This is a genomic window from Campylobacter sp. JMF_06 NA1 (assembly GCF_027737785.1).
Classification (GTDB): domain Bacteria; phylum Campylobacterota; class Campylobacteria; order Campylobacterales; family Campylobacteraceae; genus Campylobacter_B.
In genome coordinates this window covers 1-230,686 of the sequence record NZ_JAOVUA010000001.1, presented here as the reverse complement: position 1 = coordinate 230,686, position 230,686 = coordinate 1, and the positions used below count along the sequence as shown (strand labels likewise).

General features: G+C 40.4%; 241 protein-coding genes, 7 tRNA genes and 1 other RNA gene (1 of these 249 cut by a window edge). 90 read left to right on the top strand and 159 right to left on the bottom strand.

The annotated features are described in order from the left end of the window. The 7 genes from OFO07_RS01240 to OFO07_RS01210 all read right to left on the bottom strand — a co-directional run. A protein-coding gene (locus tag OFO07_RS01240) for an ABC transporter substrate-binding protein (RefSeq protein ID WP_270870647.1) crosses the window boundary here: on the bottom strand, window positions 1-202 show its 5' end (the start). It extends 746 nt beyond the left edge of the window; the window shows 202 of its 948 coding nt (coding positions 1-202); it begins with the start codon at window positions 200-202; the stop codon falls past the left edge of the window. After that, window positions 202-981, bottom strand: a complete 780-nt coding sequence (locus tag OFO07_RS01235) for an ABC transporter ATP-binding protein (RefSeq protein ID WP_270870646.1) — start codon at window positions 979-981, stop codon at window positions 202-204. The genes OFO07_RS01240 and OFO07_RS01235 overlap by 1 nt, the downstream gene beginning before the upstream one ends. A gap of 129 nt (window positions 982-1,110) precedes the next feature. Beyond that, complete coding sequence (locus tag OFO07_RS01230; RefSeq protein WP_270870645.1) at window positions 1,111-1,827, bottom strand: arginyltransferase; 717 nt, start codon at window positions 1,825-1,827, stop codon at window positions 1,111-1,113. Next, window positions 1,827-2,051 (bottom strand): hypothetical protein, encoded by a 225-nt coding sequence (locus tag OFO07_RS01225; RefSeq protein ID WP_270859463.1) that lies wholly within the window; start codon window positions 2,049-2,051, stop codon window positions 1,827-1,829. The genes OFO07_RS01230 and OFO07_RS01225 overlap by 1 nt, the downstream gene beginning before the upstream one ends. Window positions 2,052-2,060: 9 nt before the next feature. Then, window positions 2,061-3,491 carry an acetyl-CoA carboxylase subunit A gene (locus OFO07_RS01220; protein ID WP_270862426.1) on the bottom strand — a complete coding sequence of 477 codons (1,431 nt, stop codon included), beginning with the start codon at window positions 3,489-3,491 and terminating at the stop codon, window positions 2,061-2,063. A 104-nt stretch (window positions 3,492-3,595) separates the two neighbouring features. After that, window positions 3,596-3,682: transfer RNA gene (locus OFO07_RS01215), tRNA-Leu, on the bottom strand. Window positions 3,683-3,766: 84 nt separating this feature from the next. Then, the gene (locus tag OFO07_RS01210) at window positions 3,767-4,063 is read right to left on the bottom strand and encodes an HU family DNA-binding protein (RefSeq protein ID WP_270859461.1); all 297 of its coding nucleotides are present in this window, start codon (window positions 4,061-4,063) and stop codon (window positions 3,767-3,769) included. A 254-nt stretch (window positions 4,064-4,317) separates the two neighbouring features. Between OFO07_RS01210 and OFO07_RS01205 the strand changes: the two genes are divergently transcribed. The 6 genes from OFO07_RS01205 to OFO07_RS01180 are packed head-to-tail and all read left to right on the top strand — an operon-like array spanning window position 4,318 to window position 8,700. Then, window positions 4,318-4,998 carry a response regulator transcription factor gene (locus OFO07_RS01205; protein WP_270859460.1) on the top strand — a complete coding sequence of 227 codons (681 nt, stop codon included), beginning with the start codon at window positions 4,318-4,320 and terminating at the stop codon, window positions 4,996-4,998. A 16-nt stretch (window positions 4,999-5,014) separates the two neighbouring features. Beyond that, entirely contained in the window at window positions 5,015-6,250 is a 1,236-nt protein-coding gene (locus OFO07_RS01200) for an ArsS family sensor histidine kinase (RefSeq protein WP_270864474.1), read from the top strand. A 51-nt stretch (window positions 6,251-6,301) separates the two neighbouring features. Continuing rightward, a complete protein-coding gene (locus tag OFO07_RS01195) occupies window positions 6,302-6,685 on the top strand; it encodes a c-type cytochrome (protein ID WP_270864475.1) in 384 nt (127 codons plus the stop codon). Continuing rightward, a complete protein-coding gene (gene hemL / locus OFO07_RS01190; protein WP_270870644.1) occupies window positions 6,669-7,940 on the top strand; it encodes a glutamate-1-semialdehyde 2,1-aminomutase in 1,272 nt (423 codons plus the stop codon). The genes OFO07_RS01195 and hemL overlap by 17 nt, the downstream gene beginning before the upstream one ends. Window positions 7,941-7,963: 23 nt before the next feature. Beyond that, entirely contained in the window at window positions 7,964-8,260 is a 297-nt protein-coding gene (locus OFO07_RS01185; RefSeq protein WP_270859456.1) for an AtpZ/AtpI family protein, read from the top strand. Further along, the gene (locus OFO07_RS01180; protein ID WP_270870643.1) at window positions 8,257-8,700 is read left to right on the top strand and encodes a hypothetical protein; all 444 of its coding nucleotides are present in this window, start codon (window positions 8,257-8,259) and stop codon (window positions 8,698-8,700) included. Before OFO07_RS01185 ends, OFO07_RS01180 begins: the two co-directional genes overlap by 4 nt. Here OFO07_RS01180 and OFO07_RS01175 read toward each other — a convergent pair. Then, window positions 8,662-8,868 carry a hypothetical protein gene (locus tag OFO07_RS01175; RefSeq protein ID WP_270870642.1) on the bottom strand — a complete coding sequence of 69 codons (207 nt, stop codon included), beginning with the start codon at window positions 8,866-8,868 and terminating at the stop codon, window positions 8,662-8,664. The genes OFO07_RS01180 and OFO07_RS01175 overlap by 39 nt on opposite strands. Window positions 8,869-9,232: 364 nt before the next feature. On the opposite strand from OFO07_RS01175, the gene OFO07_RS01170 reads away from it, so the two are divergent. Genes OFO07_RS01170 through OFO07_RS01135 form a run of 8 tightly spaced genes read left to right on the top strand, consistent with a single transcriptional unit; the run spans window position 9,233 to window position 16,007 of the window. Continuing rightward, complete coding sequence (locus OFO07_RS01170; RefSeq protein ID WP_270870641.1) at window positions 9,233-10,291, top strand: quinone-dependent dihydroorotate dehydrogenase; 1,059 nt, start codon at window positions 9,233-9,235, stop codon at window positions 10,289-10,291. A 7-nt stretch (window positions 10,292-10,298) separates the two neighbouring features. Beyond that, window positions 10,299-11,552 carry a M16 family metallopeptidase gene (locus OFO07_RS01165; RefSeq protein WP_270870640.1) on the top strand — a complete coding sequence of 418 codons (1,254 nt, stop codon included), beginning with the start codon at window positions 10,299-10,301 and terminating at the stop codon, window positions 11,550-11,552. Continuing rightward, window positions 11,545-12,441 carry a 4-hydroxy-tetrahydrodipicolinate synthase gene (gene dapA / locus OFO07_RS01160; protein WP_270870639.1) on the top strand — a complete coding sequence of 299 codons (897 nt, stop codon included), beginning with the start codon at window positions 11,545-11,547 and terminating at the stop codon, window positions 12,439-12,441. The genes OFO07_RS01165 and dapA overlap by 8 nt, the downstream gene beginning before the upstream one ends. Further along, window positions 12,441-13,229 (top strand): enoyl-ACP reductase, encoded by a 789-nt coding sequence (locus tag OFO07_RS01155; protein WP_270868015.1) that lies wholly within the window; start codon window positions 12,441-12,443, stop codon window positions 13,227-13,229. The genes dapA and OFO07_RS01155 overlap by 1 nt, the downstream gene beginning before the upstream one ends. 14 nt (window positions 13,230-13,243) lie before the next feature. Beyond that, window positions 13,244-13,816 (top strand): CDP-diacylglycerol--glycerol-3-phosphate 3-phosphatidyltransferase, encoded by a 573-nt coding sequence (gene pgsA / locus OFO07_RS01150; RefSeq protein ID WP_270862416.1) that lies wholly within the window; start codon window positions 13,244-13,246, stop codon window positions 13,814-13,816. Between the two features lie 3 nt (window positions 13,817-13,819). Next, the gene (gene rseP, locus OFO07_RS01145; protein ID WP_270870638.1) at window positions 13,820-14,938 is read left to right on the top strand and encodes an RIP metalloprotease RseP; all 1,119 of its coding nucleotides are present in this window, start codon (window positions 13,820-13,822) and stop codon (window positions 14,936-14,938) included. After that, window positions 14,935-15,582 carry a YggS family pyridoxal phosphate-dependent enzyme gene (locus OFO07_RS01140; RefSeq protein WP_270870637.1) on the top strand — a complete coding sequence of 216 codons (648 nt, stop codon included), beginning with the start codon at window positions 14,935-14,937 and terminating at the stop codon, window positions 15,580-15,582. The genes rseP and OFO07_RS01140 overlap by 4 nt, the downstream gene beginning before the upstream one ends. Continuing rightward, the gene (locus tag OFO07_RS01135) at window positions 15,579-16,007 is read left to right on the top strand and encodes a hypothetical protein (protein WP_270862413.1); all 429 of its coding nucleotides are present in this window, start codon (window positions 15,579-15,581) and stop codon (window positions 16,005-16,007) included. The genes OFO07_RS01140 and OFO07_RS01135 overlap by 4 nt, the downstream gene beginning before the upstream one ends. Window positions 16,008-16,099: 92 nt before the next feature. Here OFO07_RS01135 and OFO07_RS01130 read toward each other — a convergent pair whose 3' ends face one another. The 3 genes from OFO07_RS01130 to OFO07_RS01120 form a co-directional block, all read right to left on the bottom strand. Further along, complete coding sequence (locus tag OFO07_RS01130; RefSeq protein ID WP_270870636.1) at window positions 16,100-17,083, bottom strand: diaminopimelate dehydrogenase; 984 nt, start codon at window positions 17,081-17,083, stop codon at window positions 16,100-16,102. A gap of 115 nt (window positions 17,084-17,198) precedes the next feature. Continuing rightward, complete coding sequence (locus OFO07_RS01125; protein WP_270870635.1) at window positions 17,199-17,567, bottom strand: DMT family protein; 369 nt, start codon at window positions 17,565-17,567, stop codon at window positions 17,199-17,201. 42 nt (window positions 17,568-17,609) lie between these two features. Continuing rightward, window positions 17,610-20,228, bottom strand: a complete 2,619-nt coding sequence (locus tag OFO07_RS01120) for a valine--tRNA ligase (RefSeq protein WP_270870634.1) — start codon at window positions 20,226-20,228, stop codon at window positions 17,610-17,612. Between the two features lie 167 nt (window positions 20,229-20,395). Here OFO07_RS01120 and OFO07_RS01115 point away from each other — a divergent pair, with 167 nt between their 5' ends. Both OFO07_RS01115 and OFO07_RS01110 read left to right on the top strand, forming a co-directional pair. After that, window positions 20,396-22,027 (top strand): cation:proton antiporter domain-containing protein, encoded by a 1,632-nt coding sequence (locus tag OFO07_RS01115; RefSeq protein WP_270870633.1) that lies wholly within the window; start codon window positions 20,396-20,398, stop codon window positions 22,025-22,027. Between the two features lie 46 nt (window positions 22,028-22,073). After that, window positions 22,074-23,039, top strand: coding sequence for a methionine ABC transporter ATP-binding protein (locus OFO07_RS01110; RefSeq protein WP_270870632.1), 966 nt, complete (start codon window positions 22,074-22,076; stop codon window positions 23,037-23,039). Window positions 23,040-23,174: 135 nt separating this feature from the next. Here the strand turns inward: OFO07_RS01110 and OFO07_RS01105 are convergent, their stop codons facing one another. Beyond that, window positions 23,175-24,587 (bottom strand): DegQ family serine endoprotease, encoded by a 1,413-nt coding sequence (locus tag OFO07_RS01105; RefSeq protein ID WP_270870631.1) that lies wholly within the window; start codon window positions 24,585-24,587, stop codon window positions 23,175-23,177. Between the two features lie 167 nt (window positions 24,588-24,754). On the opposite strand from OFO07_RS01105, the gene OFO07_RS01100 reads away from it, so the two are divergent. The 8 genes from OFO07_RS01100 to OFO07_RS01065 all read left to right on the top strand — a co-directional run bounded on the left by OFO07_RS01100 (window position 24,755) and on the right by OFO07_RS01065 (window position 30,328). Then, entirely contained in the window at window positions 24,755-25,642 is an 888-nt protein-coding gene (locus tag OFO07_RS01100; RefSeq protein ID WP_270870630.1) for a DnaJ C-terminal domain-containing protein, read from the top strand. A 9-nt stretch (window positions 25,643-25,651) separates the two neighbouring features. Continuing rightward, entirely contained in the window at window positions 25,652-25,960 is a 309-nt protein-coding gene (locus OFO07_RS01095; protein ID WP_270866408.1) for a heat shock protein transcriptional repressor HspR, read from the top strand. Window positions 25,961-26,223: 263 nt separating this feature from the next. Then, window positions 26,224-26,883 carry a hypothetical protein gene (locus OFO07_RS01090; protein WP_270870629.1) on the top strand — a complete coding sequence of 220 codons (660 nt, stop codon included), beginning with the start codon at window positions 26,224-26,226 and terminating at the stop codon, window positions 26,881-26,883. Further along, on the top strand, window positions 26,880-27,377 hold the full coding sequence (locus tag OFO07_RS01085) for a glycine zipper family protein (protein ID WP_270870628.1): 498 nt from the start codon (window positions 26,880-26,882) through the stop codon (window positions 27,375-27,377). Before OFO07_RS01090 ends, OFO07_RS01085 begins: the two co-directional genes overlap by 4 nt. A 3-nt stretch (window positions 27,378-27,380) precedes the next feature. Continuing rightward, window positions 27,381-28,205 carry a hypothetical protein gene (locus OFO07_RS01080; RefSeq protein WP_270870627.1) on the top strand — a complete coding sequence of 275 codons (825 nt, stop codon included), beginning with the start codon at window positions 27,381-27,383 and terminating at the stop codon, window positions 28,203-28,205. Between the two features lie 33 nt (window positions 28,206-28,238). Then, window positions 28,239-28,427, top strand: a complete 189-nt coding sequence (locus tag OFO07_RS01075; protein WP_270866413.1) for a hypothetical protein — start codon at window positions 28,239-28,241, stop codon at window positions 28,425-28,427. Window positions 28,428-28,667: 240 nt separating this feature from the next. After that, window positions 28,668-29,942, top strand: coding sequence for a PDDEXK-like family protein (locus OFO07_RS01070; RefSeq protein WP_270870626.1), 1,275 nt, complete (start codon window positions 28,668-28,670; stop codon window positions 29,940-29,942). A gap of 191 nt (window positions 29,943-30,133) precedes the next feature. Next, entirely contained in the window at window positions 30,134-30,328 is a 195-nt protein-coding gene (locus tag OFO07_RS01065) for a hypothetical protein (RefSeq protein WP_270870625.1), read from the top strand. Between the two features lie 314 nt (window positions 30,329-30,642). Here OFO07_RS01065 and ftsZ read toward each other — a convergent pair whose 3' ends face one another. The 4 genes from ftsZ to OFO07_RS01045 all read right to left on the bottom strand — a co-directional run bounded on the left by ftsZ (window position 30,643) and on the right by OFO07_RS01045 (window position 35,347). Next, window positions 30,643-31,803 carry a cell division protein FtsZ gene (ftsZ, locus tag OFO07_RS01060; protein WP_270870624.1) on the bottom strand — a complete coding sequence of 387 codons (1,161 nt, stop codon included), beginning with the start codon at window positions 31,801-31,803 and terminating at the stop codon, window positions 30,643-30,645. Window positions 31,804-31,823: 20 nt separating this feature from the next. After that, window positions 31,824-33,203: a cell division protein FtsA gene (ftsA, locus tag OFO07_RS01055; RefSeq protein WP_270862402.1), complete on the bottom strand. Its 1,380-nt coding sequence runs from the start codon at window positions 33,201-33,203 to the stop codon at window positions 31,824-31,826. Continuing rightward, complete coding sequence (locus tag OFO07_RS01050) at window positions 33,196-34,653, bottom strand: peptidylprolyl isomerase (RefSeq protein WP_270870623.1); 1,458 nt, start codon at window positions 34,651-34,653, stop codon at window positions 33,196-33,198. The genes ftsA and OFO07_RS01050 overlap by 8 nt, the downstream gene beginning before the upstream one ends. 127 nt (window positions 34,654-34,780) lie before the next feature. Next, window positions 34,781-35,347 (bottom strand): class II aldolase and adducin N-terminal domain-containing protein, encoded by a 567-nt coding sequence (locus tag OFO07_RS01045; protein ID WP_270859434.1) that lies wholly within the window; start codon window positions 35,345-35,347, stop codon window positions 34,781-34,783. 63 nt (window positions 35,348-35,410) lie between these two features. Here OFO07_RS01045 and rsmH point away from each other — a divergent pair, with 63 nt between their 5' ends. After that, window positions 35,411-36,346: a 16S rRNA (cytosine(1402)-N(4))-methyltransferase RsmH gene (rsmH, locus tag OFO07_RS01040; RefSeq protein ID WP_270870622.1), complete on the top strand. Its 936-nt coding sequence runs from the start codon at window positions 35,411-35,413 to the stop codon at window positions 36,344-36,346. Between the two features lie 116 nt (window positions 36,347-36,462). Next, window positions 36,463-36,852, top strand: coding sequence for a hypothetical protein (locus OFO07_RS01035; protein ID WP_270870621.1), 390 nt, complete (start codon window positions 36,463-36,465; stop codon window positions 36,850-36,852). 222 nt (window positions 36,853-37,074) lie between these two features. On the opposite strand, the gene OFO07_RS01030 is transcribed toward OFO07_RS01035, so the two are convergent. The 15 genes from OFO07_RS01030 to dsbD form a co-directional block, all read right to left on the bottom strand. Then, window positions 37,075-37,197, bottom strand: coding sequence for a hypothetical protein (locus tag OFO07_RS01030; protein WP_270870620.1), 123 nt, complete (start codon window positions 37,195-37,197; stop codon window positions 37,075-37,077). Between the two features lie 47 nt (window positions 37,198-37,244). Further along, window positions 37,245-37,571, bottom strand: an RNA gene (gene rnpB, locus OFO07_RS01025) — RNase P RNA component class A. A 448-nt stretch (window positions 37,572-38,019) separates the two neighbouring features. Continuing rightward, complete coding sequence (mrdA, locus tag OFO07_RS01020) at window positions 38,020-39,840, bottom strand: penicillin-binding protein 2 (protein ID WP_270870619.1); 1,821 nt, start codon at window positions 39,838-39,840, stop codon at window positions 38,020-38,022. Next, window positions 39,837-40,325, bottom strand: coding sequence for a hypothetical protein (locus tag OFO07_RS01015; protein WP_270859430.1), 489 nt, complete (start codon window positions 40,323-40,325; stop codon window positions 39,837-39,839). The genes mrdA and OFO07_RS01015 overlap by 4 nt, the downstream gene beginning before the upstream one ends. Continuing rightward, on the bottom strand, window positions 40,292-40,891 hold the full coding sequence (locus tag OFO07_RS01010; protein ID WP_270870618.1) for a GNAT family N-acetyltransferase: 600 nt from the start codon (window positions 40,889-40,891) through the stop codon (window positions 40,292-40,294). The genes OFO07_RS01015 and OFO07_RS01010 overlap by 34 nt, the downstream gene beginning before the upstream one ends. Then, a complete protein-coding gene (locus tag OFO07_RS01005; protein ID WP_270864898.1) occupies window positions 40,888-41,526 on the bottom strand; it encodes a GTP-binding protein in 639 nt (212 codons plus the stop codon). Before OFO07_RS01005 ends, OFO07_RS01010 begins: the two co-directional genes overlap by 4 nt. Continuing rightward, on the bottom strand, window positions 41,523-42,038 hold the full coding sequence (lptA, locus tag OFO07_RS01000; RefSeq protein WP_442868059.1) for a lipopolysaccharide transport periplasmic protein LptA: 516 nt from the start codon (window positions 42,036-42,038) through the stop codon (window positions 41,523-41,525). The genes OFO07_RS01005 and lptA overlap by 4 nt, the downstream gene beginning before the upstream one ends. After that, a complete protein-coding gene (lptC, locus tag OFO07_RS00995) occupies window positions 42,002-42,532 on the bottom strand; it encodes an LPS export ABC transporter periplasmic protein LptC (protein WP_270870617.1) in 531 nt (176 codons plus the stop codon). The genes lptA and lptC overlap by 37 nt, the downstream gene beginning before the upstream one ends. Continuing rightward, on the bottom strand, window positions 42,523-43,011 hold the full coding sequence (locus OFO07_RS00990; protein WP_270859426.1) for a KdsC family phosphatase: 489 nt from the start codon (window positions 43,009-43,011) through the stop codon (window positions 42,523-42,525). Before OFO07_RS00990 ends, lptC begins: the two co-directional genes overlap by 10 nt. A gap of 105 nt (window positions 43,012-43,116) precedes the next feature. After that, window positions 43,117-43,341 (bottom strand): hypothetical protein, encoded by a 225-nt coding sequence (locus OFO07_RS00985; protein WP_270862393.1) that lies wholly within the window; start codon window positions 43,339-43,341, stop codon window positions 43,117-43,119. 19 nt (window positions 43,342-43,360) lie between these two features. Beyond that, window positions 43,361-43,486, bottom strand: a complete 126-nt coding sequence (locus OFO07_RS00980; protein ID WP_270862392.1) for a hypothetical protein — start codon at window positions 43,484-43,486, stop codon at window positions 43,361-43,363. A gap of 1 nt (window position 43,487) precedes the next feature. After that, complete coding sequence (locus OFO07_RS00975; RefSeq protein WP_270862391.1) at window positions 43,488-44,405, bottom strand: hypothetical protein; 918 nt, start codon at window positions 44,403-44,405, stop codon at window positions 43,488-43,490. Beyond that, window positions 44,402-44,524 carry a hypothetical protein gene (locus tag OFO07_RS00970; RefSeq protein ID WP_270862390.1) on the bottom strand — a complete coding sequence of 41 codons (123 nt, stop codon included), beginning with the start codon at window positions 44,522-44,524 and terminating at the stop codon, window positions 44,402-44,404. The genes OFO07_RS00975 and OFO07_RS00970 overlap by 4 nt, the downstream gene beginning before the upstream one ends. A 13-nt stretch (window positions 44,525-44,537) precedes the next feature. After that, the gene (locus tag OFO07_RS00965) at window positions 44,538-45,338 is read right to left on the bottom strand and encodes a hypothetical protein (protein WP_270862389.1); all 801 of its coding nucleotides are present in this window, start codon (window positions 45,336-45,338) and stop codon (window positions 44,538-44,540) included. A 206-nt stretch (window positions 45,339-45,544) separates the two neighbouring features. Continuing rightward, window positions 45,545-47,323 (bottom strand): protein-disulfide reductase DsbD, encoded by a 1,779-nt coding sequence (gene dsbD / locus OFO07_RS00960; protein ID WP_270870616.1) that lies wholly within the window; start codon window positions 47,321-47,323, stop codon window positions 45,545-45,547. A gap of 101 nt (window positions 47,324-47,424) precedes the next feature. On the opposite strand from dsbD, the gene ppk2 reads away from it, so the two are divergent. The 3 genes from ppk2 (at window position 47,425) to OFO07_RS00945 (ending at window position 50,819) form a co-directional block, all read left to right on the top strand. Further along, the gene (gene ppk2 / locus OFO07_RS00955; RefSeq protein ID WP_442868058.1) at window positions 47,425-48,345 is read left to right on the top strand and encodes a polyphosphate kinase 2; all 921 of its coding nucleotides are present in this window, start codon (window positions 47,425-47,427) and stop codon (window positions 48,343-48,345) included. A gap of 122 nt (window positions 48,346-48,467) precedes the next feature. Next, window positions 48,468-50,060, top strand: a complete 1,593-nt coding sequence (locus tag OFO07_RS00950) for a long-chain-fatty-acid--CoA ligase (RefSeq protein ID WP_270868043.1) — start codon at window positions 48,468-48,470, stop codon at window positions 50,058-50,060. A 207-nt stretch (window positions 50,061-50,267) separates the two neighbouring features. Continuing rightward, on the top strand, window positions 50,268-50,819 hold the full coding sequence (locus OFO07_RS00945; RefSeq protein ID WP_270870615.1) for a hypothetical protein: 552 nt from the start codon (window positions 50,268-50,270) through the stop codon (window positions 50,817-50,819). Window positions 50,820-50,912: 93 nt separating this feature from the next. Here the strand turns inward: OFO07_RS00945 and OFO07_RS00940 are convergent, their stop codons facing one another. Then, window positions 50,913-51,038: a hypothetical protein gene (locus OFO07_RS00940; RefSeq protein ID WP_270859421.1), complete on the bottom strand. Its 126-nt coding sequence runs from the start codon at window positions 51,036-51,038 to the stop codon at window positions 50,913-50,915. Between the two features lies 1 nt (window position 51,039). Beyond that, the gene (locus tag OFO07_RS00935) at window positions 51,040-51,285 is read right to left on the bottom strand and encodes an XRE family transcriptional regulator (protein WP_270859471.1); all 246 of its coding nucleotides are present in this window, start codon (window positions 51,283-51,285) and stop codon (window positions 51,040-51,042) included. 338 nt (window positions 51,286-51,623) lie between these two features. Here OFO07_RS00935 and OFO07_RS00930 point away from each other — a divergent pair, with 338 nt between their 5' ends. The 9 genes from OFO07_RS00930 (at window position 51,624) to OFO07_RS00890 (ending at window position 61,554) form a co-directional block, all read left to right on the top strand. Then, complete coding sequence (locus OFO07_RS00930) at window positions 51,624-52,412, top strand: HrcA family transcriptional regulator (RefSeq protein ID WP_270859420.1); 789 nt, start codon at window positions 51,624-51,626, stop codon at window positions 52,410-52,412. After that, window positions 52,409-53,029, top strand: a complete 621-nt coding sequence (locus OFO07_RS00925; protein WP_270870614.1) for a nucleotide exchange factor GrpE — start codon at window positions 52,409-52,411, stop codon at window positions 53,027-53,029. The genes OFO07_RS00930 and OFO07_RS00925 overlap by 4 nt, the downstream gene beginning before the upstream one ends. Before the next feature lie 54 nt (window positions 53,030-53,083). Next, complete coding sequence (gene dnaK / locus OFO07_RS00920) at window positions 53,084-54,955, top strand: molecular chaperone DnaK (protein WP_270870613.1); 1,872 nt, start codon at window positions 53,084-53,086, stop codon at window positions 54,953-54,955. A 293-nt stretch (window positions 54,956-55,248) separates the two neighbouring features. Next, window positions 55,249-58,026, top strand: coding sequence for a nitrate reductase catalytic subunit NapA (gene napA, locus OFO07_RS00915; protein WP_270870612.1), 2,778 nt, complete (start codon window positions 55,249-55,251; stop codon window positions 58,024-58,026). 2 nt (window positions 58,027-58,028) lie between these two features. Continuing rightward, complete coding sequence (napG, locus tag OFO07_RS00910) at window positions 58,029-58,769, top strand: ferredoxin-type protein NapG (protein ID WP_270866451.1); 741 nt, start codon at window positions 58,029-58,031, stop codon at window positions 58,767-58,769. Continuing rightward, window positions 58,766-59,545, top strand: coding sequence for a quinol dehydrogenase ferredoxin subunit NapH (gene napH / locus OFO07_RS00905; protein ID WP_270859415.1), 780 nt, complete (start codon window positions 58,766-58,768; stop codon window positions 59,543-59,545). Before napG ends, napH begins: the two co-directional genes overlap by 4 nt. Continuing rightward, window positions 59,542-60,261 (top strand): nitrate reductase cytochrome c-type subunit, encoded by a 720-nt coding sequence (locus OFO07_RS00900; RefSeq protein WP_270870611.1) that lies wholly within the window; start codon window positions 59,542-59,544, stop codon window positions 60,259-60,261. Before napH ends, OFO07_RS00900 begins: the two co-directional genes overlap by 4 nt. A 55-nt stretch (window positions 60,262-60,316) precedes the next feature. Further along, window positions 60,317-61,219, top strand: coding sequence for a WD40 repeat domain-containing protein (locus OFO07_RS00895; protein ID WP_270870610.1), 903 nt, complete (start codon window positions 60,317-60,319; stop codon window positions 61,217-61,219). After that, window positions 61,216-61,554, top strand: a complete 339-nt coding sequence (locus OFO07_RS00890; RefSeq protein ID WP_270870609.1) for a chaperone NapD — start codon at window positions 61,216-61,218, stop codon at window positions 61,552-61,554. The genes OFO07_RS00895 and OFO07_RS00890 overlap by 4 nt, the downstream gene beginning before the upstream one ends. A gap of 50 nt (window positions 61,555-61,604) precedes the next feature. Here OFO07_RS00890 and OFO07_RS00885 read toward each other — a convergent pair whose 3' ends face one another. The 38 genes from OFO07_RS00885 to OFO07_RS00700 all read right to left on the bottom strand — a co-directional run bounded on the left by OFO07_RS00885 (window position 61,605) and on the right by OFO07_RS00700 (window position 98,211). Beyond that, on the bottom strand, window positions 61,605-61,946 hold the full coding sequence (locus OFO07_RS00885) for a hypothetical protein (protein WP_270870608.1): 342 nt from the start codon (window positions 61,944-61,946) through the stop codon (window positions 61,605-61,607). Window positions 61,947-62,044: 98 nt separating this feature from the next. Continuing rightward, complete coding sequence (locus tag OFO07_RS00880) at window positions 62,045-62,992, bottom strand: hypothetical protein (RefSeq protein WP_270870607.1); 948 nt, start codon at window positions 62,990-62,992, stop codon at window positions 62,045-62,047. Between the two features lie 144 nt (window positions 62,993-63,136). Beyond that, window positions 63,137-63,222, bottom strand: a tRNA-Leu gene (locus OFO07_RS00875). A 32-nt stretch (window positions 63,223-63,254) separates the two neighbouring features. Beyond that, on the bottom strand, window positions 63,255-63,593 hold the full coding sequence (atpE, locus tag OFO07_RS00870; protein WP_270859398.1) for an ATP synthase F0 subunit C: 339 nt from the start codon (window positions 63,591-63,593) through the stop codon (window positions 63,255-63,257). Window positions 63,594-63,739: 146 nt separating this feature from the next. Then, window positions 63,740-65,257 (bottom strand): 2-isopropylmalate synthase, encoded by a 1,518-nt coding sequence (locus OFO07_RS00865; protein ID WP_270868052.1) that lies wholly within the window; start codon window positions 65,255-65,257, stop codon window positions 63,740-63,742. A gap of 82 nt (window positions 65,258-65,339) precedes the next feature. Beyond that, a complete protein-coding gene (gene pssA, locus OFO07_RS00860; protein WP_270859396.1) occupies window positions 65,340-66,077 on the bottom strand; it encodes a CDP-diacylglycerol--serine O-phosphatidyltransferase in 738 nt (245 codons plus the stop codon). A gap of 1 nt (window position 66,078) precedes the next feature. Then, entirely contained in the window at window positions 66,079-68,016 is a 1,938-nt protein-coding gene (gene ftsH / locus OFO07_RS00855) for an ATP-dependent zinc metalloprotease FtsH (protein ID WP_270859395.1), read from the bottom strand. Continuing rightward, the gene (locus OFO07_RS00850) at window positions 68,009-68,845 is read right to left on the bottom strand and encodes a 50S ribosomal protein L11 methyltransferase (RefSeq protein ID WP_270859394.1); all 837 of its coding nucleotides are present in this window, start codon (window positions 68,843-68,845) and stop codon (window positions 68,009-68,011) included. Before OFO07_RS00850 ends, ftsH begins: the two co-directional genes overlap by 8 nt. Window positions 68,846-68,872: 27 nt before the next feature. Then, window positions 68,873-69,580, bottom strand: coding sequence for a 1-(5-phosphoribosyl)-5-[(5-phosphoribosylamino)methylideneamino]imidazole-4-carboxamide isomerase (hisA, locus tag OFO07_RS00845; protein WP_270870606.1), 708 nt, complete (start codon window positions 69,578-69,580; stop codon window positions 68,873-68,875). Further along, window positions 69,580-70,191, bottom strand: a complete 612-nt coding sequence (hisH, locus tag OFO07_RS00840; RefSeq protein WP_270870605.1) for an imidazole glycerol phosphate synthase subunit HisH — start codon at window positions 70,189-70,191, stop codon at window positions 69,580-69,582. The genes hisA and hisH overlap by 1 nt, the downstream gene beginning before the upstream one ends. A 2-nt stretch (window positions 70,192-70,193) precedes the next feature. Then, entirely contained in the window at window positions 70,194-71,984 is a 1,791-nt protein-coding gene (locus OFO07_RS00835) for a polysaccharide biosynthesis protein (RefSeq protein ID WP_270870604.1), read from the bottom strand. Further along, window positions 71,981-73,075, bottom strand: coding sequence for a UDP-N-acetylbacillosamine transaminase (gene pglE / locus OFO07_RS00830; RefSeq protein ID WP_270870603.1), 1,095 nt, complete (start codon window positions 73,073-73,075; stop codon window positions 71,981-71,983). The genes OFO07_RS00835 and pglE overlap by 4 nt, the downstream gene beginning before the upstream one ends. 343 nt (window positions 73,076-73,418) lie before the next feature. Then, a complete protein-coding gene (locus OFO07_RS00825; protein WP_270870602.1) occupies window positions 73,419-74,102 on the bottom strand; it encodes a tetratricopeptide repeat protein in 684 nt (227 codons plus the stop codon). A 197-nt stretch (window positions 74,103-74,299) separates the two neighbouring features. Further along, on the bottom strand, window positions 74,300-75,472 hold the full coding sequence (locus OFO07_RS00820) for an HNH endonuclease (protein ID WP_270870601.1): 1,173 nt from the start codon (window positions 75,470-75,472) through the stop codon (window positions 74,300-74,302). Between the two features lie 128 nt (window positions 75,473-75,600). After that, window positions 75,601-76,128 (bottom strand): hypothetical protein, encoded by a 528-nt coding sequence (locus OFO07_RS00815; protein ID WP_270870600.1) that lies wholly within the window; start codon window positions 76,126-76,128, stop codon window positions 75,601-75,603. A 21-nt stretch (window positions 76,129-76,149) separates the two neighbouring features. Beyond that, window positions 76,150-76,743 carry an acetyltransferase gene (locus OFO07_RS00810; protein WP_270870599.1) on the bottom strand — a complete coding sequence of 198 codons (594 nt, stop codon included), beginning with the start codon at window positions 76,741-76,743 and terminating at the stop codon, window positions 76,150-76,152. Then, window positions 76,730-77,335, bottom strand: coding sequence for an undecaprenyl phosphate N,N'-diacetylbacillosamine 1-phosphate transferase (gene pglC / locus OFO07_RS00805; protein ID WP_270870598.1), 606 nt, complete (start codon window positions 77,333-77,335; stop codon window positions 76,730-76,732). Before pglC ends, OFO07_RS00810 begins: the two co-directional genes overlap by 14 nt. Next, the gene (locus OFO07_RS00800) at window positions 77,328-78,455 is read right to left on the bottom strand and encodes a glycosyltransferase family 4 protein (RefSeq protein WP_270870597.1); all 1,128 of its coding nucleotides are present in this window, start codon (window positions 78,453-78,455) and stop codon (window positions 77,328-77,330) included. Before OFO07_RS00800 ends, pglC begins: the two co-directional genes overlap by 8 nt. Window position 78,456: 1 nt before the next feature. After that, window positions 78,457-80,628 (bottom strand): STT3 domain-containing protein, encoded by a 2,172-nt coding sequence (locus OFO07_RS00795; protein ID WP_270870596.1) that lies wholly within the window; start codon window positions 80,626-80,628, stop codon window positions 78,457-78,459. Beyond that, window positions 80,621-81,748 (bottom strand): N-acetylgalactosamine-N,N'-diacetylbacillosaminyl-diphospho-undecaprenol 4-alpha-N-acetylgalactosaminyltransferase, encoded by a 1,128-nt coding sequence (pglJ, locus tag OFO07_RS00790; RefSeq protein WP_270870595.1) that lies wholly within the window; start codon window positions 81,746-81,748, stop codon window positions 80,621-80,623. The genes OFO07_RS00795 and pglJ overlap by 8 nt, the downstream gene beginning before the upstream one ends. 9 nt (window positions 81,749-81,757) lie before the next feature. Further along, window positions 81,758-82,729 carry a glycosyltransferase family 2 protein gene (locus OFO07_RS00785; protein ID WP_270870594.1) on the bottom strand — a complete coding sequence of 324 codons (972 nt, stop codon included), beginning with the start codon at window positions 82,727-82,729 and terminating at the stop codon, window positions 81,758-81,760. Further along, window positions 82,726-83,712, bottom strand: coding sequence for a glycosyltransferase family 2 protein (locus OFO07_RS00780; protein ID WP_270870593.1), 987 nt, complete (start codon window positions 83,710-83,712; stop codon window positions 82,726-82,728). The genes OFO07_RS00785 and OFO07_RS00780 overlap by 4 nt, the downstream gene beginning before the upstream one ends. Continuing rightward, on the bottom strand, window positions 83,709-84,776 hold the full coding sequence (locus tag OFO07_RS00775; protein WP_270870592.1) for a glycosyltransferase family 4 protein: 1,068 nt from the start codon (window positions 84,774-84,776) through the stop codon (window positions 83,709-83,711). Before OFO07_RS00775 ends, OFO07_RS00780 begins: the two co-directional genes overlap by 4 nt. Continuing rightward, on the bottom strand, window positions 84,773-86,221 hold the full coding sequence (locus tag OFO07_RS00770; protein ID WP_270870591.1) for a lipopolysaccharide biosynthesis protein: 1,449 nt from the start codon (window positions 86,219-86,221) through the stop codon (window positions 84,773-84,775). The genes OFO07_RS00775 and OFO07_RS00770 overlap by 4 nt, the downstream gene beginning before the upstream one ends. Before the next feature lie 4 nt (window positions 86,222-86,225). Continuing rightward, window positions 86,226-87,521 carry a hypothetical protein gene (locus OFO07_RS00765; protein WP_270870590.1) on the bottom strand — a complete coding sequence of 432 codons (1,296 nt, stop codon included), beginning with the start codon at window positions 87,519-87,521 and terminating at the stop codon, window positions 86,226-86,228. After that, the gene (galE, locus tag OFO07_RS00760) at window positions 87,521-88,510 is read right to left on the bottom strand and encodes a UDP-glucose 4-epimerase GalE (protein ID WP_270870589.1); all 990 of its coding nucleotides are present in this window, start codon (window positions 88,508-88,510) and stop codon (window positions 87,521-87,523) included. Before galE ends, OFO07_RS00765 begins: the two co-directional genes overlap by 1 nt. Window positions 88,511-88,554: 44 nt before the next feature. Further along, window positions 88,555-89,391, bottom strand: coding sequence for a DNA ligase (locus OFO07_RS00755; RefSeq protein WP_270870588.1), 837 nt, complete (start codon window positions 89,389-89,391; stop codon window positions 88,555-88,557). Then, window positions 89,384-90,364 (bottom strand): 3'-5' exonuclease, encoded by a 981-nt coding sequence (locus OFO07_RS00750; RefSeq protein WP_270870587.1) that lies wholly within the window; start codon window positions 90,362-90,364, stop codon window positions 89,384-89,386. Before OFO07_RS00750 ends, OFO07_RS00755 begins: the two co-directional genes overlap by 8 nt. Before the next feature lie 53 nt (window positions 90,365-90,417). Then, window positions 90,418-91,236 carry an enoyl-ACP reductase FabI gene (fabI, locus tag OFO07_RS00745; RefSeq protein ID WP_270870586.1) on the bottom strand — a complete coding sequence of 273 codons (819 nt, stop codon included), beginning with the start codon at window positions 91,234-91,236 and terminating at the stop codon, window positions 90,418-90,420. Then, the gene (locus tag OFO07_RS00740; RefSeq protein ID WP_270870585.1) at window positions 91,233-91,925 is read right to left on the bottom strand and encodes a triose-phosphate isomerase; all 693 of its coding nucleotides are present in this window, start codon (window positions 91,923-91,925) and stop codon (window positions 91,233-91,235) included. Before OFO07_RS00740 ends, fabI begins: the two co-directional genes overlap by 4 nt. Then, a complete protein-coding gene (locus OFO07_RS00735) occupies window positions 91,922-93,133 on the bottom strand; it encodes a phosphoglycerate kinase (protein WP_270869036.1) in 1,212 nt (403 codons plus the stop codon). The genes OFO07_RS00740 and OFO07_RS00735 overlap by 4 nt, the downstream gene beginning before the upstream one ends. Window position 93,134: 1 nt before the next feature. After that, entirely contained in the window at window positions 93,135-94,139 is a 1,005-nt protein-coding gene (gap, locus tag OFO07_RS00730; protein ID WP_270861938.1) for a type I glyceraldehyde-3-phosphate dehydrogenase, read from the bottom strand. Window positions 94,140-94,220: 81 nt separating this feature from the next. Further along, a complete protein-coding gene (locus tag OFO07_RS00725) occupies window positions 94,221-94,478 on the bottom strand; it encodes a barstar family protein (RefSeq protein WP_270870584.1) in 258 nt (85 codons plus the stop codon). Beyond that, window positions 94,478-94,927 (bottom strand): ribonuclease domain-containing protein, encoded by a 450-nt coding sequence (locus OFO07_RS00720; protein WP_270870583.1) that lies wholly within the window; start codon window positions 94,925-94,927, stop codon window positions 94,478-94,480. The genes OFO07_RS00725 and OFO07_RS00720 overlap by 1 nt, the downstream gene beginning before the upstream one ends. Then, the gene (locus OFO07_RS00715) at window positions 94,920-95,483 is read right to left on the bottom strand and encodes a DedA family protein (RefSeq protein WP_333720325.1); all 564 of its coding nucleotides are present in this window, start codon (window positions 95,481-95,483) and stop codon (window positions 94,920-94,922) included. Before OFO07_RS00715 ends, OFO07_RS00720 begins: the two co-directional genes overlap by 8 nt. Window positions 95,484-95,515: 32 nt before the next feature. After that, window positions 95,516-96,088, bottom strand: a complete 573-nt coding sequence (locus OFO07_RS00710) for a lipid-binding SYLF domain-containing protein (RefSeq protein WP_270861941.1) — start codon at window positions 96,086-96,088, stop codon at window positions 95,516-95,518. A gap of 19 nt (window positions 96,089-96,107) precedes the next feature. Beyond that, a complete protein-coding gene (gene rny / locus OFO07_RS00705; RefSeq protein WP_270870582.1) occupies window positions 96,108-97,661 on the bottom strand; it encodes a ribonuclease Y in 1,554 nt (517 codons plus the stop codon). Next, entirely contained in the window at window positions 97,594-98,211 is a 618-nt protein-coding gene (locus tag OFO07_RS00700; RefSeq protein ID WP_270870581.1) for a 5-formyltetrahydrofolate cyclo-ligase, read from the bottom strand. The genes rny and OFO07_RS00700 overlap by 68 nt, the downstream gene beginning before the upstream one ends. Before the next feature lie 81 nt (window positions 98,212-98,292). Between OFO07_RS00700 and OFO07_RS00695 the strand changes: the two genes are divergently transcribed. The 3 genes from OFO07_RS00695 to OFO07_RS00685 all read left to right on the top strand — a co-directional run bounded on the left by OFO07_RS00695 (window position 98,293) and on the right by OFO07_RS00685 (window position 100,377). Beyond that, window positions 98,293-98,880 carry a TlpA family protein disulfide reductase gene (locus OFO07_RS00695; RefSeq protein ID WP_270870580.1) on the top strand — a complete coding sequence of 196 codons (588 nt, stop codon included), beginning with the start codon at window positions 98,293-98,295 and terminating at the stop codon, window positions 98,878-98,880. Beyond that, the gene (gene ftsY, locus OFO07_RS00690) at window positions 98,880-99,743 is read left to right on the top strand and encodes a signal recognition particle-docking protein FtsY (protein ID WP_270870579.1); all 864 of its coding nucleotides are present in this window, start codon (window positions 98,880-98,882) and stop codon (window positions 99,741-99,743) included. Before OFO07_RS00695 ends, ftsY begins: the two co-directional genes overlap by 1 nt. Window positions 99,744-99,954: 211 nt before the next feature. Continuing rightward, window positions 99,955-100,377, top strand: coding sequence for a hypothetical protein (locus OFO07_RS00685; RefSeq protein ID WP_270870578.1), 423 nt, complete (start codon window positions 99,955-99,957; stop codon window positions 100,375-100,377). 238 nt (window positions 100,378-100,615) lie between these two features. Here OFO07_RS00685 and rho read toward each other — a convergent pair whose 3' ends face one another. From rho to acpP, 4 genes are all read right to left on the bottom strand, one after another. After that, entirely contained in the window at window positions 100,616-101,971 is a 1,356-nt protein-coding gene (gene rho / locus OFO07_RS00680) for a transcription termination factor Rho (protein WP_270859359.1), read from the bottom strand. Window positions 101,972-102,035: 64 nt separating this feature from the next. Then, entirely contained in the window at window positions 102,036-102,971 is a 936-nt protein-coding gene (gene accA, locus OFO07_RS00675) for an acetyl-CoA carboxylase carboxyl transferase subunit alpha (protein ID WP_270870577.1), read from the bottom strand. Beyond that, entirely contained in the window at window positions 102,971-104,185 is a 1,215-nt protein-coding gene (locus OFO07_RS00670; protein WP_270870576.1) for a beta-ketoacyl-ACP synthase II, read from the bottom strand. The genes accA and OFO07_RS00670 overlap by 1 nt, the downstream gene beginning before the upstream one ends. Before the next feature lie 29 nt (window positions 104,186-104,214). Continuing rightward, entirely contained in the window at window positions 104,215-104,448 is a 234-nt protein-coding gene (gene acpP / locus OFO07_RS00665; RefSeq protein ID WP_270859356.1) for an acyl carrier protein, read from the bottom strand. A gap of 117 nt (window positions 104,449-104,565) precedes the next feature. On the opposite strand from acpP, the gene OFO07_RS00660 reads away from it, so the two are divergent. Continuing rightward, window positions 104,566-105,558: a helix-turn-helix transcriptional regulator gene (locus OFO07_RS00660; protein ID WP_270870575.1), complete on the top strand. Its 993-nt coding sequence runs from the start codon at window positions 104,566-104,568 to the stop codon at window positions 105,556-105,558. Window positions 105,559-106,028: 470 nt separating this feature from the next. On the opposite strand, the gene OFO07_RS00655 is transcribed toward OFO07_RS00660, so the two are convergent. The 4 genes from OFO07_RS00655 to gpmI form a co-directional block, all read right to left on the bottom strand. After that, entirely contained in the window at window positions 106,029-106,643 is a 615-nt protein-coding gene (locus tag OFO07_RS00655) for a hypothetical protein (RefSeq protein ID WP_270870574.1), read from the bottom strand. A gap of 127 nt (window positions 106,644-106,770) precedes the next feature. Beyond that, window positions 106,771-107,514, bottom strand: coding sequence for a 3-oxoacyl-ACP reductase FabG (gene fabG / locus OFO07_RS00650; RefSeq protein WP_270870573.1), 744 nt, complete (start codon window positions 107,512-107,514; stop codon window positions 106,771-106,773). Between the two features lie 80 nt (window positions 107,515-107,594). Beyond that, on the bottom strand, window positions 107,595-107,753 hold the full coding sequence (locus OFO07_RS00645) for a hypothetical protein (protein WP_270870572.1): 159 nt from the start codon (window positions 107,751-107,753) through the stop codon (window positions 107,595-107,597). Window positions 107,754-107,771: 18 nt separating this feature from the next. After that, the gene (gpmI, locus tag OFO07_RS00640; protein WP_270870571.1) at window positions 107,772-109,238 is read right to left on the bottom strand and encodes a 2,3-bisphosphoglycerate-independent phosphoglycerate mutase; all 1,467 of its coding nucleotides are present in this window, start codon (window positions 109,236-109,238) and stop codon (window positions 107,772-107,774) included. A 149-nt stretch (window positions 109,239-109,387) separates the two neighbouring features. Here gpmI and mraY point away from each other — a divergent pair, with 149 nt between their 5' ends. The 3 genes from mraY to OFO07_RS00625 all read left to right on the top strand — a co-directional run bounded on the left by mraY (window position 109,388) and on the right by OFO07_RS00625 (window position 112,946). After that, window positions 109,388-110,449 (top strand): phospho-N-acetylmuramoyl-pentapeptide-transferase, encoded by a 1,062-nt coding sequence (gene mraY, locus OFO07_RS00635; protein ID WP_270868090.1) that lies wholly within the window; start codon window positions 109,388-109,390, stop codon window positions 110,447-110,449. Between the two features lie 9 nt (window positions 110,450-110,458). Then, complete coding sequence (gene murD, locus OFO07_RS00630) at window positions 110,459-111,679, top strand: UDP-N-acetylmuramoyl-L-alanine--D-glutamate ligase (protein ID WP_270870570.1); 1,221 nt, start codon at window positions 110,459-110,461, stop codon at window positions 111,677-111,679. A gap of 436 nt (window positions 111,680-112,115) precedes the next feature. Next, window positions 112,116-112,946 (top strand): hypothetical protein, encoded by an 831-nt coding sequence (locus tag OFO07_RS00625; protein WP_270870569.1) that lies wholly within the window; start codon window positions 112,116-112,118, stop codon window positions 112,944-112,946. An 84-nt stretch (window positions 112,947-113,030) separates the two neighbouring features. Here OFO07_RS00625 and OFO07_RS00620 read toward each other — a convergent pair whose 3' ends face one another. From OFO07_RS00620 to OFO07_RS00595, 6 genes are read right to left on the bottom strand one after another with little or no spacing between them, the layout of a single operon-like run. Next, entirely contained in the window at window positions 113,031-114,416 is a 1,386-nt protein-coding gene (locus OFO07_RS00620; RefSeq protein WP_270870568.1) for a murein hydrolase activator EnvC family protein, read from the bottom strand. Then, window positions 114,413-115,237 carry a cell division protein FtsX gene (locus OFO07_RS00615; RefSeq protein ID WP_270864616.1) on the bottom strand — a complete coding sequence of 275 codons (825 nt, stop codon included), beginning with the start codon at window positions 115,235-115,237 and terminating at the stop codon, window positions 114,413-114,415. Before OFO07_RS00615 ends, OFO07_RS00620 begins: the two co-directional genes overlap by 4 nt. Continuing rightward, a complete protein-coding gene (locus tag OFO07_RS00610; protein WP_270859346.1) occupies window positions 115,218-115,904 on the bottom strand; it encodes a cell division ATP-binding protein FtsE in 687 nt (228 codons plus the stop codon). The genes OFO07_RS00615 and OFO07_RS00610 overlap by 20 nt, the downstream gene beginning before the upstream one ends. After that, the gene (gene trmB / locus OFO07_RS00605; RefSeq protein WP_270870567.1) at window positions 115,892-117,076 is read right to left on the bottom strand and encodes a tRNA (guanosine(46)-N7)-methyltransferase TrmB; all 1,185 of its coding nucleotides are present in this window, start codon (window positions 117,074-117,076) and stop codon (window positions 115,892-115,894) included. Before trmB ends, OFO07_RS00610 begins: the two co-directional genes overlap by 13 nt. A 1-nt stretch (window position 117,077) precedes the next feature. Next, window positions 117,078-117,743, bottom strand: a complete 666-nt coding sequence (locus tag OFO07_RS00600; protein WP_270859344.1) for a hypothetical protein — start codon at window positions 117,741-117,743, stop codon at window positions 117,078-117,080. Continuing rightward, a complete protein-coding gene (locus OFO07_RS00595) occupies window positions 117,673-118,695 on the bottom strand; it encodes an RluA family pseudouridine synthase (RefSeq protein ID WP_270870566.1) in 1,023 nt (340 codons plus the stop codon). The genes OFO07_RS00600 and OFO07_RS00595 overlap by 71 nt, the downstream gene beginning before the upstream one ends. Window positions 118,696-118,744: 49 nt before the next feature. Here OFO07_RS00595 and OFO07_RS00590 point away from each other — a divergent pair, with 49 nt between their 5' ends. Continuing rightward, window positions 118,745-119,848: an FtsW/RodA/SpoVE family cell cycle protein gene (locus tag OFO07_RS00590; protein ID WP_270870565.1), complete on the top strand. Its 1,104-nt coding sequence runs from the start codon at window positions 118,745-118,747 to the stop codon at window positions 119,846-119,848. 59 nt (window positions 119,849-119,907) lie between these two features. Here the strand turns inward: OFO07_RS00590 and OFO07_RS00585 are convergent, their stop codons facing one another. The 6 genes from OFO07_RS00585 to OFO07_RS00560 form a co-directional block, all read right to left on the bottom strand. Then, a complete protein-coding gene (locus OFO07_RS00585; RefSeq protein ID WP_270868097.1) occupies window positions 119,908-121,989 on the bottom strand; it encodes an RNA degradosome polyphosphate kinase in 2,082 nt (693 codons plus the stop codon). Between the two features lie 75 nt (window positions 121,990-122,064). Beyond that, window positions 122,065-122,889, bottom strand: a complete 825-nt coding sequence (locus tag OFO07_RS00580; RefSeq protein WP_270861963.1) for a YihY family inner membrane protein — start codon at window positions 122,887-122,889, stop codon at window positions 122,065-122,067. 236 nt (window positions 122,890-123,125) lie between these two features. Next, the gene (gene hpf / locus OFO07_RS00575; protein WP_270870564.1) at window positions 123,126-123,668 is read right to left on the bottom strand and encodes a ribosome hibernation-promoting factor, HPF/YfiA family; all 543 of its coding nucleotides are present in this window, start codon (window positions 123,666-123,668) and stop codon (window positions 123,126-123,128) included. Between the two features lie 17 nt (window positions 123,669-123,685). Beyond that, a complete protein-coding gene (locus tag OFO07_RS00570; protein ID WP_270870563.1) occupies window positions 123,686-124,162 on the bottom strand; it encodes a type II secretion system protein in 477 nt (158 codons plus the stop codon). Then, window positions 124,162-125,169 (bottom strand): prepilin-type N-terminal cleavage/methylation domain-containing protein, encoded by a 1,008-nt coding sequence (locus OFO07_RS00565; protein WP_270870562.1) that lies wholly within the window; start codon window positions 125,167-125,169, stop codon window positions 124,162-124,164. The genes OFO07_RS00570 and OFO07_RS00565 overlap by 1 nt, the downstream gene beginning before the upstream one ends. A gap of 79 nt (window positions 125,170-125,248) precedes the next feature. Next, a complete protein-coding gene (locus OFO07_RS00560) occupies window positions 125,249-125,920 on the bottom strand; it encodes a type II secretion system protein (RefSeq protein WP_270870561.1) in 672 nt (223 codons plus the stop codon). A gap of 189 nt (window positions 125,921-126,109) precedes the next feature. Here OFO07_RS00560 and OFO07_RS00555 point away from each other — a divergent pair, with 189 nt between their 5' ends. From OFO07_RS00555 to OFO07_RS00530, 6 genes are all read left to right on the top strand, one after another. Continuing rightward, complete coding sequence (locus OFO07_RS00555; protein WP_270870560.1) at window positions 126,110-126,757, top strand: outer membrane protein assembly factor BamD; 648 nt, start codon at window positions 126,110-126,112, stop codon at window positions 126,755-126,757. A gap of 10 nt (window positions 126,758-126,767) precedes the next feature. Next, a complete protein-coding gene (gene lon, locus OFO07_RS00550) occupies window positions 126,768-129,164 on the top strand; it encodes an endopeptidase La (RefSeq protein WP_270866068.1) in 2,397 nt (798 codons plus the stop codon). 24 nt (window positions 129,165-129,188) lie between these two features. Beyond that, the gene (gene hisB / locus OFO07_RS00545) at window positions 129,189-129,761 is read left to right on the top strand and encodes an imidazoleglycerol-phosphate dehydratase HisB (RefSeq protein WP_270870559.1); all 573 of its coding nucleotides are present in this window, start codon (window positions 129,189-129,191) and stop codon (window positions 129,759-129,761) included. Window positions 129,762-130,045: 284 nt separating this feature from the next. Further along, on the top strand, window positions 130,046-130,276 hold the full coding sequence (locus tag OFO07_RS00540) for a hypothetical protein (RefSeq protein ID WP_270870558.1): 231 nt from the start codon (window positions 130,046-130,048) through the stop codon (window positions 130,274-130,276). A 9-nt stretch (window positions 130,277-130,285) separates the two neighbouring features. Beyond that, window positions 130,286-130,423, top strand: a complete 138-nt coding sequence (locus tag OFO07_RS00535) for a hypothetical protein (protein WP_270870557.1) — start codon at window positions 130,286-130,288, stop codon at window positions 130,421-130,423. 3 nt (window positions 130,424-130,426) lie between these two features. Next, window positions 130,427-131,380 (top strand): PstS family phosphate ABC transporter substrate-binding protein, encoded by a 954-nt coding sequence (locus OFO07_RS00530; protein WP_270870556.1) that lies wholly within the window; start codon window positions 130,427-130,429, stop codon window positions 131,378-131,380. Window positions 131,381-131,384: 4 nt separating this feature from the next. Here OFO07_RS00530 and OFO07_RS00525 read toward each other — a convergent pair whose 3' ends face one another. The 16 genes from OFO07_RS00525 to OFO07_RS00450 form a co-directional block, all read right to left on the bottom strand. After that, window positions 131,385-131,774, bottom strand: a complete 390-nt coding sequence (locus OFO07_RS00525) for a DoxX family protein (RefSeq protein WP_270870555.1) — start codon at window positions 131,772-131,774, stop codon at window positions 131,385-131,387. Between the two features lie 105 nt (window positions 131,775-131,879). Beyond that, the gene (gene rpoC / locus OFO07_RS00520; RefSeq protein WP_270870554.1) at window positions 131,880-136,394 is read right to left on the bottom strand and encodes a DNA-directed RNA polymerase subunit beta'; all 4,515 of its coding nucleotides are present in this window, start codon (window positions 136,392-136,394) and stop codon (window positions 131,880-131,882) included. Then, window positions 136,391-140,527: a DNA-directed RNA polymerase subunit beta gene (rpoB, locus tag OFO07_RS00515; protein WP_270870553.1), complete on the bottom strand. Its 4,137-nt coding sequence runs from the start codon at window positions 140,525-140,527 to the stop codon at window positions 136,391-136,393. Before rpoB ends, rpoC begins: the two co-directional genes overlap by 4 nt. A gap of 93 nt (window positions 140,528-140,620) precedes the next feature. Continuing rightward, window positions 140,621-140,998 (bottom strand): 50S ribosomal protein L7/L12, encoded by a 378-nt coding sequence (gene rplL, locus OFO07_RS00510; protein ID WP_270862320.1) that lies wholly within the window; start codon window positions 140,996-140,998, stop codon window positions 140,621-140,623. 23 nt (window positions 140,999-141,021) lie between these two features. Continuing rightward, window positions 141,022-141,501, bottom strand: a complete 480-nt coding sequence (gene rplJ / locus OFO07_RS00505) for a 50S ribosomal protein L10 (RefSeq protein WP_270859325.1) — start codon at window positions 141,499-141,501, stop codon at window positions 141,022-141,024. A 125-nt stretch (window positions 141,502-141,626) separates the two neighbouring features. Then, window positions 141,627-142,328 (bottom strand): 50S ribosomal protein L1, encoded by a 702-nt coding sequence (gene rplA, locus OFO07_RS00500; RefSeq protein WP_270862319.1) that lies wholly within the window; start codon window positions 142,326-142,328, stop codon window positions 141,627-141,629. A gap of 59 nt (window positions 142,329-142,387) precedes the next feature. Continuing rightward, the gene (gene rplK, locus OFO07_RS00495; protein ID WP_270859323.1) at window positions 142,388-142,813 is read right to left on the bottom strand and encodes a 50S ribosomal protein L11; all 426 of its coding nucleotides are present in this window, start codon (window positions 142,811-142,813) and stop codon (window positions 142,388-142,390) included. Between the two features lie 23 nt (window positions 142,814-142,836). Then, the gene (gene nusG, locus OFO07_RS00490) at window positions 142,837-143,367 is read right to left on the bottom strand and encodes a transcription termination/antitermination protein NusG (protein ID WP_270859322.1); all 531 of its coding nucleotides are present in this window, start codon (window positions 143,365-143,367) and stop codon (window positions 142,837-142,839) included. Window positions 143,368-143,379: 12 nt separating this feature from the next. Continuing rightward, the gene (secE, locus tag OFO07_RS00485) at window positions 143,380-143,553 is read right to left on the bottom strand and encodes a preprotein translocase subunit SecE (protein ID WP_270859321.1); all 174 of its coding nucleotides are present in this window, start codon (window positions 143,551-143,553) and stop codon (window positions 143,380-143,382) included. 14 nt (window positions 143,554-143,567) lie between these two features. Then, window positions 143,568-143,643 (bottom strand) — tRNA-Trp (locus tag OFO07_RS00480). Window positions 143,644-143,649: 6 nt separating this feature from the next. Further along, window positions 143,650-143,820, bottom strand: a complete 171-nt coding sequence (rpmG, locus tag OFO07_RS00475) for a 50S ribosomal protein L33 (protein ID WP_270870552.1) — start codon at window positions 143,818-143,820, stop codon at window positions 143,650-143,652. Between the two features lie 56 nt (window positions 143,821-143,876). Next, window positions 143,877-145,076 (bottom strand): elongation factor Tu, encoded by a 1,200-nt coding sequence (tuf, locus tag OFO07_RS00470; protein ID WP_270859319.1) that lies wholly within the window; start codon window positions 145,074-145,076, stop codon window positions 143,877-143,879. 57 nt (window positions 145,077-145,133) lie between these two features. After that, window positions 145,134-145,208, bottom strand: a tRNA-Thr gene (locus tag OFO07_RS00465). Between the two features lie 112 nt (window positions 145,209-145,320). Further along, window positions 145,321-145,397 (bottom strand) — tRNA-Gly (locus OFO07_RS00460). A 9-nt stretch (window positions 145,398-145,406) separates the two neighbouring features. Further along, a tRNA-Tyr gene (locus tag OFO07_RS00455) sits at window positions 145,407-145,491 on the bottom strand. Window positions 145,492-145,526: 35 nt separating this feature from the next. After that, window positions 145,527-145,602: transfer RNA gene (locus tag OFO07_RS00450), tRNA-Thr, on the bottom strand. 121 nt (window positions 145,603-145,723) lie between these two features. Here OFO07_RS00450 and OFO07_RS00445 point away from each other — a divergent pair. The 4 genes from OFO07_RS00445 to OFO07_RS00435 all read left to right on the top strand — a co-directional run bounded on the left by OFO07_RS00445 (window position 145,724) and on the right by OFO07_RS00435 (window position 147,190). Then, window positions 145,724-145,942: a hypothetical protein gene (locus tag OFO07_RS00445; protein WP_270870551.1), complete on the top strand. Its 219-nt coding sequence runs from the start codon at window positions 145,724-145,726 to the stop codon at window positions 145,940-145,942. Window positions 145,943-146,197: 255 nt separating this feature from the next. Then, window positions 146,198-146,377 (top strand): type II toxin-antitoxin system RelE/ParE family toxin, encoded by a 180-nt coding sequence (locus tag OFO07_RS07850; protein WP_442868060.1) that lies wholly within the window; start codon window positions 146,198-146,200, stop codon window positions 146,375-146,377. Next, window positions 146,361-146,675, top strand: a complete 315-nt coding sequence (locus OFO07_RS00440) for a helix-turn-helix domain-containing protein (RefSeq protein ID WP_270870550.1) — start codon at window positions 146,361-146,363, stop codon at window positions 146,673-146,675. The genes OFO07_RS07850 and OFO07_RS00440 overlap by 17 nt, the downstream gene beginning before the upstream one ends. A 293-nt stretch (window positions 146,676-146,968) precedes the next feature. Continuing rightward, on the top strand, window positions 146,969-147,190 hold the full coding sequence (locus tag OFO07_RS00435) for a hypothetical protein (RefSeq protein ID WP_270870549.1): 222 nt from the start codon (window positions 146,969-146,971) through the stop codon (window positions 147,188-147,190). A gap of 119 nt (window positions 147,191-147,309) precedes the next feature. Here OFO07_RS00435 and OFO07_RS00430 read toward each other — a convergent pair whose 3' ends face one another. Genes OFO07_RS00430 through hemB form a run of 6 tightly spaced genes read right to left on the bottom strand, consistent with a single transcriptional unit; the run spans window position 147,310 to window position 152,659 of the window. Then, on the bottom strand, window positions 147,310-147,663 hold the full coding sequence (locus OFO07_RS00430) for a hypothetical protein (protein ID WP_270870548.1): 354 nt from the start codon (window positions 147,661-147,663) through the stop codon (window positions 147,310-147,312). Further along, complete coding sequence (locus OFO07_RS00425; protein WP_270870547.1) at window positions 147,647-148,909, bottom strand: (Fe-S)-binding protein; 1,263 nt, start codon at window positions 148,907-148,909, stop codon at window positions 147,647-147,649. The genes OFO07_RS00430 and OFO07_RS00425 overlap by 17 nt, the downstream gene beginning before the upstream one ends. A 3-nt stretch (window positions 148,910-148,912) precedes the next feature. Further along, window positions 148,913-150,277, bottom strand: coding sequence for an oxygen-independent coproporphyrinogen III oxidase (hemN, locus tag OFO07_RS00420; protein ID WP_270870546.1), 1,365 nt, complete (start codon window positions 150,275-150,277; stop codon window positions 148,913-148,915). Beyond that, window positions 150,264-150,746, bottom strand: coding sequence for a DUF2603 domain-containing protein (locus tag OFO07_RS00415; protein WP_270870545.1), 483 nt, complete (start codon window positions 150,744-150,746; stop codon window positions 150,264-150,266). Before OFO07_RS00415 ends, hemN begins: the two co-directional genes overlap by 14 nt. After that, window positions 150,747-151,667, bottom strand: a complete 921-nt coding sequence (gene argF / locus OFO07_RS00410; protein ID WP_270870544.1) for an ornithine carbamoyltransferase — start codon at window positions 151,665-151,667, stop codon at window positions 150,747-150,749. 14 nt (window positions 151,668-151,681) lie between these two features. Continuing rightward, complete coding sequence (hemB, locus tag OFO07_RS00405) at window positions 151,682-152,659, bottom strand: porphobilinogen synthase (protein WP_270870543.1); 978 nt, start codon at window positions 152,657-152,659, stop codon at window positions 151,682-151,684. Window positions 152,660-152,720: 61 nt separating this feature from the next. On the opposite strand from hemB, the gene ribA reads away from it, so the two are divergent. The 10 genes from ribA (at window position 152,721) to OFO07_RS00355 (ending at window position 158,055) form a co-directional block, all read left to right on the top strand. After that, window positions 152,721-153,284, top strand: coding sequence for a GTP cyclohydrolase II (ribA, locus tag OFO07_RS00400; RefSeq protein ID WP_270859302.1), 564 nt, complete (start codon window positions 152,721-152,723; stop codon window positions 153,282-153,284). Then, a complete protein-coding gene (rsmG, locus tag OFO07_RS00395; protein ID WP_442868056.1) occupies window positions 153,281-153,847 on the top strand; it encodes a 16S rRNA (guanine(527)-N(7))-methyltransferase RsmG in 567 nt (188 codons plus the stop codon). Before ribA ends, rsmG begins: the two co-directional genes overlap by 4 nt. A 47-nt stretch (window positions 153,848-153,894) precedes the next feature. Continuing rightward, a complete protein-coding gene (locus OFO07_RS00390) occupies window positions 153,895-154,095 on the top strand; it encodes a hypothetical protein (RefSeq protein ID WP_270862309.1) in 201 nt (66 codons plus the stop codon). After that, the gene (locus OFO07_RS00385) at window positions 154,092-154,472 is read left to right on the top strand and encodes a type II toxin-antitoxin system death-on-curing family toxin (protein WP_270865584.1); all 381 of its coding nucleotides are present in this window, start codon (window positions 154,092-154,094) and stop codon (window positions 154,470-154,472) included. The genes OFO07_RS00390 and OFO07_RS00385 overlap by 4 nt, the downstream gene beginning before the upstream one ends. A 9-nt stretch (window positions 154,473-154,481) precedes the next feature. Beyond that, on the top strand, window positions 154,482-154,712 hold the full coding sequence (locus tag OFO07_RS00380) for a hypothetical protein (protein WP_270870542.1): 231 nt from the start codon (window positions 154,482-154,484) through the stop codon (window positions 154,710-154,712). Continuing rightward, the gene (locus tag OFO07_RS00375) at window positions 154,709-155,245 is read left to right on the top strand and encodes a hypothetical protein (protein WP_270865582.1); all 537 of its coding nucleotides are present in this window, start codon (window positions 154,709-154,711) and stop codon (window positions 155,243-155,245) included. The genes OFO07_RS00380 and OFO07_RS00375 overlap by 4 nt, the downstream gene beginning before the upstream one ends. Beyond that, window positions 155,233-156,099 (top strand): zinc metalloprotease HtpX, encoded by an 867-nt coding sequence (gene htpX, locus OFO07_RS00370; RefSeq protein ID WP_270870541.1) that lies wholly within the window; start codon window positions 155,233-155,235, stop codon window positions 156,097-156,099. The genes OFO07_RS00375 and htpX overlap by 13 nt, the downstream gene beginning before the upstream one ends. A gap of 513 nt (window positions 156,100-156,612) precedes the next feature. After that, a complete protein-coding gene (gene lysM / locus OFO07_RS00365) occupies window positions 156,613-157,035 on the top strand; it encodes a peptidoglycan-binding protein LysM (RefSeq protein WP_270859298.1) in 423 nt (140 codons plus the stop codon). A gap of 83 nt (window positions 157,036-157,118) precedes the next feature. Beyond that, window positions 157,119-157,652 carry a type II secretion system protein gene (locus tag OFO07_RS00360; RefSeq protein WP_270870540.1) on the top strand — a complete coding sequence of 178 codons (534 nt, stop codon included), beginning with the start codon at window positions 157,119-157,121 and terminating at the stop codon, window positions 157,650-157,652. 100 nt (window positions 157,653-157,752) lie between these two features. After that, a complete protein-coding gene (locus OFO07_RS00355) occupies window positions 157,753-158,055 on the top strand; it encodes a hypothetical protein (protein WP_270870539.1) in 303 nt (100 codons plus the stop codon). A 78-nt stretch (window positions 158,056-158,133) separates the two neighbouring features. On the opposite strand, the gene OFO07_RS00350 is transcribed toward OFO07_RS00355, so the two are convergent. Genes OFO07_RS00350 through rpmB form a run of 4 tightly spaced genes read right to left on the bottom strand, consistent with a single transcriptional unit; the run spans window position 158,134 to window position 161,246 of the window. Continuing rightward, window positions 158,134-158,697, bottom strand: coding sequence for a hypothetical protein (locus tag OFO07_RS00350; protein ID WP_270870538.1), 564 nt, complete (start codon window positions 158,695-158,697; stop codon window positions 158,134-158,136). 22 nt (window positions 158,698-158,719) lie between these two features. Beyond that, window positions 158,720-159,913, bottom strand: a complete 1,194-nt coding sequence (argJ, locus tag OFO07_RS00345) for a bifunctional glutamate N-acetyltransferase/amino-acid acetyltransferase ArgJ (RefSeq protein WP_270870537.1) — start codon at window positions 159,911-159,913, stop codon at window positions 158,720-158,722. Continuing rightward, window positions 159,906-161,036: a potassium channel family protein gene (locus OFO07_RS00340; RefSeq protein ID WP_270859293.1), complete on the bottom strand. Its 1,131-nt coding sequence runs from the start codon at window positions 161,034-161,036 to the stop codon at window positions 159,906-159,908. Before OFO07_RS00340 ends, argJ begins: the two co-directional genes overlap by 8 nt. Before the next feature lie 18 nt (window positions 161,037-161,054). Continuing rightward, window positions 161,055-161,246, bottom strand: a complete 192-nt coding sequence (gene rpmB, locus OFO07_RS00335; protein ID WP_270859292.1) for a 50S ribosomal protein L28 — start codon at window positions 161,244-161,246, stop codon at window positions 161,055-161,057. 150 nt (window positions 161,247-161,396) lie between these two features. Between rpmB and rpe the strand changes: the two genes are divergently transcribed. Beyond that, window positions 161,397-162,038: a ribulose-phosphate 3-epimerase gene (gene rpe / locus OFO07_RS00330; RefSeq protein ID WP_270870843.1), complete on the top strand. Its 642-nt coding sequence runs from the start codon at window positions 161,397-161,399 to the stop codon at window positions 162,036-162,038. Then, window positions 162,035-162,832, top strand: coding sequence for a 3'-5' exonuclease (locus OFO07_RS00325; RefSeq protein ID WP_270870536.1), 798 nt, complete (start codon window positions 162,035-162,037; stop codon window positions 162,830-162,832). The genes rpe and OFO07_RS00325 overlap by 4 nt, the downstream gene beginning before the upstream one ends. 320 nt (window positions 162,833-163,152) lie before the next feature. Here OFO07_RS00325 and OFO07_RS00320 read toward each other — a convergent pair whose 3' ends face one another. Next, window positions 163,153-163,404 carry a hypothetical protein gene (locus OFO07_RS00320; RefSeq protein ID WP_270870535.1) on the bottom strand — a complete coding sequence of 84 codons (252 nt, stop codon included), beginning with the start codon at window positions 163,402-163,404 and terminating at the stop codon, window positions 163,153-163,155. Between the two features lie 25 nt (window positions 163,405-163,429). On the opposite strand from OFO07_RS00320, the gene OFO07_RS00315 reads away from it, so the two are divergent. After that, window positions 163,430-163,555, top strand: coding sequence for a hypothetical protein (locus tag OFO07_RS00315; protein ID WP_270870534.1), 126 nt, complete (start codon window positions 163,430-163,432; stop codon window positions 163,553-163,555). A 220-nt stretch (window positions 163,556-163,775) separates the two neighbouring features. Here the strand turns inward: OFO07_RS00315 and OFO07_RS00310 are convergent, their stop codons facing one another. Genes OFO07_RS00310 through yajC form a run of 11 tightly spaced genes read right to left on the bottom strand, consistent with a single transcriptional unit; the run spans window position 163,776 to window position 176,508 of the window. Continuing rightward, window positions 163,776-164,456 (bottom strand): 3-methyladenine DNA glycosylase, encoded by a 681-nt coding sequence (locus OFO07_RS00310; protein ID WP_270870533.1) that lies wholly within the window; start codon window positions 164,454-164,456, stop codon window positions 163,776-163,778. Then, window positions 164,443-165,291, bottom strand: a complete 849-nt coding sequence (locus OFO07_RS00305; RefSeq protein WP_270862579.1) for an ATP-binding protein — start codon at window positions 165,289-165,291, stop codon at window positions 164,443-164,445. The genes OFO07_RS00310 and OFO07_RS00305 overlap by 14 nt, the downstream gene beginning before the upstream one ends. After that, complete coding sequence (locus tag OFO07_RS00300; protein WP_270870532.1) at window positions 165,284-168,259, bottom strand: DEAD/DEAH box helicase; 2,976 nt, start codon at window positions 168,257-168,259, stop codon at window positions 165,284-165,286. Before OFO07_RS00300 ends, OFO07_RS00305 begins: the two co-directional genes overlap by 8 nt. Beyond that, on the bottom strand, window positions 168,259-169,149 hold the full coding sequence (locus OFO07_RS00295; RefSeq protein WP_270870531.1) for a M23 family metallopeptidase: 891 nt from the start codon (window positions 169,147-169,149) through the stop codon (window positions 168,259-168,261). Before OFO07_RS00295 ends, OFO07_RS00300 begins: the two co-directional genes overlap by 1 nt. Next, entirely contained in the window at window positions 169,136-170,359 is a 1,224-nt protein-coding gene (locus OFO07_RS00290) for a Mur ligase family protein (RefSeq protein WP_270870530.1), read from the bottom strand. Before OFO07_RS00290 ends, OFO07_RS00295 begins: the two co-directional genes overlap by 14 nt. Beyond that, window positions 170,340-170,891 (bottom strand): LPS assembly lipoprotein LptE, encoded by a 552-nt coding sequence (gene lptE / locus OFO07_RS00285; protein WP_270859283.1) that lies wholly within the window; start codon window positions 170,889-170,891, stop codon window positions 170,340-170,342. The genes OFO07_RS00290 and lptE overlap by 20 nt, the downstream gene beginning before the upstream one ends. 6 nt (window positions 170,892-170,897) lie before the next feature. Then, the gene (gene leuS, locus OFO07_RS00280) at window positions 170,898-173,330 is read right to left on the bottom strand and encodes a leucine--tRNA ligase (RefSeq protein ID WP_270870529.1); all 2,433 of its coding nucleotides are present in this window, start codon (window positions 173,328-173,330) and stop codon (window positions 170,898-170,900) included. An 8-nt stretch (window positions 173,331-173,338) separates the two neighbouring features. Continuing rightward, the gene (locus OFO07_RS00275; RefSeq protein WP_270859281.1) at window positions 173,339-173,680 is read right to left on the bottom strand and encodes a DUF6394 family protein; all 342 of its coding nucleotides are present in this window, start codon (window positions 173,678-173,680) and stop codon (window positions 173,339-173,341) included. Between the two features lie 9 nt (window positions 173,681-173,689). Then, the gene (gene secF, locus OFO07_RS00270; protein ID WP_270870528.1) at window positions 173,690-174,658 is read right to left on the bottom strand and encodes a protein translocase subunit SecF; all 969 of its coding nucleotides are present in this window, start codon (window positions 174,656-174,658) and stop codon (window positions 173,690-173,692) included. After that, a complete protein-coding gene (gene secD / locus OFO07_RS00265; protein WP_270870527.1) occupies window positions 174,645-176,246 on the bottom strand; it encodes a protein translocase subunit SecD in 1,602 nt (533 codons plus the stop codon). The genes secF and secD overlap by 14 nt, the downstream gene beginning before the upstream one ends. Then, window positions 176,239-176,508 carry a preprotein translocase subunit YajC gene (yajC, locus tag OFO07_RS00260; protein ID WP_270862572.1) on the bottom strand — a complete coding sequence of 90 codons (270 nt, stop codon included), beginning with the start codon at window positions 176,506-176,508 and terminating at the stop codon, window positions 176,239-176,241. Before yajC ends, secD begins: the two co-directional genes overlap by 8 nt. Between yajC and OFO07_RS00255 the strand changes: the two genes are divergently transcribed. The 9 genes from OFO07_RS00255 to OFO07_RS00215 are packed head-to-tail and all read left to right on the top strand — an operon-like array spanning window position 176,481 to window position 187,087. After that, window positions 176,481-177,818, top strand: a complete 1,338-nt coding sequence (locus OFO07_RS00255) for an apolipoprotein N-acyltransferase (protein ID WP_270870526.1) — start codon at window positions 176,481-176,483, stop codon at window positions 177,816-177,818. The two genes, yajC and OFO07_RS00255, sit on opposite strands and share 28 nt — an antisense overlap. 59 nt (window positions 177,819-177,877) lie before the next feature. After that, complete coding sequence (gene pyrH, locus OFO07_RS00250) at window positions 177,878-178,597, top strand: UMP kinase (RefSeq protein ID WP_270870525.1); 720 nt, start codon at window positions 177,878-177,880, stop codon at window positions 178,595-178,597. Between the two features lie 13 nt (window positions 178,598-178,610). Further along, the gene (locus OFO07_RS00245) at window positions 178,611-178,829 is read left to right on the top strand and encodes a DNA-directed RNA polymerase subunit omega (RefSeq protein WP_270859275.1); all 219 of its coding nucleotides are present in this window, start codon (window positions 178,611-178,613) and stop codon (window positions 178,827-178,829) included. Next, complete coding sequence (locus tag OFO07_RS00240; RefSeq protein ID WP_270868138.1) at window positions 178,807-180,999, top strand: RelA/SpoT family protein; 2,193 nt, start codon at window positions 178,807-178,809, stop codon at window positions 180,997-180,999. Before OFO07_RS00245 ends, OFO07_RS00240 begins: the two co-directional genes overlap by 23 nt. A gap of 15 nt (window positions 181,000-181,014) precedes the next feature. Then, window positions 181,015-182,220, top strand: a complete 1,206-nt coding sequence (gene tyrS, locus OFO07_RS00235) for a tyrosine--tRNA ligase (RefSeq protein ID WP_270859273.1) — start codon at window positions 181,015-181,017, stop codon at window positions 182,218-182,220. Next, the gene (locus OFO07_RS00230) at window positions 182,220-183,308 is read left to right on the top strand and encodes a nitronate monooxygenase (RefSeq protein WP_270870524.1); all 1,089 of its coding nucleotides are present in this window, start codon (window positions 182,220-182,222) and stop codon (window positions 183,306-183,308) included. The genes tyrS and OFO07_RS00230 overlap by 1 nt, the downstream gene beginning before the upstream one ends. Then, the gene (locus tag OFO07_RS00225) at window positions 183,292-184,770 is read left to right on the top strand and encodes an N-acetylmuramoyl-L-alanine amidase (protein WP_270870523.1); all 1,479 of its coding nucleotides are present in this window, start codon (window positions 183,292-183,294) and stop codon (window positions 184,768-184,770) included. Before OFO07_RS00230 ends, OFO07_RS00225 begins: the two co-directional genes overlap by 17 nt. Beyond that, a complete protein-coding gene (mnmC, locus tag OFO07_RS00220) occupies window positions 184,770-186,731 on the top strand; it encodes an FAD-dependent 5-carboxymethylaminomethyl-2-thiouridine(34) oxidoreductase MnmC (RefSeq protein ID WP_270870522.1) in 1,962 nt (653 codons plus the stop codon). The genes OFO07_RS00225 and mnmC overlap by 1 nt, the downstream gene beginning before the upstream one ends. Continuing rightward, a complete protein-coding gene (locus OFO07_RS00215; protein ID WP_270870521.1) occupies window positions 186,728-187,087 on the top strand; it encodes a hypothetical protein in 360 nt (119 codons plus the stop codon). The genes mnmC and OFO07_RS00215 overlap by 4 nt, the downstream gene beginning before the upstream one ends. 167 nt (window positions 187,088-187,254) lie before the next feature. Here the strand turns inward: OFO07_RS00215 and OFO07_RS00210 are convergent, their stop codons facing one another. The 4 genes from OFO07_RS00210 to OFO07_RS00195 form a co-directional block, all read right to left on the bottom strand. Beyond that, entirely contained in the window at window positions 187,255-187,881 is a 627-nt protein-coding gene (locus OFO07_RS00210) for a hypothetical protein (protein ID WP_270870520.1), read from the bottom strand. Further along, window positions 187,869-188,375, bottom strand: a complete 507-nt coding sequence (locus OFO07_RS00205) for a hypothetical protein (protein WP_270870519.1) — start codon at window positions 188,373-188,375, stop codon at window positions 187,869-187,871. Before OFO07_RS00205 ends, OFO07_RS00210 begins: the two co-directional genes overlap by 13 nt. Window positions 188,376-188,655: 280 nt before the next feature. Beyond that, entirely contained in the window at window positions 188,656-190,326 is a 1,671-nt protein-coding gene (locus OFO07_RS00200) for a formate--tetrahydrofolate ligase (RefSeq protein WP_270870518.1), read from the bottom strand. Window positions 190,327-190,349: 23 nt separating this feature from the next. Then, window positions 190,350-191,108 (bottom strand): exodeoxyribonuclease III, encoded by a 759-nt coding sequence (locus OFO07_RS00195; RefSeq protein ID WP_270870517.1) that lies wholly within the window; start codon window positions 191,106-191,108, stop codon window positions 190,350-190,352. 70 nt (window positions 191,109-191,178) lie between these two features. On the opposite strand from OFO07_RS00195, the gene OFO07_RS00190 reads away from it, so the two are divergent. Next, window positions 191,179-191,544 carry a diacylglycerol kinase gene (locus OFO07_RS00190; protein WP_270870516.1) on the top strand — a complete coding sequence of 122 codons (366 nt, stop codon included), beginning with the start codon at window positions 191,179-191,181 and terminating at the stop codon, window positions 191,542-191,544. A gap of 408 nt (window positions 191,545-191,952) precedes the next feature. Here OFO07_RS00190 and OFO07_RS00185 read toward each other — a convergent pair whose 3' ends face one another. Further along, entirely contained in the window at window positions 191,953-192,570 is a 618-nt protein-coding gene (locus OFO07_RS00185) for an MBL fold metallo-hydrolase (RefSeq protein ID WP_270870515.1), read from the bottom strand. Between the two features lie 133 nt (window positions 192,571-192,703). Here OFO07_RS00185 and aqpZ point away from each other — a divergent pair, with 133 nt between their 5' ends. Next, the gene (gene aqpZ / locus OFO07_RS00180) at window positions 192,704-193,378 is read left to right on the top strand and encodes an aquaporin Z (RefSeq protein ID WP_270870514.1); all 675 of its coding nucleotides are present in this window, start codon (window positions 192,704-192,706) and stop codon (window positions 193,376-193,378) included. Between the two features lie 592 nt (window positions 193,379-193,970). Here aqpZ and OFO07_RS00175 read toward each other — a convergent pair. The 5 genes from OFO07_RS00175 to OFO07_RS00155 form a co-directional block, all read right to left on the bottom strand. Continuing rightward, complete coding sequence (locus OFO07_RS00175; RefSeq protein ID WP_270870513.1) at window positions 193,971-194,684, bottom strand: metallophosphoesterase; 714 nt, start codon at window positions 194,682-194,684, stop codon at window positions 193,971-193,973. 100 nt (window positions 194,685-194,784) lie between these two features. Further along, complete coding sequence (locus OFO07_RS00170; RefSeq protein WP_270870512.1) at window positions 194,785-196,065, bottom strand: dihydroorotase; 1,281 nt, start codon at window positions 196,063-196,065, stop codon at window positions 194,785-194,787. After that, window positions 196,065-196,991, bottom strand: a complete 927-nt coding sequence (locus OFO07_RS00165; protein WP_270862557.1) for an aspartate carbamoyltransferase catalytic subunit — start codon at window positions 196,989-196,991, stop codon at window positions 196,065-196,067. The genes OFO07_RS00170 and OFO07_RS00165 overlap by 1 nt, the downstream gene beginning before the upstream one ends. A 51-nt stretch (window positions 196,992-197,042) precedes the next feature. Next, the gene (locus OFO07_RS00160) at window positions 197,043-197,690 is read right to left on the bottom strand and encodes a hypothetical protein (protein WP_270870511.1); all 648 of its coding nucleotides are present in this window, start codon (window positions 197,688-197,690) and stop codon (window positions 197,043-197,045) included. A 9-nt stretch (window positions 197,691-197,699) separates the two neighbouring features. Beyond that, a complete protein-coding gene (locus tag OFO07_RS00155) occupies window positions 197,700-198,797 on the bottom strand; it encodes a CinA family protein (protein ID WP_270865321.1) in 1,098 nt (365 codons plus the stop codon). A gap of 119 nt (window positions 198,798-198,916) precedes the next feature. Here OFO07_RS00155 and ileS point away from each other — a divergent pair, with 119 nt between their 5' ends. The 8 genes from ileS to OFO07_RS00115 all read left to right on the top strand — a co-directional run bounded on the left by ileS (window position 198,917) and on the right by OFO07_RS00115 (window position 207,874). Then, on the top strand, window positions 198,917-201,679 hold the full coding sequence (gene ileS, locus OFO07_RS00150; RefSeq protein ID WP_270870510.1) for an isoleucine--tRNA ligase: 2,763 nt from the start codon (window positions 198,917-198,919) through the stop codon (window positions 201,677-201,679). Window positions 201,680-201,778: 99 nt separating this feature from the next. Further along, a complete protein-coding gene (gene gatA / locus OFO07_RS00145) occupies window positions 201,779-203,137 on the top strand; it encodes an Asp-tRNA(Asn)/Glu-tRNA(Gln) amidotransferase subunit GatA (protein ID WP_270859255.1) in 1,359 nt (452 codons plus the stop codon). A 1-nt stretch (window position 203,138) separates the two neighbouring features. Beyond that, a complete protein-coding gene (gene guaB, locus OFO07_RS00140) occupies window positions 203,139-204,590 on the top strand; it encodes an IMP dehydrogenase (protein ID WP_270870509.1) in 1,452 nt (483 codons plus the stop codon). After that, on the top strand, window positions 204,587-205,693 hold the full coding sequence (gene metX / locus OFO07_RS00135; protein WP_270870508.1) for a homoserine O-acetyltransferase MetX: 1,107 nt from the start codon (window positions 204,587-204,589) through the stop codon (window positions 205,691-205,693). Before guaB ends, metX begins: the two co-directional genes overlap by 4 nt. Continuing rightward, on the top strand, window positions 205,683-205,877 hold the full coding sequence (gene xseB, locus OFO07_RS00130) for an exodeoxyribonuclease VII small subunit (protein ID WP_270859252.1): 195 nt from the start codon (window positions 205,683-205,685) through the stop codon (window positions 205,875-205,877). The genes metX and xseB overlap by 11 nt, the downstream gene beginning before the upstream one ends. Further along, window positions 205,870-206,694 (top strand): carbon-nitrogen hydrolase family protein, encoded by an 825-nt coding sequence (locus tag OFO07_RS00125; RefSeq protein ID WP_270870507.1) that lies wholly within the window; start codon window positions 205,870-205,872, stop codon window positions 206,692-206,694. Before xseB ends, OFO07_RS00125 begins: the two co-directional genes overlap by 8 nt. Continuing rightward, window positions 206,691-207,350 carry a HesA/MoeB/ThiF family protein gene (locus tag OFO07_RS00120; RefSeq protein ID WP_270870506.1) on the top strand — a complete coding sequence of 220 codons (660 nt, stop codon included), beginning with the start codon at window positions 206,691-206,693 and terminating at the stop codon, window positions 207,348-207,350. The genes OFO07_RS00125 and OFO07_RS00120 overlap by 4 nt, the downstream gene beginning before the upstream one ends. An 8-nt stretch (window positions 207,351-207,358) precedes the next feature. Next, a complete protein-coding gene (locus OFO07_RS00115; protein WP_270870505.1) occupies window positions 207,359-207,874 on the top strand; it encodes an AAA family ATPase in 516 nt (171 codons plus the stop codon). A gap of 50 nt (window positions 207,875-207,924) precedes the next feature. Here OFO07_RS00115 and ribD read toward each other — a convergent pair whose 3' ends face one another. From ribD to bamA, 11 genes are all read right to left on the bottom strand, one after another. After that, window positions 207,925-209,106, bottom strand: coding sequence for a bifunctional diaminohydroxyphosphoribosylaminopyrimidine deaminase/5-amino-6-(5-phosphoribosylamino)uracil reductase RibD (gene ribD, locus OFO07_RS00110; RefSeq protein WP_270870504.1), 1,182 nt, complete (start codon window positions 209,104-209,106; stop codon window positions 207,925-207,927). After that, window positions 209,099-210,508: a tetratricopeptide repeat protein gene (locus OFO07_RS00105; RefSeq protein WP_270870503.1), complete on the bottom strand. Its 1,410-nt coding sequence runs from the start codon at window positions 210,506-210,508 to the stop codon at window positions 209,099-209,101. Before OFO07_RS00105 ends, ribD begins: the two co-directional genes overlap by 8 nt. A 37-nt stretch (window positions 210,509-210,545) precedes the next feature. Further along, on the bottom strand, window positions 210,546-210,965 hold the full coding sequence (rimP, locus tag OFO07_RS00100; RefSeq protein WP_270870502.1) for a ribosome maturation factor RimP: 420 nt from the start codon (window positions 210,963-210,965) through the stop codon (window positions 210,546-210,548). Then, on the bottom strand, window positions 210,958-211,323 hold the full coding sequence (gene rbfA, locus OFO07_RS00095) for a 30S ribosome-binding factor RbfA (RefSeq protein WP_270859239.1): 366 nt from the start codon (window positions 211,321-211,323) through the stop codon (window positions 210,958-210,960). The genes rimP and rbfA overlap by 8 nt, the downstream gene beginning before the upstream one ends. A gap of 9 nt (window positions 211,324-211,332) precedes the next feature. Continuing rightward, window positions 211,333-214,014, bottom strand: coding sequence for a translation initiation factor IF-2 (gene infB / locus OFO07_RS00090; protein WP_270870501.1), 2,682 nt, complete (start codon window positions 214,012-214,014; stop codon window positions 211,333-211,335). Beyond that, window positions 214,007-214,225: a hypothetical protein gene (locus tag OFO07_RS00085; RefSeq protein ID WP_270868165.1), complete on the bottom strand. Its 219-nt coding sequence runs from the start codon at window positions 214,223-214,225 to the stop codon at window positions 214,007-214,009. The genes infB and OFO07_RS00085 overlap by 8 nt, the downstream gene beginning before the upstream one ends. A gap of 21 nt (window positions 214,226-214,246) precedes the next feature. Continuing rightward, on the bottom strand, window positions 214,247-215,128 hold the full coding sequence (gene thrB / locus OFO07_RS00080) for a homoserine kinase (protein WP_270859237.1): 882 nt from the start codon (window positions 215,126-215,128) through the stop codon (window positions 214,247-214,249). An 8-nt stretch (window positions 215,129-215,136) separates the two neighbouring features. Then, entirely contained in the window at window positions 215,137-215,547 is a 411-nt protein-coding gene (locus OFO07_RS00075) for a glycoprotease (protein WP_270866613.1), read from the bottom strand. 51 nt (window positions 215,548-215,598) lie between these two features. Beyond that, a complete protein-coding gene (gene lpxC, locus OFO07_RS00070; protein ID WP_270859235.1) occupies window positions 215,599-216,483 on the bottom strand; it encodes a UDP-3-O-acyl-N-acetylglucosamine deacetylase in 885 nt (294 codons plus the stop codon). A gap of 48 nt (window positions 216,484-216,531) precedes the next feature. Further along, window positions 216,532-217,911: a M23 family metallopeptidase gene (locus OFO07_RS00065; protein WP_270870500.1), complete on the bottom strand. Its 1,380-nt coding sequence runs from the start codon at window positions 217,909-217,911 to the stop codon at window positions 216,532-216,534. A 131-nt stretch (window positions 217,912-218,042) separates the two neighbouring features. Continuing rightward, window positions 218,043-220,292 (bottom strand): outer membrane protein assembly factor BamA, encoded by a 2,250-nt coding sequence (bamA, locus tag OFO07_RS00060; RefSeq protein WP_270870499.1) that lies wholly within the window; start codon window positions 220,290-220,292, stop codon window positions 218,043-218,045. A gap of 79 nt (window positions 220,293-220,371) precedes the next feature. On the opposite strand from bamA, the gene OFO07_RS00055 reads away from it, so the two are divergent. Next, window positions 220,372-221,202 carry a prephenate dehydrogenase gene (locus OFO07_RS00055; protein ID WP_270865337.1) on the top strand — a complete coding sequence of 277 codons (831 nt, stop codon included), beginning with the start codon at window positions 220,372-220,374 and terminating at the stop codon, window positions 221,200-221,202. A 193-nt stretch (window positions 221,203-221,395) separates the two neighbouring features. Here the strand turns inward: OFO07_RS00055 and OFO07_RS00050 are convergent, their stop codons facing one another. The 6 genes from OFO07_RS00050 to accD form a co-directional block, all read right to left on the bottom strand. Then, window positions 221,396-222,217 carry a hypothetical protein gene (locus OFO07_RS00050; protein ID WP_270870498.1) on the bottom strand — a complete coding sequence of 274 codons (822 nt, stop codon included), beginning with the start codon at window positions 222,215-222,217 and terminating at the stop codon, window positions 221,396-221,398. A gap of 273 nt (window positions 222,218-222,490) precedes the next feature. Continuing rightward, the gene (locus OFO07_RS00045; RefSeq protein ID WP_270870497.1) at window positions 222,491-223,417 is read right to left on the bottom strand and encodes a tRNA dihydrouridine synthase; all 927 of its coding nucleotides are present in this window, start codon (window positions 223,415-223,417) and stop codon (window positions 222,491-222,493) included. A gap of 63 nt (window positions 223,418-223,480) precedes the next feature. Beyond that, complete coding sequence (locus tag OFO07_RS00040) at window positions 223,481-224,482, bottom strand: LapA family protein (protein WP_270866610.1); 1,002 nt, start codon at window positions 224,480-224,482, stop codon at window positions 223,481-223,483. 2 nt (window positions 224,483-224,484) lie between these two features. Further along, the gene (gene dksA, locus OFO07_RS00035) at window positions 224,485-224,874 is read right to left on the bottom strand and encodes an RNA polymerase-binding protein DksA (protein WP_270870029.1); all 390 of its coding nucleotides are present in this window, start codon (window positions 224,872-224,874) and stop codon (window positions 224,485-224,487) included. Beyond that, a complete protein-coding gene (locus tag OFO07_RS00030) occupies window positions 224,849-225,301 on the bottom strand; it encodes a 23S rRNA (pseudouridine(1915)-N(3))-methyltransferase RlmH (protein ID WP_270862535.1) in 453 nt (150 codons plus the stop codon). The genes dksA and OFO07_RS00030 overlap by 26 nt, the downstream gene beginning before the upstream one ends. Then, complete coding sequence (gene accD / locus OFO07_RS00025) at window positions 225,301-226,206, bottom strand: acetyl-CoA carboxylase, carboxyltransferase subunit beta (RefSeq protein ID WP_270866609.1); 906 nt, start codon at window positions 226,204-226,206, stop codon at window positions 225,301-225,303. Before accD ends, OFO07_RS00030 begins: the two co-directional genes overlap by 1 nt. An 86-nt stretch (window positions 226,207-226,292) precedes the next feature. On the opposite strand from accD, the gene recO reads away from it, so the two are divergent. Beyond that, complete coding sequence (gene recO / locus OFO07_RS00020) at window positions 226,293-226,907, top strand: recombination protein RecO (RefSeq protein WP_270870496.1); 615 nt, start codon at window positions 226,293-226,295, stop codon at window positions 226,905-226,907. Window positions 226,908-226,914: 7 nt separating this feature from the next. On the opposite strand, the gene OFO07_RS00015 is transcribed toward recO, so the two are convergent. From OFO07_RS00015 to OFO07_RS00005, 3 genes are all read right to left on the bottom strand, one after another. Next, window positions 226,915-227,643: a tetratricopeptide repeat protein gene (locus OFO07_RS00015; RefSeq protein WP_270866607.1), complete on the bottom strand. Its 729-nt coding sequence runs from the start codon at window positions 227,641-227,643 to the stop codon at window positions 226,915-226,917. 47 nt (window positions 227,644-227,690) lie between these two features. After that, window positions 227,691-228,470 (bottom strand): OmpA family protein, encoded by a 780-nt coding sequence (locus tag OFO07_RS00010; protein ID WP_270859222.1) that lies wholly within the window; start codon window positions 228,468-228,470, stop codon window positions 227,691-227,693. Window positions 228,471-228,532: 62 nt separating this feature from the next. Beyond that, the coding region (locus OFO07_RS00005) for a YadA-like family protein (RefSeq protein WP_270870495.1) at window positions 228,533-230,686 on the bottom strand (2,154 nt) is incomplete at its 5' end.

The window sequence follows — 230,686 nt, the reverse complement described above, 5'->3', positions numbered from 1 at the left end:
TAAGCCCCAAATCTAGGGTATTTGCACCACTACCTAGCCCACCACCCCAGAGCATAAAACTCTGCTTTTCTGCCATCGCGATTGGATCAACTTCTAAAAACTCCAAAATCTCCGCCACACCCCAATCTAGCGTGATTATACGCGGTTTTTCGCCCCCAAATACTGCGCCGCAAAAAATCAGCAAAAATATAACCACTCTCATCAAAACATCGCCGTTAATAAATTTGTCTTTGGGTGCGCGATTATATGGGCATTTACGCCATAAATTTCTTTGATTTTTTCTGCGCTCATAGCCTCGCTAGATGGGCAGTTTAGTATCAGCTCGCCGCCTTTTAGTGCGATGATTTTATCGCAGTGCGAACAGGCTAAATTTATGTCGTGAATCACGATGATGACGCATTTGCCAAGCTCTTTTGCCATTTTTTTGATTAGCGCCATGACGCTTAGCTGGTGGGCAATATCTAGGGGCGCTAATGGCTCGTCAAGTAGCAAAAAATCGCTTTCTTGCGCAAGTAACATAGCTAGGAAAATACGCGATTTCTCGCCACCACTTAGTGTGGAGACGATTTGGTCTTTGAATTTGAGCGTATCTGTGATTTCTAGGCACTCGGTAGCGATTTTGGCGTCGTTTTCTTTGTCTGTAAAATACCTGCCCCCGTGCGCATATCTGCCCGCCATAACTAGCTCCAAGCCCGTCAAATTAGAAGCGTCTGGTAAAATTTGGGGCAAATAAGCAACACTTTTGGCAAATTCTTTTTTTGCGTAATCTTCGATTTTTTTGCCATTTAGCGAAATTTCGCCACTTTGATTTTTGATTTGTGCGGCTAAAAGCTTGATAAGCGTGGATTTGCCAGAGCCATTGTGCCCTATGAGAGCGTAAAATTCGCCCTTTGCAAACTCTAAATTTATATTATTTAAAATTTTTTTATTTTGTATTTGGTAATTCAAATTACTAGTTTTTAACACGATGATAATATCCATTATTAAAATAAAAGATAGATATTATCAAAAATTTAATAAATTTAAACTAAATATTTAACAATTATTATCAAAAGCCATATCAATTTAAAAATTTTAAAAATGATAAAGTATAGCAAAACCTGCCCTACTCTACTCCCATAGACTAGGCTCCTGCGGGTCTGTATAGCTAAATAAAATTTGATATGGCTGGTAGTCGAATTTGTATTTTAGGCTCGGACACTCACGCACTGCATACCCCAAATATATCCAGCGCAGATTAAATTTTTTCGCAATCTCAATCTGCTTTAAAAGCGAAAATTTCCCAAGGCTAAGATCGCTTCTGTATGGGTCGTAATAGCAATAAATCGAGCTTATCCCATCTTCGACAATGTCGATCAAATCGACGCAAATCAGCCTGTCAAACTCATCGTAATACGAAATTTCCTTGCCGAAATTTCCATATCCCTCCACATAAATTTCATAGTATTTCTCAGGCGTGATATTTTGGCGTGGCCAGCCCTTTTTTTCGCTCATATAGTTATGATAAATTTCGAAAAGCTCCAAATGCTCGCCGTCTAAAATCGGCGCTGAAAAGCCAAGCGTGGTTTTTTCGTTTTTTTTATAAACTCTGCGGTGCGATTTGGAAAATTTGAAATTTCTCGCATCTACTCTCAGGCTTTTACACTCATCGCAACCCGCACAAATGGGCTTTTGGAAGTAATTCCCAAAGCGTCTGTATCCGTGAGTGACTAAATTTGAATTATAAGAATACGAGGCGTTTTTGACAAAAATGTATTCATTTCTAGCTGATTTTCCCTGCAAATACGGGCAGGGAAAATCGAGCGTGCAAAATGGAATTTCAAGCATTAAATTTTTCTAATATTTGCGTTTTCGATATATTTCAAAAACTCGTCTTTTAGCCGATTTTCGCGCGCACTCACGCTCTCATCGCCTAAATCCTCATCTTTGAAAATATCTTTAAATTCATCGCGATTTGGGTTTGGTTTTGGCTTAGGTTTGGGTGGATTTTTCGCCTTTTCCTCTTTAATCATATCTTTTTTTATGCTATTTAGCGATTCTAAAAAATCCATTTGCGCTCCCTAAATTTCGGCTTCTCGCATAGCAGAAGCGATTGCAGCGACGACTTCGGTTTTTTTCGTATCGAAATCATCCTTGGTGTTTGCCAAAATTTTGTCCAAATTTTTCTCGACATAGCTCGTATCGAAAAATCCCAGTCTAAACTCACGCGATTTGCTGATCGAGAGCAAAAATGGAATTATCGTGCGCACGCCCTCTATGCGAAACTCCTTCAATGCCCTTTCTAGCTTATTTACCGCCAAGTCATAATCTGTCGTTTTGATAATGAGTTTAGCTAAAAGCGAGTCGTAAAATGGCGGAATTTTATAGCCTTTGTAAATATGACTATCCACGCGCACGCTAGGTCCCAAAGCTGGGTAATAATCCTCGACTTTGCCAGGTGCTGGGGTGAAATTTTTCCATACATTTTCGGCTGTAATTCTCGCCTCAATCGCGTAACCGCGCGGTTTGATATCGCTTTGTTCGAGCTCTAAAATTTCGCCATTTGCGATACGGATCTGGCGCACGACGATATCCACACCGGTGATTTCCTCGGTGATTCCGTGCTCGACTTGGATTCTGGTATTCATCTCCATAAAATAGAAGTTATTGTAATCATCGAGCAAAAACTCCACAGTGCCGACATTTGAGTAATTCACAGCCTTAGCCGCGGCTACTGCGGTGATACCCATGGTTTTGCGCAAATGCTCGCTAATCGACGGGCATGGGGCGATTTCGATGATTTTTTGGTGACGGCGTTGGATTGAGCAATCGCGCTCGCAAAGGTGGATAATGTTGCCGTAATTATCGCCGATGATTTGAAACTCGATATGGCGCGGATTGACGACGAGTTTTTCCATAAAAACTTCATCGTTGTTAAAATACGCCTTCGCCTCTCTGGTGCAAGATTCAAACGCCGCTTCCATATCCTCTTCGCTCCAAACTTCGCGGATTCCACGCCCTCCACCGCCGCCGCTTGATTTCAAAATCACCGGATAGCCGATTTTGCGGGCGTATTCTTTGATAGTCTCCATTGATTCGTTATTTAATTTTTCGGTGCCCGGCACGATAGGAATACCATTTTTGCGCATTAAATAGCGAGCGATGTTTTTATTACCCATTTTGCGGATAACTTCTGGTTTTGGACCGATAAAGATAATCCCAGCGTCCTCGACCTCTTTTGCGAAATCATAATTCTCACTCAAAAATCCATATCCAGGGTGGATAGCGTCCGCACCGCTTGCTTTGGCTATTTCTACGATTTTTTTGGCGTCCAAATACCCAGTAAGTGGCTCTGTGCCGACCTCATAGGCCTCATCAGCAATTTTAACATGCAAGCAGTCTTTGTCAGGCTCGGTGTAAATCGCTATACTTTTTATGTGCAAATCTCTACATGCTCTAATAACCCTAACCGCGATTTCACCGCGATTTGCTATGAGAATTTTGTGTATCATACTAAAACACCTTTTTGTAAAAATAATATTGCGTATGATAGTATAAAAAATGTTATATCAAGTTGAAATTTAGGGGAAAAAGTCAAAATTTTAAAGGATTTTAGTGGTGCCCAGAGCCGGAATCGAACCGGCACGGAGTTGCCTCCGCCAGATTTTGAGTCTGGTGCGTCTACCAATTTCACCACCTGGGCTTGAATTAAAAATCGAGATTATACAAAAATTTGATTAAAATAAAATTAAGCCCCAAAATTTTGGGGCTTAAAGAGTAAGAAAAATTATTTTTTCTTTTTAGCTTTTGAAGCAGCAACAGCCTCTTTAAGTTGTTTGCCAACTTTAAATTTAACTACTTTTGTAGCAGGTGATTTGTAAGTTTTGTTTGTGCCAGGAACTTTGCCTTCGCGAGCAGCACGCTCAGCAATGCTAAAAGAACCAAAGCCAATGAAACTAATCTCATCGCCTTTAACTAATAGCTCTTTAATTGTTTCAAGAGCTTTATCTACTACTGCTGTAGTATCTTTTTTGCTTTGTCCTGCTTTTTCAGCAACAATACTGATAAAATCAGCTTTTTTCATAGAGTATCCTTTGTGATAAAGTGTAACGGCGTCCATTTTACAACACTTTGATAAAAATTTCAATAGAATTTTGCGAATTTTTCGCTAAATTTGGCAAAATTTCACGAAATTTGCCAAAATTTTGCCCATTTTCACACTATTTGAAAAATAAATTTTTCATTTTTTCCCAAATTTACACAAATTCAGGCGCTAAAATTTTTTATAATCTTAAATTTGATATAATGCACCCAAAATTTTAAATTTAAGGTAAAAAGATGACAAAAATTTTGATGATAGAAGATGATTTGGAGTTAGCTGAAATTTTAAGCGAATACTTAGAACAATACGAAATCGACATTACCGTCGCAGATGACCCATTTATCGGACTTTCGAAGCTTAAATTAGAAAATTTCAACCTTGTGATTTTAGACCTAACGCTTCCTGGTATGGACGGACTTGAAGTCTGCAAAGAAATCCGCAAAACCTCGAATTTACCGATTATCATTTCTAGTGCGCGCCACGATTTGACCGATAAAATCAACGCCTTTGATTTCGGCGCAGATGATTATCTACCAAAACCATACAATCCCCAAGAGCTTCTAGCCCGCATTAAACGCCATGTCGAGCGCTACAACACAGGCTCGATCAAACAAAGTGGCGAAAAAACCAACAAAGACATCGTGGTTGATGATTTTTCGCACATTATCACCTTTAAAGGTCAGCCTCTATCGCTGACAGTCGCTGAATACGATGTCCTCTCATATCTAGTCAAAAAAGAAGGCGGAGCAATCACGCGCGAAGAGCTCATTTACAACAGCTCCTCAATCAGCGAAGAATCCTCGCCAAAAAGCATAGATGTCATCGTCGGTCGTATCAGGGTCAAGCTTGGCGAAACCTCCAAGACACCGCAATATATCCACGCAATCAGGGGCGTGGGATACAAGCTCGTGCAATAAAATTTGAAATTTAAATATGAAATTTAGATCTTCGATTTTTTATACCATTACATTTATTTTCGCGCTTGCGACGATTGGCGTATCGCTCGCACTCATTTGGCTTATAGGATATGATAAACAAAACTACACCAGAGAGCTAAACACAAAATACTCCATTGTAGCGCGCTCGCACCTATACCAGATGAGCAGGCTCATCTCGCAAAACGAATTCCAAAGACAAATCGCAAATTTCGAATTTGCTAGCATTAATGACGAAAATTTTATAAAGCAATTAACCGAAAATGGCGAAATTTTAGACAGCATTTCGGCTGATATCGGCTCGGCTGATATTATAATGTATAACCGCAAACACTACCTCAAAATCACCCACGCCAACGAGGTTAGAATTTTAAACGACAAAGAATACCAACCATATCGCTACGATATTTTTAGAGCGATTTATGGCGGAATTTTGGCGATTATTTTGCTCGCATACATTTTTATTATACGCAAAATCAAACCACTTCGCAAGCTAAAACGCCAAATCGATAAATTTGCCACAGGCGATTTAAATATCGCAAATGTCGCCACAGGCACAGACGAGATTTCCGAGGTTTCGCGTGCGTTTTACGGCGCAGTTACGCAGATCAACAAACTAAACGAATCGCGCCATCTGTTTTTGCGAAACATCATGCACGAGCTAAAAACGCCCATTACCAAAGGCCGCATAACCGTCGAAATGATCGAAAAAAACAAATACCAAGAGCGCTTGTTATCGGTGTTTGAAAGGCTAGAAGATTTGATTAACGAATTTGCCGCAGTCGAGAGAGCGACTTCTGGGATTCCGCTTGGAGAGCGTGGAATTTACTCAGCCAAAGAAATCATAAACGAAGCCCTAAAAATCGCAATGATAGGCGAAAATTTAGTAACCATAAACGCGCCAGAGGATTTGAAATTTAATGTAGATTTGAAGCTGTTTTCAATCGCTGTGAAAAATCTAATCGACAACGCAATCAAATACTCCACCGACCGCCATGTCATCATAAATGTCGGAGCGACCTTCGATTTCATCAGCAATTCGCCAGAGTTAGAGCAGGATTTCGAGCATTACAAAGAGGCATTTTCCAAGGGCTCAAACGCCAAACAAAGCTTCGGTCTTGGGCTATACATCGTCGATAATATCGCCAAATCACATGGTTTAGCCTTTAAATACCGCAGAGAAAATGAGACAAATATCTTTTATTTTGATAATATGAGTGAAATTTTACTCTAAATTTTAAGGCGATTTGATATATGATTGCAAAATTTTTTAAAAAGTGAGTTTATGCGAAATTTAATATTTTTACTAGCATTTTTCGGTGTTTGTTTGTGTGCAGAGAGCTTCATCACAGATGAAGAATACGGAGCTATGCTCTACCAAAACCCCCGTGGAATCGGCTGTGATAAATGCCACGGCGAGCGTGGCGAGGGACAGCTCATCGCAAAATATGAGGAATTTAACCGCTCAAACGAAACTTACTACGAAAAATCCCTTTTCGCGCCCAAAATCAACACCCTTTCACTGCAAGAATTAGCCGACGGAATCGGCGCTAGCAAGGACATTATGCCAAGCTATTTTCTTACAAAAGACGAAATTATCATTATTTACAAATATTTAAAAGCCAAAAATCAAACCCAAAAAAAGGACGAAAATGACAAACAAAACTGAATTTGCAAAGGCTATGAAATTTATCCCAGGTGGCGTTGATTCGCCTGTTCGCGCATTTGGAAGCGTAGGTGGCGAGCCATTTATGGTAAAAAAAGGCAAAGGCGCATATATCTACGATGTCGAGGGCAGAAAATACCTTGATTTCGTGCAAAGTTGGGGTCCGCTGATTTTCGGACATGCCGATAAAGATATCCAAAAAGCGGTTTGCGATGCGGCGAAATTTGGACTAAGTTTTGGCGCACCAAGCCCGCTAGAAACGAAACTTGCTAAGCTTGTTTTAGATAAATTTCCATTTTTGGATAAAATTCGCTTCACTAGCAGTGGCACAGAGGCCACAATGAGCGCAATCCGTCTAGCGCGCGCTTACAGCGGAAAAGACGGCATAATAAAATTTGCCGGTTGCTACCACGGACACAGCGACTCGCTTTTGGTCAAGGCGGGTTCAGGGGCAACTACATTTGGGTATTCAAGCAGTGCTGGCGTGCCAGAAGATATCGCCAAAAACACATTTGTCGCTGTTTATAACGATATCCAAAGCGTCAAAGCGATTGTCAAAGCCAATGATATCGGCACCATAATCATCGAACCAATCGCTGGAAATATGGGCTTGGTGCCTGCAAAAGCCGAATTTTTAAGCGAACTTCGCAAAATTTGCGACGAGAAAAAAATCGTGCTAATCATGGACGAGGTAATGAGCGGATTTCGCGCTAGTGCGCGCGGAAGCTACGATGTGTATGGCATAGAGGGCGATATCGTAACCTTTGGCAAGGTAATCGGTGGCGGTATGAGCGTGGCAGCCTTTGCAGGAAAGTCTGAAATCATGGATCTAATCAGCCCTCTTGGCGGTGTTTATCAAGCAGGCACGCTAAGTGGAAACCCAGTGGCAATGGCGGCTGGAATTGCGAGTTTGAGTAAAATTTATGCTAAGAAAAATTTATACAAAGATTTAAATTCACTCGCCAAACGCTTCATAAACGGCCTTAGCAAAGCCGCCAAAAAGCACGGTATCGCGCTTCAAACAGCCTGCGTGGGAAGTATGTTTGGGTATTTTTTCGCCGAAGACGAGGTGAATAACTACGATGACGCGCTCAAATCCGACACTAAGCGTTTTGCGAAATTTCACCGCGAAATGATAAAACGGGGCGTATTTTTGGCGCCAAGTCAGTTCGAAACTGGCTTTATTTGCGAGGCAATGAGCAAAAAAGATATAGATTTTGCCATAAAAATGGCAGATGAAGCGATGGCAAATTTGTAAATTTTGAAATTTAAGGCGAGGTTATGAAATACACAAAAAACCTGCACAAGGTCGTCCCGGTCGCATACGATGTGAGCCTTGGGATTTCGATAGTCGTCGCAATCGCCATTGGCGTGGGGCTTGGGCTGTGGCTCAAATCCCTAACCGGCTCGTTAATCGTATTTTGGGTTTGCGTGTGCTTTGGTATAGCTGCGGCGTTTTTAAATGTCTATAAGGCGTTTAAGGGGCTAAACGAAAGCCTCAAAGAGCTCGAAGATGATCCCAAATACAAGGCTGCAAAAGAGAATTTCGACGATGATGATTGGGACGAAAAAGAGTGAAAAAAGAAATTTTAAAAATCTACTTGATTTTTGATTTTCTAGTCCTTGCGCTTGGGGGCTTATTTTGCGCTTTTGGGGCGAAATTTGCCCCATTTTTCGCTAGTTCGCAACTCGGATTTTTCTGCTCGCTTGCGGTTGTGTTTTTTTCGCACAGAGCCTACGCACTGCGCCTCGAAGATGAAATTCGCTCTGGCAAATACGACAAAATCGCTAATGATGAATTTGATGATGAAAATTTAGCCGAGCCCAAAAAAAGCGCGGTCAAATCAAATTTTGCCACAGCATTTTTTTCGCCATTTAAAATTTTATCTTACGCTGCGCTAATTTTTGGAATTTGGCTTTTGGCTAAATTTGGACTTTTAAACCCGCTTGCACTAATGATTGGCGTAAGCGTAATCCCGCTAGGCACGCTCGTTTTTGCGTTTTGTAATAAAGAGTGATTTTAGGCTTTTACCGCTCTTGGCGTATCGTTTGATTTGCCATTGTGAAATACTGCCCCACAATATACTCGCCATTGTCATTGCGAGGCGATTTATCGCCGAAGCAAAATGAGCGTAGCGACCCAAGCGAAGCGAAGGGACATTTGGACGAGCCGTAGGCGAAGTCAATCCAGCAAAATTTAAAGTAAAATTCAACCTAAATTTAGCATTGAACGATTTTGAGAATTTAACCTGCGCCGTGAAATTCTCTGTAAGGGGGAGGGCGCGCTTTTTAGGAGACGCTACCCTCCCCCTTGCATTTAATTCGCACGCAAAAGCGCTGTTCGCGCCTTTTGCTCCGTGCGAATTTCCCCTGTAAAACCTTAGAAGTGGCTAAATTTAGAAAAACTTCGTTTTTCTAAATTTAGCTGGTTTGATTTTTACGGAAATGCTTCGCATTTCAAAACAATCAAAACTACACAAATTTGGCTAAAAATATAAAGAATTATTAATTCAAATTTCGCTAAAATGATGAGTTTTGAAAAGGAATTTTATGGATTACAACACGCTAAAAAAAATATTTTTTAAATTTCAGCCAGAAACTGCACATCATATCGCAGAATTGGGGCTTCGCACACTAAGTGCAGTTCCGTTTGGACTGGAAATTTTAGCCAAAAATACAACCTACAAAGATGAAATTCTAAATCAAAAAATCTGGGGGTTAAATTTCGAAAATCCGCTTGGAATCGCCGGCGGATTTGACAAAAACGCAACCATGCTAGCCCCACTTTACGCCCTTGGATTCGGGCATGCTGAGTTTGGGACATTTACGCCAAAACCCCAACCCGGCAACGCCAAACCACGCCTTTTTCGCCTAGTCGAAGAAGAAAGTATCCAAAACGCAATGGGCTTTAACAACGAGGGCGCCGAGGCTATCGCGGAGCGCGTGCGCAAAATTTACCCAGCCAAATTTCCGCTTGTCGCAAACATTGGCAAAAACAAAATCACGCCAAACGAAAACGCTCTAAGCGATTATGAAATTTTAACTCGCAAATTTGAAGGTCTTTGCGATATTTTTGAAATCAACATTAGCTCGCCAAATACGCCAAATTTGCGCGCTTTGCAAGATGAAAATTTCATAAAAGAAATTTTATCTATGATGAGAGGCATTACCAAAAAACCAATAATTTTAAAAATCGCCCCCGATATGAGTGCGCAAAAGGCCGTGTCGCTATGCTCGTGCGCCGTGGAAGCTGGGGCAGATGCCTTGCTAGTAAATAACACTAGCATTGATTACTCGCTAACGCCCAAAGCAAGGGATTTTGGCGGAATTAGCGGCAGGTTAATCACGCAAAAATCGCGCGAGCTTTTCCGCGCAATATCTAGCGAGCTATTTGGCAAAGCAGTGCTGATTAGCTGCGGTGGTATCAGCGACGGCAAAGAGGCTTACACCCGCATAAAAGACGGCGCAAGCCTAGTGCAAATTTTCACAAGTTTTATTTTCAAAGGCCCTAAAATAGCCTATAATATCAACTCCGAGTTAGCTTCACTCTTGCGCCAAGACGGCCTTTCAAATATCACAGAAGCAATCGGTTTAAATTTAAAAAAATGAGGTTTTTATGTTTGCAAAATTCAATAAAATCACGCTAGAAAACGGCTTAGCCGTCTATCACATACCGGTAAATTTAGGTAGCGATGTCATCAGCGTCGATCTATTTTACGATGTGGGCTCAAAGGACGAAGTCATGGGCAAAAGTGGCATAGCCCACATGCTCGAACACCTAAATTTCAAATCCACAAAAAACCGCAAAGCTGGCGAATTTGACGCCATTGTAAAAGGTTTTGGTGGCGTGAATAACGCAAGCACAGGCTTTGATTTCACGCACTATTTCATCAAATGCGAGCGCTCGAATCTAGCCACCTGCCTCGATTTATACGCAGATATTATGGAAAATTTAAAGCTCGAAGAGAGCGAGTTTTTGCCAGAGCGAAATGTGGTTTTAGAAGAGAGGCTTTGGCGCACAGATAACGATCCGTTTGGGTATCTGTTTTTTAGGCTATATAACAGCGCCTTTGTTTATCACCCATATCACTGGACGCCGATTGGATTTAGAAGCGATATAGAGGGCTGGAAAATCGAGGATATTAGGGAATTTCACGCTAAATTTTATAATCCAAACAACGCGGCACTGCTAATCAGTGGCGATATCGATGAAAAAAGTGCGTTTGAGCTAGCCAAAAAGAGCTTTTCGCATATCAAAAATCGCTGCGAAAAATCGCATGTTTGCGCGCCAGAACCAGAGCAAGACGGCGCTAGATTTAATCTCATACACAAAGACTCTCATGTCCAAATCGTGGCAACCGCCTTTAAAATCCCGCCATTTAACCACGCTGACGCAGCCAGCATAAACGCTCTTTGCGACTATCTTGGCGGTATGAAAAGCTCGCTTTTGCAACGAATTTTAGTCGATGAGAAAAAGCTAGCCAATCAAATCGATGTCTATAATCTAGCCAGCAAATATGAAAATTTAATGATAATTTTCGGCGTTTGCAACGCTGGGGTCGCTGGCGAGAGACTAAGAGATGAAATTTTTGCTATCCTAGAAAATGCCAAAAATTCTCAAATCAGCGATGATGAAATCACAAAACTCAAAAATTCAGCCAAATCAAGCCTAATTTACTCCATGGATAGCGCTAGCAAGGTGGCTAGCATTTATGGCTCATATATCATCAGAGGCGATTTGGACGCGCTGTTTAGACTCCAAAGCGATATCGAAAACATCTCAGCGCAAAATTTAAACGAAACTATGAAAAAATATCTCAAATTTAAAAATTCAACCACATTGATTTTACGAAAGGAAAACGATGAATAAAAATGTAATTATCGGTTCAATGACCGCATTAATCACGCCGTTTAAAGATGGCAAACTTGACGAGCAAACCTACGCCAAACTCATAAAACGCCAAATCGATAACGGCATAAATGTCCTAGTCCCTGTCGGTACCACAGGCGAGAGCGCCACATTGACCCACGATGAGCACAAAGTCTGCATAGAAATCGCAGTCGATACCTGCAAAAACACAGGCGTCAAAGTCCTAGCAGGTGCCGGCTCAAACGCCACGCACGAGGCTGTGGATTTAGCCAAATTCGCACAAGCGCATGGGGCTGATGGAATACTCTCTGTCGCGCCATACTACAACAAACCGACCCAAAAAGGCTTGTATCTGCACTACAAAGAGATTGCAAACTCTATCGAAATTCCAGTGCTTTTATACAATGTCCCAGGCAGAACAGGGTGTAATATCGACACAGAAACCATAATCAAGCTTTTTAACGATTGCGACAATATTTACGGTGTAAAAGAGGCAAGTGGCAGTATCGATAAATGCGTGGATTTGCTAGCGCACGAGCCGAAATTAAGCGTGATTAGTGGCGAGGACGCGATAAACTACCCTATCCTATCAAACGGCGGAAAGGGCGTCATCTCAGTAACTGCAAATTTATTGCCTGATTATATTTCAAAGCTCGTAAATTTCGGACTAAACAGCGATTATATCAAGGCAAAAGAGATTAATGATGATTTGTATGCTATAAACAAAATTCTCTTTTGCGAAAGCAATCCAATCCCGATAAAAGCGGCAATGTATATCGCTGGGCTAATGCCAGTTTTGGAGTATCGTTTGCCACTTTGCGAGCCTAGCAAGGAAAATTTAGCTAAAATTGAAGCTGTTATGAAACAATACAATATCAAAGGATTTTAATGATAGAAACTATCAACGAATTTAAAGGAAAAACCCTAGTAATCAGCGGTGGAACGCGCGGAATCGGTCGCGCGATTGTTTTGGAATTCGCCAAAGTTGGCGCAAATGTCGCTTTTACCTACAACTCAAACGAAGAGTTAGCCAAAACCCAAGCAGCCGAGTTAGAGAAGGAATTTGGCATTAAAGCAAGGGCGTACGGCTTAAATATCTTAGAGCCAGAAACCTATAAAGAGCTGTTTGAAAAGATTGACGCAGATTTTGATAGAGTGGATTTTTTCATCTCAAATGCGATTATTTCGGGTCGCGCGGTGGCTGGTGGATACACTAAATTTATGAAGCTAAAACCACGCGGGATTAACAATATCTTTACCGCGACCGTAAATGCCTTTGTCGTTGGCTCGCAAGAAGCAGCCAAACGCATGGAAAAGGTAGGCGGCGGCAGTATAATCAGCCTAAGTTCGACTGGAAATTTAGTCTATATTGAGCATTACTCAGGACACGGCACTGCAAAAGCGGCAGTTGAGGCTATGGCAAGATACGCTGCAACCGAGCTTGGCGAGAAAAATATCCGCGTAAATGTCGTAAGTGGCGGACCAATCGAAACAGACGCGCTAAGAGCTTTTACTAATTATGAAGAAGTGCGCGACAAAACAGCCGAACTAAGCCCGCTTAATCGCATGGGACAGCCGACAGATTTAGCAGGTGCGTGCCTATTTTTGTGTTCGAGCAAGGCAAGTTGGGTTACAGGTCATACATTTATCGTCGATGGCGGAACGACATTTAAATAAAATTTGGAAAAAATATGTGGAATTTACCAAATATATTAGCAATTTTTAGGGTTTTACTAGCACCTTTGTTTTTTTATCTCATTTTGCTTGCTGGCAATGCCGATAGTAGCGGTATGGTTGGCGCGGTGCATGTCAGCTGGATAAACTACTTCGCCGCCCTAACCTTCGTAATCGCCTCCGTGACGGACTTTTTCGACGGATTTATCGCTAGAAGCTGGAATCAAATCACCAAATTTGGCGGTATTATCGATCCTCTGGCTGATAAAATGCTAACCTTGGCTGGATTTTTAGGGCTTATGTATATTGATAGAGCGAGTCCATGGGCTGTGTATCTAATCCTAATCCGCGAGTTTTTTATCACAGGTTTTCGCACGGTTATGGTGAGCGAAAATATCAGCGTCTCAGCCTCAATGGCAGGCAAGGTAAAAACGGTGTCGCAAATGTTTGCCATAGGATTTTTGACAATGCAGTGGAGTGGCGGAAATTTCTTGCTATGGGTCGCAGTCGCACTCACGCTGTATTCGGGACTAGAATACATTTTAGCTTATGCTAAAAATCACAAAAAAAATGCAAAAGCAACGGAGTGATTTTTGAAAAGCATACTTTTAACCATAGGAATTTTGCTTTGTGGATTGTATTTTTACGGGTTGCATTTTTTTGTAACGATTTTAGCCATTAGCTTTTTGATATTTTTCCACGAGCTTGGCCATTTTAGCGTTGCACGCCTGCTTGGCGTGGGCGTAAATGTATTTAGCGTGGGCTTTGGCGAGAAAATTTACACCAAACAAATCGGCGCGACACAGTATTGCATAAGCGCAATCCCGCTTGGCGGATATGTCAGCCTAAAAGGCCAAGAGGATTTAGACCCAAGTGCGAAAAATTTCGACCCCGATAGCTACAACACCAAAGGCCCGCTAGCGCGCATTGCCATACTTGTGGCTGGGCCTGCGTTTAATATAATTTTGGCGTTTTTAATCTACATTAGCCTAGGCTATATCGGCGTAGAGCGTATCGCGCCAATCGTAGGTGCAGTGAGCGAAAACTCAGCCGCACAAAACGCTGGAATCATGGTCGGCGATGAAATTTTATCAATAAATGGCGCACAAATCAGAGAGTGGGACGATATCTCCAAAAATGTCGTGGCCGGGGATTTAAACCTGCAAATCAAGCGCGCAGGTGAAATCAAAAACCTAAATTTAACCCCAAAAATGGGCGAGAAACTAAACATTTGGCGAGAGCGTATCCAAACCCCGCTAATAGGAATTTCTCCTGGAAAAGAACCAAAATATATCACACTATATCACAAAGGTGCTAATTCGCTTAGTTTCGCACTCGATGAAACAATCCAATCTAGCAAAATCATCTTGGTGGGGCTTGAAAAACTCGTCTCAGGCGTCGTATCTCCTAAGGAAATGGGCGGAATCGTCGCTATCACAGATATCACGACTAAGGCCGTAAGCTACGGAGCATCGGTAGTTTTGCTCCTTGTCGCGCTGATTTCTGTGAATTTGGGCATAATAAATCTCTTCCCAATCCCAGCTCTTGATGGCGGACATATTTTGTTTAACCTAATCGAGCTTGTGTTTCGCCGCCCAGTGCCAGAGAAGGTTTTCATCGGTGCTAGCTACGCTGGAATCGCGATTTTGGCAATGCTGATGATTTTTACGATAGTAAATGACTTCGCGCGTATGCTAGGATTTTATCAATGAATTTAGCGCAAATTTTAGAGCGTATCCAAAACGCTAGAATTTCGGCCGGAATTTGGGACAGCGTCCGTCTAATCGCTGTGAGCAAAAATGTAGATACTGACGCGGTGGAAAATCTCTACTCTGGGGGGCAAATCGAATTTGGCGAAAACCGCGTCCAAGAAATGAAGCGAAAATGCGAAATTTTAAGAGACCTGCCCCTAAAATGGCACTTCATCGGCTCGCTTCAAAGCAACAAAATAAATCATCTACTTTCCTTACGCCCATGCTTGTGGCAAAGTTGCAACTCTTATGAGCTTGCTACTGCCGTGAATAAACGGCTAAATTTCACGCTAGATACGCTTTTGGAGATAAATTCCGCTGGCGAAAGTAGCAAAAGCGGGCTTGAAATTTCGCGCGCGATTGATGAGTTTTTGCAGATAAAAGAGAGTTGCAAAAACCTAAATTTATGCGGTGTTATGAGTATCGGCGCACACTCAGAAGACGAGCGCGAAATACAAAAAAGCTTTGAAATCACTTACAAAATTTTTGAAAATTTGCGACCGCACGGCGCAAAAATCTGCTCAATGGGTATGAGCGATGACTTCGAACTAGCCATAAAATGCGGGTCAAATATGGTGCGTTTAGGGCGAATTTTGTATCGATGAAAAACGATATCGTAATATTTTTGCTAGGCATTTGCTGTATAGCGTTTCCAGCCCATGATAATTTGTTCATCTGCTTTGAAATTTTGCTTTTTAATATTCTAGCTTGCGCCCTATTTATAGCGATTGCGTATAAATTTCAAATCTTGCAAAAACGCTACTTCGCGTTATTTTTTTTGATTTTGGCAAATCTTGCAACATTGGCGAATATCTGGGGGATGCCGTGGCCTTCTAACGGATACGAAGGCACTATCGTTCGAATCGAGATTTTCAAGGCAATTTCGGTTTTTAACTTTTGGCTAGTTTATGCTGGATTTTGGCTCTTAGCGGTGCCGATTGTCATCTATATATTCTTTTTGGATCTGCTTGGCAGAATTAGCCTAAAAATACTTTCTAGCAAAAAATCTATCCAAAATTCGAATATTTAAAACAAAATTCTGCAAATTTGGCTAGTGTTTGTGGAAAAACGAATTTCGCCGTGCGAATTCGCCAAATTTGGCATTTCGCACGGCAAGTAAATTTACAAAATCTCTTTTCTGAGCTCGCTAGGGGTTTTTGGCGAGATTAGAGCCGGTGCGATGTCAAAAATGCTAAACGCACCGCTTTTGCCGTCCTTATGAAGTCTATATGCCGCTCTTGCGTAAGCCACCAGCACGCTAGCTGTGAATTCAGGGTTTGAATCAAGTTTTAGGCTAAATTCGATTAAATGCTTTGTCTCGCCGTGCTCTCCTGTGCTGCCGCTTCTTAGCACGAAGCCACCATGTGGGATTCCGCCGTGTTCGCGTTTTAGCGTTTCAAGGTCGATAAAATGCACGGTCGTATCATAATCAGCGAAATAATTTGGCATTGTTTTGATTTCGTTTTCGATTTTTGCCTTATCGGCGCCGTCTTCTACGACTACGAAGCACTCACGCAAATGCTTTTCTCTCGTGCTTAAATTTGGATTTTCTCCGGCTCTGACACTCGCCAACGCGCTTTCTATCGGCACTGTGTATTGTCTAGCATCGACTACGCCTTTGATTCGGCGGATAGCGTCAGAATGCCCTTGGCTCACGCCTTTGCCCCAAAATGTGTAGGTGTTGCCACTTTCTAGCACACTTTCGCCCACAAGGCGATTTAGCGAAAACAGACCCGGATCCCAGCCAATAGCGATAATACCGACATTTCCGCCACTTTTGGCTGCGTTATCGACATTTGCGAAGTGTTCTGTGATTTTTGCGTGAGTATCGAAACTATCGACGACGCAGAAGTTTTTGGCAAACTCTGGCGTTTGTGTCGGCAAATCAGTCGCCGAGCCACCGCAAAGCACCAAAACATCGAATTTGCCCTTGAAATTTAAGATTTCATCTATGCTAAATACACTCGCGCCGCAGGTTTTCACGCTAGCTGGATCGCGGCGAGAAAAAACGCCAAAAACTTCCATATCGCTTGTGTTTCGCACGGCTAGTTCGACGCCACGACCTAAATTTCCATAACCTAAAATTCCTACTTTGATTTTACTCATTTTTTATCCTTTTTATTAAATTTTATTTCTGAATTTTCCCTATTTTTGGGCTTTCACGGCACCATCTCAAATCGCCAAAATCGTTTTGAAAAACCAAAAAATATCATAAAATTTCCTATTTTTTAAACATAAAATACACAGCCAAAACTAGGAAAACAAAGCTTATAATGTGGTTTATGCGAAAGGCTTCGCTTTTGAAAATCAGCAGTGCAAACACGCTAAAAACGCTAAGCGTGATGACTTCTTGGAGAACTTTTAGCTGCCAAATGTCAAACGAACCGCCGTTGCCGATGTAACCGTATTTGTTCGCAGGGATTAGCAGACAATACTCGAAAAACGCCACGCACCAGCCAAAGAGAATAATCCCAAAAAGCCCAAGAGAGCTAAAAAACGGGATTTTGGTAAATTTCAAGTGCGCATACCACGCAATCGTCATCAAAACATTTGAAAAAATCAGTAAAATTATGGTGTAGTATGGTTTCATTTTATCTGCCTAAATTTTTAATTTTATACTCTTTCGCATTTTTCACTTCACTCCCAAATTTGCGAGTTCCCCGCAAACTTTGTTAAATTGCTCTTTTGCGTTTGCTAGGCCGTTGCGATTGGTTTCGATGACACTAGCTGGGGCTGAGGCCATAAATTTCTCATTTCCTAGCATATTTTCTAGTTTGCTAATCTCTTTTTCAAGCTTTGTTTTTTGCGAATTCAAGCGATTTATGATAGGGTTTAAATCCACCCCTTCAAGCGCGACAAAGCTTTCTAAATTCGCGCTCACATCACGCACAGCATTTGCCACAGGAGCACTTACAAACTCGATTTCATCGCATTTGGCAAGTGTTTTGATATAATCTTTCGCCCCGCTTAAATCAAATGAGCTCAGCACAAAAGCCTTTGCGATTTTGGCATTTCCTAAATCAATCGTCGCTTTTGCCCTGCGAATGCTTACAATCGCTTCGATAACTCGCTCAAATAGAGTTTCAATCTCAGCGTTTTGCTCGGCAATTTTTGGATATTTCATCATGGTAACCGAACCAGCCGTTTCTAAGCTAGTCCCGCTAAGCTCATGGTAGAGATACTCGCTGATAAACGGCATAAATGGACTTAAAAGCTTCAAAGCTTCTTTAAAAATCATACCAAGCTCAGGGACTGCGGCTTTGTTTGCTTTGCTAAGCTCAATTCCCCAGTCGCAAAATTCGTCCCAGAAAAATTTATACAAATCAGTCGCAGCGTCGTTGAAGCGGTATGCGTCGAGATTTGCCCTGACCGAATTTACACACGCCTTAAAACGGCTTAGCATATACTCTCCAAGCTTCGTTTTAACCAAATTTTCGTCCAAATCACCGAATTTAGCCGAATTTAAAAGCAAAAATTTACTTGCATTGTAAAGTTTATTTACGAAATTTCTATAAATCAAAAGCTTATCATCGCTTAGGCGTAGGTCGCGACCCTGCACACATAGCACCGTCAGTGTAAAACGCAAAATGTCGGCTGAGTATTCATCGATTTTATCGAGCGGATCGACGATATTTTTGCTTGATTTACTCATTTTTTTGCCGTCTTTGTCCTTAACTAGGGCGTGAAGATAGACATCTTTAAACGGCAATTTAGAAGTAGCATTTTCGCATTGGAAAAACATTCTTGCAACCCAAAAGAAAAGTATGTCAAAGCCCGTAATAAGCATAGTATTTGGGTAAAATTCGCTCAAATCACTTTCAAACCATTTTTCGTTTTTCAAAGCGTCGCCGTTGCCCCAGCCAAGTGTGGAAATCGGCCACAAGCCGCTTGAAAACCAAGTATCAAGGACATCTGGATCTTGCGTGAATTTCGCACTTCCGCATTTTGGGCATTTGCTAGGGTTTTCGCACTCGTCCGCCCACTCATGTCCGCACTCGCAGTAAAACACAGGAATTCGGTGTCCCCACCAAAGCTGACGGCTAATGCACCAGTCTTTTAACTCTCTCATCCACGCATTGAAGCTATTTATCCAGTGCGACGGGAAAAACTCAGCCCCGCCGTCATTTACCATTTTTATGGCGTTTTTAGCGATGTCGGATTTGACAAACCACTGCTTTGAAATATAGGGCTCGACGACATTTTTACAGCGATAGCAATACCCGACTTGATTTTCGTAATCTTCGATTTTTTCGATAAAGCCTAGCTCATCAAGCTTTGCGACGATTTTATCTCTGGCTTCAAGGCGTTCAAGTCCTTTAAATTCGCCACAATATTCGTTTAAAATACCCTTTTCATCGAAGATTGTGATAAATTCCAAATCGTGGCGATTGCCGACTTCGTAGTCGTTTTGATCGTGAGCTGGTGTTACTTTTACGCAACCTGTTCCAAACGCCATATCGACATGCTCGTCAGCGATGATTTTGATTTTTCGCCCTATAATAGGGAGTTCTACAAATTTTCCGATTAAATTTTTATAGCGTTCGTCATTTGGATTTACCATTACAGCAGTGTCACCAAAATATGTCTCAGGGCGAGTAGTCGCTACAACTATAAATTTATCTTTTTCGCCGTCTAAATAGTATCGCACATAATAAAGTTTGCCTTTATTTGCCTTGTGTTCGACTTCGACATCGCTAAGTGCGCCGTCGTGAGTGCACCAATTCACCATATAATTGCCTCGCACGATTAAGCCCTTTTCGTATAAATTTACAAAGGCTTTTCGCACGGCGTTTTTAAGCCCGTCGTCCATAGTAAATCTCTCTCTACTCCACGCTGGACCCACACCAAGACGGCGGATTTGGCGAACTATCGTGCCACCGCTTTGCTCTTTCCATTTCCAAACATGTTTTAAAAACTCTTCTCTGCCGATTTCTTCTTTTTTTATGCCTTTGGCAAGGAGCTCTCGTTCTACGACATTTTGAGTGGCGATTCCTGCGTGATCGAGTCCTGGTTGATACAGTGCTTTGTATCCGTCCATGCGTTTATAACGCGTCATAATGTCTTGGAGTGTGCAAGTAAGAGAGTGTCCTATGTGTAAAACGCCCGTTACATTTGGCGGTGGCATCATAATGCAAAATGTTTTGCCTTTTTCTTGGATATTTTTGTTGCCGTCGATTTCGAAATAACCGCGCTCTTCCCAAATTTTATAAAATTTTTCTTCAACTTCTTTTGGATTGTAAAAATCTGCCATTTTAACTGCCTTTTTATTTGATTTTAAAAACTGATGATTATAGTTAAATTTCACTAAAAACCAGTTAAAATTCGAAATTTTATCGCCAAATTTGCCCTAAATTTGCGATATTTTAAGCAAAATTTTAGTAAAATCAAAGATTTAAAATTTTCACAGAAAGGTTGCAAATGGATTTTGCTATCGAGCTATTTTTGACGATTACTGCACTTGCAATCGTTCTAAACATAGTTTTCAAAGTCTTTGAAATCCCTAGCATTATCGGATATATCGTGGCTGGTGTGTGTTTTACGCAGATTTATAGTCTCACACGCGACGAGAGTATGTATATGTCGCAAATCGCCGAATTTGGCGTGGTTTTTCTGATGTTTAGCATAGGATTGGAGTTTAGCTTCAAGTACCTAATGAGTATGAAAAAAGATGTCTTTTTCAACGGATTTTTGCAGGTTGCAGGCACTGGGCTGATACTCACTCTCATAATAGATCAAGTTTTGAGCGAAAATATCAAAACAGCCATTATTATCGGTCTTGCGCTATCTTTAAGTTCTACTGCAATAGTGCTAAAAAGTCTAAATGACTCTGGCGAAATAAATCGCAATCACGGCAGAAAAGTGCTTGGAATTTTGCTTTTCCAAGATTTGGCTGTAATTCCGATTTTGCTGATGATTGATATTTTTGCCTCCACAGATAGCACGCCTGTAAATGAGCTGATTTTGCACACCGCCATAAGTGCTGCGATTGTGATAGTCTCGCTCATAATCCTTGGCAAATTTGTCATAAATAGCCTTTTTACCTATGTCATCAAGGCAAATTCGAGGGAAATTTTTATCGCTACGGTTTTATTTGTGGTAATTGGTGCTAGTTTTTTAGCACATATTTTTGGGTTTAGTTATACTCTTGGCGCATTTATCGCTGGTATGATTATCGCCGAGACCGAATACAAGCGCGAAATCGCCGCAGGTATGAGCTCACTACGCGACATTTTGCTAGGACTTTTTTTTATCACAATCGGAATTCAGATTAAATTTGACATTATCGCCAACCACTACGGCGTAATTTTACTAGGAATCATCATCATAATGGCGCTAAAAGCAGGCATTGTCTATGCGATACTCATCTTATCAACTCACAAAAGAATTGCGCTCAAATCAGCCCTATCTCTGGCACAAATCGGCGAATTTGCCCTAGCGATTTTCGCACTTTTAATCTCCAAAAATTTAATAAACAAAGAAAATGCGCAAATTCTAATTGCAATCGTTGTGGCGACGATGATTTTGACACCATTTATCCTAAAAAACCTAAACCGTATCGCAAACCGCTTCGAATCAAATGTCGAAAAACTCGAAGACGAGGTGCATAAGGTCAAAATTTCGCCTATGAAAAACCACTTCGTCATCGTTGGATACGGCAGAGTCGGTCAAGAAATACTGCTTAGACTACGCGATAATGGCCTGCCATATATCGTGGCTGAAAGCGATTTGGAGCTTGTAGATCTTGGCAAATCTCGTGGCGAAAATGTGCATTTTGCAAATATGATGCAAAAAAGCGTCATCGACGAATTTAGCCTGCGTCAGGCATCTGTGATAATCCTAACGCTCACAAACCAAGAAAAACTCGATATCGTTACAAATATGCTAAATAAGGAAAATTTAAGCGCAAAAATCATTGTGATGTATTCAGGGCCGTATCGCAAGGTCGAATTAGAGGGCGAATTCGGCGAGAATTTTATATTTATGAAGGAAGAGCGCATGCTAGCTGGCTCGCTTTTGCAAGAGGCGTTAAGACAAAAATTACAAAGCTAAAATTTTAAAAATTTAAGTAGAATATAGAAAAAATAAAGGAAATTTAGTGATAAAAATCGAAAATTTGCATAAAAGTTTCGGAAAATCCGAAATCATAAAAGGTGTCAGCGCCGAGATCAAAAAAGGCGAAATTTTCGCTATCGTAGGACAAAGTGGCGCAGGCAAAAGCACCCTACTTCGCTGTATAAACGGACTAGAAAATTACCAAAGCGGCAGTCTAAAAGTCGCTGGCAAAGAGGTGGCGGATTTAAAAGGCGATGAAGTGCGCGAATTTCGCAAAAATATCGGTATGATTTTTCAACATTTCGCGCTGATGAGCCGAAAAACGGTCGCCGAAAATGTCGCCACACCGCTTAGGTTTTGGAAATTTGAGGAAGGATATATCAAAGAGCGCGTGGGCGAACTACTCGAACTAGTCGGCCTCAAAGACAAAGCAAACGCCTATCCTAGCGAGCTTAGCGGCGGTCAAAAGCAAAGAGTAGCCATTGCTAGGGCATTGGCGCTAAAACCGCAAATTTTACTTAGCGACGAGGCGACTTCTGCTCTTGATCCAAACACAACGACGCAAATTTTAAATTTACTTAAAGAAATCAACCGCTCGCTTGGCATTACGATAGTTTTGGTAACGCACGAAATGGAGGTCGTCAAAAGCATAGCCAACCGCGCAATGCTCCTAAAACACGGCGTTGTCGTGGGCTCTGGCGATATCGTGGAGCTGTTTTTGCACCCTGATGAGCATATGAAGGAATTCCTAGGCGAAGAGGAAATGCTACCGCCAAATAATATAAATGTAAGGCTATTTTTCCCGCCAGATGTCGCGTTTGATAGCATTATCACGCACATGGCGCACGAGCTTGGCATAAATTTCAATATCGTCTGGGGTAAGTTAGAGCGCCTGGATAAAAGCGTCGTGGGCTCGCTCGTGATAAATGTCCTACCGACCCAGCTCGAAGCCGTGGAGAAATATATCAGCGAAAAGGGCGTGATTTACGAAGTCGTGGAGAAGAAATAATTTTTCCCAAAAAAATATAATTAAAATTAAAAAATAAAATCGGCGAAGTCATTTGAAATTTGACTTCGCCAAGTGAAAATTTGTAAATAAAATTTGAAATTTGGCAAAGCCTAAGCCCTGCCAAATTTGCCAATTTTAGCGGATTACTAGCCCTTGTGGGATACCGTTTCTAATAACCCAAACTAGGACTTTTTTGCCTTTATAGGCTTTTATATATTTATTGAAATCATCGATATTTTCGACATCGTTTTGACCGATTTGGATAATTATATCGCCCTTTCTAAACCCATACTCGCTCGCTTTTGAATCCGCTTTTACATTTGTTACGATTGCGCCTTTTAAATCTTTATTTAGCGCGTATTTTGAGCGAATTTCATCATCTAGATTTTTAAGGCTTAGCCCCTCTAATGCGCCCTCATCGACATTTGAGCTACCAGCATTAGATGATTTATCCATGCTATCTAGTTTGAGTGTTACTTTTTGGTTTTTGCCGTCGCGCTCGAACTCGATTTCGACCTTGCTACCCGGATTCATCGAGCCGACCAAATTTTTAAGCTCGTTTGCGTTTTTGACAGGTTTGTCATCGACTTTTATAATCAAATCGCCTCTTTTAATGCCCGCTTTATCCGCTGGCAAGCCCTCTTCCACGCTCGAAATCAGCGCGCCTTCTTTGCTATTGTAAATCTCTTTTTGCTCTTTTGACATATCGCTAATCGTTACGCCGATATATCCGCGCTCGATTTTGCCGTCGCTAATGAGCTTTTTGGCGATATCTTTGACCATATTTGATGGGATTGCAAATCCTATGCCGTTGTTTCCGCCACTTCTGCTTAAAATCGCCGAATTTATACCAATGAGCGCACCACGGCTATCGACTAACGCACCGCCTGAGTTGCCCGGATTTATCGAAGCGTCTGTTTGGATAAAATTTTCGTATTGATTAAGCCCGATATTGTTTTTATTTAGCGCAGAGACGATTCCTTGTGTAATCGTGCCACCCACGCCAAATGGATTTCCGATAGCAAACACTATATCGCCCTCCACAGCCTTTGACGAATCAGCAAATTTAATCGCAGATAGCCTTTTTTCCTCGATTTTGATAATCGCCAAATCTGTCTTCGAATCCGTTCCTACGACCTTGGCTTTATACTCTTTGTCATTATCGAGCAGTGTAACTACGATTTCATCGGCATTTTCGACGACATGGTTATTTGTAACGATATATCCGTCATCTGAGATAATCACGCCAGATCCCAAAGAGCTGACCTCGCGCTCTTGTCTAGGCAGGTTAAAATCGAAAAATTGCTTAAAAAACGGATCGTTAAACATCTCCGCCATTGGGTTGTTTGCGACTTTGTGTTTTGATTTGGTCGAGATATTTACGACAGATTTTTTCGCCTCGGCAATCGAGCTGTGGTATGAGAGAACGACATCCTTGCTAAACTCAGGATTTACACGATCAAATTTCGCGCCAGCCTCGCTGATATCGATATTCGCACCAAAAAGCGAAGCGCTAAGTGCCAAAGATAGCAAAACGGTTTTTTTCATTATAAATTCCTTTTGAATAAAATTTTCGTGCAATTATAAATTTCTAGGGCTAATATTTGTTTAATACATTTACAAGATTTATAAACAAAATATATTAAACTTGATTGACATAGACTAAACTTTTATGATATAATCCGTATAAAATTTAAGAAAAAAAGGGAGGAAAAATGGCAAATTCTAGCCTTTATGAAACTCTTGGCATTAGCAAATCTGCCAGTGCTGACGAGATTAAAAAAGCCTATCGCAGGCTCGCTAGAAAGTATCACCCAGATATCAACAAAGACCCCGGCGCAGAGGAAAAATTCAAAGAAATCAACGCAGCGTATGAAATTTTAAGCGATGAGAAAAAACGCGCTCAGTATGACCAATACGGCGACTCAATGTTTGGCGGTCAAAATTTCCACGATTTCGCCAAGGGTTCGGCTGGCATGGGCGATTTAAACGACATTTTAAACAGCATTTTTGGCGGATTTTCTGGCGCGAAGGGCTCACGCGGGGGCTTTGATTTTGGCGGCGGGTTTAATCCGTTTGGATTCGGTGCTGGGTTTAGCGGCGGATTTGGCGCAGATTTAGACAAACACAGCGCGATCGAAATCCCCTTTGACACCGCGATAAATGGCGGAGAAATGAGTATAAATTTAGGTGGCGAAAATGTGAAATTCAAGATCCCAGCGGGGATTAATACAGGCGAGAAACTGCGCATTAGGGGCAAAGGCAACTCAAACGGCGAGCAAAGCGGAGATTTGATTTTGGAGATTAAAATTTCGCCAAGCGCTGAGTATGAGCGTAACGGCGATGATTTAAGCAAAAAAATCGATGTCCCGCTAAAAACTGCGCTTTTTGGTGGCAAAATCGAGGTCGCCACACCCAAAAAAACAGCCACGATTAAAATCAGCAAAAACACCAAAAACGGCCAAAAATACCGCCTCAAAGGCTATGGCGTGCAAAACCGCAAAACCAAAATTTTAGGCGATCTCTACGCCGTAGTAAATATCGTCTTGCCAGACGCCGATAGCCTAAGCGATGAAGCGCGCGAAGTGCTAGAAAAATTATAAGGAGAAAATATGCACGATTATGACGAGCCGGTTTATCTAATCTCAATCGTAGCCAAGGTGCTAGATATCCACCCCCAAACTCTGCGCCAATACGAGCGCGAGGGCCTAGTCAAGCCGGGCAGGACGGACGGCAAAATGAGGCTGTATTCGGCGCGCGATATGGATAAAATCCGTATGATAGTAAATCTCACAAAGGAGCTCGGCGTGAATTTAGCGGGCGTGGATGTGATTTTTAGACTGCAAGATCAAATCAGCGAATACGAAAAAGAGATCGAAATTTTGCGTGGGAAGATTTTAGAACTCGGCGGAGAGATTTGAAAATTTAGCGAAATTTGAAATTTTGGGCTATGAGCCAAATTTGCTAAATTTCGATAAATTTCGCCAAATTTCCCCCTGTAATTCGATAAATTCCCCAAATTTCCCAGCGATAAATTTGATAAATTTTAAATTCAGCCCAAAACTACGAAACCTTATCTACTAATTTGCAAAAATCTTTTTCATCGAAACGATTAAAATTTTAAGTTTTTTTTATGGGGGGGGGGGGGGTAAAATAAACGAATTTTTTTAAAAAAGGAGTTTAAATGGGATTTTGGGATAAAGTAGGAGAAATAGCAACGATAGTTGTTTTTGTAATTTTTTCTCCGATATTAGTTCCTATTGCTTTAATTGCAGTGTGGCTAGAAGGCAAAGAAAATATTATTGCCCTAGATGGTAAAAGTATGAGTGGCAAAGATACCTTGATAAATATTTTATCAGGTAAAGGTTTTACAAAAAAGCATAAAGCTACACCAGATAATCAAATGCTTAAAATGGAGATAAAATACGGCAATACTGAATTTGCTGTAACAGAATTTCATAATGTCAGTGGTGCAGATAAAGCAAATAATCAAAAAGCAGAATTGCGAAAAAAGATTTTTAGCGATGAATATTCTAATAAAAATATTTATTTCATTTACCTTTTTGACGCCAAGCTTTATAGAGATAATCCAAAAGAGAAAAAAGATATACAAGCTGATATTAAGGCGTTTTTAAAACAAATAAATTCTATAAATTCAAAGCCAGCAAGAGAAAAAAAGATAAATTTTAAGGTTTTAGGCACTAGGGGCGATGAATTTACAAAAAAAGATAAAGAAAATATCGAAAACCAGATAAGAGAACTTGGCGTAGAGTGTGAAATTTTTGATATGACAAAGACCAAAACCGAACACTTAATGCCATTTATCATAGGAGAACAAAAATGATAAAAATAACAATTCAAGGTAAAAACCACGACCAAGACCAACTAGCGTGGGAAAATGGAAAAGAGTTAAAAAACAAAGATGAAATTCAAAGAATTTACAATGAAATTTCATTTCCTATGAACAAAAATGGTTTTTTATGGGACGATAGAGAAAAAGCAAAGTTGCTAAGAAATATAAATTTTATGTTTATTTATCACCCAGAAAAAGACGATATTGGTAGAACAAGGGTGGCAAAAATACTTTGGGATTATAAATCAGACCAAAGTGAAATTCAAAAAACTATTAAGTTGGCAGGGCTTGATTATGAACGATTTTTGCGAATTTGTGATGAAGCAAAAGCCAAAAAATCAAAACAAAATAAGAAAAATACTATTATAGGCGGTGTTGTGGGACTATTAGTGGGAGCTATTGCTACGGATACTGCCATTAAAGCTATTGCACTTGGTGTGGCAGGTGCAATCATCGGCAATATCGCAACAAAGATAAAAGGATAAAAAATGGCAATCTCAATACCAAATAAACAAGAAATTTTAGTTTTGGATTATGATACTAAAAAATTATTTGAAAAAAATCCAGAAGATACAGAACCACTAACGCAGAAAAAGAAATATGAAATAATTTTAAAAGATGATTTGGAATTTGGAGATTATTTTGTAAAACGAAACTCTAATTTAATCCCTATAAAAAATTTACCAGAAGATGAAAATTTATATTTAGTCTATTCTGAACTTAGAAATAATCTATTTTTCCCGCTGAAAGATTTTCAAATTTTATATAGAGATGAAATTAAAGCGGTTCTTTTTGCTTTGGCGATGAAAATGGGCGCAAAAAGCTATGAATTCGAATTTTACGAAGAAGAGATAAATTTAGAAGAGCGCAAAAAAACACTCGAAACAGGCGTCGGTGGTAGCTTCAAAAAAATCAGTGCAGAAGCAAAAGCTTCGATTGAAAAAAAAGAAAATTCGGATGAAAAAAGATTTGCAGAAAAATTAGTCAAAGGAAATTTCCCAAATAACAAAGCCGTATCAAAAGAAAAGTTGCAACAATTCATAGACGAAGAAAATATAAATTTAAATGCCCTGCCGCCCGAATTTGCAGGATTAATAAGGTGCTATGACGGCACTTCACAAATCGGCGGAAATTTGGAGCAAACAGAAAAATTAACTACTTCTTTACAAAAAAGTGCAAAATTTTTGGTAGATATGTCGCTAAATGGCGGCGTGGCTGATTTTTTAAGAGCAGGTGTTGAAGCGAATTTTATAAGCGAAAGCGAAACTTCTTATTCATTTTATAGCAAAATTCGCTGGAAATTGGAGTTTTAATTAAACAAAATTTTTAAATAAAAAGGGGCAAAAATGATAACCCTAGCGATAATAAAAGGCTCGACACTTTTTGTGTATAACGGCTCGAAGTTGCTTTTCAGTAGAAGTGCGGTTGGCGTTACGCTTCTTGGCTTTACAGCCAGTAGCGTAACACTAGCTAGCAAAACCAGCATTTACACTTACGATGAAAAAGGCAGACAGATAAGCATGCGACCAAGATAATCGCATAATTTTTTTGAAAATCAAAGAGCGGAATTTATCTTTAATAGATAGCAATGAGTTTATAAAAAAGTTTTTCGTCTTATGACGAGTTACGACAAAGAGCATTAGAAATCAAAAAACAGGCAAAAAACTTAGAAAAATATAAAAACGATTTTTATGCTTGGCTAAGACAAATAGATAATTTTAGTAATGAAACGATAGATGTAGAATTCGAAGTTTTATAAAATTTTGGTGTAAGCAATGAAGGGAAAATTTGAAAAAATAAAAAATCAGCTGAAAACTAATTTCGCAAATAGTGTAAAAATGGGGAAAAATGATTATAATCTTTTCTCTATTTTACGCAAAGACAACGAAGAAGCGGGTTTGCACTCGGCTTTTATATTTTCGTTGCTAGATACAGACGGCGAACACTATCAAAGCGATTTGTTTTTAAAACTATTTTTATGCGCTATCGGATATGATAATTTTTTTGATGATACAAAAAATGTAATCGTTAAAAAAGAATATGTTGCTAGCGACGACGCAAGATATGATATTTTTATAGAAGAAAATAAAAAATGTATAGTTTTAGAAAACAAAATAGATACAAGCGACAACAAAGGCGATGATGAAAAAAGCGGGCAAATAGATAAATATATAGACAATTTGAGTAAAGATAAGAAAGAATTTTTACTTTTGTATCTCACGCCAAATGCAAACAAGCCGAAAAATACAACAAAATATGATTTTTCTAACGATAATAAAATTTTAGATAAAAATAAAAATGAAATCGGAAAATATGGGCTTATTTCATACGACAAAGAAATCAAAAATTGGATAGAACTTTGTTTAGCAAAAGTAAATAATCCTGAAAATTTGGCTATTTATTTAAAGGCTTACTTGGAAGTCATAGATAAAATTTTAGGACGATATAGGAGTGTTATGGCTATGAAAATAGATAATTTATTGGTTAATTATGAAAATTATAAATTTCTTAGTGAAATGGAAAAATACTTCAAAAACGGGTATTTTGAAAAGCGTAAAAAAGAAATTTTAAATAAATTTTTAGAAAAAATAAAAGAAAAATTTGAAATATATAATCCAAATTTGAAATTTAAAATCTTAAATGAAAAAGAAAGAAAGGAAGAAGAATATTTGTTTAAAATAACAAATGATAATATCGAAAATTTTTTCTTACAACTAGATTATCAGGCACAAAGAAACAGTGTCAGTTTTGGTATTGCAACCAAAGAAAAATTTGAAAAACAAAATATAAACAAAGATTTTAAAGATTTAAACTCATTTAAATTTTACAAAGATGAAACTTACATATATAAAGAAATTTGCAATAAAAATTTGATTGAATATATATTAGAATTTGACAAAAATAATTTAGAAAATTCTATAAATTTAGCTTCTGAAAAATTTTATAACGAAATAGATAATAACTTTGAAATTTTAGAACCTATACTAGAAGAATTCAATAATAACCCAAATAGATATTTGATAGAAACCACCCAAAAGGATCACAAATGAAACTAGCTAAATTTTACGGATTAAGAGATGAAAAAGGAGCAAAAAATGAATTCATTAAATTTGCCTTACAAATATGCGGCGATTTATCTTTTGGTAGATGAGATAGAAAAAGGCAAAATTTAAGCCTGTATCTACAAAGTGGTAGGAACGATGATGATGAGATTAAACAAATTGCCTTTTGTGGATTTGAAATGCCTGAATTCAAAGAAAAATCAGACATTGGATCTATATTGTATGGGGGCTATATTAGTTATTATAGCCATAATTCGTTTGAACTAAATGAAATCATCAAAATGTGCAGAAAATTAAGACCAAAGGGTATTGAGATTTTACGCGATTTTATAAACAAAATCGAAAAATTTGAAGTCGAGCAGATGATAATTTAAAAACCAAAAACAGCTATGCCACTATGGCAAAGATAAAACTAGCAAAAACTCTTATTTTGCTCGTGAAAAAAGATAGTAAATTTGGCTTATTTGATGGAAATTCAAGGAGTTTATCCCTGCGATTTGCGATGAGATAAAATTTGACAATGAATTGCGAAATGATGCATTTTAATACGAGCAAACCACGCTCAAAATCCAAGCTCGTATTACACGAAACAAAGACTTATAAAATTTTCTAAATTTTAAAATTTATCTAAATCAAACCGGTGCGCGGGGTGCGCACCGATAATAGAAGAATTGCTTTTAAAGGATTATTAATCCATTTGTTTGCGTAAAAATGTCGGCTCTTCTAACTCATCATAAGTTTCATCGCCGTTGAAATCGCCACTAGCTACTTTTTGTTTAGCGAAAAATGAGCTTCTAGCGCATTTTTCTAGGATAGCTTGTCTGCTATCAGCGACGCTTTGTTTAATTACTTGCTTTTTTTCAGCGGCGCTCTTTTCGAAGCCAGTAGCTATCAGAGTAACCTCTACGCGGTTATTTTCGATACTATCATCTGTTGTCGTTCCAAAGATTATATCCGCGTCCTCGCTGACAGCCTCTCTGATGATATTCATAGCGCACTCGATTTCGATAAGCGAGCAATCAGGTGAAATTTTGAAATGAACCAAAACGCCTTGTGCGCCGTTGATTGAAACATTATCAAGTAGCGGTGATTGGATAGCTGCTTTTATCGCTTCCTCTGCCGCGTCCTCGCCGTCGCATACACCTGTGCCCATTAGCGCCATACCGCGGTGTTGCATTACCTTGCGAACATCAGCATAATCCACATTCATATCGCTATCGCCTGATTCTAAAATCACAGAAATCATACCATTTACAGCTTGGGCTAGGACATTATCGACCTTTTTGTAGGCCTCTTTGATACCTGTTTTTTTATCAATGATTTTCAATAAATTTTGATTTGGGATTACGATTACAGAATCGCACTCTTTTTTAAGCTCTTCTAAGCCCTCTTGCGCTAGGCGCATGCGTTTTTTACCCTCGAAATCAAACGGAGTTGTAACGATACCGATTGTTAGGGCCTTTTTCTCCTTAGCAGCTTTTGCTACGATTGGAGCCGCGCCAGTGCCTGTGCCACCACCAAAACCAGAGCCTACAAAGACCATATCAGCGTAATCTAGGCGATCTTTTAGATCCTCATAGCTCTCCTCGGCAGCACCGCGACCCATAGTAGGATCCATACCGCAACCAAGTCCTCTGGTTAAATTTGGTCCAAGTTGAATTCTAGTTTTTGCGATTGATTTTTCTAGTGCTTGAACATCTGTGTTAGCCACCATAAGCTCGACATCGGCCTTAGTAAAACCCTCTCTAATCATATGATTAATCATATTGCAACCGCCGCCACCGACGCCGATTACTTTCATTTTGGCGCCATAAACACCTTTGTTTTCTTCCACAATAAATCCTTTCATTGCAATCTCCTCTATTAAAATTAAAAGCTATTTTTTATCATTGTCATAAATTTTTCAAACATATTTGGCTTCTTTTTCTCTGGAAGCCCAATGCCAAGCCCGCCGTTATTTGCCATAGTGTTAGTGTTAGTAACACTGCTTTTTACCTCTTCTGTTTCTATCGCTTGCGTTACTTCTTTTTCATAGTATGTCGAACTCTCTCTGCTCGTAGAGATTTTTATAGTTTCATCTTTGTAACGAAGCTCGCCGTTAGAATCAATCTCATACGGCGTAAAATCGCCAAATCCATACATACAAAGTCCAACCGCACAAGCATTAGCACTATCGTAAGAAATCTCAGAAAGCCCACTAACGCTCTTTGGTCTAGCTACTCTAACAGATATGTTATCAAAAACCATAGTGCCTAGGTCTCTGACATCATCTAGCTTAGCCATACCACCAGTGATGACTACGCCAGCGCCAAGCCTGTCTTTGTAGCCACTTTTATCTATTTTATCGGCTAAAAGATCGAATATTTCCTTAACTCTTGCTAATATTACTTGCGAAATAATTTCAAGGGAAATCAACTTACTCTCATCTTCCCTTTCGCCCATGATAGGCAAATTTACCTCGCTGTCGCCCTCGTTTATCAAATCATTATATGTGATTTTTATATTTTCTGCATAAGGTAGCGGTGTGTGAAGCGCACGAGAAAGGTCGTTAGTGATGTTATTCGAACCTAACATAACCACATCGTTATAACGCAACGAATTGCCTAGGTGAATAACCACATCGCAAGTCGCTCCGCCCATATCTATAAGCACTACGCCTAACTCTTTTTCATCTTTTGTTAGTGTAGAAATTGATGAGGCATAGCCAGATAGGACTATATTGCTAACCTTTACCCCTGCCATTTCTACTGATTTTTTCAAATTTTGGATTGAGCTTTTTGGAGCGATTATGATATGAACCGATACTTCTAGCCTCGATCCACTCATGCCAAGAGGATCTTCTATATGCTCTTGCTCGTCAATTTTGAAATCATAAGGAAGCACATGCAAAATAGTATAGTCGTTCGGGACATTGGCTTGCGCTTGGGCTACCTTCATAGCGCGATCTATCTCGTGGATACCGATCTCGCGCTCCATAGTGATTACACCACGCGATTTCACACTTTTGGCATACGAACCAGATATCGAAACCACCGCTCTATCGTAGTTGCGACCAGCACTTTTGATAGCGCCTTTTACAGCTTGTTTGATTGAGCTAGCAGCCTGCTCGATGTTAGTAATCACACCCTTTTTTATACCTAAGGTATCAGCTACACCTACTCCGCTAATGCTCAACTCGCCGTCATTTTTGGCTATTAAAGCACGAATTTTGTTAGACCCGATGTCTAAGCCTAAGATATACTCACTCACTATCTCTACCTTTATAATATCTTTCGAGTTTATAACGCTTTTCAAGAAGTTTTAACAAATCGCCTTGGAGATTTGAATTTATCATACCGTCGATTCTTTGCGCTACCATGGATTTGTTTTCGTTTATGCTAGTATCATCGCCTAAGCTTTGTTCTGTGATTTTATAGACCAAAGCCTTATCGTCAAAAAGCACAACGCCCTCTTTGGCTGGTTTAGAAAACATTTCGCTGATAAATTTATAAAATTCATCATCTCTAAGCGAAGTTGTATTTTGTGAATTTAGCGTAAATTTGCCAAATTCAGTTCCTTTGAAATCTTTAAGTGCGTTTTGCGCATTTTCGTTTAAAACCTCGCTAGCCCTAACCACGCGGTAATCAGCCGCCGCTAACTCTTTTGCCTCTTCGAAACCAAGAGGTTTTGGCTCGTCTATGCTAGCGATTTTTACGATTAAATTTCCGTCATTGTAAGCAAAAGGTTTTAAAATCTCGCCGACCTTAGCCTCTCCAAGCTCACCCACAGGAAATGTGCTAGGCGTGGCGATAATGGTTTCATTGGTATCAGCTTCGCCTTTTTTGATTTCCAAATATTTTTTTAGCGCTGTTTTTTTGGCTTGATCGACGCTAAAATCCTTTATCACGCTATCTTTTGCTGCGGCGAAATCTAACACCTTATCATCGCTTCCACGATATGCCGAGCGATTTTCGTTATAAAATTTTTCCAGTTCGGCGTCGCTAGCCTCTGCTGTTTTGGTAGGCATAAAGTATGTATTTAGGATGTATTTTTTCTCACTCATATAGTGATTTTTTTCGCCCTCCCAAAATTTCTTTAACTCATCGTCGCTAAAACTAACATTATCATCAGCGTAAATTATTTGTGCTTGCACGCTATCTTGCACCAAACCAGAGGCCGTGATAGCCTCAACGATATCCATATTTGGCACGACTTTTATCGCGTCGCTAAGCTTTTCTAGCGTGATTGCTTTTTGTAAATTTCGCTCAAATTCTTTTTTGGTAAGACCTGAATTTTTGACGCTGTTATCGTATAAAGTCTGATTAAAAACGCCATTTTCTTGGAAGGCTGGCGCATTTACCACAAACTCGGCCACATCTTTTTCCGTAGCCCTTAGCCCCAAATCGTTAGCGAAATTTAAAAAATATGCCTCTTTAATAAGCTCGTTTGCAGCGATTTCGTCTAGGCGCATTTGATCAGCTTGCTCCCTAGTAAATCTGCCGTCACTCATGCTATAAAGACGATTATAAAGCTCAGAATATTTCGTATTTAGTTCTTGGTTAGTAACAGAAATTTGTCCTACTTTGGCGATAGAACCAGCTCTGTTTGCGTTCATATCATACGCGCCCCAGCCCACAAAACCAGCACCGACGAAAGCTATCGTGCTAATCCAGATAGTAGGTATGAGCGACTTTTTATGCTTTTGCATCCAATTGATCATAAATTATTTCCCTTTAATCAACTAACAAAATATGTTAGTATTATACAGATAAAAACCTTATGTAACACTGAAAAATAGGCATTTTTGTCATTTTATAACGCGTTAGTAACATTTTTTTACAAAAAAGTTAATTATGGTTTAGTAAAAGCATTTTGCAACTATTTTCCAAAACCGCGATTTTTTTCGCAAGGCTCTGTGCGCTTCTGGCATACGCAAACACGCCATATCCCCTAACCACGATGATATCACTATTTTCGCTCATCATATAATTGTAAATTTCGTGCGGTGCCCTATCGTGCCAATCATCGTAATTTTTCGGATCGTAAATTTCAAGTCGTTTTATGATAGTCGCACCATAATAATCACGCGGTATGATAAAGTCGTGTTCTAAGGTATATGCAAGCAAATACGGTGGCATAGCGTAAGCAACGAATTTGGCTTCTTTAATATTTTTATATATATTTAAATGTATATCACTATCTATACTCGCCTCTTCCCAACGATAGTCCTTTTTGGCAAACAACGCCACGAAATCGTCCAAGCCTAGGCTATCAAAAATGGCATTTTTTTTGTTGATAATGAATTGATTATCCTTAACTTTGGCTGAAATCGAGCCGTGAAAAATGCCAAAAAGCTCCTTTCTAAACATCGAAAGCGAAATTCTACGCAAAATTTCGTAATAATACTCGTCCATTTTTTACCTTTTACCTAAAAAATGCGCTATTATACTAAACTAGAAATTTTAAAAGGATTAAGTTTGCAAATTCCTCATATTCCAGTTTTATTTAACGAAACACTTAGCGCATTTTCGGACACCCAAGGCGGCTACATACTTGATTGCACCCTAGGATACGCAGGACATAGCCAAGGTATCTTGCAAAGCCTACCAAATGTCCATTTAATCGCATGTGATAGGGATAGCGAGGCGATAAATTTTTCGAGTAAAAGGCTAGAAAATTTCAAAGATCGCGTGCAAATCCATAAGGCAAAATTTAGTGAAATTTTAAAAATTTTGCCAGATGAAAAAATAAAAAACATAAGGGGAATTTTAGCCGATATCGGCGTTTCATCGCTTCAAATCGACAAAAACGAGCGGGGTTTTGGGCTAGGAAGCGACGAGCTAGATATGCGTATGGACAGCTCCTGCTCAAAAGACGCGAAATTTATAGTAAATAATTATACAAAAGATGAACTTACACGGATTTTGCGCGAATATGGCGAGCTACCAAACGCATATCAAATCGCTGAAAAAATTATCCAAGCACGCAAACTCTCACCGATTACCAGCGCGAAAGATTTGGCGCAAATAATCGGCACTAAACCTGCCAAAAACAGAAGCGTAAGCCCTGCAATCCTCGCATTTCAGGCAATCAGAATCGAGGTAAATAACGAACTTGGCGAGCTTGGCGAGCTTTTAAATTTAATCGAACAAAAAGCAAAAAATAAAGTCTTAACTAATGCAAAAATTGCTATAATCTCCTTTCACTCGCTCGAAGATCGTATCGTAAAAACGCGTTTTAAAGAGTGGGAAAAAGCGTGTATTTGCCCAGAATTTGCACTAAAATGCGAGTGTGGAGCTAACCACAATCTAGGCAAAATCATAAGCAAAAAGCCAATCACCGCTAGTAGCGAAGAGCTAGCGCAAAATTCTCGCGCAAGTAGTGCGAAACTGAGAATTTTTCAGATAAAATAGCCAAATTTAGGCTATTTTAGTAAAATTTTATTAAAAATTATAAGCAAAATTTTGTGTAAAATATTATGCTAAATTTTACTTATAATTTTTCTAATTTTGAAAATTTTAAAATTAAAATGGAGAAAATTTTGAATAACGAATATGATTTTATCATAAATAATTCCGTCCCAAACAGAGCCAAATCCACGCCCAAGACGAGCGAATATATCAGCGACGAACAAAACCAAATTTTGCAAAACTACCAAACCACAAATTTCAAAGAGGTAAATTTATCCTTAAACAAACTTTTGATGACCTATTTGGTAATGATGTTCGTGTTTTTGCTAACCGTGCCGGCGATTTTTATCCGAAACGAGATTTACTACATTTCGCGCGACATCGCAGAGCTTCGCACCAAACACGAGGTCTTGCTCGAAGAAAACCGCGCGCTTAAAAACAATATCGAGTTTTTGCGCTTCAAAAAAGAGATCATCGACGCCGTCAATCTCGATGACAAACCAAACTAACGCCCAGTTTGGCTAACTAACGCACTAACTAACAAAAAATTTATGTGATTAATTTTAAATTTATTTCGCTACCGCAAGTTTGAAACACTGCCCCGAAATTTTGATTTGCCATTTTGAGAAGCTGTTTTACTAGGCGTGCAATCCAGAAAAATTCCATAGCCTTTAATCTGTCATTGCGAGAATTTTGCGTTAGCAAAATTCGTGGCAATCTACGAGCTAAAATCACCGAACGATAAATTCGCAAATTTTATAAAATTCCATAAATTTCAAAATTTTAGCAAACAAACTAACCTTAAATTTTAAACTCGTAGATTGCACGCTCATTTCACTCGCTCGCAATGACAAATTCAACTACATTTACTACTATTATTGTGAAAATTTTGCAAAAATAAATGAAAGGCGTGGCTATAAGCCGAGTTCTGTCTGTGCGGTCATTTATCTACACTGGTTTTTGCAAACCAGTTCTAGCGAATAGTATCTTATAAGACCTTACCTTCTATTCTTGCTGCGAGTTGGGTTTGCACTGCCGCCCATGTCTCCATGCGCGCGGTGGGCTCTTACCCCGCCCTTTCACCCTTACCACAGCGCGAACGCTATGGCGGTTTGCTTTCTGTTGCACTTTCCCTATGGTTTCCCACGGCGTCCGTTAGACGCAACTCTGTCTTATTGCAGCTCGGACTTTCCTCTTGTTTATCACAAGCGACCGCTCGCCACGCCGAAGCGCAATTATAGCCTTTTATGCTTAAATTTCACAAACGCCAAATTTGGAAAAATTTGTAATTTTTAAGCTATGAGCCTAGAATTTTAAAATTTAAATTTCTATGAAATCCTGCCATTTGCCCTGCTCTTAATTTAAACTTTGTAGATTGCCACGAATTTTGCTACGCAAAATTCTCGCAATGACACTTAGGGGCAAAATTTGTTTGATTTGTCATTGCGAGGAGCGAAGCGACGAAGCAATCTACGAATTTAAACAACCAAAAAGCAAAATTTGCAGAATTTTAAAATTCAAAAAATCTGCGAAATTCTGCCATTTGTCCTGCTTTTAATTTTAAACTTTGTAGATTGCCACGAATTTTGCTACGCAAAATTCTCGCAATGACACTTATGGCAAAATTTCGGCGCAGTGTTTAAGGATTGCGTCAGCAAGAAATTTGAAATTTTATCTTACTTTTTCTTTAAATTTTGCGTAGAATTTGCCGTGGCATTTGCGTCGATATAGCCCATATCCACGAGTTTTTCGAAGATTTTTTTCACCACAGGACCTGCCGCGCTTCCGCCACCGCCTCCGTGCTCGACTAGCACCGTAACGGCGTATTTTGGGTTTTCATACGGGCCGAAGCTCGTCATCCACGCATGCGAGCGGTGGAAATAATCCATTTGCGACTCTTTTAGGCGTTTGTTTGTCTTTTGCGATAGTCCTACGACCTGCGCGGTGCCGGTTTTGACCGCGAGCGGGACGACAGCGTCTTTCATGATTTTATACGCAGTTCCGCCGTTTGGGTTGTTTCCTACCTCATACATACCGCGCCTTACAAGCGGGAGTTGGTTTTTTTCAGCTGGGGTGAAAAGCTCGCCCGGCTCGAAGCTAATCTCTTCGCCGTCAATGCTCTTTAAAAAATGTGGGATTATCGCCTTGCCTGTGGCGATTTGGGCTGTATTTTTGGCTACTTGCATAGGCGTTACTAGCACATCGCCTTGACCGATTGAGGCATTTACGGTCTCGCCTTGATACCATGGGCGTTTGAATTTCTGCATTTTCCACGCCTTATTTGGCATGGTGCCTACGAATTCGTTCGGCAAATCCACGCCCGTTTTTACGCCGTATCCCATGCGGTTAAGGTAAGCTGACATATAATCAATCCCCACGATCAGCGAACCTTCGTAAAAATATATATCGCAGCTACTTTTGATAGCCTGCACTAGGCTCACTCTGCCGTGCCCTCCACTACTCCAACACCTAAATCTGCGCCCTCCAAGCTCAATCGCACCACCGCAAAATGCAGTCCAATTCTCATTTATCTTGCCACTGTTTAAAAAGCTCATTCCCACAGCCATTTTGATTACCGAGCCTGGCGGATAGAGGCCATTTACGAGCTTGTTTGTAAATGGGTGGCGCGGATCTTTGATTAGCTCGTCCCACTGGGCTTGCGAAATTCCGCCCACAAAGGTGTTTAGATTATACTCAGGGAAGCTTCCAGCGCCCAGTATCGCGCCGTCTTTGAGATCAATCACGATCGCCACGCCGTCTTTGTCTTTGAAAATTTCTTCTAAATATTTTTGAAATTCCAAATCAATCGTCAGCGAAATCTCGCTACTGCTTGGCTCCTCGTATGAAATCTCCTCGACAACCTCATTTAGCGCAGTTACCTTGGTCTTGCGCTCGCCCCTTTTGCCCTGCAAAATTTCATTATAATACCCCTCCACACCGCTTCTGCCGTTATATCCAGTAAGGGCTGAGAGAGGGTTGGATTTGATATCTTTTTTATTCGCGCGTCCGACATAGCCGATGATATGCGAGGCGAGATGATTGTGCGGATAGTAGCGTTGCGAAGCAGGTTCGACACGGATATTTTCGTGCAGATTTAAATTCGCAAAATGCGTGATTGTTTCGTTGTAATCCAAAAATTTAACCACTTCGATAAAATTTTGGTTATAAACCGAGTTTTCGTCCTTGTAAATTTTGCGCATTTGCGTGGTGTTTAAATCCGCGAAATATTTGCTGATATTTGCTAGCTCAGCGTCCAGCGCACTATCTTTTAAATGTGGCGCAATCAAAAGCGAAAATCCGATATTATTAATCGCTAGCGGGCGATTTTTGACGTCTAGTATCTGCCCCCTCACAGGCGGGATATACTCGGTCGAGACGACATTGTTTTTGGCGATTTGCTCGTAAAATTCGTTTGATTTGATAGCTAGATAATACACCCTAACCAAAAGCATGGTAAAAAACGCCAAAACAAAGAAAAAGACGAATTTTAATCTCATACAAATCGCCCCTTAAAAAAGAGCAAACTAAGCAAAATATCGACCACGATATAGCTTAAATACTCGCTTCCCACACTCATAGCGTCAGCTTTTTTGATATACGAAATCGCGCCATTTACCCCCAAAATCAGTGCATAAGCGATTAACACATACAAAGCTAGCAAAAAGTTGCGGAATTTGATATTTCGCAGGCTAAATTCATAGATAAAAGTGTAAAAAATAATGTAAGCTAGCGCAATGCTAAATAGGTTAAATCCATAAATTTGCTCGGCGCAAAATAGGTAAAAAATCGCAAAATAATAAGTAAAATTGTATTTTTTAAATTTGTTTTCATGCTCGAATTTCAGCACCACCAAAGTCACGAAAAAAAACCCCAAAAGTGGCGGCAGTCCCCGATACATCACGCTTAAAAGCAGATAAAACGCGACGCCAAAGCTTAGGGCAAAATCGACTATAAGGTATAAATTACCGCGACTTCGTTGCATACTGGAAACTTTTTGCAAGATATACAATCTGCCCAAATTTTTTGGGCTGGAAGCTCGTCTTTGCTGATTTCTTTAAAGCCGTTTTGCTCGAAAAAATGCTTTTGATAAGTTAGCGCAAAGACATTTTTTAAGCCATAAAATTTCGCCTCGTCTAATAAAGCTTTGACGATTTTCGAGCCGATTCCTCGCCTGCGAAATTTCGGCGAGACGACAAATGAGCGAATTTCTGCAAGATCTGCATTGAAAATTTTCAAAGACGCATATCCTGCAAGCTCGGCGTTTTGTGGTTTTTGGGCGAAATACTGCGTGTAAGAGGCGCAAATTTGGGAATTTTGGTTTGAAATTTCACTAGAATTTGCCCCTAAATTTTCGCTATCAAATTTCAGCTCAGTATTTTCTGGCTTGGCGCACGCCTCATCGCAGACATACGCTAGCGTGTATGAGCGGATATATGTGGCGATCTCATCGTCGCTTCTAGGCAAAATCACACCGCTTTCGACTTCGGCTTTTATCATTTCTTGCATTGCGCCTATGTCGCACAGACGCGGTTTTTCTAGCACTATCATAGTCCAAACGCCCTTTTTATGATTAATTCGCGCGCTTTGGCTATGCCAGAACCTTTTAGCGTCGAAACAAAAAGTGCGCCAGGATCGCTTTTAAGCAATTTTGCGCGCCCGGCTTGATTTAGTTTGTCAGCTTTCGTGTAAAGGCGCAAAATTTGCTGATCACCCCGCAAAAAGCTCTCCACATACTCACGCAAATTTCTATCAATATCCAAATCGAATTGGCGTGAATCTATCAAATGGACAAAAAGCTTGATATTTGGGCGGTTTTTGATAAATTCGTCCAAATTTTTCTGCCAGATATAGTGCATTTTTTTCGACACTTTTGCGTATCCAAAACCCGGCAAATCCACAAACATAAGCGAAAAATTCTCGCCTAAATTTGCCAAAGCTTCATCAAATTTTTCATTTTCGCTAAATTTTTGCCCAAATTTTACTTCGAAATAATTCACAAGTTGCGTCTTGCCCGGCGTAGAGCTTGATTTGGCTAGCCCCTTGCGCTGAGTTAGAGCGTTTATCAGGCTGGATTTGCCCACATTTGAGCGCCCCAAAAACGCCACCTCGCTCATCGCAAACTCTGGGCTATCGGCAATCCCTGCGGCGGAAGTTATAAATTTCGCGTCGTTTATGTTTATCATTTTTGTTGATCTTCTACTTGAAAGATTAATCTCACAGGCTTTTTGCCAGCGCCGCCATTTGGCGCGGATTTCACCTCGTAGGTGCCTTTGGTGCGATTGACCACAATCTGCTCGCCAAAGACCTCTTTTTTGGTCTCAGTTTCGTGCAAATGCGCGTTTCCTTCGAGCGTGTATGTCTCAGCGCCCGGTGTGTATGTCAGCACTGCGCCCTGCCCGTCGTAGTGTTTGTCATTTACTAGCACCTTAAATTTCGCATTTCCTGTGGCGACATATTTTGTGGGTTGCTTTTTTGCATCGAAATAAATCGTAACCTTATCCGAAGTTAGCGTATCATAAGAGCCTTTTTTTATCTTTACATTGCCCGTTAGGGTGCTGATTTGTTTGACCTCGTCAGCGAAAAAATTATCCGCCGTAACCTCGACTAGCTCAGGTGCGCAAAATGCGCTCATACAAGCCAAAAGTGATGAAAAAATCGCTAATTTGATGAATTTTTGTCCTGCGTGTAATACCATGCGTGAATTCCTTTTGAGTTTGTTTTTTTATTTTTTGTATCGTAACTGATTTTTTCGCCAGTTACTTTGTTTTCGCCCTGAGTGAGGGTGTATGGCACATCTGAGCGAACGATTTTGTTTTTGAGATTGTAGGTGATTTGCTCGGATTTATAATCTATTTCGTCGCTGTTGCGGTAATGCGCCGAACCGCTAAATTTGATATTATCACCCTTTTTAACGGCTAAATTTGAGCTAATTGTGTGATTTATATCGTCTATTATCACAGCGTCAAATTCGTAAAATTCATCGCGATCTTTGTAGCGAATCCCGTTTTTCGCCCTGAATTCGCCAGTGATTTTCTCGCCCACTTGATAATCTCTCACACCTTGCATTTCGAGATTTGAGACATTTAAATTTTCCTTAAACATCTCCTCGAAATACGGAGTTTGCACGCTTAGAAACACCATAGCGACGCTAAAAATCGCGATTACGACATAGAAAATTTTTATAACCATTTAGAGTTCCAAATCTCTCGCATATTGTTTTTATCGACTAAGATTTCAATCATCTCGCGCACCGCCCCGTGCCCGCCACGCGCATTTAGCGTGTAATCAGCCCTTAGCGAATTTAGCGCGTCGCTCGGTTTAAAACTCATGCCAACAGCGTTTAGCAGTTTCGCGTCGTTTAAATCATCGCCAATCGCCGCAGCCTCGCTAAAATCGAGCCCGAGTTCGGCTAAAATTTCACTAGCTCTGCCAAATTTGTCCTTTTCGCCCTGAAAAACAAAAGGAATTTTAAGCTCCTTTGCCCTATTTGCCACGATTTGCGAGCTTTTGCCTGTGATTATGGCAGCGTAAAGACCGCACCTTTGCCACTCTTGGATCCCAAAGCCGTCTTTGACATCGAATCTCTTCATCGTCTCGCCACTCTCTGCGTGATACAGCGCGCCGTCAGTGAGCGAACCATCGACATCTAAAAAAATAATTTTTATCATAAATTTTCCCATAATTTGTAAATTTAAAAGCTAATGATTTTAGCCAAATTTTGCTTATAAAACAGCCATTTTAAAGTAAAATTTTAAAGCTTTGGTTAATAGAATTTATTTCATAAAAACGCAAAAAATATATGTTAAACAGAATAATATCGGCAAGATTATCGCAAAAATGCAAAGCGCACTTTTTATTCGCCTTTTGTAATACGCTCTTTGGTCGCTAAAATTCGGCGTGCGCGCAAATTTTATGGTATAAAAAACCACAAAACAAAGCGAAATTAGCCATAAAAGTGGTAAAAATCCAAGAAATGCCAAAGCAAGAGTTGTTTGCATTTTAATCCTTTAAATTTCGCTAAATTTTAGCGCAAATTCCATTGATTGTGCAAATAATTTTTACAATTCTCATCGCAAAAAAAGATAATTCATCGGTAGAAATCATAAAATTTTCATTTTCCTCTACATCATACATTTTTCCCATTTTATTCTCCTTCTAAAATTTTTATTGTTTCTTGACTTACGCCATTATTTTTTGCACTATTTAAATATTTTGTGCGAAGTTTTTCATTTTTTATAAGCCCAGCATCCGCTACGAATTTTATAAATTCAGTATCATCCGCACCCACAAACACACTCATTATAAATGCCAATTCTTGCTCATCAAAATCCTCAATAGAATAATTTTGAAAAATTATTTGAATATATTCCTTGTATTTTTCTCTTGTAAGTTGGTAATTTTTGCTTTTTAAAAAGTGTTTAAAGCCAGACATATCTTTGTTTTGCATAAAAGTATTCATTTTCTTTTCAACCAATAAATTTGCAAGTAATTCTAGTGCTTTATGTGGTTTTACTTTATTTTTTGCAAATATTTCTAGAAGTTTTGGAGTTAAATTTTCACTTATCACTACGACTGGTGCATATAAATTTACTCGTTCATTGTCGAAATAACACGGAGCTTTGATATCAAGCCCTTTTGACATTAGATAATCAATGAGTTCAACTTGTCTTTTTTCATTTTTAAAGCCAGATAATATACTCATAAGATTTGAGACAAAATGTTCTTTTTCGTTTTTTATTACTCTAAAATTTGAGTTAATATTTAGTCCAGCACCAATAAAAAAATCATAAATTTTTTTATTTTCAGTCGTATTACTATCGTTTAAAAAGCGAAAGTTTAAATAAGATAAAATTTCAGATTGAATACTATCTTCATCGTAAAATTCATGATTTAAATTTAAATTTCCTTTGTTTTTAGAAAAATAATCTACGATTTCATAATAACTAGAATTCAAAATTAAATTTTCGATTTTTTTACTAAAATTATTATCCAAATTTTCCCCAAACAGAATAGTATTTAAACCAAAAATCAAAAATAATAAAATTAAAATTTTGTGTTTCATAATTTTCCTTTAAATTTCAAATTTACGCCACTTTTTTTGCCCGCTTTTTTATAACCAAACATACAACCAAGCCAGCGCCCAGCCTCTCTTCCCTCGTCATAATCGTTTTTGTCTGCCATTTTGTATCCTTTCTTAATTTAAAATTTCTTTTATTTTTTCATCGTTTGTGATTTTATAAAGCAATTCAAGCCAAAATTTATTTCCTTTATTCAGCTCATTTAATGGCTTTTTGTCTAAAATTTTATTCATTATTTTTAATTTGTTGTCGCGAAATTTGGCGTATTTTTCAGATTTGACAAATTCTAAAATTTCGTTTGGAATTGGTTTGTCTTTGTGATACTTGCCGCCACTTGATTGCTCAACAAATCTAATAATATCAAATGCCAAATTCTTTATTTCGTCGAAATTTTCACCGAATTCAAAGTAATTATTTTCTAAAAATAGTAAAAACAATTCTTCGTCATCGTGGAGATAATTAGCTAAATAATCACTATTTACACCATGTAATTTCAAATAGTTTTTCATTATGTCTGATGTAAGCCCTAGCCTAAAAATATTATTTGTGTTTTCATATTTTAACTCGGTTGAAGCCGTTTGCGTTAAAACACAAAATTCTAATTCTACAAGCTGTATCGGCACAGTAATCTCTAAACCATTTTTTAGCAGAAAATTTGCCATTTCGTTATCACAAGCGTCTGTTTCAAGCACATTTTTTAGTAGTAAATTTGCGCCACTTTTATCTTTTAAATTTATTAAATTTGGTTTTATTTTTAAAATTTCTTGCATTTTTTGATAATTTTTATTTTGTATAGCTTCGTGCAATTCATAAAAATATTTTGAATTTTTATTTGAAATTTCATCTGAATTTTCCCCAAACAACGCCGAATTTAAACCGAAAATCAAAAATAATAAAATTAAAATTTTATGTTTCATAGTTTTCCTTTAAATTTCAAATTTACGCCACTTTTTTGCTGTGACTTTTACTTTTCTTAGCGTTATTTTACATCAAATTAAAAAAATCAAATACTAATTTTTTTGTAAATTCAGCGTCTGTGGTTTTGCGCTTCATAGATTATCTAAATAACAGCCCTCTTGCGATGAAAAATCGTTGGCGTTAAGGCGAATAAATTAGTAAATTTTCAAATCTGCGATAAAATTTGCGCTAGTTTCGCTGAATTTAGCGAACCGATTTGGCGCAGGTTTTCTAACTCACTGCCATTTTTAAAAAACAAAATCGCAGGCGGTCCCATAATGCCAAATTCTCTCTTAATCTCGCTCATTTGGGGGCTGTTTTGGGTCAAATCAACCTTAACAAGCGTGAAATTTGACAAAATTTCAGCCAAACTCTCATCGCCAAACGCCGCCTCACTCTCTTCGCAGTTTTTGCACCACTGCGCCCAAAAATCCACAATCACGGGCTTTTGCGAGCCTTTAATCATCTCGCGTAACTCGCCCAAATCTCGCACGAAAATAAAATTTTCCCCATTTTTCGCACTTTGCGTCATATCGCTTTTTTGCATAGCTACGCCCTTTTGTGCCGAAATTTCGCTAAGTGGCTTGGTAAAATCCCTCGCCCCGCTTGCAAATCCGATGAGTAAAAGCACGCTATAAACTAGCGTTAAAAGCGCGAGTGCGCGTTTTAGTGCGTTTGCGCGCGCATCAAATAATCCCAAAACCCCAGCCATTAAAGCGCACAAAATCGCGTAAAATAACAGTGCTAAATTTTCTCCGATTATGAAGCGCACTATCCAAACCGCCATAAACAAAAGCAAAAATCCAAAGATTTTTGGTACCACTTCCATCCACTCGCCTGGACGCGGTAGCGCGCCTCCAAGCCCGATTATAATGAGCAAAACCCCGCTTCCAAGCCCCAAGGCAAAAAGCGCACTAGCTCCAAGTGCTATATTTGCGCTATTTGCGATGTATATTAGCGCAGCACTTAGCGGGGCTGAAATGCAAGGGCTAACCATAAGTGATGAAATCGCCCCCATTAAAAAAACGCCCACAAATCCGCTTCTCGCGTCGCTTTTGGCACTTAGGAAATTTTGCAACCCACTAGGAAGCCTAATCTCATAAAGCCCAAAAAGCGAAAACGCCAAAGCCACAAAAATAACAGCCGTGATGATTAAGGCGATTTTATTTTGCAAAATACCTTGCAAATTTTCGCCCAAAACCGCCACCCCAGCGCCCAAAACCGCATACGAACTCGCCATGCCAAGCACATAAATCACGCTTACAATCAGGCTTAATTTCACGCTTGGCTTGCTAGCTGTTTTAGCCACGATAATCGACGAGAGTATCGGTATGAGCGGATAAATGCAAGGTGTCAGAGAGAGCAAAACGCCAAAACCAAAAAACAAAATCAAGGTCATAAAAAAGCTTTTGTTTTCGAAAATTTCTAAAATTTGCGATTGGCTTAAATTTGAGCCAAAATTCCCCGAATTTTGCTCTAAATTTTGTTCTAAATTTTGCCCCGAAATACCTGCGCCTGCATTTTGCAAGGCCGAAATTTCATAGCTCTTGCCACTTTTATTTAACGCAAAGCCTCTGTTTTGTGGCTCGTAACAAAACCCACCCACAGTGCAACCAAGAAATTTCACTAAAATTTGAAAATTTTTGCTATCTTTTGCGTTCGCAAGCACCAACCCCATAGGCAGGGCAATGCTGAAATTTCCGTCATAAATTTGATGATTTTTATACGCTTTTGGCTCTGGCAAATTTAAAAGTGCGCCAACTTCTGCGCTATCAATGAAAATTTTTATCTCATCTTTGTAAATATAGATCTCATCTGCGACGCGAAAATTTAAGCTAATTTCGCTTTCGCTTGTGTTTGTATCGACGATGAAGGCCTCATTTGGCGCGATTACTTCGCCAAAAAGCGTGATAAAAAATAGAAAAATAAAAGATAAAATTCTCATTATTTGCCTTGAAATTTTTTCGTAATATTATCAAAAACATATTAAATTTTAATTCTTTTAAATGTATAATCTAAGTTTTATTTTCAAAAAAGGAGAACAAAATGGCTGAACAAACAAGCGATACACAACTCAAACAAATCGCATACGAGGGCAAAAAAATCAAAAAAATGAACAAAGAACTTTATGAGAGCGAGCTTGTAAAATTTCAAATCGAACTACTCAAACTCCAACGCTATGTCAAAGATAAAGGGCTAAAAGTCCTAATCATCATGGAAGGTCGCGACGCAGCGGGCAAAGGTGGCACAATCAAACGCCTAACCGAGCACCTAAACCCACGCGGTTGTCGCGTCGTGGCACTCGAAAAGCCAAGCAATGTCGAAAAAACACAATGGTATTTCCAACGCTATGTCGCGCATTTGCCAAGTGCGGGCGAGATTGTGATTTTTGATAGAAGCTGGTATAACCGCGCTATGGTCGAGCCTGTAATGGGATTTTGCACCGATGCTGAGCATAAAGAATTTCTGCGCCAAGTGCCGAAATTCGAGGAAATGCTAGCAAATTCTGGCATTATTTTGTTCAAATTTTATTTCTCAGTTTCAAAAGAGGAGCAACAAAAACGCTTCGAGGCGCGCCGCACAGACCCTCTTAAACAATACAAACTCTCCCCAGTAGATGCCAAATCACAAGAGCTTTGGGAACAATACACTTTGGCAAAATACTCAATGCTACTAGCCTCAAACACCGATATTGCGCCATGGATCGTGCTAGATAGTAATGACAAAAAAGCTGCAAGATTAAATGCGTTTCGCTGCATTTTAGCCAGAATTGATTATGATGAAAAAATCGATCCTAGCGAATTTAAAGTCGATGTGGATTTGGTCAGAACCGGCACAGAAGAAATCATGCTTATGGAAAATAGCCTTAGAAACGAGGGCTTGGAAAAATTAGAAACCCTAAAAAAAGCGCAAAAAGCTGAAAAACAGGTAAAACTAGGCACAGGTAAGCCAAAAGATAAAAAATAACCGAATTTAGACGCCGTTTGTGCGTCTAAATTTATCTTTTCTTAAATTTTTGATTTAATTTAACTAAATTTATATAAATTTTGATAAAATTCGCGGGAAACCAAACCACACAAAGGTAAAACATGACATATAAATTCGAAAATTTATACCAAAATTTAAGTTTCTATGCGAGCGAAAAATCTCGCCATATAGCGATTTATGACGAAGATATGGAGATTAGCTACGCAGAGCTTAAAGCCAAAGTCGATGCGATTGGCGCATATTTGCAAAATAGTGGAATTCGCTTCGGCGATAGAGTGGCTATGTATGTGCAAAACGGCTATGAGTTTTTCACCATTTTTCTAGGTATTACCTCAATCGGCGCGGTCGCTGTGCCTATGAATACCTTCCTTAAAAACGAGGAAATTGAGTATATTTTAGACAATTCGCGCGCTCGCATGATTTTCGCTTCAACCGCCCTTAGCAAGGAGCTTAAAAGCATTAGCGCACCAGATATCAGACGCATAATTTGGGTTAAAGGCAAAAGCGATGAGCCAACCCCAAACTCAGCCCTTCCAAACGCACAAACACAAGGCGCACTTAGCGAACACAATGTCAGCTTCGATACTGTGCTAGCCTGTAAAACCAAGCTAGAAATAGCAAAATCTCCGACCGAGAACGACCTTAGCCATATCGTCTATACCTCAGGCACGACAGGCAGGCCAAAGGGCGCTATGATTCGCTACAAAAACATACTCTCAAACGCCGATAAAGCCACACCTCGCTACAATGTGAGTGGCAAGGATAGATTTTTGGTATTTTTGCCGATGTTTCATAGCTTCACGCTGACTGCGACGCTGATTTTATCGCTATACAACGGCGCGAGCATAATCGCTCTAAAATCAGTTTTCCCTATCACAAATGTCCTAAATACCGCCCTAAAACGCAAAGCAACGGTATTTTTGGGAATCCCGTCAGTTTATACAATGCTAGGCAAGGCAAAACTTGGCTGGAAATTCAGATGGTTTAATAAGCTTAGAGTATTTATGTCAGGTGCAGCCCCTCTTGCACAACAAACAATCGACGAATTTTACAAAAAATTCCCAAAAGCCCACCTTATCGAGGGTTATGGACTTAGCGAGTGTTCGCCTATCGTATCGCTAAACTACTACGACAAACAAAAAATCCTAAGCGTAGGCACACCGCTTGACGGATACGAGGTCAAAATCGTAAATGATGAAACCATGGAAGTCGCTCGTGGCGAGATCGGCGAGATTATCGTGCGCGGGGATTGCGTCATGGAAGGATATCTAAATATCCCGCCAGAAGAGACACTGACAAACGGCTGGATTCGCACGGGAGATCTTGCGTATATGGACGATGAGGGATTTATCTATATCGTCGATCGTATCAAAGATATCATCATCGCCAAAGGCATAAATGTCTATCCGCGCGAGGTCGAGGAAATCATCTACAAAATGCCACAAGTCGAAGCCTGCGCGGTCGTGGGTATCAGAGATGAATACGCAGATGAGGAGGTCGTAGCCTTCGTGCAACTCAAAGAAAATCAAAAATTAAGCGAACGCGAAATCAAAACTTATCTGAAAAATCACCTAGCAAACTACAAAATTCCAAAGGTCGTGCATTTCGTGCCAGATCTACCACGCAACGCCACTGGCAAGGTTCTAAAACGCGCATTAAAAGAGCAAATCGCAAAAGAAGGCGAAAAAGCATAATTTGGCTTTTTAATTTTATTTTAACTTTAAATTTGACCCGTCGCTAACTCTCTTGACGGGTCAAAATCCTAATCAATACCTAAATTTCATCATAAAGCTTGATTTTTTTATATAATATAAATTTTAAAATTCGCAAATTTGATTACTAGAAGTTACTTTAAATTTTGTTTTATAAATTTTTGCAATAATAAAAAAATAAGGAAAAATATGAAATTTAAAAATCCGATTTACTATGTGGATAAATTTAACGATTTAATCAAATTTGCTTTTAAAAATAATCATATTTTTTTAGGAATTGTGCTTTTAATGTCGGCACTTTTATCGCCAGTGTGCTTTTTAATGGCGTATAATAATGTTCCAAATGAAAACGAAAAAATGGCTGTTGCTGGAATAATAACAGAGTTAAAATGTTATCCAGCAGGTTTTAAACACTCGGCACATTGCAAAGTAAAAATAGATAATTATTTTTTTAGAAACGATTTTGTAGATAGTTTTAATAATGGAGAAAATGGTCTTAAAAGGGCAAATTTAAGTGATTTATTGAAGATTGCTTATTATGAAAAGAAGTGTGTATTTATAGAATATTACAATAGCACGATTTTAAAAATGGAATATTGCAATGGCGAAACAATATATTTATTCGGACATTTAAACACATGGATTTTAGAACGCAAGATAATTACATTTTTAGGAATATTATTATTTTTAATTGCGATTTTTACGGCTATAAAATTAAAAAATTTAAATCCAATGCGTTAGATTTAAATTTGCAAAAATCAAATTCAGACATAAAAGTATCATCGATAGCTAAAAAACTATCAATGATTGCAAATTTTATTAAATTCAGCAAAATTATCTAGCCAAAATTCGTCTAAAAAACGCGCGATAAAATGCGCTAAATTTTGACTCTTTTTTTGCATAAATTGCGCAAAATACGCTTTGTAAATCCATTTTTTCTTGCAATGTGATCTTATACATATCAGTCTCCTAATAATTTTTTTATTTTATGTAGCACAAAAGACGCCTCGTCGCTATCGAGCTCGCAGAGCATTTGACAAATCGCAGTCGCCGCCTGCGGTTTGGTCGTGCCAAGGCGCCAATCCTGGTATGTCCTCATCGACACGCCAAGCTTTTTCGCCATTACAGCGTGAGAAATCTTTTTGCCCATATTTTTTGCCTCGACGGCATTATGCAAAATATTGAATATATCGCTCGTTTCTAACATGCCAAAATTATACAAGTTTTAGGATTAATTATACATTAATCTGTATAGTTTATCTAAATTTTGTATTGTTTATAAGCAAAATTAGTAAATTTTTGCGTTATATCGTGTGAATTATACAGAATTTCTCATAAAACAAACATAAAATTTTACAAAATTTCCAAGAATTTTAAGGAGGAAATTTAGCTATGAAACCACCAAATTTTGCACTCAAAACCAAATTTTGAAATTTCAAATTTTAGCAAACAAACAAGTAAAGTGCTAAAATTTTTAAAAAACCTTGACATTTTGCCACTCAATGTTGTATAATGTTAGCAATCAAAACGAAAGAGTGCTAATAAATGAAAACAAACAAGCGTGATTTGATACTTGATTCTATCATCGAAGCCTATTTGGACCTCAACGCTCCGATTGGCTCGTCGCAGTTAGGCGGGCGCATGGAGGTCGCTATACCAGCCTCGACGATTAGGGTGTATTTCAAAAAACTCAGCGACGAGGGCGCAATCACGCAACTTCATGTCAGTGGCGGGCGAATCCCCACAGTAGCGACCATGCAAGATTACTGGCGCGCTAAGCTCGATTTTAGCGAGATTTTATCGCTAAGAGACGGCGATGAGTTAGAAGCAATCTTAGAGGATTTTGATATTTATTGTATGATTTTTAGCGCAGAAAGCGAGTGTTTGACCGAGGTTATAAAGCACGATGAGCGTTTTATGATTTTGGTTTTCGACAAAGATGAGATTATTTTGAAATTTGATAACAGAATTTTCGAGCTTTTGTCGAATTTAATCGGAATTTCGCTCAAAGATTTGGAAGTCGCCTCTATGCAAATCGGTCTTAGGGAGCTAAACACCAAAATCCGCGAGCTGAAAAACTCAAAAATCGAGTTTATCGCAAACGAAGTCATGGCGTATAAAATTTTTAAAGATGAGAGATTTAAAATTTTGCTAAACCCCTCAATCGCCGTGAATTTTGACAAAAATTTAATCTTTGCGCCCTATTTCGAGCCTGGTTTTATGGGGATAAAATGCCCAGTAAAATTCGAAAACAAGGACGCTACGATGATTTGCGCTGGAAGTGTTTATGAGGATTATGAAAAATTTTTTAAATTTAGTAAAGGAGTAGCATGAGCCAAGAATTTGACGAAAAAACGCAAAATTCAGCAGGTGAATTTGAGGAAAAAGAGCACAAAAACTGCGGCGCTGGTTGCGGCTGCCAAAGCCCGCTAGCGGACGACGGCGATGAATTTAGCGAAGAGTTACAAAGCGAGTGTGAGTGCGAAAGCGCGCAAGATGATGAAATCACTAAGCTACAAAACGAACTTAGCGAGATTACGGATAAATTTTACCGCGCTAGTGCTGATTTCGACAATATCAAAAAGCGTTTAGAGCGCGAAAAAACCACAGCCGTGGAGTATGCGGCGGAAAAATTCGCAAAAGATCTCTTGCCGATAATCGACGCACTCGAAGAGGCCGCGAAAATCGATATTGAGGGCAACGAACTAGCCGATAAAATCGAAGAAGGCGTGAAGCAATGTATAAATTTGTTTTTAAGCACATTTGAAAAATACGGCATTACGCCGATTTCGATCGATGAGGGCTACGAGAGCGAAAGCGGTAAATTTTACCCAATCCAACTCGTAGAAAAAGAGGGAGCCAAAACAAACGACATAGTCCAAGTTTTGCAAAAAGGTTACCTTTACAAAGAGCGAATTTTGCGCCCTGTAATGGTTATTTTGGCGAAGTAAATTCGCAAATTTACAAAATTTAAAGAAAACAAAATTTAATAAAAAGGATAAAACATGGGAAAAGTAATTGGTATCGACCTAGGAACGACAAATTCGTGCGTTAGCATTTTTGAACGAGGCGAGAGCAAAATCATACCAAACAAAGAGGGCAAAAACACAACTCCCTCAGTTGTCGCATTTACCGACAAAGGCGAGGTTTTAGTCGGCGATAGCGCCAAACGCCAAGCCGTCACAAACCCTGAAAAAACAATTTATTCAATCAAAAGAATTATGGGTTTGATGATGAACGAGAAAAACGCGCAAGAGGCTAAAAAACGCCTTCCGTATAAAATCGTAGATCGCAACGGCGCGTGCGCGGTCGAAATCGCGGGCAAAGTCTATACCCCGCAAGAAATTTCAGCAAAAGTTTTAATCAAGCTAAAAGAGGACGCAGAGGCCTTCCTAGGCGAACCAGTAGTCGATGCAGTCATCACTGTGCCTGCGTATTTCAACGATAGCCAAAGAAAAGCGACAAAAGAAGCCGGCACAATCGCGGGGCTAAATGTCCTTCGTATCGTAAATGAGCCAACTGCGGCAGCTTTGGCGTATGGATTAGATAAAAAAGAAGCCGAAAAAATCGTGGTTTATGATTTGGGTGGCGGAACATTTGATGTCACCGTGCTAGAAACCGGCGATAGCGTGGTCGAAGTGCTATCTACTGGCGGAAATGCCTTCCTTGGTGGCGATGATTTTGACAACAAAGTAATCGACTTTTTAGCAAGCGAATTCCAAGCAGAAAACGGAATCGACCTTAAAAATGATGTCATGGCTATGCAACGCCTAAAAGAGGCCGCAGAAAACGCTAAAAAAGAACTTTCAAGCGCAATGGAAACAACGGTAAATTTACCTTTTATCACAGCAGATGCCACAGGTCCTAAACACCTTATGAAAACCATAACTAGGGCTAAATTTGAAAGTATGATTGATAGTTTGGTAGATGAGACAATCGACACTCTAAAACGCGTCGTTAGCGAAGCAGGACTTGGTATGAGCGATGTCAAAGAGGTCGTCATGGTCGGTGGCTCGACCCGCGTGCCACTTGTGCAAGAAGAGGTCAAAAAAGCATTTGGCAAAGAGCTAAATAAAAGTGTCAATCCAGACGAAGTCGTCGCAATCGGCGCAAGCGTGCAAGGTGCTGTTATCAAAGGCGATGTAAAAGATGTGCTTTTACTCGATGTTACGCCACTTAGCCTTGGCATCGAAACGCTTGGCAATGTAATGACTAAAATCATCGACAAAGGCACTACGATCCCAACCAAAAAATCGCAAGTCTTCTCGACTGCTGAGGATAACCAATCAGCCGTTACAATCAATGTCTTGCAAGGCGAGAGAGAGTTTGCCAGAGATAACAAATCACTAGGAAATTTCAACCTAGAAGGCATTATGCCAGCCCCTCGCGGTGTGCCTCAAATCGAGGTTGAGTTTAACATCGACGCAAACGGTATTTTAACAGTTACCGCAAAAGACAAAGCCACAGGCAAGGCAACTGATATTCGCATTACTGGTTCAAGCGGTCTAAGCGACGAAGAAATCGACAAAATGGTAAAAGATGCCGAACTTCACAAAGAAGAGGACAAAAAGCGCAAAGAAAGCGTAGATGCTAGAAACCACGCTGACGCTATCGCTCACCAAACAGAAAAATCACTTGCTGAAATGGGCGAAAAAGTCCCAGGCGAGCTAAGAGCAAATATCGAAAGCGCACTAAATGATCTAAAAGCAGTGCTAAAAGATGAAAATGCCTCAAAAGATCAAATAGATGCCAAGGTAAATGCCCTAAGCAAGGCGGCTGAGGATCTTTACAAAGCAGCTAGCGCGAACCAAAACCAAGGCGCAAATTCAAACAACGCCAAAAAAGACGATGATGTCATCGACGCAGAAGTCGAATAAATAAAATTTGAGCTAGCTTGCTAGCTCAAATTTCCGCCCAAATTTCCAAAATATCAAATTTTAATTTTATCCACATACATTAATATTCTATATCAATACAAAATTTGTAAGAATTCGATTATTAGCGCAAAATCGTGCTAAATTTATTTAAATTTAAAAATTATAATTTTATACATATTAGAAATTTAGGGATTTATTGCAAATTTTATTGATTTAAATCAATAAATTTGATTAATAATTTGTTATAATTTGCCTTGTGTTTCACAAATTTCTTTGAAAGAAAGGATAATTCTATGGACAGACGAGAATTTATCAAAAGTTCAGCAGCTGCTGCTGCATGTAGTGCCGCTGGAATTTCTGCCCCAAGCCTAGCTAGTGCCGCTGACGGCGAAAAAGACTGGCGCTGGGACAAAGCGGCTTGTCGTTTTTGCGGAACCGGTTGTGGTATTATGGTTGCCACAAAAGGCGGAAAAATCGTAGCTGTAAAAGGCGATCCACTATGCCCTGTAAATCGTGGTCTTAACTGCATTAAAGGTTATTTTAATGCTAAGATTATGTATGGCGAGGACCGTATCACAAAACCTCTTTTGCGTATGAACGAAAAAGGCGAATTTGACAAAAAAGGTAAATTCGGCGAAGTTAGCTGGAAAAAAGCTTTTGATGTCATGGAAGCGCAATTCAGAAAAGCTTACGAGGAAAAAGGTCCAAGCGGTTTAGCTGTATTTGGTAGCGGTCAATACACTATCATGGAAGGTGTCGCTGCTGTCAAACTTATCAAAGCAGGTTTTAGATCTCACAATATCGACCCGAATGCTCGCCACTGTATGGCAAGTGCGGTTGTTGCGTTTATGCAAACATTTGGTATCGATGAGCCATCAGGCTGCTTCGATGATATCGAGCTAACTGATACAGTTGTTTGCTGGGGCGCGAATATGGCCGAAATGCACCCAGTGCTTTGGTCTCGCGTAAATGACGCTAAACTTAAAAATCCTGATAAATACAAAGTTGTAAATTTATCAACTTTTTCAAGCAGAACTTCTAGCATAGCTGATATTGAGATTATTTTTAAACCTCATACTGACCTTGCGATTTGGAATTTAATCGCTCACGAGATTGTATATAACCACCCAGAAGCATTTGATGAAAATTTCGTCAAAGAGCACTGCGTGTTTGCAACAGGTCCAGTTGATATCGGTTATGGTATGAGACCAAATCCAAAACACCCTAAATTTGATCCAAAAGAGGTCGATACAGTAGAAAAAGAGCTATCAAAAGTTCTTAGCGAAAACGAAGGCGTAACACTATCATACCTTGGTATGAAAGCTGGCGACACGCTAGAAAATAAAAGCAATGGCAAAGCCGACGCTCACTGGCTAATCGGTTTTGAAGATTTCAAAAAAGCATTAGAGCCTTATACACTAGATTTCGTTGCCCAACTTGCCAAAGGCGATGACAACGAGGATTTAGAAACTTTCAAGAAAAAACTTCAAGGCTTAGTTGATTTATATGTCGAAAAAGGCAGAAAAGTAGTAAGCTTCTGGACAATGGGTATGAATCAACACCAAAGAGGAACTTGGGTAAATGAGCAAAGCTATATGGTGCATTTCTTGCTAGGCAAACAAGCTAAACCAGGCGAAGGCGCGTTCTCACTAACAGGACAACCAAGCGCTTGTGGAACTGCTCGCGAGGTAGGAACTTTCTGCCACAGATTGCCAGCTGACATGGTCGTAGCAAATCCAAAACACAGAGAAATGACAGAAAAAGTATGGCAAATCCCTGCTGGCACAATCAATCCGCGCCCAGGCTTCCCTTATGTAAAACTAATGAGAGATATTGAAGACGGAGCGGTTAAATTTGCTTGGGTTCATGTAAATAACCCATGGCACAACACTGCAAATGCTAACCACTGGATCAAAGCAGCAAGAGAGATGGATAACTTCATCGTAGTAAGCGATCCATATCCGGGCGTATCTGCAAAAGTAGCGGATTTGATTTTGCCAACTGCTATGATTTATGAGAAATGGGGAGCTTATGGTAATGCTGAGCGTAGAACTCAACACTGGCGACAACAAGTATTGCCAGTAGGCGAAGCGATGAGCGATACATGGCAAATTTTAGAATTCTCAAAACGCTTTAAGATTAAAGATTTCTGGGGCGAGAGAAAAATCGATGATAAACTAACTTTGCCAGATGTTTTAGAAGAAGCGAAAAAAATGGGTTACGATCCAGAAGATACTCTATTTGATGTATTGTTCGCTAACAAACGCGCACTTGAATACAAAGCAGATGATCCAATCATCGCAGGCTTTGACTGCACCGAAGTTTTCGGCGATAGCAGAAATGTCGTAGGAAGCGACGGAGAGGTATTTAAAGGCTATGGATTCTTCGTGCATAAATATCTATTCGAAGAGTATAGAATTTTCGGCGACGGACACGGACACGATTTAGCTGATTTTGATACATATCACAGAGTTAGAGGTCTTAGATGGCCAGTTGTCGATGGTAAAGAGACTCAATGGAGATTTAATACCAAATACGACACTTACGCTAAAAAAGCTAATCCAGACGGCGATTTCGCATTTTATGGTAACCAAGGCGCACTTCCGACAGGCGATATGAAAAGCGCAACCTCAGGCGATGAGAAAACTTCATTTAAAAATAAAGGTAAAATTTTCTTCCGCCCTTACATGGATCCATGCGAAATGCCAAGCGAAGAGTATCCGTTCTGGCTATGCACAGGACGCGTCCTAGAACACTGGCACTCAGGCTCTATGACAATGCGTGTTCCTGAGCTTTACCGCGCTGTTCCAGAAGCTCTATGCTTTATGAACAAAGCAGACGGCGATAAAATGGGCATAGCTCAAAATGATATTGTATGGGTAGAATCAAGAAGAGGAAAAGTAAAAGCAAGAGTAGATTTCAGAGGTAGAAATGTTCCGCCTGTGGGTCTTGTTTATGTTCCTTGGTTTGATGAAAATGTATTTATCAACAAAGTTTGTCTAGACGCGACCTGCCCTCTTTCAAAAGAGACAGACTATAAAAAATGCGCAGTAAAAATTTATAAGGCATAATTATGGAAAGACGCGAAGTTTTAGGTTTATTAGGACTGCTTGTAGCAGGCGGAAGTGGATTTTGTGAATTTGCCAGAGCAGAGGATAAAATCCGTCTAAGACCGCCAGGTGCCCTTGATGAAAAAGAATTTATGAGCAAATGTATTCGTTGCGGGCTGTGCGTCGAGGCATGTCCATTTGATACGCTAAAACTAGCAGAATTTGGCGATAGCGGAGTGCCAAACGGAACTCCGTTTTTCCAGCCAAGACTAACTCCATGCTATATGTGCCAGGATATCCCTTGCACAGTAGCGTGCCCGACTAGCGCGTTAGATAAACAAAAAGTTAGCGAAAATGACAAATTAAATATCAACAAAGCTCAAATGGGCGTTGCGGTAGTAGATCAGAAAAACTGCGTTGCATACTTTGGAATTCAATGCGACGCATGTTATAGAGCCTGCCCTGTCATGGATAAGGCACTATTTATCGAATACAAACGCAACACAAGGACAGAAAAACACGCATTTTTACTACCTGTTGTAGATAGCGATTACTGCACAGGGTGTGGAAAATGCGAAAAAGCCTGTATAACCGAAAAAGCAGCCATTACAGTGCTACCACGAAATTCGGTTTTAGGCAAGGTAAATGACAACTATGTCAAAGGTTGGATCGAAGGCGATGACGCGAAGCTAAAAGACGCTGATAGCCAAATCAACTTAAATTTGAAAAAAGGTATTGATTACTTAAACGGAGGCGAGCTATGAAATACACACTTTTAAGAAGATTAGTTCAATTCCTAATCCTTGGCCTTTTCATAGCTGGAAACTGCTATGGATTTAAAATTTTGCAAGGAAATTTAAGTTCGTCAGTGCTTTTTGGAGTTATAAATTTAAGCGATCCTTTTGCCGTGCTTCAACTATTTTTGGCAAGTTTTAGCCTAGGTGCGCTTAGCATAGTTGGCGCGTTAATCATATTTGCGTTTTACGCTTTGATTGCGCCACGAGCTTTTTGCGGTTGGGTATGTCCTATCAATATCCTAACAGATTTGGCAGCTTGGATAAGAAAAGTTTTAAATATCCAAACCAAAATGTTTAGCGTCAGCAAAAATGCTAGATACTATTTGTTAGTTTTAGTCCTACTTTGTAGCGGATTGTTTAGTATAGCAGCCTTTGAGATACTAAATTTCGTCGGATTTTTCACAAGAGCGGTCGTTAGCCTTAGCGTTAGCGCATTTAGTATAGCCGCAATAATTGTGATATTTGAAATTTTCGCAGGAAATAGAATAATATGTTCCCATATATGCCCACTAGGGGGATTTTGGGCGATAGCAAGTAAATTTAGCTTAATTCGCATTTATCATAATGCAAACAAATGCACCAAATGCAACAAATGTAAGAGCGTTTGCCCTGAGGTTCAGGTGCTAAAAATGGTCTCAAAAGAGAGTTTTAAAATCGATTCTGAGTGCATAAGTTGCGGTAGATGTGTCCAAATTTGCGATGATGATGCGTTAAATTTTAGCATACTAGGAGTAAAAAAATGAAAAAGAAATTTGCTTTTTTAAGCCTTGTTGCAGCTACAATTTGTTGTTTGGGTTTGAGCGGTTGCCAAGATGAAAAAGGCAAAGCGAGCTCAAATACAAACCAACCAGTAGCGCAAACACAACCCGCCTCAGCACCTGCTGCTACTAACGAAGTAAAAGCAGAAGCGCCTAAGGCAGAGGTAGCGCCAGCTGCTGCACCACAAGAGCCAGCCGCACCAGCGCCGGTTGTCGAGAAAAAGGAAGATATACCAAATTTAGAGCTTGCGCAAAGTCCTAAATTTAGAGAGGATTACACTAACGAAAACCTAACCTTGCCTACTTATGAGGTAAAAGGTGGCGCACCAGGCGAAAATATGGTATTTGAGAGAAGCTTCGAGAACGCTCCTCCGCTAATCCCACACACTTTGGACGATATGCTACCTATCACAGCCGAAAACAACATGTGCACCACATGCCACCTTCCAGAAGCTGCACAGGCTATGCAGATCAAATCAGTCCCACAAAGCCACTTAGCAGATTTGCGTGATGAGAATCAAAAGAGCCTTAATGGCGCACTTTCTATGGCTAGATACGACTGCGTTTCTTGCCATGTTATTCAAACAAACGCAACCCAGCTAGTTCAAAACAAATTTGAAGCAGATTTTAGTCGCTTTGCAGACTCAAATACTAGCTCAAATTTGCTTGACATTTTAAATCAGGGTGCTGATATCAAATAACCATTTTGTTGTGAGTTTGGATCTCCAAACTCACACAAAATTTACGAGGTAAAAAATGAAAAAATTATTCGTTGCTTTTATCTTTTTAGCAACCTTTCTTTTTGCAAATGACAAAGTCATAGTAGATGGCAACATCGCGATTTTAAAGCAAATGGATGAAAAAATCTATGCTGGCACGGACACCGGAAAGCTTTTTAGTATAAGCGGGAGCGATGAGAACGCTACTCTTGTTTTAGCTCTTCCGCAAATCAAAAGCTATGTCGATGGAGATATCGATTCTAAGGTCATCGATGTCGATAAACTAGGTGAAAAATTTGCCCTTTTGATAAATGGCGATTATATGCACAAAAAACTCGCCGTGTATGAGAATGGCACGCTTGACACCTTTGATTTACCGATAACTGGTATCAAAAGACTATTTTTGCTAGATAGCAATACTATCGTTTTACTAGGCGTGGGAAGCGAAATTTTGTACTACGACATAGCCTCAAAATCTGTGAAATTTGAGCACAAAATTTCAGATTCACCTTTTGGTGGCGTGAGCTTTGACCGCGAGAAAAATTTATTGCTTCTTTCAAACGAAGGCGGTATGATTTACTTTTTTGACACAAAAGAGAAAAAATTCTTACGCGAAAAAAGTATCCACAAAGACAATGTCTTCAATGTAGCCTTTGTAGGCGAGAGGGTGATAACTGGCTCAAACGACAAAACCTGCTACTACGAAAACGCAAGAGAGTCTAAACTTTTCGAAACTGGCTTTATCGTGTATAGCGTGGCATTAAGCGAGGATTTTGGCGCATTTACGACACTTGATGGCATAAATATCATAAACAAAGCCGGAAGCGTCATCAAAAAAATCCCTTATGATGGCGAAATCATAAACAACATGACATTTTATGGCGATCACTTAGTTGGCGCAGGATACGACAAAACAATTCATTTTTGGAGCTACAAATGAACATTTCAAGTGTGATAATCTACACAGATAATAAGACAAATTTGGACGAGCTTAGCGCTCTCGTGGCAAAGATAAAGTTTTGCGAAGTCGTGGCTGCACAAGATGGCAAAATCGTAGCGACTATCCAAACCGAAAGCCTAGATCAAGAACTGGGCGCGTTTAAGGCCATGCAAGCCCTAAAAGGCGTAAGCGATGTAGCTATGATATACTCATACCAAGACCTAGATGAACAAATCGACGCCGCGAACAGCAACAATATAGAAGAGATTATGCAAAAAATCGACGAAGAACCAGAAATCAAAAAAATCAAATACGGCGGTAGTTTAAATATCTAAATTTACCTCTTTTCAAAGGCTGAATTTGGCAGAATTTGGCCTTTTAAAATTTAGCGACAATCAGAGAGACCTAGTGTAAAATCCATGAAATATTCATTATCAAAATTATAAGTAAATGTAGCCTTGAAATTTTTATTTTTAATATCTGAATTACAATATTGTTCTTTTACGCCGTTTTTAAAATTTTGTTTAAACAAATCAAAATCTTGCTCCACGAAATCCCGCCAAGAGATATTTTGCATATTTTGCACATCGTTTAAATCATAAAAATAACTTACTTTCTTTGTTTTCGGATTGCACTCTATATTTGTTAAAGTGGTTGCATCATCTAGTCTAGTTGGCAATTTTGTCTTTATTTCATTTTGCAATCTGCAAATTTCCTCATCACTCATAAATTTTTGTTTAAACTGTATATATCCGAATTTTCCCAGCATAAAAGCCATAAATAATATAACAATACTAAATAAATTTTTCATTTTTTCTCCAAATTTTATTTTTTAATAATACTAGAAAATAAATTTTTAAAACAATAAACTATATTTTTTTGCCCCAAAACTACTATTTGAAGGACATATACTATACCAAACACTATCGCAGATGTTTTTACTCTACCCAAATAATACCTAGCACTTCCTCTATATTCTGTCAAAGACCAACGGATAAGAAAATAGCAGAAACATACAAACACAACAAAATATAAAATCCTAAAAATATTTATCACGAAATTTTCATTAAGTTGTAAATTTGAAATTTTCTGCTTAAATTTTTGTGTTTTATCTAAAATTTTAAAATTTTCTTCTTTTTGAGTGTCGGCGACATTGATATATTTCGCTGAGTAATTTGTATCATTTTCTTTAAAATTCTCTTGTTTTTGCGCACCTGCTTTTGTAAAAATCATAACGACAAACTCGCTCGCAAAAGCTAAAATTAGCAGATACCCCATATACTCCTCACTCACAATACCCAAAGCAATAGCGAAAAATGGGATATAAAATAGCTTTTGAAGAAGAATTTCAACCATTTCTTTGTAAAAAAGAAAGCAAGTAACACCGCATATTCCAGCGACGATAGAAATAGATAAGGCTGATTCTTGCGTTACTAAAATTGCGCCTCCTAGCAAGTTAGACCCTATGCCTGATGCTATGAAAAATGCAAATAGTTTTTTGCTACTTGCAAATTTGCCAATCATATAAATCACATAAATTCTACATAACCCCCCAATGAATAGAAAAAATTTACCTATACTCGTATCATCTGAATTTTCAAAAAACACTTTAAGAACCAAGCCGAAAATCAAAATCGCATTAGCAACTAAAAAATCTTTTTTAATTTTATAAAATTCATCTATCTTTGAAGTTTGCTTAGGTTTTATCGTTTGAAATGATTTTTTATTTTTTATTTCATACACAACATGGCCTTTTTTAAAAAATTCAGCCATTATACCCCCCCCTTAAATTAGATTTAAAAATTAAAACACATAAATTATATTTACATTATTGTTTTTTGACATAGGATAGAAATGTGATTTTTGTTTAATTTTGTTAATGGGTGAATTTGAAATAGTAAATTTGGATAAAATTTATGGTGCGACCAGCGAGATTTGAACTCGCACACGCGGAGCGCACTACCCCCTCAAGATAGCGTGTCTACCAATTCCACCATGGTCGCATGAAAGAGCCCGCAAAGGCGCGGGCGAGTGATTACGCAGCTGCTTTTGTAAGAGCGTCTGTAACAAAAGGATTAGCGAAAAGCAAGATAAATGCGATAACAAGCGCATAAATAACTTGTGCTTCGATCATCGCTAGCGAAATATACATTGTAGTTGATAGTTTGCTAGCTACGCTTGGGTTGCGAGCGATACCAAGGATTGTTGCATTAGCTGCATTACCCATACCAACAGCGCCACCAAGAGCGGCAAAACCAAGAACGATACCAACAGCGATTGCTGAGTATGATACGATTTGAGTATAAGCGCTAAGCTCCTCACCTGCGAATGCTGCGCCACAAAGCGCGAAAAGTAAAACCAAAACTTTTTTCATAAAAGTCTCCAAAATAAAATTTCAAAACGCCTTTCGGATCTGTCCCCTACTAAGAACATTTTGAGTGCGGTATTCTAGTGAAATTTTGCTTTTAATTAGTTTAAAAAAGTGGCAAAAATCGCCCAAATTTCGCCACTTTATGAATTTTATTTTTTCGAAGCTAAATATGTATTTAGTGCGCCGACATAAGCCTTAGCTGAGGCTAGCATTGTATCGACATCAAGCCCATGCCCCATAATCGCGCCAGTGCCCTCAAATTCGACCTTAACGGTTACTTTGGCCAGAGCATCTTTGCCTTTGGATACGGCCTTGACTTGATAATCTTTCAGCTCACCGCTAACCTTGCTTATGCGATCAATCGCTTTAAAAATCGCATCGACCCCACCATTTCCAAGCGCGCTATCGCTTAGCAAAATTTCATCGTGATTTAGCGTGACAGCCGCGCTTGCATGGCCTTTGTTGCAACCATTTGAGCTAAGAAGCGCAATCTCGTAAGCTTTGGTTTTCGCACCCATAAATTCGTCATTTACAAGCTCTCTTAAATCCTCGTCATAGACATCTTTTTTACTATCGGCTAAAATTTTAAATTTCTCAAACGCCACTTGCAATTGTTCGTCGTCTAGCTCGTAGCCAAGGGCGATTAATTTGTCCTTGAAAGCGTGGCGTCCGCTGTGTTTGCCAAGCACGAGAGAGTTTTTATCCAGCCCGATATCATCGGCCTTCATAATCTCGTAAGTTTCGCGGTGTTTTAAAACGCCGTCTTGGTGGATTCCGCTTTCGTGCGCGAAGGCATTTTTGCCCACGATTGCCTTATTTGGCTGTGGTTCGATACCTGTGATACTTGCGACTATACGGCTTGAAGGATAAATTTCTTTGAAATTTATATCCGTATAAAGTGGCGAGAAATGGTCATTTCTGGTTTTTACGACCATTGCAATCTCTTCGAGCGCAGTATTTCCAGCCCTCTCGCCAAGGCCATTTATAGTGCATTCGACTTGGCGCGCACCAGCTTCAATGCACGCTAGTGTGTTTGCTGTGGCAAGCCCTAAATCGTTGTGATTGTGAGCTGATACTATCGCTCTACCATCTATAAATTCGACCATTTGTTTAAAAATAGCGTAAATTTCATTTGGCAAGCGATATCCCACGGTGTCTGGTAAATTTATCGTAGTTGCGCCCACGCCGATAACCGCCTCGCAAATTTCCTTCATAAAGCCAACATCGCTTCTGCACGCATCCTCGCAGCTAAACTCCACATCATCTGTGAAAGTCTTCGCATATTGCACAGCCGCAACTGCGCGTTTGATGACCTCATCAGGCTTCATTTTTAGCTTAAATTCCATGTGAATCGGGCTAGTGGCGATGAAGGTGTGTATGCGCTGAAATTTCGCCGGCGCGATAGCCTGCGCCGCGGCCTTGATATCGTTTTCAAGCGCGCGAGAAAGCGAACAAACCCTAATCTTGCTAGTAGCCTTTGCGATTTGATTAATCGCGTCGAAATCCCCCGGACTAGCCGCTGCAAACCCAGCCTCGATAACATCGACGCCGAGTTTTTCTAATTGGAGTGCAAGGCGGATTTTTTCTTCTGTATTCATCGAAGCGCCCGGGCTTTGCTCGCCGTCGCGCAATGTCGTATCAAAAATAATAATTTTATTTTTATCCATAACCTACCCTTTCATTTGATAAAATTTGGCGATTATAGCAATTTTAGGCTTAAATTTAGTTGGAATTGATAAATTTTATTATTTAGTTCTCTTTGCTTTGTTTGTTAAATTTAACCCCGATAAGCGTTAGCCCCGCGCGCACAAGCCCATATCCTATGTATAGCAAAATGATAAATGCAGGGAATTCGAGCTTGAAAAGATACAGACACGAAAAAAACACCACAATAAGCAAAACCAAAATTTTAATAGCATTTGGCCGTTTTAAATTTATCTTTTTAAAGCTTGGGAAGCGGATATTACTAACCATTAAAAACGACAAAATTGCCATGCCGATGATAAATACGCCACCCCACACAGATGAAACCTCGTATTTAAGGTAAATCCCAATCCACACAGCAATCGTAATAGCCGCAGTTGGGATCGGCAGACCGATGAAAACATTTGGCTCGTAGGTGCCCACAGTGACATTAAATCTCGCTAGCCTCACAGCGCCGAAAATCACATACAGCGCGCTAATTAGCGTGCCAACCTGCCCATAATCCTTGCCGATTACGAAATAAAACAGCACCGCTGGCGCCACGCCAAACGCCACTATATCGGCAAGGCTGTCAAATTCTACGCCAAATTTGCTCGTCGTGTGCGTGAGCCTTGCCACGCGCCCGTCAAGTCCGTCAAAAATCAAAGAAAAAATTATATACGCAATCGCGCTAGCATAATGGCCGTTTATCGAGGCAAAAATGCTAAGCATAGCCAAAAATATACTAGCCGCGGTGAAAAGATTTGGCAAAATATATACTAATTTTCCTCTTTCTTCTTCCATTTTACGCCTCTTCTTCTGGATTTTCTTTGGCTAAATTTCGCACCAAACGCGTCGGCAAATTGTTTTCTTTTTCAAATTTATCGATAATCTCCACGATAACCTCGCCAGCGACGGTCTCTTTTTCATACAGAGTTTTTACCATTTCCTCGATTGCAGGCGCATAAACTCGCAAGGTCTCTTTCACAGCTTTGTAGCGCTCATCGAGCTTTGTGCGGACATAGTTGTCGATTTTTACCGCTGTTTCCTCGCTATAATCCTTAATGCTCTGACCGCCGTTTAAAAACGAATATTGCTGTTTTTCAAGCACAATTAAGCCTAGCTCGTCTGTCATACCGACCTTGGCTGCCATAAATTTTAGCCAATCAGTCGCGCGCTGTAAATCGTTGCTAGCCCCGTCTGTAATCTCGCCCAAAAAGACTTCCTCGGCCGCCCTACCAGAGAGTAAAACATCGATTTCAGCGAAAATTTCATATCTTTGGTGCAAAAATCTATTTTCAAACGGCGAATTTAGCGTATATCCAGCTGCGCCAAGCCCGCGCGGAACAATCGTAACCTTGCTAACTGGCATTGCGCCTTTGGTAAGCTCGGCGATGAGCGCATGACCGCTCTCGTGGTAAGCGACGATTTTTTTCTCCACAGGATTTACGCGGCGCGATTTTTTTTCTAATCCTATCGCCACGCGTTCGATTGCTTCGAGCAGATCTTTTTGCTCGACCTCTTTTTTCGCCTCTCGACCTGCCAAAAGCGCGGCTTCGTTTATGATATTTGCCAAATCCGCTCCCGCAAAGCCCACGGTAAGGCGCGCAATATCCTCGATATCAATATCACGGGCAAATTTGACATCTCTCATATGCACCTTTAAAATCGCGATTCTGCCGTCATAATCAGGTCTATCGACCAAAACCTGCCTATCAAATCTACCCGGACGCAAAAGCGCAGCGTCAAGCGTCTCTGGGCGGTTTGTCGCTGCTAGGACGATGACTGGGCTAGACTCTGTGCCAAAGCCGTCCATTTCTGCCAAAAGTTGATTTAGGGTCTGCTCCCTCTCATCGTTTCCACCGCCGATTCCACCTGAATTTCTACTTTTTCCGATCGCGTCAATCTCATCGATAAAAACAATCGCAGGTGCTTGTTTTTTGGCTGTTTCAAACAAATCTCTAACCCTACTTGCGCCCACGCCTACAAACATCTCTATAAAGCTAGAAGCCGAAATCGAAAAAAACGGCACATCAGCCTCGCCTGCGACAGCCTTTGCAAGCAGTGTCTTACCCGTACCAGGAGGGCCTACAAGCAAGACGCCTTTTGGGATTTTCGCTCCTAAGCTTATGTATCGCTCAGGGTTTTTGAGGAAATCGACTATCTCTTTGACCTCTTCTTTGGCCTCTTCGACACCGGCGACATCGCTAAATTTGACATTTGGCTTCTCTGCGCTCATTAAATTTTTCGAACTGCCGATTCCTAGCATACCGCTACCCATATTTTTTTGCATACGATTGGCCAAAAACATCCAAATTCCAAAGAAAATCACAAGCGGTAAAACCCAGCTAAAAAGCAAATCTGTGAGTAAATTTGTTTCGTTATATGCGCCATAAGGGATATTTCTGCTCTCCAAAATACTCACAAGCTCGTTATCATCGACCCTTTGAGCTACATACATTGTATCGCCACTTTGGGCTTTTATCGTGGTTTTGCCGATAGAAACCATTGAAATTTGAGCTGTTTTAAGCTGTGATTTTAGCTCTGAATAGCTGACATTTCTAGTCTGTCCCACGCCTAAATTTCCAAGGGTCGCACCCTCGCCAAAACCGCCACCATTTGGGCTAATTGCCCTAAAAATCACAATTAAAATCAGCGCAAAAACCACAAACATACCAATAGGATTTTTGTTGAAAAAATTTCCTCCGCCGTTTTGTTGATTTTTGTTATTTTGATTATTCATTTTCACCTTTCTCATAAACAAAGCTACACCACTCGTTTTTTTGCTCCATTTTCACGAAGCGCAAATCCGAAAATGCAGATTTTATTCTATCTTTGTAATTTTCTAAAATTCCAGAAAGCACAAGATGTGCGCCAGGATTTAGCGCGTTTTTCAAATCGCTAGCTAGTATCAAAATCACATCAGCGATTATGTTTGCTACGACTAAATCGTATTTTTCGCCCGCTCCTGCGATACTTCCTGTCCAAATTTTATCCAAGCTCACGCCGTTTTTTTGCGCATTTTGCACGCTAGCATCAGTGGCTTGCTCGTCAGTATCACAAGCGCTGACATTTGCGCCAAGCTTTTTCATCGCGATACTCAAAATTCCACTTCCACAGCCCACATCAAGGGCTTTTGCACCCTCTTTGGTAATCTCGCTTAAAATTTGCAAACACATATTTGTGCTCTCGTGGTGCCCTGAGCCAAAGGCGAGTGCTGGATCGATTAAAATATCGATTAGCCCTGCCCTGCTCTCGCACCAGCTAGGGCGGACATAAAATTTACCCACCTCAATCGGCTCAACGCCCTTTTTATACTCGTTTATCCAATCTTGATTTTTCTTTTGCGAAATTTCGATTTCTAGCGAAATTTGCGCCCCTGTGGATTTTTGCAAGGCTTCTTTAAATTCGATTAGCGCGAATTTCACCATTTCTAGGCTATCCTCATCGCGCACGATAAACTCGCCCTCACGCTCTTCAATGCACGAAATCCCAAGCTCAAAGACAAAATCTTTGAAAAATTCCAAGCCGTTTTGGCTCTTTACACTCATTTCATTATAAAATTCTTTCATCTCAAAACCTTAAAAGCCATTACGATATCACAAAATTTTAAACGCTTTTTCTAAATCTATACTGCCCTCGTAATATGCCTTGCCGACAATCACGCCTGCGATTTTGCCGCTGTTTTTGCACGCCAAAATGTCGCTAATGTCCTTCACGCCGCCACTTGCGATTGTATCAATCCCGCTAGCTTCGGCGATTGCTTCTGTGAATTCCACATTTACGCCACATAGCATGCCATCTTTGCCGATATCAGTGCAGATTATCGCGCCAACTCCCGCTCCTGCGTAAAGCTTAGCCAAATCAGTCGCCTTAATGCTACTCACATCTGCCCAGCCCTCGGTTGCGACCATGCCATCAAGCGCGTCGATTCCTACGACGATATTGTATTTTGGCGACATTTCTTTGACAAAATTTGGATTTTTTAGCGCAACTGAGCCTAAAATAAATCTATAAACGCCCAAATTTTGGTAGTCTTTTATGCGCTTTTCATCGCGAATTCCACCACCCACTTCGACCTTTAAATTTGTCGAATTTACGATTTTTTCAATCGTTTTGAAATTTATCGGCTCTCCTGCAAACGCTCCGTCTAAATCTACTAAATGCAGGTATTTTGCCCCCATGTCTTCGAATTTTTTAGCTAATTCCCAAGGGGTCTTTGAATAAATTTTAGCACTTCCCATTTCGCCCTTGCTAAGGCGCACAGCAAGGCCCTCTTTTAAATCAATCGCAGGTAAAATTTCCATTATAACTCCGTGAAATTTTTAATTATTTTTATGCCATTTTCGTGGCTTTTTTCGGGGTGTGGCTGAAAGCCAAAGACATTTTCCTTGCAAACTGCGCTAGGAAATTCATACCCATACGCCGTCTTTGCTAAGATAAACTCTTCATCGCAAAGCGCGTGATAAGAATGCACGAAATACGCATAAACCGAGCTTTCAAGCCCCGAATTTATGGGCGCCTCGCGCGTGAATTCTAGCGTATTCCAGCCCATGTGCGGGACTTTTAAACTCTCGCTAAATTTGCTCTCATCAAATTTCACCACTTCGCCACTAATTATCCCAAGCCCCTCGCTCGAACCAAATTCTGCGCTTTTGTCAAAGAGAAGTTGCATACCAAGGCAAATTCCCAAAAAATACCGCCCACTTGCGACAAATTCTCTTATTGCTTCGTCTAAATTTGCCGATTTTAGCTTAGCCATTGCTTCGCCGAAAGCTCCTACTCCGGGTAGTAAAATTTTGTCGCTTCTTAAAAGTTTTTCAGGCTCGCTCACTAGCTCAAATTTCGCCCCACAAAAACTAAGGGCGTTTTTCACGCTTCGTATATTTCCAGCACCATAATCAACAATTCCTATCAAAATCAATCCTTATTTAATTTATGGTCAAATTCCGGTACAATCTCTTTGAGTTTGCTTGCGACTTCGTCATTTTCGGCATTTACAAGCTCTGAAATTTGCAAATTTAGCTTTTCTAAATCGTATTTTGTAAAGCTTGAAACAAAGATCGATTGATACTTTGTGCTTTTATCGTTTTCGTTGATCAAAAGCTCTTCGTAAAGCTTCTCGCCAGGGCGAAGTCCTACAAATTTAATCCCAAGCTCCTCTTTACCAGCTAACTGCAACATGCGTTTGGCAAGGTCTGCGATTTTGACAGGTTCGCCCATATCAAGCACGAAAAGCTCCCCACCTTTGGCGATTGAGGCTGCTTGAAGCACTAGCTGACAAGCTTCGCTCACTAGCATAAAATACCGCACGATATCAGGGTGCGTAACGGTGAGTGGCTCATTTGCTTCGATTTGGCGTTTAAATTTCGGGATTACGCTTCCGCTACTTCCTAGCACATTTCCAAATCTCACAGCCACGATTTGAGTGGCTTCATCACTCGAATTTAGGCTGTAAAGCTCGCAAATTCGCTTTGTCGTGCCCATGATATTTGTAGGGCGCACGGCCTTGTCGGTGGAGATCAAAACGACCTTTTTAACGCCATGTTTTTTGGATAAATCCACGACATTTTTCGTGCCAAGAACATTGTTTTTTACCGCTAAATGCGGGTTAAATTCGCAAAGTGGCACATGTTTATACGCTGCTGCATGCACCACGACATCAGGCTTAAATTCGGCAAAAATTTCATCGAATTCATCGCGATAAACGATATTTATCATTTTTAATTCGTTGCGAGAATCTGTGTTCGTGGCTTCATTGATTTGATAAAGGTTAAATTCGCTATGCTCGACCATAATCAGTCGTTTTGCACCGAAATTCAAGCATTGTTTGCAAATCTCGCTTCCTATCGTGCCACCTGCGCCAGTTACTAAAACGACCTTGCCGTCGATGAAATTTTTAATCGCCTCTTTATCCAAATCCTTTGGTTTGCGCGCAAGCAGGTCTTCGATCGAAATGTCGCGGATTTTTTTCTGCTCGTTTTCTAGTAGCGAAAATAGCTTGATATCTTTTAGCCCATACGCGATTAGCTCGTCGTAGAGCTCTTTGAGATCTTCTGGGTGCAGTGAAAGTGCCACGATAGCGGTTTTGGCGCCACTTTCTTTTATCATTTCTGGGATTGTGCTTTTTGCGCGCACGACGAAATTTTCGCAGTATGTGCCAACTAGCTCTTTTCTGCCATCGACGACGCCCACAGGATAGTAGTTTATGTGGTGTTGGCGCATACCTTTTAGCACATGCACGGTTTTGCTAGTCGCTCCCACGACGACGCAGGGTTCGTTGGCGCTAGAATTTGACTTTTCGTGCAATAAAAACATGCGTTTTGAGATTCTTACGCCACTGATTAAAATAAAGCAAATCGCCGCATCTATGGCAATCACAGAGCGTGGGAAGGGGTTGAAAATCTTCTCCATTAAAAAGAAAATCGCCAAAAATGTCAAAGCCGTGAAAATGTGCGTGTAGAAAATTTTGCGCGCTTCGTAAAGCCCGAAAAATCGCCACGGCACAAGGTAAATTTTCATAAACCACAAATACGCAATGCGAATAGCGGTAATTAGGGTCGCGCTTAGTAGCAAGCCTTTGTAAAATTCGTTTGGAATATCGCCACTAAAACGCAAAACAAAGGCGATTGCGACGCTAAAAATCGAGATTAAAATATCTAAAATCAGAAAAAATGCGAAGCGTTTAAGCTTGGTCGGTCTAAAAATCATAAGCTTTTCTTTACAATTTCGGCGACTTTTGCGACCTGCTCGTCGCTCATATCACTTCCACTTGGCAGACAAATTCCGCGACTAAATAGATCCTCGCTCGTGCCATCGACCACGCTTAATGCGCCTTTGAAAACTGGCTGCATGTGCATTGGTTTCCACAGCGGACGGCTTTCGATATCGGCTTTATTTAAAGCGTCGATTACGCGTAAGTGAGCATTTTTTTCTTTGAAAACTAAGGTTGTAAGCCACCTGTTTCCGCGTGAATTTTCGATTTCTGGCATAAATTCGGCGCAGTCTTTTAAAAGCTCGCTATAAAGTGCGAAAATTTCTCTTTTTCGCTCGACGCGTTTTTCCAAAACTTCCATTTGTCCCACGCCAATCGCGCCTAAAACATTGCTTAATCGGTAGTTATAGCCATAATCCAAATGCTCATAATGCAAAAGTGGCTCTCTGGCTTGCGTGCTATAATACCTTGCTTTGGCGATTAAGGCTTCGTCGTCCGAAATTAGCATTCCACCGCCACTTGTGGTGATGATTTTGTTGCCATTAAAGCTTAGCGCACCACACGCGCCAATCGTGCCAAGGGCTTTGCCCTTGTAAAATCCGCCAAGTGCCTCAGCTGCGTCCTCGATAACGGCGATATTTTCATTTTCGCAAATCTCCATTATCTCGTCCATTTTCGCTGCCTGTCCGTAAAGGTGGGTTGGGATTAGGGCTTTTGGTTTTTTGGGTGCTAGTTTGATTGCCTTTTTTAGAAGCTCGGGGCTTAGATTCCAGCTTTCGTCGCTGTCGATTAGCACAGGGACGCAACGCTCATAAAAGATTGGATTAAGGCTCGCCATAAAGGTAAAAGTCGATCCCAGCACCACATCGCCGTCTTTTATGCCTAGCGTTCGCAATGCTAGATGAAGTGCGGCTGAACCAGCATTTAGCGCGAGAGCTGATTTCGCGCCAGTGTAATCGCAAACTGATTTTTCAAATCTATTAACATACTCGCCAAGTGGCGCGATGTAGTTACTTTCAAAAACTTTTTTTATGTATTCTAATTCGTTTCCGCCCATATTTGGGGGGCTTAAAAATATTCTTGCCATTTTCTCTCTTTCGATGAAATTTATAAATTTAGCCTGATTTTTAGGCGATTTGCAACCAAAAAATTGCAAATTTAAAAATTTAAAAGCCGTTATTTTACCACTTTTAAATAAATTTATGATTTTTATTTTTGCTGTTTTATAAAATTTGCAAATTTATAAATTTTGCTTTTTTAAACCAGCAATTTGTAAAAATTCTCTAAGAGTTAGTCGTATGGTGAGCCCTCGCTCACCAAATTTTTGCATTTATTAAATTTTAGGCTTAATGGATAAAACGAGGATTTAATTTTATCATTTTAATCATTAGGCGGGCAAAAGCCCACCCTATGATAATATTGTCTTAAATTTAATACCCCATTCTTCGCAATACTCTTACCTGATTGCAGGCGCTCTCTGCTACTGAGAAATCTTGATTACTATCTCCGATTGAGAGTTTATTTTTTAGATTACAAGACATCTGGTAAAATGCGATAGCCATTGAAGGATTTTTCTCTACCCCTTTTCCCTCTTCAAACATAAGTGCATAATTATTACACCCCACAGGGTCGCCATTTTTGCAAGCTTTTCCGTAAAAATTATAAGCTTTATTGTAATCCTGCTTTACACCTTTTCCAATTTCATACATAACCCCAAGATTGTTGCAACCATATAATGGATTAAGATCGCAACCTTCTTCATAAAATTTGATAGCTTTTTTATAATCTTGCTCTACTCCGTTTCCGTCTTCATACATAATCCCAATATTCATACAACCACGAGCTTCATCATCATCGCAAGCTTCTTCGTAAAGTTTATAGGCTTTTTTATAATCTCGCTCTACACCATATCCATACTCATACGAATATCCAAGAGCATTGCAACCCCTAGCGTAACCGGCATCGCAAGATTTCTCAAACAGTTCATTGGCTTTTTCATGATTTTTTTCATCATAACGGGCTTTCATTCCTTGTTCAAAATAATCTTCTCCGCTACCAGAAAATATCCAATAACCAACCAATAATACCAAAATAGCGATAATGGCTTTTTTCATACTTGCTCCTTTAAGTGCAATTTACCTTGTGATTTTAACAAAATTTGACTTAAAATTTTTGATAGTATCGTAGGGTGGGCATTTTCGCCCACCAAATTTTTGCATTTATTAAATTTTAGGCTTAATGGATAAAATAAGGATTAAATTTTATCATTTTAACCACTTACTTACTCATTAGATGGGTAAGGTTACCCACTCTACGGTGCTAGATTTATATATTCTCGCGGTATCTTGTTTAAACATTTTTGAAAAAAATATTTTGCTACATCATTTTCTGAATATTTTTCTTTTTTGTGTTCTAATTTTAATATTATTCCAGTTGGTATATAGCTTGGTGTTTGCATATCGATATTTAATTTTTCTTTTTGTTCTAGCGATAGTTCATTTTCATCGCAGATATGTAATGAAAAAGCTAAATCACTTATGCTGAGCCAACCGTAAATTTTATTTGCTGTTTTAAAAATTGAAATATTTATTGAATTTATATCTGCTAAGAAATTTAAATTTAATTCATTGTCCAACATTTGGTTTGCTATTTTTTTTACATTGCTTTTTGTTTTGTATGTTAAAATTGTTTCTATTAATTTTTTACCGATATTACTATTTATAAAATCATTACCTAAATAACCACATAAAATACCCAAAAATAATTTTGATAAAAAACGAGTAATATCATTGTAATCTATTACTATTCTAGAAATATTTATTCTATTTTTTTCTAATTCTTCTTTGATTTTTAGTTCATTTTCCGTAAATTCCCAAATAAATTTCACTTTATTTATATCAAAAATTTTTTTTATTTTTTCGTAAAAAAGATTTAAATTGCTATCATTAATTTCTTCTACGCTGCTTACAAAATCTACACATAGTAGAATTTCTAATTTCGAATATTTTTTAAATTCTTTATTTATTTCCAAAAGTATGTTTTTTAGTTCGTTTTCTGATAATTCTGCGGTTGGTAAAATAAAAAGTTTCGATGGTTTCATCTTGCTTAAATAAGGCTCTCCTCCAACTAAGCATAAAAAGTTTTTGTCATTATTTTTGAGCCAATAGACATTAAATTTTTCATTAACCATTGCGTCTATATATTGATTGTTATCGATTAGTTGCAATATGCTATCATTGTCATCAAAATTCAATGCGGTAAATTTGTATAAAGTATCGTTTTTAAATTCATTTAATTTAGTAGATACAAAGAAAGAATGAGCAAACCTGCCATCAACAAATTTTCCTAGTTCATTATTGCATTTTTCGCATAAATTCATTTTTTTAAATTTATCATCGCTTTTTATTCCATACAAAAATTTAGGAATAGAATGTTCTAATGACATTTTGACATTATTTTTTTTACATAAATAACAAGTTGTCATCAACTTCCTCTTAAATTAGATAATTCTTAACTATAATCTTTAATATCTTATAATCCAAGAAAACAAAATTTAAATTTGCTTAGCTATAAAGTGGCGGTATGCCACTTTATGATACTACAATACTTTGTTTATTCATACTCATATTCAAAAGCTATATTGCCACCAATTCGCTTATTTTTATAACAACTACAATTTTTATCAATATACTCGGCTAAATCATCGGAAATATCGATTTTTTTGTTATTGTTATTTTTACAAAAAGAGCAGGTTCTTTCATCATCACAACACAAAAAAAGCGCTTTTTTTGCTCCCATTTGTTTAAATTTTTTAACATTTCTTAATATCGAAAAATAATGAAATAATCTAAAATATATTTTATGTATTTCATCTTTTGGGTTTAAACCTTTTATTTTATCTATTTCAAAAAAATCAATTAATTCTTTTTCAATTTTTAATCTAGTATTTAAGCCTAAATTTCTTTTTTCATCAGTAGTCAGAAATAATTCTGTGTTAAAATTAGGTTCGCCAATAACTATACAATCTATAAGCAAATCTATTTTTGCCAAATTAAAAATACCGGCTTCCACTATATATTTTTTTGCAATTTCACGGGTAAAAGGAATGTTTTCTACCACTTCACTACAACTATAAAACATTATATATCCTTTCTTTATTCGTTAAATGTTAAATCTTTTGATTATTTTTGCTGGGACACCGACGGCTACGCAATTTTCGTCGATGTCCTTTATCACTGCGCTACCTGCACCGATAACGCAATTTTTGCCGATTTTGACCTTTTGAATTACGCTAGAACCCAAACCGATATGGCTAAATTCGCCCACTTCCACGCCACCTGCAAGGGCAGAATTTGGGCTAATATGCGAAAATTCGCCAATCACACAATCATGCTCGATTATACAAGCTGAATTTAAAATTACCCCGTCGCCGATAATCGCATCTGCATTTACCACGACATTTGGCATGATAACCACGCCACGCCCGATTTTAGCTGTGGGCGAAATCACGGCAGTTTCATGGATAAGTGTGGCTATTTCAAAACCTGCTTCGCTGACTTTTTTTTGCAAATTTGCTCTGATTTTGCAATCACCGATTGCGATTATAACGGGAAATTTCGGCAAATCAGGACTAAATTTTAACTCGCCGTTGTCGTCTAAAAAAATGATTTCTTTATAACCTGCGCTTTTTGCGACATCTGCTACGACCTTGCCATGACCACTCGCGCCGTAAATGTAGAGTTTAGTTTTTTCCATTGAATTTCTCCGTTGTCGCCATGCCGTCTTTATTAACGCCGTCTTTTTTGATAACTTTTTTTATGGTTAAAAGCGCGATTTTAAGATCGAGCAAAAAGCTTAAATTTTTAGCGTAAAAGCTGTCAAATTCAAACTTTTTCGCCCAGCTAATCGCATTTCGCCCATTTACTTGCGCTAAACCCGTAATTCCGGGGCGAACGCTGTGGCGAAGTTTTTGCTCTTCGTTGTAAAGCGGCAGGTATTCTACGAGCAAAGGTCTAGGTCCGATAAAGCTCATATCGCCTTTTAGGACATTGAAAAGTTGCGGAAGCTCATCAAGGCTTAGGGCGCGGATTTTTTTGCCGTATTCGTTCAGGCGCAGTTCGTCGCTTAAAAGTTCTCCGCCCTCGTCCCGCTCATCGCTCATAGTTTTAAATTTGTAAATTTTAAAAATTTTTTCATTTAATCCCGGCCTGGATTGCGTGAAAATCGCGCTTTTGCTTATGTTTTTGCGGATTAGACAATATGTTACAATCATAAGTGGCGAAGTCAAAATTATCAAAAAAAGTGCGCCAAAAAAATCCAAAAATCGTTTGAAAAATGCCCTATACATCGATAAATTTCCTATAAATTTCAATATATTTTTTCGCTATAATTTTCTCATCGTAGTTTTCGACCACCATTTTGCGCCCAGCTTGCCCCATTTTGCGCGCCAAACTCTCATCATCAAGTAGCGTTTCAATCTTTCTAGCCAAATCGCCTGCGTTTCTAGCCTTGCAGATTAGCCCATTTACGCCATCGCTCACAGCCTCGATACAGCCACTCACATCGCTTACCACGCAAGGCCTACTCATACTCATAGCCTCCAAAACGGTGCGCGGAAAGCCCTCTTTGTAGCTTGGAAGCACGAAAATATCACACGCCTTGTAAAGAGCCGCTACATCATCTCTCCACCCTAGCCAAACGACATTTCCCGAGCGCAAAAACGCCTCATCAGCCGAGCTTTTATTCCCTGCAAAAACATCGCCTGCGAAGACAAAACAAGCGTCTTTTCGCTCTTTTAAAATTTCAGCGGCTTTGTAAAATTCGGCTATTCCTTTATGCCAGAGCGCACGACCGCTCATTAGCACGATTTTTTTGCCCTTTGTAATCTCAGGCAGACTCGCGCGCTCGTGAGCGTTTTCGTCGAAAATTTCGCTGTTTACGCCGACACTTTTAATGCGAAAAATTTTATTCTCGCTAATAAGTCCGCGAGAGAGCATATAATCAGGGTCGCTATCATTTACAAAAATGCAACCCTGACTTTGCGCAAACGCCCTTTTATAGAGCATTTCAATGCTAAATTTGACCATGCGAGATTTAATGTCAGTGTCAATATAAAAGCTTCCCAGACCCTCGACTAAATTTAACACACGCGAAATTCCAGCCTTTTTGGCCGCAAATGTGCCAAAAACATTTGATTTGTGCGCCGAAGTTTGCAAAAAATCCAAATTTAGCTCTTTTAAAATTCCGGCCAAATTTGCCGTATTTTGGGATACTTTAAGCGGATTTAGACTAGCTTTGTCTAAATCATAATTAACGCTAATAAATTCTTTTTCCAAATTCGCCGTATAATTTCCGTGTGGCGCTATCGCAAAAACCTCGTGACCAAGACGCTGTAACTCCCGCATAATGGGCGCTCTGAAAAAATAAATACTCATATCAGAGTGTGAAAGGAAACCAAATTTCGCCATTTTATTTCTTTAATCTATAAACTTTCACAGCTGGGCTTATGACCACAGGCTCGAAAAGATCGCTTTTATAGCGTTCTAGCACAAAAAGCTGAATATAGGTCGAATTTAGCATTTCAGGGTCAAGCAGCAAAAATCTGCCATAATCCTTCATATAAATTATCGAAAATTGCGCCGAGCTATCGACTTTGATCTCTTTGACTTCGAGTTTGCCACTAGCGTTGTGGCTGGTTTCGAAAAATGTATTTATCGGAAATTTATTGCCCTCGGCCTCTATGCTAAGCAAGTTATTTGCGATTTTGATACCATTATCCATAGTTATACCGCTCTCATCTTGCCAAAACCTCTCACTAGCAATGAAAATTTTATCTTTTTTCATTTTGCCTGTGGTTATGTCGATGTTCGAAAACTGTGACACGGTCGAGAGTATGCTCATCATGCGATCTGGCAAGACATAATAAATATCGCGCGTCTTAGCTGGTGTTTTGAAATCTGGCAGGCTTAAATTTAGCAAAAACGCATTGAAATCATCGAGCTTGTAATCAGCTAAAATTTGCTTTATTTTATTTGGAAATTTCTCGGTGAAATTTCGCTCTGTGTATTCGACATCTACGCGCGCCATGTGCGCTGAGCTGTATTGATCAGCCAAAAGCGCGAAACTTACCGGGTAGTTGTCGTTGCCTAGGTGCTTGCCACCGTCAATTAGGGTTTTGACATCGGAATAATACCTTATGACATAGCCATAATCCCACCACGCAAGCGCGTAATCCTCGCGATCGGCGATAGTTTTGAGCTTGTCTAAAACCTCAACCTCGCTTTTGAAAAACACAGTCTCGACGGTGTAGGCCTTGATGTGTTGCCACGCTGGATAAAGCGCCAAAATAGTTAAGGCTAGCAAGATAATGCGACCAGCGAATTTTGGCAGATTTAGCCGTTTTACCGAAAAATACAAAATATACCCAAAGCTTAGCCCCATTACGCCCACAGCATAAATGGTAAATCTAAGCCCAGCTTTGTTTGCTGCAAAGCCCAAAAGCAAAAGTGGCAGTGAGAGCAAAAACTCTTTGTGCCTAAAACACAGCACCACATATCCTACGCACGCCACCACAAAGACAATCACGCTCGAACTGATTCGGCGCATGAAAACTTCTTTTGGCACCAGACCGCTTTCTTGGATAGTTTGATTGACATTAAAAAAGTGAAAAATCGTGTCAGGATTGTCCGCAAGTGAGCGGAAAATGTAAAATTTAGCCTGGAAAATAATCGGATTTAATCCGCCACAATAGACAAAAATCGCAAAGACCAAAATTCCCACGCCAAGCAAAATTCTAAAATTTACAAGCTCTTTTTTGTATGCAAAAAGATAAAAAATCGCTAAAAAAAGCAAAATTTTAGCATATAAATTAAACATACAAATCGCTAGCAAAAATATAATTATCGCTTCATAATTCACCAAATTTTTGCGCGCAAAAACAAGCGTATAAAGCACGAGCGCGCCTAGCATCATCGCATTTAGCGAAAAGCTAGACGGATACCACCACAAATAAAAAATCCCAAATGCGCCTGTAAAAAATAGCGCCCTAGCATCGCCCTTGGTGCAAACCCTGATAAACGCCCACAAGATAAACATCGGCAAGACGATATTTAGCATATCGGTATCATAATACCCAGCCATTGTGCGGTTGTAGTAGCTGTTTGCCACGCAAGCAACTAGCGCGCCGATAAATCCAGCCCTAAGGGCGCGAAATTCAGCCGAAATGAGCAAAATCGGCACGACGATAAGCGATGAAAAAACAACCGGCATATACAAAAATAGGGTTTCTAGCGAAAATGGCGTAATCTGCGCTAATAATGCAGTTAGCTTGGCTAGGGGAAAATCAATGTAACTTAAATCATTTTGCTGATGAAATCCAGCCAAATAGTCCCTTGTCCCCTCAGCAAACGCATAGCCGTCGTTTGTGTTGATCATGATTTGATTATTCCACGCAAGTATGTGAGAGTATCCACTCGCCCAATACACCCAATACAGCCTAAAAATCACGCTCACGCCGTAAGCTAAAACAATCAAAATTAACAAATGTTTGGAGAGTTCAAAATTTTTAATAAATTTAAAAATGCCACCTTTTTGTTGTGGCAAATTTGCCCCATTTTGCGTGTTTTGCGCGCTATTATTCACCCCTATATCCTTTGTCGATTTCTTCAATTTTTAAGATTAAATCTTTGCTTATCTTTTTTTTGTCAAAAAAAGTGGCTCTTATTTTAGCCTTTTTTTCATAAATTTTTACAAATTCAGGCTCATCAATCGCTTTTTGCATAGCTTTTATCGTGCCCTCTTCGTCATTTACGCCAACTAAAACACCCCACTCATTTTCCCCTAAAAGCTCTCTTGCGCCACTTTGATGATCGCTTGAAATGACGAGTTTTCCACATGCCAAAGCTTCAATTAGCGCATTTGAAAAGCCCTCAAAAAGGCTAACGAAAACGAAAGCATAGCATTTTGACATATATTTATAAGGATTATTATCAAAACCAAGTAGTTTTACCCTATCTTTTAGCCCAAGCTCATTTATTAAATTTTGCAAATGCTCACGCAACATACCATCGCCTAAAATCAGCAAATCTTTATCACAATTTTTAAGCTTTGCATAAGCACGAATCAAAAGCTCGTGATTTTTCCCGGCATCAAGTCTGCCAACGCTTAGAAAAAACGGCTTTTCTTGGCCAATTGCTTCTTGTGATTTTTGCGCGATTTCGTCTAAATTTAGCGCATTGTATAAAACTCCCATTTTGGCTGGATTTATGCCAAAATTATCACGCAAATCTGCCAAATTGCCAAGCGAATTTGGATAGATAAAATCGGCTTTCGGATAGAGCCGTTTCAGCAAAAATTTGCTGATTTTTGATTTTAAATTTGGCTCTTTGTAAAGCACGCTTGGCGTCGAACACTCATTGATTATCAAAGGTTTTTTATCTCCAAAAATTCGCGCAAAACCAGCCACATAACAAGGTCGATTCATCCAGACAAAGTGAATATCAACGCCTAATCTTTTGCATAAATTTTTATATTTTAGCCCTAAAAATGGCAGTTTGATTAGCTTTTTTAAGCCATTTTCAAACGGAGCTGATTTTTCTATGAAATGCACCTGCACCGAATTTGGAATTTCATAAAAAATTCTATCGTTCATCAAAATCAAATGCACTTCGTAAGCCTTGCAAAGCTCGGGTAAAAGGTTGCTCACAACCCGCTCAGCCCCACCACCAGCCATAGAATAAATAAATACGCTTAGTTTTTTCATCGCTTCACCTTAAATCTTTTTATAAATTTTATAAACCACTTCAAACAGTTTTGGGTGAATATAGTATAAAATCAGTTTTTTCCCAAAATTGCCTTGTTTGAGTGCAAATTTTATATTTAAATTTTCTTTTACTATTTTGTGAAAATTTTTACCTTTTTGAACAAAAATATGGTTTTGTGGTTCGATAAGTTTTTCAGCAACAATTAAAATCGTAAGACAACGCTTGTAATCGCAAAATTCCTTTAAATCTGGAAACTTTTGCAAAACTGAGCTTATAAATTTCTCTGTATTTTTAAAAATACTAAAATATTTTTCGCTTAAAGTATGCATAGAAGAGCTATGTCTAACTCTATAAAAATAGAGATTATCTCTTGTTATAGCGACATTTTCATCTTGAAAAATTTCACCAAAAATCGCCACATCTTCGTGAAGTTCGCCCACAGGAAAGCGCAAATTCGCCCAAATTTCTTTTGCAAAAAGAAATCTACAAACACCACTCATAAAGTAACTATCTCCAACGCAACACCCCTTAAAAATCTCTTTTGCGTCTATTACTTCACCATTTTTGTCATTTTTATTTTGCTCTAAAATTTTAGCAATTTCAGCGTTTTGATAAAATTCTTTATAACCGCACATTGCGATTTTTGTATTAAATTTTTGTGTTAAATCGTATAGTATTGCAATTAAATTTTCGTTTACAATATCATCGCTATCAATGAAAGTAATAAATTCGCCTTTGCAAATTTCAAGAGCATTATTTCGTGCGACGGCTTGACCTGCGTTTTTTTGGTGCATTACCTTTATGCGACTATCACGCAGTGAGAATTCGTCGCAAATTTCGCCACTTTTATCTGTGCTTCCGTCATCGACTAAAATAATTTCTAAATTTGTATAAGTTTGCGAAATTACCGATTTTAGGCAATCATATAAAAAATTTTCGACATTATAAACAGGGATTATTACTGAAATTAGTGGATTCATCGCACAGCCTTGACTGCTTTATAAAACGCTTTTAAAAGCTTTGGCGAAATATAAAAAAGTATCATCATAACGATTTTATAGGCTTTATTCGGTATCAAAAAATATGTTAAATTTAAATTTTTTCGCACAAAAGCGTGTAGCTCGTTTATCTCATTTTCAAACTCACTACTGCCTGAGCGAATAATGTTAAATGCCGTATTTAAGGCATTGTTGCACTTCATTGAAATAGCTTTTTTAGCTAGACTTGGATAAGCATTTATAATGCTGTCGCCAAATTTTCGCACATTTTTGATAATAATTAAATGCCTTTTTTCAAACGAATTTACGGTTGAACTTGTGCGAGTTCTGTAAAAATATAGATTTTCATAGGTTAGTGCTGTTTCGCTTTGATTAAAAATATCAAACCAAATCGCCACATCTTCATAAATCTCACCCGCAGGAAAGCGCAAATTTTGCCAAATTTCTTTGGAATATAAAGCCCTTGGAACCCCACTCATAAAATATGGATTTCTATGCAAAGCACGGCTAAAAAGCTCTTCTTGATCTAATTTTTCGCACTCTTTTGCGTTTTTATTTTGCTCTAAAATTTTAGCAATTTCAGCGTTTTGATAAAATTCTTTATAACCGCACATTGCGATTTTTGTATTAAATTTTTGTGTTAAATCGTGCAAAATTTTAATTAAATTTTCACCCACAATATCGTCACTATCGATAAAAGTTATAAATTCGCCTTTGCAAATTTCAAGAGCATTATTTCGTGCGACGGCTTGACCTGCGTTTTTTTGGTGCATTACCTTTATGCGACTATCACGCAATGCAAATTCATCGCAGATTTTCCCGCTTTTATCTGTGCTTCCGTCATCGACTAAAATAATTTCTAAATTTGTATAAGTTTGCGAAATTACAGAATTTAGGCAATCATGCAAAAAATTTTCAACATTATAAACGGGGATTATTATTGAAATTAAGGGATTTTCGTTCATTTTTTCTCCAAAGTTAAATTAATAAAATCTACCCATTTTTTACAAATATTTTCAGCCAAAAAATCATTTCGCCTTAAATTTGCATTTTTTATAAATTCTTCTCGCAAATTTTCATCACACATTAAAATTTCTAATTTTTCTGCCACGCCTTTTTCATCGCCGACTTCGCATAAAAAGCCATCTTTTTCGTCATTTATTAACTCACTTGGACCAGCTATGCAGTCTGTGGAAATCCTAGCAATATCAAAATAAATGCTTTCCATTAAGATATTGCAAAATCCCTCTTGTGTGCTAGTTACCGCGATAATCTTTGCTTTGGCGTAATATTCGTGCAGGTTACTTACAAAGCCAACAAAATCGATATTTAAATTTAGCTTGTTAGCTAAATTTTGCAAATTTTCTCTCTCGCTTCCGTCTCCTGCAATGACGATTTTCCAGCCTTTTAAAAGCTTACTATCCACCAAATTTAGGGCTTTTAAAAATGTTTTAAAATCTTTATGCGGTATCAAACGCCCTGCACTTAAAATTAAATTTTCTTTTTTAAACCCAGAAATTTCTGGTATTTCAAACATAGGATTTGGCATAATGGTGCGATTTTTGACATAAGGGTATCGCTCATAATCATACTTCGTAAGCACCGTTAAGCCGTCCGCAAAAGGGTAAGTTAGCCGTCTTAGCACTCGCCAAAACCCTTGCAAAAAATTATAATTTATGTGTTCTGTTATGATGATTTTTTTACCAACGCCAAAATTTGCAAGTAGTGTTAAAATATTTGTATTATCCAAAAACGATATTACGATGTCTGCATCGCTGTTTTTAAGCTCATTTCTTAGGGCGAAAATTTTGCCAAATCGTTTTTTTATGTTGCCAAAAAATCCTAAATTTCCAACGCCTAGATTTAAATTTTTGATCTTTATTTTTTGCGAAAATTCATAAAAAGGCTCATCGCTATCAAATTTTAAAATCTCAACTTCATGCTTATTGCAAAGTTTATTTGCCAAAACCTGCAAAACTCGCTCTGCCCCACCCTTGCCAAGTGCTGAAATTACGAATAAAATTTTCATTTTTCTATTCCAAATTTATTTTTTAATTTTTTTATAAAAATAAAAAGCTCTTCTTCTTTTAAAACCCAAAGCGAGAAAATATATGTTATCGCTCCAACGATAACGCAAACAATCAAACTTAAAAGCGGACTTTGTATAAATTTATCTGTAAAAAACATAACCACTGCCATGATTAAAGACGCCGCAAAACTTTGCCAAATATAGGCTAGTTGTTCAAATGCACCGAAATTATAGTATTTTTTAATCAAATATGTATTTATAAAAAATGCGATAAATCCAAGCAAAGCCTGACCCATAATGATAGCTTTTAGGCTAATCGGAAAGGTTATCGCCATCATCGTTAAAGTTAGCGGAAGCTTGATTAGAGCGATTTTTAAAAACAGATCACTTCTGCCTATGGCTGGTAAAATATTTAAATTTACAGTGCTAATCGGCGTAAAAATATAGCACAGACAAAACCAAAACAAAAGCGGAGCTGCTGCGATCCATTTATCTGTCAAAAAAACTAAAATAAAATTTTCGCTAATCACTGCTAAACCCACCATAACAGGGATTGTTAAAAGCGAAGTGATTTTAATAAGGCGTTTAAAAATTCTCACAAGCTCACTTTTATCATTTTGCAATGCACTCAAAAGTGGGAAAGTCGCCGTCGCAATGGCACTTGTTACAGCCCCAAAAACAGCCGTAGGAACAACTTCGCTTTGATGATAAAGTCCTAATTGATGCGTGTCATAAATTTTTGCAATAAAAAGATTGTAAATATTAGCTAGCACCATAGCGATAAACCCAACTAAACTAAGCTTTATGCCAAAACCAAAAAGTCGATCAAACGAAACTTTGCTAAATTCAGCCCTTGGTCGCCACTGGCTATAATACCAACTCATCGCTATGACGATACATTGTTTTAGCAAAAGCTGTAAAACAAGTGCCCAAACCCCAAAACCGCTCATCGCTAGTGCAATTCCTACAACTCCACTAATAATAAGTGCTACCAAATTTATCAAAGCAATCTTTTTAAAATTTACATCGATTTGAAATTTAGCGATTTGCACGATATTAAGAGAGTATAAAACCACTAGCAAAAATAGAACTTTTGCTAAATTTTCAAGCTCAGGTTTATCATAAAAATCAGCAATAAAAGGTGAAGCGATAAATAAAATAATATACGCAACCACCGCAACTGCGATATTGAAAATAAATGCAGTTGAAAAATCTATCTCGCTTCTGTCTTGTTTTTGAATTAGCGCCCTTGTAAATCCGCCCTCCACAAAAACATGACAAAAGCTAACAAATACAATCAAAAGTGCAAATAATCCATAATCATTTGGCGAAAGAATTCGTGCCAAAATAACATTAAAAATAAATCCAAGTCCTTGAACGCCAAATTTCTCAAAAGCGTTCCATAAAATACCAAATTTGGTTTTTTGAATTATGTTTTTTTGCATTAATTTATTCGCTTTTTAAAGTTTTCTTAATCTCATCAACAATGAATTTTGAAGCATTTGGATAGTTTATTGTAATATTTTTTCCGACATCTTGTAAGTTTAAATTTGTAAATTTTTCATTTTCCACATTTTTTACATACTCGATGATGTCATTTTGGTTTTTCGCGATATCATAAAATTTCAGCGCCTCTTTGCCAAATTTAGAAAGCTGGTTAAAAACAGCACCGTCAAATGACACAAAACAGCCCTTTTTGCCGCTAAATAGCCACTCTGAAATAAACGAACCACAATCGTGTATTATGCCATCAGCATTTGCAAAAATTTCTAAATAGTCTCCGCCAACAGAGTATTCCATGCATGATTTTATTTCATTTTGATAATTCTGGATTTTTTCTTTATCCCAAAAACCGTAATTTTCTAAATTTATAAAAAGATGTGGATGTGGGCGGAAGATAAATTCTACATTTGGGAAAATTTTCGGAAGACGCAAAATCAAATCATAATAATATAAAAAATTTGCGATTTTTAATTGTTGCGATTTTACAGAGTGATGTGGGGCGATGATAATTCGCTTTTTATCTCTATTTTTTATTTGTGAATTTGCAAAGTCATCCATCTTCGCATATCCGCTGATTTTGGCATTTTTACCACTTGAAAGGGAAAATTTTTTAAAGCCGTCATATTCAAATTTATTATTTAAAAATACTCGCCATAAAAAACTAACGCCAGGAACAGCGGCGATTACGTGATCACCATATTTGAAATGCGAAAAGGCATATTGCAAGTAAAACGGCAATAAATTTTGTTTAGAAAGATACGACAACGAGTGAAATTTATGTTTATCTAACTCATACGGCGAAGCGATATAAACAGCATCAAATAGCGAACTTCTATCCAAAAATTCGCCACTTTTTTCATCGTATCCGTCTATAACGCTTTCATTTCCGTAATGTTTGATAAAAAAATCTTTTGTAGCATTATAAGTCGCTATCATCTGCTCTTTATTTCGCATAGTGTTTGGCACGATGACAAATTTGACATATTCAAATGCATCATCGTTTTTTATGATTTCGCAAAGTTTTTTTCCGCCAAACATACTATCGTAAGCGATATATACGCCAAAGCGAATTTTAGAATTTTTGCTTTTAAATTCGCGTATGACGCTTTCGTAGTGCTTTGGGCTTTCTTTTAAAATTTTGCGATATTTAAAGACTTCGTAATACTTAACTAATCTATTAAAAATTGCGTTTTTTTTTACACTAAGCGGTATTAAAGCTAAAATTTTATGCTTAAAGCTCATTAATTTTTCTTTTCCCAATTTAGCGCACTTTGGATTATCTCGTCTAAATCCTCGTGGCATGGGACCCATGTTGTTTGGAAGCGAATTTTTGAAGCATTTGAGATTAGACAAGCTGGATCGCCCTCGCGACGCGGCGCAATTTCGACCGCAAAATCCACTCCACTTACCTTTTTAGCCTCGCTGATGACCTCTTTGACGCTAAATCCAGTGCCATAACCCACATTAAAGACATTGCTGTCGTTGGTTTGCAAGTATTCTAGCACCGCTAAATGCGCGCTCGCGAGATCCTCGACATGGATATAGTCCCTGATACAAGTGCCGTCTTTGGTATCGTAATCATCGCCGAAAATATACATTTTATCGCGTTTGCCAGTGATTGTTTGTGTTGCGATTTTGATCAAGTGTGTTGCGTTTGGATAGTTTTGTCCGATAAGTCCGTCGCTTGAAGCGCCTGCGACATTGAAATAGCGCAAAATTCCAAATTTAAAATCCTTGTTCGCAGCGGCTGTATCTTTTAGTATCCACTCGACCATAAGCTTGCTTTTGCCATACGGATTTATCGGAGCTTGCGGGCTTTCCTCGGTTACTTTGCCGTTTTCTGGCTCGCCGTAAGTCGCAGCAGTTGAACTAAAAATGAAATTTTTCACGCCGTATTTTTGGCAAAGCGCGATTAAATTTATCGCGTTTGCGGTGTTGTTTAGATAGTATTTTATCGGGTTTTTCACACTCTCGGCAACCTCGATAAACGCCGCAAAATGGATAATCGCGTCAAATTTTCCTCTTTTAAAAATTTCCTCGATTACCGGTAAATTTTCCAAATTTTCTTTGATAAATTCAAACTCGCCCACGCTTTTAAGCGCGTCGATTGCCTTCATCGAGCCTTTGCAAAGATTATCGACAACCACGATTTCATGGCGATTTGATTCTAAAAGTTGCTTTAAAACATGTGAGCCGATGTATCCAGCGCCACCTGTAACTAAAATTTTCATATCATTTTCCTTTTAAAAAAATTTTTTGATTATACCCAAATTTGTTAAATTGCGGGTTTCAGGCGCAAAAATGTAGGAAATCTAGGCTTTTTTTCACTTGTTAAATTTTGGTATTGATAAGTGATAATAGTGCCGATTTTAGGGGGTTTTGCGCGCCACTCATCGCTCCAACCAGACCCTATTTTAAACTTCACTCCACTTTTTATATCCACGCAAGTTACAGAGCCCATTTTGCCCTTGTTTTTGCCGTATCCCGGATTAATTCGTGTAATTTTACACTCGCTATCGCGCATTTTTTTGTATTTTAGGATATTTGCACTGCGTCCGCTCTCATACAGCGCGTATGGATTTCGGATCACCAGCCCCTCACCGCCATTTTCTACGACTAAATTTAGCATTTCTTCGATTTGTTCATGCGAACTAACCGGAGTTTGCGGGATTACGACTAAATTTTGCACGCCGTTTTTTTCAATAAAATTTGACAATATATTCATTTTTTCAAACAAATTTTTTCTCTCATTTGGCAAATCAAAAATATAAAATTTAATCTCGCTCCAACGCTCATCTGGCGTGGCTTTGCTCACAATCGAAGCGATTTTTTCAAACTCGCCTCGCCTGCTCCAAAGCTCGCCTTCGATCATAAAATTTGGAAATCCTTTTGTCCAAGATTCAGGCGCATTTATGATTTTGCCCTTGCGTGAGCGAAGCGTCTTGCCGTCCCATACGGCGCGGATTCCGTCGAGTTTTTCGCTTACGACCCAGCCAGTGATATCCATACCTTTTTTATACTCTTTAAGTAGCATTGGGCGAAATTCATCGCCAAAAGCCAAATTTGCGAAAAATAAAAAAATACAAAAAAGCGTTTTTGCAAATTTATTCATTTTTAAATTTCTCAATCTCGCGCGCGATAAATTCGCAAAAAACCTCGCTATACCCCATATCGGCGCAGTGTTTTTGCAGATACTCGCTCATCAAATTTAGATTATCCAAATAATCATTTAGCAAAATTTTGCCACGCAAAAGCTCGTATTTTAGGAAAAGCCAGTATGTATTTAGCGTGTCGCTCTGGCAATATTCGTCGATTTTATCGCCCTTTTCGTCATAAAACAGTTCCAAAACCTGATCGCCATGCACATCGTATTTGCCAGGCAGTCCCAAAGACGCGCACAAAAAGTCGAGTTTGAGCCCCCTAACAGAGCCAAAATCGCAAATATGATCGAGCAAATCGAGGTGAAAAACCCCGTCATATCGCGAGCGATAATTCGTCCATTTATCCTTGTTCGCAAGCTTATCATCGGTGCAAAAATACTCGCTGGCGCTGATATTATGCACCATTGCGCGCACCATAATCATCGGCAAATCAAAGCCGCGCCCGTTGAAGCTTACAAGGCGCGGATTGTGCGAGTTGATAAAATCAATAAATTTTTTGATTTTGCCCTTTTCATCGTCTGCTTGCAGGGTGCTTACGCGCACAAATTTGCCAAATTCATCAGCCAAAACCGCGCTGATACTTACGACTTTGTGGAAATTTATAGGCAAAAACTCGCTTCCTGTTTTTTCCTTGAAATGCGCCATTGCCGCGATTGAGAGCTTTTTGTGGTTTAAAATTTTGCTTTTATCATCGTTAAAAATCGGCTCATCGCCGTAAATTTTAGGCAGAGTGTTTGAGATGCTATCATTTTTGCTCTGAATTTTCGCATCAATTCCAGCAAGCAAAATTTTGGCATATTTTTTTTTGTCAAATTCATCATAGCACTCATCAATGATTTCTTTGTCTAAAATTCGAAGCAAAGCCGTAGTATCAGGCACAGTTTCGCAGTCAAAAACGCAGATGTAAGATTGTTTTTTATTCATAAATTTTCCATAAAATCAAGCTAGTTTATCCGCCAAAACGGCGGATAAAAGGATTAGTTTTTATCAATCGCTAGGATTGTGTTGCCCTCGTCATCGGTGGCGATGTCGCCCATGCCCATTATGTTATAACCGCAATCGACATAGTGAATCTCGCCCGTAACTGCGCTGGCAAAGTCGCTAAGCAAATATGCACCAGATTTGCCGACTTCGAAAATATCGACATTTCGTTTGAGTGGGGCATTTTTTTCGTTGTATTTTAGGATTAGGCGGAAATCGCCGATTCCACTAGCTGCGAGAGTTTTAATCGGACCCGCTGAAATCGCATTTACGCGAATTCCGCGCTCACCCAAATCGTGCGCTAGGTAGCGAACTGAGCTCTCTAACGCTGCTTTTGCTACGCCCATGACATTGTAATGTGGCACAAATTTCACGCCACCAAGATAGCTAAGAGTTAAAATCGCTCCATTATCATTTAGCAAAGGCTCGACTGCGTTTGTAAGCGCAATCAGCGAATAAACCGAGGTTTGCATAGCGATATTAAAAGCATCTTTTGTAGTGTCGATAAATTTGCCATCAAGCGCCTCGCGTGGGGCAAATGCCACAGCGTGAAGCACGAAGTCAAATTTGCCAAAATCTTTTTCTAAACTCGCGCGCAAATTCGCCAAATGCTCGTCGTTGTTGATATCTAACTCATAAATTTTATCGCTTCCAAGCTCCGCTGCAATCGGCTCGACGCGCTTTTTCAAAGCGTCATTTAAAAATGTAAAAGCTAACTCCGCTCCCTGTTCGTGGCAAATTTTCGCAATGCCATAAGCGATAGATTTGTTGTTTGCAACGCCGACGATTAGCCCTTTTTTACCTTTTAGTATCATTTTGCTTCCTTGATTAAATTTATGAAATTTTCTGCGTTCCAACTAGCCGTTCCCACTAAAACGCCGTCGCAACTTGGAATTTGCGAAATTTCGGCGATATTTTTTAAATTTACGCTTCCCCCATATAGCAAAGGAGCCTTTGTTTTAGTTCGCAAAAAGCTTAAAATTTCATCTATGATTTCGCTAGTTGCGGTATTTCCCGTGCCTATCGCCCAAATCGGCTCATAAGCGATAACCAAATTTTGGTAATCTAAATCGATTTTTTCAAGCTGAGAGGCTAGAAAATCCTTGGTTTTGCCCTCTTTATACACAGCCTCGTTTTCGCCGATACAAAAGATGATTTTGTAGCCCTCTGCCTTTGCGAATTCAAATTTTCGCGCGATTAGCTCATCGCTTTCGCCCAAAATTTCACGCCTTTCGCTATGTCCGATTAAAACGCAGTTTATGCCAAACTCGCCCAGCATTTCCTTGCCGATTTCGCCTGTGAAACTGCCGTTTTGGCATGGATAGAAATTTTGTGTGCCTTGGATAAATTTGTGATTTCCCAAATTTAAAGCCACACTTGGCGGAAATACCAAAATTTCGTGTTTTGATAAAATTTCATCGCCTAAATTTGCATTTAAAATTTCGCAATAACGCTCGAAACTAGCCCTAGTGTGATTGCATTTTAAATTTGCGGCTAGTATCATTGCTCGCTATCCTCGATAGTTAGGACTTTTACGCCAGGAAGCTCTTTACCCTCGATTAGCTCCAAGCTAGCCCCACCACCTGTGGAGATAAATGTCATATCATCGGCGTTTCCGGCTCTTTCGACCACATCGGCTGTATCGCCACCGCCCACGACGGTCGTAGCGTCGCTATCGGCGATGAAGTGCGATATACGCATACTTCCGCGCGCAAATTTATCGATCTCAAACACGCCCATAGGGCCGTTCCACCAGATAGTTTGCGCATCATCAAGTGCCTCTTTGAAAAGCGCTACGGTCGCAGGTCCGATATCTAACCCCATCCAGCCAGCTGGGATTTCTTGGACCGTTACGCGCTTCATAACAGAATCTTGCGAGCAAGCAGGGGCTGCGATAGTATCGACTGGGATATAAATTTTAACCCCTAATTCCTTGCCTTTGCGCAAGATATTTTTGGCCTCTTCGATCAAATCCTCTTCTAAAAGCGAATTTCCGATATCGTATCCAACGGCTTTTAAAAATGTAAAAGCCATACCGCCACCAATAATGAGTTTATCGACTTTTGGAAGCAAATTATGCAAGGCTTGGAGCTTGCCACTGACCTTGCTACCGCCAGTTACAGCGACGAAAGGACGGGCTGGGCGTTTAATCAAATCAGCGGCGAATTTAATCTCTTTTTGTAGCAAAAATCCAGCCGCTTTGTGCTCGTTGTCGAAAAACTTCGTCACAGCCTCGACGCTTGCGTGTGCTCTGTGGCATACGCCAAATGCGTCATTGACATAAAATTCACCATAACTAGCTAATTTTTTGGCTAATTCAGTATCGTTTTTGGTTTCGCCCTTTTCGAAACGCAAATTATCTAATAATAAAAGCTCGCCCTTTTTTAGCTCGCTAACTGCCTTGCTAGCGCGCTCTCCTACGATATCATCGACAAATTTGACCTCGCGATCAAGCAATCTGCCAAGTCTTTTCGCCACAGGGCGAAGGCTAAATTTCTCCTCGTAGCCGTTTTTTGGGCGACCAAGGTGACTTGCTAAAATCACGCAACCACCATTATCCAAACAGTAGCGAATCGTAGGGATTGATGAGCGGATTCTGCGATCGTCTGTGATATTGCCAAACTCGTCCATAGGCACATTAAAATCGCATCTAATAAAAACTTTCGCACCGTCTGTAAAATTCAAATCCTTAATATCTAAAATTTGGCTCATTTTAACCCCTTTTTGACGCTGCGAAAACCGCTAAATCAACCAATCTGTTACTATAACCCCACTCGTTATCATACCAGCTTAGCACTTTGATTAAATTTCCACCAATCACCTGCGTGCAATCGCTCGCCACAGCTGTCGAAAATGTCGAAGTGCAAAAATCGCTTGATACGCGTTTGTCATCATCGACGACCAAAATTCCCTTCATTGCGCCATTAGCGTATTTTCTAAAAATTTCATTTAGCTCGTCAGCTGTGGTCTCTTTTTTGGTCGATACAGTCAAATCTACCATTGAGACATTTGCTACTGGCACGCGCACAGCTTGTCCGTGCATTTTGCCTTTAAGCTGTGGCAAAATCAGACTGATCGCCTTGGCTGCGCCTGTCGTAGTCGGTATGATATTGCACGCTGCCGCACGACTTCTGCGGAAATCACGGCTTTTGACATCGACTAGGCTTTGGCCGTTTGTATAAGCGTGGATTGTAGTCATCAAGCCCTTTTCGATACCTAGCTCATCGTCTAAAATTTTAGCCACAGGGCCAAGTCCGTTTGTGGTGCAGCTAGCGTTTGAAATCACGCTCTCGCCTGCATAGCTTTCGTGATTTACGCCGATTACATAAGTCGGAGTATCGTCCTTAGCAGGGGCGCTCATAACGACAAGTTTAATGCCGTTATCCAAAAATGGTTTGCATTTTTCTGTGGTTAAAAATGCTCCCGTGCATTCTAGCACGACCTGGGCACCAAGCCCCGCGAAATCTAGCTCGCTAGCGTCTCTGGTGCTATAAACTCTGATTTTTTTGCCATCTACTGCGATGTAATCGTCGTTTATGATTTCAACTTTTTTATTAAATTCCCCATGAACTGTGTCGTATTGAAGCAAGTATCTAGTAAGGTCGCGTTTAGCGGTATCGTTGATAGCCACTAGCTCTACATCATCGCGATTTAGCGCGATTCTGGCTGCACATCTGCCGATGCGTCCAAAGCCGTTAATTGCAATTTTTGTTGCCATAATTTTTCCTTAAAATGAAATTTTAAAAATCTTATAATATTACAAAAATTTGGGTTAATTAACGGTAAAATGGATTAAATTTTAGCTGTTTTTGACGCTAAATTTCACGCCACTATCAATAAAAACGCTTAGCAAAATTTCATAAAATTCGCCAAATTTATCTTTTAAAATTTGGCCATTTTCTATGATAAATTCAGCGTCGTTTCTCTCGGTTAGCGCGTCATAAAGTGCGTCTAGGTTTGTAATGTAATCAGGCTCGAAATTTAGGCGTTTGGCGATGAATTTATAAAGCCCGGCTTTGCTTTTTACTTTGGCTGCGTCGATTGTGATTATTTTCATTATTGCACCCTCTCAAAGCTCTTGTAATGGTCTTTTGTGTAAAAAATCAAGCCGTCGTTTGAAAACACTAGCCGTTTTTTACCCCTAGCTCCACCCTTGTAATCAATATCAGCCTCTGTGTAAATTCTGCCCTTTTTAGCAGGAAGCGCGCGCTCGTAATTTCCAAATCTATCGCCACCGATCGATTTATCCTTCGCGTATGCGTGCAGATCGCCACCGCTCCAACCAAGGGCGTTTGCCTGCTTTTTAGTGATGAAATTTGAAGGCAGTTTTCCGTGCGCTTTGATATGCTCGCTCACGCACTCTTTGCTAATGCAAAGCTCGCTTGCTGGCGTTTGTGCGCCATTATCTTGCGCGCTTTGCGAAATAGAATTTTTGCCATAAAATAAAAATAAAACTAATGCTAAAACCCCGAAAATCAGGGCAAAATTTAGAAATTTTTTACTCACTTTTGATTCTTTTTTTGGTTGCAAATTTAAAATAGCAAATTATCGCTGCTACAACCAAAGCTAGGATTAGTGGCGCGATATAAGGTTTTTCTTTGATATGAGAGTAGATTTCTTGGACGAAATCCCCAGCATAAAAGCTCAAAAGTCCGATGATAAGTGCCCACACAAGCGAACTAACCGCGTTTAAAATGCTAAATTTCAAAAACGAGTATTTTGTGATACCAATGGCGATTGGAACTAAGGTTTTTAGCCCATAGATGAATTTTTGGATTAAAATTATCCTATCGCCGTATCGTTTGAATAAAATTTGCGACAAAGCCAAATTTCGGCGCTGTTTTTTTAGGTATGGCATGATATCTTTTTTGTTGTAGCGGCTGACCCAAAACAGCCCTGTATCGCCCAAGAAATTCGACACGCAGGCTACGGCTATGCAAACCCAAATATTAAGTTCGCCTGTAAAGCTTAAAATTCCAGCAGCCACCAAGGCGATAAATCCACCGCCCAAAGTGTATAAAAAAAGTAGTAAATATCCCCAAGTATGGAGGTTTTCAAACATAGAATCCATGAAATTTACCCGCTTAATCTAGCCTAAAAATTTCGCCCTAAAACCTGCATTAAAAGCCTGTATTCTTGTGTGGAAGTATCGAAAGCCACGCTATTTTTGGTCTCTATGACAGAGCCACCTAGGCTTACTCCGGCGAAAAATCCACCCTTGCTTGTGAAAACATACATATCTTTATTTATCATATCAAGTCTGCCAGAATCCGCGCTGTAATTGCCAACCACGGCTGTCGCATCGCCTGAAAGGGTGATTTGGGATTTGCGCATTTTATTTATCATAGCCTCACTCATCACGAAAATTACCAAATAATTATCCTCATAGCCTATTTGTAGCCCGATACTAGCGTTTGAAATATCCACAGCGCTTACCTGACCGCCCTTATAGACGATGACGCCCTCGCCATACATTCCGCCTATGATAAAGCCTAGCTTTTTCACACTTGGGAAAATCAGCACAGCCTCGGCCTCATTAGCTAGGTATTTATACGCAGAGTTGCTTTTCATCACAGACGAATACGCGCCTGCGCTATTTATCAAAAGCTCGTCCTCTCCAAAAAGTGCGCCCACAAAAAGCAAAAGTGAAAGTATGATTTTTTTCATTTTTTATCCTTAGTTAAATTTATTTAGCGATTTCGACTGCGCGCAGTTCGCGTATGACATTTACCTTGATTTCGCCCGGGAATTGCACCTTGTCTTGGATTTCCTCGGCGATCTCTTTTGCGATTAGCACAGCCTCATCATCGTTGATTAATTTTGCATTGGCAATGACGCGAATTTCGCGTCCAGCGTTGATTGCATAAGCTTGTTTTACGCCGTTTTTGCCAAGTGCGATTGTCTCTATATCATTAACCCTTTTTAGGAAGCTCTCCAATACTTCGCGCCTTGCCCCAGGTCTAGCCGCACTTAGCGCGTCAGCTGCGCACACAGCGGCACTTTCCACGCTTGTAGCTTCCTCGTGTCCGTGGTGAGCGAAAATCGCATTAATCACGACTGGGTGCTCTTTATATCTGCGACAAACCTCTGCGCCCAAATCCACATGCGAGCCCTCGTATTCGTGCGTAAGAGCCTTGCCGATATCGTGCAAAAGTCCGGCTCTTTTGGCTAGTTTTGGATCGCCACCCGTCTCAGCTGCGATAATTCCTGCTAAATGCGCTACTTCAAGCGAGTGCGCAAGGGCGTTTTGACCATAGCTTGCACGGAATTTTAACTTTCCGATAAGTTTTAAAATTTCTGGGTGTAGTTTGCCAATGCCTAGATCCATAACGATATTTTCGCCCTCTTCTAAAATGCTTGATTCGAACTCATCGCAAACTCTTTTATAAATATCCTCGATTCTAGCTGGCTGAATTCTACCATCTTCAATCAAAAGCTCGATTACGCGCACAGCGATAGCCCTGCGGTAAAGATTGTGCGAGCTAACGATAATCGCATTTGGCGTATCATCGATGATGACATCTACGCCCAGCGTCATTTCCAAGCTTTTGATATTGCGACCCTCTTTACCGATAATTCGGCCTTTTAGCTCATCGTTTTTGATATTTACGACATTTATTAGGCGTTCAGCCGCAAACTCGCCAGCAAAACGCGAAGTCGCCTGAGCGATGATATAATTTGCCTTTTTTCTAGCCTCTTTTTTCGCCTCTTCCTCGTGTTTGCGCACGATATGAGCGATATCTATGCGTGATTGTTCCTCGACCTTACGCAAAATTTCATCTCTTGCCTCACTTTGCGTAAATCCAGCCACGCGCTCTAAAACTTTCAGTGATTCGGCTAGTTTTTCCTCGTAATTTTTCTTTAAATTTACGCCCTCATCGTAGAGAAATTTAGCTTCATTTCTAACATTTTCTACCTCTGCTTTGCTGTTTTTAAGCACCTCTTGTTCGGTTAAAAGAGCTTGTTCTTTTTTGTTCAGTTCGTTGAATTTTTGGTTGTAATCTTTTTGGAGATGATTTGACTTTTCCTCGTATTTCTTTTTGGCTTCCAATTCAGCCTCTTGGACTGAAATTTTAGAATCCCTAAGCACGCCCTCGGCTTCGAATTCTATGGCTTTTGCCTTTGCTTTTGCTTGTTCAATCAATACATCGTAATTTGCGTTATTGATTTTTCTAGCTACCCCATACCCTATGCCAGCGCCCACCGCAAGAGCGCACAAGGCGATTAAGATCTCTATCATATTTTCCTCTTTTAAAGTAATTTTTGCTCGGAGTAATGTAAAAATCACCTACCACATCGTGGCTCAAAGATAAAATTTCATTTGTGAAACAATCCTCTAAGCTCACAAAAACCACGGTAGGTTTGTGTTTTAGACCTGAAAAAAACATATCATAATATCCTTTACCATGTCCTATTCTAGCGAGCCTTCCATCTACTCCAACCACTGGAATAACCGCTAAATCCACCTTGCCAAAATAGCCGTTTTGGGGCAGTGTTTCACGCAACCCAAAATGCGATTTGACAAAAGGAAGTCGCAATTTTACCATTTTTAAATTAATATCCGTTATACGCGGAAGATAAAATTCGCATTTTTTACCCATTAAATTTTTCAAAAACAAAATTTCGGGCTCGTATTTTAGTGGCAAAAAAATTAAAATTTTGCGCGCACCAAGAGCGCGGATTAAATTCGCAATGCGCCTAGAAATGATATACGAAGTGCATTTGGCTGAAATTTTGGCACGAAATTTAAGCCTAAATTTGCAAATTTTCCTAAATTCATTTTTTTCCACGATTTTAACTTTGTATTAAATTTTAACGGCTATTTTAGCAAGTTTAAGTATAATTCCACATCAAAATTTACAAGGCAACAAATGAAATTTAAAATTTTACTAGCTCTGCTTATGGGTTTTTTCGTCCTTGCTGGGTGCGAGAAAAAGGACGAGCAAAGCGCAAATAGCGAGCCAGAGATAACCCAAAGCGCCGAAAATGAAAATATCCCCACAGAAAGCAGTATTGGCACCAATTACACTGCGCCGTTTTCGCTCACATTTACAAATAATCAAATTTTAAATATGCAAAAAAACAAAAATGGTTTTAGCATAGAAAATGGCGGCAAAACCACGCTTTTTGCCTTTTTTGCTTCGTGGTGTGATGCCTGCACGATTCAGGCAAGTGCGCTTAATGCGCTCGTGGAAAAATACGGCGATAAGCTCGATGTAGTGGCTGTTTTGATAGCTGATGAGATTTCATTAGACGAGCTAAAAGAGTATGAAAAAAAGGTAAAAGCCAAATTTAAAATAGCCTATGGCGAGGCAAATGATTTTTTCATGGGCACGCTTGGAGGGATTTCAGAAATCCCGTATTTGGTGGTTTATGACAAAAAAGGCGAGTTTAGCGCTCAATATTTCGGTTTGATTCCCGAAGAAATTTTAACACTCGAAATGGAGAAAATTTTATAATGTTTAATTTTTTTAAAAAAGGTCTTAGCAAGACGATCGAGGCTATGAAGGAGGCCCGCGGCAAAAGCAAAATTTCAAAAGATGTGCTTGAAGAAATGCTTTTAGAAGCCGATGTGGATTATGAAATCATCGAGGAAATTATATTTTATCTCCCGCCTAACGAATTCGTCGAAAAGGCCGATTTAAAGCGTGTAATGAAGACATATTTTATGTATGAACACGAAAATTTCACCCCTGCTAAACCTTATGTCGAGCTAATCCTTGGCGTAAATGGCGCAGGCAAGACAACCTCTGTCGCAAAGCTGGCAAATTTATACAAAAAAGCTGGAAATAGCGTGATTTTGGGCGCGTGCGATACATTTAGGGCGGGCGCAGTCGAGCAGATAAAACGCTGGTCGCAAATCATAAATGTCCCTATCATCGCTACCGCGCAAGGCCACGACCCTGCGGCTGTGGCTTACGATACCATTAGCTCAGCCGTCGCTAAGGGGCTAGATCGCGTGCTAATCGATACAGCCGGCAGACTTCAAAACCAAAAAAACCTAGCAAACGAGCTAGAAAAAATCGTGCGTATCTCAGCCAGAGCCTGCGAGGGTGCGCCACATCGCAAAATCATCGTGCTTGATGCGACGCAGGGAAACAACAGCGTAATTCAGGCAAAAGCGTTTAATGAAATCACAAAACTTGATGGCATAATCATTACCAAACTTGACGGCACGCCAAAAGGTGGCGCGCTTTTTGGGATTGCGCGCGAGCTAGAAATCCCGATTTTGTATGTCGGCGTGGGCGAAAGTATGGACGATTTGATCAAATTTAACCCAGATGAGTTTGTCGATACCCTAGTCGATGGACTTTTTGAATAAGAAATTTCACTTTAAATTTGCAAATTTATAAAGCAAAAAATGCGAAATAAAATTTATGGGCGAGTTTCACTCGTCCATAAAAATTTAATATAATTTTCCAAATTCCAAGTACTACGCGTAAAATTTATGTATTAAGCTTAAATTCAGCAAATTTTAACGGGGGGGGGAGCTATAATCACTCTTTATTTTTTCTAAGGAGTTTTTATGGCAGATGAAAATCATAGTTATCAATCAAGGTAGTGGCAATACGGCTGGAATTTTAGCTATCGTATTTGCTATTTTAGGAATTTTCTTTTTAGGAATTTTATTTGTTCCGCTTGCTCTTGTTTGTGCGATTATCGCTACGATTAAGGCGGTTAAAGGAGTTGCTTCAAAATTAGTTGCGATTATTTCTTGGATATTAATCATTATCGCCTTTGCTACTTCACCAATGCTACTAGGTATGCTTAGCATTGGGATGACTAGACAAGAAGTAAAAACAACACCAATTGGACTTGCTTACTCGCAAGAGTTTGAAACTGCACTAAAACAGATAAGAGATGATTTTTCTTTGCGTGGAGAATTTAGGGATTTACAATCTATGACCACGGTTAGACATTTTAAAGATGAAGCATTAAAACAAAAGGCAAACTAATAGAATATAGTATAGGCTTGAAATCAAAGGGGCAAATAGATTTTTGCGCTCAGATGGTTTTGAAAGAAAGCGACAGTAAATACATTATAGAAACAAAAAATATAAATGAAAATAAAGACATTTGCAGAGAACTACATAATGCCGAACTCTATAAAAAACTAAAAACTTTTGAAATAAATTAAAATTGTAGAAGATAAAATAAAAATTTTGCTTTTGCATAGAAGCAAAAGCAAAATTTCTACTGCTCGTTCATAATTGATAAAAGTTCTGCGTTGTTTTTGGTTTTTAGGATTTTTGGGTATAAAAATTTCAGTGCCTCGACATCGTCCATCGTAGAAACCACAGAGCGAATAGCCCAAATTTTCTGCAAATTTTGCGCACCTTGGAGCAACTCTTCTTTTCTCGTGCCTGATTTTGTGATATTAATCGCAGGGTAAATTCGGCGATCGCTGATATTTCTATCTAGGATAATCTCGCTATTTCCAGTGCCTTTGAACTCCTCGAAAATCACATCGTCCATACGAGATCCCGTCTCGATTAGCGCAGTCGCCACGATAGTAAGCGATCCGCCGTTTTCGATATTTCGCGCCGCTCCAAAAAAGCGTTTTGGCTTGTGAAGTGCGTTGGCATCGACACCACCGCTTAGCACCTTACCACTAGCTGGGGTTACTGTGTTGTAAGCGCGCGCAAGGCGGGTAATGCTATCGAGCAAAATCACCACATCTTTGCCAATTTCGACGGCGCGTTTTGCCTTTTCGATAACGAGTTCAGCCACGCGCACATGGTTAAACGCAGGCTGATCGAAAGTCGAACTAAACACCTCTCCACGCACACTGCGCTCCATATCGGTAACCTCTTCTGGTCTTTCATCTACCAAAAGCACCAAAAGCTCGACCTCTGGGTGATTTCTCGTAATTCCGTTTGCCAGCTCCTTCATAAGCTCAGTTTTACCTGTGCGAGGCGGAGCTGTGATAAGCGCTCTTTGACCCTTGCCAATCGGCGTAAAAAGGTCTAGCACGCGACCAGTTAGCTTCATCGGATCGTATTCGAGCTGTAATTTTTCAGTCGGAAAAAGCGGAGTAAGGTTGTCAAAAAGTGGTCTTTCTCTGGCTTCTTGGATTGATTTGTAATTAATCGCTTCGATTTTTAAAAGCGCGTAATATTTCTCTTGATCTTTTGGTTCTCTGACCTGTCCTGTGACGATATCGCCCACACGAAGGGCAAATTTGCGAATTTGGCTTAGGCTGACATAAGCGTCATTTGCGCTGTCGCTAAGGTTTGAGTCGATTCCTCGCAAAAAGCCGTATCCCTCAGGTGTAACCTCTAAAATTCCGGTAAATAAAATAAATCCGCCCTGTTTTGTCTGCATGCGAAGTATCTCAAACACGAGCTCTTGGCGGCGAAATTCTCGCGAATTTTCCACACCTAGCTCATCAGCGATTGCGACAAGATTTTCTAAATCCATAGCGCGAAGCTCTTCGATTTGATATCCCTCTACTGGGACATGAGTTTTAGCATGAACTTTTTTCGTGTGATTTGGTGCTTGTGGGGCGGTTTGGGTTTGTTGGGTTGAATTTTCCTTAGTGTTTTCCATTGTTCCTCTTTGAAATTTGAAGATTTAAAATTTGGCGGTAAAAGGTAGCTGTAATTATAAAATTTTATTCCTTAAACGCACCAAATTTTAGAATTTTTTGTTGTCTGCGAGTGATAATCTCATCGATTGAGAGATTTGCTAGCTTGTCAAGCTCGGCTAAAACATAGTTTCCTAGCAGTTTCGCTGTACCGTCTCTGTCTCTGTGAGCGCCCATTTTAGGCTCTTCGATGACATCGTCGATTAAATCAAGCTCTTTTAACTCCTCAGCGGTAATCTTTAACGCTTTTGTCGCTGCTTCGCTTTTTTCTGGATCGTTCCACAAAATCGCCGCACAGCCCTCTGGCGAAATAACTGAAAAGATTGAGTTTTGTAGCATTGCTAATTTATCAGCTACGCCGATAGCTAGCGCGCCACCGCTTCCACCTTCGCCAATAACTACGGCGATTGTTGGAGTGCGTAGATTGCTAAGTTCGTATAAATTTCGCGCGATTGCCTCGCTTTGTCCGCGCTCTTCGGCGCCAATTCCAGGATATGCACCCGGAGTGTCGATTAAAAATAAAATAGGCAGATTAAATTTTTCGGCTAATTTCGCCACTCTTAGAGCCTTGCGATAACCTTCTGGGTGAGGCATACCGAAATTTCGCTTTAATTTATTTTTTGTGCCACGACCCTTTTGTTCTGCGATTACGACAATTTTGCGTGTGCCGATGATACCTAGGTAGCACACAATCGACGCGTCATCGCGATACGCACGATCGCCGTGGATTTCGTGAGCGTCTTTTAAAAGCGCTCTGATATAATCAATCGCATAAGGACGATCTGGGTGGCGGGCTAGTTGCAAGCGTTGGTATTCACTAAGATTTTTGTAAATTTTAGCAACCTCTTTTTCTAAATTTTTGTTTAAAATCTCAACCGCGTCCTCATCGCCACGAATTTTTGCGTTGGCGATATCATCATCTATTTGTTTAATAGATTTTTCAAAATCAAGATAACTTGCCATTATTTCACTCTTTTGAAGATTACAGATCCGTTTGTGCCACCAAAGCCGAAATTGTTGCTCATAACGCAATCAATCTGTGCTTTGCGCGCAGTATTTGGGACATAGTCCAAATCACACTCTGGATCTTTTGAAATTTGATTGATTGTAGGAGGGATAATTCCACTTTCCATAGCTAGTAGGGTAACCGCTGCCTCGATCGCACCAGCTGCGCCAAGACAATGCCCGATTTGACCCTTTGTAGAGCTTACAGCTGGGACATTTGCGCCAAATAGCTCTTTTAGAGCTGCTGTTTCGTTTCTGTCATTTACCGCAGTAGATGTGCCGTGAGCGTTGATATAATCAACCTTTGGTTCGCCAGCCATTTTATAGGCCTTTTTCATAGCGCGAAGCGGGCCATCAAGCGTAGGCGAAGTGATATGATACGCATCACCGCTAGAACCATATCCGATAAGCTCGCCATAAATTTTAGCCCCTCTTGCAACTGCGTCCTCGTAAGTCTCTAAAACAAGCGCAGCTGCGCCCTCTCCCATAACAAAGCCATTTCTCTCCCCGTCAAACGGTCTGCTTGCATGCTCAGGATCGTCATTTCTGGTAGAAAGTGCCTTCATAGCGGCAAATCCACCGATACCGACAGGGCAAATCGCAGCCTCAGCGCCAACGACTAACATTTTTTTCGCTTCACCGACTTGGATAGTTTTCGCTGCCTCGATGATAGCGTGAGTAGATGCCGCACAAGCTGTAACACTGGCTAAATTCGGACCTTTGAGATTGTGATAAATAGAAATAAATCCGCCTAGCATATTTACTAGTGCAGACGGGATAAAAAATGGAGAAATTCTCCTAGGACCACGCTGCAAACAGACATTTGAGTTGATCTCAATATTCGGCAAACCACCGATTCCAGCGGCTGAGCTGATACCAAACTCATCAGCGTCAAATTCGCTAAATTTAGCATCGCTCATAGCCTCTGCGGCAGCTTTTAGTCCTAGTTGAATAAATCTATCCATTTTCTTGATCTCTTTGCCGTCTTCGACAACCACGCTAGGATCGAAATCCTTAACTTCGGCTGCTATGCTAACTGGAAATTCGCTCGCATCAAAAAGTGTAATCTTGCCTACTCCGGTTTTTCCGCTGCAAATGTTTTCGAAACTACTTTTTTTATCAAGGCCAAGGGCTGTAATCATGCCAATTCCGGTTACTACGACTCTTTTCAAGATCAATTCCTTAAAATTTAAAATTTAAATTATTTATTTAAGCTTTCTACATAGCTTACGACATCGCCGATTGTTACTAATTTCTCTGATTCGCTATCTGGAATTTCGATGCCAAATTTCTCTTCCAAAGCCATTACTAGCTCAACTACATCTAATGAATCAGCGCCCAAATCTTCGATAATTTTTGCTTCTGGTTTTACTTGATCAGGTGCAACGCTAAGTTGCTCCACAACTACATCTCTTACATCTTCAAATGCTGCCATTTGGAACTCCTTTAAAAAAATAACTCGTTATATTATAATAAGTTTGCTTAAAGTATCGAAATTTAAACATTTTTACTATAATACGCGCCCTGACATTATAAAATTTGGAGTTAAATTTTGAGTAAAGATAGCTCGGTCAAACGCGTGATCGAAATCATATATGATTTGCAAAAAGGCAGTGTGCTAAATCTGGCGAATTTAGCGGATAAATACAGCGTCAGCGAGCGCACGCTAAGGCGAGATTTGGAGGTCATTAAAGAAATTTTTGGCGATATTTTCGTGCATTTAGGGGGCGGAAATTACCAAAGCTCGCAAAAGGCGATTTTTGAAAATATGCTAAATTCGAGCGAATTTTTTATGCTTAAAGAAATCATAAAACTCTCTCACAAATCCAGCCTAGAAATTTCGAAAAATTTAAGCAAATCCATGCAAGATAAAATTTTAAAAAACCTAGATGAGAGCCCATATATCTTTAAACACAAGCCTTACGAGGAAATTTTTGCTAGGCGGGAAGTGTTTAAAATTTTAGAGCGCGCGATCGCTTATAAAAAAGAAATTTCGTTTAAATACACAAACGCGGGCAAAATTTCGCACTTTACAATCCAGCCGTATAAAATAATGTTTATGGAGCAAAATTTCTATCTCGCAGGACTGCAAAAACGCCCACACAAGCACGCGCATGTGATTTTTCGAATCGCGATGATGAGCGAGGTCAAATTTAGCGGACGCGAGTTTAAGCGCGACCAAAATTACCTAGATTTTTTGCATTTCATAAACTCGCCATGGGCGAGCTATTCGCCGAATTTCAGGGCGAATTTAATCAAAGTAATTTTGCAAATCCCGCAAGAGCACGCCAAGTATTTTAGGCTCAAAAAATTCTACCCCACCCAAGAAATCATTTGCGAAAACGACGACGGGAGCATAAATGTCGAATTTAGCGTGACAAATTTCGCCGAAATTTTAAATATCATCAAGCAGTGGCTTCCGCGCATAAAAGTCCTAACCCCGCGCAAACTAGAAGGTATCGTAAAGGGCATAGCTAGGGATTTTTACGCAAACACGCACGGAAATTTACCGCCAAATTTACCGCCACAAAAGCCAAATTCCTAGCCAAATTTGATGGCAAATTCAGGCTAAATTCCCTACGCAAATAGGCGAAATTCTGTTTCATTTCTGCCCCAAACTACCGCCCTAGCGAGCATATCAGCCTAGTCCAAACAAGCAAGATCAAGGAAAAAAACTTATAAAACCTTACCTAGGATTTTAAATAACTTTAAGGCGCGCAAAACTAGCACGCGTCATAAAATTTCAACTTTGCGAAAACTAAATTTGAAATTTAATCTTTGCATTTTAAACTATAAATTTTGCACTTTAAGCGGCTCAGGCAACAAGCCTGATTCTGGTTATGAGCCAGATGAGATACTCAGTCTCTAAAAGATTTAGCAGATCTTTATAGTTTGTTAGCGCGCCGTTTTTGCCAAGTGGCGCTTTCTTGGTCTCCTTTTTCGCTCGTTTTCAATATGCTCGCTAGGGCGGTATCAAATCTCAAATTTCGCCCTATTTCGCAAACCTGCGCGAGGTTAGATTTCAATCATCGTTTTGGCGTTGATTTCAGACAGGCTCAAATCAATCTCGCTTAAAAGCGTGACTAGCTCGTCTTTTTGCGCGATCGCTTTTTCCAAAGTAAGTGGCGAGATAATCTCGATTTTATAGGCATCGCGGAAGCTTTTTAGAGTTTGTTCGATCGTATCTTTTGGCAAGGTGTTTTTGGCTGTGCCATAGATAGATTCTAGCGTTTTTTGCGCCTTTTCCTCGGTTTTGGCTTCCTCTTTTTCCTTGATTTTCGCCGCCTCATCAAGGTAAGCAATCATCATAGATAATTCATCGATCCATGCGCTTACAATACCCTTGTATTCGATAGCCTCGATGATAGATAGCTCTTCTTTGCCGATTTTAATGGTATTTTGCACATTTGCCTTGGCAACTGCGCCTTTGAGCGCGCGTTTTTTCTTGCGCAAATCCGCCCTGCTATCCAGCACGCCATTAGCGTATTTTAAGAAATCTTGCGGAGTTTGGTTGCTAGCATTTACCAAAACGCCGTTTATTGCGACTTTGGCTAATTTATAATCCCCGCCTTGCAACTTTTTATCAATCAACTTAATCTCAGCCAACGCTCTTGTGATTGAAATTTCCATTTTTTGCTCCTTGTTTTTGATTTGGAGCAATTTTACATGGATTTTTTGTCATATTGTGTCAAAAAATAAAAATGTAGAATTTTAAGAAGAAAATTTAAAATTTTGCCGAAAATTCGGCAAAATTTAATTACATATAAAGTCCGCCGTTGATTTTGAGCACATCGCCGGTGATATAGCTAGCATAATCGCTAAGTAAAAACGCCACGCCGTGCGCCACATCGCTAGCATTTCCGAAGCGTTTAAGCGGGATATTTGCCTCATAGCTCGCCCTGACCTCATCGCTTAGGGCGTCTGTCATATCAGTAGCTATAAAGCCCGGCGTTACGCAGTTAAAGCGCACTCCGCGACTCGCGCCCTCTTTGGCGAAACTCTTACTCATCGCTATCATACCGCCCTTGCTCGCGCTATAATTCACCTGCCCTGCATTTCCCATTTCGCCGACGATTGAGGCGATATTTACGACTGCGCCAAAGCGTTTTTTGCTCATCACTTTTAGCGCCTCGCGTGAGCCGATGAAAGCCGAAGTGAGATTTGCGTTGATTACGCCAGTGAAGTCTTCGAGCTTCATACGAAGGGCTAGTTTGTCGTTTGTGATACCTGCGTTATTGACGAGGTAGCTTAGCTCGCCGTCGCTCTGAATTATCGCATTTATCGCTTCGATAAACTCAGCCTCGTTTGTCGCGTCAAATTTCACCACAGCGCCCTCGCCGCCACCAGCTCGAATTTCTTCTAAAAGCGCGTCGGCTAGCTCAGGCTTTGAGCGGTAGTTAATCCACACTTTAAGCCCCATGCTAGCTAGCACTCTGGCGATATCTGCGCCGATTCCTCTACTTGCGCCTGTGATTAAGACATTTTTTCCACTAAATTTCATTTTTTATCCTTTTTTGAAAAATTTGCGCATTATAGCGGGTTATCGTAAATAAAGCATTTTCGCTCTTTATTTGAAAAATTTCAGCGCCAGATTATGTATAAAAATGCAAAAATCACAATTACGGCAAATATATTGCTCATATCATAGCCTAAAAAATTGCCCCAGTTTTCATAAGGTATATGAATATCCCAAAATTTCGCCTCCAAGCCAGATATGAAGTTGTCAATCAAATTTTGCATTTTTACCCTTTTACAATCTTAAAACAAAGCCTCGTCCATTTGCGCTGGAATTTCAAGCCCCATTAGCTTTAAGATAGTTGGTGCGACATTGCTAAGCCCAAAATCCCTCTTTAACTCACTCACGCCCTGCGCGCTTACGAAGCAAAACACATCAAAAGTGGTGTGATTAGTAAGCAATTCGCCCTGTGCCCCTCGCATTTGCTCGCAGTTGCCGTGATCTGAAATTTGCACATAAGCGTAATCAAATTCCTTTGCCTTAGCGTAAATTTTACCCAGACACTCATCTACCGCCTCGACCGCCTTAACCGCAGCGTCGAAGTTGCCCGTGTGGCCAACCATATCGCCATTAGCGAAATTTACCACGATAAAATCTTCGCCCCCCTCGATACCCTTTATCACAGCCTCGCACACAGCATGTGCGCTCATAGTAGGGCACAAATCATAGGTCGCGACCTTTGGGCTATCGATTAAAATGCGAGTTTCGTTCTGCACGCACTCTTCGCTGCCGCCGTTGAAAAAAAATGTAACATGGGCGTATTTTTCGGTCTCGGCGGTGTGGAGCTGTCTAAGTCCCGCGTCTGCGATGACCTCGGCAAGAGTATTTTGCAAAATGTCCTTTTTGACGATGATTGGAAATGGAAATTTCGCGTCGTATTCTGTCATGGTGATTAAATTTCGCACGCAAAATTTACGCTCAAATCCCGCGAAATCCTCCATACTCAAAGCTTGGCAAATCTCACGCGCCCTATCATTTCGGAAATTTACAAAAATAATTCCGTCATTTTCTTTAATCCCGTCAAATTCCCCAAAAATCGCTGGCTCGATAAATTCGTCCGTAATGCCATTCTCATAGCTTTTGCGAGCATACTCGCTTGGGGAGATTTTTTGCTTCTCGCCCTCGCCCATTAGCGCAGCATAAGCCTTTTGCACCCTTTCCCAGCGATTGTCCCTATCCATAGCATAAAACCGCCCACAAACGCTTCCTACGCTAAATTTCGCTTCCAAAGCCTGCAAAAACCCTGCCCCGCTTGTGGGACTTACATCGCGTCCATCGGTGATAGCGTGGGCAAAAACCTGCACGCCAGCGTCTTTTGCTATCTGGCAAAGCGCGTCGAAATGGCGCAAATGCGAATGCACGCCACCGTCGCTGTATAGCCCTATGACATGCACCCTAGGGCAAATTTTTAGCAAATTTACGATTTCGGGCGCAGTTTTTAGGGTGTCATTTTCGATCATTTTATCAATTTTGACTAGATTTTGATACAGCACGCGGCCGCTTCCAATCGTCATGTGCCCGACCTCAGAGTTTCCCATTTGCCCCTCAGGCAAGCCCACCGCAAGCCCAGAAGTGCGAAGTAGCGTGTTTGGCACGGATTTAAATAACATATCGTAAGTCGGCTTTTTGGCTGCGGCAAAGGCGTTGAATTCGCTACTTTGGTTGCAACCTATGCCGTCAGTTATGACAAGGATTGTTTTTTGTTTCATATTTTTCTCCTAAATTCAATGCGGACATTGAAATTTCGCATTATACTTTTTTTTAGCAAATATCACAAAATTTAAAATTTAAAAGCTAAATTTTACAAAGAAAGTATTAAAATAATCGGTTTTAAAAAATCAAATTTAAAAGGCAAATTTTGTTATATTATATCTACCAAATCACAAATATAAATTTCTTTCAATACACCACAGCGCGCGCTGGAATCGCATTTTTCATAGCTTTTATTTTAAGCGTGTATCTAATGCCACGATTCATATCTTGGGCCAGAGCCAAAAACGCCTCCCAGCCTATCTACGACCTAGCCCCGCAAACGCACCAAAAAAAGTCCAAAACCCCCACAATGGGCGGACTTGTCTTTGTTTTTTCAGCGATTGTGGCGAGTGCTTTGTGCGTGAAATTTAGCATTTTCACAATCTGCGGTTTAATCACACTAGCTGGGTTTTGCGCGATAGGATTTAAGGACGATTTGTCTAAAATTTTGGGTGCCTCTAACCACGCAGGGCTTAGCCCGCAAACCAAACTTTTACTCCAAAACGCCCTAGCTTTGGGGATTTCATTTACGCTGTATATTTTCAGTCCGCTTGGTGGTGAGCTGTATTTGCCTTTCGTGAAAAATCACATAATAAATTTAGAATTTTTCGCCATTGTGTTTTGGATGATAGTTTTCAGCGCGAGCTCAAACGCTGTAAATTTAACCGACGGCCTTGACGGGCTAGCCACGATTCCTTCGGTGTTTTCGCTAGCTAGCCTTGGTATTTTTGCCTATTTGTGCGGACACGCGATTTATGCGCAATACCTGTTTTTGCCAAAAATCGCAGGTGTTGGCGAGCTAAGTATCATCATCGCAGCCCTTATCGGCGCGCTTTTTGGGTTTTTGTGGTTTAATTGCTACCCAGCCGAAGTTTTCATGGGCGATAGCGGAAGTCTTAGCGTAGGGGCGTTTTTGGGATACTGCGCGATTGTGACAAAAAATGAATTTTTGCTAATTATAATCGGATTTGTCTTTGTAATGGAGACACTAAGCGTGATTTTGCAGGTCGGAAGCTTTAAAATGTTTAAAAGGCGAATTTTCCTCATGGCGCCTATTCATCACCATTTCGAGCTGAAAGGTTGGAGCGAAAACAAAATCATAATTCGCTTTTGGATAATCGCGCTAATGGCAAATTTGATCGCGCTAACTTCGATAAAATTAAGATAAGGAAAAAAAATGAAAAAATCACTCTTTGGACACGGCACCACTACAAAAGCGTTAGCAAAAAGCGGTGGTTGGGACATTTACGATGATAATTTCAAAGAGGGCGTTGCGAAATTTGACGAATTTGGCAATACGCTTTTGGCCCCTTGCCTTTTTGACCCCGCAAAAAGCGAACTAGAAATCCCAAGCCCGGGATTTCCCAAAGAGCATAATCTAATAAAATCCGCTAGGAATTTAATCAGCGAATATGATTATTTTAAGGATACTGCCCCGCTTAAAATTTGGATTAGCGGGACAAATGGCAAAACCACAACCACGCAGATGACACAGCACCTCCTAGCCCGCCACGGCTCGCTTATGGGCGGAAATGTAGGCACGCCACTCGCGCTTTTGGACAAGAGTGCGAAAATTTGGATATTAGAGACTAGCTCATTTACGATTCACTACACACGCACCGCGCACCCCGGAATTTACGCGCTTTTGCCAATCACCCCAGATCATCTTAGCTGGCATGGCAGTTTCGCCGAATACGAGCGCGTCAAACTCTCGCCACTTCTCGCTATGAGCGAGGGTTCAGTCGCACTAATACCGGCTGCGTATGCCAGTAGCGAGGCTGTGAAAAACTCGCGCGCAAGGGTGATTTGCTACGAAGACGAAAATGATTTGGCAGCCAAATTTGAAATCGAAATTGAAAAAATTTCATTTAAAACGCCGTTTTTGCTAGACGCTATCTTAGCCCTTTGTATCGAAAAAATCCTCACAGATCGCGCTAGCGTGGAGGTTTTGAACGAATTTGTAATCGAGGCAAACAAACTAGAAGAATTTTTTGATGTAAAAAAACGCATGTGGGTAAATGACACAAAAGCCACAAATATCGATGCTTGCGCGCAAGCCCTTAAACGCTACAAGGACAAAAAAATCCACCTAATCTTGGGTGGCGATGATAAGGGCGTGGATTTGGAGCCACTATTTGTGAGCTTTGCGCCGTATGATTTAAAAATTTATGCGATTGGCTCAAATACAGATAAACTCGTAAATTTATGCGAAAAATTTAAAATTCCTTGCATTAGGTGCGAATTTTTGAAAAACGCAGTCGCCAAAATAGATGAAAATTTCTCTGGTGTGGGCGAAGTCGCGCTTCTAAGCCCAGCCTGCGCTAGCCTAGATCAGTTCAAAAGCTACGCCCAACGGGGAAATTTATTCAAAGAGTATGTGGCAAATTTAGCCCTTTAAACACTGCGCCGAAATTTTTGCAAATTTAGAAATTTTAAATTTCTTACTCGTAGATTGCTTCGTCGCTTCGCTCCTCGCAATGACAAATTATTAGGCAAAATTTACGCCAGGTTTGTCATTGCGAGAATTTTGCGTAGCAAAATTCGTGGCAATCTACGACTTTAAAATTTAAATTTTGCAAATTTGCTGTCATTGCGAGCGAGTGCAACGAGCGTGGCAATCCAGTAAAATTTAGAGAAAATTTAAAATTCAACAAAATTCATTTGTGGATTAAAATTTATCGGAATTTCTCTGGATTGCTTCGATGACTTCATCATCTCGCAATGACAATGAAATTTACAAAATCATAAATTTAAAAACAAAATTTCGTATCGTGGATAAACGATATGACCTGAATTTAAATTTACAAGGAAATTTTTATTAAAGGAAATAAAAAATGAAAAAGAAAGTTAAAATTTTATCAAGTGTTTTATTTGTGATTTTGTTAATACATTTATGCTTATTGTATTTATTAAATTTAAAAGTAAATATAGCCGATATATACTGCTATAATTTAAGCGATGAAGAAATAGTGCAAAATTTTCTTAAAGATTCGTTTTTACAAAAAACAAAGGAAAAAAGTGCTAAACCACAATTTTATTTAATCGGTGAAAATCCAACAACACAAGAAATTTTGCAAAAACTAAAATATATTGTGGAAAATGATACCAATAAAACCCAAATAATAGAAGAATACAAATATACAGATGCAACAAAAAAATTTATTATTAGTGAGCATTTAAATATTTTACAGGCTTTAAATAAGCATTATACTTTAAAAAACATTAGCGAAAATATTGTTTCATTTTCAACAGAAAAGTGGCGTTGGGTTGTAAGTGATGTTCCACTTAATTTGGCAATAGCTGTTGGCAATTATGATACGCATATAGAAGACGGGGAAGGTGCAATTTCTATTTATGGCTCAGACGCTTTTACTTTTCATAAAGAAAATTCATCAATAGAAATAAAAAGATATAAATTTTATGTCCCGTATTATTCAAACTATATTCGGTATATGATAACAAATCGTAATATGGAAAAGTATGAAAGTGTTGGAATAGATGATTTAAAAAAAAGAATAAATTTAGATTTGCAATACTATTTAGAAGACTGCCTAAAAAATGGAGCAAAATCAAATAATTCTTACGAGAATTTTCATCACAACTACATAAAAGTAAATAGTTGTGGAATTGCAAAAAACAAAAAACAAAATTTTGTTATTTATTAAATTTTAATAAAAATTAATTTTTTGTTACAGCTTCGATTTTTTATAAAATTCTTGCAATGCCAAATTTAGACATTGCAAGAAAATCTATTTAAGCGAAATCAAATCCAGTGGGTTTATGTGGTAGTTTTGTTGCGTTACTTCAAAGGTTAAATCCGAGCTAATTCTGCCGATTGTGTAGCCCTTTTTGACCGAAGAGCCCACGCGCACAGTATTTGGGATCTGATTTAAATGCGCATAAATCGTGTGGATTCCGCCCGCATGCTCGATGATGACGACCTTATCTAGCACGGCTGTTTCTTTGGCGAATACGACCTTGCCAGCTAGCACAGCTTTTACCTGAGTGTCGCCACTTTTCGAGCCTAACACGATATTTTCGTTAAAAAGCTTGATATTATACACAGGATCGCTGTAATTGCCAAATTTACGCTTCACATACGCCCCGTCAAGCGGTGCAGAGGTTTTCGCGCCGGTGTATTTTTTCACGCGAGAGGATTGGTAGCTAGATCCGTATTGTTTGACCTTGGTGTTGATTTTGCTAACTCTCTCATCGGCTGGCTCGCTAGGCTCAGATTCAGGCTCTGGCTCAAATTTAGGCGCAGGCGGAGCTTCTTTGCCAGCTTTTTTGGCGGCGGCTTTTTGCTTTTCATACTCTTTTTTCTTGGCTTCAAGCTCTTTTTGTTTGGCTTCTTTTTCTTTTTTCTTTTGCGCTTCTAGTTTGGCTATGCGCTCCCTCTCCTCGCGCTCAGCCTTTTCGCGCTCTTCTTTATCATCAATGATTTTAAGCTCAGCCAAGGTCTTGGCAATCGCGTCTTGCTCGGCGTTTAGCTTTTCGAGCTGGGCGATATAGCTATCTTTGTTTTTTTGCAGGCTAGCTACTTTTTCTTTTTGTGCGTTTTGCTTTTCGCTCAAATTTATCTTTTTTTGGCTATAACTTTCCATATTTTCGTTAATTTGAGCGATTTTTTTGTTTTGTTCGTCGATGAAATTTTTGTTATTTTCATAATCCTTCATTAGCTTATTTAGCTCGCTATTCATCACGCTCTCTAATCCGCCTAAAACCTCGCTAGCCACGATAGAATCGGGCGTAACGCTGGAATTTGTGTCGCTGATGAGATCAAAAGAAAGCTCTTGGGAGATGATTTGGACGATTTTGTTTTCTAGCTCGCTTTGCACGCTAAGCAAGGTTGCGTTTTGTTTTTTGAGATTTTCTAGCTCTTGCTCTTCGTTTGCATATTTTTCTTTTAGCTCCTCGATATTTTGGCTAAGCTCTTTTATCTCGTTTTCACGCTTTTTAAAATCGTTTTGTTCTTGCACGATTAAATCAGCGATTTCATCGATTTTTTTAGACAGCCTCATCTCCTCTTGTTTAGAGGTTTTTAGCTCTTTATTGCTTTGGGCGATTTTTTCCTTCGTAGTCGGTGCGCCGTATGCGAAAAACGCAAACGCGCACAGTATCATCAAACGCTTCATTGTGATTTTTTACCACTTACTTCTAGCATTACAAATGTAACTGCGATAAATGTCAACCCCACAGCGATACCAAACAAAATGAGCGGTTCATACGGCAAAACAATCGTCTCGCTTAAATTTGTGATTTGGCTCACGGTTTGCATGAAAATCGGCCAGTTTGGAAGCGCTAGATAAAACGCCACCACAATTAGCGTAGCTAGCACGCTATCGGCTAGTGCCATGCGGTATAGTCTGCCACTTTTTATCATAAAACTAGCACCGAATAGCTCCATAATCTCGATTCGCTCTTTGTGCTCATAGACCCAAATTCGCATTTGGCGGTGAATTAGCATAAGTCCCAAAACCACGATTAAAAGCGCAAATCCATAAACCAAACTTTTAATCAAAAGCAAAATTTTAAAAATATCATCGTGGGTTTTTTTGAAAATTTCAACCCTGCTAAGCGAACCCATGCTTTTTAGCGCGCTTTCTATGTCCTCTAAACGCGCGCTGTCTGGGAAATTTTCGAGCTTAATGCTGTAAAATTTAGGCAAATTTTTGCTAAGCTCGCCAAAGGCCGCTTCTGAAATTTTACCCTTTAATCTATCTGTGATATTATCAGCTGGAATTTCGATGATTTGGCTGATATCGCTGACCTTATCTTGCACCTCTTCTAGGCTTAGCGCCTTTTTTGAGACAAGGACGATGTTGTATTCGTTTTGGATAGATTTTTCGTAACTTTTGGCTAAATTATTTACAAAAATTCCAAACTGCACCGAAAACAAAAGCGCCACAAGCGAAAAAATAACCCCAAAATGCGTTTTAATCGATCTCAGTGACATGGGAGTCCTTTATCTCGAAATGTCTATGCGCAAAACGCAAAGTGCTAGGCATTTTGTGCGTTACGATGACCACGCAAGCGTTCCACGCCTCGCATGCTGAGCGCAATAAATTCCAAATAATATCGCTTGAATAATCGTCCAAGTTTCCAGTAGGCTCGTCGCATAGCAGCAAGCGCGGATTGTGCGCCATAGCGCGCGCTAGGGCGACGCGTTGCTGTTCGCCACCGCTTAGTTCTAGTGGATATTTGCCCATTTTGTGTCCAAGCTCGATATGGCGGAGCAGTTTTTTGGCCTGATCTTGACAAACTTGCTCATTATATCCCATAATCATCAGCGGCAGCATGATATTTCGCTCGATCGTCCATTCATTAATCAGCCTGTAATCTTGAAAAATTATGCCGATTCTTTGGCGCAGTGTGCGCAAATCACTGCGACTAATGCCGTTTAAATCGCACAGGCAAACATTAAGTTCGCCACTTTTGATATCCATATCGCCGTAAAACGACTTCAAAAGCGTGCTTTTGCCGCTTCCGCTTTTGCCAGTGATTACGACAAAATCCCTTGCGCCTATGCCAAAGCTAGCATTTTTTATGACCTCACCGCTATCATATCCCAGTGTAAGCCCCTCGGCGGTGATTATGTTATTATCAGCTCCTATGCCTGCCATAACTCAAAAATCTCCATTATTTTTTTGTGTGCTTTGTAATTTTCGCTTGTAGCTAGCGGAGTTTTTAAAAAATACTCCGTCTTTGCCCCGATGCGAATAAAGCATTGTTGCGGGAAGTCAAACGCCCCAAACGAGGTCAAAATCAAAACCTCATCACTATCATCAAATTTATAAATTCTCTCAAAATGCACGAAATATCCCTCGCCTTTGATAGTCAAATTTTTGAAATTTGCCTCTATTTTTTGCGGGTTAAAATTTGAGAAATTCATATCAAAAATCGCTGGTTCTTCGCCGTTTTCATCGCTATTAGTAAAAATCAAATCAAAGATATTTTTATCCATTTTGCGCCAGCGATCCTCGTATTTCGAGCTAACGCTTAAATCTCTGTTTTTAAAGTGCTCTATCGCGCCACGCCCTGCATTTTGCGCTACGCCAAATTTATCCAGCGCATATTCAAAATACATATCGCTATCTGTGCGAAGCTCAAATTTCGCCCCTTTTTTGAGAGTTCGCACGCATTGATGAACAAACTCATCGCTAATGACTCTGCGGTGCGGGGCATCGTCCCAAGGAACAGGAAAGTGCAAAAATATGCGAGAGAGCAAATTTGCTGGCATTAATGAGAGCAAAATTCGCGCGTCAGTGTTTATCAAAGCGACATTTTCCAAACCCTCTTTAATCGCTAGTTTTGCGACCTGCTCGATACTAGGCTTGTAAATTTCGATTCCAATCACCAGCGTTTGCGGATTTGTGCGAGCCTGATAGAGCAAATGTCTGCCCGAACCAAAGCCGATTTCGACGAAAATTTGGCTAAATTTCGTGGTTTTGAGTAAATTTAGCATTTCATCTTCATCTAGCACGAGCGGTGTTTTTTGGGTTAGGGATTTGCTTTTAAAGGCAAATGCGCTAAAAATCACACCGCTTGCGAATTCTCTCTCGTAAATTTCAAGTGCGCGTTGCAAAATACCAATTTTGGCTGGTTTGGTGGTTTTTTCGCCTTTGACTACGACTTTGTCTTTGGCGTATTTAATAGTGACGAAAAATTCGTTATCAAAGCACCTTGTGCGCACAAGAGTGCAACTCTCATCGCTAGCAGACTCCAAAAGCTCCACGCCCTCCTTGCTAAATGGAAGGCGCGGTAGTTCTACGCTTTTTGCAATAAAATTTGGCAATTTATTCCGCCATTTGACTTACTTGGATTGGCGCGCTTGGAAGCGAGAGCATGCCTGTTTGCGATTTTGCGATTATGCGGTATTCGTATCCTGCGGTGTAATTTACATAATCAATATACTCTGCGCTAAGTCTGCCTGCGATATCTTTGACGCCACTCCACGAATCAGCGCCTTTTACCCTGCGCTCGATAGTGTAGCTTGCCACGCGCAAATCAGGGTGCGGACGCCAGATGATTTTCACGCGATCTGGCAGTGCGTAAGCCTGCGCAAACGGCACAGAATCAATCGTCTTTGTCGTGCTTACGATCGCAGCAGGCGAGCTTTCGCCCACGCCATTTATACCATAAGCGCGCACAGTGTATTTATACGATGTGTTTGGCTCCAAGCGAGTATCGGCAAAATGCGTAGTGTATGGATCGGCTAGGGTTGCGATTTTTTTCGCTTCGCCACCGCCCATATCAGCGCGATAAACCACAAATCCTAAAAGATTAGGATATGAGCCGTAATTTGGCCACTCTAAGCCGATTTCGTTCGTGCCAGAGATACTTTTAATACCCTCGACGCGTGGCAAGCTTGCGTCATTTCCGCCCGGCACACTATGAGAGGAGCAACCAGCCGCTAGTATCGCTAAACTCGCGCAAAATGCTACTTGGTAAAATTTTTTCATAAATTTCATCCTTTTTATCGTGATTTTGTATCAAATTCTCAAACTCCACCGGCAAAGGCGCCGTAATCTGCATACGCTCGCCACTTCGTGGGTGCGTGAAATACAGCACATAAGCGTGAAGTAAAATTCTTGCTATTTTATCTTTTTCGCTCTTAAATCCGTATAAATAATCGCCGATAATATGGCGATTAATCGAGCCCAAATGCACGCGGATTTGGTGCGTGCGCCCAGTAAAAAGCTTGGCTGCGATTAGGTTGATTTTGCCAAATTTGTCGCTACTGCTCTGGCTAAATTTCGCCTGCCCCCAATCATCGCTAAAAATCGTATAAAACGCGCTTTTTGCCTCGCGACCGCCCGGAATTATCGCCTTTTTTAGGCGGTTATTTGGGTTGCGATCAATCGGGCGATCTATCACGCATGGCTCTTTTAGGGGCAAATCTGTTAAGGCAAGATAAATTCGCCCCATGCTTTTGTCGCTTAATTGCGCGCTTAGGGCTTGGTGCGTGGCGTTGTTTTTAGCCACGACCAAAGCTCCGCTAGTGCCCTTATCTAGGCGATGAACAATACCTGCGCGGATTTGACCATTTATCGTAGAGAGCATAAAGCCTTTTTGCCTAAGCCACTCTACAATCGTGGCTTCTTTGACACTTGGGGCTGGATGAACGACCACGCCAGCTGGCTTATTTAGCACTAGCAAATCATCATCTTCGTATAAAATTTCAATCTCACCCTCAAAGCTAAATTTCGCCTCATCGCTATGAGTAGGCGCAGGGTAAGCGACACTCACCTCATCGCCTAAATTTAGCTTTTGCGATGATTTGGTTATGATTTTTTGGTTTATAAAAACACTGCCTGATTTGATTAAATTCGAAATTTGATTGCGCGAAATGCCCAAATTTTCGCTTAAAAAAACATCTATTCTCGCCACGCAATCTGCTGTAAAATTATCCAAATTTATACCTTTTTTTGTTATTATCGCCCAAAATTTATTAGGACTTACTTTGAAATTTGACAAAAAGATTTTATCATATTTTGATTATATTCAACCTTTGCTGATTTTGCCAATTATTATTTTTTCATACCTTTTAATCAGCGAGGCAAACACCGCACTTGGCAACAAACAGCTTGTTTATTTTGGGGTTGGTTTTGTTGTTTTTATGGTCTTTTTTTTGTTTCCGATTCGCAAATTTTTGTATTTGATTCCGCTGTTTTACTGGGTAAATATCGCCCTGCTTTTAAGCGTGGAATTTTTCGGCATTAGCAAGCTTGGCGCGAAGCGTTGGTTGGAGTTGCCGTTTGTGCATTTTACCCTCCAACCAAGCGAGATTATGAAGCCAGCGTGCATGCTAATGCTAATGTATCTAATCCACAAAAATCCGCCACCGCCCGAGGGTTATGGCGTGAAGGATTTCGCTAAATTTAGCTTTTATATACTTTTGCCATTTGCGCTAATCGCCAAAGAACCAGACCTTGGAACCGCGCTAATTCTTTTTTTAATGGGGTTTGCGACGCTTTTTATCATCGGCGTGAATAAAAAAATTTGGATTGCGCTGGTGCTAGCGTTTAGCGTCAGCTCGCCCGTGCTTTATAACAACCTGCACGATTACCAAAAAAAGCGCATTACGGATTTTTTGAGCGAAGAGCACAACTATCAGGTCAAACAAGCCGTCATCGCTATCGGAAATGGCGGAATTTACGGCAAAAATTTAGAAGAAGCCACCCAAACTCACTTTAAATTTTTGCCAATTGCCACGAGCGATTTTATCTTTGCCTATATGGTCGAGCGCTTCGGATTTGTCGGTGCACTCGCGCTCATCGGCTTTTACGCGCTTTTAATCATGCACCTGCTTAGCCTAAATTACGACTTTGGTAGCGATTATCTCATACGGGTTTTTACCTCGGCTCTGGCGACGCTGATTTTTATCTACGCTGGGGTTAATATCTCCATGGTCATCGGATTTGCCCCTGTCGTGGGCGTGCCGCTGCCGTTTTTTAGCTACGGGGGAAGTAGTTTTATCACATTTATGATTTTGTTTGGAATTTTGCAAAATTTGCTAACTTTTAGAAACAAAGACAATTACAAAACGATAAGTATTAGGCTGTAAATTTGAAAATTTGGCTAAATTTGGGCTAAATTTAGCGTGTAAATTTAGCCCAGATAAATTTAACTCTCTTTTAGAAGTTTCGTCGCTAAAATCGCGCCGTCATCGTGTTTGCGCGCAGATTTGTAAATTTTGTTAAAGAAAATTTCCAAATACTCGTGGTTATTAATGCGCTCTGCTTCATTTGCCACGCTAATTGCGCTATATTCGCCGTCGCTTCCAAGCTCGTAAGCAAGCTCGGTATCGCTAAGCTGTAATTTTAAAATTTCTTTTAATTTATTTTGCAAAGCCTCGCTATAAATCGGCGTCATAAGCTCCAATCTGCGCTCTAAATTTCGTGGCATCCAATCCGCGCTTGCGATATATAGGCACGGCTCTGCGTGTTTGAAATAAAAAATTCTAGCGTGTTCTAGGTATTTGCCGATGATTGAGCGGACTTTGATATTTTCGCTAAGTCCTGCTACACCCGGGCGCAAACAGCAAATTCCACGGATTATGAGATCGATCTTAACCCCTGCTTGGCTCGCTTTGTAAAGCGCCTTTATCATATCGCTATCGACGAGGGCGTTCATTTTAGCGATGATTCTGCCGTCACTTCCCTTGCTCTCTTCGACCTTAATCATCTTTAAAATTCTCTCTTTTATCTGCATTGGCGACATTGAGAGATTGCCTAGTTTGCGGTTTTTGTTATAACCTGAGAGTATGTGGAAAAAATTTGTCGTATCCTTATCGAAAGTATCCCCGCAAGTAAAAAAGCTCACATCGGTGTAGATTTTCGCACTGCTTCCGTTGTAATTGCCCGTGCCTAGGTGGATATAAAATTTGAGCTTGCCGTCTTCTTTTTTGATGATTTGAGTGACTTTGGCATGGACCTTAAAACCTGCGATTCCATAAATCACATGCGCGCCAGCGTCTTCTAGCGCCTTTGCCCAGTGCAGGTTGTTTTCCTCATCAAACCTAGCTTTTAGCTCGACCATTACGGTTACTTGTTTGCCATCGCTTGCAGCCTCGATTAGGCTTTGGACGATTGGCGAGTTTTTCTCCACGCGGTATAGCGTCATACGGATTGAGATGACTTTGGGGTCTTTGCTAGCTTCTTTTATGAGTTTTTGGACTGGATCGAAGCTCTCATAAGGGTGAAAAATCAAAATATCATCTTTTTCCATTGCGCTCATTACTGAGGTGTTTTCGTTAAAGGGAGGCAGTGTTTTTGGAAGGTATTGCGGGTGAGCTAGATAGGAAAAATCCTTGTTGCCAGCTATCTCCCAAAGCCCGTCAAGTGTGAGCGGGATCGAGCACTCGAAAATGTCTTTGTAGAAAATTTTAAGATGTTCGTTTAAGAAATTTAGCAAATCAGGGTCTGCGTTTTTAGCGATTTGAAGTCGCACAAAAGCCCCTTTACGGCGCAGTTTAAGACCGGCTTCGAGTATCATCATAAAATCATCTGCTTCCTCTTCTTCGATTACGATATCGGCGTTTCTTGTAACCCTAAACGCAGCCGAGCTAATTAGCTTATAACCCGGGAAAATCTCCTCGGCGTGGCGATTTACGATTGAATCAATCGTTACATAGGTGTTTTTTGCGACCTGCACGAAGCGAGGAAGCACACGAGGAATCCTAATCATACCAAAATGAATCGCCTCTGGCGCATTTGCGTCGCAGAGTTTGACTGCAATCGAAAAGCTAAGGTTGTTTAGGTGCGGAAACGGGTGCGTCGCATCTACGGCGATCGGGATAATCACCGGCATGATTTGGTTGAAGAAAAACTCATCAGCACTTAGCTTTAAATCAGGGGTTAGCTCGTCGTAGTTTTTGATAAAAAGGCCGTTTTTGCTAAGCTCCTCTTTGATAGCGATATAGTGCGCTTCTAGCTCGTTTTGCTCGTGTTTGAGATATGAGCGAATCTCGCGCAACTGCTCCAATGGCGTCATCTCATCATCGCCACTAGCTGTTACACCAGCTGTGAAAAGCTGTTTAAGCCCAGCCACACGAATCATATAAAACTCATCTAAATTTGTGCTATAAATCGCTACAAATTTCAATTTTTCAATCGGTGGAATTTGCTTTTGACACTGAGTTAAAACGCGCGAATTAAAGCGAAGCCAACTCAACTCTCTATTTAAAAATTTGCTTTGTTGCTCCATTTTATTTCCTTTTTTTTGGATTAAAAATTTTAAGATTATAACTCAAAAAAGATTAAAATGTGTTTTTTATGAAATTTAATTGCGCTTTAAATTTTTAAAGCAATTATCCAAATAAACGCAAAATTTCACGCCATTTAGATAAAAAATCCAGCTTATGTAAATCCACAAAAAGAAAAATAGCGCTACCGAAAACGAGCCGTAAATGCTAAGATAGGTTTTGTTATAAAACACATACTGCGCGAAAATAATCTTAGAAATCCACCATAATGTGGAGGCTACGAGAGAGGATATAAGCACGGCTTTGGGGCGAATTTCGCGGTTTATCGCCGTAGCGTAAGTGATAGCAAAAATAGCCCAAATGATAACAAATGGCAAAACTGAGAGCAAATTTATCCACCTAGAAAATTCGGTTTTATCGAGTAAATTTTGAAGTTCTGAGCTGATGAAAAACGACGCGCCAAGCCCCACGGGAGCCAGTGTCATAAGCGTCCAGTATGTGCTAAGGCCTTTGAAAAATCCGCGCTTTGGCGAGTGCGAAATCTGCGCGATAATCTCCTCAAAATCATCAAAAAACAAAATCGAAGTTACAAGCACCGCCAAAAATCCCAGTGCGCCAAGGCTTAGGCCGTTTGCCATAAACTCTTCCAAATACGGAATCAGACTTTCTTGGTTGGCTGGAAGCAGGTTTGAAAAGATAAATGCCTTGATTTTGGCGTAATAATCGTGGAAACTAGGCAGCTGCATAAACACGCTAAGTGAGACCATAAGCACAGGGAGCAATGCCAAAATCGTGTGAAAACTAAGCGACGAGGCGTAGTGCATGAGGTGCGGGTCGTAAATCTTGCGCCAGGATTTGATAAAAATTTTAAATTCGTCCAAAAATATCTTTAAATTTTTCATTTCGCAATTTTAGCTAAAATTTTAAAAATTTGGGTAAAAATGAAATTTAGAAAGGTTAAATTTGGCAAAATTTGGAATTCTTTAAATTTGTGGAATTTATAAATTTTGATTTTTAAATTTATGGTTTTCCGCGTTTATTTAATGGTTTGCAATGGCAAATTTTGCAAAAATTTGGCATAAAAAAACGGACAGGCGAACCTGTCCGTGAAATTTGGCAAAATTTAGAAAATCAAATCCTAGAATAATCCAAATTTGCCGTCTTTGCGCTTGTATAAAACGCGCATTTTAGCGTCCATATCGTTGAAAACTAGGAATTGATCGCTGCTTTCTTTTAATTTATTTAGCGCCTCGTCGATTTCTAGCGGCTTGTAAAGATCTAGCTCTGTTGGGACGATTTCATCGACATTATCATCTAAATTCGGCTCACTAGCCTTGATGATTTCATCTACTGCGCTTTGTTTCATATCATCGCGATTTTTGTGCGAATTTACCTTGTCGTGGTAGCGACGAAGCACTTTTGCAAGGCGATTTGTTGCGTTATCTACCGCTGCATATAGGTCTTTGTCTTTTTCACGCACTACGATTGTGTCTTGGTGAGCTAAATTTAGCGAAAAATCCATGACGAAGCCCTTGCGACCTTGTTTTTCATCTGCTGATACGACAGCACGACCTGATATAATGTCAAGGTTGTATTTTTTTAGACTATCAAACGCTTGTGTGATATAATCCTTAATAGCGTCTGTTAGTTCAAACTGTTTTCCTACTATACTTAAATTCATTCTTTCCTCCATTGAAATTAAGGTTTTTGTATTGTTCTTCTATGGTATCTAATTCTCGGTGAATCAAGAGCCGGTGTCGAAGTAACGACAACATCAATAATGGCTGCGTGGCTAGTTACAGCATTCCCAGTCGTCTTGCTAAATGCAGTTGTTGATGCCCTGTTGCACCTAGCAGGCATATTTGCATCTAAATAATTAATTGTAACATTTATATCAAAAAGAGAATCGTTGCGACTCGGATAAGTAATATCAATTTGATTTAGACACTCCGCATTGTCAGTAGTTGTGGTTGGATACACATGTTGTTGCATAGCCAAAACAGCATACTCTGTCGCACTTTGCGCTAAAAGCACAGCCTGCTCGCGGTTGTGAGCATTATTTGTATCGCGGGCTGTCATCGTAGCGATAGAAAGCGCAGTAATAGCCGTAGTGGCAACTAAAACGATAAAAAATATTGCGGCTATCAAGCCAAAAGCTCTTCTCATCTTTTTCATTAGTACACCACCTGAGATTTACACATAATCATATCTAATTGATTAGGGTCAAAATTTCTACCATTATCTCTCATACATAGTTTCATTTCGACAGCACCATTATCATCTCTAAATCTAAACATAAACACATCTTCTGCTAACAAAACTTTTTGTGTTGTTGCGTCACTATATCTTTCACCTGCCCATGGTCTATAATTGTAAGCCAAGGTAAGATTAAAATTTTTACCAGCTTTACCTCCATAATTAACCACTTGTGTTCCAGTAGGATAAATAGCATATGCTGAATGCGCCAAATAGTATTGATCTGAGAACTCTCGAACAGTAGCACCAACATTGTCCAAACGAGTTGGATAATTTGTGATAGTCAAATTCTCATCATCATTGTTGCCTACTGTTGCACTAGCTACATAAACTCTATCGCTATTATTGCCTGTGCCGTTGTATCCATATGCACCATCGATATTCACACCATCATAGTCATTAGCCAAATAAGTAAATATAATAACAAAATCATTATATCTACCTGTTGCGCAATTAGATTTATTAACACATGTCAGTTTATCAATTATATTACTCACACTATTCAAACTACTACCCTGAGAAAGTATAGAATTTGCCTTATTATCCGCATCATTAAAAGGATTTGAGATAGAGCTCATATCCACAAAACCACTCCAACCAGGATTTGAATTATTTATATTCTTAGTTTCTATACTTTGACCAATCCACTCGATAATATCGTGATCTTTACTAATACCAGCAAGATTGATAAAATCTGTTATAGGCTTACCTGCTTCTCTACCAATTACACTTCCATAAATACGATACTCCAATCGATTTGATATTAAAGTAATCGCGTTTTGCGTCCTTGATTCTAACTGATTTAGCGCACGGGTATGCAAGTATGATTTATATATTTGAGAATACAAATCGGCACCAAACATAGAGATTATACCCAAAATCACTATGACCATTACTAATTCTATTAAAGTAAAACCCTTTTTCATGTCATATTCCTAATACTGTTGCTTATCTATTTTCATAGAACCAGAGCCTATATTAAAACCATAATATCTAAGCGCAACGCTAGCTCCTGGATCCATCTTCATTTCTCGTGACTACATTTACCATTTTAACATTTGTAGGAGTTGCATTTGCAGGAGTAATGCCGAAATTAGCTCCCAAAGTAGCACTATTTCTATAATTTCCCGTTACTAATGGATCAGCTACATAATCTACGCTAACAACAGTTTCTGTATTAAGAACAAAATCGCCTGTAACCAAATCTGAACTTTTTATCTTATGTTTAAAACCCTGATAATCATCTAAATCCCAATAAGGTTGATTTGCGCTAATAGATTTATCTTTTCCTGCGTATCGAATAGAACCAACCCCTATGCCAAAATTCCCATACGGTGTCGGACCCACATCGCTAATACTATCTTTTTTATCCTTGCCTTCCGAATCCAAAATCCCGACTCTACTTTCTTTTGTCGCACCAGCAGCTATATTCACACTATGAATAACATTAGCATTTGAACAACCGCCAGTACAACCAGCAGAAGTACTATATGCACTATCCCACTTCGCCGGCTGGATACGGCTCATCATAGATTTAGCATTATAAACAAGCTCCTGTTGCACGGCAAACATATTTAAATTTACCGTCTGAGCGACTATACGCGGTATGGCCATTGTAGTAATAGCCAAGATTACGATGGTAAAGACCAACTCGATCAGAGTGAAACCCTTTTTCATCTCGCCTTCCTTAAATTTTACTCATGGATACTCAATATCCACTGCTAGACGCATAATTATACAACGCAAAACCTTAAATTTGCTATTTTTACGCATACAAAATGAAATTTTTAAAATTTGAGTGAAATTTTGGTGTATATTTACCTAAATATTATAGAATTGCGGGTTAAAATTTCACAAGGAAAAAATATGCAAAATTTAATCAAATTTCTACTTTGTGCCTTATTTGTCGCATTTATCAGCGGTTGTAGCTCGAAAGGCGATGGCACACTTTTTAACCTCAGCCAAGAAGCATGGTATGCGCAAATCCTAGACGATTTAAACTCGCTTTCATACGATGATGCTGAGACGCACTACACGAGCTTTGCTAGCGAGCACATCGCTTCACCGCTTTTGGAAGAAATGACGCTGATTATGGCACAAGCTTTCGTCGATGACGAAAATTACGAAAAAGCAAACAAATATCTAGACGAATACATACGCAGATACGGCACCGCGAAAAAAATCGAGTATGCAAGATACCTAAAAATCAGAGCAAATTTCGACTCATTTTCACGTCCAGGTCGCAATCAGCGATTAATGCTAAATAGCATAGATGAAATTCGTAAATTTATCATCGAATATCCACAAAGCGAATACAGACCGCTATTAGAGACTATGATGACCAAACTTCGCTTAGCCGAACACCAGCTCAATAAAGACATAAAAGACCTTTACGAGCGCACTGGCAAGGACGAATCAGCCAAAATTTATGAAAGTAGAATCGAAAATTCGCCGATGAACAGCACCGAGATTATCAAACCGCAATCCCCATGGTATCGCGCGATATTTGAGTAGGAAATTTCTAATGCAGTTATCACAAAATAAAAAATTTCCCACAGATTTGCCGATTTTGGTCGAGGACGAGCTGTTTTTATACCCGTTTATGATAACTCCGCTTTTCATAAGCGATGAAAAAAACAAAAGAGCCATTGATCTTGCCATAAAAAACGAATCCATGATAATGGTAGTAAGCTCGACGCCCGAATTTAACGGCGACAGGAGCTTCGGCGGGATTTATCATATCGGCGTAATCGGCACTATCATGCGCACAGTGCCACTTCCTGATGGCAGGGTTAAAATTTTATTCCAAGGCTCTGCAAAGGGCAAAATTCTGCACGAAATTTCGCAAAACCCGCTATTTGCCACTATCGGTATCGTCCATGATGAGCGAGGCGACGAAGCGAAAATCGACGCATCAATCAATGTTTTAAAAGAAAGAGTCAAAGCCCTAAGTAGCCTAACGCACTTTTTCCCAAACGATCTGCTTAAAACTATCGAGGAAAACACAGACGCATCGCGAATTTGCGACTTAACACTAAGCGCGCTCAGAGTCAAAAAAGAGATAGCGTATTCGTTTTTTTCGCAGTTAAATTTAGAAAAAAGAATTTTCGATCTCATCGCCTACATTGCCGATGAAATCGAATCTTATCGCCTCGAAAAAGAGATCAAAAGCAAGGTTCATAGCAAAATCGATCAAACCAACAAAGAGTATTTTTTAAAAGAGCAGTTAAAACAGATCCAAAAAGAGCTTGGCTCAGATAGCGATAGAGAGGTCGAAATCGAAGAATACAGAAAAAAGCTAGACCTAAAAAAGCCATTTATCAGCGATGAAGCCTACAAAGAGATAAAAAAGCAAATCGACAAATTTGCGCGCCTTCACCCAGACAGCGCAGACGCAGGGCTTTCGCAAAGCTATCTAGACTGGGTTTTGGAAATCCCATTTGAACAAATGGCAAAGGAAAAACTCTCAATCCAAAGCGTAAGCAAACAGCTAAACAAAGACCATTATTCCCTAGAAAAGCCAAAAGAGCGTATCGAAGAGTATTTCGCGCTAAAAGAGCTTTTAGAGCTTCGCGGAAGCGTGGATAAAGAGGGCAAACGCGTGAATAACGGCGCGATTTTGTGCTTTTACGGACCTCCGGGTGTGGGTAAAACCAGCCTAGCAAACTCAATCGCCACTGCGCTAAAACGCAAATTAATCCGTATCGCGCTTGGCGGATTAGAAGATGTCAATGAGCTTCGTGGCCACCGCCGCACCTATGTAGGCGCCATGCCAGGGCGTTTGGTGCAAGGTCTTATCAGCGCAAAACAGATGAATCCTGTCGTCGTACTAGATGAAATCGACAAGGTATCCACCTCGTATAAAGGCGATCCGACCGCTGTTTTGCTCGAAATTCTAGATCCAGAGCAAAATTCAGCATTTAGGGATTATTACCTAAATTTTGATATTGATTTAAGCAAGATTATTTTTATCGCCACAGCGAACGATATTTCTCAAATACCTGCCCCACTTCGCGACAGAATGGAGTTTATCGGGCTTAGCTCATACACCCCGCAAGAGAAATTTCAAATCGCAAAAAACTATCTAATCCCGCAGGAATTAGAGCGACATGGGCTCAAACCAGCCGATATCAGCTTTCACTCTACTGCGCTTGAAAAAATCATCGCCGAATACACCAGAGAGTCAGGCGTGCGTAACCTGCGCCGCCAAATCGCAGCGATTTGCCGTAAAATCGCCGTTAGAATTCTAAAAGATAGTGAATTTAAAAAACTTGCCATAACAACCAAAAATTTAGAAGAATTTTTGGATAAAAAGGTTTTTGAAATCGACGCCGTGAAAAAAACGAACCAAATCGGCATTGTAAATGGTCTAGCTTGGACGAGCGTGGGCGGCGATGTCCTAAAAATCGAAGCGATTAAAATCAAGGGCAAGGGTGCGATGACGATTACCGGTCAGCTTGGCGATGTGATGAAGGAATCCGCTCAAATCGCATTTAGCGTGGTAAAAGTCCTAATAGACAATGGAAAATTAAAATTTGAAAAAAGCGCAAATTTGGCGAAAGATGAGCAAATTTATAACAAATTTGACCTGCATATCCATGTCCCAGAGGGCGCTACGCCAAAAGACGGCCCAAGTGCTGGAATCACGCTAGCAACGGCGATTGCGTCGATTTTAAGCGAGAAAAAGGTGCGCTTCGATGTGGCGATGACGGGCGAGATTACGCTAAGTGGGGCCGTGCTTGCAATCGGCGGGTTAAAGGAAAAGCTAATCGCCGCGCACAAGGCCAAAATCACACACGCCCTAATCCCGCGCAAAAATTTCGAGCGCGATTTGGACGAGATTCCAGATGAAGTCAAAAACGCCATGCAAATCACGCCAGTCGATCACATAGAAGATGTGCTAAAAATCGCATTGGTCTGAATTTAGCCTTTTAAAGGAGATGAAATGATAAGCAAAACTAGAAAAACAAAAGAAACCGACATAAGCTTAGAGCTTGAAATTTACGGCTCAGGCAAGGCTGAGATTAGCACAGGCATTGGCTTTTTCGACCACATGCTTACCGCACTTTGCAAACACTCGCTAATGGATATAAAGCTTGTTTGCAAGGGCGATTTGGAAGTGGATTTTCACCACAGCGTCGAAGACTGCGGTATCGTGCTTGGCGAAGCTATAAAAGAAGCGATTTATCCGATTCAAAATGTCGAGAGATACGGCGATAGCGTGGTTGTCATGGACGAAGCAGCGACTAGCTGTGCGATAGATCTCTCAAACAGAGCATTTTTAGTTTATGAAGGCTTAAAAACTGGCAAAATCGGCGAATTTGACGCTGAGTTAATCGCTGAGTTTTTTAGAGCCCTTGCGTTTAACGCTGGTATCACGCTACATCTCATAAATTTGCGTGGCGAAAACGCTCATCATATCGCAGAAGCTACTTTTAAAGCGTTTGCCGTAGCTTTCAGACGAGCCGTCGCAGAAAATAAAAGAACGGGAACGCCAAGCACAAAAGGCATATTGTAGCGTATGGATATATTATTTGGGATTTTTGGATTTTTTTGGATACTTTCGTATTTTTTATTTATCCCAATTAGTATAACAATAATTTTGTTAATCATTTCATTATATGGTTTTATTGAGCTAAAAAGAAGCGATAAAGAAAATTTGGATTATCAAAATTTAAAAAAGTAGTCTTAAAATTTGCCATTATAACCTGCATTTGTGCAGTTATTACAATTGATTTATATATTACGAATTTAATATTCCAAAAGCCAATTTTTCATATGTAAATTTAGGAAAGTTTTAAAATGGGCGATTTATTTTTTACAATACTTTTATGGGGAATTCCGATTTTATTGCTTGTCGGAGTTGGAATTGTCGATAAAAAAATTAGAGCTTATCTTAAAGCAAGGGACGGCTCAAAACTTACCAACACATTGATTTATATAATTTTATCTCTTGTAATTGTAGCGATTGTCCTTATTTCTTCTTTTGTGGTGTTTATGATTTTAATGTCATTGCCCGGTGCTACAATGTAAGGAAAAATTATGAGTGATGAAAAATTTTATAAAATAATCCTTGCGATTTGCGTTATTTGGGCGTTTAGTGTGGCTGGGTTACTAGCTTATACATTTGATTTGCAAAGCAAATGCTCGATTATTTCGTATATCGCAAACGGGAAATGAGCCGTGAAAAAATCTCAAATTTTAATAATCATTTCGCTCATTTTAGCGTTTTTGGCGTTTGATTTGGCATTTTATCACGGCATTACCAAACGCTACAAAAACTCCACAAACCCTGAAATGCAGGCAAAATCAATCGAAATTAGCAAATTTTTGCCCTTTGATGAAAATTCACACATTTACAAAACAAAGGCAAATTTAAATTTGCAAGGCGACTTGCCCGTTATAGACGGAGCGGCGGCACTTTTTCCCGTGTTTTCGGCTTTTGTGGGTGCAGTATATCCAGCCAGTAGCGTGGAATTTGACGGCGAAAATTTCAGCGAAAAAAGCAAACTAAAATATACAAACACTCGTGGTGCTTATAAAGCAGTAGTTGATAAAAAAGCAGATTTGATTTTTGTCGCAAAGCCCTCAAATTCGCAACTACAATACGCAAAAGAAAATGGCGTGGATTTAGAATTCGTGCCAATTGGGCTTGAAGCCTTTGTTTTTATCGTCCATAAAGATAATCCTGTATCAAATTTAAGCACCGCTCAAATCAAGGAAATTTATAGCGGAAAAATCACAAAATGGTCGCAAGTGGGCGGGGCAAATTTATACATTGACGCTGTGCAACGAAACGAAGGCAGTGGCTCGCAAAGTGCGATGGTAGCGTTTATGAAAGATGAAAAAATGAAGCGAAACACGCTTGGATTTTTTGGCTCAGCCATTGGTTTTTCGTTTCGTTACTATGTCGAAACTCTCGTCGCAAACGGCAAGGTTAAAATGCTAAGTCTAAACGGCGTGTATCCAAACAAAGAAAATATCAAAAACCGTTCATATCCGATAATAGGCGAAATTTACGCCGTGTATGATAAAAATAACAAAAACGAAAATATCGCCAAAATTTTAGAGTGGATTTTAAGCAACCAAGGTCAAGAAATCATCGAGCAAAGCGGATATGTGGGAGTGAAATTTTAATTCACTAATCCCTCACCACGCTAAATCTTCCGCCGCCGCAGGCCAGCAGGCAAAGCGAAATTCCGATATAAAGGTATAAAATTTCAGCTTCAAATCCGCCGTGTTTTGATAATGCCAAAAAATCAGGGTGCGCTAGATAAAATATCACACCGCACAGCCCAAGCACGATTAATGCGCCCACGCGGGTGAAAAATCCGATGATTATCATCACGGGTGCGACGATTTCGCCCAAATACACGCCATACGCGATAAACTCAGGCAATCCCTTTGCACCCAGCATGCCCTTTATACCGCCCACGCCGTTCATTATCTTTGCCACGCCGTGCATAAAAAGGCAAACTCCAAGCGTCAAACGAAGCATTAATAATCCGAAATTTGGAAATGATTTAGGCATAGATAGTCCCTTTTGTGGCGAAATTTTAAAATTTTAAAATTTGGCAAAATTCAAGAATTCTAAAATTTTAAAATTTAAAAAAGGGGCGAAATTTCGCCCCCAAAATTATTTTTTAAGCTTGACTTCTTTGTCTTTGTATAGACCGGTTCCGACTGGGATTATGTGACCTAAAATGATATTTTCCTTCAAGTCCTCTAATCTATCAAATTTCGCCGCGATACTTGCCTCTGTTAAGACCTTAGTCGTCTCTTGGAAAGAAGCAGCAGAGATGACACTATCGCTTCCCACAGCCGCTCTTGTGATACCAAGAAGCACTGGCTCAGCAATCGCTGGCTCGCCACCCATTTTCATAATGCGCTCATTTTCTTCTTTGAACCTGCGGCGACTGATTAAATCGCCGATGATTAGCTTAGTATCGCCACTATCTATGATACGGACTTGGCGAAGCATTTGAGATACGATGATTTCGATATGTTTATCGTTAATCGCAACGCCTTGTGAGCGATAGACTTGTTGAACTTCGCTAACTAGGTAGTAATGAAGCGCCTTTTCGCCTAAAATTCTAAGCACATCGTGTGAGCTAATAGAGCCGTCAGTTAGCCTTTCGCCAGCATGGACAAACTCGCCGTTTCTTACCTGAATTTGGCGAGATTTATCTATTAGATACTCAGCCACAGTGCCGTCCTCGCCCTCGATGATTACGCGCTCTTTTGAGCTCATAGGTTTGCCAAATCTCACAGTTCCGTCGATATCAGCGATGATAGCGGTATTTTTTGATTTGCGCGCTTCGAAAAGCTCAGAAACGCGTGGCAAACCACCTGTGATATCTTTCGATTTCGCAGCGGCTTTTGGCGTCCTAGCTAGGATATCAGCGATCGCTACCTCATCTCCACTAGTTGCAAGAATTTGAGTTTTTGGTCCGATATTGTATTTCATCGGCTCGCCCTTGCTAGGTGTGATTACGATAGCTGGTTTTACGCCTTGTGGTAAATACTCATTAATCACCAAACTACTATGTCCTGTCGCTTCATCGTATTGCTCAGTAGCAGTGTAACCCGGCTCGATATCCTCGTAGCTAACCACACCAGCGCACTCAGCTACCACAGGGGTAGTATATGGATCCCATTGAGCGATTACGGTGTTTTCTTCTTTTTTAGGTTTTGCGATGATATCATCAAATTTAACCTTACTATTATCGTTAAATACAAGCACAGATTCGCGTGGGATATAGTGTCTGATAGCCTCTCTGCCGTTTTCATCAGAGATTACAGCATACATACCTTTTTCGGTTACGATATTTCCCTTTTTAATATCTTTTAGACGCTCTAAATAATCACCTTTTAAGATAAAATATTTGATCTCGCCAACTGCGCCTGATTTGATTTTTTGAGTTACAGGCTCGCCGTCTTGGACGCAAATTTCACTAGCAAACGGCACGCGAGCTGGGATATTCCAGTCTGTTTTGATGATTTCGACCAAACTCTCGTTTTCTTCGATATTATCGCCGTCTTTGCAAACGATATAATATTTGCCCTCGACTTTACCGCTAACACCAGCTAGCTCGTTTGGTTTAGCCAAATCGTGGCGGCGGATATTATATTTAACCTCATCTTTTTTGCTTTTTACAAAGATATTGACATCATCGTGAGTTACTTCTATGCTTACCTTACCGCTAAATGGAGCTTTGATTTTTGGTTCGACCAAAAGCACAGCCGCATTTCGGCGGTTCATTACGATATTTTTGCCATTGTTTTCATAAGTTTTGACATTGTAATATCTGATATAACCCTCATCGCTAGCGATAACCTTATCTGCTTGTTGATCAGTAGCAGCCGTTCCACCTGCGTGGAAAGTTCTTAGCGTTAGTTGCGTTCCTGGCTCGCCGATTGATTGAGCTGAGATGATACCGACAGCCTCGCCTGGTTTTACCAGTTTGCCCTCGCCCAAATTCACGCCATAGCATTTAGCGCAAACGCCCTTGTGAGCCTTGCAAGTAATCGGAGTTCTAATGCTGACTGATTTAATTCCAGCATCTACGATAGTGCGAACCTCTTTTTCGCCAAGAAGTGTGCCCTCGGTAAATAAAATTTCATTTGAAACTGGATCAATCACATCTGCACTTAGCACACGACCCAAAATTCTATCGGCTAAATTCTCGACCAAAGTTCCGTTTTCGACGATTTCAGTTACTTCGATACCCTCGTGTGTGCCACAATCATGGATTGTAACGCGGACATTTTGAGCGACATCGATTAGCTTACGAGTAAGGTAACCAGCATTTGCCGTTTTAAGCGCAGTATCGGCTAGACCCTTTCTCGCACCGTGGGTTGAGATGAAGTATTCGTTCGCATCTAATCCCTCGCGGAAATTTGATGTAATCGGGGTCTCGATAATCGAACCATCTGGTTTAGACATCAAACCACGCATACCAGCTAATTGGCGAATTTGCTCTGAACTACCACGAGCGCCACTATCAGCCATCATATAGATTGAGTTAAAGCCGTCTTTGTCGTTTTTCATCAAATCCATCATCTCATCGGCTAGTTTTTTAGTCGTGCTTGTCCAAATTTGAATAGTTTTATTGTATCTCTCGCCCTCAGTTAGCAAACCGCCAGAGTATTGATTTTGGACTTCGCGGACTTGATTTTTCGCGTCCTCAATCAAATTTGACTTAGAATTTGGCACGATGATATCTGAAACAGCGATTGAAATTCCAGCTTTTGTAGCGGATTCGAAACCTAAATTTTTAAGGTTATCTAGGAATTCAGCACTTACTTCCAAACCGCCATTTTTATAGACATAATCGACTAGTTCTGCGATATCTTTTTTCTTTAATTTTTTATTCCACAATGTATCTGGGATAAAATCAGGTAAGATCGATTTGATGACCAATCTACCAGCTGTCGTAAAGATAATGCGACCATCGACCATAGTTTTGATTTTAGCGTGGATATCGAGAGAGTTCGCCTCCACAGCGACCATAACCTCATCGACATTGGCAAAAATTTTGTTTGTGCCTTTTGCACCGGCTTTTTCAAGGCTAAGATAATAAATTCCCAAAACCATATCTTGCGAAGGCACAGCCACAGGCTTACCGCTAGCTGGAAGCAAGATATTCATAGAGCTTAGCATTAAAATTTTGCACTCTGCGATTGCCTCTTGGCTTAGTGGGACATGCACAGCCATTTGATCGCCGTCGAAGTCAGCGTTGAAAGCCGCACAAACAAGCGGGTGCAAACGAATAGCCTTACCCTCGATTAGGACTGGGTGGAAGGCTTGGATTGACATTTTGTGAAGTGTCGGCGCACGGTTTAGCATGACAGGGTGACCTTTAACGACCTCTTCTAGGCACTCCCAAACCTCATTTACCTTGCCTTCAATCATTTTTTTAGCTTGTTTTACGGTTGTTGCATAACCTTTTTCTTGAAGTCTAGCTATCAAATGCGGTTTAAATAGCTCTAATGCCATTGTTTTTGGCAGACCGCATTGATCCATACGCAAATTTGGACCTACGACGATAACTGAACGACCAGAGAAATCGACGCGTTTTCCAAGCAAATTTTGTCTGAAACGGCCTTGTTTTCCTTTGATAATCTCGCTTAGAGATTTTAGCGGGCGTTTGTTTGCGCCTTTTACAGCGTTTGCCTTTCTGCCGTTATCAAATAGCGCATCGACAGCTTCTTGGAGCATGCGTTTTTCGTTGCGAATAATAATCTCTGGCGCATCAAGCTCCAAAAGTTTTTTAAGGCGAGTGTTGCGATTGATAACTCTGCGATATAAATCATTGACATCTGAAACCGCAAATTTACCGCCGTCAAGGCTAACTAGCGGTCTTAAATCCGCTGGTAGAACTGGTAAATTTGTAATCATCATCCACTCTGGTTTGTTGCCAGAATTTAAAAAGCTCTCTACGACTTTTAGGCGTTTGATTATATTTTTTTTCTTTAATTCTGAATTTGTGCTAGCCATTTCCTCTTTCAAATTTGAAAGAATTTCGACCAAATCAAGATCTGCTAGCATATCTCTGATAACTTCACCACCCATTTTAGCCACGAAACCAGTTTGCTCGAATCTCTCGCGTAAGCTTTGGTATTGCTCTTCGTTTAATACATCGTATTTTTCGACTTTTTTAGTGTTTTCGTTATCATAATACGCACTACCAGCGCTCTCTACGATATATGCCTCGTAGTAAAGCACACGCTCTAAATCTTTCATTTTGATATTCAAAAGCGTGCCGATACGGCTAGGGAGCGAATTTACATACCAAATGTGCGCTACTGGGGTAACTAGCTCGATATGTCCCATGCGTGTGCGGCGAACCTTAGAACTAGTGATTTCTACACCACATTTTTCGCATTTCCAGCCTTTATAGCGCATTTTTTTGTATTTTCCGCAAATGCACTCATAATCCCTTACTGGACCAAAAATTTTAGCGCAAAACAAGCCGTCTCGTTCAGGTTTTAGCGTGCGATAGTTGATAGTTTCTGGCTTTTTAACCTCGCCGTGGCTCCAATTTTTGATTTGCTCAGGGCTAGCAAGTCTTATGGCAAATACATCAAAATCTTGAACTCTACCGTCTTCTTTAATTTCAATTTTTTCTAAGCTATTGTTTTCGCTCATTTCTTTTCCCCGTTTCCGTAAATTTCAACATCCAAAGCAAGTGATTTAAGCTCGTTTGTTAAAACAAAAAATGTCTCAGGAATTCCTGTTGTTGGAACATTTTCGCCTCTGGTAAGTGCTTTATACGCCGCCAAACGACCATCGACATCGTCTGATTTGACAGTTAGCATTTCGCGCAAGGTATATGCCGCACCATAAGCTTCAAGCGCCCAAACTTCCATTTCTCCAAATCTTTGACCACCAAATAATGCTTTACCGCCGACTGGTTGCTGTGTAACAAGGCTGTAAGGGCCCGTGCTTCTAGCATGGACTTTTTCATCGACAAGGTGGTGGAGTTTGAGATAATACATACAACCCACATTTACGCGCTCTTTAATCTTTTCGCCTGTGCGTCCATCATAAAGCTCGGTTTTGCCATCAGCGTCGATTTTCGCCATTTCAAATAGTTTCGCAAAATCCTCAGGCACGATTCCCTCAAAAATCGGAGCTGCAAATCTAACGCCTTTGCTCCAATCTCTGGCGTATTTCAAAAGCTCTTCATCGCTGATTTTTTCTAGCGTTTTCTTAGCGTCCATAAGCTTAGAAACATTTGCGATATCAATCATTTTAGCGCGAAGTTCTTTTAGCCACTCGCCAGTTTTTTGCTCTAAAATTTCAGCGATTTGCTCGCCCAAACGCCAGCCTACTAAACCTAAATGGCTCTCCATGATTTGACCGATATTCATACGGCTTGGAACGCCTAGCGGATTTAGGACGATATCTACTCTTTGACCATTTGGAAGGTATGGCATATCGACCTCTGGGACGATATTTGAGACAATACCTTTGTTTCCGTGGCGTCCAGCCATTTTGTCGCCGACTTTTAGTTTGCGTTTAGTTGCGACATAGACTTTGACTAGTTTTACTACGCCACTTGGCAAGATATCATCTTTTTCCAAAATTTCGATTTTTTCATCATGCTCTTCTTTAAGCTTTCGTTTTTCGTTTTGGAAGTGGTTTTTCAAATCCTCATACTCTTTTTGAATTTTCTTAGAGTAGCCTTTGATAAACGAATTTAGCGTAAAGCGGTTTGAGCTTTCAAGCTCTTCTTTGCTGACAATATCGCCTTTTTTATACTCTTTTTTGTTTAGAGTTTGTTCGCTTTCTAGTTTGCTTTTTGATAGCAAGGCTACGACTTTTAGCATTTCTTCGCGATCTAGCATCAAAAGTCTGTCGTGGTGCTCGCGCTCTAACTCTGTCTTTTCGTCCTCATAAGCTTTGTTTGTTCTAGGATCTTTTTCATAGCCTTTTTTAGTGAAAATTTTGACATCGATTACCACGCCTTCCATAGAAGCTGTCGCATAGAGTGATTTATTTACCACATGTCCTGCTTTTTCACCAAAAATCGCCCTTAAAAGTCTTTCCTCTGGGGTTGGTTTGACCTCGCCTTTTGGAGTTACTTTTCCTACCAAAATCATACCAGGTTTGACATGGGTTCCGATTTTGATAATTCCACTCTCATCAAGGTGAGAAAGCTCTTCTTCCTTGATATTTGGGATATCTCTGGTGATCTCTTCTACGCCGTCTTTTAACTCTCTGGCTTCAATCTCTTTCTCATAAATATGCACGCTTGTGTATTCATCAGCGCGAATCATCTTCTCGCTCATTACGACGGCGTCCTCGTAGTTATAACCATGCCATGGCATAAACGCGATTAGAGCGTTTTTACCGATAGCTAGCTCGCCGCCGTCCATGCTAGGGCCATCTGCGATGATTTGTCCCTCTTTGACACTATCGCCTTTGCGCACAATTGGGTGCTGAGAAAATGTAGTGTTTTGGTTAGTGCGTAAATTTTTCTCCATTGAGTAGTGATCGATAAACGGACCTTTTTCATCTTCGCCTAAGATAAAGATATTTTTATTATCTACTTTTTCGACCACGCCGGCTCTTTTGGCCTTAATCGCCTCCCAAGAATCCCTAGCGATTGTAGCTTCCATACCTGTGCCTACAATCGGAGCAGTTGCGTATAGAAGCGGAACTGCTTGGCGTTGCATATTTGAACCCATTAGCGCGCGGTTGGCGTCATCGTGCTCCAAAAATGGAATAAGTGAAGCAGCTACACCAGCAATCATACCAGAGCAAAGGTCGATTAGAGTGATGTCCTCGCGTCTAGCCATAAGGTTTTCGCCGTCTTTTCTAGCTTCTAGCATTTCCTCGATAATCGCGCCGTTTTCATCTAATTTAGCAGAAGCAGGAGCGATTACATGACCTTCTTCTTGTGTAGCAGTTAGATAAACGATTTCGTCTGTTACCTTGCCATCGACGACCTTTTTATAAGGAGCTTCGACAAAGCCTAAATCATTTACTTTTGCATAAGTTGCAAGTGTATTGATAAGACCGATATTTTGACCCTCCGGGGTTTCGATTGGACAAATTCTACCATAGTGAGTCGGATGGACATCGCGCACCTCAAATCCAGCGCGCTCTTTAACCAAACCGCCCTCGCCAAGAGCAGATAAACGACGCTTGTGAGTAACCTCGCTAAGCGGGTTTGTCTGATCCATAAATTGGCTTAACTGACCGCCTGTGAAAAATTCCATAAGCGTAGTTGTGATGATTTTTGGATTGACAAAATCATAAGGCATAAGCTCATCGATATTTCCGCTAATGCTTGCAAATTTATCTTTTATAGCTTTTTGAACCTTGATAAATCCAAGGTGCATTTCACTAGCCAAAAGCTCACCAATAGAGCGAATTCTACGATTGCCTAGATTATCTCTATCATCGATAAAGCCTTCGCCATTTTTAACTTTTATCAAATATTTTGCTGTTTTTATAATGTCTTCGTTAGTTAGCACCGTTACATACTCTGGTGTTTCGTTGCCAAGCTTGTGATTCATTTTCATACGGCCGACTTTTGTAAGGTCGTATCTTTCAGGGTTGAAAAACAGATCATTTACAAACGATCTTGCAGTCTCTTTAACCACTGGCTCGCCAGGGCGCATAACTTTATAAATTCTAATAGCTGCTAAATCATTTTCATCATCAACGCCTTCGCTTTGTTGCAAAATTTTAAGAGCTTCGCTATCTTGGGCAAATGAGTTGATGATAGAGGCATCGACACCACTAGCTAGGTCGTTTGCGATTGTAAATTTTTTCTGCGAATTTGCAATAGCGACTAGTTTGGTTTCATCTAACGCAGCAAGTGAATCATATATAACCTCGCCACTATCTTTATCAAAAATCGCGTCTGCTAAGTGGCGCTCTGCTAAAATTTCAGCTGGGTATTCTATAAGCTTCAACCCCTCTTCTGCTAATTTTTCAGCTTTTTTTAGAGTTAAACGCTTGCTTGCTTGGTGCAAAACCTCGCCTTTTTCGTTGATGATATCATAATCAAGTCTGCCAGCATACTCTTTTGGATCGAAATCTGTTAAGAATTTGCCTTTTTTGACATAGATTGTTTTAATCGGATAAAATAGTTTTATAATGTCTTGTTTTTTATATCCAAGTGCGCGGAAAAGTATAGTAATAGGAACCTTGCGTCGTTTATTAATGCGCACATACAATACATCTTTCGCATCGTATTCGAAATATAGCCAGTTGCCACGATCTGGTATGATTTGGGCTGTGTAGATTAGTTTGTTTAATACAGTCGGGCTCTCTTCTTCTTTGAAAATAACGCCAGGACTTCTGTGTAGTTGATTTACGACGACACGCTCGACACCGTTGATGATAAATGAAATTCTATCGGTGATAAGCGGAATATCGCGAATATAAATATCTTGTTCTTTTATATCTTTTACGCCGATTTTTTCGCCTGTTTTATCATCTCGCTCATGCACGATTAGGCGAATTTTCATCTTTAAATTTACAGAATATGTAAGACCACGCTCCATACACTCTCTAATCGAGTATTTTGGCTTGGAAAGCTCGCTACTTACATACTCGATGCTTAGTCTGTTTTGAGCATCATGAATAGGAAAGATAGCACGGAAGACTTTTTCTATACCACTATCTGCATTTGAGTTATCAAGATTTAAAAAGTGATCAAAACTTTTTTTTTGTAATTGTAATAAATTTGGTATCTCTATATCTTTTGGGACCTTAGAAAAATCAACTCTAAGACGATTACCTGAATATAAGCTATTTAACATTCTACTACCTCGTAGTTGTATTTTAAGAAAGAAGTGTCGGCGCTTGCACACCGACACACATTATGATTTGCAAAACTAATAAATTTTGCGAGATTATTTAAGTTCGACCTTAGCGCCTGCTTCTTCAAGCTCTTTTTTAGCTTTTTCAGCATCTTCTTTGCTAACGCCCTCTTTAAGAACAGATGGTGTAGACTCAGTAGCGTCTTTTGCCTCTTTAAGACCAAGACCTGTAAGAGCACGAACGACTTTAATAACATTGATTTTTTTGTCGCCTGCATCAACTAATACGATATCGAATTCAGTTTTTTCCTCAGCTGCTGCTGCACCTGCTGCTGCACCTGCTGCGCCAGCTACCATAACAGGAGCTGCACTAACGCCGAATTTCTCTTCGAATTCTTTAACTAATTCGCTAAGCTCTAAAACTGAAAGATTAGAAATGAATTCTAATACATCTTCTTTTGTAATTGCCATTGTTTTTCTCCTAAATTTTTATTTTATGCTGTTTGTTCTTTTTTTTCTTTAAGCGCATTTAAGCCGATTGTAAAATTTTGAATCGGTGCGTTCCAGACTTGAAGTAACATTGCGATAAGCTCGTCTCTGCTTGGCATTTTTGAAAGCGCGCGAACTTTTTCGATGCTAGTAACTTCACCATCGACATAAGCAGTTTTAAGTGCAAATGCTTCATTTTTCTCTTCAAATTTAGCAGCAACTTTACATACTGAAAGTTGATCGCCCCATAAGAAAATATTTGTATCTTTGAAACTCATACCATCTTTTTCGGCGTTTTTCAAAGCGATAGCTGCTAATGTATTTTTGATAACTCTGACTTTTACATCAAGCTCACGAGCGCTATTTCTAAGTTCTTCTAGTTTTTTAACATCTAGACCTTTGAAATCAGATATAACAATAGCTTCGCTATTTTTGAAAGCTTCGCTTAGTTCTGCTACGATTTGTGATTTTTCATCTCTCGTCATTAGGTTTCTCCTTTCCGATCGGTGATTTCAAGCCAAGAGATTTAAATTTAAGCTAGTTAAATTTAAATCAATTAAGTCAAAGCGACCTTGAACTATCTCCAATCTAAGATAAAAATTTTAAATTTTTATTTTAAATCAATAACTTCTTGGCTATCAAGAGTAACAGCTGGGCTCATAGTTAGCGAAAGTGCTGCATGAGTCACATATCTACCTTTTGCAGTAGCTGGTTTGTGTTTGTTAATGGCTTTGATAAATGTTGTAACATTATCCAAAAGTTGTTCTTTGCTAAAACTTACTTTTCCAAGACCAGCGTGGATATTTCCTTGTTTATCAACGCGGAAATTTACTTGACCACCTTTTGCATTTTTGACAGCTTGTGCTACATCCATTGTAACAGTGCCTGTTTTAGGGTTTGGCATTACGCCTTTTGGTCCAAGAATTCTACCTACTTTACCGACTAATCCCATTAAATTTGGAGTAGCGATAAGAACATCGAAATTTATAATACCTTTTTGGATTTCCTCGATTAAATCATCTGCACCCACGATATCAGCACCAGCCTCTTGTGCCTCAGTTGCTTTTGCATCTTTTGCGATAACAGCAACGCGGACAGTTTTTCCTGTGCCAGCTGGTAAAACGATAGAGCCGCGAACCATTTGGTCTGCGTGGCGCGGATCTACATTTAGTTTAAGAGCGATTTCAACAGTTTCATCAAATTTAGCAGATGCTAGACCTTTTACTGTATCGATAGCCTCAGATATATTGTATAGTTTATTAGAATCAACTTTTTTCAAAAGTTCATTAAATCTTTTCGAATTTTTTGACATATATTTCTCCGCAATTTTAAAGTGCTACCGCTTTTATTTAAATCTTAGCGGTCAAAAGATTAATCTACTATGGTAATACCCATAGAGCGTGCAGAACCAGCAATGATTCTAGCTGCTTGTTCGCGATCGTTGGTATTTAAATCAGCGATTTTTTTCTCAACGATTTCCAAAACTTGCGCTTTTGTTAAAGTCGCAACTTTTTTCTTCAAAGGATTGTCTGAACCTTTGTCGATTTTAGCTGCTTTTTTAATCAAATCTGTCGCAGGTGGTTGTTTTGTGATAAATGTAAAGCTTTTATCAGCATAAACAGTGATAACAACAGGGATATTATAACCTGCCATATCTTTTGTGCGCTCGTTAAATGCTTTACAAAATTCCATAATATTTACGCCTTTTTGACCCAAAGCTGGACCAACTGGCGGACTTGGATTTGCTTTTGTAGCGGCGATTTGTAATTTAATCTCACCAACAACTTTCTTAGCCATTTACTATACTCCTTATTAAATTTTTAAATTATCTTTTCGACTTGTGAATATGAAATTTCAATCGGCGTGCTTCTACCAAAGATAGAAACATTTAATCTAAGCTTGCCGTGAAGCATATCATACTCTTCGACAATACCATTAAAATTCGCAAATGGTCCATCGATAATTCTAACAGTCTCGCCCTCATCAAAATTGATTTTTGGTTTTGGTGCTTGACGATTATTGATTTTTTCAAGAATTATTGCGATATCTTTTTCCAATAAAGGAGAAGGTTTTTTAGCCTCGCCGATAAAGCGGCTAACTTTTGGCAAAATTTGAATTCTATGCCACAAAGTAGTGTCTAAATCTAAATTTGCAAAACAATATCCAGGATATAAACTTCTCTCTTTGATAGTTTGTTTTGTGTTTTTGACCTCGATAACATCTTCTGTGGGAACTAAAACCTCACCGATTTTATCTGCAAGCATCTCATCAGCTTTTAGAGCTTCGATAGCATTTTTTACTGCCATTTCACTGCCAGCATAAGTCTGAATTGCATACCATTTATGTGCCATAAAAAAACCTTTCTATGCAGTAATTGCAGTAGACATTAGAAAATCTACCAAAGCCAAAAATAACGCTATGACCACAACCACAACAACTACTGAAATATAAGCAGTTCTTGTTTGCTCTTTTGTTGGAAAAATTACCTTATCTAATTCTATTCTTGCTTGTCTATAATATTCTTTAATTTTTTCCATAATCCCTATCCTCGTGGCAGGGCAAGAGGGATTCGAACCCCCAACCATCGGATTTGGAATCCGGCGCTCTACCGTTGGAGCTATTGCCCTATAAACTTATTTAAGCTTAACTTCCTTGTGAAGTGTATGTTTTTTTAATCTAGGGCAGTATTTTTTAAGTTCCATTTTTTCTGTTGTTGTTTTGCTGTTTTTATAAGTGCTGTAATTGATATCTCCGCACTCAGAACATTTTAGACCAATTTTTACTCTACTTGAATTTTTTGCCATATTACTTCCTTAAATTTAAAAAAACAGACGGATTATAAAATCCGTCTGTATAAAAATTATGCAATGATGTTTGAAACAACACCTGAACCAACAGTTCTACCACCCTCACGGATAGCGAATCTTGTTCCTTGTTCAAGAGCAACAGGAGCGATAAGCTCAACTGTGATTTTAACATTATCACCAGGCATAACCATCTCTGTGCCAGCAGGTAGAGTGATTGAGCCAGTAACATCTGTTGTTCTAACATAGAATTGTGGTCTATAATTGTTAAAGAAAGGAGTGTGGCGTCCGCCTTCCTCTTTTGTTAGAATATAAACTTCACCTTCGAATTTTGTGTGAGGAGTGATTGATTTTGGTTTGCATAGAACCATACCTCTTTCAACCTCTTCTTTTTTAGTTCCTCTTAGCAATACGCCGACATTATCGCCAGCTTCGCCTTGATCCATCTCTTTTCTGAACATCTCAACGCCAGTAACTGTTGTTGTTTGAGTTGGTTTAAGACCAACGATTTCGATTGTATCGCCTACTTTAACAACACCTTTTTCGATTCTACCAGTTACAACTGTACCACGACCTGAGATTGAGAAGATATCTTCGATTGGCATCAAGAAATCTTTATCAGTGTCACGAGTTGGAGTTGGGATATAGCTATCAACAGCGTTCATAAGATCCATGATTTTTGCTGACCACTCGCCGTCGTTACCAGCTTTTGCCTCTTCAAGAGCTTGAAGTGCTGAACCAGCTACGATTGGAGTATCATCGCCTGGGAAGTTGTATTCATTTAGAAGCTCTCTAACTTCCATTTCAACTAGTTCTAGAAGCTCAGGATCATCAACCATATCAGTTTTGTTTAGGAAAACAACGATGTATGGAACACCAACTTGGCGAGATAGCAAGATGTGCTCTCTTGTTTGTGGCATAGGACCATCAGCTGCTGAAACAACTAGGATAGCGCCGTCCATTTGAGCAGCACCAGTAATCATGTTTTTAACATAGTCAGCGTGGCCTGGGCAATCAACGTGAGCATAGTGGCGAGACTCTGTTTCATACTCAATGTGAGATGTAGCGATAGTGATACCGCGCTCTTTTTCCTCAGGAGCATTATCGATATTGTCGTAATCTTTAAGCTCAGCAAGACCTCTTCTAGAAAGAACAGCAGAAATAGCAGCTGTCAAAGTAGTTTTACCATGATCGACGTGACCAATAGTACCAATGTTTACGTGTGGCTTGTTACGAGTAAATTTTTCTTTAGCCATCATATCCTCCGTTATTAATTTGTGGTTACACAATAAAAAACTAAGCAATTTTCTAAATGGAGCTCATAGCGGGACTTGAACCCGCGACCTCTTCCTTACCAAGGAAGTGCTCTACCTCTGAGCCATATGAGCATTACCCCTGGCCAAGAGAAATCGCTACCTACTATCTGACAATGTAAGACGAAATTTGGATATAAAAGCGTATAAAAGCATTAAGTTTTTACAGCTCCCAGTAAAACCCAAATGGAGCGGGAAACGGGGCTCGAACCCGCGACCCTCAGCTTGGAAGGCTGATGCTCTAGCCAACTGAGCTACTCCCGCATAGATTCATGGTGGTGAGACGTGGATTCGAACCACGGAAGACATAGTCAGCAGATTTACAGTCTGCCCTCGTTGGCCACTTGAGTATCTCACCTAATGAAAATCTGGTCAAACACTGTTACAAAAAAATGGAGCTGGTGAACGGACTTGAACCGCCGACCCACTGCTTACAAGGCAGTAGCTCTACCAACTGAGCTACACCAGCATTTTGAAATTGAAGTTTGGATTATATCTGAAAAAAAAATCTTTGTCAAGGCTAAATCAGCAAAATTTTAAAATTTTACTCTTTTTTGTTATAATCGCTCAAATTTTGATAAAGGATTGTTATGAAAATCGTTCCTTGGATTATCGTTATATTTATGATTTATGTGGTGTATTATTTTATTTCTCGTTCCGAAAAGCGCATCACAGCGCTAGAAAAACGACTAAACCAAGCCGAGAGCAACTACGACGAGCTAAAAAAACAGATCGAAGCCAACCGCATGCTAATCCAAGAAAACAGCCCAAAAGAGCCAGAAACAGAAGAAAACGCCTACGAAGATTGAAATTTGGGATTTTATCCATAAATTTAAGCTCAAAAGAACTTAAAATTTAAACTTCCTTTTATAACTTTAAAGTTATAACTTACGAGTTTAAAAGGTTTTTTGTATGGGAAATTATATTTTGTAACGATAATTCAAAAGGTGAATTTTACAACTTGCCAAAGCATTTAGTCGTGCGTGGTTCAGTGTTATTAAAGGTTTTGGAAATCAAAGGCAACAACATAGGCGAACCGATAACCAAAAAATTCGCGTAATGAAATTTTTGAAATTCGAATAATAGCCGACAAAGACATAGCTAGAAGCCTATATACTTATGAAATCGGCAAGAAAATTATAATTTTAACGATATTTGTTAAAAAGACCGAAAAGACACCAAACGATAAAATTGAATTAGCATTAAAACGCTTAAAGGAGTGGAAAAATGAAAATAAAAACTAAATCTTTAAAATTTGAAGACACTTTTAATGAGTGTATGCAAGATGCTGAATTCAAAAAGCTTTACGATGAAATGCAAAATGAGTTTAATCTCATAATTTCACTCATAGAAGCTAGACAAGAAGCAAATCTCACACAAGCCCAACTTGCAGAGAAAATGGGCGTAAAACAATCAGCGGTAGCTAGGATAGAGAGTGGCAACCTAAATTTAAAATACGGCACTATTTGCAACTATCTCAAAGCGTGTGGTAAAAAGATAGTAAATTTCAATCTAGTATCTCTAAATGCCACCAAGGCTTGATATTTAGCAAAATACGAACTACAATCATATTTACCTTGTTGTGGTAAAATCGCACTTGGGTTTGAAGTTGAGGGGGTCTCGATAGGCGTTCGCCCAATAAGACCTATATCTGAGGTAGCTTCTAACTTATGATTTATGTTAGTCTCTCCCCCCAACTTACTATAATAGACTACATTTCCATCTGGCGTATCATTTATAATTTCCCTTAATTTTTTTTCATCAATATCAAAAAAATTTTCTTTTTTGCTTTTGCTATGTTTGGTAAATTTTGTGCTAGATTATCTGTTTGATTTTTGAAAAAGGCTTTTGTCCCAGCTTGGATAAATCTATTCCCAGCTAGTCCAGCTCCTGCACCTATGAGTGCGCCACGAAGTCTATTTTCGCTATCTTACGAAGCTACATTTGGTGTAATAAAGCCATTTCTTAGGAATTGTTTTGCGTTTTTGTCGAGGATTGCATTTTCGCCCTTTTGGTTTCCAGGTATCGTTGTCGCCTCGCGTAACCCCCGTTCGTAGCTGGTTTGCAGTTTTTCGCCACTACGCTTAACCCCAAACTCACCACTAATTCTTTCGCCAAAAGCACCAAAATTGTGGTTAAGCCCCCTATTAAAGATGCTGTCATTATATTCTCCAATTTATCTATTATATCCCTTTTTATTATAAATAGTTTCGCTATCTTGCGAAGCACCGATTAGCGCACCTGTTCCACTTGTGGCTAAATTAGAGACTACATTTGGTGTGATAAAGCCATTTCTTAGGAATTGTTTTGCGTTTTTGTCGAGGATTGCATTTTCGCCCTTTTCAACTCCCCTAGACAACGCTTGTGATAACCCCCTAGCATAGGCTTCCCGCATTGCATTTGCATTTTGCTTAGTTGATAGTTCGCCACTAATTCTTTCGCCAAAAGCACCAAAATTGTGATTAAGCCACCTATTATAGACGCCATCTCTTACTCCTATGCACCAAATTTTATCAAAGCGCCCTAGCAATCAGTTCTAGCGGATTTACGCATTTCATATCAATCTGCGCTAAGCCAAAGGCATTATTTAGCTGCATTCTGCACGCGCTACATTCCGCACTTACGATTTTTAGGGGAGTATCTTTGAGTGAGGCGACCTTGTCTAAGCCAGCCTTGCGCGAGAGATGATATTTTTCGCTCTGCATTGTTACGCCGCCAAATCCACAGCATTGATCGGCGTTTGACATTTCGATTATTTCATAATTTTGCGAGAGCAGATTTCGCGGTTCGCGCCAAATTCCTTGCATTTTGCGTGAGTGGCACGGATCGTGGTAGGTGATTTGCCCTATTTTTCCGCGCTCTGATAAAATTTCTTTTAAATTTGTAAATTTGTCAAAATACTCCGTCGCTAGATAAATTTTACTCGCCACAGCCTTTGCGCGCTCTTGCCAATGCGAATCGCCCTCGAAAAAATGCACATAATCGACTTTTAGCATACCAGAGCATGTCGCCTCTGGAACGACGATAGCATCGATATTTTCAAGCATTTTTTCAAAATACTCTATGTTAAATTTCGCGTTTTTCTCCACAGAGCCAAAATCCCCCGTGAAATACTGCGGCGCGCCACAGCAGGCTTGCTTTTTCATCAAATGCACATTTAAATTTAGGCTTTTTGCGATTTTCAAAAACGCCTCGCCAATGCCAGTATATGCGTAGTTTCCCATACAGCCGATAAAAAGCCCGATAGTTTTGCTTCCGCCATTGTCGATAAACTCGGCGTGCGAGTTCATAAAGCTTTTTTTCGCTAAGCTAGGCAGTGTGCGCTCCACGCTCATCATCGGCACCGAAAATCGCGGTTTCATCGTATTTCCGCGTTCGCTGTCTTTTTGCGTCTTAAAGGCACACGGCACGAAAAAATACCCTAGCCTAGCTGCCAAATCCAAAACTCTGCGGTGGCTTAAAAACCAAAACGCAGCCCTTTTATACCACGCTATGCCAAATTTTTGCGCGATTTTGTGGCGCATGTTTTCAATCGCGGTATCGGTAGGCAGGGAGTCGTTGCACACATCGACGCAACTTGTACATAAAAAACAGCTCTCAAAGATATTTTTCATATTTTTATCGAGTTCGAGTTCGCCCCGCTCGACCGCACCAAGCAGGTCCAAAAACCCGCGTGGGCTGGTAACTTCGTCGCTATTGATATTATGAATCGTGCAGGCTGGAATACATTTGCCACATTTTACGCATTTATCGCTTAGGGTTTTGAAATCATACATTTTTTACACCGTTTTTGAGAATTTTTTCTCGCCCAAATTTTTGTGCATATACTCATCAAAGCACATTGCGATATTGCGGATTAGAAGCGTTCCAGTCGGCGTTACGCTAAGCTCATCGTCTGAAATTTTCACAAAATCTTTGAGATATTCAAGCTCTTTTAGCGAATTTGCAAAATGCTCGAAAAATTTAATATTATGCTTGGCTTCGATCTCTTTGATATTTACCCTGAAATTCGCCATTAGGCTCATTACGACATCTTTGCGAAGCAAATCCTCGCTATTTAGCAAAATTCCTTTGAAAAACGGCAATTTACCGCTATCAATCGCCTCCTCATACGGCGCCATATCTTTGAAATTTTGCGCATAATGCCGCGCGCCCTCGCCGATACTTGTTAGCCCAATGCCAATCAAATCCGCGCCACCTTTTGTGGTGTAACCTTGGAAATTTCTATGAAGCGTGCCGTCTTTAAGCGCAGCGTGAAGCTCGTCGCTTGGCTTAGAGTAGTGATCCATGCCGATTGGCTCGTATCCATTAGCGGTCAAAAAATCATGAGTAAATTTTAAAATTTCAAGCTTGATTTTTGGCGCAGGAAGCGTGCTTTCGTCGAATTTACGCATAGATTTTTTTATCCATGGAACATGGGCGTAATTAAATATCGCAAAACGATCTGGATTAAGGCTTAGCGCCAAATTTAGCGTTTCTTGGAAAGTCGCTAAATTTTGATATGGCAAACCATAAATCAAATCCATATTAATCGACTTTATCCCAGCCTTTCGCGCCATATCCATTACGCTTTTTGTCAGCTCATAAGGCTGAATTCTATGGATTTCTTTTTGCACGCGCTCGTTGAAGTCCTGCACGCCGTAACTTATGCGGTTAAATCCATGCGAAATAAGCACATCAAGCTGCTGCTGTGTGAGAAATCTAGGGTCAATCTCACAGCTAATCTCAGCGTCAGCGCTGAAATTTTTGAAATGTTTTTTTATGTTTTTTATGTGGCGATCAAGTTGTTCGGCGTCGAAATATGTCGGTGTGCCACCACCAAAGTGCATTTGCGTAACAATCCTGCTAGCGTCTAAATGCTCGCACAAAATATCCATTTCGCGATCTATGTAGTCCAAATACCTGTCCATTTTATCGCGTTTGCCAGTGTAGATGACATTACAGCCACAAAAATAGCACGCCGAACGGCAAAACGGCATGTGAAAATAAAGCGAAAGCGGGGCGTTTTTGTCTTGGGTTTTTAGCTCGTTTATATACTGCTCGTAGCTGAAATTTTGGCTAAATTCTAGCGCAGTTGGATAGCTCGTATAGCGCGGTCCTGGGCGCGAAAATTTAGCATACGCGTCAAAATCAATGTTTGCCATTTCTGCTCCTTACTAACTCTTCGATATCTATAAATAAATTTGGGTGTGATTGCTTCACGCGCGAAACTATGGCGTCCAAATCTAAATTTATCTTTTTTATGCTTGGGTTTTCGCTCGTGATTTTGCGGATCTCGTCCATGCACACGATCCACGCATCGCCAAAATCCACTGGGGCTTGCTGTAAAATCGAGCGCTCTAATTTTAGGTTGAAATTCTCTGCAATCGCCCCTTTTGCGACTTGGATTAGATTATTTAGCGATTTTAAAGATACCATTGTGTGCAATTCGCCACTCTCATCTATCCCAAACCACGGCTCCTCGTCGCTCCATGAACCCTTTTTTAGTGTTAGTTTTTTTTCGTTTGTCCCAGGGTCGTGCGAAATCTCAAAAACCGTGCTATTAGCGTCCTCGATACCGAAAAATTCATTGATTTGATCAATTTTTGTTAATGCTTTGTCGTTTTTTTCCACTTAATTACCTCTGTGTCTATCTAGCCATACCATTACGCCCTTTTGACCGTGCAGTCTGTTTTCAGCCTCGCTAAAAACATCGCCCGCATGAGCTTCTATAATCTCATCGCTGACCTCGTATCCGCGATACGCTGGCAAGCAATGCAAGAAAATAGCATCTTTTTTGGCTAGGCTCATCATATCTTTATCTACGCAAAATCCCTCAAACTGCTTAACTTTGCGCTCTTTTTCGCTCTCTTGTCCCATTGAAACCCAAGTATCAGTCGTAACGACATCTACACCACAGACTGCCTCGCGTGGATCGTGAGTGTAGAGGATTTTTGCCCCTGAAATTTTGGCGTTTTTCTCGGCTTGTGCTACGATAGAAGCGTCAGCCTCATAGCCCTTTGGCGTGGCGATTCTAAGCTCAAATCCTAAAATCGAAGCAAGCGAAATCCAAGTGTGCGCCATATTGTTTCCGTCCCCGATATACGCCACGCAGTCCCCACTAGCGCGCTCTTGCATAGTAAGATAATCCGCGATTAACTGCACTGGGTGGAGATAATCGCTAAGGCCATTTATCACAGGCACGGCTGAGTATTTGGCGAATTCCTCCAAATCACTTTGTTTATAAACCCTAAGCATAGCCATATCGACCATGCTAGAAATCACGCGCGCAGTATCTCTCACAGGCTCGCCACGACCTAGTTGAATATCTTTTGAGCTTAAAAACAGCGCTTGTCCGCCTAACTGATACATACCAGTCTCAAAGCTCACGCGCGTTCTAGTCGAGCTTTTTTCAAAAATCATTGCTAGGGTTTGGTTTTTTAGATACGGTTTGTAATCCTTCGCTTTGGCCTCTTTTTTAATCTCGGCTGCAAGGCGCAAAATTTCAAAAATTTCATCTTTGCTAAAATCTTCAAAAGTCAAAAAATGTCGCATACTCACTCCTAAATTTAGCTAAATTTACGCAAAAGCTCAGCTATTTCTTTTGCGTGATATGAGATTATCATATCCGCTCCTGCGCGTTTTATGCTTATCATAGTCTCCATTAAAACCCGCTCATAATCGATCAACCCAAGCTTCGCTCCGCCTTTTAAAAGCGCGTATTCGCCACTGACATTATACGCACAAATCGGAAGCAAAGTGCGCTCGCGCAAATCACGGATTATATCCAAATACGCAAGTGCTGGTTTTACCATTAAAATATCAGCTCCTTGCGCCTCGTCTTCCAAACTCTCATTTATCGCCTCAAATCGGTTTGCTGGATCCATTTGATACGAGCTTCTATCGCCAAAGCTAGGCGCGCTCTCCGCTACATCGCGAAACGGCCCGTAATACCCGCTCGCAAATTTCGTCGAATACGCCATAATCGGTAAATTTTCAAATCCATTGCTATCAAGTGCGCAGCGTAAAGTGGTGATTATGCCGTCCATCATACCGCTTGGGGCTATCATATCAGCGCCGTTTTTGGCGTGGATTAGGGCTTGTTTGGCTGAAATTTCAAGCGTAGCGTCGTTATTTACGGTTTGATGAACATGATCTAGTATCCCGCAGTGTCCGTGGTCAGTGTATTCGCAAAAGCACAAATCCGTAATCACCATAAATTTTGGAAATTTATCCTTAATCGCGCGAAGCGCAGTGGCGATTATGCCATCATCGCTAAGCGCGTCAGAGCCAATGCTATCTTTGATTTCTGGAATTCCAAAAAGCAAAATTTTATTAATTCCCAAATTTGATAAAATTTCACACTCTTTTAAAATTTCATCCAAACTCAGCTGAAATACGCCTGGCATAGAGCTTATCTCGTTTTTGACACCTTTACCAGGAACGACAAAAAGCGGGTAAATAAAATTTCTCATCTCTAACGAAGTTTCGCGCACGAGTTCCCTTACTACGGGATTTATGCGCACTCTTCTAAATCGTTTAAACATTGTTTTTCCTTTTTTGGGTAAAATCATCGATTTATAATATCACAAATGGAGTAAATTTTATATGAATATTCAAATTTCGCAGATTGCAAATTTGCCCTCACGCTTCGGTAAATTTAAGGTGCAGTCCTTCAAAGAAAACGAAAAAGAACACTTAGTAATCGCAAAAATGCCGTTAAATGAAATCGTAAATGTGCGAATCCACTCCGAGTGCCTCACAGGAGATGCGATCGGAAGCCTAAAATGCGATTGCCGTGACCAACTCGAAGAGAGCCTAAAATACATAGAAAAAAACGGCGGTATGGTGATATACCTGCGCCAAGAGGGGCGAAATATCGGGCTACTAAATAAAATCAACGCTTACGCGCTCCAAGATAAGGGATTTGATACAATCGAGGCAAATCATCAGCTAGGTTTCAAGGCAGACGAGCGAACTTACGAAATCGTGGATTTTATCCTAAAACACTATGAAATCAAAAAGATAAATTTACTCACAAACAACCCTGAAAAGCTATCAAATTTGCACTGCGTAGAGATTGTCGAGCGCATACCAATTATCATCAAAGCCAACGAATTTAGCGAAAATTATCTGCGAACTAAAAAAGATAAAATGGGGCATTTGCTGTGAATTTGATTTTGCCTGAAAATTTCGACGAAAAGTGCGCTAAATTTGGCGAGTGTCTGCGTAAATTTAACGCAATCCACAGCCTTACGAATTACGATGATTTAAGCGAAATTATCGCCGATAGTATTGGCGGGGTGAAATTTATCCCAAAATACCCTAAAATCGCCATTGACATCGGTAGCGGGGCTGGGTTTCCGGCGATATTTTTGGCTATGGTTTTAAACCACACGAAATGGCATTTATACGAGCCAATCGCCAAAAAAGCGTCGTTTTTGACCTACGCTAAGGTAAATTTGGAGCTAAAAAATGTCGAAATTCATAGAGAAAAAATCGAAAATTCGCTAAAATTTAGGGCTGATTTGATAACTTCAAGGGCTGTGATGAAAACGAAAAATTTAGTCGAAATTTGCGATGGATTTTATGATAGCAATACGCACTTTTTGCTCTATAAAGGCAGTAGCGTAGATGATGAAATCACCGAGACTAAAAGCAAATTTCCAAGTGCCAAATTTGAGATTTTTAACGCCGGTATGCGAAATTACCTACTTCTTAGCGGAATTTGTTAAAATATTGTATAATCTTGCGATAAAGCGAATTTTAAAAGGATTAAATAATGCAAACTTCAAAGGATTTTACGCCTATGTTGGTTTTGGTTCCAAATGGCGAAGTTGAATTTTTTGCGCAATTTTGCCAAAAAATCGGCTACAAAGCAGAGCAAACACAGGATTTTGAAAATTTCAAAAACGAAATTTTAAACGATATTTTCGAAAACCCTAAAAATCGCGCTGTCTTTGAAAGGCTAAAAGATAAATGAAATATTTAACGCTAAATCAAGCCATATCTTTGCACGACGGCGTTTTAGAAAAAATGGGTGGATTGATTGGCTACAATAACGCTCAAATCGGCTATTTAGCCTCAGCATTAGAAAATATCAAAAACGATTTATACTATCCTAGCATTGCAGAAAAAGTAACGCATTTAATGTTTTCGTGTGTCAAATTTCACCCATTTTTAGACGGAAACAAACGAAGTGCCATAATGCTTTCAAAGGCTTTTTTGATAATTAATGAGGCGGTTTTTGACAAAGATAGTTTTTACGAATTTATGGAAAATATAGTCGTAAGCGTCGCGGACGGCAGTATTTCAAAAGAAAAATTGCAAGAAATATTTGAAAATTTATTAAAAATTTAAAGGCCAAAAATGGGAAAACTTTTATCATTAGCGATAATTATTGCGTTAATTTATTTTTTAATCGTGCCGAAATTTCGCGCCAAAAAGGGCGAGAGCGCAGACACAAAGGGCGAGCAAGAGCCAACAGCGCTAATGCCTTGCGATGAGTGCGGGACATATTACGAGCAAGGCGCGCTTATCTCGCATAATTCGCGCCAAATTTGCAAATCTTGCTTGGCAAAAATAAAGGAAAAAAAATGATTATTCTAGGGCATGAATTGGTTGATTACGAGCCGTTTTACGCTATCAAACACACAGACGAGGTTTTCAGATACGATAATTTGCTCTTTAAATTCGATCCTAAATTAATCTCGCTAGCCAAAAGCACGGAGAAAAATTTCAGCGTCATTACAAACAACCTAAACGAAATTTTGCTCGCAAACGGCGCAGGTGCGAGGTTTATCATCGTAAATAAAAAAACCGCCCCACTCGCGCAAAAGCTAGCCAACGACTATCTTTTTGACGCTAAAATCGCCATGTTTGTCAGCTCCACTCGCGCTCTAAAACAGCTTGCCGAGCTTGGAATCGACGCTGTGGTTTTCAAAGAAGCTATCGCAAACCGCCCAAAATCCTTTTTAAGCGGGCTTTTTGCGGGCGGACGCAAATTTCACCTGCCACATATCAATCCGCAAGGCCTAATCGGTCTAACCAAAAATTTAGGCGGAAAAATCAAAAATTTAGACACAAAAATCAGTGCGAAAAATTTATCCAAGGAGGATATATGGAAAAAATAAAAACCGCCCTGCTAATGAGCGGGCTCGTGCTACTTTTTATGTTCGTCGGCAGCCTAATTGGCGGACAAAAGGGTATGATTATGGCGTTTGTCGTGGCGTGCGGTATGAATTTTTTCAGCTATTTTTTCAGCGACAAACTAGTCTTGAAACACTACCGCGCTACGCCAGTTACGGCCGAGAGCCAGCCTATGTTATACGACATAATCGATCGCCTTTGCGCTAAGGCGAATTTGCCAATGCCAAAAATCTATATCATCAACGAGCAAGTTCCAAACGCCTTTGCCACAGGTCGCAACCCAAACAACGCCGCAGTCGCCGTTACACAAGGCCTGCTAAATCTAATGAGCCCGCAAGAAATCGAGGGCGTGCTAGCTCACGAACTAAGCCATGTTAATCACTACGATATCCTAATCGGCTCGATCGCTGCAATGTTTGCAGGCGCAATCGCAATGCTAGCGAATTTCGCCAAATTTGGCGCGATTGCGGGCTCAAACTCACAAAATCGCGGTGGCGCAAATGGAATTTTCTTGCTAATTGGAGCCGTGATAATGCCGCTAGCTGCTAGCGTAATCCAAATGGCAATCTCACGCACCAGAGAATTCAAAGCAGACGCCGGTGCAGCCGCACTTACAGGGCACCCTGAGTGGCTGATTTCTGCTCTATCCAAGCTGGATAATTACGCCAAAAACTACCGCATGCACTCTGCGACGGGATCGACTGCGCACATGTTTATCATAAACCCATTTAGCGGGATTAAGGCGAATTTCTCTCAGCTTTTTAGCACACACCCTAGCACAAGCGACCGTATCGCAAAACTCGAAGAGCTAAAAGGCAAAATCGCTACCCAAAAGTAAAATTTGCAAGGAAATGCGAAGCATTTCCGTAAAAATAAAACTAGCTAAATTTGGAAAAACGCAGTTTTTCTAAATTTAGCCACCTTAAAAGCGTCGTCGGGGGTTGGGGGTTTGTAAGGGGGAAGGGGCGCGACCTCGCAAAATGAGCGTAGCGGCGGCGACAGCCGGCATTTCTTGCGAGCGAAGCGAAGCAAAGTAATTGGGGCTCCCTTCCCCCCCTTACGAGAAAAACACGGCGCAGGTTAAATTCAAAAAATCGTTCAATGCTAAATTTAGGTTGAATTTTGAATTAAAATTTCCCTAGATTGCTTCGAATTTGCAAATTTGGAATTTTTATTTCGTAGATTGCTTCGGCGTTTCACGCCTCGCAATGACAAATTATGCAAAATTTACAAAACTAAAATTTTATAAATTATTTCTCATTTCTTGCAATATAATCACAAATTTTCATTTTTTCAAATATTTACTATCTTGCGTTAAAATCACATTTTATTTTTCATCAAAGGAGAAAAAATGGGATTACTTTCATTTGTTGCAAATGCTGGTAAAAAGCTACTTGGTATCGGAAACGACGAGCAAAATGTCAAAGACGAGATCACCAAAAACCTCTCTTCTACCCCAATCGAGGGCTTAGATGTCAAAATCGAGGGCGATGTTGTTAAAGTAAGCGGAAACGCTGACAAAGAAACTCTTGAAAAAGCCGCTCTAATCGCAGGCAATGTAAATGGAATTTCAAGCGTAGAAATCGAAGGTGTCAATGAAGATAGCGAAGAGAACTACTACACTATCGTCAAAGGCGACAACCTTTCAAAAATCGCTAAGAAATTCTATGGCGATGCTAACAAATACCCTGTGATTTTCGAGGCCAATCGCGAGGTCATCAAAGATGCGAACCTAATCTATCCAGGTCAAAAAATCAGAATTCCAAAAATCTAAATTTATGGGCGCAAACGCGCCCTACTCTTTTTTTATTTTTCAAATTTTTGTATAATCACCCAAAATTTAGCTAGGAGCAGGTTATGAAAAACGCTTTTACTATGATCGAACTTGTTTTTGTTATCGTTGTTTTGGGAATTTTATCTAGTATCGCTCTGCCTAGAATGAACGCCAGCAGGGACGATGCCGAAATCGTGCGATTGATGACAAATATAAAGACCCTTACTAGCGATATCACAAACTACTACAACGCAAACGGCTGTCTTAGCAACAATCCAAATTTTATGAGCAATGTCGCCACATTTAGCTCAGCCGCTGGTGGCGCGCACGCGGGCAACGGCTCGTGCCTAGCTAATGGCGGTAGCGTGTCAATGCACATCAGAGTCAAAAACAAACCTTGCTACGCCCTAACTTACGGCGTGAGCGAATACATGGGTGCTTGGGTGCGCATAGATGGTATGAGCGCAGGTGCCTCAAATGCGTGCGAACTAGCGCACAATCAAGCCACGATGAAATCAATGCGCGATGTGAGTTTCACATACACAGACGAAACTGGCGCGAACAAAACAGCCAAAGGCACACGAATCGGCGGATTAAATCCGAATAAATTTAGATAAAATTTTCAAAATTTGGTGCAAATTTTGAAATTCTAAAATTTTGCGCCAAAATTCTTTTTGTTTTGGATAAAATTACGAAATTCTACCAAAAGGAGTTAATGTGCGAATTTTAATCAACGAATTTCCAGGAGACGGCTGTCCGCAAACCAAGGCTTTCGATGCAAAAGAGATTTTTTTAAACACGGCAAAAGACGATGAAAATCCTGGGAATTTCGTCGTTTCGATCTATGTGCAAAACCAAGAAACTGCTCTGTTTTCTTGCGCCAAAACGCCAGCGTTTGAGGAATTGCAAAAGAATTTCAAATCAATGATTTTCAAAAAAGGCGTATTGGTGATAGATATCCAACTTAACTATCTCAATGGAAAAATGGTTTTAAAATCATCATCTTTTTGTGAAGTATGATTGAAAATTGGCGCAAAATTTTGAAATTTGCGTCAAATTTAACTACTCTAAAACTTTTATCACTATTTATTTGATATTTTATAACCAATTTCGAACTAACTTTCTTCTTTTAAATACAAACCACAAAAACGCAATCGCCAAAAACAAGGTAAAATTTTTGTATAATCGAAGCTCTTTTTGTGAAAATTTTACGATTTGGGCGTCTTTTCCACTATAAAATTTTAGAATTTTTGTTTTCTGCTCGTCTTCATAAACAAGCGCTTTGTAAATTTTATAAACATCGCCAAAGCTTTCCTTTTTTATCCAAAATGTAAAAAAATAATTATTTTTGCTCAAATAACTAACTATCGGCTCAAATCCCAAATTTGGCTCTACGACCTTAATACAGCTATTCCCGGCGTTATTTTTAATGCAGACATTGTAATATTTTCTAGGCGATAAAACCTTATCTCTAAAATTTTTTACCGCTATCTCCCCGATAGATGTTACTTTTCCTTCGATATATTCGGTGTTTTTTAAATTAGTTTCTATATTAAACGATATAAAAAACAGCGCCCCAGAGAACAAAATATAATAAATATTTTCCAAGATAAATTGTATAAATTTATTTGATTTCATAGATATTTTTCGATAAACCGCCATTACAGGCGCAAATTTCGCTAAATTACGACCTGTAATCTGCGTTTATTTTGACATATTCATAGCTGAGATCACAGCCATATGCGCTAAATTCGCCCGCTCCAAGCCCCAAATCGCATGAAATTTCAAATTCGGCCTTTTGCATTACTTCGTGCGCTAGCCTTTCACGCTCCTCGTCTAGCTCGCGGTGCGCACTATCATACACGAGCGCATCATCGTATTTTATCACGAGTTTTTCGGCGTCGCACTCTATCCCGCATGCGCCGATTGTAGAGGCTATGCGCCCCCAGTTCGGATCCTCGCCATAAATCGCTGTTTTGACAAGCGGAGAATTTGACAAAGCCTTGGCAGCCTTTTTGGCTTCATTATCATTTTTCGCGCCAAAAACTCTGAATTTGACTAGTTTATTCGCACCCTCGCCATCGCGCACTAGCATTAAAGCAAGATCTAGCGTGATTTTTTTCAGCGCGGCACGAAACGCCTCTTTATCATAGCTAGCGCGCGCACTGGTCGCTAGCATGACAGTATCGTTCGTGCTCGTATCGCCATCGACACTAACCCTATTAAAGCTATCCTCCACAGCCTCACTTAAAAGCTCGCCCATATCAGAGTGCGGGATTTTCGCGTCGGTTAAAATATAGCAAAGCATAGTCGCCAAAGCCGGATTTATCATACCCGCACCCTTGCAAATGCCTGCTATGTGAAATTTCTCGCCACTATCTAAGCTAACTTCGTAAGCAAACTCCTTTTTTAGCGTGTCTGTCGTCATAATCGCCGTGGCTATGGCCTCAGAATCACGCGCCATAAGGTCGAATTTTTTCGCAGCAGCTATGATTTTTTCTTTTTTTAATCTATATCCAATGACGCCAGTTGAGCTCATCACAGGATTTACTAAGGGCGTAAATTTTGAAATTTCAGAGAAAATTTCATCTATATCGCTAATGCCTGCTTCGCCGGTCATTGCGTTTGCGTTTTTAGAATTTATCAAAATGAAATTCGTGCGAAATTCCCCGCCGTTTTTCTCTAAAATTCGCCTAAAATGCGCTATTGGGGCAGCGGCAAATTTATTACTCGTAAAAATCGCACTTATAGCAAACGGCTCGTCGGCTCTAATAAATCCCAAATCATTTCCAACCTTTTTAAAGCCCGAATTTAGCCCGCCAAAATAAAATCCATCGATATTTTCTAGGCCGTTTTGCAAAGGGGCGATTTTATACATATTTCATCTCCTGCGGTTTGTATTTGCTTCTAATTAGCTTTTTGGTATCCCTGATACCCTCGGCTGTGCCGATGACTAGCAGTTTCGCGCCAGTGCCGATTAGATAATCGCCATCAGGCATAGCTACAAAGCGGTTGTTAGCTTCCTTCACGCCCACGATATTTGCGTTTGTCATCTCTTTGAGGCGGGTTTCTTTGAGGCGTTTGAACCTCATCCACGAAAACTCAGGGACTAAAATTTCTTCGATATCAATCGGAGAGTCTTTTTGATAAACGAGGCGTTCTAGGATATTTTCCATATCTGGGCGCACGCTAATCGCAGAAAGGCGCTGTGCGGCGAGTTTGGACGGCAATACGACAGAATTTGCGCCAAGTTTTTTGAGGCGTTCGCTGTCGCTGTCGCTGTCAGAATTCGCCATGATAAAATACGGCGTAATACGCCCTAGCTCTTTTTCATAAAGCCTAACAAGCGTGATGATAGCGATATTATCGGCCAAATTTGGACTTAGCGTGATTATGGATTTTGCGCTTGAAAGGTGCGCTTTTAAAAGCGTTTTTTGCTCGTGCGGATCGCCGATTATGTAGTATGGGTATAAATTTTCATCAGCACTTTTTGCCAAATCTGGGTTTGGATCAATGACGACAAATGGGATATGATTGGCGCGAAATTCCTTCGCCAACTCCGCACAATACGAGTTGTTATAGCATATAATGTAGTGATTTTTGAGCCTTGCGATATTGTTTATCATAGCTTGCTCCCTGATTAAATTTTGCAGTGTTCCTTTTTTGATAACTTCGACGACGACACCCAGACAAAACGAAAATGTCCCAAAGCCCATCAAAATAAATGCGATTGTAAAAAGTCTGCCAGCAGGCGGGATTGGCGCCACCTCGGTAAATCCGACGGTGGTAAATGTCATGCCTGCTTGATAAATTGCATCAACTAGCGAAAATCCAGCGGTGAATATATAGCCCAAAGTCCCCACTAACTGCATTAAAACAATGATAATTAGTGGAAGTCTAAATGGGCGTAGTTCGTCGTAAATTTCGCTATAAAGGTTAATGTCCGGTTTAGTAGAGCCGGACCAGTTGAGGAATAATTTTATTCTGCCTAAAATAGACATAAATTCCTCTTTTTAAAGTTATCTTGATTGTTTTTTCATTGTTCTTAGAGTTGAAGCAGCTACTTTGATTTTTCTTGTAGTGCCGTCTTCTAGCTGAACGCGAACTGTGCGTAGATTGACTTGGAATTTTTTCTTAGTTCTGTTGTTTGCGTGGCTTACATTGTTTCCTACCATCGCACCTTTGCCAGTGATTGCGCATCTTCTTGCCATAATAAATCCTTATAATTTGAAAATAAACGGCGATTATATCTTAAAAAATTTCAAAATTTGCTTAAATTATACAAAGTATTAAATTTAGCAAAATTTATGAGAAAAATTAGTAAAATTGCAGGTTTTATAAATTTGATAAGGAAATTTGATATGTATGTAGCCCCTAGTATTTTATCAGCTGACTTTGGTAGGCTCGGCGAGGAAGTGCGCGCAGTATGCGACGCGGGAGCAGATCTAATCCATGTCGATGTCATGGACGGACACTTCGTGCCAAATCTCACAATCGGCCCACTTGTCGTAAATGCCGTAGCCAAGGCCTCCACAAAGCCTCTTGATATTCATTTAATGGTGCAAAATGTGCCGTTTTTCGCTGATTTGTTTTTGCCACTAAAACCGAAATTTTTAAGCTTTCATATCGAGGAAGAAAAACACCCTTTGCGCTTGATAGATCATATCCGCAAAAACGGCGTCAGCCCCGCTATCACGCTCAATCCACACACACCAATTAGCGCGCTTGATTATATCATAGACGAGGTTGATATGGTGCTTTTAATGAGCGTAAATCCGGGCTTTGGCGGGCAAAAATTTATCCCCTCAGCCCTGCGTAAAATTTCAGAACTTAGAAATTTGATCGAAAAACGGGGTGCGAAATGTATGATCGAAGTCGATGGTGGCGTAAATGGACTAAATGTCGCCGAGCTAGATAGCGCAGGCGCAGACATCGTCGTGGCTGGAAATTTCGTATTTTCATCAAACGATTACAGCGAAGCTATCAAAGCCCTAAAAGTATGAGCCAAGACAGCAGAAAAGGGCTTGATAACCTAATCGAACTTTTGGCGCAAAAAAGCATAAACTACCACGATTTTATCGCCAAAGCGCAAAAAATCGAGCTAATTGCGGAGTTTTTTGAGCCAAAAGATTTTAGCATGTGGCGCGCCATGGGGCTAAATGTCATCAAGCTAGACAACGGCAAAATCACGCTTAAAACCCGCGAAACCGATATCGAGGACGAGATTTTTTGTTTTGTGGATATTGAGACTAGTGGCGGGCTAAGTAACGGTCAAATCATCGAAATCGGCGCGATAAAGGTGCAAGGCGGGCAAGTTTTGGATAGATTTGAGAGCTTTGTATATGCGAATTTCGTGCCAGAGGGTATCACCGAACTAACCGGAATTAGCGCGAGCGATTTGGTGGGCGCACCAAGCCTAGCTAGCGTTTTGGAGCGGTTTAGATTATTTTTGGGCGATGCGATTTTTGTGGCGCACAATGTCAAATTTGATTATGGTTTTATCGACGCAAGTATGCAAAAATGCGGATTTGGCATGCTGCTAAACCGCAAAATTTGCACCGTCGAGCTAGCGCGTCGCACGATAGAGTCGCCTAAATACAATCTCGGCGCACTAAAAGAGCTTTTGGGTATCGAAAACACCCACCACAGGGCTTACAGCGACGCTATTTCGTGCAAGGAAATCTTCGCTCACGCCATAAGCGCACTTCCATGGAGCGTGCAAAGCACGGAGGATTTGATACTATTTTCCCGCACAGCAGGGCTGAAAAAACCGAGCGTAACAGTGAATTTAAGCTAAATTTTACCCACAAATTTCACTCTAAATTTACTAAATTTTGAAATTTTGGCTTAAAGGACATTCAGGGGGATGAAATTATCATCTTGTCTCGTTTTTGATAGAAAAATACCATGAGATAAATTTCCTCCTATTACTAAAATTTAGCCCAGTATGATTCCTGATTTTGCTTTTTAAATCATTAAAGCTTGCCTCTAATGAATTGTTTGTGTTTGGGATATTTGGATAGCTCTGATAGGTAAAAAGCAGGTCCAAATTTGATTTTAGCGTGCGCAGAGCACTTCGTAAGCGTCTGTGAGTGAAAAATACCCTCCCTTGCTCATTTATGCTTTTTTTCTTTTATTCTTGCGCGGTTTTGGCTTGCCAGCTTTATCACCAGTAAAAATTTCATTTTTATGTGCATATTTTTCTTTTAAATAGTGCTCATAATCCACCAAATTCCCAAAACATTGTTTGCACCTTAAATTTTTTACCTCATAAAAATAAAAAGTCTTTTGGCAATTTTTGCAGAAAAATAGTTTATTTTGATTGCTTTTTTTACCAAATAAAAAAGCAAAAAGCGAGGCAAAAGCCACAATAAAAACGAAAATTTTGCTCTTTGTGCCAAGTCTTACCCAGCCTTGGTATTTGCTCCACACTTTATATCCGTTTAGCGAAGCAAACCCATCAAAAAAAGAGATTGCAGACAACACAAAAGTGCCAGGCTTATCAGAGCGAAAAGCATAGATAAAAAAGAGCATGACACAAATAAAAATAATGTCGAAATAATCCATGCCAACACTAGATAAAAGCCCATTTATAAGGCTGTTTTGCCTAAGCATTTCTATGCCAATACAGACAAAAGACAAAAAAAGAAAAATTTGAAAATAGTTTTTATTTTTTATCTGGCTAGGTAGCGATAAAAGGGCGTAAATCACGAGAAAGATTGTTAGAAAAATTTGGATTTTTAACTGCATTTTAACTCATCAAATAAATTTATCGCAAATTCGTCGAATTTTTTGCCTTTTAAGTGTGCTTTACAAAACTCAACTATCAGTCCGTGAAATAGTGCAAATGCGCCGTTTTCGTCGTTTGAAAAATTTTTGTAGCGAGAATTTGCTAGTTCAAAAATTTCGCCAAATTCTAGCCCGCCAAGCCACTCACTAAGCTCGTCGTAACTCTCAAACTCATATCCAAGCGCGCCTAGCAAACGCGCAGAGTAGCTATCTGCGACCATTACGGCTCTTCCGCACGCATAGCACAAAATCGCGTCGCAGGTTTCCGCGCCTATGCCTTTTTGGCCGATAAGCCACTCACGGCTTACGGCGTGCGCGAAATTTTCAAAATCGCCAAATTCTGCCTCAATCGCCCTGCAAAGCGAGTTTAGCCGTTTTGCTTTTTGGTTATAAAATCCGCTTGGTTTGATAATTTCTGCCAAATTTGCCACTTCTAAATTTGCGATTTTTTGCAAATCTAAAAGCCCAAATTTCCTTAAATTTTCAAGTGCGAGTTCGGCGTTTTTCCAGTTTGTGTTTTGGATCAATATCGCGCCGACAATCACTTCAAATTCGCCATATCTCGGCCACCAGCGAAAATCATCAAATTTAATCGCGCCAAAAAGTGCGCGAAATAGCTCAGTCGCGCTCATTTTCGGGGCTAAATTTCGCAAAAAACTCGCTTGCATAGCTTAGCGCAAACTGCTTTGCAATCCGCCCGCTTCGGCTCGCCCTTAGCCTCGCAAACTCACTAGCTTTGGCGCGCAACTCATCAAGTGCGTGCGCGAAACACTGCCTAAACTCATCAACGCTCATAAATCTAAATGCCGCGAAATAGTTCTCCACCACGCCCAAATACTCGCTCATATTTCCACTATAAAAGCTAAGTTGCAAGCCAAATCGCTCGCTAAGGCTAATGCGCTCGTTTTTGGCGTCGCTTAAATGAAGCTCGTCGGTGCCCACATGCGCGCCCATGTTATCGCTGGCTAACTCACTCAAAATATGCCTACGATTAGATGTCGCATACATTAGCACATTTTTGGGCGCGCGCTCCATAGATCCGTCAAGTAGCGGTTTTAGGTGCTTGTAGGCGTTTTCGCCAAGCTCAAAGCTAAGATCATCGCAAAAAATGATGAAATAATAATCCTGAGTGCGAATTTCATCGATTATGTCGATGAGATACTCCAAATCATCTTTGCCGATTTCGACGATTTTAAGCCCGTCTTGCAAAAATTTCGTAAAAACTGCCTTTGCTAGGCTTGATTTACCACAGCCCGGCTCGCCCCAAAGCAAGGCGTGATTTGCCCCGCGCCCGTGGATAAAATTTCGCGTATTTTCTACAAGCGCAGTTTTTTGCGCCTCCAAGCCACAAAGCGCGTTAATATCTACAAAATCAATATCCTCTATCGCCCGCAGTTTTAATCCGTGTCTGCGAAACTGCGCCACTTGCACGCTTTGCCAATCGATTTTCAAATTTAACTCAGACATTTTTGTTTTCCTTTCGCAAATACACTAAAATTTCCGCTAGCACATCATCATCGTCTTTCGAAGGCGATTTTAGGCGGATTTTCTCGCCATTTTTATCTGTGATTACGATATTTACATCTGCGCTCGAAATCGCGCGCACACCGATATTTTGGGCTAGCACCTTTATCATCATCATATCAATGAATTGTTTGGTATAAACATCAGCCTTGCCGAATCTATCCTCGATTTCAGCGTAAATTTCATTTATTTGCATAGCGTTTTCGCATTTGCTAAGCCTGCGATAAATGTCAAGCCTCAACCTATCCTCCGCGATATATTCGCTGTTTAAAAAGGCATTGACTGAAATTTTAAGTTCGACGCTTGAAATGATTGTTTTTTGGTTTAAAAGTTTATTTATCTCATCTTCTAGCATACGCAAATACAGGCTGTATCCGATAGCCTCGATATGCCCGCTTTGCGCTTCGCCGACAAGGTTTCCACCACCTCTGATTTCTAAATCATGATACGCTAGCACCGAGCCAGAGCCTAAAAATGAGTTGCTCTCCAATGCCACGAGCCGTTTTAGCGCGTCGCTAGTAAGGGCGGTTTTGTCGCCAATCAAATAGTAGCAAAATGCCTGTTTGTTGCTGCGCCCTACCCTGCCTCGAAGCTGGTGCAGGTCTGCTATGCCAAATTTATCGGCGTTGTCGATTAAAATCGTATTGACGCGTGGCATGTGAATTCCACTCTCGACTATGCTTGTGCATAGCATGAGATCATACTCCCCAGCGATAAATTTAGCTATCTCGTCCTCGGTGGTTTGCGCATCGATTTTAGAGTGTAAGATTACGATTTTTAAATTTGGCAAAATTTCAAGTAGCCGTTTTTTTACGCTAGGCATGCTTGCAATATGATTATGCACATAAAAAATCTGCCCGCCACGGCGAAGCTCCCTAGTAATCGCCTCTTTTACGATTTTTTCGTCCCACTCTTTAACCATTGTGCGCACATCGAGGCGATCTAGTGGCGGAGTTAAAAGCGTGCTGTAACTCTTAATCTGGCTTAGCGCCATATTTAATGAGCGTGGAATCGGCGTAGCAGACATGCTTAAAAGGTGCGAATTTTGCGATTTTTCCTTTAATTTCTCTTTTTGTTTCACGCCGAATTTATGCTCTTCATCGACGATTACAAGCCCTAAATTTGGCGCTTCGACATTTAGCAGGCTATGCGTGCCCACACACACAATCGCTTCGTTATTTTTAAGTCGCTTTAAAATTTCGCTTTTTTCCTTTGCTTTGCTAAATCTATCTAGCCTAAAAACAGGGATTTCAAACTCATCAAATCTCGCTTTTAGCGTAGCGTAGTGCTGAGCGCACAGCAAAGTCGTCGGCACGAAAAAAAGTGCTGAAAAGCCACTTTTTATCGTCGCAAATATCGCGTTCATCGCCACTTCTGTCTTGCCAAAGCCCACATCGCCACTTAATAGCCTATCCATGACCTTACCGCTACGCAAATCCTGCAAAATCGCACTAATCGCGCTTTCTTGATCTGGCGTGTATGAAAACCCGCTAGAAGCGATAAATTTGGCGTAATTTGGGCCAGTATTTTCTATCATCACGCCACGAATTAGCTCGCGTTTAGCGGCGGTTTGGATTATTTTGCTAGCGATGACAAAGAGCTTTTCGCGCACCTTTTCTTTGATTTTCGCAAAGCTTGCCTTGCCTAGGCGATCAGGGCTTACCACGCCCCCACCAGCGATATATTTGTCGATTTTGTTTAGGTATTCCACAGGCAAAAGTAGCTTGTCGCCGCCTTCGTATATCAGGGCGACAAACTCACGCGAATGTCCCAAAACGGTGGCTAGTTCAAGGCCAGCGAATTTGGCGATTCCGTAGTCTTCATGCACGACAAAATCGCCAGGATTTAGCTCATCGAGCGCAAGGCTAGATTTGCGAACGCGCTTTTTAGGGATTAGCTTGTTTAATGAAACGATAATCTCATCAGAGCTGATTAAATTTAGGATAAAATCCTCTTTTAAAATTTTCGCATTGCTTAAATTTGAGAGATCCAAATGCGCCAAAAGTGCGTCATTTCGCGCGATAATGGTGATTTTATCGTTTTTGTGAAATTCGAAAAATTCGCTATTTGGCGTGATTTGCAAATCCTTAAATTTACGCGCGGCAGGTATTAGCGACAGTGTATCAAGGACGCTTAAATCCCTTTCGGCAAAGATTTCATCTTTTTTGATAGGAGACGCTAAAACTGCGCTAAATTCTTGCAAATAATCCGCAAACCCATCAATAAACCAAAACCCAAGCGAAGTTAAATCGTTAATCAAAGCGTCGCTATCAAAGGCGCTAATTTTTTCGTTTGCGCTCTCAAACTCGCCCTTGTTCAAATTCGCCAAAAACGGCTCAATCTCGACGCTTTCTAGCTCGATTTTTTCGGATTTTTGCGTATCAATGTCAAAATGCCTAATACTCTCGATTTCATCATCATCGAGCAAAACCCTCACACCGCACTCGCCTCCAAGCGGGAAAATATCGATAATCTCGCCACGAAAGCTAATCTCGCCTGCGCTTTCGACGACCTGCGTCACGCTGTATCCGAGGCGCAAAATTTCATCTTTGAATTCAGCCAAATTTAGCTTTTGGGCAAATTCGATTTTTATCCCTTTTAGTTGCGATTTTGTGGGGAGTTTGTTTAAAATCGTGCGAACTGGCGAGATTAAAATTTTGCGCCCTTCGCATTTGTAATACGCGCTCAACGCGCGTGAAATGCCGATTAGCTCGTCATAATAGCTTCGCAAATCCTCACCAAAATGCGCCCTAAAATCAGGCAAAACAAAGGTTTTAAAACCCAAAAATTTCAGCACCTCAGCGCAAAGCGCGCTATCTTTTTCATCATCTGTGATTAAAATTTGCGGTAAGTTTTGCGCAGAATTTTGCACTAAAATTTGCGAAAAATACTCATAAATTCTAGCTTGCATTATTTTTGCGCCCCACTTTGCAAGACGCGATTTATCTCATACCACGATACATTTGGCTCGACCGACCAGATATTTAAATTCGAGCTATCCCACAGCATGAAATTTAGCGGATCTAGCGTCATACCCAAAAACCGCACCTCATAGTGCAAATGTGGCCCCGTGCTATACCCTGTATTGCCCGTGTAGCCGATAACCGTGCCTTTGCTAACCCACATGCCAGGAGCCACGCTAACCGAGCTTAAATGGCCATACCTTGTCGAAAATCCGTAATTGTGCGTAATTCGCACGAGTATGCCATATCCGTTTCCGCTCTCGCCGGCAAAATCGACAAATCCATCTGCTGTGGCGATTACCGGTGTGCCGACACTGGCGCGCAAATCTATGCCGTGGTGCATGCGTTTGACACCGGCTATCGGGTGCGTGCGCATACCGTAATTATCGGTAATTCCGCGGTTTTTTATCGGGTAGCGGTTTGGTATGTATTGAAACATCAATTTATAGGTGTTATCGTTTGCGCTGATTGTTTTGGAATTTGATTTGTTGCGCTGGGCTAGTCTTTCGCTGAAATACTGCGCGATTTGCGCGTCGCTCTCATCACCGTCAGGGCCTTCGTTTGCGATATCGAGGCTGGTTTGTTCGCGCATTTGATTTGCCTGAATTATCAAATTTTGGTTTTGTTTTTCTAGCTTTTCGACCTGCGCCATTAGCGTAGCATTGGTGATTTTTAGGTTTTTTTTGTCGTTATTTAGGCGAAAAAGCGCGAAAAACAAAACAAGCAAAAAGACAATGATAAATGCGACCAAAATTTTAAGTTGAAAGCGAAAATTCTCGCCAAATTGCATAGTTTTCGAGCCAAAATTATCACTAATGGTGATTTTAGTTTTTGCCAAATTTCGCCCCGTTATTATAAAATTTCAAAAATTCCTCGACCAAATGAAACGAACCAAACACCAAATAAAGCTCATTTTCATAGGTTTCGCCTCTAAATTCAGAGTGCGCGATACCAAGCTCGTCCAAAGCCCGCGTAATCATCTCCCCGCCAAGCTCACGGCCTGGGGCCTCATAAGGCAAAATTTGGACATTTTTGATAATCGGCGCAAGGGTAGCAAGAACCTTTTTGATATCCTTATCGGCAAACGCGTTGTAAATCAGCGTAAATTTTTTGCCTGCAAATTCCTTGGCAAGTGCCGCGGCGGCTAGTTCGTTGTGCCCCACATCGATAATGATATTTGGAGCGATTGCTTCGGCGCGCCCAGGCAAATCAAGGGGCAAAATTTCAGCAATTTTAAAATTTAAGCCCCAAAATTTCGCCCCAGCCACGGCCAATTTTAAATTTGAATATTGAAAATTTGCTAGATTGTGAGTTTTGATATATTCGGCAATTTCGCGCTTTTCATCTGCGTTTAAAAAATCGCTTGCAAACGCCAAATTTGCCCCCTTTTGCGCTGCGATTTCACGCGCGATTTTCACGCTAATCTCGTTCATCTCATCGCTTAAAATCGCATTTTGCGCCATTGCATTAAGCTTCGTGCGCGAAATTTGCTCCAAATTAACGCCCAGCATGCCGATATGATCGGTGCCAATAGGGGTAAAAAGCGAAAGCTCTCTATCAAAACTGCTCGTAGCGTCAAACTCGCCACCCATACCAGCCTCGAATACACAGTAATCACACTCCCTAAAATGCACCGCAGCCGCCAAAGTCAGGTATTCAAAATACGAAAGATTATTTCTAAATTTTGCCGGTAAATTTGCTTGCAAAAACTCGTGCGCGCCTTGCAACTCATCATCGCTAATCTCGCGCCCGTCGCGATAAATGCGCTCATTTAATCTCATAATATGCGGGCTAGTGTAGTGGCCGACGCTAAATTTAGGGCCCGAATTTCGCCCATTTGCGCCATTTGCACTCATAATAATCCTAGATAAAAACCTGCCAGTGCTTCCCTTGCCATTGGTGCCGATGATTTGGGTGATATTTTTTAGCGGGAGTGCGCTACGCACGGCCTCAAAGGCGGCTGGAAAACGCTCGTAATCGATCTTTTTATAATAAATCGGACGAGCGTTTAAGAAGTCAAAAACCAAGCTAGTTTTTAGCGCGTTCAAGTTGTATGCCTTTGATCGCAAGCGCAGAAATAAACTCATCAAACGCCTGAGTAGAGGCATTTTCGATAGCGTCATAGCGCTCTTTGTCGCTGATGACTGAGATTGTGTCGTGTTTGTTTTTGACTAAGCGAGAGACTGAAAAATCATGATCTCCTACGCAGTCTTTGCTAAAAATTTCGCCATTTTTAAGCTTTGTTTTGAAATTTAGCGTCAAATTCGCGCGATAACTCGTAATATAGCCATATCTATCGTAAGTAAGGGCTGTGAAAGTTAGCCTTTTTATGCTGGCTACGATGTAAGTTTGCGCGCTAGATTTGTCGGCTAAATTTGAGCCTAGTCGCGCTACGATACCGCTTTTGACAGCGTCTTTGATAGCCACTGTGTTTTGAGGATCTGTTTTGCTCATCAGCACATCGACATACACGCTTTTTGACATAATCTGCGAAGTGATTTTAGATACTGGCTGATATCCGCAACCAACAACCAAAACCACAAACGCAAAAACGGCTAAATTTTTAATCAAATTTCTCATTTTTTCCTACTTTACGACCAAATTTACAAGTTTATTTTTGACATAAATTTCTTTTATTAGCGTTTTATCCTCTAACCATTTTGCGACATTTTCTTTGGCAAGTGCTAAAATTTCCACCTCGCTCGCGTCTGCATTGGCGTCGATTTCGGCGCGTTTTTTGCCATTTACTGTAACTGCAAGTGTAATAGTATCGCTCACAAAAACCTCAGGCAAAAGCTCAATTTTTGTGAAATTTTTGCGCCCAAAAAGTGTCTGACTTAGCTCACTTGCGATATGAGGCACGATTGGTTGAAGTAAATTTAGGATAATAAAATACCCCTCAGTGTAAATATCAGCGTTATCCTGCGCATTTAGGGCATTTAGAGCCTCCATGCACGCCGCGATTAGGGTATTAAAGGCGAAATTTTCCGTATAGACATCGTGCGATTTTTTTAGTGCCTCATAGACTTTTAGTCTCGCATATTTTTCATCTTTGCTTAAATTTGCGTGGTTAATGCTAGGAATTTTATCTGTTTTATACGCATTGCTTGAACGCTCGTAAAGGCGGTTTAAAAACTTATAAGCGCCTTCTACTGCGCTATCGTTCCACTCTAACTCTTTTGCAGGAGGTGCTGCAAAAAGTATGAAAAGTCGCGCAGTATCAGCCCCATAAGTAGCGATGATATCATCAGGATCGACGGTGTTGCCCTTAGATTTGCTCATTTTTGCGCCGTCTTTTAGCACCATGCCTTGTGTCAAAAGTCTAGCAAACGGCTCACTATCGCGCAAATAGCCCAAATCACGCAATGCTTTTTGGAAAAATCTAGCATAAAGCAGGTGCAAAATCGCATGCTCGATACCGCCGATGTATTGATCTACGCTCATCCAGTAATTCACGCTCTGCTCGTCAAATGCCTTGCTCGTCCAAGTTTTCTCATCGCTTGCATAGCGCGCGAAATACCAGCTACTCTCGAAAAATGTATCAAGCGTATCGGTCTCGCGAACGGCCTTTCCGCCACATTTCGGGCAGGTGCAGTGCTTCCAAGTAGGGTGCTTATCAAGCGGATTGCCAAGTCCTGTGATTTGCACATCATCAGGCAACGCAACTGGCAAATTTTCGATTTTTTCGCCAACTAAACCGCATTTTTCGCAGTGAATCATCGGAATCGGCGCACCCCAGTAACGCTGGCGTGAAACGCCCCAGTCGCGGAGTTTGAAATTTACCACGCGAGAGCCTAAATTTCGCTCTTCAAAAATTTGCAAAATTTTCTCATTTGCCTCTTTGTATTTTAGGCCATTTAAAATTTCAGAATTTGCGTAAATTCCTGTTTTTTCGACATGCGGCAGGGTTTCGTTTTCGAAAATATTTATAATTTCAAGTCCAAATTTACTCGCAAACTCAAAGTCCCTCTCATCGCCTGCTGGCACAGCCATAACCGCGCCATCGCCGTAATCAGCCAAAACAAAATTTGCTATCCACACTGGGATTTTTTTGCCAGTTAGCGGGTGTAGGACATTTACGCCTAGATACGCTCCGTCTTTATCGGCGATTTGTCGCTCTCTTGGGTTTTGATTTAGGATCGCGCGAACCTTTTGTTCTACATCTTTTGGAAGTAAATTTTTCTCCAAAAGCTTCGCAATAACCGCATGTTCAGGCGCAAGAGCTGAGTAGCTCATACCATAAATCGTATCAGGGCGAGTCGTAAATACATCAAATCCGTCGATTCCGTCTAGCATCTCACGGCTTTCATCGTCAAATTTGAAGCGGAATTTCAAACCCTCGCTTCGCCCAATCCAGTTTTCTTGCATGGTTAGGACTTGATTTGGCCATTTTCCCTCCAAATCCTTCAAACAATCAAGCAGTTCCCCAGCATAATCAGTGATTTTTAGGTAATATCCTTGCATTTGCTTTTGCACTACTTCATTGCCACAGCGCCAGCATTTGCCGTCTTCGACCTGCTCGTTTGCAAGCACGGTGCCGTCGTGTTCGCACCAATTTAGCAGTGAGCTTTTGCGATAAATCAGCCCCTTTTCATACATTTTGATGAAAAATTCCTGCTCCCATTTTGTATAAAGCGGATCAGAAGTAGCTAGCAATCTACGCTTTGAAAAGCTAAAACCAAGCCTGTCTAACTCGTTTTTCATATAATCAATATTTTCGTAAGTCCATTTTTTAGGGTGAATTTTATGTTTAATCGCTGCATTTTCTGCTGGCATACCAAAGCTATCAAAGCCGATTGGTTGGAGCACATTGTATCCTTGCAAGCGGTAGTAGCGTGAGAGCGCGTCGCCGATAGCGTAGTTTCGCACATGCCCCATGTGGATACGGCCACTTGGGTATGGAAACATCGAAAGAATATATTTTTTAGGCAAGCTATAATCGTCCTTTGGCTCCGCTTCGCCCTCATCGTTCCAAATTTTTTGCCATTTTAACTCTATCTCTTTGCTATTATAAGCCATTATTACTCCTAAAATTCATCTTTTGATTTGGCTGATTCTACGGTGATTAGCACTAATGAGAAAATCACAGCAATCAGCGCGCCGATACAAAGCGCGGTTATAACCGAAAGATCGCCTGGATGAACTATCATAAGCACAAACGCTGGGATTAGGTGCAAATCAGCCACAAGCGAGCTTGCGAAAAGCTCGGCTGAGAGCATATTACGCACACCGACTTTAAGTAGTGTAGAAACCGCATTAATACTAGCAGCGATAAAGAGCAAAAGCTCGTGTCTTTCGTAGATAAATCCAGCGATTGTAGTCGCACTCATCAAAGCAAAAAATATGTATGTTACTCTTCCCCAGTTCATTTTCTATCCTTATACAGTGCCTTTTTCATACATTGCGCGCATTTTTTCTTTTTCTTTGGCGCGTCGTTGTTTATCAGCCAAAAACGCGCGGTATTTTTCCACATCGAATCCGAATAAAATCAGCATTGGCGCAGCGATGAAAACCGAGCTAAATGTTCCAGCCACGACGCCAACAAGCATAACAAGGCTAAATCCATGTATCATAGCCCCACCCCAAACGAACAAAATCACAATTACGAGCAAGGTCGTAAATGATGTCAAAAATGTCCTTGAAAGCGTAGCTGAGATTGATTCGTTGATAACCTCGGTTAGCTTAATGGATTTGCTAGTGCGCACACCCTCTCTAATCCTATCGAAAACGACGATAGTATCGTTTAGCGAATAACCCATAATCGTAAGAAGTGCGGCCAAAATTTCAAGGTTAAAATCGATTTTAAATAGTATCAGCGCACCACATGCGATAATGACATCGTGCAAATCCGAAATCACCGCCGCAATCGCAAATCTCCATTCAAAACGAAAAGTAATATATACTAAAATAAGTGCAAACGAAACACAAACAGCCATAATTCCCTTTGTGCGTAGCTCACCACCAACTTTTGGTCCTACGACATCGACCTTGCGAACCTCGAAATTTCCACTTCCTTTTAAAATTTCTTGCGCTGCTAAGGCTGGATTATCGCCCAGTGAATCGCTACTGCCAGAGTATCTAATGGTAACCTCTTCATCACTTCCAAACTCAGTTACATTGATATTTCCCAAATTTGCAGCTTCAAAACGAGTGCGAATTTCATCAAGAGGAGCTTTTGTATCGTATTTGACCTGAATTAGCGTTCCACCACTAAAATCGATACCATAAGTAAAGCCCTTAATCAAAAATAGCCCAATCGAGCCAATTATCAAAATCGCAGATATCACAAATGCGATATGTCTAAATTTCATAAAATCATAAATTTTATCACTATCAAATACCTGCATTTTGCGCCTTTCTGACTTTGTAACCTAGCCAAAATTTCGTATTTTTGCTCTTTTCCATTTTGCCCATTACCACCTCAAACATACCATGAGTGCCCAAAATCGCAGTAATCATCGACGCGATAATACCTATACTCATAGTTACCGCAAAGCCCTTAACAGGGCCTGTGCCATACGCATACAAGGCAGCCGAAGTAATCAGCGTAGTGATATTTGCATCTACAATCGCGCTCATAGCGTTTTCGTAGCCTTTGGTGATACTTTGGCTAATGGAGCCACCAGCTTTTAGCACTTCACGAATTCTTTCGTTTATGATGACATTGGCATCGACCGCCATACCCACGGTAAGCACGATACCAGCCATACCAGGCAGGGTCAGTGTCGCCCCAAACAGCGCCATAAACGCTATCAAAAATAAAATATTTACAACTAGCGCGATATCTGCAAACACGCCCGCCATACCATAGTATAAAACCATAAAAATCAAAATTACAATCGCCGCGAAAGTTAGGGCTTTCACGCTTTGATCTATGCTATCTTGTCCTAGGCTTGGTCCGATACTGCGCGATTCGCTCACGCTAACAGGCGCCAAAAGCGCACCAGAGCGCAGTGCAATCGCCACATCATGTGCTTCTTGCACGCTAAATCCGCCACTGATTTGTCCGCTTCCACCACCGATTCGCTCATTAATGCGTGGAGCTGAATAGACCTTGCCGTCAAGCACGATTGCAAGGCGTCTGCCGACATTTTCGCCTGTAAAATCGCCAAAAATTTGCGCACCTTGTGAATTAAGCGTGAAATTTATGATTGGCTGATTTGTGTTTTGATCAAAAGCCACCCTAGCATCGACTAGCATTGCTCCGTCTAAAACCGGAATTTCGTTGATTAGGTATTTATACTCTGGATTTTTCGCATCAGGGTAAATTACATCGCCGTAGCTTTTGGCCTCTTCTTCACTCATCGTTAGGGCTCTGTCTTGGCGAATTTCATCAAGTGCCATGAGCTGTAAATGCGCTGCTTTGGCGATTAAATCTTTGGCTCGTTGCTCTTCTTCTGAGCTCTTAATTCCAGGAAGCTCAACTAGGATATAGCTCTCGCCCTGTTTGGCGACCGTTGGCTCAGCAAGGCCGAATTGATCCAAGCGGTTGCGTATGGTATCCACAGCCTGAGCGATCGCGTATTCTTTGGTGCTAGCGATCTCTTCTGGCGTTAGGCTTACGCGGTATTTCTCGCCAGTTTTGGCGATTTCAAGCCCACTAGCAGCAGAGTGAAGCAAAGCGTCAAATTTAGGCGCTTCATCGGGGTCTAAAATTTCAAATTCGAAAAAATCGCTATCAAGCTTTAAGCCGTCCATTAGCAAATCATCGCGCTTAGCAGCGTAATTTACGCTAGCTGCGATTGATTTGATTTTCGAAGTTATCGCCTCGTCGCTTTGGACTTCGAGCAGCATGTGAAGACCGCCCTGCAAATCAAGTCCGAGGTTGATTTTATCGCCCTTTTCGCTCTGCAAAATCGAAGGCATAGCAAAAATCAAACTAAAAATTGCCGCTACTAAAAAGGCAATCAAACGATATGTAATCTTACTACGCATCTAACCTTCTTGCGATATAAAGTTTGTCTAGTTCGACGATAACATCATCATTAAGCTTAACTGTGATAAAATCCTCACTTGTTTTTACGACTGTGCATTTTAGTCCGCCACTTGTGACGATTTTATCGCCCTTAGCGAGCGCATCAACCATAGCTTTATGCTCTTTTGCTTGTTTTTGTTGCGGTCTGATTAGCAAAAAGTAAAAAATCCCAACAAAGACAATTAGAGGTAATAATGTTCCAAAAAGACTTCCTTGTTCCATCGTTTTCCTTTGTAAAAAATTTAAAAAGAGAGTATTTTACATTAAATAAAATAAATAACGGCTTTTTTCTTGCGCTTGGAGTTTCAAATTTTATATTTGTTGAAATTTTAAGCCAAAATTTAGGTGGAATTTTATCGCTTGTGGCTGAATTTTTATCGCCATTTATCGCGATTTTTGCGCTATTTGCACTTTTAAAAAGCAATAAGCAAATTTGGTTTTGGTTTGGGTTTTTTATCGGCGCGATTTGGTTTTATTGGATTAGTTTTAGCCTGATTTATTTTGGACTTTCGTTTTTAATCCCGGTCGAAATTTTAGGAATTTGCCTGATTGCGGGGGCGATTTTTCGTATTTTTGCCATTTTTGATGAGCCGATAGCGCGCGCGCTCTGTTTAGTGGGGCTGAAATTTATCCACCCATTTGGCTTTGATTGGCTAAATTTCGAGCTTTTGTTTTCACATGGAATTTTTAGAGCTGAAATTTTCGCATTTTGCACGATTTTGGTTGGAATTTGCATTTTGATAAAATTTAGGCACAAAGCCAAAATTTTGCTTTTTTGCGCTTGTTTGATTTGCGCATTAGAATTTAAAGAAAAACAAGCCGAATTTTTGCCTCTTAAAATCAAACTTGAAAACTCGCAAATTTCGCAGTTTGACATCTGGGACGAGGAGAAAATTTTAGACGCAATTAGAGAAAATTTAACCAAAATCGACGAGGCGATAGAAAGTGGCTACGAAGCGATAGTATTGCCAGAAAGCGCATTTGCGCTGTATCTAAACCGCGAGGAAGCCTTAAAGGAAATTTTGCTAGAAAAATCGCATAAAATTTCGATTGTAGCCGGTGCTGAGGCGTATGAAGAGTCTAAATTTTACAACAGCGCGTATGTTTTTGAAAACGGGAATTTACGCAGATTTGACAAGCACATTTTGGTGCCTTTTGGCGAGCAAGTGCCACTGCCTGTGCCGATTAGAGATTTTATAAATAACACATTTTTAGGTGGGGCTAGCGATTTTTCAATTGCGCCAAATTTTAGCTTTTATACAATCAAAGAAATCCCCGTAAAAAGCGCGATTTGCTACGAGGCGACAAGGGGCGAGTTTTACAGCGATAACCCAAAATTTGTCGTGGCGATTTCAAACAACGGCTGGTTTATCCCCAGCTACGAACCGCACCTGCAACGCCTGATAATCCGCTATTACGCCACGCTAAGCGGGGCTAGCGTATATCACGCCATAAACGCAAGCCCTAGCGAGATAATCACACCCAGAAAACTATGGGTGAATAAATTTTTGGCATTATTTAAAACGGCGTAAAAAGCTATTTTTAAACGAGTTTTAGATAACATAATCAAATTTTTTCAAGGAGCATTAAAATGGCAAAATTTAATCGTGTGCTCGTTAAATTTTCAGGCGAGGCACTGGCTGGAAAAGATGGTTTTGGAATAGATAGTGAAATTTTAAAATTTATAGCCAGAGAGATTAAACAGCTCGTCGATAACGGTATCGAGGTAGGTATCGTAATCGGTGGCGGAAACATAATCAGAGGCGTAAGCGCGGCAGCTGGCGGTATCATCAAACGCACAAGTGGCGATCACATGGGCATGCTAGCAACCGTAATCAACGCAATCGCTATGCGCGAGGCACTCGAATACAACGGCATAGATGTGCGCGTGCAAAGCGCGATAAAAATGGAAGCGATCTGCGAAACCTTCATCATCGGCAGAGCAAAAAGACATTTGGAGAAAAAACGGGTCGTAATCTTTGCAGCAGGCACTGGAAATCCATTTTTTACCACAGATACTGCTGGCACCTTGCGCGCGGTCGAAATCAGCGCAGACGCGATTATCAAAGCGACAAAGGTAAATGGAATTTATGACAAAGATCCGCATAAATTCGATGACGCAGTGCTTTTAAATACCATTACATACGATCAAGCCTTGCACGATAATATCAAGGTCATGGACGATACCGCAATCGCCCTAGCCAAGGATAATAAGCTTCCAATCATCGTATGCAATATGTTTGAGAGCGGAAATTTACACAAAATCATAAATGATGGCGATTTAAGCCAATGTTCAATCGTAAAAAACTAAAAAAGGAGAATTAATGAGAACAGAACAAATCATAGCAAAAGCGTTGAAAGTCACAGGAGGCGATCGCTACAAGCTATCACTAATGACTACTAAACGCACAGAAGAGCTTGCCGCTGGGGCAACTCCACTTGTCGAAAACATCGACACACGCAATATGAAATTTGCAGATATTGCGATTTTAGAATTAGCAGAAGGTAAGATTACCCTAGATGGAATCATTGACAAGGATTAGTGACGGCTATTTAGAAAGCCTTATCGAAGATATTGTCGAAACAAAAGAGATCGAAGACGCCAAACGGCTACTTTATAGCCTAAAAGAGCCTACCCCAGTGCTTGTAGATGCGATAAATTTATGCGTCACACAGCATGAGGGTCAGTTTCGCAAAAGTGGCGAACCATACGCAATCCACCCGATTTTAGTGGCGTGTTTCGTCGCGTTTATGGGCGGTGATGACGCTATGGTCATTTCTGCACTTTTGCACGATGTGGTCGAGGACACGGATTTTAGCACCGAGCAAGTCGGGGATAGATTTGGCGAAGATGTCGCAAAAATCGTAGAAGGTATGACAAAAATCGTAAATATCCGCGAGGATAAACTAGCCCCTTCTGGCGATAAAAACGCTAAGCTTCGCACCACAGCTCTGACATTTCGCAAAATGCTGATGATCTCTATCGAAGATCAGCGCGTTTTGGTGGTCAAACTCTGCGATAGGCTCCATAATATGCTAACCCTAGAAGCACTCCGCCCAGATAAGCAAAAACGCATAGGCGAAGAGACACTTCTAGTTTATGCGCCAATCGCGCACAGGCTTGGAATTTCATCGATTAAAAATATCTTAGAAGATTTAAGCTTCAAATATGTAATGCCAAAAGAATACGCCACAATCGCAAACTATGTCGAAGAGCATAAACAACAGCTCCAAATAAATTTAAGCAAATTTAGCGAAACGATTAGCGAGTATCTGCTTACAAACGGATTTAGCGAAAACAGCTTTGAAATTCAAAAGCGTATGAAGCATTACTATTCAATTTACCTAAAAATGCAAAGAAAGGGCATTTCGATTGAAGAGGTTTTGGATTTGCTAGCTATCCGCATAATCGTGCAAAAGCCGATGGATTGCTACCTAGCACTTGGCGTAATCCATACCAAATTTAACCCCTTGATTTCGCGCTTTAAAGACTATATCGCCCTACCTAAACAAAACGGCTACCAAACGATTCACACTACCGTTTTTAACGACAGCATGATAGTCGAGGTGCAAATCCGCACCACAGAAATGCACAATACAGCCGAGCTTGGCGTGGCTGCGCACTGGAAATACAAATACTCAGGCTCGCTAAATCCTAAGCTTGATTGGATTAGCGATATTGGCTTGCAAGAAGCTGACGATTCAAACGCCGATGATTTATACGAATATGCCAAAGATAGCCTTTATATCGAGGATATCGCAGTGTATTCGCCAAAGGGCGGAATTTTCACGCTCCCACGAGGTGCGACTGCGCTTGATTACGCTTATGAAATACACTCACAAGTCGGTCTTAAAGCCGTCGAAGCCTTTGTCAATCGCATAAAAGTCCCGCTTCTAACCGAGCTTCAAAACGGCGATATCGTCCATATCATCACAGGAAACAACCCGCACTATCGTTGTAGCTGGCTAAATTCGGTAAAAACAGGAAAAGCAAGAGCTACAATTAAGGCGTTTTGTAAGCAAAAAATTCGCGATGTAAATCAAGAAGTAGCGATTAAAATTTTAAGTGCGATTTTCGCCACAACCGAAGAGAGCGTGATAAACTGGGTAGAAAAAGAAAATTTAATCAAAAAAGTCGGCAAAGCAAGCTATGATTCGGTATTTTTGAAAGATGTCGTAAATGCGCTGAAAAAATACCCGCTCAAAGAGAAGCTTTTCAATATGAAATTCCGCGATAAATACAGCGTCGAAAAGCAAAAATTCGACAATATCGTGGTGTATTCAAACTACAAAATCAACGAAGTAGAATTTGATTACTGCTGTAATCCTAAGCGCGGGGACGATATCATCGGATTTCGCAACGGACACAATGTCACGGTTCATCACAAGCTTTGCGAGAGAGCTGCAAATTTGATGAAAAGCGATGAAATGATTTTCGTCAAATGGACGCGAAACGCGCCACACAGGTATAAAATCATACTAAATATCGAAAACAAACGGGGCTCACTGGCTGAGTTTTTAACATATTTGGCTAAACTAAGCGTCGATTTAGTTTCGATAAATTTGAACGAAAACAACGAAGCTGTGTCTGATTTTTTCGAAATCATTATAGAATTAAACGAAAATTTAGACCACACTTATATCAAAGACAGATTAAAAAATAGATATAAAATCGCTGATTTTATATCATTAGATGATGTGTATAAAAACTAATAAAAGGGAGAATAAATGGCTGACATTAAAGATATAATGGCAAATTTCAAACGCGGAGTAAGCGAGATAATAGGCGAAGAGCAAATCGAGGCTTTGATTACTAAATTTTACGAGAGTGGCGAAACATTTTTGGTAAAAATCGGCATGGATCCGACTGCGCCAGATCTACACCTAGGACACACTGTCGTGCTAAACAAACTCGCATTTTTGCAACAACACGGCGCAATCGTGCAGTTTTTGATCGGTGATTTCACAGCTCAAATCGGCGATCCAACAGGCAAAAGCGAAACTAGAAAAAAACTTCCTCACCATGTCGTAATGCAAAATGCCAAAACCTACGAAGAGCAAGTTTTTAAAATTTTAGACCCAGAAAAAACAAAGGTAATGTTCAACTCCGAATGGACAAATCGCTTAGGCGCTAGCGGTGTAATCGAGCTATCAAGCACATTTAATGTAGCCAGAATGCTAGAAAGAGATGATTTCGAGAAACGCTACAAGGCCGAAATGCCAATTAGCATTAGCGAATTTTTATACCCGCTTTTGCAAGGCTATGATAGCGTATGTATGAAATGCGATATCGAATTTGGCGGCACTGATCAAAAATTTAACCTTCTTATGGGACGCCAACTCCAAAGAGTTTATAATGTAGGCAAAGAACAAGCCGTCGTTATGATGCCACTTCTCGTAGGCACTGACGGGGTAAATAAAATGAGCAAGAGCCTAGGCAATTACATCGGCGTAACAGACGCTCCAAACGATATGTATGGCAAGGTAATGAGTATCAGCGATGATTTGATGTGGGATTGGTATAATCTACTATCGCAAAAAAGCAACGAAGATATCGCACTAATCAAACAATTCGTAGCAGACGAAGCTGTGCATCCAAAAGCCGTAAAAGAGGAGCTTGCCACAGAAATCGTTACGAGATTTTATGATGAAGATGTCGCATTAGAGGCAAAAGAGGAATTTGATAGAGTTCATGGCGGAAACGAGCTTCCAGCAGAAATCCCTGAATTTAGCGTTTCAGCACCAGCGTGGATTGTCAAAGCTCTGCTTATTTGCAAGCTAGCCACTTCTAGCTCGGATGCAAGACGCCTAATCAAATCAAACGCCGTCAGCGTCGATCAGACCAAAATTTCAGACGAGCAACTCCAACTAAGTGCTGGCGAATACACCTTACAAGTAGGAAAGAAAAAATTTGCTAAATTAAAGGTAAGATAATGAGCGTTAAAATCGGCAAATACGAGATCAAACACCCTATTATCCAAGGCGGAATGGGGCTAGGGATTAGCTGGGACAAGCTAGCTGGAAATGTCAGCTTAAATGGCGGTTTGGGCGTGATTAGCTCGGTAGGAACTGGATATTATGACGACCTGAAATTTTCGGAAAAGTGTATCCACGATAGACCATTTTCTTCGCTAAATTTTTATAACAAAAAAGCCCTTACTCAAATCGTAAAAAACGCTCGCGAAATCTGTGGCGACGCACCACTAGCGATGAATATCATGTGCGCGGCTAATGATTATGAGCGCATTGTAAAGGATTCTTGCGAAGCTGGGATAAATATCATCATCAGCGGGGCTGGACTTCCTACGAATTTACCTGAATTTACCGCTGATTTCCCAGATGTCGCGCTTATGCCTATCGTTTCATCTGCCAAGGCCCTAAAAATCATAGCCAAGCGTTGGAGTGGTAGATACAACCGCCTGCCTGATGGCGTCGTGCTAGAAGGTCCATTAAGTGGCGGTCATCAGGGCTTTACCTACGAGCAATGCACCGACCCAGAGTATCAGTTAGAAAAATTAATCCCACAAGTAAGAGCCGAAATCGATAGCTGGGGCGAATTCCCGCTATTTGCAGCGGGCGGAATTTGGGATAAATCCGACATAGATCGCGCCAAAAGCCTAGGCGCAAACGGCGTTCAAATGGGCACTAGATTTATCGGCACATTTGAGTGCGACGCCCACGAGAAATTTAAAGAGGTCTTACTAAAAGCCACAAAAGAAGATATCAAACTTCTAAAATCCCCAGTAGGCTACCCTGCGCGCGGAATTCATACGAATTTGCAAGATATGATTGCCTCTGGAAGCGCACCGAAAATTTCATGCGTTAGCAACTGCGTGGCACCTTGCGAGCGTGGCAAAGGCGCCAAACTCGTCGGATACTGCATAGCAGATCGCCTAAGCGACGCCTATCTTGGCAGACAAGATAGCGGGCTGTTTTTCACAGGCGCTAACGGCTGGAAACTAAATGAAATCATTTCTGTAAAAGAATTAATGGAAAAACTCGTAAATGGCGAAGATAGTTAAAATTTTATGCGCTATTGTTTTTAGTGTGAGTTTCGCATTTGGCGCGAACGCTAGTAGCGTTTTTGCGAATTTTGACAAAAACTATGTCAGTGCTAGCAAAACCGCGAAAAAAGAGCTTCACAGCGAGCTTAAAAAAATTTATTCCGCCACTTCAAATAAAGATAAAAAAACCAAAATTAGCGTCCTAAAACGGCTAACTTATAGTAGCGAGGTGCTTGGGTATTCAAACTACTCTGTGTATAAATCCGAGCTAGAAAAACTAGGCGCCAAGGCCGATTACAAGCCATCTATCACGGACGCTAAAAAAACTTTAAGCAAGGCTGATTTGGAGTTTTTAAATTCAGGCAAAATCACGCCAAATAGCACGAAAATCGACAAATCAAAGCCTTTGATTTTGCAATCAATCAGTAGCGATGAAAATAGTGTTAGGGTGAAATTCAATAGAGATTTAGACCACAGCGAGTATAAAAATTTCGTAATTAACAAAGATAAAGTTTATCGCTATGTTTTGGACTTTAATGCCAAAAACAGCTCGCACACCACGAGATTAACGGGCAGTTTCGTAGATGAAGTTCGCACTTCGCAGTATAACGACAAAATCGCCCGTGTCGTGCTAAATCACAACCAAAAATTTAACCCAAAGATTGAAATTTTTGGCAATGAGCTAATCATCGCCAAAGCGGGGGCTAAAATCGCTATGCCAGCGCAAACTAGCACAAAAGCTACTCAGGTAAATTCAGCCAAAAGCGAGGCAAGCGGAACGAATAAAATTTACAAATCCACAAAAGGCAAACTAATCGTCATAGACCCAGGCCATGGTGGCAAAGATAGTGGCGCTATCGGAAATGGTTTAAAGGAAAAAACTATCGTTCTTGCAACCTCCAAAAAGCTTGGCGCACTACTTCAAAAACGCGGTTACAAGGTGCTTTATACCAGAAGCAACGATGTATTTATCAACCTCAAATCCCGCACAGCTTTCGCCAACAAAAAAAATGCCGATATGTTTATCTCGGTGCATGCAAACGCCGCGCCAAACGCCAAACAAGCGCCAAATTTCAGTGGAGTGGAGACATTTTTTTTAAGCCCGGCCAAATCAGAGCGTAGCAAAAATGTCGCAGCATTTGAAAACCAAGGCGACATGGAGGATATGAACGCCTTTTCGCAAGAGACATTTTTAAATTTCTTAAATAGAGAAAAAATCATCGCCTCAAACAAGCTTGCAATCGATATTCAAAGCTATATGTTAAATTCCGTCCAAAAAAGTTACAAAAGCAAAGACGGCGGTGTCAGAGAGGGGCCGTTTTGGGTGCTAGTGGGGGCTACAATGCCAGCTGTGCTCGTAGAAATGGGCTATATCTCACACCCAAGCGAGGGCAAAAACCTAGGCACCTCTGCATACCAAGACCGCATAGCCCAAGGTATCGCAAACGGCGTAGATGCGTATTTTCAAAAGAATAAGTGATGAAATTTATCAACGATGCACCATTTAGTGAAATTTACGAGGATTTTTATTTTAATTTCAAAAATCCTCTTGGCGAGAGTGAATATGTATTTATAAGTGCGCTAGATACGGCGTTTGCGAGCAATGCGCCTATCATCGTGGGCGAGCTAGGATTTGGCGTGGGGCGCAACTTTTTGCTCTGCGCAAAAAAGGCGCTTAAATTTAACAAACGCCTTCATTATGTTTCAATCGAAAAAAATCCGCTTAACAAGGACGAATTAGCCCAAATTTGGGCTAAATTTAGCGAACTTTCATCAGTTTCTAAAATTTTAATCAAAAAACTCCCGCCCCTTACCAAGGGAATCCACCGCATAAATTTTGGCAAAAAAATCACGCTTGATCTTTGCATTGGCGAGGCTAGCGAGCTAATCAACGAGCTTGATTTCAAGGCAGATGCGTGGTTTTTAGACGGATTTTCACCTGCGAAAAACGAAACCATTTGGAGCAAAGAGATTTTTGCCGCCCTTACACCACTTTGTAAAAAGGGCGCGATTTTAGCGACATACACAAGCGCTGGCTGGGTGGCAAAATCACTGCGCGAGGCAGGGTTTTTCGTCGAGAAAACAGACGGATTCGACACCAAACGCCACATGATTAGGGCGAAATTTTTGCGCGAAGATGATGAAGTAGAAAATTTTTATTTTGCCAGAAAGCACCCGCAAATTTTGCCAATACAGTTTTCAAATTTCGCCGATTTATCCGCCACGCACTGCTTATACGACCCTAATTCATACGATGAAGAGCGCGCGCCACAAGCGCAAACCCCCACAGCAATCGTAGTGGGAGCAGGAATCGCTGGGCTTTGCACGGCTTTTAAGCTTAAAAAGGCAGGTTTTAGCGTCAGCGTGATAGATAAAAGAAGCGAAGCTGGGCTAAATGGTAGCGGGAATTTCACAGGTGTGTGCGCCCCGCTAATCACCAAAGAGGGCGTGAAGCTTGGAGAAATGCACATACACGCATTTGATTTGGCTCTTAGCTTTTATGCTAAACACACTCCCAAAAAGCTAGCTAGCCTGCTTGGAGCGCAGGATTTTGCCTATGATAGCGAGCTTTTAGCAAGGTATCAAAGCGCAGGAAACCCTGAAATTTACGAATTTAAAGCCCACTCAAAACCATATCCAAGCATAATGATAAAAAACGCCGTCCTAGCCCACCCGCACAAGCTCTGCAAACATTTCGCCAAAAAACTCGGAGTCAAATTTAACCACGAAATGCTAAATTTCAAAAAGCAAAATGAAAAATTCGAAGTGATTTTAAAAGACCGTGCAAGCCTATTTTGCGATATTTTAGTCCTTTGCGCAGGAAGCGAGAGCGAGGAATTTTTCGGTCGCGGCGCAGTATCACAAGATGCTAAATTTAACCTAGATCCTAGCGTGCAAATCAGCTCCGTGCGCGGTCAAACCACGCTAATTCGCCCGCTAATCAAAACCAAATTTCCACTCAGTGCCTCTGGCTACATCTGCCCAGCCGTGGGCAAAAAGCAACTAATCGGCGCGACTTACGATAGGAAGTGCTACCACGACGAAGCAAGAGCGATTGACGATGTCAAAAATCTAGAAAGCGTTGGCGAGTTTTTGAGCAAAAAGGCCAAAATCATCGGCTCTAAGGTCGGATACAGGGGATATAGTGGCGATAGATTTCCGCTAATTGGCCCAGTGTGCGAGCCAGAAACTCTGGCGCGAGATTTCAAAGACCTGCCATGGAGCAAAAACAAAAAATCCGCCAGACGCGCCAAATTTATCCCAAATTTATATCTTAACACAGCGCACGGCGCACACGGGCTAAGCACCGCAGTTTTGGGCGCAGAGCTCATCTGTGATTATGCGCTTTCGCGCCCGCTTTGCGTGCCTCGCTCGATCGCAAACGAGCTAATGCCATCGCGCTTTTTGATTCGCAAACTCAAAAAAGGACTAATCAAATGAAAAAACTAATCCTAATAATTCTAATCCTTTTTGCCCTCGGCGCACTCGCACTTTACGGCATTTCGAGGACAAATCCAAATTTGTTTGCCGAGATTAAAATTTTAGCCATTTTGCTAAATACCGCGCTTTTCGCCCTTGCGCTTGTGATAATCGCAATCAAAGAAAAGGACGCCGTGCGCTTTCCGTTTCTCACGGCTGTGGTTTTGGCACTTTTTTCTGGGCTCATAAACGGCGCGATAATCTTTAAAAACCGCTACTATATCATCGCAACGGCGGTTTTGTTTATCGTTTTTGTGGTCTATTTGCAGATCAAACACCGCAGATTTTCGAATAAAATTTACAAAAGTGAAGAATAGTTAAATTTTAATTCAAAAATAAATTTTGATAAATTTTAAATTTAGCGAATTTGAAATTTTAAAATTTTCCCATTTCGCTGGCGCAACCCCCAGACCCTGCCCAGAAATTTCGCCAAATTCTTATAATGCCAACTGTGCATAAATTTTGTAAGTTGAGAATTTGTTACTCATCTTTTATCCTTTTCATTAAAATTTTTGTTTATTAAATTTTGTTTTAAAATATCGATAATTTCATAATCTTTATATCCGCAAGTCCAATCACCACCTTCAAACAAGCCCTTTTCAGCGAATAATCTAAATAAGAGAAAATTTTTCATATAAACATCATAAATTTTTGCTATGACTTTTTCTTCATTATTTTTGTTATAAACATTCCAATGATGAAATGTGCCAACAAAATTATTTTGATTACTATTAGTTTCTACGCGACTAAAACGCAAATTTTCAATATCTAAATTTGTATAATTTTTATCTATAATTTCCATATAATAGCTTTTAGAAATTTGACATTTATAACCAAATGTAGCAAATTTGGCTATGTCATAAGCCGATAATCCTAATAAAATAAGAGCCGAAACAACTAAATATTTCTTATTAAATTTATTCATTTTTTTATCAATTATCACCAATATAATCAGCATTGGAATAAGTGGAAATATATACACAAACAATGGAATAAGCACAAGCAAAATACAGATAAATTTTATGATTTTGTTTGTATTTGTAAGTATGATTTGTTTAATTAAAATTGCAGAAACAATACTTATAAATAAAATTAGGATTAAAATTTCCATTTTTTATCCTTTGTATTAAAATTTTTTATACTCAAATACACTAAATTATTTCTTATTTCACTTTCTTGTTTAGGAGTTAAACTATGAAGTATTATTGTTGGGAGAATTTTAAATATTCTTTTTTTAAAAACAGCCACTACTTCTGTAACCCCACAATATCCATACGAAAAAAATCTATCGATTTGCTTTGCTTGCAATGTAATTTTAAATCCCAAAATATCCATATAAATCATTTTATCTTCGTAAATTTCAAAATAATCAAAAAATATTATAGAATATAAAATTTGCAAAATTATCAAAGAAATATATACACAAACAATGTTTAAAATTATGCTAAAAATTGAAATACCTAAAACAAAATTTGGAATAGCAAAAATTATCGGTATCCAACAAATTAGCAAATAAATAAACAAATCAAAAGCTACATACAATGGATTTCTTTTATCCAACCTATAAAGTAATTTTGGTTCGTTTTTATTCTCTAAATTTTCCATTTTTTCCCTCACTCACACTTCTTACTCTGCCCTGCGCCTCGTCTCAGCCTGCCATGCTTCGCACACCACCGCTCACTCGAAATGACAGGAAATTTAGCGCAAGGAATTTTAAAGTCGTAGATTGGCGCGCGGTATGCGCTCACAATGAAACTAAATTCGCGCTTTGGTAATTTTCACTCGTAGATTGCTTCGATGACTTCGTCATCTCGCAATGACAATGGCGAACAAATTTGCATAATTTGCAAATTTCGGGGCAGTGTTTAAAAACCTCGCTAGCGGGTTATGATAACCCGCTAATTACGCCATCATCGCTGATTTTCATATCCAGCGCGCTAGGGTGTTTGGAAAGTCCGGGCATTAGCATGATTTTGCCAGCCACTGCCACGATAAACTTAGCCCCCGTGCGAATCTGCAAGTCTTTGACCCGCAGGCTAAACCCGCACGCTCGACCCAGCGCCTTTTCATCGTCGCTGAAACTATACTGCGTCTTGGCGATACACACATCGTAATTTTCAAGCCCAAGCGCGCGAATTTGCTCCAACGCCCCAAGCGCGGCCTCTTCGAAAACAACCTCTTTCGCGCCGTAAATTTTCGTGGCGATTTTTTCGATTTTGGTCTTAATATCGTCAGTTTTGTCGTAAGTGTAGTTGATATTTTTTAGAATTTTGCACTCAGCAAGGACTAATTTTGCCAAATCTATTGCCCCAACTGAGCCTTTGGCGAAATTCTCGCAAAGCGCCATTTTTACACTGCGCGCGGTGCAGTAGTTTCGCACGAACTCGATCTCTTCGTCGCTATCAAAGCTAAATTTATTCAATGCAACTATTGGATTTAATCCAAAATTTTGCAAAATTTCAATATGCCCGCCTAAATTTTCGATTCCCACCATAAGCGCTTCTAAATTTGGCTTAGTGATTTCGTCTTTGGCTGCGCCACCATTGTATTTGAGCGAGCGAATCGTAGCCACCAAAACCACCGCATCAGGGGCGATACCTGCGCGCGGACATTTGATATCGAGGAATTTTTGCGCACCAAGCTCAGAGCCAAATCCAGCCTCAGTTACGACAAAATCAGCTAGGCTCATCGCCGTTTTTGTAGCGATTATCGAATTGCACCCATGAGCGATATTGGCAAAAGGCCCGCCATGCACGAAAGTAGGCGTATGCTCGATACTTTGGAATAAATTTGGCTTAATCGCCTCTTTTAAAAGCACGCTCACAGCCTGCTCGCAACCCAAATCCCGCACGAAAATCGGCTTGTCATCTTCATCGTAAGCCACCATGATATTTGCGATATTCTCTTTCAAATCGACTAAATTTTTCGACAAGCACAAAATCGCCATAATCTCGCTAGCAGCGGTGATATTAAAGCCGTCTTTGCGCTCTACACCGTCAAATTTACCACCCTGCCCTACCGTAATCTGGCGAAGCGCTCTATCGTTCATATCCATGCAACGCTTCCAAAGCACGGTTTTGATTTTTAGCGGATTTCCTTGATAAATCGAGTTGTCGATAATTGCGCTTATTAGATTGTTTGCGCTCGTAATAGCGTGAAAATCGCCAGTAAAATGCAAATTTAGCTCCTCCATAGGCGCTAGTTGCGAATATCCACCACCTGCTGCGCCACCTTTTATGCCAAATACTGGACCCAGAGAGGGCTCACGAAGCGCCAAAGCCACGCTTTTGCCTAGTGATTTTATCGCGTCAGCTAGACCAATCGAGGTCGTGGTTTTGCCCTCGCCATAAGGCGTAGGACTAATGGCTGTAACTAAAATCAGCTTTGCGCCCTGTGCGCCGTTTTTAGCGTGTCTGTCGCTATACTCGCGCCCCGGAATTTTCGCCTTATAAAATCCATAAGGCTCGATTTCATCTTTTTTCAAACCTAGTTTTTTGCCGATTTTTGTGATTTTTTTAAGCTTCGCATTGTGCGTAATTTCGATATCGCTTAACATTTTTTCCCCTTAAATTTTAAATTTCATAAATCAATCTCAATGCCGATTGGGCAGTGATCGCTACCTGTGATATCAGCGTGGATAAAGGCGTCTTTGAGGCGCGAACGCAAATTTTGCGAGATGAAAAAATAATCAATCCGCCAGCCGACATTTTTAGCGCGCGCATTGAAGCGGTAGCTCCACCACGAATACGCCCCAGCCCTATCTCCGTGAATTTCGCGGAAAGTATCGATAAATCCGTGATTTATCAACTCATCGATCCACGCCCGCTCGATAGGCAAAAAGCCAGAAATTTTCGAATTTGACTTTGGATTTGCTAAATCAATTTCTCTGTGAGCGGTATTGACATCGCCACAAAATATCACGCCAAGCCCCTGCGCGACCAGCTCGTCGATATAGCGCAAAAAATCGGCGTAAAATTTCATCTTATAAGCAAGGCGCTCATCGTCCTTTTGGCCGTTTGGGAAGTAGATATTTAGTAGCACCACATCGCCAAATCTATGCTCCAAAACCCGCCCCTCATCGTCGCTAGCGAAGTTGCATTTGCTAACCTTGCTAGCAAATTTAGCTAGGCTCGCCACGCCAGAATACCCAGCGCGCGTGGCTGAGTTCGTATCAATCTGCGAAAATCCCAGCTCATAAAGCTCTTTTGGGATATTTTCTGCGCTCGCTTTTATCTCTTGCAAGCCCAAAAAATCAGGCTTCTCATCATCAAGCCACGCAAATGCGCCCTTGCCAAGCACGGCTCTAAGCCCATTTACATTCCAGCTCATTAGCTTCATTTTTACCCTTTAATTATCAAAATTTGGCTATGATTATGCCTAAATTTAACTAAAATTTAAAAGGAAAAAAATGAGAAATCAGCCAAAATACAAATTTTTCGCCAACTGGGGCTATGCTTTGGCGGGGCTAACTGAAATTTGGCGTAGTGAGCGGAGTTTTCGGCTAGAAATGTTTGTTTTTGCGCCACTTTTGGTTTCGCTATTTTTTTGGAATTTTGGCTTGGTTTGGAATTTGGCTTTGGTTTTTGGCGCGATTTTTACGCTGATTGTCGAGTGCATAAACTCATCAATCGAGCGCGTGGTTGATCTTGCTCACCCTGATTTTCACCCGCTTGCAGGGGCTGCCAAAGATACCGCCAGCACCGCTGTAATGCTCACTCTAAGCCTAAATTTCGCCCTGTGGGTATGTGCGATTTGCGGTAAAATTTTTGGCTAAACACTGCACCGAAATTTTAAAATTTAAAATTTTTGCACCTAATTTGTCATTGCCACGAATTTTGCGTTAGCAAAATTCTCGCAATCTACGACTTTAAAATTCCTTGCGCTAAATTTGCTGTCATTGCGAGAAAACGAAGTTTTCGAAGCAATCCAGAAAAATTTAAATTCAAAATTCAACCTAAATTTAGCATTGAACGATTTTTTAAATTTTAGGCGAAATTTTGAAATTCTCTGTAAGGGGGAAGGGGGCTTGAATTGCGAGGTCGCGCCCCTTCCCCCTTACCAACCCCCACCCCTGTAAAACCTTAGAAGTGGCTAAATTTAGAGCTTCGCTCTAAATTTAGCTGATTTTATTTTTACGGAAATGCTTCGCATTTCTTTACATGTAAAATCAACGAAAATTTCGCTAAAACCTCGCCCTTTCTGCCCCGACGCTCGTGGGCTCTCCATGCCCCGAGTATAAAACCACCTCATCTGGCATGGTAAAAATCTTGCCCTCTATGCTAGCTTTTAGCGCGCTATAATCCCCGCCCGGCAAATCCGTGCGCCCAAAGCCCGCGCGAAAAATCAAATCCCCACAAAACGCCAAATTTTGCTCCACGCTGTGAAACACCACGCTATCGCTCGTATGCCCTGGCGCATAAATCACAGCTAACTCGCACGCCCCGTTAGCTAGCGCGATCCTCTCGCCATCTTTTAGGGGCGTGAAATCCTCTATGATTATCTCTTCGCCCGTGAAATTCGATAGATTATAGCTTGGCTCACCCAGATACACGCCTGCGTTTTCGTGCGCGAGTATCGGCGCACCCAAAGCCTGTGAAAGCTCGCTAGCTGCGCCAATGTGATCGAAATGTCCGTGCGTGAGCAGGATTTTTTCGATTTTGAAATTTCTCTCTTTTATAATCCCCAAAAGCTTGTCCGCTTGCGCCCCAGGGTCGATTACGAACCCTGCCCCACTCGCCTCGTCAATAAAAAAATAGCAATTCTCGCTGATATAACCTGCCACTTCCACGCATAAAACCATGTTTTCTCCTTAAATTTCTCCAAATTTTACGCTCTTAAATTTAACCAGCCATTAATTTTAGCCAAAAATTATCCTTGATTTACCAAAATGCAGTAAAATACGCGCTTTTGCAAATTTTTTCAAAGGAGAGCTTATGAAAAAGCTTTTGGCCGAGTTTCTTGGCACATTTTGGCTAGTATTTGGCGGTTGCGGAAGCGCGATTTTCGCCGCATACAACATCGGATTTGTCGGCGTTTCAATCGCCTTTGGTTTGACCGTGCTAAGCGGTGCTTACGCATTTGGACACATTAGTGGCGGACATTTTAACCCAGCAGTTTCAGTGGGCTTGCTATGTGGTGGCAGATTTAAGGCTAGCGAATTAGCAGGCTATGTCATCGCGCAAGTGCTAGGCGCGATAGCAGCAGGCGGTGCGCTATATCTAATCGCAAGCGGAAAGGCTGGATTTGACATCAGCGCAGGATTTGCGACCAACGGATACGGCGAGCACTCACCAAACGGATATTCAATACTAAGCGCGCTAATCGCAGAAACCCTGCTAACCGCGTTTTTCCTAATCGTCATCATGGGCGCGACAGATGGGCGCGCGCCAAGTGGATTCGCACCGATTGCGATCGGTCTAGCCCTCACACTAATCCACCTAATCTCAATCCCAGTTACAAACACCTCAGTTAATCCTGCCCGATCAACTGGCGTGGCACTTTTCCAAGGTGGCTGGGCGCTTAGCGAGTTATGGCTGTTTTGGGTAGCGCCAATCATCGGTGGCGCAATCGGCGGAATTATCTATAAAACTTTTTTGGAAAAAGAGTAGAATTTCGCTAAATTTGGCATAAATTTATGCAAAATTCCATTTGCCCCTTGTGAATTTTTCGCAAGGGGCTTTTTAAATTCTTTAAATTCTTAAATTTCCGCTTCGCAACTCCCAAACACTGCCCCGAAATCGCAAAGAAATGCGAAGCATTTCCGTAAAAATAAAATCAGCTAAATTTAAAGCTTTGCTTTAAATTTAGCCACCTTGTAAAGCGTCGTCGGGGGTTGGGGGTTTGTAAGGGGGAAGGGGAGCGACCTCGCAATTCAAGCCCCCTTCCCCCTTACGAGAAAAGCAAAATTTAGCCTAAAATTTTAAAAATCGTTCAATGCTAAATTTAAGTAGAATTTTGAATTTAAATTTCCCTGGATTGCTTCGAAAACTTCGTTTTCTCGCAATGACAGCGAATTTAGCGCAAGGAATTTTAAATTCGTAGATTGCTTCGTCGCTTTGCTCCTCGCAATGACAAATTAGGCAAAATTTACGCTTGATTTGTCATTGCGAGAATTTGCGTAGCAAATTCGAAGCAATCTACGAGTTTAAAATTTCGGGGCAGTGTTTGGGAGTTGCAAAGCGGAAATTTAAAAAACAAATTTTAAAAATCAATACAATCTTGGATAAAAAGTCGCTTGGAGGGGAATTCCATAGCGCAAAGGCGGGCGTTTTTGTAACCGCGCTTTTTAAAAACACAGCCCAAATCGATATTCGCGCTGTAATCATTGATCAATGGCTCATCTTGTGGCGTGTGGCCATAGACATTAAAAATGCCCGCATTATCGGTGTAATCGTCGCGCCCGCTCAACACATGCGCCTCAAAATCGTCCTTTACCGCCACGAAATCGCGAAACTTCCACATATTTCCCACAGCCGAGTGCGAGACCACGAGAGAGCGAGAATTTTCGTCGAAAATATCGTATTGCAAAAACACGGGCAGGTTTTGCAAATACTCTAAATGCTCGTTTAAAAGCGCGCTAAATTCGGGCGCAAAATACGATTTCATCGTATCGCCGCCACCACTTTTGGCAATCCAGTTGATATCATCACTTGCGCCGATTACGATTTCGCGGTCTCTCACGCACCTTTGCGCGCTGGATTTTGCTAGCAAAAATCTGCGCTCGTGGTTTCCGCGCACGCAGTCATAGCCGTGCGAGCGCACAAACTCGATGACTTTGGCGCTCTGAGGACCACGATCGCACAAATCGCCCACGAAGCAAATTTTGCTATCAAATTTCGCTGGCAAGCGCGCAATCAGCGCCATTAAACTCTCATAGCAACCATGCACATCGCCGATAATGTAGATATTTTGCATAAATTTACCTTTGAATTTTTAAAAGAATTATATTAGAATTTTTAAAATTTAAAATTTAAAAAATTTAAAATTTAACCCAAATTTGGGTTAAATTTGAAATTTACGCTACCACATTTGGGAAATCAAAAACCACTTTTCCGCTTTTTATCGTTAGCACGCACGCGCCTTTTAGCTCTTTGCCAAAAAGTGGCGAATTGCATGATTTTGACTTGTTGAGTTTCGCGTCGTAAGTGTATCTTAGCTCAGGGTCGATTATAGCGATATCTGCTAGCTTTCCGACAGCGATTTCGCCTTTGCCAGAGAGTTTTAAAATTTGGGCTGGATTATACGAGGTGAGAGCCACCATTTTTTCATAATCAATCACGCCCTCATCAACTAATTTTAGCGTCAAAGGCACGAGCGTTTGAAGCCCTAAAATCCCAAACGGAGCCTTGTCAAACTCGACAAATTTATCGTCCCAGCTATGCGGTGCGTGATCTGTGGCGATGACATCTATTAGTCCGCTTTTTAAGCCCTCTCTCATAGCCTCTACATCGGCATTTGTGCGAAGTGGTGGCGACATTTTAAAATTCGTATCGTATCCCATAAGTTCGCTCTCATCATAAGTGAAGTGGTGTGGCGTAACCTCGCAGGTTACATTAATACCCTCTTTTTTGGCTTGATCGATGAATTTTAGCGACCAGGCTGAGCTGACATGCGCCACATGCAGGTGTCCGCCCGTTTTTTTAGCAAGCAAAATATCGCGCGAAACCATAATCTCCTCTTTTTCGCTCGCCATGCCTTTAAGCCCTAGTAGCGCGCTTACCCTGCCCTCGTTCATCACTCCACCATGACAAAGCGAGCAATCCTCGCTGTGATTTATGACAAAAGAGCCAAAATGCGCCGAGTATTCGAGAGCTTGTCGCATGACTGAGCTATCGGTAACAGGAAGTCCATCATCGCTAAATGCCACGCACCCAGCCTCGATCATATCGCCCATTTCGACGATTTTCGCGCCCTTGCAATCTTGCGAAATCGCTCCGATTGGAAGCAGGTCGATTAGCCCCCTATCGCGCGCTTTTTTAATCATTGCCTTTGTGATCGCGGAATTATCATTTACCGGGTTTGTATTTGCCATAGGCATAGCGGTCGTTACGCCCCCTGCTACGGCTGTTTCGCTACCAGTGATGACATCATCTTTATACTCAAATCCCGGATCTCTAAAATGCACATGCATATCAATTAGCCCCGGCATGACGAGCTTGCCAGTCGCGTCGATGACTTTATCTGCGCTTGGCTCGTCCTTTGTAAGTGCTGAAATTTGCTCATTTTCTATTAAAACATTTATCTTTTCGCTTCTGTCGTGGTTAATAACGGTGCCATTTTTGATTAAAATTTTCATTACAAGCTCCTATTTAAATTTATTGTGTGAAGCACCGCCATACGCATGGCTGCACCGTTTTCGACCTGATCGAGAATGCAAGTAAATCGCGGATCGTCCGCGACATCTGAGTTAATCTCCACGCCACGATTTATCGGACCTGGGTGCATGATAATCACACCCTCTTTGGCTACTTGCATGCGCTTAGCAGTTAATCCAAAAAATTTACTATACTCCCTAACGCTTGGGAAGCTTGGCTCACCGTCTTGGCGCTCTAATTGAATTCTTAGCATTATTATCACATCTGCGCCCTCGATCGCTTCCTCGACGCTTTTGCAAATCCTGCACCCAAACGCCTCGCAGTCTCTTAGCATCATCGGAGGACCAAAGAGTCTGACATTTATGCCTAGTTTTTTCATCGCCCACGCATCAGATCTAGCCACGCGAGAGCGGAAAATATCGCCGATGATAGCGACTTCTAATCCTTCAAATTTGCCCTTGGCTTCGTGGATTGTGAGCAAATCCAAAAGCGCTTGTGTCGGGTGCTCGTTTAGTCCGTCTCCTGCATTTACAATCGAGGCGTCGCAGTTAGAGGCGATAAATTTCGCAGCACCGCTACTTGCGTGGCGCACGACAAAAATATCACTGCGCATAGCTTGCATATTTTTTATCGTATCGATTAGAGTTTCGCCCTTTTTGGTGCTACTTGAACCTGCGCTGAAATTTATGGCGTCCGCGCCAAGGCGTTTGGCGGCGATTTCAAAGGAAATGCGCGTTCTAGTGGAGTTTTCAAAAAAAGCATTAATCACGGTTTTTCCACGCAAAGAGTCTGATTTTTTGATATCTGAGCGGTTTAGAGCTTTGAAATCCTTCGCCAAAGCGATGAAATCGTAAATATCGTCTGCGCTTAAATCTTGCGTGCTAAGCAGGTGCTTTAATTTATACATTTTGCCTCCTAAAATGGTTAAAATTTTCGCTGTATTTTACGCAAATTTGACTTAAATTTTTAAATCCTCGCTCTGCGAATTTTCATAATGTTTTTCAATTTTTTTGCCATTATTAATCATATCGCCAAAGATATTTAAAATCTGCCCGAAGCTCGAATTTGCGTCCTTTGCTAAATCCATTAAATCCTTTTCGATCCCGCCTAGTGAGCCATTTAAATCGCGCACGATTTTCTCGCCTTTTTTGGCTAAATCCTCTAATTTATCCGCGTTTTTTTCGGCAAATTCGTTTAAAATTTTCGGTGCTTCCTTGCTTAATCTTTCCAAATTTTCGCCCAAAATTTTAGCCGTTGCGGCAAATTCATCAATCGTTTCGTTGATATCTTTTGAAATTTTGCCCTCAGGCTTTGGCACTAGCTCGATTTGAACCTTTGGTTTAGCGTTTTGGCTCAAATTTGCCTCTGGCGCAGGCTCGCTTGAAGCAGTGCTTCCTGGCGCAGGTTTAATCGTGCTTTCGCTCGCGCTTGCCGATAAATTTTTATCCAAATTTATCTGTATTTTTGGCTCATTTTTCTCAACCATTTTTTGAGATTTTTTTTCGATCTCTTTCTCGATATCTAGGCCGTTTTGGCTAGATTTGTCGCTGTCACTGCACGCGCTAAACATAAGCGCGCAAGCAAGCAAAATTCCACATTTTTTCATACTCTCTCCTTAATTTAAAAATAAATCACTTCTTAATTTCAAAAGCAAGCAAACTGCGATATTTGCGGCCTCTTCACGGATATAGTTGCGATCTCCGTTTAGGTGAAATTTGCCGATTATCTGTCGCCCACCAAGCTCTTTTGCCCCGATAAATACCGTTCCTACGGGCTTTTCATCGCTTCCACCCCCAGGTCCAGCTATCCCGCTAATGGCTAGGGCAAAATTCGCCCCCGAACTCTCCAATGCCCCGCTAAGCATACCTGCGACGCATTGCTCACTCACTGCGCCGTAATCTTGCAAAACCTCATCGCTCACATCTAGCCACGCACGCTTTATCTCGTTTGCATAGCTTACCACCGAGCCATCAAAAATATCGCTCACACCGGCTATTTCGCCAAATTTAGCTGCCAAAAGTCCAGCCGTGCAACTCTCTGCAAATGTGATTTTCGCCCCGATTTCTCGCAATTTCTCCACGGCGTGAGAGATGAAATTTTTAGGTGCGATAAATGAGTTTGCATAGTATTTGCTCACGCTGTCTAAAAATTTATCCAGCGCGCCAAATTTCTGCTCGCTAGCGCGCACAAAGAGCAAAAACGAGCTGTATTCGCTAATGATAAATGAAATTTTATAGCTTAACGCTAGGCTTTCAAGTCTAGCTTTTGCGCTCGCATAGTCTGTGTCAAATAGATAAAACCCCTCGCCCTCGTTTAGGGGATCTTGCAAAATTTGGGGCAGTTTTTGTAAAGGATCTGCTTTTAGCACATTTACAAGGCAACCCTTAATATCTAGTAAAAAACTATCCTTTACCACAAATTTAGCTGCTGAGGGGGCTAGCGTGCCACAATCTTTAAGCTCCAAAGTATCAAGCGTAAGCGTGGAAAGGATTTTGCCTGCGATTGCATAAGCCACTTTTGTCGCAAAAATCGTGATATAATCGTATTTGCCGAGCATTTTTTCTATCAAAAATGGCAAATTTTTATCGTTTTCATTTATAAATTTAATATCATCAATCACGCCGAAAACCTGCTCGTATTCGCGCAAAATATAGCTAAAAAATGGCGGGTTGTAGCGGATAGCTTCGCCGATGATTAAAATCACATTTTTCATAAATTTCTACCTTTAAATTTTTGCCATTATAGCATAAAAAATTCTTGCATTTTCAGTCCTTTTTAAAAGCCTTTTTGCTACACTTACCAAATTTTTTAAAACACAATTAAAGGTTTTTTATGGATTACAAAGAAACACTTTTTCTCCCTACTACGGACTTCCCTATGCGAGGCTCTCTCCCAGCGAACGAACCAGCGCGATTTTCTAGCTGGTATAACGAGCGAGCAATTTATGAAAAAATGAAAGCCAAACGCAAAAACGCGGGCGTCAGCTTTAATATCCACGACGGCCCACCTTATGCCAACGGACACCTGCATATAGGCCATGCGCTGAATAAATTTTTAAAAGACATTATCACTAAAACCCACTATTTTTTCGGTGAAAATATCCGCTATGTCCCGGGCTGGGACTGCCACGGCTTGCCAATCGAACAACAAGTAGAAATCAAAATGGGCGACGCGAAAAAATCAGCTACCAAACACGAAATCCGTGAGCTTTGTCGCGCACATGCGAAAGAATTTATCGATATCCAAAGAGATGAATTTAAAAGCCTTGGCGTAATTGGGGATTGGGAAAATCCATATTTGACGCTGAAATTTAACTTCGAAGCTGAAATTTACAAAACCCTTTGCAATATCGCTAAAAAGGGCATTTTAATCGAGCGCAGTAAGCCTGTATTTTGGAGCTGGGCGGCAAAAAGCGCGCTAGCTGAGGCAGAGGTCGAGTATAAGGACAAAGAGGATTATTCGATTTATGTGGCTTTTGATTTAAGCGATGAAGCAAACGCCAAAATCGGCGCAAAAGGCGCAAAAGCCGTGATTTGGACGACTACGCCTTGGACACTTCCAGCAAACGGCGCAATCAGCCTAAATCCAAACGAAACCTATGTCCTAACAGCCGAAAATTTCATACTTGCAAAACCGCTTTTAGAAAATTTAATCGGCGCAGGTATCACAAATGGCGAAATTTTAAAAGAATTTAGCTCAAAAGAGCTCGAAAATTTATACGCAATCAACCCGCTAAATGATAGAAGCTCAAAATTTATCCTTGGCGAACATGTCTTAATGGACGGCGGAACAGGCTTAGTTCATACCGCCCCAGGACACGGCGAGGACGATTATTTCGTGGGCTTAAAATACGGCATAGAGGTGCTAATGCCAGTCGATGAGGCAGGGTGTTTTGATGAAACACTGCGCACGAAGGGGCTATTTAGGGCTGGCGTCGTAGATGAAATGGTCGGCATGCACATTTTCAAAGCAAATGAAAAAATCGTCGAAATTCTTGGCGATGCAGTGGTAAAAGTCGGCAAATTTACCCACTCATACCCACACTGCTGGCGCACGCACAAACCAGTAATTTACCGCGCTACAAAGCAATGGTTCATCGCTATGGATAAAGAATTTAGTGGCGGAAAAACACTGCGCCAGATTGCGCTTAGCGAAATCAAAAAAATCAAATTCTACCCAGCCACTGGCGAAAATCGCCTCACAGCGATGATTGATAACCGCCCTGATTGGTGTATTTCAAGACAGAGAGATTGGGGTGTGCCGATTGCGTTTTTTCGTGATAAAGCGACAAAAGAGCCGATTTTCGACGAAAAAATAATGGATCATTTATACGAAATTTTCAAAGCCAAAGGCGCTGATGCGTGGTGGGATAGCGAAATTCGCGATCTTTTACCACAAGGTTCTGGCTACAACCCTGAAAATTTAGAGAAAGTTACCGATATTTTAGATGTTTGGTTCGATAGTGGCTCGACTTGGAACGCCGTGCTAAAAAGCGGCGAATACGACGCAGGCGCGTTTCCAGCCGATATGTATTTAGAGGGCTCAGACCAGCACAGAGGCTGGTTTCAAAGCTCACTTTTGCTAAGTTGCGCTGTAAATGAGTTCGCTCCGTATAAAAGCGTCCTAACTCACGGCTTCACCGTCGATGAGAAGGGTCAAAAAATGAGCAAATCCGTGGGTAACATCGTCCTTCCACAAAAAGTCGCCAAAGAATACGGCGTGGAGATTATGAGATTATGGGTTGCGCTGAGTGATTATTCCACAGATTTGAAAATCAGCGAAAATATCCTAAAACAAGTCAGCGAGCAATACCGCAAAATTCGCAATACAATTCGCTTTTTGCTAGCAAATGTTAGCGATTTAGAAGAGCTTGAAACCTCAAATTTCACAACCCTTGATAAGTGGATTTTAACCCGCGCTGTAAGGACTTTTGGCGCAGTTGAAGAGAGTTTTAGAGAGTATGATTTCTCAAAAGGATTTAACCAACTTCTAAATTTCCTAAGCGCAGATTTAAGCGGAATCTACCTTGATATTATCAAAGACCGCCTTTACTGCGACCATATCGACGAACCAAGACGCAGAAGCGCGCAAAGTGCGCTAGTGCTAATTACCAGAGCGCTACTGCCTCTGATTGCGCCTACGCTAACTTACACAATCGATGAAGTAATGCAATACGCGCCAAGTATCGTTAAAAACGGCAAAGAAGACGCTTTTGATTTGGTTTATGCGCCGATTGAATTTAGCGATTTTGTCGAATATGATGAAATTTTAGAGCAATCAAGAGAGAAATTTTTCGAAATCATCGACGCTCTCAAAAAAGATAAAATCATCAAATCGACCCTAGAACTCGCTTTGCAAACTAGCTCAAATGAAATTTTATCTTACGATATTTTGGGCGTGAGCGACTGGTTTATGGTAAGCGATGTAACCTCGCTAGATGGCAACAGCGACAATGCTTTGGCAGAATTTCGCATAGGTGATGAAATTTTCCGCCTTGTAAAATCTGATAAATTTAAATGCCCAAGGTGCTGGAAATTTAGCGCAAAAGAGCAAGATTGTCTATGCCCAAGATGTGCAAAGGTGCTAAATGCTTAGTTCGCCTCAACATTTTAGTATAGTAGTTCTCACAATCGCACTAATCTTTGTCTGCATAGGCGTGGGGATAAAATTTGTAATAAAATTTAAGGATAAAAAATGATAAGTTTAAAAGAGGCTTTGAAACTGAGCCCTAGCGAAATTTTGGCACTTCGCGCAGATTTAAAAAGCCAAATCATAGCCAATAAAAACCTTGGCGCGTATGTCGAGCAACTCAGTGGCGAGGAATTAAACGAAAGTGGCGCAGGTGTGCCAATAGCGATTAAAGATAATATTCAAGTCAAAGGTTGGAGCGTAACGGCTGGATCAAAAATCCTGCAAGGCTACATTGCGCCTTATGACGCAACCGTAATCAAAAAGCTAAAAGAGGCAAATTTAGCTCCATTTGGTCGCACCAATATGGACGAATTCGCCATGGGAAGCACGACAGAGAGTTCGTATTATGGCAAAACTCTAAATCCGCTCGATCACACTCGCGTCCCAGGCGGAAGCAGTGGCGGAAGTGCCGCCGCTGTGGGAGCTGGACTTGCAATCGCAGCACTTGGTAGCGATACGGGTGGCTCTATCCGCCAGCCAGCAGCCTTTTGTGGTTGCGTGGGATTTAAGCCAAGCTATGGCAGGGTTAGCCGCTATGGTCTGGGCGCGTATTCATCTAGCCTAGATCAAATCGGACCAATTACAGGAAATGTCGAGGACGCGGCGATTTTATACGATATCATCGCAGGACATGATGAAATGGATAGCACAAGCTATGCTGGCGAGTTTATCAGCACGGCTGATAAATTAAATAGCGAGCGCAAACTTACAATCGCAGTCATCGAAAACTACCTAAACGAGGCTAGCGACGAGATTAAAACTGCGCTAAATTTGGCAATCGAGAAGTTAAAAAGCTTCGGACACAAGATAATTTATAAAAATTTGCTAAATTCCAAATACGACATTGCGACTTACTATATCATCGCCACAGCCGAAGCTAGCGCAAATTTAAGCAGATATGACGGCGTGCGATACGGAAACCGCGCAAAGGCGTCAAATTTAAACGAACTTTACGCAAACACCCGTGGCGAGGGATTTGGCGACGAGGTCAAACGCAGAATGCTTCTAGGAACATTTGTGCTAAGTAGCGGTTACTACGACGCCTACTACATAAAAGCGCAAAAAGCCAGAGCCTTTATCAAGGCTGAATATGAGGAAATTTTAAAAGAGGCTGATTTGATTTTTATGCCGATTGCGCCTGATGTGGCGTATAAATTTGGCGAGTTAAACGACCCGCTAAAAGCTTATCTTAGCGATATTTACACAATCGGCGTAAATTTAGCAGGACTTCCAGCGATTTCCGTGCCAGTGGCTAGAAATTCACAGAATTTAAATATCAGCGCACAACTAATAGGACGCGCTTATGACGAACAAACGGTGCTTGATGGCGGGTTAAATTTAGAAACAATCGTAAGGGGTTAAGATGAAAATTTTGAAAAAAGCTTTGACATTTGAAGATGTTTTATTGGTGCCACAATACTCTGAAATTTTACCAAAAGATGTAGATTTAAAGACAAAATTTACCAAAAATATCACTCTAAATACACCACTTGTGAGTGCTGCTATGGATACGGTTACCGAGTATCGCACAGCTATCATGATGGCTCGCCTTGGAGGGATTGGCGTAATCCACAAAAACATGGATATCGAAAGCCAAGCTAAAATGGTGCGCCGCGTGAAAAAAAGCGAGAGTGGTGTCATCATCGATCCGATTTTTATCAAAGCCACAGCCAGCGTGCAAGATGCGCTAAATTTGATGGCTGAATACCACATTAGCGGAATTCCAGTTGTCGATGACGAGCATAAATTAATCGGAATTTTAACTAATCGCGATTTGAGATTTGAAAGCGACACCTCAGCGCGCGTTGGCGATAAAATGACTAAAATGCCACTAATCACGCTCAAAAAGGGCTCGACGCTAGATGACGCTGAGAAAGTTTTCCGCAGCACCAAGGTAGAAAAACTTCCGATTGTTGATGAAAACAACCATTTGGAGGGATTAGTTACCATTAAAGATATCAAAAAACGCATCGAATACCCTCTTGCAAACAAAGACGCTTATGGCAGACTTCGCGTAGCAGCCGCCATTGGCGTAGGTCAGATTGATCGCGCAAAAGCCCTTGTCGAAGCAGGCGTAGATGCGATTGTAATGGATTCTGCTCACGGACATACCAAAGGTATCATAAACACCCTAAAAGAGCTTAAAAAACAGCTAAATGTCGATGTCGTAGTAGGAAATGTAGCGAACCCAGAGGCTATCAAAGATATCGCCGAAGCTGGCGCAGACGCGATAAAAGTCGGTATCGGACCAGGCTCAATCTGCACCACTAGAATCGTCGCAGGTGTGGGCGTGCCACAATTTACCGCAATTGTAGATTGCGCAAACGAAGCGGCTAAATTTGGCGTTCCAATCATCGCAGACGGCGGTATCAAATACTCAGGCGAAATCGCCAAAGCCCTAGCAGCAGGTGCTAGCTCAGTAATGATGGGAAGTGTGCTAGCTGGGTGCTACGAAACCCCTGGCGAGCTAATCACCTTCCAAGGCCGCCAGTATAAGACATACCGCGGTATGGGCTCAATTGGCGCTATGCAAAAAGGAAGCTCAGATAGATATTTCCAAGAAGGCACCGCCAAAGAAAAACTCGTCCCAGAAGGCATCGAAGGACGCGTCCCTTATGCTGGTATGCTAAAAGATGTAATCTTCCAGCTAGTAGGCGGTCTAAGAAGCGCTATGGGATATTGCGGAAGCAAGGATATCCCTACCTTGCAAGAAAAAGCTGAATTTGTCGAAATCACAAGCGCAGGACTTAAAGAAAGCCATGTCCATGATGTCATCATCACACAAGAAGCTCCAAACTACCGAGTTAATCAGTGAAAATCCAAACCAAAACCCACTATTTTGACGAACCGCTCTATTTAGAGAGCGGTCGTGTTTTTTCTAAATTTCACCTAGCTTACGAAACTTACGGCGAGCTAAATTCCGATAAATCAAATGTCATTGTCATCACACACGCTCTAACCGGTAGCGCACACGCTGCTGGCAGATATGAGGGCGAGAGCAAGGCTGGCTGGTGGGACAGCCTAATCGGCGACGGCAAGGCAGTGGATACGAGCAAATTTTTCGTCATCTGCATAAATATCCTCTCATCGCCCTTTGGCTCGACCTGCCCGCTAGATATCGATGATAGCACCGGTATGGAGTATCGCACACGCTTTCCCGTGCTTGTCATCTCAGATGTCGTAAAGGCGCAGGTTAGATTGCTGGGCGAGCTTGGGATTTCACGCGTAAAAGCCATAATCGGCGGAAGTCTTGGGGGTATGCAGGCTCTGTGCTACGCAATCGAATACCCAAATTTCGCCGAAAATATTTTCGCACTAGCTACCACTTATGCGACGCAGCCTTGGGCAATCGCCTTTAATAAAATCGCAATCAGCGCGATTAAGAGCGATCCAAATTTCAAAGGCGGGTATTATGACAAAGATGAAATCGCCAAATCCGGCCTAAACGGCATGGCGGTAGGTCGCATGGCTGGGCATATTAGCTTTTTAAGTCCAGCGTCAATGAACGAAAAATTTGGGCGAAATTATGTAGAAACCGACGGACTTTACGAGCTTGACGGCAGGTTTCAAGTGGATCGCTACCTAGACTACAATGGGGTAAATTTCTCTCATCGCTTCGATCCGCTATGCTACCTTTATATCGCAAAAATGATGAATCTTTTCGATTGCACGAGGCATTATGGCTCGCTAAAAAACGCCATGGCGCAAATTCGCGCGAAACTATTTTTGATTTCGTTTTCTGGCGATATTTTGTTTCCGCCAAATTTAATGGAGGAAATGTATAAATGTATGATTGATCTTGGCGCGAAAGAGCGCGTGTTTTACACGCAAATCGACAGCGATTACGGACACGACGCGTTTTTGGTCGAGGTGGAAAAATTTGACTATATCATTAAAAGGGTTTTAGATGCAAGATAATTTCGAAGAAAAAATGAAAAAAATAGGCGAGCTATTAGAGAGCTTAAACGACAAAGACATCACGCTAGATCGCTCTGTGGAGCTGTATAAAAGCGGAATTTGCCTGCTAAAAGAGGCGAAGGAAATTTTAGAAAACGCCAAGCTTGAAATCACGCAAATAAACGAAGGTGCGCAAAATGATTAAAATCTGCGCTCTACAACTCGCCACGCTTTCGATGAGCGAAAATCGCATTGATTATTATATGAAAATAGCCCACGACAACGGCGCAAAAATCGTGGTTTTGGGCGAATACACGCTCAATTCGTTTTTTACCGAGCTAAAACACATGCCAAGCTCAATCACGCAAAAACAAAGCGAACACAAAATGGAGCTAATGCAAAATTTAGCCAAAAAATACGACCTAAACATCATCGCGCCTATAATTCGCCAAAGCAGTAGCGAGGCTGGCGAAATCGCATGGATCAAATCCTGCGCGCATTTTAGCCCCTCTGGCGTGAAATTTTACGATCAAACTATGCTGATAAACTACTCGCACTGGAACGAGGACGAGTTTTTCCTAAACGCCAAAATTCACGAAAATGGCAAATTCGAGCCACTGATTTTCGAGGTCGAGGGTGTGAAATTTGGCGTTTGTTTTGGGTTTGAAGCGCATTTTGATATGGTGTGGCAGCGCTTCGACCACGAAAGCGTTGATTGCGTGCTAATCCCCACAGCTTCGACATTTGAGTCAAATTTGCGCTGGGCAGAACTGCTTAAAATGCGAGCCTTCACGCACTCGGCGTATATCGTGCGCACAAACCGCATAGGCGAGGCGAAATTCGGCGATATGGACTTTAAATTTTATGGTGGCAGTTTCCTAGCGAATCCTTACGGCGAGATTATCAACGAATTAAAGGGCGAAGAGGGCGCGCTAATGTGCGAAATAGACCCAGCAATCGTGCGCGAAGCTACGGAATTTTGGGGCTTTAAGGCAAATTTGAAAAACAAAGGCTTTGCGTGAAATTTTTCCACAGACAAATCCAGCTCTGGGGCGAGGATACCCAAAACTCCCTAGCGCAAAAATCCGTCCTAATCATCGGCTCTGGCGGGCTTGGAAGCTCATTTGCGTATGCGCTAGGAGCCAGCGGGATCGGGCGGATTGACATTGTCGATTTCGACACAGTGTCGCTTCATAATATCCACAGGCAAATTTTATTTTCGCTAAGCGATGAGGGACGATACAAGGCCGATATTTTCAAAGAGCGCGTTCAGGCTCGATACGATGGAGTGCGTGTGAATACGCACAAAATGAAAGCTGATGAATTTTTTGCGAATTGCGCGGATAAATTTGACCTGATTTTAGATGCGACTGACAATCTCGCCACCCGCGCGCAAATTGACGAGTTTGCCAAGCAAACTGCCACGCCATGGGTGTTTAGCTCGGTCGATAGCTTTCAGGTGCAGGTCTGCTTCGTAAGCGAGGCGAATTTCAAATTTTTCCCAAATTTGGGCGCCACGCCAGCTGGAATTACTGCGCCGATTGTGATGTTTGCGGCGAGTTTTGCGGCAAATTTAGCTTTGCGCTATTTAGCGGGTTTGAGCGTGAAAAAAGATACGCTTTATTATCTAAATTTTTTCTCGGGCGAATTTGAAACCAAAAAAATCGCTCTTGTTTAAGGCAAAAAATGGTTATACTCATAACAGGCGCTTCGCATACGGGAAAAACGCTTTTGGCACAAAGATTATTGGAAAAGTATAAATTTCCGTATTTTTCAATCGATCACCTAAAAATGGGGCTAATTCGCTCAAAAAATACAAATCTCACTCCAAATGACGATGAAGCACTAACGCCCTATCTGTGGCAAATCGTGCGTGAAATAATCAAAACCGCCATAGAAAATGGGCAAAATTTGATTATCGAAGGTTGTTATGTGCCGTTTTCTTGGCGGAGCAATTTTAGTGAAAAATATTTGCGCCAAATTCGTTTTATAGCCCTAGCGATGAGCGATAAATTTATCGATGAAAATTTTGATAAAATCAAAAAACATAGCTGTGATATAGAAAATAGGCTTGATGATACGACCTGCACAAAAGAAAATTTAAAAGCGGATAATCAAAATTTTATAAAGGGCTTTTTAAACAACGGCGAGAAAATCGTTTTGATTGATGATGATTATGAAAAAACTATAAGTAAGCTTTAAATTTACTCGGATTTAGGTATTCGCAAAACAAAAAATACCAAAGTGCTTTTTCAATATTGTTCATTTTTTTCTTTTTTTTCTTGGATTTCTAACTCATACCAGCCAAATTCATCATTATCAAATTTGCTTGTGAAAAGTGGCCTGAATTTCAAATCGCTTCTGAAATTTTGCCCGTTTTTGAGCGAATTTGAGCGGAAAAACAGAAATAAATTTACGCTTTTAGCGATTTCATTTAGCAAATTTTCCCCGCCTTCAATCATCACTAAGCCCGAATTTAACGCTGTTTGCAAATCATTTGTGATAGCTACTTTGCGACCTGCAACGCCAAAAAGCGGGATAGTTTTGTCAAACTCTCGTTGCCTAGAATAGATAAAAATATCTGGGTTTTTCCAGCTTAAAATCAGCCTAGTATCGAGCTTCGGGCGGTCTGCGCGCACGGTATTTCCGCCAATCATCAAGCTGTCGCAAACGCTTCTTAAATAGTGCGAAAATGTGCGAGATTTGGCATTTGAAATTTCGCCCGTAATCACGCCGTTTGCCGAGAAAGCTAGTTTAAAAAAGCTAAAATTTCCGCCATTTTGCCACTGCAAAAACGGCTTTAAAAGTGCGTCGCACTCATTTTTCAAAACGCCAAATTCCACTTCTACGCCGTTTTGCACTAAAATTTCGCCGCCGCCACTAGCTTTTTCGTTTAAATCCGCCACGCCGATTACGACTTTTTTAAAGCCTAAATTTTTAAGCAAATTCGCGCATGATGGCGTTTTGCCGATATGGGCGCAGGGTTCAAGCGTAACAAAAGCGGTGGCATTTTTAAGCAAATTGCCGTGATTTTGCGTGATAAATTCATAAACGAAATTCGCATTTAAATTTTTAAATTCCAAAATTTTATTTGCAATGCGTGATTTCTCGCCCAAATTCTGCAAATTTTTATCAAAAAAATCGCCGTAAATAAAATTTTCGCTACCGTTTAAAATTTGCATAAAATTTACGCCAAATTCGCTTTCGTAAATTTGCAAAAATTTATTTAAAAATTCATCGCTTATCTCGCAAAGTGCGACAAAAACGGCGTTTGCTTCGGCGTGTAAGAAACCTGCCTTTTTATGAGAATTTATGCTTAAAATTTTGCCGTGCATATCCGCTACCACGCACCCCACAGCAGGGTTTGGAAATGTCAAAATCTGATACCGCCACGCCTCTTGCACAGCCAAATTCATATAAAATTCGTCAGTCATTTTCCAATCTTTTTAGCTCGTCACAACCAAGCTTATAACCCAAATCGCACGCTTTTTTATAATTTTCCTTTGCCACAAAAATATCTTGCGAAGCGCCTTTTCCAAATTCATACATAGTTCCCAAAACACCGCAACTTTGTGGCACTTTTTCATCACAAGAATACTCTAAAAGTTCTTTTGCTTTGTTATAATCTCTATCAATAAAATCATAGTTTTTAAGAAAATTTTCTAAATTTGCACAATTTTCGCCGTCATTAAATTTGCAACTTTTCTCATAAAATTCGGGCGAATTTATAACATCACCCGCCATATTTCCGACCAAATATAAATATCCTAAACTTCCACAACCGTAATTATTTTTAAGATTTTCACACGCTTTTTTATAATATTTATACGCTTCTTTTAAATTTATTTCAAAACCAAATCCATTTTCGTAGTGAAAACCAATCGAATTGCAAGCATTGCTGTTATTTAAATCACAAGCTTTTTTATAGTATTTATTGCCTTTTTCGTAATTTTTCTCATCGTAAGCGTAAATTCTTCCTAGATAATAACAGCTTTCATTATTTTCGCCTGCACAGCCCTTTTTTAGGTAATTTTTGCCTTTGGCAGTGTCAATTGGGATTTTGATTGTTTTATCTAATCCCATGTAAATCATCCCTGAAAGATAGCAAACAAACGACTCGTTTAATTCGCATATTTTTTCCGCATATTTTGTAATTTTCTCATTATCTCTTGGCTTCTCTATGCTGTAATTAACAATTAAAGCCGCACAGCTTATAGTGTGATTTAAATCACAGCCTTTTTTGAAATATTTATTTGATTTTTCGAGCTCTTTATTTGTGCGATAAAAATCCCCTAGTTGATAGCAACTTTCGTTTTGGTCTAAATCGCAACCCTTGCCTAGATAATATGCACCCTTTTTTAAATCGACTTTGTCCTTTTCTAGCACATCGTCTGCACCAATATAAAGCAATCCCGCAAAAAGACATCCAGTTGGTTCGTTAAATTTATCGCAAGTATGAGCCGATATTTTGGCGGATTTGTATATTTCCTTTGGCTCATTTTGAAAATAACTAGCCCGCAAGCTATTGCAAGCCCTCACCTCGCCCAAATCACATGTTTTTTCAAAATACTCTCTTGCTTGTGTGATTTTATTTTCATTTTGCATAATCAAGCCTAGATTATTACAACTTGGCATAAAATCTTTTTGGCAGGCTTTTTCATAATATTTTTTTGCTTTTTCTAAATTTATTTTTGTGTTGTTATCGCCAATTTCATTGCAGTAGCCGACATTATGGCACGATGCAGTGTCACCTAAATAACAAAAAATAATTCTTTGTTTTTCATAACTTAAAAAGAAAAAAAATACAATAACAAAAAGATAAATAAATTTTTTCATTTATTGCCTTGAAATTCGATTTAAATTTGAAAGAATTTTACCACTCAATATAAGTTTTCGCCTTTTTTATATCGCTAAATTTAATGCAAATTTCGCCGTCAGTAGTAGCTAAAAATAAATTTTCATCTTCGAATTTAAGGATTTTTCCGCAAATTTTATCTTTTTCGCTCGTAGTTATTTTAACTAACTCGCCAATACTTTTGCTAAAATGTTCAGCCTTGCTTAGTTTTCTCTCCAACCCAGGACTCGATACTTCTAAAAAATACTCCCCGCTAACAGGCGGTTCGACATCGAAAATCGGAGATAAAATGCGACTTAGTCTTTCGCAGTCTTCTAAGCTCACGCCACCAGTTTTAGTCACAAAAACTCTATAAATCGTTTTGCCGTTTTCGCTAGCTGTTTCGCAATCGTAAAATTCCAGCCCACACTCGCTGGCAAGGGCGTTTAAATCAACCATTTTTATTTAAATCCTTACTAATTTTTTCAAACAAATCGTCCATTTTGTTTTGGTATTCGAGCCTATCGTCGAATTTGAAGTGAAGCGCAGGTGAGCGAAACCAGCCTTCTGCTTCCATACAGTGGTTTTGGATAAAACGGCTTACTTTTTTGAGTTTTGCTAAGATTAGCTCTTGCTCCCTTTCGTCTAAGCCCATTTTATCGAGATATACAAAGGCGTCATAGCGTCCTCTTTTGCACTCGACATCGGTTACGCAAAGCCCGTGCAAAAACTCATCATCAAGCTGCGATAAAGCCTGTGGAATCAGCTCTTTTAGGACACTTGCGGTTCGTAGTCGTCTTACTTCGTGAGCGTTCATAAATCACCTTTATAGCGTGGCTTGTTCTTCTTTTTCTTTGAAGCTTTCGATGAAATCCCCAACGCGCATATCGTTGTATCCGTCGATACCGACACCACACTCGAAGCCCTTAGCAACCTCTTTTGCGTCATCTTTAAAGCGTTTAAGTGAGCTTATGTTTCCTTCGAAAACCACCACTCCGTCGCGGATAACGCGGATTTTAGCTCCCCTTTGAATCGAGCCTTCTGTAACCATACAGCCTGCGATTTGTCCGATTTTTGGCACATTGATGACTTGGCGAATTTCAGCTTGACCAAGGTCTTCTTCTCTGATAATCGGGCTCATTAATCCGCCCAAAATCGCCTTAACATCGTCAAGCAAGTTATAAATGACATTGTAAGTTTTTATCTCTACACCGCGTTCTTTGGCTTTTTCTTTGACTTCGCCAGTAGGTCTGATATTAAAGCCCAAAATCACGCAGTTTTCACTCGCACTTGCCAAACCCACATCGTTTTGCGTGATACCGCCAACGCCTGAGTGTATAATATTTACCTTAACTTCGTCGTTGCGAAGTTTTTCTAAACTTGCCTTAATGGCTTCAAGAGAACCCACCACATCGGCTTTTACGATAACAGGAAGCGATTTTAACTCGCCTTCTGCGATTTTTGCGCTTAGCTCGTCGATTGTAACCTTTGTCGATTTAGATAGCTCTTTTTGGCGTTGGTGTTCGTAAATTCGGCTCGCATACTCTCTTGCTTCTTTATCGCTTCCAACGCCAATTAGCGTTTCTCCGGCTTCTGGGACTTCGCTAAGACCGATGATAACGCCACACTCACCCGGAGCAATCGAGCTTAGCTTTTTGCCTTTATCATCATTTAGAGCCCTAACCTTTCCATACGCCACACCCGCAACTACCGTATCACCCACTTTTAGTGTGCCGTTTTGGACAATGACGGTGGCGACAGGACCACGACCCTTTTGAAGCGAACTTTCGATGATAGTGGCTTTTGCTTGGCGAGTTTTATCGGCTTTTAATTCAAGCAAATCGGCTTGAAGCAAGACGATTTCAAGCAAATCCTCAATTCCCATACCTGTTTTAGCCGAAATCGGCACAAATTCATAGCTTCCGCCCCACTCGGTCGGCATTATATCAAGCTCTGCTAGACCTGTTTTTACCAAATCAGGATTTGCGTTTTCTTTATCCATTTTATTGATAGCGATGATTATCGGCACACCGGCAGCTTTGGCGTGATTTACGGCTTCTTTTGTTTGTGGTTTTACGCCGTCATCTGCCGCAACCACGATGATAACAATGTCGGTAACTTCTGCACCCCTAGCACGCATAGATGTAAATGCTTCGTGTCCCGGGGTATCGATAAATGTGATATTTCGTCCATTTTTCTCGACCATATACGCACCCACATGTTGGGTGATACCACCTGCTTCGCCACTTACGACGCGTGAATTTCTAATGAAATCAAGCAAACTAGTCTTTCCGTGATCGACATGCCCCATAATGGTAATTACTGGCACTCTTGTAGTTAAATTTTCTTCTACGATCTCATCTTCGTAAGCCTTGACATAGTCGAATTCTTCGGCTTCATTTACGATATTTACTTCAATGCCAAATTCTTCTGCCAAAATTTCAATTGCATCTTCATCCAAAAAGTCGTTTTTAGTCGTCATCATACCAAGCAAAAATAGCTTTGAAATGATTTCGCTAGGCTGTTTTTTGATTTTTTCGGCAAATTCATAAACACGAATTTCTTTTGGGATATTTACAGAAGTTACGCTCTGCTCATCATCTTTTTTGACGACTTTTTTATGTTTTTTGCGACTTCCTCGGCTAATACCCGTATCGTTCCCGTAAAACTGCGTTTGCGAACCTTTGTAGATATTTGGTTGATTTTTGGTTTTTGTTTTGTTTTCGACTTGAATAGGCTTAACGGTGAGATCCGGCAAAACTACCATATCTTCATCATCATCGATGACTATGTCGGCTAGTTCGTGGTCGCTAACCAAATCTATTTTTTGGGTATCTTCTTTTTTAGAGACAGCGATTTTTTTCTTTTCGGCTTTTTTCTTTTTCAAATTTAGCTCAGCGTTCGAAAAAATCGCCTCCAAGCTAGCACTTACCTTTTCGCGGCTTTCGCTTGGTTTTTCCACCTTTGGTGCTTCGGTGTCTTTTTTCTTTTTGACTATCACCAAACCACGGCGCTTTTGCAAACTCTCGCTAGCTAGGCTCTCGCCACTATTTATTTGAGGGGTTTGCGCTTCGGGCTTGGATTTTGGCTCGGTTTTAACTTCGGCTTTTGCTTCGATTTTCGTTTCGCTTTTTGGTTGAGAGTGCAGCTTTTCCTCTTTTGGCTCAGATTTTTGCGCCTTTGGCTCAGACTTTGGCTCTTTGCTTTGAGAATTTTCAACCTTTGGCTCTGTTTTTTTGCTCTGAGTTTTTTTAGGCTCATCTTTTTTGGTTTCGCTCTGCTTTTTTGGCTTCGCAGGAGCTTTTTTAGCACTGGATTTTGGCTTTAAAGACTCTGGCAAAATTCCTGTTTGAATATACTCATATATAGCCGCTGCTTCTTCGTTGCTTACCTTGTTTGACGCGGTTTTGACCTTAGTATAGCCCATTTCTTGCGCTTTTTCGATGATGTCTTTGCTTGCGTATCCAAGCTCAGCCGCGATGTCACTGATTTTAACTCCCTCAGCCATTTAAAACCCTCTCCTTAATAATCTCAAAATTTTCATATTTTCTAAATTTTGATAAATATTTAATAATTTTTTCTTTTTGATTTATACATTGATTGCAAATATAAAATTGCCGTTTTGAATTTTCTTTTTTGAAATTTTGCACAAAGGCATTAAGCCCCGCCTTAGCAAATCTACCTCTACAAATAACGCACATTCTTATCGGTTTATTCATAAAATTATATCTTACTTTTTCTTAGCTAATATTAAAGCCGTTATTATCTATATTTAAAATTTCTACCTTGAAATTTTTAAATTTATCCGCCAGCGCATTTTTTATCTTTTGCGCGTCGCCAGCATGGGCTAAATTTAAAAATGTCGAGCCACTACCGCTAAGCGAACTCATAATCGCGCCATTTGCGTAAGCCACTTCGCGCACGCTAAATAGCTCAGGTAGCGCACTCATACGCACCTCCTCGTGCATTTTATCCACACAAGCAAGCCTTAGGCTATCATAATCTTTTTTCATAAAACACGCCGTCAAAAACGCAGCGTGTGAAAGGTTGCTCACACAATCTTTGATAGTAAAACTCTTAGGCAATTTTCCACGAGATTCGTTTGTAGGCATTGGCGTATCTGGGATAACGACGATAGCCTTGATATCAGCATCGATCTCGCACTTTTGCGAATAGACATTTTTGCCAGAAGTTATGCTCGAAACAAACCCGCCATAAGTCGCTGGGGCGATATTGTCAGGGTGGTTTTCGTATTCTAGGGCGAGATTTAAAATTTTGCCCCTATCCACGCTAAATCCGCGCATATAATACGCTGCCGCGATTGCTCCGACTATCACAGCCGACGAGCTTCCAAGACCGCGCGAAAATGGGATATTGTTTTGAAATGAAATTTTGAAATTTTGGTTTGGATTTCCGCCTAGTTTGGTATAAATTTCGCGGAAAATGTTTAAAAACGCATTATTTTTTTTAAGCCACGCCTTTTCGCTTCCATATCCGTTTAACGAGATACAATGAAAGCTGTTTTCGCAAATCTCTACTTCGTTAAAAAGCTCTAAACTAAGTCCTAGTGCGTCGAAGCCTGGTCCCAAATTTGCGCTGGTGGCGGGAATTTTTATAATCAAATTTTCTCCTAAACTGCATCAATAATGTAATTTGGTAGTATATCATTGCTTTTATTTAAAGTTGATAAATTTTGCGGTAATTTCATAGGAGCAGGCTCTAATTTTGCCATTTTTATCTCGCCATTTTCGTAAATGTATGAAAATGCCTTGTTCGCCCTGATTGGCAAAAATCCATTTAGCTCAAATCCACTGACCGCGTAAAGTGGCAAATTTAGGGCGATACTAAGCGTTTTTAGCATTACAAAGCTAACTTTTATACCCATAAAAGAGCCGGGTGTGTTCGCATAGATAAGCTCTGAAATTTTATACTCTTTTAAAATTTGAGAAAATTTTTCTACCAAAAATTCATCGGCTTTTTGCCCTGGCGCGCTAGAAAATTCTAAAATTTTGTCATTTTTCTCGTAAATACCGACAAGCACGGGCGAAGTGAGTGCTACGACTAAAACGCTGATTTCTTTGATGATTTGCCCTTACGCGAAAGCTTTTTGATACTCTCTTACGATTTGTGCGTTTAGCTCGACTAATTCATAATTTTTAGCGTCGCTAAAAACAGCCTCGGTGAGCTTGTGATTTAAATCATGGCTTCCAGCAAATGATGTGTAATCGCCCAAAATAGGCGCTCCACTAAGTGCCAAATCGCCAATAGCGTCTAAAATTTTATGGCGGACAAATTCGTTTTCATAGCGCAAACCCTCTGGGTTTAAAATTTTATTATCGTCGATTACGACGGCATTTTCTAGGCTTCCACCAAGTGCTAAGCCCATAGAACGAAGTGCTTGAACATCTTTTAAAAATCCAAATGTTCTAGCCCTAGAAATTTCTTTAATATATGCTTTTTTGCTAAATTCAAAGACATGGTGCTGTGTGCCGATAATCGGATTTGCAAATTTAATCGTATAATCAAATTTAGGCCTTGCACTTGGGCTTAGGCGGACGAATTTATCGCCCTCTTTGACCTCGACATCGCGTTTGATGATAATGACTTTTTTATTCGTATCTAGCTCTTTGATCCCAGCCTCGTCCAAAAGCATACAAAAACTCGCCGAGCTTCCGTCCATTACAGGGATTTCGTTCGCATCGACGATAATTCGGATATTGTCGATTCCATAGCTTGAAATCGCGCTCATTAGGTGCTCTATCGTAGAGACATAGCCCTTTTCGTTGCCCACGACAGTGGCCATTTGGGTATTTACGACATTTTGGGGCGTTGCTTTAAAACTAATTCCAAGGTCGCTTCTATAAAATACTATTCCGCTACCTGCTTCCAAAGGCTCCAATGTAAGTCTGATTGGCTCACCTTTATGCAATCCGATACCGACACTATGGACTTTTTTAGCTATTGTTCTTTGTCTCATTTTTCCCTCATTTCATTAATTTTTGCATTATAGCGAAAAATTTGAAATTTATTTTCCTTTTTCGATAACTTTTTTCGCACTTTCGAGCACATCGCTCACATTATCCTTGATCCACTTCGGATCCATCCACTCCTCCGGCCTTACTTCCACACCCTGAACCACTATACCAAAGTGCAAATGATCGCCAAAGGCAAAGCCAGTAGCGCCAGTTTGGGCTAAGATATCGTTTGGTTTGACCTGATCGCCCACGCTAAGGGCTGAATTCGAGCAGTGCGCATACACGCCATAAACTCCAAAACCATAATAAACGCCCAAATTTAGGCCATAAATTCCATTATCTTGCAAGAACACGACCACGCCATAATTACTCTCTTTAATATCTGCATTTGCCACGCTAGCAAGATCAAGCCCCATGTGCCAACTCTCGCTAACTTGCTCGCTGTTTAAGAAAAACAGCCTGTGATCGGCGAAACTCGCTACCGCAGCGCCCTTTGCAAGCGGATAAAACGGATGAAGCGAAAACTCGCTTATCATATCCTCATGCACCCTGCTCGTAAATGCGTGCAGATCCTTGGCGTTTTGTTCGCGCAAAGTCTCATTTACAAATTTAAATTTATCCAAATCGCTCATAGAGTTGAAATTTTGCGCATGTTGGCTGGCTAGATCGCTAACCTTGCCTGAGAGAAAATTTTCGCTAAGTTTGATTTGCGAGACTTTGTATTTTTTATCGCTGTAAAAGTAGCGAATCTGCGACGAGCTGACATTGCCAGCCTTGTCGGTTGCTACGATTTCGGCGCGAAATTCATCTTCGTTTGCCGGCCAGGCCACAAGCGAAGCGTAATAACCTTCTTTAACAAACGGCGTAGCTTTGAAAATTTTGCCGTAGTTTGTGCGGATAAAAACCTCATCTAGCATTTCATCGCTAGCGCTGAAAACAACCACAGCCGAGCCGCCTTTGGTGATTTTATACGAATTTGCTACCAAATTTATCAAAGGTTTTTTGTTGTCGATGATTATATTTACGACTTTATCGATTTTGTTGCCTTTGGTGAAATTCCACGCGCTAATATCGCCAGCTTCGATGTGTAGTTTGTATTTTTTATCTTTGTTTAGGATTAAATTTTTTGGAAATTCAACTGCAATTTCTAGCTCTTTTTGGCTTATGCCATACTCTTCATCTTTTAGCGGAATTAAATTTTCCCCGTCATTTAGGCTTACTTTTATTGATTTTACGCCTGTGTCATCTGAAATTTTAACCTTCAAAGGCGAGATTAAATTCCAGTAAATTTCATCTGCAATTTCGATTTTAGGGGGATTTTGTTCAAATTTAGGCGAGGTTAAAAAATGAAAAACTCCATAAGCTATCGCCAAAGTTAGTATTAAAAAAATGAAAATTTTAGGATTTATTCTGCTTCGATTTCTATACATAAATTACCTTGATTTTAAATTAAAGCCTGATTTTACTGAGTTTTTGTAAATCGTAAGTAAAGGATTGGTTAAATTTCATTAAGGCTAAATTTTGGGTAAAAGTGAAATTTACCCAAAATTTACGCCAAATTTTAGTTAAATCTAGCTCCAATGCTAAATTCGAAACTATTTGTTTTATCGTGTGGTTTTTCGTTAAGCGGTTTTGTGAAATACAGCTGCAACGGCCCCATCGGTGTGAGCCACTCGATACCAGCACCTGCGCTATATCGCTCTTCCTCGTTCCAGTCATTGTCGCCTATCATACCATAATCGAAAAATGTTACAAGGCGCATTTTCATACGATCGATTAGCGGGAAGCTTAGCTCGACCGAGTTGTTGAAGCTTTGCATACCGCCGGTTTCGACATAACGGCAGCTACCATTGGCTACGCAAATTTCTTTACGCGGAATAGATCTAGAATTATATCCTCTCACCGTCCTAATACCACCTAGGAATAGTTTTTCGTTGATTGGAAGCGGATCGCCTCTATCCCAAACATATCCAGCCGCAGCTTTGTAGCGGAAAATCAAATCGTAATCGATATAATCACGCAATCCAAAGTAGTAATTAAAGCTTCCTTTGGCTTTGGTAAATTCGATATCTCCGCCAAGTCCAGCGTATTCTAGGCTAGCTGTGGCTATGATACCGCTTCGTGGCAGATAGTAATCATCTGTGCTATTGTATGTAAGTGCCGGTGTAATCGAGCTTTTTATGCTTTCGTGGTTACGATAACCAGCGGCTGCGTAGTATTCGTTTAGCCCTTCGATTTCTGTCTTTTCTAGGTAGTATGTCAGACTTGCGCTTAAATTTCGTCCTAGCTTTCTGCCAAGCGTCAAAGCAAATCCATAAGATTTCTCCTCGTAATCGTCCCAATCATAGTCATTAGCAAAGACCATACCACCTAGGCTGTATTCTGAATCGAAAATTCTAGGATTTGTAAGGCTTACTCTACCGCTTAATTTATCATCTGATTTTTCTACCGATACTGAGCCACTTAGTCCTGTTCCAAAGACATTTCTATCGCTAATTCCACCACTTAGTAGCAATCCATCATCGCTACCATATCCGATACCGCCTGTAATCGAGCCGGTTGGGGTTTCTTGGACTACGACTTCTAAATCTAGCTGATCGTCGCTCACCCTAGTTTCTTTGATTTCGACATTTTCGAAATATCCCGTGCGTTTAAGAGCCGCGATAGAATCAGCGTAATCGGTTCTGCTAAATAAATTTCCCTCAGTTAGATACATTTCGCGTCTAACGACTTTATCTTCTGTTTTGTCGTTGCCAGAGATTGTTACATTTCTGATATAAACTTTATTTTCAGGTATGATTTTATAAGTTATGCCTATGGTTTTAGCCTCTCTGTCTTGATCGGTTTGCGGGACGACCTTGACATAAGCATATCCTTGATCGGCGACTAAGGTTTCGATTTTTTGGATATCACGACGCATCCAGTCCGAATTCATCGTATCGCCCTTTTCGAGTTTTAGATCGCTTATGACCTTTTCTTTATCCATAGTTACATTTTCTGGGCAGTCGATATCTATACTGCTGACCTTATAACGCTCGCCCTCTGTTACATAATATGTCAAATCCGCGGTATAATCGCCAGTATCGGCATTTACGATTGGGGCAGATACCCTAGCATCAAGGTAGCCTTTTTTGTAGTATTCTTCTTGGATTCTATTTGCGTCGTTTGGCAACTCATTAGCTTTTAGCTGTCCGTCGTTAAAGCCCCATAGCCAGCCAAATACTTCGCGTTGTTTGTTTGAAACAGCTGGTTCGATATCATCATAATCTAGCTTTTTAGCGCCGATCAAATTTACCTTTTCGATGATGATATTTTCGCCTCTATTGACATCGACTATGACATGCACGGCGTTTCCTTCGCTATCAAGCGGTTTTGGGGTAACTTCGACAACAGTGTCAAAAAAGCCCTTTACTTCGTAAAATTGCTTGATTCTAGCGGCAGCGTTTTTTGCCAAAACCTCATCATAGACCTGTCCTGGGCGAAGTCCGATTAGATTTTTGATAGCGTCTTGGTCGTTTGTAACGACATTTTTGATATCGACTTTGGCCACGCTTGGTTTTTCTTTTACGCTAATTGTTACATTTCCGCCCTGTTCGCTGATATACACATCTTCGAAATAGCCCTGAGCAAAGAGATTTGAGATCGCTCGGTTTGTATTTTCGCCTGTGATTTGATCGCCTATTTGTAGGCCAGAAATAGCAGCTGCAACTTGCGGAGATAGGTGTTTTAAACCCTCGAATTTAATAGTTTGGATTTGCGCTGCGCAAGCAACAGAAACCCCACCTAATAATAAAAACAAACTTTTTCTCATAAAATTTTACCTAGAAATGAAAATAATTGCGTATAATAGCATATTAAAATTAATCAAAAAGAATTTACAAAGGAAAATTATGAAAATAGGCATTATAGGCTTAGGTTTGATAGGTGGCTCGCTCGGGCTTTGTATGAAAAAATCAAAGATTATTAGCACGGTTAGCGGATATGATATTTCTAGGGAAAACGAAAAAGAGGCCTTGGAACTGGGGCTGGTGCATGAAATTTTAAGTATCGAGGAAATGAAGCAAAAATGCGATGTGATTTTTCTAGCAATCCCAGTCGAGGCGATTATCACGACGCTAGCCCAGCTAAAAGACGCGCGTAAGGAAACCACAATCATCGATTTAGGAAGCACGAAATTTAAAATTTTGCAAAGTTGCCCGCCAGAGATTAGAGGAAATTTCATCGCCGCTCACCCTATGGCAGGCACGGAAAACTCAGGCCCAAGCGCGGCGTTTTCAGAGCTACTAAACGGCGCAGTAGTCGTCATCTGCGACGATAACAACGCCGATGAAATACATGTCAAACGCGCGGTTGAAATTTTTTCGTTTGCGGGTATGAAAATTGTCTTTATGGACGCGCTCAGCCACGACCACCATGTGGGGCTCATCTCGCACCTGCCACACGCGATTAGCTACTCGCTCGTAAATAGCGTCTTAAAAGAGGAAAATCGCCGAAATATCATAAATTTAGCCGGCGGAAGCTTCACTGGCATGGCAAGAATCGCCAAATCAAGCCCTGAAATGTGGGTCGATATCTTCAAACAAAACAAAGAAAATTTGTTAAAATCAATAGAGTCTTTCAAAAAAGAGCTTCAAATTTGCACCGATATGATAGAAAACGAAAAGTGGAGCGAGCTAGATAGCTGGATGCACAGCGCAAGGACACTGCGCGAGATTTTGTAAATTTGCCTGATTTGTCGCGCAAGCAATCTACGAGTTTGAAATTTATCTAAATTTTACTAGATTGCAACGCTAGGCTCGCAATGACGCGGTTGTAATATTTTGGTTATTTTTTCTCACTGCAATGGTTAATTAAAGGATTAAAAATAATGAAATTAGATAAAAATATAAAATTCGGTGGGCAAGGATACTCACCCTACGGCACTTTATTTTCAAATTCATTCATTTTTCCATAATTATCTCTTTCGGCTAAGAAAAGAGTTAAAATTTCTGCCGTTTCTGGTGTATGGCTTAAAGTTTCCACTATAATTTTATAATCTCCCTTATAAAGTCCTACTGCAAAACATTTTTTTGAAAAAACTTTTGCGGTTAAGCGATTATGGTGTGAAACTTTTGTTGTATCACATACAAATTCAAATGGATATGTTCTATTGTAATCTAAAACTGCATACATATCTTCGTTTATTCCGTCAGTATATTGCTTTATAATATTTTTTTCATCGTGCGAGATAATATGAAATTTTAAAATTATTTGGCTTGGTTTGCACTCCAAAGCATAATCTGAGCTATGGTAATTACGACCGTATATTCTCATTAATGGTAATTTTTCGCACTCTTCTTTTTGATATTCTTCATAAGTGTATTTTTTATCTATTGAATATGGATTTTTTTTATCAGTGTGATACTTTTTCCATAGTTCATTATAAATTTTATTATATTTTTCTCTAAATTCTGCCCTATCATCGTAACCAAGCCCAAATCTATAAAACCCACTATCAGCTACTGAAATGTTCATTTCAAATTTATTGCCTTGTTTGGAAACATCAATTTCTTTTTCTATTCTGTTCTCGTAATATTTACCCAAAACGGCATAGTTATGACCTTTTGCTTCAAGTTTAGCACCGATTGCATAAGTCAATCCACTAAACCAAGCTACGAAATATATAAGCATTAATAATAAAATCACAAGAAAAAAATTTCTTATTTGGTTGTTTGTCATAATATCCCCTTTTTTCACAAAAATCTAAATTTTCCAAATTTAATCCTTTTTATAAAATCTCGGTCAGTATCGTTGATACTGAATTTTTAAATTTACAAATTTAAACTATTTCTGTTTTTGTGGCACCAAATTTAATTCTTTAAATTCATTGCCACAAATTTAAAATTCAAGGTTAGTGTTGTTGTAAAATTTCAAAACTTCGTTCAATGATAAATTTAGATTAAATTTTGCTTCGAATTTTACTGGATTGCACGATGAGCGCGTCATCTCGCAACGACAAAAAACCAAAATTTAAAAAAACTCCAAAATTTTATCTCGCATTAAATTTGCATTTTCTATGTGATTTATCTCTTCGCGAAATGCGCTAGCGTTTGCGTAGCCCTTGGAGTATTCGTGCAGGTGTTTGCGGAAAATCGCCACGCCGTGCGCCCCATAGTGCGCTATCATCTGCGCAAAATGCTCCAAAATAATCTCTTTTTTCAGCTCTGCGCTCGCACTTTGCCCCTGCTTAATCTCAGCGAAAACCCACGGGTGCCCGATACTTGCCCTGCCTATCATAAGCCCGTCTGCGCCGGTCGTGCCTCGCACAAATTCGGCATTTTGCGAGCTAATGTCGCCGTTGGCGATGAGTGGGATTTGCACGGCACCTTTTGCCTGCGCGATTGCGTCGTAATCGACCTGCGCGCTGTATCCACCAGCCCTCGTGCGCCCATGCACCGCGATAAAATCAGCCCCACCTCGCTCCGCCGCGCGCGCGATATTTTCGATATCCACGCTAGCAAAGCCAAGCCTAACTTTCGCGCTTACGAATTTTTTGTTTGAGTGGGTTTTGATGATTTCTAAAATTCGGGCTATCTTGTCCAAATCCAGCAAAAGCGCCGAGCCTGAGTTTTGCTTCACGACCTTTGGCACAGGGCAGCCGCAGTTGAGATCAATCCCGCAAAATCCGTCAAATTTATTCAAAATCAAAACCGCCTTTTTTATCACTTCCTCGTCGCTTCCAGCGATTTGGACGAAAAACGGCTCTTCTGCTTCGTTTTTTTCTAGCATTTTTAGGGTTTTGTCGTTTTCAAACACCAGCGCATTTGCGCTAATCATCTCGCTTATCGTCGCATCAGCGCCGAATTTTTTCACCACACCGCGCAGTGGCGGATCTGAAAACCCAGCCAAAGGCGCCAAAAAAAGCGGTTTTGTCTCGAAAAATTTATTTAAATTCATTGATTGTGTAAAAATGGCGCAAATTTGCAAATTTACAAAATTTGCAAATTTGCGCCCCGAAATTTAGAATATCAGCGAAGCTGGCACTGATTTGCCATTGTCGCGTAAAAATAGCAAAATTTGGAATTTATCAAATTCGTCGCCATCGCTCATGTGAAGTTGCTCTCTTAGCTCATCAATCATACCAAGCTCATATAGCGCATACAAATACGCCTCTGTCGCGCTTGAATTTTGGTTTTTGAGCCTTTCAAAAAAGGTTCTGTATTGCTCCGGATTTAGGTGGTCTTTGAGCTTTTTGGCAAAATAAATGAAGTCTTTGTCGCTGAATTTATCGCTATTTATGAGATTAAACAGCTCCTCGCTACTAACCTCAAACTCGCTCTCATCAGCAGCTCTTTCTACGATACGCTTGATATCGTCGGTGTCTTGGAATTCTTTATAGGTTTTAATCGCGCTATAATCGCCCTTATCGACTAAAATTTTATATGCTTTTTTGGTGATTTGATCGTTATAAACGCCCTTTGTTTTTAAAATTTCGCGCGCATAATCAGGCTCAGCGTCAAGGCGGTTTAGCTCGTTTTGCAAAAACATACCGTTTGATTTAGGGAGTTTGTATTTTTTCAAATCCACGACCTCGCCGTTTTTTACCTTTTCGACGACATCAACTATCTCTTTTAGGCTTTCGTTTTTGATATCAAGCTCGCTACTATCATACCATGGAGATAAAATTTTAGTTATATCGCTTGGATCTTTGAAAAACTCTGTTTTGAAGTTTCTATTTGTTTCAAGCCCTAATAAAACCTCTTTTGTCATCTCATCATACGAGCTTACATCTTTTTGTATAGCGCGGTTTTTGCGATAAACCATAAAACCATAAAAGCCCAAATGACAAAGTGCAAGTATCATATACAAAGCTAATGGCAGCACCACCCACACAGCCACAGGCAGTGTGAGAGAGTATCCAAGCACGCTTAGGGTGTAGCTCGCGCTTTCTTGCGTAAAAATCACAGCTGCGATGATACCGATATATATCACTGAATATACAAAAAATTGTTTTGCCTTCATCATTATCTCCTTTGTGCTTTTTCGGCAAGTTCTTTGCAAGAAATACATAGTCTTGATTCTGGGCGGACTTTTAGCCTTTCTGGGCTGATTGGCTCGCCACACTCCAAACACTCGCCATAAGTGCCGTTTTCAATGCGTTCTAGCGCAGAGACTATTTTATTTAGGCTCTCTCTTTGTTTTAGCCCAATCGAATACTCAATCGTCAAATCCGTATCCATGCTAGCTACATCAATCTCATCTGTCGCTCCGTGCTCTCTAAGCTCTTCGATATCTTTTGTCGCGCTGTTGATATTAGCGCTTAGCTCGGCTTTTCTTTCTTCTAAAAGTTTTTTGTAAATTTTCAACTCACTTTTTTTCATTTTACCCTCACTTATGATATGGATGATTTGCATTTATACAAAGCGCACGAAAAATTTGCTCAAAGAGCATAAGCTTTGCAATTTTATGTGCCAAAGTTAGCTTTGTTAGGCTGATGATTTTATCGCATTTGCCCTTAAAATCATCGCTTAGCCCGTAAGCACCGCCTATGAAAAATGAAACCAAATTTTTCCCGTCTAAAATTTTAGCAAATTCCATACTATCAAGCTCTTCGCCCCTCTCATCAAGGGCGATATTATAACCTTTTAATCTAGGCATATAAACCTCGTCATACGCCCTAAGTGCGCTGGCTCTATCAATCGTCTGAGCCTTTGCGATACTAGCGTTAAAGAAAATTTCATCTTTTATGCTAGCAAATTTAGCCGACATTTTGCGATACTCGTTTAACTCGCTCGCAAATTCGTCGGTGCCTTTTTGTATAGAATTAACGATAATCTGCACTATTCGTCTTCTTCGCCGTGCGTATCAAATAGCCCCTCATCGCTACTATCATCGAGTTGGACTGGGGTATTTGTTAGCATATTTACCATATCGCTTAGATACTGACGCATTTGCGCTCTTGGCACGATAGCGTCGATTAATCCATGTTCTAGCAAAAATTCTGAGCGTTGGAAACCCTCTGGCAAATCTGCTCCGATTGTTTGTTTGATGACCCTTTGACCAGCAAAGCCAATCAATGCACCCGGTTCAGCAATGATAATATCACCTAGCCACGCAAACGACGCACTAACTCCGCCCATCGTAGGATCTGTCAAAACAGAGATAAATGGAATTTTGTTTTCGCTTAAAATTTTAAGCGCAGCCGAAGTTTTGCTCATTTGCATTAGCGAATATGTGCTTTCTTGCATTCTAGCTCCACCGCTAGCTGATACGATAATCAAGGCTTGCTTTTTATCAAGCGCGCGTTTGACGGCTCGCACGATTTTTTCGCCCTCTACTGAGCCAAGGCTTCCGCCCATAAAATTAAAATCAAAAACGACCAATTGCACAGGTTGTTTTGAAATTTTGGCCTCGCCAGCGACGACAGCACTCGTTCTGCCTGTCTTTTCCTGCCCCTCGCTTATGCGTTTTTTGTATGATTTTTTATCAACAAATTTAAGCGGATCAACGGGTTCGAGGGTTTTATCGCACTCTACAAACGAACCTTCATCGCAGATTAGCGCGATTCGCTCATCTGCGCTAAAACGCATGTGATAGTTACATTTAGGACAGACATGGTGGTTTTGTTCCACCTCCTTAAAATACATCAAAGAAGCACAACCAGGACACTTAACCCAATGCGCAGGTGCCTCAGAAGCTTCTGGTTGGGCTCTACGAATCTTTGAAAACAAATCTCCAAAATTCATAATATTCCTTTAATTTTGCAAAATTAAACTCTCAATTTTAACCTATTTTTCTTTATTTAAATTTAAAATTTCGCTAGAATACAACTATGCAAGGATTTATATTAAAAGTAACAAAAATCAAAGACGAAGATTGTATAGTAGATGTGCTATGCGCTGACGCCTTGGTGCGCGCGTATCGCTTTTATGGTGCCAGACACCCAAATATCACACAAGGATACAAAATAGATTTTGAGCTAGTCTCAAACCAAAATTTCCTCCCGCGCCTAAGCAATGTCATGCACCTAGGATACGGCTGGCTCGCAAATAGAGAAAAACTCATTTTTTGGCAGCAATTCATCAGGCTACTGGGCGCACATTTAAAAGACGCAAACGAGCTTGATAAATTTTACTATGAGCTTTTAAATTCCGCTGCTTCGCGCTTTGGCCGCCAAAATCCACGCCGAATAATTATCGAAAGTTACGCCAAAATTTTAGAATTTGAAGGTAGGCTTCACAGCGAGCCATTTTGTTTTTTATGTGATGAAGAGATTAGCGGCGCAGTATCACTCACACGCGGATTTTTGCCCGCTCACGAGCATTGTTTGCACCAAAAAGGCTTTAACTGGGACGAAATTTTGGAATTTTTGCAAAGTCAAAATTCGCTAAATTTAGAAGATGACGCAGTTGAAAGGCTGTATGCTATCACGCTTCAAGGCTTCTAAATTTCGGCTATTTACTTAGCTTTTTATACTCCGAGCATGAAATTTTATCACCCATAGCGCAGGCTCTGGCGTAGTAGTTTTTCGCCCCTTCAATATCGCTTTGACCTTGGAAAATAATGGCTAAATTTCGGCACGAAGTCGCGACATCTAGCTTGCAAAGTCTATCTGTGTAAAAAATCGCTGATTGGATATTTTCAGGCGTGCCTTGGGCTTTAAAATACAAATTTACCAAGGTTTCGCAAGAATCTTTATTGCCGTTTTTGCAGTCATTATCCAGCCTTGCCACGGCTTTTGTGTTTTCTAGCGTTACAAGGGCATTTTCGCAGTATTCGTCCTCGCCGTTTTTGCACAAAAACGCGCGAATTTCACTTAATCTTTTTTTGTTTTTATTCGAAGCAGAGTGCAATCTCTCAGCCCCTTTGCACGAAAGGACATTTTTTTGCTTACAGCCGTTTTCGTATAAATTCAAGGCTGCGTTTTTATCCGCCTTGATTCCAAGGCCGTTTTCTAACATTTGCGCGTAAGCTACGCAGGCATTATCGTGCTTTTTATCGCACGCTTTTTTAAAAAACAAAACCGCGCCCTCGTCGTCTTTGGCAGTGCTTTGCCCCATATAAAGCAAAAGTCCCACCTCATAGCACGCCTGCGCGTCGCCCTTTTCGCACGCGATAAATTTCGTATCTTCGATAGCAAATAAATTTGAGAAAAATAAAAAGATTAAAATTAGTTTTTTCAAACTAACCCCTTTGAAGTGAAATTTGGGCTAAGCTTAGCCCAAATTTGTTAATAAATAGTTTTGATTACGACGCGTCTATTTGGTTTGAGGCACTCTTTTAGCGCGGCACCTTTTTCGCCTGGGCAGAATTTAACCTGATCAGCTTCGCCCATGCCGATAGCTTGGATTTTGCTAGCTGGGATTCCATTTGCGATAAGCTCGTTTTTGACCATATTTGCGCGTTGTTGAGATAGAGTTTTGTTATAAGCGTCGCTTCCTAGCGGATCAGTGTAACCATAGACCTTGACGCTTCTTACCATATTTACATCGATATCTTTGGCGACAGCTGCGATTTTTTCGTGGCCTTCGGCTTTGAGATTATCTTTGTCGAAGTCAAACAAAAAGTCAGATTCTAGCTCGACATTTTGGTTCGGTAGCTGCACAGGGGCTACATCAGCACAACCTTTTGGATTATAAAATGTGCTTCCTACGCGATAATCTTTGTCGTAGATGATTTTAAATTGGCAAATTTTATCAGGATCGCCAGCTTTTTTCTTCAAATTAAATACATAATCCCACTCTCTAACCGCATACAAGCCCTCTTGGTGGTGCGGATGACCGATTAGGAAATAGACTTGGTCTTTGCTCATACCCTTTTCTACTTTGCCTAAATTTTCGGCATTTGGGTGAGTTGGAGCATCAATCCATGTTTTGTTCATATCTAGGAAAGTCACATCGTCCCATTGCATGACGCCATCTTCTGGGATATTGTCGCTTACATGAGTGGTGCAACCACTAAAAAATAAAATTCCAGCCAAACTTAGAGCTGATAGTAATGATTTTTTCATTTTTTACCCTTTAAATTTAAAAAAAGCGAAACCGAAATTCATCGGTTTCGCACTAGGCTACCTTAGAAGTGGAAGCCCAAAGACGCGCCTGCGCCAATGTTGTCTTGTGTATCGACTGAGATAGATGATTTAAATACCCATTTACCATTGTCTGACATTTTTGATAGACCGATAGATAGAGCACCCTCATCTTGATAATAACCAGTACCTACACTTAGCATACCCTTACCAGGGATTGTTGATTGTGGCAAGTTACCGATAGCGATAGCAGAAGCGACACCAGCCCTAGCCTCATCTCTAACATTATCAATTCTTTGATTGATATTTGTTATGTTGTTACCCAAATGCTCGGCGATACCATCGATAGCAGAGTATAGTTGTGAGCCGTTGATTGCATCGGTGCTGTCTGGTCCGATTAGACCAGGTGCGACATTTTGGATACGGCGAGTTTCATCAGCATTACCCACGCTTACTACGCCTTTGACTTGGTTGCCACCAGCAAATTTTTTCTTCATATCGATAACCACTTTCTCGCCTGCTTTATTTGTAGCAGTTACGCTTGCGCTAGTGTAAGCGTTGTTTGTGCCTTTACTTCTAGTGCCTTCGCCAACATAAGCTGTTCTGCTACCTAGGAATAATGAGTCTGCAACTGTGCTAGTTACATTGTTACCAACTACAAATGTATCATTTGTAGATACGGTATTATCATTACCCATAGCGTAGCTTCCAGTTCCAGAGACAGTGTTTGGATCACCAAACGCACCAGAGTTATTACCTGTTACTATATTTCTAGTTCCAACTGAAATTGATTGTTTTCCGCTAGCTTGTGCGCCATTACCAATAGCGATAGATTGCTCACCGCTTGCATTTGCATTATCACCAACCGCTAATGATGATTTGCCACTAGCGTCTGCTTGATAACCAATAGCTGTCGCATGTCCGCCACTGGCTGATGAATCGACAGTATTCTTTCTTTGTTCTTCTGGTTTGAAATTTTCATCTTGATTTGTATGGAAGTATTTAATACCTTGCTCGTTCATCTTAGAAATCGCAGTTACGACATTGTTTGTAACATACTCACCTTTATCTTTGACATTGTAAGTTTTTAGTGTTACGGTATTGCCTTTTTCATCTTTTGTTTGAACTACATTTTTAAATGTATTGCCTTCCTCATCGGTGTAGTTTTCAACAGTGTAGTTACCAACTAGCTCTTTTAGTTGAGATACATTAACTGCATCAGTTGGAGCTGTGCCAGCTGCAACATTTTCTATTTTATTTCCGCCGACATCTACTTTATCGCCTGTGATATTTACATTGTTTTTATCACCAGTAATACTTATACTACCTTTATCCAAAGTAATATCTTTATTTAACGCCAATTCGTAGTTTGTGCTGCCGTCAGAATTTTTAGTTTCAATCATAGCCAAATTTTGTTCTCCATTTTTTAGAGAAACTGTATTTGGAGCCTTGATTTTACCTTCGACTGCTTTTAGTTGATCGACATTAACCGCATCTGTGCCATCAACACCACGAGCAACATTTTTGATTTGAACTGGGCTATCGATTTCTTTGCCGTTGTCATCATAAGTAACCATACTTACAGTACCGTCAGAATTTTGTTTAGTAGCTACTTTCAAATCATAGTTCTTGCCGCCGTCAGCATTTGTTGTCTCAGCAATTTTTACAGAGCCATTTTCTGAGCTAACAGTATTTGGAGCCTTGATTTTACCTTCAACTTCTTTTAGTTGAGATACATTGACAGCGTCATCATCGGCAGTTCCTTTTGCTACATTGTGGATTTGATTTCCACCCATATCAACATTGTTTTTGGTTATAGTTGGACCATTTGCAATAGTCAAACCATCGTTGTTGATAGTAGTATCGCCAGCTTTAACACTTCCGTCTTTTCCTAGGTCAATATTTTGAGCGAGTTTAATGATCAAATCGCCACCCTCATTAACAACGCCGATATTGCCGTTGGTTAGGCTATCTTTACCGGCTGTGTGGTTACCTTTGATATTTTGTTTTTCATTTAGTTTTTTAGCCACTTCGCCGTCATAATCGCCTTGGAATTTCAAGCCGTCTTCCATAGTAGCAACTTGCAATGTAATCTCATTACCTTCGTTATTTGTAGTTTTATAAATAATTCTACCAGGTTCTTTATTATCAAGCGTATCTTTACCCTTAGCTACTGTGATTTGGGCATCTTTACCATC

Coding starts and splice junctions, on each gene's coding strand:
- OFO07_RS01235 (WP_270870646.1), bottom strand. CDS start 981: ATGGATATTATCATCGTGTTAAAAACTAGTAATTTGAATTACCAAATA.
- OFO07_RS01230 (WP_270870645.1), bottom strand. CDS start 1,827: ATGCTTGAAATTCCATTTTGCACGCTCGATTTTCCCTGCCCGTATTTG.
- OFO07_RS01225 (WP_270859463.1), bottom strand. CDS start 2,051: ATGGATTTTTTAGAATCGCTAAATAGCATAAAAAAAGATATGATTAAA.
- OFO07_RS01220 (WP_270862426.1), bottom strand. CDS start 3,491: ATGATACACAAAATTCTCATAGCAAATCGCGGTGAAATCGCGGTTAGG.
- OFO07_RS01210 (WP_270859461.1), bottom strand. CDS start 4,063: ATGAAAAAAGCTGATTTTATCAGTATTGTTGCTGAAAAAGCAGGACAA.
- OFO07_RS01205 (WP_270859460.1), top strand. CDS start 4,318: ATGACAAAAATTTTGATGATAGAAGATGATTTGGAGTTAGCTGAAATT.
- OFO07_RS01200 (WP_270864474.1), top strand. CDS start 5,015: ATGAAATTTAGATCTTCGATTTTTTATACCATTACATTTATTTTCGCG.
- OFO07_RS01195 (WP_270864475.1), top strand. CDS start 6,302: ATGCGAAATTTAATATTTTTACTAGCATTTTTCGGTGTTTGTTTGTGT.
- hemL (WP_270870644.1), top strand. CDS start 6,669: ATGACAAACAAAACTGAATTTGCAAAGGCTATGAAATTTATCCCAGGT.
- OFO07_RS01185 (WP_270859456.1), top strand. CDS start 7,964: ATGAAATACACAAAAAACCTGCACAAGGTCGTCCCGGTCGCATACGAT.
- OFO07_RS01170 (WP_270870641.1), top strand. CDS start 9,233: ATGGATTACAACACGCTAAAAAAAATATTTTTTAAATTTCAGCCAGAA.
- OFO07_RS01165 (WP_270870640.1), top strand. CDS start 10,299: ATGTTTGCAAAATTCAATAAAATCACGCTAGAAAACGGCTTAGCCGTC.
- dapA (WP_270870639.1), top strand. CDS start 11,545: ATGAATAAAAATGTAATTATCGGTTCAATGACCGCATTAATCACGCCG.
- OFO07_RS01155 (WP_270868015.1), top strand. CDS start 12,441: ATGATAGAAACTATCAACGAATTTAAAGGAAAAACCCTAGTAATCAGC.
- pgsA (WP_270862416.1), top strand. CDS start 13,244: ATGTGGAATTTACCAAATATATTAGCAATTTTTAGGGTTTTACTAGCA.
- OFO07_RS01140 (WP_270870637.1), top strand. CDS start 14,935: ATGAATTTAGCGCAAATTTTAGAGCGTATCCAAAACGCTAGAATTTCG.
- OFO07_RS01135 (WP_270862413.1), top strand. CDS start 15,579: ATGAAAAACGATATCGTAATATTTTTGCTAGGCATTTGCTGTATAGCG.
- OFO07_RS01130 (WP_270870636.1), bottom strand. CDS start 17,083: ATGAGTAAAATCAAAGTAGGAATTTTAGGTTATGGAAATTTAGGTCGT.
- OFO07_RS01125 (WP_270870635.1), bottom strand. CDS start 17,567: ATGAAACCATACTACACCATAATTTTACTGATTTTTTCAAATGTTTTG.
- OFO07_RS01120 (WP_270870634.1), bottom strand. CDS start 20,228: ATGGCAGATTTTTACAATCCAAAAGAAGTTGAAGAAAAATTTTATAAA.
- OFO07_RS01115 (WP_270870633.1), top strand. CDS start 20,396: ATGGATTTTGCTATCGAGCTATTTTTGACGATTACTGCACTTGCAATC.
- OFO07_RS01105 (WP_270870631.1), bottom strand. CDS start 24,587: ATGAAAAAAACCGTTTTGCTATCTTTGGCACTTAGCGCTTCGCTTTTT.
- OFO07_RS01100 (WP_270870630.1), top strand. CDS start 24,755: ATGGCAAATTCTAGCCTTTATGAAACTCTTGGCATTAGCAAATCTGCC.
- OFO07_RS01095 (WP_270866408.1), top strand. CDS start 25,652: ATGCACGATTATGACGAGCCGGTTTATCTAATCTCAATCGTAGCCAAG.
- OFO07_RS01090 (WP_270870629.1), top strand. CDS start 26,224: ATGGGATTTTGGGATAAAGTAGGAGAAATAGCAACGATAGTTGTTTTT.
- OFO07_RS01085 (WP_270870628.1), top strand. CDS start 26,880: ATGATAAAAATAACAATTCAAGGTAAAAACCACGACCAAGACCAACTA.
- OFO07_RS01080 (WP_270870627.1), top strand. CDS start 27,381: ATGGCAATCTCAATACCAAATAAACAAGAAATTTTAGTTTTGGATTAT.
- OFO07_RS01075 (WP_270866413.1), top strand. CDS start 28,239: ATGATAACCCTAGCGATAATAAAAGGCTCGACACTTTTTGTGTATAAC.
- OFO07_RS01070 (WP_270870626.1), top strand. CDS start 28,668: ATGAAGGGAAAATTTGAAAAAATAAAAAATCAGCTGAAAACTAATTTC.
- OFO07_RS01065 (WP_270870625.1), top strand. CDS start 30,134: ATGCCTGAATTCAAAGAAAAATCAGACATTGGATCTATATTGTATGGG.
- ftsZ (WP_270870624.1), bottom strand. CDS start 31,803: ATGAAAGGATTTATTGTGGAAGAAAACAAAGGTGTTTATGGCGCCAAA.
- OFO07_RS01050 (WP_270870623.1), bottom strand. CDS start 34,653: ATGATCAATTGGATGCAAAAGCATAAAAAGTCGCTCATACCTACTATC.
- OFO07_RS01045 (WP_270859434.1), bottom strand. CDS start 35,347: ATGGACGAGTATTATTACGAAATTTTGCGTAGAATTTCGCTTTCGATG.
- OFO07_RS01035 (WP_270870621.1), top strand. CDS start 36,463: ATGGAGAAAATTTTGAATAACGAATATGATTTTATCATAAATAATTCC.
- mrdA (WP_270870619.1), bottom strand. CDS start 39,840: ATGAGATTAAAATTCGTCTTTTTCTTTGTTTTGGCGTTTTTTACCATG.
- OFO07_RS01015 (WP_270859430.1), bottom strand. CDS start 40,325: ATGCAACGAAGTCGCGGTAATTTATACCTTATAGTCGATTTTGCCCTA.
- OFO07_RS01010 (WP_270870618.1), bottom strand. CDS start 40,891: ATGATAGTGCTAGAAAAACCGCGTCTGTGCGACATAGGCGCAATGCAA.
- OFO07_RS01005 (WP_270864898.1), bottom strand. CDS start 41,526: ATGATAAACATAAACGACGCGAAATTTATAACTTCCGCCGCAGGGATT.
- lptA (WP_442868059.1), bottom strand. CDS start 42,038: ATGGTATTACACGCAGGACAAAAATTCATCAAATTAGCGATTTTTTCA.
- lptC (WP_270870617.1), bottom strand. CDS start 42,532: ATGGTTATAAAAATTTTCTATGTCGTAATCGCGATTTTTAGCGTCGCT.
- OFO07_RS00990 (WP_270859426.1), bottom strand. CDS start 43,011: ATGATAAAAATTATTTTTTTAGATGTCGATGGTTCGCTCACTGACGGC.
- OFO07_RS00985 (WP_270862393.1), bottom strand. CDS start 43,341: ATGCAAACAACTCTTGCTTTGGCATTTCTTGGATTTTTACCACTTTTA.
- OFO07_RS00980 (WP_270862392.1), bottom strand. CDS start 43,486: ATGGGAAAAATGTATGATGTAGAGGAAAATGAAAATTTTATGATTTCT.
- OFO07_RS00975 (WP_270862391.1), bottom strand. CDS start 44,405: ATGAAACACAAAATTTTAATTTTATTATTTTTGATTTTTGGTTTAAAT.
- OFO07_RS00970 (WP_270862390.1), bottom strand. CDS start 44,524: ATGGCAGACAAAAACGATTATGACGAGGGAAGAGAGGCTGGGCGCTGG.
- OFO07_RS00965 (WP_270862389.1), bottom strand. CDS start 45,338: ATGAAACATAAAATTTTAATTTTATTATTTTTGATTTTCGGTTTAAAT.
- dsbD (WP_270870616.1), bottom strand. CDS start 47,323: ATGAGAATTTTATCTTTTATTTTTCTATTTTTTATCACGCTTTTTGGC.
- ppk2 (WP_442868058.1), top strand. CDS start 47,425: ATGGCTGAACAAACAAGCGATACACAACTCAAACAAATCGCATACGAG.
- OFO07_RS00950 (WP_270868043.1), top strand. CDS start 48,468: ATGACATATAAATTCGAAAATTTATACCAAAATTTAAGTTTCTATGCG.
- OFO07_RS00945 (WP_270870615.1), top strand. CDS start 50,268: ATGAAATTTAAAAATCCGATTTACTATGTGGATAAATTTAACGATTTA.
- OFO07_RS00940 (WP_270859421.1), bottom strand. CDS start 51,038: ATGTATAAGATCACATTGCAAGAAAAAATGGATTTACAAAGCGTATTT.
- OFO07_RS00935 (WP_270859471.1), bottom strand. CDS start 51,285: ATGTTAGAAACGAGCGATATATTCAATATTTTGCATAATGCCGTCGAG.
- OFO07_RS00930 (WP_270859420.1), top strand. CDS start 51,624: ATGAAAACAAACAAGCGTGATTTGATACTTGATTCTATCATCGAAGCC.
- OFO07_RS00925 (WP_270870614.1), top strand. CDS start 52,409: ATGAGCCAAGAATTTGACGAAAAAACGCAAAATTCAGCAGGTGAATTT.
- dnaK (WP_270870613.1), top strand. CDS start 53,084: ATGGGAAAAGTAATTGGTATCGACCTAGGAACGACAAATTCGTGCGTT.
- napA (WP_270870612.1), top strand. CDS start 55,249: ATGGACAGACGAGAATTTATCAAAAGTTCAGCAGCTGCTGCTGCATGT.
- napG (WP_270866451.1), top strand. CDS start 58,029: ATGGAAAGACGCGAAGTTTTAGGTTTATTAGGACTGCTTGTAGCAGGC.
- napH (WP_270859415.1), top strand. CDS start 58,766: ATGAAATACACACTTTTAAGAAGATTAGTTCAATTCCTAATCCTTGGC.
- OFO07_RS00900 (WP_270870611.1), top strand. CDS start 59,542: ATGAAAAAGAAATTTGCTTTTTTAAGCCTTGTTGCAGCTACAATTTGT.
- OFO07_RS00895 (WP_270870610.1), top strand. CDS start 60,317: ATGAAAAAATTATTCGTTGCTTTTATCTTTTTAGCAACCTTTCTTTTT.
- OFO07_RS00890 (WP_270870609.1), top strand. CDS start 61,216: ATGAACATTTCAAGTGTGATAATCTACACAGATAATAAGACAAATTTG.
- OFO07_RS00885 (WP_270870608.1), bottom strand. CDS start 61,946: ATGAGTGATGAGGAAATTTGCAGATTGCAAAATGAAATAAAGACAAAA.
- OFO07_RS00880 (WP_270870607.1), bottom strand. CDS start 62,992: ATGGCTGAATTTTTTAAAAAAGGCCATGTTGTGTATGAAATAAAAAAT.
- atpE (WP_270859398.1), bottom strand. CDS start 63,593: ATGAAAAAAGTTTTGGTTTTACTTTTCGCGCTTTGTGGCGCAGCATTC.
- OFO07_RS00865 (WP_270868052.1), bottom strand. CDS start 65,257: ATGGATAAAAATAAAATTATTATTTTTGATACGACATTGCGCGACGGC.
- pssA (WP_270859396.1), bottom strand. CDS start 66,077: ATGGAAGAAGAAAGAGGAAAATTAGTATATATTTTGCCAAATCTTTTC.
- ftsH (WP_270859395.1), bottom strand. CDS start 68,016: ATGAATAATCAAAATAACAAAAATCAACAAAACGGCGGAGGAAATTTT.
- OFO07_RS00850 (WP_270859394.1), bottom strand. CDS start 68,845: ATGAAAGAATTTTATAATGAAATGAGTGTAAAGAGCCAAAACGGCTTG.
- hisA (WP_270870606.1), bottom strand. CDS start 69,580: ATGGAAATTTTACCTGCGATTGATTTAAAAGAGGGCCTTGCTGTGCGC.
- OFO07_RS00835 (WP_270870604.1), bottom strand. CDS start 71,984: ATGATTTTTAGACCGACCAAGCTTAAACGCTTCGCATTTTTTCTGATT.
- pglE (WP_270870603.1), bottom strand. CDS start 73,075: ATGGCAAGAATATTTTTAAGCCCCCCAAATATGGGCGGAAACGAATTA.
- OFO07_RS00825 (WP_270870602.1), bottom strand. CDS start 74,102: ATGAAAAAAGCCATTATCGCTATTTTGGTATTATTGGTTGGTTATTGG.
- OFO07_RS00820 (WP_270870601.1), bottom strand. CDS start 75,472: ATGACAACTTGTTATTTATGTAAAAAAAATAATGTCAAAATGTCATTA.
- OFO07_RS00815 (WP_270870600.1), bottom strand. CDS start 76,128: ATGTTTTATAGTTGTAGTGAAGTGGTAGAAAACATTCCTTTTACCCGT.
- OFO07_RS00810 (WP_270870599.1), bottom strand. CDS start 76,743: ATGGAAAAAACTAAACTCTACATTTACGGCGCGAGTGGTCATGGCAAG.
- pglC (WP_270870598.1), bottom strand. CDS start 77,335: ATGTATAGGGCATTTTTCAAACGATTTTTGGATTTTTTTGGCGCACTT.
- OFO07_RS00800 (WP_270870597.1), bottom strand. CDS start 78,455: ATGGCGAAATTTGGTTTCCTTTCACACTCTGATATGAGTATTTATTTT.
- pglJ (WP_270870595.1), bottom strand. CDS start 81,748: ATGAAAAAACTAAGCGTATTTATTTATTCTATGGCTGGTGGTGGGGCT.
- OFO07_RS00785 (WP_270870594.1), bottom strand. CDS start 82,729: ATGAATCCACTAATTTCAGTAATAATCCCTGTTTATAATGTCGAAAAT.
- OFO07_RS00780 (WP_270870593.1), bottom strand. CDS start 83,712: ATGAACGAAAATCCCTTAATTTCAATAATAATCCCCGTTTATAATGTT.
- OFO07_RS00775 (WP_270870592.1), bottom strand. CDS start 84,776: ATGAAAATTTTATTCGTAATTTCAGCACTTGGCAAGGGTGGGGCAGAG.
- OFO07_RS00770 (WP_270870591.1), bottom strand. CDS start 86,221: ATGCAAAAAAACATAATTCAAAAAACCAAATTTGGTATTTTATGGAAC.
- OFO07_RS00765 (WP_270870590.1), bottom strand. CDS start 87,521: ATGAGCTTTAAGCATAAAATTTTAGCTTTAATACCGCTTAGTGTAAAA.
- galE (WP_270870589.1), bottom strand. CDS start 88,510: ATGAAAATTTTAGTTACAGGTGGCGCTGGATACATCGGCTCACATGTT.
- OFO07_RS00755 (WP_270870588.1), bottom strand. CDS start 89,391: ATGAATAAATTTGCAAAAACGCTTTTTTGTATTTTTTTATTTTTCGCA.
- OFO07_RS00750 (WP_270870587.1), bottom strand. CDS start 90,364: ATGAATAAAAAACAATCTTACATCTGCGTTTTTGACTGCGAAACTGTG.
- fabI (WP_270870586.1), bottom strand. CDS start 91,236: ATGATACTAAAAGGTAAAAAAGGGCTAATCGTCGGCGTTGCAAACAAC.
- OFO07_RS00740 (WP_270870585.1), bottom strand. CDS start 91,925: ATGATACTAGCCGCAAATTTAAAATGCAATCACACTAGGGCTAGTTTC.
- OFO07_RS00735 (WP_270869036.1), bottom strand. CDS start 93,133: ATGAGCCAAATTTTAGATATTAAGGATTTGAATTTTACAGACGGTGCG.
- gap (WP_270861938.1), bottom strand. CDS start 94,139: ATGGCAACAAAAATTGCAATTAACGGCTTTGGACGCATCGGCAGATGT.
- OFO07_RS00725 (WP_270870584.1), bottom strand. CDS start 94,478: ATGAAAATAATCACAATCGACGCAGCCAAAGTAAAAAGCAAAGCCGGG.
- OFO07_RS00715 (WP_333720325.1), bottom strand. CDS start 95,483: ATGTTTGAAAACCTCCATACTTGGGGATATTTACTACTTTTTTTATAC.
- OFO07_RS00710 (WP_270861941.1), bottom strand. CDS start 96,088: ATGAAAAAAATCATACTTTCACTTTTGCTTTTTGTGGGCGCACTTTTT.
- rny (WP_270870582.1), bottom strand. CDS start 97,661: ATGATAGAGATCTTAATCGCCTTGTGCGCTCTTGCGGTGGGCGCTGGC.
- OFO07_RS00695 (WP_270870580.1), top strand. CDS start 98,293: ATGAAATTTAAAATTTTACTAGCTCTGCTTATGGGTTTTTTCGTCCTT.
- ftsY (WP_270870579.1), top strand. CDS start 98,880: ATGTTTAATTTTTTTAAAAAAGGTCTTAGCAAGACGATCGAGGCTATG.
- OFO07_RS00685 (WP_270870578.1), top strand. CDS start 99,955: ATGAAAATCATAGTTATCAATCAAGGTAGTGGCAATACGGCTGGAATT.
- rho (WP_270859359.1), bottom strand. CDS start 101,971: ATGGAAAACACTAAGGAAAATTCAACCCAACAAACCCAAACCGCCCCA.
- accA (WP_270870577.1), bottom strand. CDS start 102,971: ATGGCAAGTTATCTTGATTTTGAAAAATCTATTAAACAAATAGATGAT.
- acpP (WP_270859356.1), bottom strand. CDS start 104,448: ATGGCAGCATTTGAAGATGTAAGAGATGTAGTTGTGGAGCAACTTAGC.
- OFO07_RS00655 (WP_270870574.1), bottom strand. CDS start 106,643: ATGGAAATTTCAATCACAAGAGCGTTGGCTGAGATTAAGTTGATTGAT.
- fabG (WP_270870573.1), bottom strand. CDS start 107,514: ATGAAATTTAGTGGAAAAAATGTCTTAATCACAGGCGCAAGTAGAGGA.
- OFO07_RS00645 (WP_270870572.1), bottom strand. CDS start 107,753: ATGCAAAATTTGATTGACAACTTCATATCTGGCTTGGAGGCGAAATTT.
- gpmI (WP_270870571.1), bottom strand. CDS start 109,238: ATGAAACAAAAAACAATCCTTGTCATAACTGACGGCATAGGTTGCAAC.
- murD (WP_270870570.1), top strand. CDS start 110,459: ATGAAAAAATCACTCTTTGGACACGGCACCACTACAAAAGCGTTAGCA.
- OFO07_RS00625 (WP_270870569.1), top strand. CDS start 112,116: ATGAAAAAGAAAGTTAAAATTTTATCAAGTGTTTTATTTGTGATTTTG.
- OFO07_RS00620 (WP_270870568.1), bottom strand. CDS start 114,416: ATGAAGCGTTTGATGATACTGTGCGCGTTTGCGTTTTTCGCATACGGC.
- OFO07_RS00615 (WP_270864616.1), bottom strand. CDS start 115,237: ATGTCACTGAGATCGATTAAAACGCATTTTGGGGTTATTTTTTCGCTT.
- OFO07_RS00610 (WP_270859346.1), bottom strand. CDS start 115,904: ATGGCAGGCATAGGAGCTGATAATAACATAATCACCGCCGAGGGGCTT.
- OFO07_RS00600 (WP_270859344.1), bottom strand. CDS start 117,743: ATGAAAAAATTTTACCAAGTAGCATTTTGCGCGAGTTTAGCGATACTA.
- OFO07_RS00585 (WP_270868097.1), bottom strand. CDS start 121,989: ATGGAGCAACAAAGCAAATTTTTAAATAGAGAGTTGAGTTGGCTTCGC.
- OFO07_RS00580 (WP_270861963.1), bottom strand. CDS start 122,889: ATGAAAAATTTAAAGATATTTTTGGACGAATTTAAAATTTTTATCAAA.
- hpf (WP_270870564.1), bottom strand. CDS start 123,668: ATGAATTTAAGTATAGTAGGAAAACAGTTTGAACTAACAGACGCTATT.
- OFO07_RS00570 (WP_270870563.1), bottom strand. CDS start 124,162: ATGAAAAAGATGAGAAGAGCTTTTGGCTTGATAGCCGCAATATTTTTT.
- OFO07_RS00565 (WP_270870562.1), bottom strand. CDS start 125,169: ATGAAAAAGGGTTTTACTTTAATAGAATTAGTAATGGTCATAGTGATT.
- OFO07_RS00560 (WP_270870561.1), bottom strand. CDS start 125,920: ATGAAAAAGGGTTTCACTCTGATCGAGTTGGTCTTTACCATCGTAATC.
- OFO07_RS00555 (WP_270870560.1), top strand. CDS start 126,110: ATGCAAAATTTAATCAAATTTCTACTTTGTGCCTTATTTGTCGCATTT.
- lon (WP_270866068.1), top strand. CDS start 126,768: ATGCAGTTATCACAAAATAAAAAATTTCCCACAGATTTGCCGATTTTG.
- hisB (WP_270870559.1), top strand. CDS start 129,189: ATGATAAGCAAAACTAGAAAAACAAAAGAAACCGACATAAGCTTAGAG.
- OFO07_RS00540 (WP_270870558.1), top strand. CDS start 130,046: ATGGGCGATTTATTTTTTACAATACTTTTATGGGGAATTCCGATTTTA.
- OFO07_RS00535 (WP_270870557.1), top strand. CDS start 130,286: ATGAGTGATGAAAAATTTTATAAAATAATCCTTGCGATTTGCGTTATT.
- OFO07_RS00525 (WP_270870555.1), bottom strand. CDS start 131,774: ATGCCTAAATCATTTCCAAATTTCGGATTATTAATGCTTCGTTTGACG.
- rpoC (WP_270870554.1), bottom strand. CDS start 136,394: ATGAGCGAAAACAATAGCTTAGAAAAAATTGAAATTAAAGAAGACGGT.
- rpoB (WP_270870553.1), bottom strand. CDS start 140,527: ATGTTAAATAGCTTATATTCAGGTAATCGTCTTAGAGTTGATTTTTCT.
- rplL (WP_270862320.1), bottom strand. CDS start 140,998: ATGGCAATTACAAAAGAAGATGTATTAGAATTCATTTCTAATCTTTCA.
- rplJ (WP_270859325.1), bottom strand. CDS start 141,501: ATGACGAGAGATGAAAAATCACAAATCGTAGCAGAACTAAGCGAAGCT.
- rplA (WP_270862319.1), bottom strand. CDS start 142,328: ATGTCAAAAAATTCGAAAAGATTTAATGAACTTTTGAAAAAAGTTGAT.
- rplK (WP_270859323.1), bottom strand. CDS start 142,813: ATGGCTAAGAAAGTTGTTGGTGAGATTAAATTACAAATCGCCGCTACA.
- nusG (WP_270859322.1), bottom strand. CDS start 143,367: ATGGCACATAAATGGTATGCAATTCAGACTTATGCTGGCAGTGAAATG.
- secE (WP_270859321.1), bottom strand. CDS start 143,553: ATGGAAAAAATTAAAGAATATTATAGACAAGCAAGAATAGAATTAGAT.
- rpmG (WP_270870552.1), bottom strand. CDS start 143,820: ATGGCAAAAAATTCAAGTAGAGTAAAAATTGGTCTAAAATGTTCTGAG.
- tuf (WP_270859319.1), bottom strand. CDS start 145,076: ATGGCTAAAGAAAAATTTACTCGTAACAAGCCACACGTAAACATTGGT.
- OFO07_RS00445 (WP_270870551.1), top strand. CDS start 145,724: ATGAAAATCGTTCCTTGGATTATCGTTATATTTATGATTTATGTGGTG.
- OFO07_RS00440 (WP_270870550.1), top strand. CDS start 146,361: ATGAAAATAAAAACTAAATCTTTAAAATTTGAAGACACTTTTAATGAG.
- OFO07_RS00425 (WP_270870547.1), bottom strand. CDS start 148,909: ATGTATGATTTCAAAACCCTAAGCGATAAATGCGTAAAATGTGGCAAA.
- hemN (WP_270870546.1), bottom strand. CDS start 150,277: ATGGCAAACATTGATTTTGACGCGTATGCTAAATTTTCGCGCCCAGGA.
- argF (WP_270870544.1), bottom strand. CDS start 151,667: ATGCGACATTTTTTGACTTTTGAAGATTTTAGCAAAGATGAAATTTTT.
- hemB (WP_270870543.1), bottom strand. CDS start 152,659: ATGTTTAAACGATTTAGAAGAGTGCGCATAAATCCCGTAGTAAGGGAA.
- ribA (WP_270859302.1), top strand. CDS start 152,721: ATGAATATTCAAATTTCGCAGATTGCAAATTTGCCCTCACGCTTCGGT.
- OFO07_RS00390 (WP_270862309.1), top strand. CDS start 153,895: ATGCAAACTTCAAAGGATTTTACGCCTATGTTGGTTTTGGTTCCAAAT.
- OFO07_RS00385 (WP_270865584.1), top strand. CDS start 154,092: ATGAAATATTTAACGCTAAATCAAGCCATATCTTTGCACGACGGCGTT.
- OFO07_RS00380 (WP_270870542.1), top strand. CDS start 154,482: ATGGGAAAACTTTTATCATTAGCGATAATTATTGCGTTAATTTATTTT.
- OFO07_RS00375 (WP_270865582.1), top strand. CDS start 154,709: ATGATTATTCTAGGGCATGAATTGGTTGATTACGAGCCGTTTTACGCT.
- htpX (WP_270870541.1), top strand. CDS start 155,233: ATGGAAAAAATAAAAACCGCCCTGCTAATGAGCGGGCTCGTGCTACTT.
- lysM (WP_270859298.1), top strand. CDS start 156,613: ATGGGATTACTTTCATTTGTTGCAAATGCTGGTAAAAAGCTACTTGGT.
- OFO07_RS00360 (WP_270870540.1), top strand. CDS start 157,119: ATGAAAAACGCTTTTACTATGATCGAACTTGTTTTTGTTATCGTTGTT.
- OFO07_RS00350 (WP_270870538.1), bottom strand. CDS start 158,697: ATGGCGGTTTATCGAAAAATATCTATGAAATCAAATAAATTTATACAA.
- argJ (WP_270870537.1), bottom strand. CDS start 159,913: ATGTATAAAATCGCCCCTTTGCAAAACGGCCTAGAAAATATCGATGGA.
- OFO07_RS00340 (WP_270859293.1), bottom strand. CDS start 161,036: ATGTCTATTTTAGGCAGAATAAAATTATTCCTCAACTGGTCCGGCTCT.
- rpmB (WP_270859292.1), bottom strand. CDS start 161,246: ATGGCAAGAAGATGCGCAATCACTGGCAAAGGTGCGATGGTAGGAAAC.
- rpe (WP_270870843.1), top strand. CDS start 161,397: ATGTATGTAGCCCCTAGTATTTTATCAGCTGACTTTGGTAGGCTCGGC.
- OFO07_RS00325 (WP_270870536.1), top strand. CDS start 162,035: ATGAGCCAAGACAGCAGAAAAGGGCTTGATAACCTAATCGAACTTTTG.
- OFO07_RS00310 (WP_270870533.1), bottom strand. CDS start 164,456: ATGAGCGCGACTGAGCTATTTCGCGCACTTTTTGGCGCGATTAAATTT.
- OFO07_RS00305 (WP_270862579.1), bottom strand. CDS start 165,291: ATGTCTGAGTTAAATTTGAAAATCGATTGGCAAAGCGTGCAAGTGGCG.
- OFO07_RS00300 (WP_270870532.1), bottom strand. CDS start 168,259: ATGCAAGCTAGAATTTATGAGTATTTTTCGCAAATTTTAGTGCAAAAT.
- lptE (WP_270859283.1), bottom strand. CDS start 170,891: ATGAGAAATTTGATTAAAAATTTAGCCGTTTTTGCGTTTGTGGTTTTG.
- leuS (WP_270870529.1), bottom strand. CDS start 173,330: ATGGCTTATAATAGCAAAGAGATAGAGTTAAAATGGCAAAAAATTTGG.
- OFO07_RS00275 (WP_270859281.1), bottom strand. CDS start 173,680: ATGAACTGGGGAAGAGTAACATACATATTTTTTGCTTTGATGAGTGCG.
- secF (WP_270870528.1), bottom strand. CDS start 174,658: ATGCAGGTATTTGATAGTGATAAAATTTATGATTTTATGAAATTTAGA.
- secD (WP_270870527.1), bottom strand. CDS start 176,246: ATGCGTAGTAAGATTACATATCGTTTGATTGCCTTTTTAGTAGCGGCA.
- OFO07_RS00255 (WP_270870526.1), top strand. CDS start 176,481: ATGTTCCAAAAAGACTTCCTTGTTCCATCGTTTTCCTTTGTAAAAAAT.
- yajC (WP_270862572.1), bottom strand. CDS start 176,508: ATGGAACAAGGAAGTCTTTTTGGAACATTATTACCTCTAATTGTCTTT.
- pyrH (WP_270870525.1), top strand. CDS start 177,878: ATGGCAAAATTTAATCGTGTGCTCGTTAAATTTTCAGGCGAGGCACTG.
- OFO07_RS00245 (WP_270859275.1), top strand. CDS start 178,611: ATGAGAACAGAACAAATCATAGCAAAAGCGTTGAAAGTCACAGGAGGC.
- OFO07_RS00240 (WP_270868138.1), top strand. CDS start 178,807: ATGGAATCATTGACAAGGATTAGTGACGGCTATTTAGAAAGCCTTATC.
- tyrS (WP_270859273.1), top strand. CDS start 181,015: ATGGCTGACATTAAAGATATAATGGCAAATTTCAAACGCGGAGTAAGC.
- OFO07_RS00230 (WP_270870524.1), top strand. CDS start 182,220: ATGAGCGTTAAAATCGGCAAATACGAGATCAAACACCCTATTATCCAA.
- OFO07_RS00225 (WP_270870523.1), top strand. CDS start 183,292: ATGGCGAAGATAGTTAAAATTTTATGCGCTATTGTTTTTAGTGTGAGT.
- mnmC (WP_270870522.1), top strand. CDS start 184,770: ATGAAATTTATCAACGATGCACCATTTAGTGAAATTTACGAGGATTTT.
- OFO07_RS00215 (WP_270870521.1), top strand. CDS start 186,728: ATGAAAAAACTAATCCTAATAATTCTAATCCTTTTTGCCCTCGGCGCA.
- OFO07_RS00210 (WP_270870520.1), bottom strand. CDS start 187,881: ATGGAAATTTTAATCCTAATTTTATTTATAAGTATTGTTTCTGCAATT.
- OFO07_RS00205 (WP_270870519.1), bottom strand. CDS start 188,375: ATGGAAAATTTAGAGAATAAAAACGAACCAAAATTACTTTATAGGTTG.
- OFO07_RS00200 (WP_270870518.1), bottom strand. CDS start 190,326: ATGTTAAGCGATATCGAAATTACGCACAATGCGAAGCTTAAAAAAATC.
- OFO07_RS00195 (WP_270870517.1), bottom strand. CDS start 191,108: ATGAAGCTAATGAGCTGGAATGTAAATGGGCTTAGAGCCGTGCTTGGC.
- OFO07_RS00190 (WP_270870516.1), top strand. CDS start 191,179: ATGAGAAATCAGCCAAAATACAAATTTTTCGCCAACTGGGGCTATGCT.
- OFO07_RS00185 (WP_270870515.1), bottom strand. CDS start 192,570: ATGGTTTTATGCGTGGAAGTGGCAGGTTATATCAGCGAGAATTGCTAT.
- aqpZ (WP_270870514.1), top strand. CDS start 192,704: ATGAAAAAGCTTTTGGCCGAGTTTCTTGGCACATTTTGGCTAGTATTT.
- OFO07_RS00175 (WP_270870513.1), bottom strand. CDS start 194,684: ATGCAAAATATCTACATTATCGGCGATGTGCATGGTTGCTATGAGAGT.
- OFO07_RS00170 (WP_270870512.1), bottom strand. CDS start 196,065: ATGAAAATTTTAATCAAAAATGGCACCGTTATTAACCACGACAGAAGC.
- OFO07_RS00165 (WP_270862557.1), bottom strand. CDS start 196,991: ATGTATAAATTAAAGCACCTGCTTAGCACGCAAGATTTAAGCGCAGAC.
- OFO07_RS00160 (WP_270870511.1), bottom strand. CDS start 197,690: ATGAAAAAATGTGGAATTTTGCTTGCTTGCGCGCTTATGTTTAGCGCG.
- OFO07_RS00155 (WP_270865321.1), bottom strand. CDS start 198,797: ATGAAAAATGTGATTTTAATCATCGGCGAAGCTATCCGCTACAACCCG.
- ileS (WP_270870510.1), top strand. CDS start 198,917: ATGGATTACAAAGAAACACTTTTTCTCCCTACTACGGACTTCCCTATG.
- gatA (WP_270859255.1), top strand. CDS start 201,779: ATGATAAGTTTAAAAGAGGCTTTGAAACTGAGCCCTAGCGAAATTTTG.
- guaB (WP_270870509.1), top strand. CDS start 203,139: ATGAAAATTTTGAAAAAAGCTTTGACATTTGAAGATGTTTTATTGGTG.
- xseB (WP_270859252.1), top strand. CDS start 205,683: ATGCAAGATAATTTCGAAGAAAAAATGAAAAAAATAGGCGAGCTATTA.
- OFO07_RS00125 (WP_270870507.1), top strand. CDS start 205,870: ATGATTAAAATCTGCGCTCTACAACTCGCCACGCTTTCGATGAGCGAA.
- OFO07_RS00115 (WP_270870505.1), top strand. CDS start 207,359: ATGGTTATACTCATAACAGGCGCTTCGCATACGGGAAAAACGCTTTTG.
- ribD (WP_270870504.1), bottom strand. CDS start 209,106: ATGACTGACGAATTTTATATGAATTTGGCTGTGCAAGAGGCGTGGCGG.
- OFO07_RS00105 (WP_270870503.1), bottom strand. CDS start 210,508: ATGAAAAAATTTATTTATCTTTTTGTTATTGTATTTTTTTTCTTTTTA.
- rimP (WP_270870502.1), bottom strand. CDS start 210,965: ATGGTTGATTTAAACGCCCTTGCCAGCGAGTGTGGGCTGGAATTTTAC.
- rbfA (WP_270859239.1), bottom strand. CDS start 211,323: ATGAACGCTCACGAAGTAAGACGACTACGAACCGCAAGTGTCCTAAAA.
- infB (WP_270870501.1), bottom strand. CDS start 214,014: ATGGCTGAGGGAGTTAAAATCAGTGACATCGCGGCTGAGCTTGGATAC.
- OFO07_RS00085 (WP_270868165.1), bottom strand. CDS start 214,225: ATGAATAAACCGATAAGAATGTGCGTTATTTGTAGAGGTAGATTTGCT.
- lpxC (WP_270859235.1), bottom strand. CDS start 216,483: ATGAGACAAAGAACAATAGCTAAAAAAGTCCATAGTGTCGGTATCGGA.
- OFO07_RS00065 (WP_270870500.1), bottom strand. CDS start 217,911: ATGTATAGAAATCGAAGCAGAATAAATCCTAAAATTTTCATTTTTTTA.
- bamA (WP_270870499.1), bottom strand. CDS start 220,292: ATGAGAAAAAGTTTGTTTTTATTATTAGGTGGGGTTTCTGTTGCTTGC.
- OFO07_RS00055 (WP_270865337.1), top strand. CDS start 220,372: ATGAAAATAGGCATTATAGGCTTAGGTTTGATAGGTGGCTCGCTCGGG.
- OFO07_RS00045 (WP_270870497.1), bottom strand. CDS start 223,417: ATGAATTTAAATAAATTTTTCGAGACAAAACCGCTTTTTTTGGCGCCT.
- OFO07_RS00040 (WP_270866610.1), bottom strand. CDS start 224,482: ATGAAGGCAAAACAATTTTTTGTATATTCAGTGATATATATCGGTATC.
- dksA (WP_270870029.1), bottom strand. CDS start 224,874: ATGCAAATCATCCATATCATAAGTGAGGGTAAAATGAAAAAAAGTGAG.
- accD (WP_270866609.1), bottom strand. CDS start 226,206: ATGAATTTTGGAGATTTGTTTTCAAAGATTCGTAGAGCCCAACCAGAA.
- recO (WP_270870496.1), top strand. CDS start 226,293: ATGCAAGGATTTATATTAAAAGTAACAAAAATCAAAGACGAAGATTGT.
- OFO07_RS00010 (WP_270859222.1), bottom strand. CDS start 228,470: ATGAAAAAATCATTACTATCAGCTCTAAGTTTGGCTGGAATTTTATTT.